The sequence below is a fragment of the Nesterenkonia sp. K-15-9-6 genome, from assembly GCF_052656005.1.
Genome location: NZ_JBQYEY010000005.1, coordinates 1 through 176,565 on the forward strand (window position 1 = coordinate 1; position 176,565 = coordinate 176,565).

At 69.7% G+C, this 176,565-nt stretch carries 168 protein-coding genes and 1 tRNA gene; 116 read left to right on the forward strand and 53 right to left on the reverse strand.

Annotated features, from left to right (window positions below; all coding sequences use genetic code 11):
- From SD455_RS04430 to SD455_RS04455, 6 genes are all read right to left on the reverse strand, one after another.
- A partial coding sequence (locus SD455_RS04430) for a hypothetical protein (RefSeq protein WP_445507363.1) occupies positions 1-430 on the reverse strand: 430 nt, incomplete at its 3' end.
- A gap of 67 nt (positions 431-497) precedes the next feature.
- Positions 498-2,648, reverse strand: a complete 2,151-nt coding sequence (locus tag SD455_RS04435; protein ID WP_445507364.1) for a hypothetical protein — start codon at positions 2,646-2,648, stop codon at positions 498-500.
- A 302-nt stretch (positions 2,649-2,950) separates the two neighbouring features.
- Positions 2,951-3,241 carry a glutaredoxin family protein gene (locus SD455_RS04440; protein ID WP_445507365.1) on the reverse strand — a complete coding sequence of 97 codons (291 nt, stop codon included), beginning with the start codon at positions 3,239-3,241 and terminating at the stop codon, positions 2,951-2,953.
- A gap of 72 nt (positions 3,242-3,313) precedes the next feature.
- Entirely contained in the window at positions 3,314-3,790 is a 477-nt protein-coding gene (locus tag SD455_RS04445) for a hypothetical protein (protein WP_445507366.1), read from the reverse strand.
- An 84-nt stretch (positions 3,791-3,874) separates the two neighbouring features.
- Positions 3,875-4,480: a tyrosine-type recombinase/integrase gene (locus SD455_RS04450; RefSeq protein ID WP_445507441.1), complete on the reverse strand. Its 606-nt coding sequence runs from the start codon at positions 4,478-4,480 to the stop codon at positions 3,875-3,877.
- A 301-nt stretch (positions 4,481-4,781) separates the two neighbouring features.
- On the reverse strand, positions 4,782-5,129 hold the full coding sequence (locus tag SD455_RS04455; protein WP_445507367.1) for a hypothetical protein: 348 nt from the start codon (positions 5,127-5,129) through the stop codon (positions 4,782-4,784).
- 246 nt (positions 5,130-5,375) lie between these two features.
- On the opposite strand from SD455_RS04455, the gene SD455_RS04460 reads away from it, so the two are divergent.
- The 6 genes from SD455_RS04460 to SD455_RS04485 all read left to right on the forward strand — a co-directional run bounded on the left by SD455_RS04460 (position 5,376) and on the right by SD455_RS04485 (position 15,475).
- A complete protein-coding gene (locus SD455_RS04460; protein ID WP_070161204.1) occupies positions 5,376-7,760 on the forward strand; it encodes a glycogen/starch/alpha-glucan phosphorylase in 2,385 nt (794 codons plus the stop codon).
- A gap of 30 nt (positions 7,761-7,790) precedes the next feature.
- On the forward strand, positions 7,791-9,713 hold the full coding sequence (gene glgB / locus SD455_RS04465) for a 1,4-alpha-glucan branching protein GlgB (RefSeq protein WP_445507368.1): 1,923 nt from the start codon (positions 7,791-7,793) through the stop codon (positions 9,711-9,713).
- Positions 9,710-10,993: a glucose-1-phosphate adenylyltransferase gene (gene glgC / locus SD455_RS04470; RefSeq protein WP_445507369.1), complete on the forward strand. Its 1,284-nt coding sequence runs from the start codon at positions 9,710-9,712 to the stop codon at positions 10,991-10,993. The genes glgB and glgC overlap by 4 nt, the downstream gene beginning before the upstream one ends.
- Positions 10,994-11,023: 30 nt before the next feature.
- Entirely contained in the window at positions 11,024-12,487 is a 1,464-nt protein-coding gene (gene glgA / locus SD455_RS04475) for a glycogen synthase GlgA (RefSeq protein ID WP_445507370.1), read from the forward strand.
- Complete coding sequence (glgX, locus tag SD455_RS04480) at positions 12,484-14,538, forward strand: glycogen debranching protein GlgX (RefSeq protein ID WP_445507371.1); 2,055 nt, start codon at positions 12,484-12,486, stop codon at positions 14,536-14,538. Before glgA ends, glgX begins: the two co-directional genes overlap by 4 nt.
- Positions 14,539-14,701: 163 nt before the next feature.
- Positions 14,702-15,475, forward strand: coding sequence for a sirohydrochlorin chelatase (locus SD455_RS04485; RefSeq protein WP_445507372.1), 774 nt, complete (start codon positions 14,702-14,704; stop codon positions 15,473-15,475).
- Here the strand turns inward: SD455_RS04485 and SD455_RS04490 are convergent.
- A complete protein-coding gene (locus tag SD455_RS04490) occupies positions 15,432-16,400 on the reverse strand; it encodes a hypothetical protein (protein WP_445507373.1) in 969 nt (322 codons plus the stop codon). The genes SD455_RS04485 and SD455_RS04490 overlap by 44 nt on opposite strands.
- Before the next feature lie 135 nt (positions 16,401-16,535).
- Here SD455_RS04490 and SD455_RS04495 point away from each other — a divergent pair, with 135 nt between their 5' ends.
- The 7 genes from SD455_RS04495 (at position 16,536) to SD455_RS04525 (ending at position 21,615) form a co-directional block, all read left to right on the forward strand.
- Entirely contained in the window at positions 16,536-16,811 is a 276-nt protein-coding gene (locus tag SD455_RS04495) for a hypothetical protein (protein ID WP_070159021.1), read from the forward strand.
- Between the two features lie 4 nt (positions 16,812-16,815).
- Entirely contained in the window at positions 16,816-17,271 is a 456-nt protein-coding gene (locus SD455_RS04500) for an FAS1-like dehydratase domain-containing protein (RefSeq protein ID WP_445507374.1), read from the forward strand.
- Positions 17,268-17,726: a MaoC family dehydratase gene (locus SD455_RS04505; protein WP_445507375.1), complete on the forward strand. Its 459-nt coding sequence runs from the start codon at positions 17,268-17,270 to the stop codon at positions 17,724-17,726. Before SD455_RS04500 ends, SD455_RS04505 begins: the two co-directional genes overlap by 4 nt.
- Before the next feature lie 126 nt (positions 17,727-17,852).
- Complete coding sequence (locus tag SD455_RS04510; protein WP_445507376.1) at positions 17,853-18,875, forward strand: ABC transporter substrate-binding protein; 1,023 nt, start codon at positions 17,853-17,855, stop codon at positions 18,873-18,875.
- Between the two features lie 5 nt (positions 18,876-18,880).
- Positions 18,881-19,669, forward strand: a complete 789-nt coding sequence (locus SD455_RS04515; protein ID WP_070159018.1) for an amino acid ABC transporter permease — start codon at positions 18,881-18,883, stop codon at positions 19,667-19,669.
- 15 nt (positions 19,670-19,684) lie between these two features.
- Positions 19,685-20,485: an amino acid ABC transporter ATP-binding protein gene (locus SD455_RS04520; protein ID WP_070159017.1), complete on the forward strand. Its 801-nt coding sequence runs from the start codon at positions 19,685-19,687 to the stop codon at positions 20,483-20,485.
- Positions 20,485-21,615, forward strand: coding sequence for a UDP-N-acetylmuramate dehydrogenase (locus SD455_RS04525; RefSeq protein ID WP_445507377.1), 1,131 nt, complete (start codon positions 20,485-20,487; stop codon positions 21,613-21,615). Before SD455_RS04520 ends, SD455_RS04525 begins: the two co-directional genes overlap by 1 nt.
- 179 nt (positions 21,616-21,794) lie before the next feature.
- Here the strand turns inward: SD455_RS04525 and asd are convergent, their stop codons facing one another.
- The 9 genes from asd to SD455_RS04570 form a co-directional block, all read right to left on the reverse strand.
- Positions 21,795-23,000: an aspartate-semialdehyde dehydrogenase gene (gene asd / locus SD455_RS04530; protein ID WP_083277333.1), complete on the reverse strand. Its 1,206-nt coding sequence runs from the start codon at positions 22,998-23,000 to the stop codon at positions 21,795-21,797.
- Between the two features lie 95 nt (positions 23,001-23,095).
- A complete protein-coding gene (locus tag SD455_RS04535) occupies positions 23,096-23,377 on the reverse strand; it encodes a hypothetical protein (RefSeq protein ID WP_139827724.1) in 282 nt (93 codons plus the stop codon).
- Positions 23,378-23,445: 68 nt separating this feature from the next.
- Positions 23,446-24,039 (reverse strand): dihydrofolate reductase, encoded by a 594-nt coding sequence (locus SD455_RS04540; protein ID WP_311024534.1) that lies wholly within the window; start codon positions 24,037-24,039, stop codon positions 23,446-23,448.
- Entirely contained in the window at positions 24,036-24,857 is an 822-nt protein-coding gene (locus SD455_RS04545) for a thymidylate synthase (RefSeq protein WP_170922649.1), read from the reverse strand. Before SD455_RS04545 ends, SD455_RS04540 begins: the two co-directional genes overlap by 4 nt.
- 56 nt (positions 24,858-24,913) lie before the next feature.
- Positions 24,914-25,249, reverse strand: coding sequence for a GNAT family N-acetyltransferase (locus tag SD455_RS04550; RefSeq protein WP_070159014.1), 336 nt, complete (start codon positions 25,247-25,249; stop codon positions 24,914-24,916).
- Between the two features lie 32 nt (positions 25,250-25,281).
- Positions 25,282-26,376 carry an NUDIX hydrolase gene (locus SD455_RS04555; protein ID WP_083277335.1) on the reverse strand — a complete coding sequence of 365 codons (1,095 nt, stop codon included), beginning with the start codon at positions 26,374-26,376 and terminating at the stop codon, positions 25,282-25,284.
- 37 nt (positions 26,377-26,413) lie between these two features.
- Complete coding sequence (mshD, locus tag SD455_RS04560; protein WP_445507378.1) at positions 26,414-27,430, reverse strand: mycothiol synthase; 1,017 nt, start codon at positions 27,428-27,430, stop codon at positions 26,414-26,416.
- A gap of 53 nt (positions 27,431-27,483) precedes the next feature.
- A complete protein-coding gene (locus SD455_RS04565; RefSeq protein ID WP_445507379.1) occupies positions 27,484-27,813 on the reverse strand; it encodes a putative quinol monooxygenase in 330 nt (109 codons plus the stop codon).
- A gap of 48 nt (positions 27,814-27,861) precedes the next feature.
- Positions 27,862-28,548 (reverse strand): response regulator transcription factor, encoded by a 687-nt coding sequence (locus SD455_RS04570; RefSeq protein WP_070159011.1) that lies wholly within the window; start codon positions 28,546-28,548, stop codon positions 27,862-27,864.
- 186 nt (positions 28,549-28,734) lie between these two features.
- Between SD455_RS04570 and SD455_RS04575 the strand changes: the two genes are divergently transcribed.
- From SD455_RS04575 to ygfZ, 4 genes are all read left to right on the forward strand, one after another.
- Positions 28,735-29,580: a hypothetical protein gene (locus tag SD455_RS04575; protein ID WP_445507380.1), complete on the forward strand. Its 846-nt coding sequence runs from the start codon at positions 28,735-28,737 to the stop codon at positions 29,578-29,580.
- Between the two features lie 121 nt (positions 29,581-29,701).
- Positions 29,702-29,836: a hypothetical protein gene (locus SD455_RS04580; RefSeq protein WP_281366338.1), complete on the forward strand. Its 135-nt coding sequence runs from the start codon at positions 29,702-29,704 to the stop codon at positions 29,834-29,836.
- A gap of 12 nt (positions 29,837-29,848) precedes the next feature.
- Positions 29,849-30,463 (forward strand): nitrobindin family protein, encoded by a 615-nt coding sequence (locus SD455_RS04585; RefSeq protein ID WP_070159009.1) that lies wholly within the window; start codon positions 29,849-29,851, stop codon positions 30,461-30,463.
- A gap of 24 nt (positions 30,464-30,487) precedes the next feature.
- Entirely contained in the window at positions 30,488-31,699 is a 1,212-nt protein-coding gene (gene ygfZ, locus SD455_RS04590; RefSeq protein WP_445507381.1) for a CAF17-like 4Fe-4S cluster assembly/insertion protein YgfZ, read from the forward strand.
- Positions 31,700-31,756: 57 nt separating this feature from the next.
- Here the strand turns inward: ygfZ and SD455_RS04595 are convergent, their stop codons facing one another.
- From SD455_RS04595 to SD455_RS04605, 3 genes are all read right to left on the reverse strand, one after another.
- Positions 31,757-32,527 (reverse strand): GNAT family N-acetyltransferase, encoded by a 771-nt coding sequence (locus SD455_RS04595; protein ID WP_445507382.1) that lies wholly within the window; start codon positions 32,525-32,527, stop codon positions 31,757-31,759.
- 103 nt (positions 32,528-32,630) lie between these two features.
- Positions 32,631-33,662 (reverse strand): 6-phosphofructokinase, encoded by a 1,032-nt coding sequence (locus tag SD455_RS04600; protein ID WP_070159006.1) that lies wholly within the window; start codon positions 33,660-33,662, stop codon positions 32,631-32,633.
- Between the two features lie 189 nt (positions 33,663-33,851).
- The gene (locus SD455_RS04605) at positions 33,852-35,072 is read right to left on the reverse strand and encodes a pyridoxal phosphate-dependent aminotransferase (protein WP_070159005.1); all 1,221 of its coding nucleotides are present in this window, start codon (positions 35,070-35,072) and stop codon (positions 33,852-33,854) included.
- Positions 35,073-35,338: 266 nt separating this feature from the next.
- Between SD455_RS04605 and SD455_RS04610 the strand changes: the two genes are divergently transcribed.
- From SD455_RS04610 to rplA, 5 genes are all read left to right on the forward strand, one after another.
- Positions 35,339-35,411 (forward strand) — tRNA-Trp (locus tag SD455_RS04610).
- Between the two features lie 77 nt (positions 35,412-35,488).
- The gene (gene secE, locus SD455_RS04615) at positions 35,489-35,794 is read left to right on the forward strand and encodes a preprotein translocase subunit SecE (RefSeq protein ID WP_311024529.1); all 306 of its coding nucleotides are present in this window, start codon (positions 35,489-35,491) and stop codon (positions 35,792-35,794) included.
- 109 nt (positions 35,795-35,903) lie between these two features.
- On the forward strand, positions 35,904-36,749 hold the full coding sequence (gene nusG, locus SD455_RS04620) for a transcription termination/antitermination protein NusG (RefSeq protein ID WP_311024528.1): 846 nt from the start codon (positions 35,904-35,906) through the stop codon (positions 36,747-36,749).
- Between the two features lie 168 nt (positions 36,750-36,917).
- A complete protein-coding gene (gene rplK, locus SD455_RS04625; protein WP_311024527.1) occupies positions 36,918-37,349 on the forward strand; it encodes a 50S ribosomal protein L11 in 432 nt (143 codons plus the stop codon).
- 85 nt (positions 37,350-37,434) lie between these two features.
- The gene (gene rplA / locus SD455_RS04630) at positions 37,435-38,142 is read left to right on the forward strand and encodes a 50S ribosomal protein L1 (RefSeq protein ID WP_070159003.1); all 708 of its coding nucleotides are present in this window, start codon (positions 37,435-37,437) and stop codon (positions 38,140-38,142) included.
- Between the two features lie 161 nt (positions 38,143-38,303).
- Here rplA and SD455_RS04635 read toward each other — a convergent pair whose 3' ends face one another.
- From SD455_RS04635 to SD455_RS04645, 3 genes are all read right to left on the reverse strand, one after another.
- Positions 38,304-39,539 (reverse strand): amidohydrolase, encoded by a 1,236-nt coding sequence (locus SD455_RS04635; RefSeq protein ID WP_083277334.1) that lies wholly within the window; start codon positions 39,537-39,539, stop codon positions 38,304-38,306.
- Positions 39,540-39,627: 88 nt separating this feature from the next.
- Positions 39,628-40,383, reverse strand: a complete 756-nt coding sequence (locus SD455_RS04640; RefSeq protein WP_445507383.1) for a hypothetical protein — start codon at positions 40,381-40,383, stop codon at positions 39,628-39,630.
- 53 nt (positions 40,384-40,436) lie between these two features.
- Positions 40,437-41,180, reverse strand: a complete 744-nt coding sequence (locus tag SD455_RS04645; RefSeq protein ID WP_311024524.1) for a DUF5058 family protein — start codon at positions 41,178-41,180, stop codon at positions 40,437-40,439.
- Positions 41,181-41,444: 264 nt separating this feature from the next.
- Between SD455_RS04645 and SD455_RS04650 the strand changes: the two genes are divergently transcribed.
- A complete protein-coding gene (locus tag SD455_RS04650) occupies positions 41,445-42,875 on the forward strand; it encodes an amidase (protein ID WP_445507384.1) in 1,431 nt (476 codons plus the stop codon).
- On the opposite strand, the gene SD455_RS04655 is transcribed toward SD455_RS04650, so the two are convergent.
- Positions 42,821-43,795: an AsnC family transcriptional regulator gene (locus SD455_RS04655; protein WP_445507385.1), complete on the reverse strand. Its 975-nt coding sequence runs from the start codon at positions 43,793-43,795 to the stop codon at positions 42,821-42,823. The two genes, SD455_RS04650 and SD455_RS04655, sit on opposite strands and share 55 nt — an antisense overlap.
- Positions 43,796-43,949: 154 nt before the next feature.
- Between SD455_RS04655 and SD455_RS04660 the strand changes: the two genes are divergently transcribed.
- Complete coding sequence (locus SD455_RS04660; RefSeq protein ID WP_445507386.1) at positions 43,950-44,969, forward strand: helix-turn-helix transcriptional regulator; 1,020 nt, start codon at positions 43,950-43,952, stop codon at positions 44,967-44,969.
- A 134-nt stretch (positions 44,970-45,103) separates the two neighbouring features.
- On the opposite strand, the gene SD455_RS04665 is transcribed toward SD455_RS04660, so the two are convergent.
- A complete protein-coding gene (locus SD455_RS04665) occupies positions 45,104-46,885 on the reverse strand; it encodes an alpha/beta hydrolase (protein WP_445507387.1) in 1,782 nt (593 codons plus the stop codon).
- Positions 46,886-47,289: 404 nt separating this feature from the next.
- Here SD455_RS04665 and SD455_RS04670 point away from each other — a divergent pair, with 404 nt between their 5' ends.
- From SD455_RS04670 to SD455_RS04685, 4 genes are all read left to right on the forward strand, one after another.
- Complete coding sequence (locus SD455_RS04670; protein ID WP_445507388.1) at positions 47,290-49,101, forward strand: hypothetical protein; 1,812 nt, start codon at positions 47,290-47,292, stop codon at positions 49,099-49,101.
- Between the two features lie 398 nt (positions 49,102-49,499).
- Positions 49,500-50,021 carry a 50S ribosomal protein L10 gene (gene rplJ / locus SD455_RS04675; protein ID WP_070158999.1) on the forward strand — a complete coding sequence of 174 codons (522 nt, stop codon included), beginning with the start codon at positions 49,500-49,502 and terminating at the stop codon, positions 50,019-50,021.
- Between the two features lie 149 nt (positions 50,022-50,170).
- Positions 50,171-50,560, forward strand: a complete 390-nt coding sequence (rplL, locus tag SD455_RS04680; RefSeq protein WP_070158998.1) for a 50S ribosomal protein L7/L12 — start codon at positions 50,171-50,173, stop codon at positions 50,558-50,560.
- 210 nt (positions 50,561-50,770) lie between these two features.
- On the forward strand, positions 50,771-51,559 hold the full coding sequence (locus tag SD455_RS04685; RefSeq protein WP_445507389.1) for a hypothetical protein: 789 nt from the start codon (positions 50,771-50,773) through the stop codon (positions 51,557-51,559).
- A 13-nt stretch (positions 51,560-51,572) separates the two neighbouring features.
- Here SD455_RS04685 and SD455_RS04690 read toward each other — a convergent pair whose 3' ends face one another.
- The 6 genes from SD455_RS04690 to SD455_RS04715 form a co-directional block, all read right to left on the reverse strand.
- Positions 51,573-51,863 carry a hypothetical protein gene (locus SD455_RS04690; protein WP_445507390.1) on the reverse strand — a complete coding sequence of 97 codons (291 nt, stop codon included), beginning with the start codon at positions 51,861-51,863 and terminating at the stop codon, positions 51,573-51,575.
- Positions 51,864-52,130, reverse strand: a complete 267-nt coding sequence (locus tag SD455_RS04695) for a hypothetical protein (protein ID WP_445507391.1) — start codon at positions 52,128-52,130, stop codon at positions 51,864-51,866. It abuts the gene before it with no gap.
- A gap of 346 nt (positions 52,131-52,476) precedes the next feature.
- Positions 52,477-52,980, reverse strand: a complete 504-nt coding sequence (locus tag SD455_RS04700) for an SRPBCC domain-containing protein (RefSeq protein WP_083277330.1) — start codon at positions 52,978-52,980, stop codon at positions 52,477-52,479.
- Positions 52,977-53,708 (reverse strand): DUF899 domain-containing protein, encoded by a 732-nt coding sequence (locus tag SD455_RS04705; protein WP_445507392.1) that lies wholly within the window; start codon positions 53,706-53,708, stop codon positions 52,977-52,979. The genes SD455_RS04700 and SD455_RS04705 overlap by 4 nt, the downstream gene beginning before the upstream one ends.
- Before the next feature lie 154 nt (positions 53,709-53,862).
- Entirely contained in the window at positions 53,863-54,402 is a 540-nt protein-coding gene (locus SD455_RS04710; protein WP_085437601.1) for a hypothetical protein, read from the reverse strand.
- Entirely contained in the window at positions 54,399-56,135 is a 1,737-nt protein-coding gene (locus SD455_RS04715) for a PspC domain-containing protein (RefSeq protein ID WP_445507393.1), read from the reverse strand. The genes SD455_RS04710 and SD455_RS04715 overlap by 4 nt, the downstream gene beginning before the upstream one ends.
- A gap of 135 nt (positions 56,136-56,270) precedes the next feature.
- Here SD455_RS04715 and SD455_RS04720 point away from each other — a divergent pair, with 135 nt between their 5' ends.
- Positions 56,271-57,575, forward strand: coding sequence for an ATP-binding protein (locus tag SD455_RS04720; protein ID WP_445507394.1), 1,305 nt, complete (start codon positions 56,271-56,273; stop codon positions 57,573-57,575).
- Positions 57,568-58,224, forward strand: coding sequence for a LuxR C-terminal-related transcriptional regulator (locus SD455_RS04725; protein WP_070159398.1), 657 nt, complete (start codon positions 57,568-57,570; stop codon positions 58,222-58,224). Before SD455_RS04720 ends, SD455_RS04725 begins: the two co-directional genes overlap by 8 nt.
- Positions 58,225-58,275: 51 nt before the next feature.
- On the opposite strand, the gene SD455_RS04730 is transcribed toward SD455_RS04725, so the two are convergent.
- Positions 58,276-59,367 (reverse strand): LacI family DNA-binding transcriptional regulator, encoded by a 1,092-nt coding sequence (locus SD455_RS04730; protein ID WP_445507395.1) that lies wholly within the window; start codon positions 59,365-59,367, stop codon positions 58,276-58,278.
- 217 nt (positions 59,368-59,584) lie between these two features.
- Here SD455_RS04730 and SD455_RS04735 point away from each other — a divergent pair, with 217 nt between their 5' ends.
- Positions 59,585-61,267: an HAD family hydrolase gene (locus SD455_RS04735; protein WP_445507396.1), complete on the forward strand. Its 1,683-nt coding sequence runs from the start codon at positions 59,585-59,587 to the stop codon at positions 61,265-61,267.
- 145 nt (positions 61,268-61,412) lie between these two features.
- Here the strand turns inward: SD455_RS04735 and SD455_RS04740 are convergent, their stop codons facing one another.
- The 5 genes from SD455_RS04740 to SD455_RS04760 form a co-directional block, all read right to left on the reverse strand.
- The gene (locus tag SD455_RS04740) at positions 61,413-63,398 is read right to left on the reverse strand and encodes a dipeptide ABC transporter ATP-binding protein (RefSeq protein WP_445507397.1); all 1,986 of its coding nucleotides are present in this window, start codon (positions 63,396-63,398) and stop codon (positions 61,413-61,415) included.
- Positions 63,399-64,547 carry an ABC transporter permease gene (locus SD455_RS04745; RefSeq protein ID WP_445507398.1) on the reverse strand — a complete coding sequence of 383 codons (1,149 nt, stop codon included), beginning with the start codon at positions 64,545-64,547 and terminating at the stop codon, positions 63,399-63,401.
- Entirely contained in the window at positions 64,544-65,536 is a 993-nt protein-coding gene (locus SD455_RS04750; protein WP_070158378.1) for an ABC transporter permease, read from the reverse strand. Before SD455_RS04750 ends, SD455_RS04745 begins: the two co-directional genes overlap by 4 nt.
- A gap of 61 nt (positions 65,537-65,597) precedes the next feature.
- Entirely contained in the window at positions 65,598-67,748 is a 2,151-nt protein-coding gene (locus SD455_RS04755) for an ABC transporter substrate-binding protein (protein WP_445507399.1), read from the reverse strand.
- Between the two features lie 232 nt (positions 67,749-67,980).
- Positions 67,981-70,311, reverse strand: coding sequence for a glycoside hydrolase family 3 C-terminal domain-containing protein (locus SD455_RS04760; RefSeq protein WP_445507400.1), 2,331 nt, complete (start codon positions 70,309-70,311; stop codon positions 67,981-67,983).
- A 139-nt stretch (positions 70,312-70,450) separates the two neighbouring features.
- On the opposite strand from SD455_RS04760, the gene SD455_RS04765 reads away from it, so the two are divergent.
- The 39 genes from SD455_RS04765 to SD455_RS04955 all read left to right on the forward strand — a co-directional run bounded on the left by SD455_RS04765 (position 70,451) and on the right by SD455_RS04955 (position 104,826).
- Positions 70,451-71,083 carry a TetR/AcrR family transcriptional regulator gene (locus SD455_RS04765; RefSeq protein WP_445507401.1) on the forward strand — a complete coding sequence of 211 codons (633 nt, stop codon included), beginning with the start codon at positions 70,451-70,453 and terminating at the stop codon, positions 71,081-71,083.
- A gap of 380 nt (positions 71,084-71,463) precedes the next feature.
- Positions 71,464-74,967: a DNA-directed RNA polymerase subunit beta gene (gene rpoB, locus SD455_RS04770; protein WP_070161804.1), complete on the forward strand. Its 3,504-nt coding sequence runs from the start codon at positions 71,464-71,466 to the stop codon at positions 74,965-74,967.
- A gap of 90 nt (positions 74,968-75,057) precedes the next feature.
- Positions 75,058-78,945 carry a DNA-directed RNA polymerase subunit beta' gene (locus tag SD455_RS04775; RefSeq protein WP_085437745.1) on the forward strand — a complete coding sequence of 1,296 codons (3,888 nt, stop codon included), beginning with the start codon at positions 75,058-75,060 and terminating at the stop codon, positions 78,943-78,945.
- 204 nt (positions 78,946-79,149) lie between these two features.
- The gene (locus SD455_RS04780) at positions 79,150-80,190 is read left to right on the forward strand and encodes a DUF4349 domain-containing protein (protein WP_083277714.1); all 1,041 of its coding nucleotides are present in this window, start codon (positions 79,150-79,152) and stop codon (positions 80,188-80,190) included.
- A gap of 350 nt (positions 80,191-80,540) precedes the next feature.
- Entirely contained in the window at positions 80,541-80,915 is a 375-nt protein-coding gene (gene rpsL / locus SD455_RS04785; protein WP_070161800.1) for a 30S ribosomal protein S12, read from the forward strand.
- Positions 80,915-81,385 (forward strand): 30S ribosomal protein S7, encoded by a 471-nt coding sequence (gene rpsG / locus SD455_RS04790; protein ID WP_070161799.1) that lies wholly within the window; start codon positions 80,915-80,917, stop codon positions 81,383-81,385. Before rpsL ends, rpsG begins: the two co-directional genes overlap by 1 nt.
- Positions 81,386-81,547: 162 nt before the next feature.
- Positions 81,548-83,662, forward strand: a complete 2,115-nt coding sequence (fusA, locus tag SD455_RS04795; RefSeq protein WP_070161796.1) for an elongation factor G — start codon at positions 81,548-81,550, stop codon at positions 83,660-83,662.
- 268 nt (positions 83,663-83,930) lie between these two features.
- Positions 83,931-85,121, forward strand: a complete 1,191-nt coding sequence (gene tuf / locus SD455_RS04800; protein WP_070161794.1) for an elongation factor Tu — start codon at positions 83,931-83,933, stop codon at positions 85,119-85,121.
- A 576-nt stretch (positions 85,122-85,697) separates the two neighbouring features.
- Complete coding sequence (gene rpsJ / locus SD455_RS04805; protein WP_022871716.1) at positions 85,698-86,006, forward strand: 30S ribosomal protein S10; 309 nt, start codon at positions 85,698-85,700, stop codon at positions 86,004-86,006.
- A gap of 23 nt (positions 86,007-86,029) precedes the next feature.
- On the forward strand, positions 86,030-86,692 hold the full coding sequence (rplC, locus tag SD455_RS04810; RefSeq protein ID WP_085437746.1) for a 50S ribosomal protein L3: 663 nt from the start codon (positions 86,030-86,032) through the stop codon (positions 86,690-86,692).
- A gap of 5 nt (positions 86,693-86,697) precedes the next feature.
- Entirely contained in the window at positions 86,698-87,318 is a 621-nt protein-coding gene (gene rplD / locus SD455_RS04815) for a 50S ribosomal protein L4 (protein WP_085437747.1), read from the forward strand.
- Entirely contained in the window at positions 87,315-87,620 is a 306-nt protein-coding gene (gene rplW / locus SD455_RS04820; RefSeq protein WP_070161789.1) for a 50S ribosomal protein L23, read from the forward strand. The genes rplD and rplW overlap by 4 nt, the downstream gene beginning before the upstream one ends.
- 35 nt (positions 87,621-87,655) lie before the next feature.
- On the forward strand, positions 87,656-88,492 hold the full coding sequence (gene rplB / locus SD455_RS04825) for a 50S ribosomal protein L2 (RefSeq protein ID WP_070161787.1): 837 nt from the start codon (positions 87,656-87,658) through the stop codon (positions 88,490-88,492).
- A gap of 12 nt (positions 88,493-88,504) precedes the next feature.
- On the forward strand, positions 88,505-88,786 hold the full coding sequence (gene rpsS, locus SD455_RS04830; protein WP_070161785.1) for a 30S ribosomal protein S19: 282 nt from the start codon (positions 88,505-88,507) through the stop codon (positions 88,784-88,786).
- Between the two features lie 61 nt (positions 88,787-88,847).
- Entirely contained in the window at positions 88,848-89,213 is a 366-nt protein-coding gene (rplV, locus tag SD455_RS04835) for a 50S ribosomal protein L22 (RefSeq protein ID WP_070161783.1), read from the forward strand.
- Entirely contained in the window at positions 89,213-90,016 is an 804-nt protein-coding gene (gene rpsC / locus SD455_RS04840; RefSeq protein ID WP_344684344.1) for a 30S ribosomal protein S3, read from the forward strand. Before rplV ends, rpsC begins: the two co-directional genes overlap by 1 nt.
- A complete protein-coding gene (gene rplP / locus SD455_RS04845) occupies positions 90,016-90,432 on the forward strand; it encodes a 50S ribosomal protein L16 (protein ID WP_070159061.1) in 417 nt (138 codons plus the stop codon). Before rpsC ends, rplP begins: the two co-directional genes overlap by 1 nt.
- Before the next feature lie 2 nt (positions 90,433-90,434).
- The gene (rpmC, locus tag SD455_RS04850; protein WP_070159062.1) at positions 90,435-90,701 is read left to right on the forward strand and encodes a 50S ribosomal protein L29; all 267 of its coding nucleotides are present in this window, start codon (positions 90,435-90,437) and stop codon (positions 90,699-90,701) included.
- A 2-nt stretch (positions 90,702-90,703) separates the two neighbouring features.
- Positions 90,704-90,988, forward strand: coding sequence for a 30S ribosomal protein S17 (rpsQ, locus tag SD455_RS04855; RefSeq protein ID WP_070159063.1), 285 nt, complete (start codon positions 90,704-90,706; stop codon positions 90,986-90,988).
- Positions 90,989-91,369: 381 nt separating this feature from the next.
- Complete coding sequence (gene rplN / locus SD455_RS04860) at positions 91,370-91,741, forward strand: 50S ribosomal protein L14 (RefSeq protein ID WP_070159064.1); 372 nt, start codon at positions 91,370-91,372, stop codon at positions 91,739-91,741.
- 3 nt (positions 91,742-91,744) lie between these two features.
- Entirely contained in the window at positions 91,745-92,080 is a 336-nt protein-coding gene (gene rplX, locus SD455_RS04865; protein WP_070159065.1) for a 50S ribosomal protein L24, read from the forward strand.
- The gene (gene rplE / locus SD455_RS04870) at positions 92,080-92,658 is read left to right on the forward strand and encodes a 50S ribosomal protein L5 (RefSeq protein ID WP_070159066.1); all 579 of its coding nucleotides are present in this window, start codon (positions 92,080-92,082) and stop codon (positions 92,656-92,658) included. The genes rplX and rplE overlap by 1 nt, the downstream gene beginning before the upstream one ends.
- Positions 92,659-92,769: 111 nt before the next feature.
- Positions 92,770-93,168 (forward strand): 30S ribosomal protein S8, encoded by a 399-nt coding sequence (gene rpsH / locus SD455_RS04875; protein ID WP_070159067.1) that lies wholly within the window; start codon positions 92,770-92,772, stop codon positions 93,166-93,168.
- Positions 93,169-93,188: 20 nt separating this feature from the next.
- The gene (rplF, locus tag SD455_RS04880) at positions 93,189-93,725 is read left to right on the forward strand and encodes a 50S ribosomal protein L6 (RefSeq protein WP_085437865.1); all 537 of its coding nucleotides are present in this window, start codon (positions 93,189-93,191) and stop codon (positions 93,723-93,725) included.
- Between the two features lie 3 nt (positions 93,726-93,728).
- The gene (rplR, locus tag SD455_RS04885) at positions 93,729-94,100 is read left to right on the forward strand and encodes a 50S ribosomal protein L18 (RefSeq protein WP_070159069.1); all 372 of its coding nucleotides are present in this window, start codon (positions 93,729-93,731) and stop codon (positions 94,098-94,100) included.
- The gene (gene rpsE, locus SD455_RS04890) at positions 94,097-94,852 is read left to right on the forward strand and encodes a 30S ribosomal protein S5 (RefSeq protein WP_311024504.1); all 756 of its coding nucleotides are present in this window, start codon (positions 94,097-94,099) and stop codon (positions 94,850-94,852) included. Before rplR ends, rpsE begins: the two co-directional genes overlap by 4 nt.
- Positions 94,849-95,079: a 50S ribosomal protein L30 gene (rpmD, locus tag SD455_RS04895; protein ID WP_070162524.1), complete on the forward strand. Its 231-nt coding sequence runs from the start codon at positions 94,849-94,851 to the stop codon at positions 95,077-95,079. The genes rpsE and rpmD overlap by 4 nt, the downstream gene beginning before the upstream one ends.
- The gene (gene rplO / locus SD455_RS04900; RefSeq protein WP_311024503.1) at positions 95,079-95,573 is read left to right on the forward strand and encodes a 50S ribosomal protein L15; all 495 of its coding nucleotides are present in this window, start codon (positions 95,079-95,081) and stop codon (positions 95,571-95,573) included. Before rpmD ends, rplO begins: the two co-directional genes overlap by 1 nt.
- Positions 95,574-95,810: 237 nt before the next feature.
- A complete protein-coding gene (gene secY, locus SD455_RS04905) occupies positions 95,811-97,118 on the forward strand; it encodes a preprotein translocase subunit SecY (RefSeq protein WP_445507402.1) in 1,308 nt (435 codons plus the stop codon).
- On the forward strand, positions 97,115-97,684 hold the full coding sequence (locus SD455_RS04910; protein ID WP_070162528.1) for an adenylate kinase: 570 nt from the start codon (positions 97,115-97,117) through the stop codon (positions 97,682-97,684). Before secY ends, SD455_RS04910 begins: the two co-directional genes overlap by 4 nt.
- Positions 97,684-98,523 (forward strand): type I methionyl aminopeptidase, encoded by an 840-nt coding sequence (map, locus tag SD455_RS04915; protein WP_170922716.1) that lies wholly within the window; start codon positions 97,684-97,686, stop codon positions 98,521-98,523. The genes SD455_RS04910 and map overlap by 1 nt, the downstream gene beginning before the upstream one ends.
- Positions 98,524-98,895: 372 nt before the next feature.
- Positions 98,896-99,117 carry a translation initiation factor IF-1 gene (gene infA / locus SD455_RS04920; protein ID WP_070162529.1) on the forward strand — a complete coding sequence of 74 codons (222 nt, stop codon included), beginning with the start codon at positions 98,896-98,898 and terminating at the stop codon, positions 99,115-99,117.
- An 11-nt stretch (positions 99,118-99,128) separates the two neighbouring features.
- Positions 99,129-99,242, forward strand: coding sequence for a 50S ribosomal protein L36 (gene rpmJ / locus SD455_RS04925; RefSeq protein ID WP_070162531.1), 114 nt, complete (start codon positions 99,129-99,131; stop codon positions 99,240-99,242).
- 239 nt (positions 99,243-99,481) lie between these two features.
- Positions 99,482-99,850, forward strand: coding sequence for a 30S ribosomal protein S13 (gene rpsM / locus SD455_RS04930; protein WP_070162533.1), 369 nt, complete (start codon positions 99,482-99,484; stop codon positions 99,848-99,850).
- A 79-nt stretch (positions 99,851-99,929) separates the two neighbouring features.
- Positions 99,930-100,331 (forward strand): 30S ribosomal protein S11, encoded by a 402-nt coding sequence (gene rpsK, locus SD455_RS04935; RefSeq protein WP_070162535.1) that lies wholly within the window; start codon positions 99,930-99,932, stop codon positions 100,329-100,331.
- 115 nt (positions 100,332-100,446) lie between these two features.
- Positions 100,447-101,460 (forward strand): DNA-directed RNA polymerase subunit alpha, encoded by a 1,014-nt coding sequence (locus tag SD455_RS04940; protein WP_311024500.1) that lies wholly within the window; start codon positions 100,447-100,449, stop codon positions 101,458-101,460.
- A 78-nt stretch (positions 101,461-101,538) separates the two neighbouring features.
- On the forward strand, positions 101,539-102,084 hold the full coding sequence (gene rplQ, locus SD455_RS04945) for a 50S ribosomal protein L17 (RefSeq protein ID WP_085437863.1): 546 nt from the start codon (positions 101,539-101,541) through the stop codon (positions 102,082-102,084).
- Between the two features lie 186 nt (positions 102,085-102,270).
- Entirely contained in the window at positions 102,271-103,122 is an 852-nt protein-coding gene (locus SD455_RS04950; RefSeq protein WP_445507403.1) for a tRNA pseudouridine synthase A, read from the forward strand.
- A 270-nt stretch (positions 103,123-103,392) separates the two neighbouring features.
- Positions 103,393-104,826 carry a sugar porter family MFS transporter gene (locus tag SD455_RS04955; RefSeq protein WP_445507404.1) on the forward strand — a complete coding sequence of 478 codons (1,434 nt, stop codon included), beginning with the start codon at positions 103,393-103,395 and terminating at the stop codon, positions 104,824-104,826.
- A 229-nt stretch (positions 104,827-105,055) separates the two neighbouring features.
- Here SD455_RS04955 and SD455_RS04960 read toward each other — a convergent pair whose 3' ends face one another.
- Positions 105,056-106,966, reverse strand: a complete 1,911-nt coding sequence (locus tag SD455_RS04960) for a BglG family transcription antiterminator (protein ID WP_311024496.1) — start codon at positions 106,964-106,966, stop codon at positions 105,056-105,058.
- 230 nt (positions 106,967-107,196) lie between these two features.
- Here SD455_RS04960 and SD455_RS04965 point away from each other — a divergent pair, with 230 nt between their 5' ends.
- The gene (locus SD455_RS04965; protein WP_445507405.1) at positions 107,197-107,535 is read left to right on the forward strand and encodes a PTS sugar transporter subunit IIB; all 339 of its coding nucleotides are present in this window, start codon (positions 107,197-107,199) and stop codon (positions 107,533-107,535) included.
- Positions 107,532-109,292 carry a phosphoenolpyruvate--protein phosphotransferase gene (gene ptsP, locus SD455_RS04970; protein ID WP_445507406.1) on the forward strand — a complete coding sequence of 587 codons (1,761 nt, stop codon included), beginning with the start codon at positions 107,532-107,534 and terminating at the stop codon, positions 109,290-109,292. Before SD455_RS04965 ends, ptsP begins: the two co-directional genes overlap by 4 nt.
- A 22-nt stretch (positions 109,293-109,314) precedes the next feature.
- On the opposite strand, the gene SD455_RS04975 is transcribed toward ptsP, so the two are convergent.
- Entirely contained in the window at positions 109,315-109,458 is a 144-nt protein-coding gene (locus SD455_RS04975; RefSeq protein WP_237090257.1) for a hypothetical protein, read from the reverse strand.
- On the opposite strand from SD455_RS04975, the gene SD455_RS04980 reads away from it, so the two are divergent.
- From SD455_RS04980 to glmM, 5 genes are all read left to right on the forward strand, one after another.
- Positions 109,457-111,412: a PTS mannitol transporter subunit IICBA gene (locus tag SD455_RS04980; RefSeq protein WP_445507407.1), complete on the forward strand. Its 1,956-nt coding sequence runs from the start codon at positions 109,457-109,459 to the stop codon at positions 111,410-111,412. The two genes, SD455_RS04975 and SD455_RS04980, sit on opposite strands and share 2 nt — an antisense overlap.
- A 26-nt stretch (positions 111,413-111,438) precedes the next feature.
- Positions 111,439-112,581 (forward strand): mannitol-1-phosphate 5-dehydrogenase, encoded by a 1,143-nt coding sequence (locus SD455_RS04985; protein WP_445507408.1) that lies wholly within the window; start codon positions 111,439-111,441, stop codon positions 112,579-112,581.
- A 458-nt stretch (positions 112,582-113,039) separates the two neighbouring features.
- Positions 113,040-113,483 carry a 50S ribosomal protein L13 gene (gene rplM, locus SD455_RS04990; RefSeq protein ID WP_070158740.1) on the forward strand — a complete coding sequence of 148 codons (444 nt, stop codon included), beginning with the start codon at positions 113,040-113,042 and terminating at the stop codon, positions 113,481-113,483.
- Positions 113,484-113,522: 39 nt separating this feature from the next.
- On the forward strand, positions 113,523-114,017 hold the full coding sequence (gene rpsI, locus SD455_RS04995) for a 30S ribosomal protein S9 (protein WP_070158737.1): 495 nt from the start codon (positions 113,523-113,525) through the stop codon (positions 114,015-114,017).
- Positions 114,018-114,290: 273 nt separating this feature from the next.
- A complete protein-coding gene (gene glmM / locus SD455_RS05000; RefSeq protein WP_445507409.1) occupies positions 114,291-115,643 on the forward strand; it encodes a phosphoglucosamine mutase in 1,353 nt (450 codons plus the stop codon).
- 101 nt (positions 115,644-115,744) lie between these two features.
- Here glmM and mscL read toward each other — a convergent pair whose 3' ends face one another.
- The 3 genes from mscL to coaA form a co-directional block, all read right to left on the reverse strand.
- On the reverse strand, positions 115,745-116,140 hold the full coding sequence (mscL, locus tag SD455_RS05005; RefSeq protein WP_311024490.1) for a large conductance mechanosensitive channel protein MscL: 396 nt from the start codon (positions 116,138-116,140) through the stop codon (positions 115,745-115,747).
- 79 nt (positions 116,141-116,219) lie between these two features.
- The gene (locus tag SD455_RS05010) at positions 116,220-117,299 is read right to left on the reverse strand and encodes a M15 family metallopeptidase (protein ID WP_445507410.1); all 1,080 of its coding nucleotides are present in this window, start codon (positions 117,297-117,299) and stop codon (positions 116,220-116,222) included.
- 118 nt (positions 117,300-117,417) lie between these two features.
- Complete coding sequence (gene coaA, locus SD455_RS05015) at positions 117,418-118,371, reverse strand: type I pantothenate kinase (protein ID WP_070159437.1); 954 nt, start codon at positions 118,369-118,371, stop codon at positions 117,418-117,420.
- A gap of 143 nt (positions 118,372-118,514) precedes the next feature.
- On the opposite strand from coaA, the gene glmS reads away from it, so the two are divergent.
- The 10 genes from glmS (at position 118,515) to tsaD (ending at position 128,905) form a co-directional block, all read left to right on the forward strand.
- The gene (gene glmS, locus SD455_RS05020) at positions 118,515-120,386 is read left to right on the forward strand and encodes a glutamine--fructose-6-phosphate transaminase (isomerizing) (protein WP_070159406.1); all 1,872 of its coding nucleotides are present in this window, start codon (positions 118,515-118,517) and stop codon (positions 120,384-120,386) included.
- Between the two features lie 72 nt (positions 120,387-120,458).
- The gene (locus tag SD455_RS05025; RefSeq protein ID WP_085437408.1) at positions 120,459-120,815 is read left to right on the forward strand and encodes a holo-ACP synthase; all 357 of its coding nucleotides are present in this window, start codon (positions 120,459-120,461) and stop codon (positions 120,813-120,815) included.
- A 3-nt stretch (positions 120,816-120,818) separates the two neighbouring features.
- Positions 120,819-122,351 (forward strand): NAD(P)H-hydrate dehydratase, encoded by a 1,533-nt coding sequence (locus SD455_RS05030; RefSeq protein ID WP_344683929.1) that lies wholly within the window; start codon positions 120,819-120,821, stop codon positions 122,349-122,351.
- A gap of 43 nt (positions 122,352-122,394) precedes the next feature.
- A complete protein-coding gene (locus tag SD455_RS05035) occupies positions 122,395-122,811 on the forward strand; it encodes a hypothetical protein (protein WP_070159411.1) in 417 nt (138 codons plus the stop codon).
- Positions 122,812-122,965: 154 nt separating this feature from the next.
- Entirely contained in the window at positions 122,966-124,213 is a 1,248-nt protein-coding gene (gene alr, locus SD455_RS05040; protein WP_445507411.1) for an alanine racemase, read from the forward strand.
- On the forward strand, positions 124,210-124,797 hold the full coding sequence (gene tsaE, locus SD455_RS05045) for a tRNA (adenosine(37)-N6)-threonylcarbamoyltransferase complex ATPase subunit type 1 TsaE (RefSeq protein ID WP_445507412.1): 588 nt from the start codon (positions 124,210-124,212) through the stop codon (positions 124,795-124,797). The genes alr and tsaE overlap by 4 nt, the downstream gene beginning before the upstream one ends.
- A 291-nt stretch (positions 124,798-125,088) precedes the next feature.
- Complete coding sequence (locus SD455_RS05050; RefSeq protein WP_445507413.1) at positions 125,089-126,447, forward strand: Na+/H+ antiporter family protein; 1,359 nt, start codon at positions 125,089-125,091, stop codon at positions 126,445-126,447.
- A gap of 97 nt (positions 126,448-126,544) precedes the next feature.
- Complete coding sequence (gene tsaB, locus SD455_RS05055) at positions 126,545-127,207, forward strand: tRNA (adenosine(37)-N6)-threonylcarbamoyltransferase complex dimerization subunit type 1 TsaB (RefSeq protein WP_445507414.1); 663 nt, start codon at positions 126,545-126,547, stop codon at positions 127,205-127,207.
- Positions 127,204-127,743: a ribosomal protein S18-alanine N-acetyltransferase gene (rimI, locus tag SD455_RS05060; protein WP_083277413.1), complete on the forward strand. Its 540-nt coding sequence runs from the start codon at positions 127,204-127,206 to the stop codon at positions 127,741-127,743. Before tsaB ends, rimI begins: the two co-directional genes overlap by 4 nt.
- 13 nt (positions 127,744-127,756) lie before the next feature.
- Positions 127,757-128,905 (forward strand): tRNA (adenosine(37)-N6)-threonylcarbamoyltransferase complex transferase subunit TsaD, encoded by a 1,149-nt coding sequence (gene tsaD / locus SD455_RS05065; RefSeq protein ID WP_311024483.1) that lies wholly within the window; start codon positions 127,757-127,759, stop codon positions 128,903-128,905.
- Between the two features lie 161 nt (positions 128,906-129,066).
- Here the strand turns inward: tsaD and SD455_RS05070 are convergent, their stop codons facing one another.
- Positions 129,067-130,614, reverse strand: coding sequence for a CitMHS family transporter (locus SD455_RS05070; protein ID WP_445507415.1), 1,548 nt, complete (start codon positions 130,612-130,614; stop codon positions 129,067-129,069).
- Positions 130,615-130,767: 153 nt separating this feature from the next.
- On the opposite strand from SD455_RS05070, the gene SD455_RS05075 reads away from it, so the two are divergent.
- From SD455_RS05075 to SD455_RS05095, 5 genes are all read left to right on the forward strand, one after another.
- Positions 130,768-132,468 (forward strand): ATP-binding protein, encoded by a 1,701-nt coding sequence (locus tag SD455_RS05075; protein WP_445507416.1) that lies wholly within the window; start codon positions 130,768-130,770, stop codon positions 132,466-132,468.
- Between the two features lie 17 nt (positions 132,469-132,485).
- Positions 132,486-133,205 (forward strand): response regulator, encoded by a 720-nt coding sequence (locus SD455_RS05080; protein ID WP_445507417.1) that lies wholly within the window; start codon positions 132,486-132,488, stop codon positions 133,203-133,205.
- 183 nt (positions 133,206-133,388) lie between these two features.
- Positions 133,389-135,020 (forward strand): LuxR C-terminal-related transcriptional regulator, encoded by a 1,632-nt coding sequence (locus SD455_RS05085; protein WP_445507418.1) that lies wholly within the window; start codon positions 133,389-133,391, stop codon positions 135,018-135,020.
- A 123-nt stretch (positions 135,021-135,143) separates the two neighbouring features.
- Entirely contained in the window at positions 135,144-136,520 is a 1,377-nt protein-coding gene (locus SD455_RS05090) for an FAD-binding oxidoreductase (RefSeq protein ID WP_445507419.1), read from the forward strand.
- Positions 136,521-136,576: 56 nt separating this feature from the next.
- Positions 136,577-137,629 carry a class I SAM-dependent methyltransferase gene (locus tag SD455_RS05095; RefSeq protein ID WP_445507420.1) on the forward strand — a complete coding sequence of 351 codons (1,053 nt, stop codon included), beginning with the start codon at positions 136,577-136,579 and terminating at the stop codon, positions 137,627-137,629.
- Between the two features lie 5 nt (positions 137,630-137,634).
- On the opposite strand, the gene SD455_RS05100 is transcribed toward SD455_RS05095, so the two are convergent.
- Positions 137,635-138,810 carry a glutamate--cysteine ligase gene (locus tag SD455_RS05100; protein ID WP_445507421.1) on the reverse strand — a complete coding sequence of 392 codons (1,176 nt, stop codon included), beginning with the start codon at positions 138,808-138,810 and terminating at the stop codon, positions 137,635-137,637.
- A gap of 291 nt (positions 138,811-139,101) precedes the next feature.
- Between SD455_RS05100 and SD455_RS05105 the strand changes: the two genes are divergently transcribed.
- Positions 139,102-141,081, forward strand: coding sequence for a glycoside hydrolase family 3 N-terminal domain-containing protein (locus tag SD455_RS05105; protein ID WP_445507422.1), 1,980 nt, complete (start codon positions 139,102-139,104; stop codon positions 141,079-141,081).
- A 50-nt stretch (positions 141,082-141,131) separates the two neighbouring features.
- On the forward strand, positions 141,132-142,001 hold the full coding sequence (locus SD455_RS05110) for an alpha/beta fold hydrolase (RefSeq protein ID WP_311024477.1): 870 nt from the start codon (positions 141,132-141,134) through the stop codon (positions 141,999-142,001).
- A gap of 80 nt (positions 142,002-142,081) precedes the next feature.
- Here SD455_RS05110 and SD455_RS05115 read toward each other — a convergent pair whose 3' ends face one another.
- Entirely contained in the window at positions 142,082-143,500 is a 1,419-nt protein-coding gene (locus SD455_RS05115; protein ID WP_445507423.1) for a THUMP-like domain-containing protein, read from the reverse strand.
- A gap of 284 nt (positions 143,501-143,784) precedes the next feature.
- On the opposite strand from SD455_RS05115, the gene SD455_RS05120 reads away from it, so the two are divergent.
- The 4 genes from SD455_RS05120 to SD455_RS05135 all read left to right on the forward strand — a co-directional run bounded on the left by SD455_RS05120 (position 143,785) and on the right by SD455_RS05135 (position 147,785).
- On the forward strand, positions 143,785-144,840 hold the full coding sequence (locus SD455_RS05120; RefSeq protein WP_311024475.1) for a siderophore ABC transporter substrate-binding protein: 1,056 nt from the start codon (positions 143,785-143,787) through the stop codon (positions 144,838-144,840).
- Positions 144,841-144,940: 100 nt separating this feature from the next.
- Entirely contained in the window at positions 144,941-145,972 is a 1,032-nt protein-coding gene (locus tag SD455_RS05125; RefSeq protein ID WP_083277414.1) for an ABC transporter permease, read from the forward strand.
- The gene (locus SD455_RS05130) at positions 145,972-147,033 is read left to right on the forward strand and encodes an iron chelate uptake ABC transporter family permease subunit (RefSeq protein WP_445507442.1); all 1,062 of its coding nucleotides are present in this window, start codon (positions 145,972-145,974) and stop codon (positions 147,031-147,033) included. Before SD455_RS05125 ends, SD455_RS05130 begins: the two co-directional genes overlap by 1 nt.
- The gene (locus tag SD455_RS05135) at positions 147,030-147,785 is read left to right on the forward strand and encodes an iron ABC transporter ATP-binding protein (protein WP_445507424.1); all 756 of its coding nucleotides are present in this window, start codon (positions 147,030-147,032) and stop codon (positions 147,783-147,785) included. Before SD455_RS05130 ends, SD455_RS05135 begins: the two co-directional genes overlap by 4 nt.
- Before the next feature lie 191 nt (positions 147,786-147,976).
- Here SD455_RS05135 and SD455_RS05140 read toward each other — a convergent pair whose 3' ends face one another.
- The 4 genes from SD455_RS05140 to SD455_RS05155 form a co-directional block, all read right to left on the reverse strand.
- Complete coding sequence (locus SD455_RS05140) at positions 147,977-149,779, reverse strand: acetyl/propionyl/methylcrotonyl-CoA carboxylase subunit alpha (RefSeq protein ID WP_085437418.1); 1,803 nt, start codon at positions 149,777-149,779, stop codon at positions 147,977-147,979.
- Between the two features lie 111 nt (positions 149,780-149,890).
- Positions 149,891-150,595: a Maf family protein gene (locus SD455_RS05145; RefSeq protein ID WP_445507425.1), complete on the reverse strand. Its 705-nt coding sequence runs from the start codon at positions 150,593-150,595 to the stop codon at positions 149,891-149,893.
- Positions 150,596-150,599: 4 nt separating this feature from the next.
- Positions 150,600-150,860 carry a hypothetical protein gene (locus SD455_RS05150; protein ID WP_070159430.1) on the reverse strand — a complete coding sequence of 87 codons (261 nt, stop codon included), beginning with the start codon at positions 150,858-150,860 and terminating at the stop codon, positions 150,600-150,602.
- Between the two features lie 82 nt (positions 150,861-150,942).
- Entirely contained in the window at positions 150,943-152,592 is a 1,650-nt protein-coding gene (locus SD455_RS05155) for an acyl-CoA carboxylase subunit beta (RefSeq protein WP_083277415.1), read from the reverse strand.
- A 232-nt stretch (positions 152,593-152,824) separates the two neighbouring features.
- Between SD455_RS05155 and SD455_RS05160 the strand changes: the two genes are divergently transcribed.
- The 5 genes from SD455_RS05160 (at position 152,825) to SD455_RS05180 (ending at position 158,235) form a co-directional block, all read left to right on the forward strand.
- Complete coding sequence (locus tag SD455_RS05160) at positions 152,825-153,727, forward strand: SDR family oxidoreductase (protein WP_445507426.1); 903 nt, start codon at positions 152,825-152,827, stop codon at positions 153,725-153,727.
- A gap of 95 nt (positions 153,728-153,822) precedes the next feature.
- Complete coding sequence (locus SD455_RS05165) at positions 153,823-154,860, forward strand: biotin--[acetyl-CoA-carboxylase] ligase (protein WP_445507427.1); 1,038 nt, start codon at positions 153,823-153,825, stop codon at positions 154,858-154,860.
- An 83-nt stretch (positions 154,861-154,943) separates the two neighbouring features.
- Complete coding sequence (locus tag SD455_RS05170; protein ID WP_070159435.1) at positions 154,944-155,573, forward strand: hypothetical protein; 630 nt, start codon at positions 154,944-154,946, stop codon at positions 155,571-155,573.
- Positions 155,574-156,298: 725 nt separating this feature from the next.
- Positions 156,299-157,369, forward strand: coding sequence for an adenylate/guanylate cyclase domain-containing protein (locus tag SD455_RS05175; RefSeq protein WP_070162290.1), 1,071 nt, complete (start codon positions 156,299-156,301; stop codon positions 157,367-157,369).
- Positions 157,370-157,485: 116 nt separating this feature from the next.
- On the forward strand, positions 157,486-158,235 hold the full coding sequence (locus SD455_RS05180) for a PP2C family protein-serine/threonine phosphatase (protein WP_445507428.1): 750 nt from the start codon (positions 157,486-157,488) through the stop codon (positions 158,233-158,235).
- Between the two features lie 61 nt (positions 158,236-158,296).
- Here the strand turns inward: SD455_RS05180 and SD455_RS05185 are convergent, their stop codons facing one another.
- On the reverse strand, positions 158,297-159,148 hold the full coding sequence (locus SD455_RS05185) for an EamA family transporter (RefSeq protein WP_445507429.1): 852 nt from the start codon (positions 159,146-159,148) through the stop codon (positions 158,297-158,299).
- A gap of 129 nt (positions 159,149-159,277) precedes the next feature.
- Here SD455_RS05185 and ligA point away from each other — a divergent pair, with 129 nt between their 5' ends.
- From ligA to SD455_RS05225, 8 genes are all read left to right on the forward strand, one after another.
- A complete protein-coding gene (gene ligA / locus SD455_RS05190) occupies positions 159,278-161,614 on the forward strand; it encodes an NAD-dependent DNA ligase LigA (RefSeq protein ID WP_445507430.1) in 2,337 nt (778 codons plus the stop codon).
- Positions 161,615-161,693: 79 nt separating this feature from the next.
- Positions 161,694-162,644 (forward strand): inositol monophosphatase family protein, encoded by a 951-nt coding sequence (locus tag SD455_RS05195; RefSeq protein ID WP_445507431.1) that lies wholly within the window; start codon positions 161,694-161,696, stop codon positions 162,642-162,644.
- The gene (locus tag SD455_RS05200; protein ID WP_445507432.1) at positions 162,641-163,216 is read left to right on the forward strand and encodes a GNAT family N-acetyltransferase; all 576 of its coding nucleotides are present in this window, start codon (positions 162,641-162,643) and stop codon (positions 163,214-163,216) included. The genes SD455_RS05195 and SD455_RS05200 overlap by 4 nt, the downstream gene beginning before the upstream one ends.
- 109 nt (positions 163,217-163,325) lie before the next feature.
- Positions 163,326-163,622 carry an Asp-tRNA(Asn)/Glu-tRNA(Gln) amidotransferase subunit GatC gene (gene gatC / locus SD455_RS05205; protein ID WP_070162280.1) on the forward strand — a complete coding sequence of 99 codons (297 nt, stop codon included), beginning with the start codon at positions 163,326-163,328 and terminating at the stop codon, positions 163,620-163,622.
- A gap of 8 nt (positions 163,623-163,630) precedes the next feature.
- Positions 163,631-165,193: an Asp-tRNA(Asn)/Glu-tRNA(Gln) amidotransferase subunit GatA gene (gene gatA / locus SD455_RS05210; protein ID WP_445507433.1), complete on the forward strand. Its 1,563-nt coding sequence runs from the start codon at positions 163,631-163,633 to the stop codon at positions 165,191-165,193.
- A gap of 8 nt (positions 165,194-165,201) precedes the next feature.
- The gene (gatB, locus tag SD455_RS05215) at positions 165,202-166,719 is read left to right on the forward strand and encodes an Asp-tRNA(Asn)/Glu-tRNA(Gln) amidotransferase subunit GatB (protein WP_311024462.1); all 1,518 of its coding nucleotides are present in this window, start codon (positions 165,202-165,204) and stop codon (positions 166,717-166,719) included.
- Positions 166,716-166,922, forward strand: a complete 207-nt coding sequence (locus SD455_RS05220) for a hypothetical protein (RefSeq protein ID WP_070162278.1) — start codon at positions 166,716-166,718, stop codon at positions 166,920-166,922. Before gatB ends, SD455_RS05220 begins: the two co-directional genes overlap by 4 nt.
- A gap of 279 nt (positions 166,923-167,201) precedes the next feature.
- Positions 167,202-168,845, forward strand: a complete 1,644-nt coding sequence (locus SD455_RS05225) for an alanine/glycine:cation symporter family protein (RefSeq protein WP_445507434.1) — start codon at positions 167,202-167,204, stop codon at positions 168,843-168,845.
- A gap of 150 nt (positions 168,846-168,995) precedes the next feature.
- Here SD455_RS05225 and SD455_RS05230 read toward each other — a convergent pair whose 3' ends face one another.
- Complete coding sequence (locus SD455_RS05230) at positions 168,996-169,250, reverse strand: hypothetical protein (protein ID WP_445507435.1); 255 nt, start codon at positions 169,248-169,250, stop codon at positions 168,996-168,998.
- 64 nt (positions 169,251-169,314) lie between these two features.
- Positions 169,315-169,722, reverse strand: coding sequence for a hypothetical protein (locus tag SD455_RS05235; protein WP_085437423.1), 408 nt, complete (start codon positions 169,720-169,722; stop codon positions 169,315-169,317).
- A gap of 134 nt (positions 169,723-169,856) precedes the next feature.
- On the opposite strand from SD455_RS05235, the gene SD455_RS05240 reads away from it, so the two are divergent.
- The 4 genes from SD455_RS05240 to SD455_RS05255 are packed head-to-tail and all read left to right on the forward strand — an operon-like array spanning position 169,857 to position 172,447.
- Positions 169,857-170,477 (forward strand): TetR/AcrR family transcriptional regulator, encoded by a 621-nt coding sequence (locus tag SD455_RS05240; protein ID WP_445507436.1) that lies wholly within the window; start codon positions 169,857-169,859, stop codon positions 170,475-170,477.
- Positions 170,478-170,486: 9 nt separating this feature from the next.
- Positions 170,487-170,852, forward strand: coding sequence for a hypothetical protein (locus SD455_RS05245; protein WP_070162270.1), 366 nt, complete (start codon positions 170,487-170,489; stop codon positions 170,850-170,852).
- Positions 170,853-170,908: 56 nt separating this feature from the next.
- Positions 170,909-171,802, forward strand: a complete 894-nt coding sequence (locus SD455_RS05250) for a fructosamine kinase family protein (RefSeq protein ID WP_445507437.1) — start codon at positions 170,909-170,911, stop codon at positions 171,800-171,802.
- A 48-nt stretch (positions 171,803-171,850) separates the two neighbouring features.
- Entirely contained in the window at positions 171,851-172,447 is a 597-nt protein-coding gene (locus SD455_RS05255; protein ID WP_445507438.1) for an arsenate reductase/protein-tyrosine-phosphatase family protein, read from the forward strand.
- Here the strand turns inward: SD455_RS05255 and SD455_RS05260 are convergent.
- On the reverse strand, positions 172,434-173,357 hold the full coding sequence (locus SD455_RS05260; protein ID WP_445507439.1) for a CPBP family intramembrane glutamic endopeptidase: 924 nt from the start codon (positions 173,355-173,357) through the stop codon (positions 172,434-172,436). The two genes, SD455_RS05255 and SD455_RS05260, sit on opposite strands and share 14 nt — an antisense overlap.
- Before the next feature lie 297 nt (positions 173,358-173,654).
- Here SD455_RS05260 and SD455_RS05265 point away from each other — a divergent pair, with 297 nt between their 5' ends.
- Complete coding sequence (locus tag SD455_RS05265; protein ID WP_445507440.1) at positions 173,655-175,214, forward strand: alanine/glycine:cation symporter family protein; 1,560 nt, start codon at positions 173,655-173,657, stop codon at positions 175,212-175,214.
- Between the two features lie 100 nt (positions 175,215-175,314).
- On the opposite strand, the gene SD455_RS05270 is transcribed toward SD455_RS05265, so the two are convergent.
- The gene (locus SD455_RS05270; RefSeq protein WP_311024452.1) at positions 175,315-175,935 is read right to left on the reverse strand and encodes a hypothetical protein; all 621 of its coding nucleotides are present in this window, start codon (positions 175,933-175,935) and stop codon (positions 175,315-175,317) included.
- Positions 175,936-176,565: the final 630 nt, after the last annotated feature.

Genomic DNA, 176,565 nt, shown 5'->3' on the forward strand with positions numbered 1-176,565 from the left:
GTTCGGGTTCGGGCTCAGGTTCCGGCTCGGGCTCCGGCTCGGGCTCCGGCTCAGGCTCCGGCTCGGGCTCCGGCTCGGGCTCCGGCTCGGGCTCCGGCTCAGGTTCCGGCTCGGGTTCGGGCTCGGGTTCGGGCTCCGGCTCAGGTTCCGGCTCGGGCTCCGGCTCAGGTTCCGGCTCGGGCTCCGGCTCAGGTTCCGGCTCGGGCTCCGGCTCGGGCTCCGGCTCGGGTTCGGGCTCGGGTTCGGGCTCCGGTGCGGCTTCTTCGATCAGTTCGTCAAGCTGGTCAGAGACCGATTCCACGATGTCGGTGCTCTCGTCGGTCTCGGCCGCCGCGGATGCTGCGGTCAGGGGCACCGTGGTGATCCCAGCCAGAACCGCTGTCGCGAGCACTGCTCCTGCCCGCCGTGGATGGTCATTGATCGGTGTCATGTTGCTCTGTCCTCCATAGGTGAGACGGGGTCTGGTCGATATCTGTCGGGAGTAGTCGATAGGTGGGTCAGACAGTCCCTCCTGGCTCTTCGACTGCTTGGAGATCACCGCTGGGGTCACGGACAAGTAGGAGGTCCCCGGACCAGCCGACGATGCGTCGGGTCGAGGGACTCTCGATGACCGATCGACCGTCTCGGGTCGCATAGATGCGTCCGTCGGTGGTCTCTGCGACCGCTGCAGGGCCGATGGCGGTCTGCCAGGCTCCTGACTCTGCGGAGTCCGGCACAACGGCGTGGAGGGTGCCGGTGGAAATGTCGATGGCGTAGGGGCCGATGATCGCGATCTCCATACCTCGCCCGATGCTCCAGCCGGTGGGGCTGTCTGGGTCGTGGTCTGGCAGCACCGCTGTGAGGTCGCCGGATTTGATGTGATGAACAGCCATGAGGGCTTCGCCGTCAACGGTCCACTGGCTGAGAGTGAGTCCCCGTCCGGCCGTGATATGCCGTGAGAACTCGGCAGTCTCGGTGGGAGCGGTGAGTCGGGTCTCGGTAGCGGGCTCGGCGTCAGGGCCGAAGGCGATGGACACAACCGAGGGTTGGCCGGGAACGACCTGGATCAGGGTGGTGTCGTCGATGGCAGCGCTGAGGTTGTCGGGATGACCGGTGACCTCGAGGGGCTCATCGTTGTTGGGCAGGAGCGCGGCGGTGGTTCCGTCGTCGCTGCGGACCATAGGCGTTTCGCCGGCGCTGGTCACTCGATCCGTCGCTGCAAGCTCCCAGGTGTAGGTCTCGCCTTCGCCGGTGATGAGGGTGAACCCATCCTCTGTGCGTGCTCCTACGGCGGGCCCATCAGCAGTGATGAACTCGTCCAAGCTGCTGACAGGTGAGTCCAAGGCGATGCGTGCGGTCTCGTCGCCGCTGGTGGTGTGCAGCAGGACAAGCTCTGCGGTCTCCGGGTCGATGTAGGTCAGTCCGGCAGCAGTCCACCCGAACTGCTCGGTCAGAGCGCGGTCGAGTGTCCAGATCTCGCGGGTGTGGTCTGCGTCGAGGGCTGTCGTGGTGCGGGTCGCCTCGGGGGCTGTGGTGATCCACGACGGGGACGTGCCGGCGGTGCTCGTGCTACTGGAGCTGAGAACGTTCCACAGTCCTGCCGACGCTGCCAGTATCAGCACCAGCAGAGCAGCCGCGCCCAGGCCGGCGCGGACCGAGAGCACGGGATTCAACCGCGCACGGACCCCACTCTGCTCGGGCTGTGCCTCTGTCTCGATGTCATGCGGGTCCGGGTCGTCATGATCACTCATGGGGTCGTCAGTCGACTGGGGGAGATCGTCTTCATCGGTCGAGGGCTCGTCGGGCGTCGAGGGGCCGAGGAGCTGGTCCGCGAGACTCGTCGGTGGCACCTCAGCAATGGGCTCGGGATCGGTGCCTCGGGGTGCAGCTGAGTCAGTGGGGGTGTCTGCTCGCTCGGGACGTGCCTCCGAGACGGACGTAGCTGAGACGGCGGGGGCAGGGGAAGCGGCCACCGGAGTGGATCGGGTGGGCGTTCCTTCGGAGACTGCATTCGCTGTCGGTGCGGCTGTCAGTTTCGTGGGAGACGGGAAGTGGGTGGGGAGCGCCCTGGTAGGGGCTTCAGGGACTGCTGCCGCACCCGGGGAATCAGGGCCCGGAGCAGGTGAGTCTGGGGGGCTTGTCTGGGGTGCGGTGGACTGCTCAGCCTCGAGGGGGGATGAGACCATCCCCAGGAGGTCGCCGCTGAGGATGATGTCACGGTCCATGCTCTTAGCCGCCGCATCGAGGATCCCGCGCAGCGCGTCGCGGCGGACCGGGTAGGAACGGCCCTCGGCGGTCAGAGTCCAGCCGTGATAGGCGAGCTGGTAGTCGACCGGCTGTGTGGGGGCGGTGGTGATGGTATGGACGTCGGTGGCTCCGACGATCCACCAGCTTGGGGTGAAGATGTCATCTGCAGGAGCAAGCACAGATGAGGCGAGCCCGACCAGGGGCGGGCGGTGGTCTCGATGGCTCTTGCGAATCGCGGTGATGGCCTGCCGGATAGTGGGCTTCTCGATGCGCACCCCGCTGGAGTTGATGACAGTCACGGTGGCGCTGAGCTCGAAATGCACCGGCTCCGGGGCTTCGGCCTGCGAGGACGGGTCCTCGGGTGGCGCGCTGGTGCACAGCTCAGCGCGTGAGTCGTTAGTGGGCGTCGTCTCGCTGCTCACCGGTGTGCTCCCTCATCTTGTGGCGTGGTCTCGCGAACTGGTTCGACGCACCGGGGACAGGATGTGTGTCAAGAGCAACGGCCACGGCGCTGACCGGGTGTCCGGCCATGTGTCCGGACAGTGGCCGGGACGGGGTGGCCGGCCATGGGGGCGGCGGCCGCAGTCGGTCCGGAGGGGCGATGGATGGCCGGTCAAGGACCGGTCAGTGTCCGGTCGTTGGGTGGCCAGAGTGGCCGGCGTGAGTGGCCGGACATGGCAGTGGCCACCGCGATTGCGGTGGCCACTGGTGGTGTTTCCCCTGGTCAGGCGACGGCAGGGCCGGACACGGCCATGTTGGGGGCCTGGATGGCGTAGGTGCGGGCTTCCTCGATGGCCGCGTCGAGTTTGGCCGGATCAATGCCGCCGAAGTGGCCGTTGGGCGTTTCGATGACCGGGGTGCCGGAATATCCCAGGTCGAGGAGTCGTTGGCGGGCGTCGTGGTCTTCGGTGACATCGCGGTAGGTGAATTCGATGTCGGAGCGTTCAAGCTTGGTAGTGATCGCGCGGCAGGGCCCACAGTTGGGCTGGCCGTAGAGGGTCAGGATGCTGCTCATGGTGGTCTCCTCGGGAATCTCGGATGGATTGCTGACTGCTCTCTGGGGGTTCATGGGGTCACCTGTTAGGTCTCAGTAGGGGTTCTCGGTTTCGAGGTACTCGGTGTCGTCCTGGGCGGTGGTGATCAGCTCGATGAGGTCATCGGTGTCCAGGTCTGAATCGGTGGTGTTGTCGATCCACCAGCCAGCCCGTGTGAGTGTCCGTGCTGCGGCGAGGATCGCGGTTCCGTCGTCACCGGCCGGGTCGTCATCGAGGATGGAGGCCACGGCTTCGTATCGTGCGCGGGTAGCCCAGTCGACCTGCTTCTCGGTGCCTTCCAGGGCCGGAAGGGAGTGTTCGGCGTCGAAGGCCTCGGCATCCAACAGGGTCTGCTGGTTCTGTTTCTGCAGGTCTTCCTTGCCCCTCTTCCGGAAGCAGCGGCCGCAGACGAAGTTCTTGCCCAGTCCGAAGGCCCGGCCCTTCCGTTTGCCGGCAGGGGTGTCGGAGAGGTCTTTGGCCTCGGTGTGTCCGCACTGGAAGGTGATGTCGTAGGTGGTGGGGATCGCCATGATGGCCTCCTGAGGTGGCTCGAGTTGGTACACGGTGGATTCGAGCCTCAGGAGGGCGGTCGTGTGTCGCTACGGATTGAGGGTCTATTCGATGGCGCGGAGTTTCTGTGCTGCACTGCGCGCGGCGTCAAGATCTGGCATGGAGAGGACTCCAGCCTGGAGACGGCTCGGTGATGTTGCGGTGTAGATCTGCGTGGTGGCGACGGAGGCGTGACCGAGGAGGTCCTTGAGCGCCATCAGGTCCGGGGTCCGGGAGAAGAATTCCGTGGCAAATCTGTGCCGGAGTGTGTGTGCGGACCAGCCATCTGGCATGAGGGTCCTGATTCGGCGTGAGATGGAGGCGGGCCGGTAGTGACCCGTGGGGTTCAGCTCGGAGGGGAAGTAATAGCCGGCGGGGAAGAGGTCGAGCAGTTCAACGAGAAGTCGATGGGCTGGGACGATCCGGCGGTGACCGCCTTTGCCGGTGATCCAGAGCACTCCGTCGTGGAAGTCGTTGCTGTGCAGCGCGGCGATTTCGTGGCAGCGCAGCCCGCCGTAGTTGCCGAGCAGGATCATGAGCACATCTCGGCGGGTCGTGGCCTTCTGGAGTCCTCGCTCGATGGCGTCAGATGGTGCCGGACGTGGGACGGCGCGGGGCACTTTGATGGAGGGGATCTGCGCGGTGGGGTCGTGGGCGAGGTGACCGAACATGCGGCCCCAGTGGTACAGAGATCGAGCAGAGGAGAGCGCGGAGCGGCGTGTGTTTGGGGCTGAGCCGCAGCTGAGGAGCCACAGATTGATTTCCCGGGTCTGGAGGTCCCACACGGAGGTCTCGTGGCTGGCGGCCCAGTCAATGAGGCGATGGACCCAGTAGAGACGGGTTCGGATGGTCTCGGGAGTGTTCTTCAGGGCGAGCCATTGCTCGAGCTGCGTGGTGTCTGGGGTGTTGCTGCTGCTCAATCCGTCTCCTCAGTCGCTCGTGGTGCGTTCTGAGGAGACTAGTTCGTGCTAGTCAGCGGCGGATTTCGTTCTCCACAGGGTGGTGGCAGCCGTGGCAGCACTGAGTGCCCGAGTAGTCAGGTTCAGCAGGGGGTGGTGCGGGAGAGGGGCGGGACGAGAGGTATCGCAGAGCCGTGATCAGGATCCATGTTCCGCCTGCGATGAGGGCAACTCGGGCGGGGGCGTAGGCGTCTCCACCCGCGATCTCACCCCACCCGTCGTTGACGCCGATGATGATGCTCAGGATCAGGATGAGGCCAGCACCTATCTGGGTCATGGTGACCAGCGTGCGGACGGGATTGGTGAGGAACCGGCCCAGGAGTAGCAGCAATGCGAGGCCTACGATGAGCAGCAGAGTCATGATCTTCTCCTCCGTGTGCGTGTGGGGGACAGTATGCCTGGCCCCTATGACATTGGTCTGCTGGGTAGGAGACCTGCGTGATGCGCCCAGCCGAGGGCTGTGGCAAGTGCTCGGGTTGCGAGTGGGGTGTGATCCCACAATCGTGAGGTCGCGGGATCGAGCCCCGCCACCGCTACTACATTCGACGCCCCCGAGTCCCCTGGACGCGGGGGCGTCGTGCGTTGTCGGCCGGGCTATGCTGAGCGCATGTCGACAGCCTCAGATCTGACCTCCGTCCTGCTGCACCATCTGAGGTGCTCGGTGGGGGTGGAGCCGGCCCGCGCCCAGCTGCTGGACTGGCGCCTCGCCCTGGCCCACACCCTCCGCGAGCAGGCCACGGACTCGTGGCTAGACTCCGCCCGGCGCACCCGGGAGGACGGGCTGAAGAGCGTCAACTACCTCTCCATGGAGTTCCTGCCCGGTCGCCTCCTCGAGGACGCCGCCATCAACCTGCGGCTGCGGGACTCTGTCAGCGCCGCCTTCGACGACCTGGGAGTGAGCGTCGCCGACGTCGTCGCCGGCGAACCGGACCCCGCGCTCGGCAACGGCGGACTGGGGCGTCTGGCCGCCTGCTACCTGGAGTCCATGGCCACCCTGGCGTGCCCCGCCCACGGCTACGGGCTGCGCTATGAGCGCGGCCTGTTCCGGCAGCACTTCGAGGACGGTCGGCAGGTGGAGCGCCCGGATGAGTGGCTCACCTCTGGCGATCCGTTCAGCCTCTCCCGCCCTGCCACCGCCTACGCGGTCCCCTTCGGCGGGGAGGTCTCCGACGACGACGGCGGCACGGCCTGGCGGCCGGAGACCCGCCTCGTGGCCGCCGCCCACGACACCCCGGTGATCGGCTACGGCGGTGGGTGGGTCAACACGCTGCGCCTGTGGTCGGCGCTGCCCGCCGCAGATCTGCTGGATCTGGACCGGTTCAGCGCCGGCGACTTCTTCGGTGCTGCCGAGACGGAGACCTGGGCGCGCACTCTCAGCCGGGTGCTCTACCCGACCGACACCACCGACCTGGGGCGGCGCCTGCGCCTGTCCCAGGAGCACTTCCTCACCTCCGCCTCGGTGCAGGACGTGCTGCACCGGTTCCTGGAGACCCAGCAGGATCTGCGCCGTCTGCCCGAGCACGCCGCCATCCAGATGAACGACACGCACCCGGCCCTGGCCGGCCCGGAGCTGATCCGTCTGCTGGTGGACGAGCACGGGGTCGGCTTCGACACCGCCGCCGACCTGGCCGTCCAGGTGCTCGGGTACACCAACCACACCCTGCTGCCGGAGGCCCTGGAGATGTGGCCGGTGGATCTGATGCGCCACCTGCTGCCCCGTCACCTGCAGATCATCGAGCGGCTGGACCAGCGCGTCCACGAGGTCCACGGGAGTGCGGCAGACGACGTCCACCTCATCGAGCACGGCCACGTGAAGATGGGGGAGCTCGCCGTGGTGACCAGCCACCGGGTCAACGGCGTCTCCGCGCTGCACACGGACCTGGTGCGCCGGAACCTCTTCCCCCACCTGGAGGCCCTCACCCCGGGCCGCATCCTCAATGTCACCAACGGGATCACGCCCCGGCGCTGGCTCGCCCTGGCCAACCCCGCACTCGCCGATCTGGTCACCGAGACCATCGGCCCCGGATGGGAGACGGATCTGGACCGGCTGCGTGAACTGGAGCCCCACGCGGAGGACCCGAACTTCCTGGAGGCCTTCGGACGCACCAAGCATCTGGCCAAGCACCGCCTGGCCACCTGGCTGGACGAGGAGCACGGCATCGAGCTGCCCCTGGAAGCGCTCCTCGACGTGCAGGTCAAGCGCCTCCACGAGTACAAGCGACAGCTGCTGAACATCCTGTGGACCGTCTCTCGCTGGCAGCGGATCAAGGCCGACCCCGGCGCGGACTGGGTGCCGCGCGTCAAGATCTTCGGAGGCAAGGCGGCTCCCAGCTACACCGCGGCCAAGGACATCATTCGGCTGATCAACGACGTCGGGGCGGTCATCAACAGCGATCCCGAGACCCGGGAGAGGCTGCGGATCATCTACCCGCCGAACTACAACGTCACCATGGCGGAGAAGCTCATCCCCGCCGCCGACCTCTCCGAGCAGATCTCCACGGCTGGGATGGAGGCCTCGGGCACCGGGAACATGAAGTTCGCGCTCAACGGGGCGCTGACCATCGGCACCCTGGACGGCGCGAACGTGGAGATCCGTGAGGAGGTCGGGGCGGAGAACTTCTTCCTCTTCGGCCTCACCGCGGACGAGGTCCTCGCCCGGCGTGAGCAGCCCGGCCACGCTCGTGCGGCGATCGAGCAGAGCCAACCGCTGCAGGACGTCCTGCAGGCGATCGCGGAAGGCACATTCAGCCCCGAGGAACCAGCGCGTTACAGCGGTCTCGTCGACCACCTGTGGAACAGTGACTGGTTCCTCGTCGCCTCCGATTTCGACGCTTACAATTCCTCCCAGGAGCTGGTAGACATGTCCTACCGCGATCCGTTGCGGTGGCAGCGGATGGCAGTGACGAATGTGGCACGGATGGGCAGCTTCAGCTCCGACCGCGCAGTACGGCACTACATGAGGGAGATCTGGAACGTACCCCCGGCGCAGTAGCCGCCGTCCTGTCGACGAAAGGCCCCGGCCATGTCCCCACCGGCAGATCCGCACCGATTCAGCCCCGTGCTGGGAGCGCTCGACGAGCACCTCTTCGCCGAGGGAACGCACCACCGGCTGTGGGACGCGCTCGGCGCACACCTCATCACCCATGAAGGGGTCGACGGCGTGCACTTCGCCGTCTGGGCCCCCAACGCCTCCCGGGTCGCCGTGGTCGGGGACTTCAATCACTGGAACCCTGACGAGCATCCGATGCGGCCGGTCGGGTCCACTGGGGTGTGGGAGACCTTCGTGCCCGGCGTCGTCGAGGGCACCGTCTACAAGTACGACCTCCACGATCGAGACGGTCACCGTCTGCCGCAGAAGGCCGACCCGGTGGGCTTCGGCGCCGAGCACCCGCCCGCCACCGGGTCCGTGGTGCGCCGCCTGGACGCCCACCACTGGCAGGACGACCAGTGGCTGGCCCGCCGAGCCGAGGCGAACGCGGTGACCAGCCCCATCAGCGTCTATGAGGTCCACCTGGGGTCCTGGCGGAGGGTCGACGGCGTCCGCCCGCTGTCCTACCTGGAGCTCGCCTCGCAGCTGGTGGACTACGTCGCCGACCTGGGCTTCACCCATATCGAGGTGCTGCCGGTCAGCGAGCATCCCTTCGACGGGTCCTGGGGCTATCAGCCGGTGGGCATGTATGCGCCCACCATCCGCTACGGCACTCCGGCGGAGTTCGCGGCCTTCGTGGACGCCGCCCACGCCCGGGGGCTGGGAGTCATCGCCGACTGGGTGCCCGGACACTTCCCGACCGACGAGCACGGGCTGGGCCGCTTCGACGGCACGGCGCTGTACGAGCATCTGGATCCGCGCCAGGGATTCCACCCGGACTGGAAGACCTACATCTACAACTACGGGCGGCCCGAGGTGCGCGGCTACCTGGTGGCCAACGCCCTGTACTGGATCGACCAGTATCACCTGGACGGTCTGCGGGTCGATGCGGTCGCCTCCATGCTCTACCGGGACTACTCCCGGCCCGAGGGGGAGTGGGTCCCCAACCGGGAGGGCGGACGGGAGAACCACGAGGCCATCGACTTCCTGCGCGCCACCAATGTGGCCGTCTACGGGACTCATCCGGGGGCGGCGATGACGGCCGAGGAGTCCACCTCCTTCCCCGGGGTGACCCGCCGGGTGGACCATGACGGCCTGGGCTTCGGCTACAAGTGGAACCTCGGTTGGATGAACGACTCGCTGACCTACTTCAGCCGCGACCCTGTGCATCGGAAGTACCACCATGACGACCTCACCTTCGGGCTCTCCTACGCCTTCAGCGAGAACTTCGTGCTGCCCATCAGCCACGATGAGGTCGTCCACGGCAAGGGCTCCCTCTACCAGAGGATGCACGGCTCGCATGCGGACAAGCTCGGCGGGCTCAAGGCGTTCTTCGGCTACATGTGGGGCCATCCGGGGAAGAAGCTGCTGTTCATGGGTCAGGAGATCGGGCAGCCGGCCGAATGGGACCATGACGGCGAACTGGACTGGGGCGTCCTCCACGACCCCGGCCATGCCGGTGTGCAGGCCCTGGTCCGGGACCTGAACCGGATCTACCGGGAGCAGCCGGCGCTGCACCGCTGGGACGCGGACGGCCGCGGGTTCTCCTGGCTGCTGGTCGACGGAGCCGACGACCAGGTGGTGGCCTGGACCCGACGGGGAGAGCCGGGTGATCCGCATGTCGTCGTCGTGCTGAACCTGGCCCCCGTGGAGCGCACCGGCTACCGGGTCGGGTTCCCCGTCGCCGGGCGCTGGCGGGAGGCGCTCAACACGGACTCCTCCGTATACGGCGGCGGCGACCGGGGCCACGGCGGTGCCGTGGAGACGGAGCCGGTGCCCGCGGCGGACGAGGCGCAGTCGGCGCTCCTCACCCTTCCCCCTCTCTCGGCCATCTATTTCGTGGAGGATCACTCATGAACACCAGCACTGAGTTGGGCGCACCAGCCCGGCTGAGCAGTCAGGCCATGGCCTTCGTCCTCGCCGGCGGCCGGGGCAGCCGCCTGGAGGAGCTCACGGACCGCCGGGCGAAGCCCGCCGTGCACTTCGGCGGCAAGACCCGCATCATCGACTTCCCGCTGTCGAACGCGCTGAATTCGGGCATCCGGAAGATGGCGATCGCCACCCAGTACAAGGCCCACTCGCTGATCCGCCACATGCAGCGCGGGTGGAGCTTCTTCCGTGCCGAACGCAATGAGTATCTGGACATCCTTCCGGCCAGCCAGCGCGTCGAGGAGAACAAGTGGTACCTCGGCACGGCGGACGCCGTGACCCAGAACATCGACATCGTGGACGACTACAACGTCGAGTACGTGATCGTGCTCGCCGGGGACCACGTGTACAAGATGGACTACGAGGTCATGCTGCGTCAGCACGTGGAGAGCGGCGCGGAGGTCACCGTCGGCTGCCTGACGGTTCCGCGGGAGGAGGCCAGCGCCTTCGGGGTGATGCACATCGATGAGCGGGACCGGATCATCGACTTCCTGGAGAAGCCGGCCGATCCGCCCGGCACCCCCGACGACCCGGACGTCTCCCTGGCATCGATGGGGATCTACGTCTTCGACTGGCAGTTCCTGCGCCAGCTGCTCATCGAGGACATGCATGACCCGGACTCCAGCCATGACTTCGGTCACGACCTGATCCCGCAGCTGGTGACCCGAGGTGCGGCCTATGCGCACCGCTTCAGCGAATCCTGCGTGATGAGCGGCCTGGAGACCCGTCCCTACTGGCGGGACGTGGGCACGATCGACTCGTTCTGGCAGGCCAACATCGACCTCACCGAGTTCGTGCCGCCGCTGGACCTCTATGACCAGAAGTGGCCCATCTGGACCTACGCCGAGCAGACGCCGCCGGCGAAGTTCATCCACGACGAGGAGGACCGCCGGGGCCAGGCGATCCAGTCGCTGATCTCCGGGGACACCATCATCAGCGGCTCCGATGTGCACAACTCGCTGCTGTTCACCGGGAACCGGGTGCACTCGTACTCGACGCTCGACCACGTCGTCGCGCTGCCGTACGTGGAGGTGGGCCGGCACACCCAGCTGAGCCGCTGCGTGATCGACAGCCGGGTCCGCATCCCGGACGACCTCGTGGTCGGGGAGGACCCGGAGGAGGATGCGAAGTGGTTCCGGCACACGGACAAGGGGATCACGCTCATCACCCAGGACATGCTGGACCGCCGGGCCGCCGCGCTGGAGTAGTCTGGTGCTCCTCCTCTGAAAGGACGTCCCGTGACCGCCGTGCGTCGTCGTGTCCTCTCCGTCGCCTCGGAGTGCGCACCCCTGATCAAGACCGGCGGGCTCGCCGACGTCGTCGGGGCGCTTCCGGGCGCACTCGAGCCCTGCGGCTGGGAGTCCCGGGTGCTGCTGCCGGCCTACCCGCAGGTGCTCGATCAACTCGACGGTTCCCGCCGCGTATGGGCCGAGGACGACCTGTTCGGCGGACCCGCCTGCGTGCGCTCGGGCACCGTGGACGGGCTGCCGATGCTGCTGCTGGACGCTCCGCATCTGTTCGAGCGGCCCGGCGGCCCCTATTCCGACGGGCAGCATGATCACTCCGACAACCATGTGCGGTTCGCCGCGCTGAGCTGGGCGGCCGCGCAGATCGCTCAGCACGGGGCCCACGACGGCGCCGGGGAGCCCTGGCGGCCGGACCTGGTGCACGCCCATGACTGGCAGGCCGGGCTGGCGCCGTCGTATCTGAAGTACGCCGACGCAGGCGTGCCGACCGTGATGACCATCCACAACATCGCCTTCCAGGGGGTCTTCGGGGCGGACCAGCTGGACCGGCTGCGGCTGCCGCGCTGGGACTTCCACCCGGAGGGGATCGAATACCACGGGGCGGTGAGCGCCCTGAAGGCCGGGATGATGCATGCCTCCCGGGTGACCACGGTCAGCCGCACCTATGCGGAGGAGCTCACGTCGCCCTCCTTCGGCTTCGGCTTGGAGGGTGTGGTCGCCATGCGCCGGGACCGCGGGCAGATGCACGGGATCGTCAACGGCATCGACACCACGGTGTGGGATCCGGCGCGGGATCCGTCCGTCCGCCACCCGTACTCAGCGGGGGACACCGCGCCCAAGGCCGCCAACCGTGCCGCGCTGCTGCAGGAGTTCGGGCTCGCTGAGCCGACCGGGCCCCTGGCGGTGGTCGTCACGCGCCTGACCCATCAGAAGGGCGTGGACCTGCTGCTGGAGACGCTGCCCGGCTTCGTGGAGGCCGGTGGGGCGGTGGCGGTGCTCGGTTCGGGGGACCCCTCCTATGAGCGGGGCCTCCGCGAGCTCGCTGCCCGGCGGCCCGATGCGGTGGGCGTGCGCCTGGGCTACGACGAGCCGCTGAGTCACCGCATGTACGCCGGCGGTGACCTGGTGCTGGTGCCCTCACGGTTCGAGCCGTGCGGGCTCACTCAGCTCTACGGCCTGCGCTATGGGGCGCTGCCGCTGGTGGCCTCCACCGGCGGACTGCGGGACACGGTCGTCGATGCCACGGCGGAGAACCTGGCCGCCGGCACCGCCACCGGCTTCCTCGTCTCCGAGCTCAGCGCCGCCGGTCTCGCCGACGCGCTCGCGCGCGCCCTGCGGCTCCACCAGGACCAGCAGGCATGGCGCGCGGTCCGGCAGACCGCCATGACCAGCCCGGTGGACTGGTCGACGTCGGCGCAGCAGTACGCCGCCCTCTTCTCGGAGCTGGTGCGGTGACCCGTCGTGTCTCGCCCGGCCGCCCGTGGCCGCTGGGCATCACCCTGTCCGACGACGGTGCGAACGTGGCCGTCTGGGCTCCCGAGGCCGAGTCTGTCTGGCTCTGCGTCTTCGACGGTGAGCAGGAGGAGCGCCTCCTGCTGCCCTACACCGACGGCGGCGTCCGGCATGCCCACATCTCCGGGCTGTCCGCAGGCATGCGGTACGGGCTGCGCGCCGACGGGCCCTGGGCACCGGAGCAGGGGCTGTGCTTCGATGCGCGGAAGCTGCTCATCGACCCTTACGCCCGCGCCCTCGACGCGCCGGTCCGATGGCACCCGAAGATGGCCAGCACCTCCGAGGAGGACAGTGCGTCGGTGATGCCCAAGGGCATCATCCTGGCGGACGCGCACGGACGTGAGGCTGAGGCCGCCGACGCCGAGGTCCCGGATCCTGCGGCGAACCGACCGCGGCACGACGTCGGCGACCTGATCATCTATGAGGCGCACCTGAAGGGCCTCACGGCCGTGCATCCGGAGGTTCCGGAGGAGCTGCGCGGCACCTACGCCGGATTCGCCCACCCGGCGATCGTCGACCACCTGGTGGAGCTGGGCGTCACCGCGGTCGAGCTGCTGCCGCTGCAGGCCTTCCTCGACGACGAGCACGTGGTCGGGCGTGGACTCACCAACTACTGGGGGTACCAGCCCATCGCGTGGCACGCTCCAGAGCCGCGGTACGCGCTCCACGACGCCGACGCCGAGCTGCGCACCCTGGTGCACACCCTGCACGAGGCCGGCATCGCCGTGTTCCTGGACGTCGTGTACAACCACACCGGAGAGGGCGGCGACGGCGGTCCCATACTCAGCCTGCGCGGCCTGGACGCCGGCTACTACCGCCGGCACGAGGGCTCCCACATCGATGACACCGGCACCGGCAACACCATGGCCACCGAGCACCCCATGATGCTGCAGCTGATCCTCGACAGCATGCGCCACTGGGTGACGCGCTATGGGATCGACGGGTTCCGCTTCGACCTGGCCACCGCCGTCGCCCGCGGGCCGGAGGGCTTCGACGCTGCCGGCGCGTTCTTCCAGACCGTGCGGCAGGATCCCGTGCTCGCCGGGGCCATGCTGATCGCGGAGCCGTGGGACCTCGGGCCGGACGGCTACCAGCGCGGCGCCTACCCGCACCCCTGGTCGGAATGGAACGACGGGTTCCGCGACGACGTACGACGCGCCTGGCGCGGGGACCGGGACGCCGTCCGGGCCCTCGGCGCACGTCTGCTGGGCTCCGCCGAGACCTTCGACCACTCGTGGCGTGCCCCCACGGCGTCGATCAACTTCCTCACCGCCCACGACGGGTTCACCCTGGCGGACGTCGTCTCCTACGCCGAACGGCACAACGAGGCGAACGGGGAGGACGGCCGCGACGGGCACAGCGAGAACCACTCCGACAATCTGGGCGTGGAGGGCCCCACCGATGACCCCGAGATCCGCGCTGCACGCTCGCGACGGGTGCGGGCCATGCTGGCGACCCTGTTCGTCTCCCAGGGGGTGCCCATGCTGCTGGCCGGGGACGAGATCGGCAACAGTCAGGGCGGCAACAACAACGCCTATGCGCAGGACAACGAGATCGGCTGGGTGGACTGGACGGACCCGGACGTGGAGCTGCTGGACCTGGCCCGGCGCCTGACCGGACTCCGCCGGCGACTGCCGGTGCTGCGCCAGCGGGCCTTCCTGCACGGGGCAGCCCGCCGTGACGGAGCCCCGGACGTGCTGTGGCTCGGTGCCGACGGGGAGCCCGCCACCGAGCAGCACTGGGAGGACCCCGAGCTGCGCACCGTCATCGCCGTGCTGCGCGGCGCCGCCGGAGACCCTGTGGGGGAGCACCTGTCCGGCGCGGCGGCGGTGGTGCTCACCGTGGGCGAGGAGACGACTGTGCGCCTGCCTGGAGACGGGCCGTGGCGTCTGGAGATCGACACCTCCGGTGAGGCGCGTCCGGAGGACGAGTCCGGCGGGGTGTGGACGATCGGTGCTCAGTCGGCGGCGGTGTTCACCTCTCCGGTGGAGTGACCTCCTCACCGGCGCTGTGACGCCGTGGGGCGTGGAGGCGCTGTGACGCCGTGAGGCGTGGAGGCGCTGTGACGCCGTGAGACGTCGCGTTCACCGGGGCGTCACACATCCGTCCTAGGCTGAGTCCCCACGACTGCAGGCACCCTCCGGAAGGACGTCCTCGATGAGCCCAGAGCGCCCCGAGCTCCCGCCCGCGCTGGCCGCGATCTCCCACGGCACCTCCGATGCCTCCGGTCAGGCGGTGGTCCGCCGGCTGGCCGACGACGTCGCCGCGGCCGCCGCGGCCCGCGGGCTGGGCGCTCCAGTGCGGTTGGGGCATGTGGACGTCCAGGACCCGGATGTGTCCGCCACTCTGGCGGAGCTGCCCCAGAATCTCTCCGCGGTGGTGGTGCCGGTGCTGCTGTCGGCCGGGTATCACGTCCACGTGGACCTGAAGAAGGAGACCACCGACGTCGGCCGGGAGGTCACCATCGCCGGAGCGCTCGGCCCGGACGACCGTCTCGTGGACGTGCTGGTGCGTCGCCTGGCCGAGGTCGGCGCAGAGCCAAGCACGGACCGGATCATTCTGGGCGTGGCGGGCTCCTCGGATCCCGCCGCCGTCGAAGACTGCCACGAGATGGGCCGTCGACTGGCCGCACGGCTGGGAGCCGAGGTCGAGGTGGCCTTCCTCGCCGCGGCGCAGCCCACCGTCGCCGGGGCCGTCGCCGAGGCGAAGCAGACCCTCGACGCCGCGGGGGAGGGCGGACGCGTCGTCGTCGCCAGCTACCTGCTGGCCCCCGGCTATTTCCAGACCCTGCTGGAGAAGGCGGCCGGCGACGTCACCACCGCGCCGCTGCTGCCCGCCCCGCAGGACGCGGGGGCGCCGCCGGCCTCCCCTCCGGAGCTGGTGGACATCATCCTGGACCGCTACGCCGCAGCCGGTCCAGCACGCCGGTGAAGACCGCCGCGGCGGCGACCACGACCCACAGGCACACCACCAGCACCCAGGTCGTGTGAAGCCCGGGCATGATCTCGTGGAGCTGCCGCCCGAGCGGAGTCCACACCATCCTGGTCGGAAGGGCGACCGCCACTCCCGCGGCCACACTGGTCACCAGGTGCAGGTGCCCCAGCCGCCGCAGGTACAGGCTCAATGTCCCGGCGAGCAATCCGGAGGCGCCGAGGACCAGCACCAGCAGCCCGAGGACCGCCGCCAGTGCGGCGGGAGACCAGGGCCAGGGATGGTTTCCGAAGGCCAGGCCGAGGCCCAGCCCGAAGGGTGACGCGCAGAGGGCTGCCAGCGCTGCCGTCGTCGGGGTGCCCACCAGCCGAGCGACCGGACGCGCATCGGGGCGCTGACCCGCGGGGAAGCGAGGAACGGCGTGGCGGCCGCGGCGACCGGACGGGAGCAGGTCTGGGAGCAGACAGGCCAGCGGGACGAGCACCCAGAACTGGACATGGTGCCAGAGAGAGTCGGGCGTGTGGACATCCGGCGACGTCAGGACGGTGACCACAAAACGCAGCGAGTCCAGCAGCAGGAAGCCCATGACGCCGAGGGCGGCGAACAGCGCACTGCCCGTGAGCGCGCGGACCAGAGCGGCGATCCCCGCCGCCAGCACAGCGATGAGGCTCAGTGTCAGCCAGCTCTCCAGATGGTAGGACAGCCAGCGGAAGGAGGGCGCCACCGCGTGGAGACCGACCGCAGAGATGACGGTGTCGACCGTGGCGGCCAGCAGGGCCAGACCGATCCGCTGCCACAGCAGCATCGGAGCGGATCCGAGACGCGGCGGCAGGGGGCCGAGGGACGGTCCGGCGCCGAATCCGAAACTGTCGGGTGCCGGGCCTGTCGGGTGCTCCGGCGGCCGGCGGTGAGGCTGGTCGGTCATCGGCTTCTCCTCGGGGCGTCGTGCTCGCGGCGTGTCCCCGGACCCTAGCCGGAGGTCCTCACATCCGGCTCACCTCGCCGGCATGTGCGCGAGGAGCTGCCCGGCAGAGCCTCCGTCCCCGGTAGGATTGCCCCGATGACCACACCGCCTCTGGACCCGTGGACCAACGGGACGCCCGCCTACCGACGCACGCTGCTGCTGGGGATGGTCTCCACCTTCCTCGGCGTGGTGTGCGTGGTGCTGGCGGCCGTCGCCGTCGGGCCGGATCTCGAGCCGACCCTGCGCGGGCTCGGGCTCGGGCTCATCGGCCTGGGCATCATCAGCCACCTGATCGCCATCCTGCTGCGCAAGCGGCAGGCCAAGCAGATCATCCAGGCCCGGGCGGACCAGTCGAAGAAGAGAGGGCGCTGACGCGTTGAGCATCACCACCGAGGCGGAGGGCCGGGTCTACCCGGCGGCCGCGCCGTATCAGGTCAGCCGGGAGGCGATCCGTGAGTTCGCCGTCGCGGTCAAGGCCGAGCACCCCGCCCACCATGACGTCGACGCCGCCGCGGCCCTGGGTCACCGTGACCTGGTCGCCCCGCCGACCTTCGCCGTCGTCGTCGCCCAGCGTGCGGAGGCCGCCGTGGTGGCCGACGATGAGGTCGGCATCGACTTCTCCCGCGTGGTGCACGCCGACGAGCGCTTCACCCACCACAGCCCCATCCTGGCCGGCGACACGCTGCACGCCCAGGCAACCCTGGACCGGATCCGGGTCATGGGTGCCGGGGCGATGGTCACCACCAAGGTCGAGATCACCACCGCCGAGGGCGAGGAGCGCAGCACCGTGACCTCCTCCCTGCTGGTGCGTGCCGAGGAGGAGGACGCATGAGCACGCCTGACACCACCACCCCGGACATCACCACGCTGGAGAAGGGTCAGGAGATCGGCAGCCGGGAGGTCCGCCTCTCCCGTGCGGACCTGCTCCGCTACGCGGCCGCCTCCGGCGACCACAACCCCATCCACTGGAACGAGCGCTTCGCCCGGGAGGTCGGCCTCGACGGTGTCATCGCCCACGGCATGCTCACCATGGGCCTGGCCGTGGACCTGGTCACCGACTGGGTGGGCGACCCCGGCCGGGTGGTCGACTACCAGGCCCGCTTCACCAAGCCGGTCCCGGTCCCGGACGCCGAGGCCGGACCCCCGGACACACCCACCGCCACGCTGCTGATCAGCGGGAAGGTCGGAGCGGTCGACGTCGGGGCCGCCACGGCGCGCGTCGATCTGACGGTGAGCCTGGAGGGCGCCAAGGTCCTGGCGAAGTCCCAGGTCAGCGTCCGGCTCTGAGGATCACGCCTGATCACGGGCCCGAGGATCCCGTCCGCGGGCCGGTCAGCACCGTATAATCGCCACACGGATTCGCCGCGCCCGCACCGGCGCGGCCCACGAGCACCAGCGAACAGGGGACCTCTCATGCCCAGCACCACGGAGATCGAGACCGCGGAGGGCGCCGTCGCGCCCGTCGCACGCCCTGCCGCCCCGCGGCGCACCCACGTGGCCAGAGGGCTCGGCGTGACGGCGATCGCCGCCCTGGCCCTGACCGCCTGCGGCGGCGAGGATGAGGGAGAGGGCGACGTCGAGGCCGAGCCGCAGGTGGAGACCGAGCTCGACCTCGAGGTCGGTGAGGTGGAGCTGATCTCCGAGGGCACCTTGACCGTCTGCTCAGACGTGCCCTACCCGCCGTTCGAGTACTACGACGCCGACGGCGCGGTCGTCGGCTTCGACATCGACATCGCCGAGGGCATCGCGGAGGTGCTCGACGTCGAGCTCGAGGTGGTGCAGACCAGCTTCGAGGGCATCCAGTCCGGTGTGGCGCTCAACGCGGCGTCCTGCGACCTGGCCATCTCTGGGATGACGATCACCGAGCAGCGCGCCGGCAACATGCTCTTCTCCGAGCCGTATCTGGACGACAACCTGGGTCTGCTGGCCGCCTCCGACGCCGGCATCGGCTCCCTGGAGGACATCGACGACTCCATCACGGTGGGCGTGCAGGCGGACACCACCGGAGAGACCTACGCGGAAGGGGAGGGGTACCAGATCCGCTCCTACCCCGATTCCGGGCTGCTCATTCAGGGGCTGGAGTCCGGCCAGGTGGAGGCCGCCATCGGCAACATCTCCATCCTCGGCTACCAGGCCGGCGAGCACGAGGGCTCCGAGTTCGTCGAGGAGATCGACACCGGCGAGCAGCTGGGCATCGCCGCCCAGTCGGACAACCAGGACCTCATCGACGCGGTGGACGAGATCCTCGCGGAGATGGAGTCCAGCGGCTTCATGGCCGAGGCCGAGGACCTGTGGTTCGGCGGCGGCGAGACTCCCGAGGAGGGTGACGTCGACGAGGAGGACGCCGAGGAGGCTGACGACGCTGACGACGAGATCGATGACGCGGACGACGCTGACGACGCCGATGACGCTGACGCCGACGAGGACGACGACTGACCCGCATGGCACTGACGACCCGTGACCGAGCACGGCTGAGCCTCGGGATCCAGGCCGGCCTCTTCGTCGCGGTGCTGATCGCTCTCCTGTTCATCATGGACTGGAGTGCGATCCACCGCAGCTTCTTCGACATCGAGCGCATCGGCCCGATGTTCCCCGACATCATCACCGTCGGGCTGGTCAACACCCTGCAGTACACGGCGGTCGGCTTCGTGCTCGGCCTGCTGGGCGGCACGGTGCTGGCCCTGATGAAGCTCTCCAGCTTCCCGGTCTACCGGTGGCTGGCGACCGCCTATATCGAGTTCTTCCGCGGGATCCCTGCGATCCTGGTGTTCCTGGCCCTGGGCTTCGGCGTCTCGATCGCCTTCGGCTGGAACCTGACCTCCCTGCAGATCGCCGGCTCGGCGCTCGGCCTGGTCGCCAGCGCCTACATCGCCGAGACCCTGCGCGCCGGTCTGCAGGCGGTGCCGAAGGGCCAGGTGGAGGCCGCACGGGCCCTGGGCATGCCGGCCTGGCGGGCGATGGTCTCCATCCAGATCCCGCAGGCCTTCCGCATCGTGCTGCCGCCGCTGACGAATGAGGCGATCCTGCTCACCAAGGACTCTTCGCTGATCTTCGTGGTCGGGCTGACCGCGGGCGCGGCCGAGCTGACCAAGTTCGGACGCGACGGCATCAACATCTACCAGGCGGGTCTGACCCCGCTGGTGGCCGCCGGCGCCTGCTATCTGATCATCACTGTGCCGCTGTCCATCCTGGCGCGCCGCATGGAGCACCGCTCGCCGAGGAAGAAATAGGGAGGCCCGATCCGCATGACCGAGCCTGAACTGGCCGAACATTCCTCTGCGGAGGACGGCCCCGCCGGGGTGACCATCACGGGCCTTCACAAGGCCTACGGAGACAACGAGGTGCTCAAGGGCATCGACATGTCGGTGCGCCCCGGGGAGGTGGTCTGCCTCATCGGGGCCTCCGGGTCCGGGAAGTCCACGCTGCTGCGCTGCGTGAACCGGCTGGAGGACCCCAACGCGGGGACCATCACGGTGGGCTCCTTCGAGGCCACCGATCCCGACGTCGACCTGGACGCCATGCGCCGACACATCGGCATGGTCTTCCAGCAGTTCAACCTCTTCCCGCACCTGTCGGTGCTGGAGAACTGCACGATCACCCCGCGCCGGGTGCTCAAACAGCCGAAGGAGGACGCCGAGGCGGAGGCCATGACCCAGCTGCGCCGGGTCGGGCTCGAGGAGCTCGCCCAGCGCCGTCCGGACCAGCTCTCCGGAGGCCAGCAGCAGCGGGTGGCGATCGCCCGCGCGCTGACCATGCGCCCGGCGCTGATGCTCTTCGACGAGCCGACCTCCGCCCTGGACCCGGAGACGGTCGGGGATGTGCTGGCGATCATGCGGCAGCTCGCCGAGGCCGGGATGACCATGATCGTGGTGACCCATGAGATGGCCTTCGCCCGGGAGGTCGCTGACCGGGTCGTGTTCATGGACCAGGGACGTGTGGTCGAGGAGGGCCCCGCCGCCGAGGTCATCGGCGACCCGCAGCAGCCCCGCACCCAGGACTTCCTGCGCCGAGTGCTGAACCCGACCGACGTGGACATCCGGGACTGATGCGGCAGACCGTCATGCGCCGGTTCAGCGACCACACCACCGCCCGAGTGGGCGGCACCGCAGGGGAGTGGGTCGTCGCCGGCACCGAGTTCGAGGCCCTGCAGACGCTCTCCCGCCATCCGCTGCCGTCCGAGGAGGACCGCGCCGCCGGCGGGGACACCCTGCTGGTGCTCGGCGGCGGCTCCAACCTGCTGGTGGCCGACGACGGCTTCGCCGGCACTGTGCTGCAGCTGGCCTTCACCGGCATCACCGCGGCACCGGTGGACGACGACGGCGGCGACGTGCTGGTCACCGTCGCGGCCGGACATGAATGGGACGACGTCGTCGCCTGGACCGTGCAGCGCCGGTATGCGGGCCTGGAGGCCCTCTCCGGGATCCCCGGGGCCGCCGGGGCGACCCCGGTGCAGAACGTGGGCGCCTATGGGGCCGAGGTGTCCCAGACGCTGGTGGACGTCCGCGCCTGGGACCGGCTGCTGGGCGAGGTCGTGACGCTGAGCAACGAGGAGCTGGACTTCGGGTACCGGGACTCGGTGCTCAAGCGCACCACGCTGCACGGTTCGCCGCGTTACGTGGTGCTCTCGGTGCGGTTCCGTCTGACGCACCGAGGTGAGGCCACGCGGTCGTCGCCGGTCCGCTATGCGGAGCTGGCGCGCTCCCTGGGCCTGGACGTCAACGCGGCGGAGGATCAGCGGCGTGCGCCGCTGGCCGACGTGCGCACCACGGTGCTGGCCCTGCGGGCCGGCAAGGGCATGGTCCTGGACCCCGAGGACCACGACACCTGGTCCACCGGTTCGTTCTTCACCAACCCGATCGTGGGGGAGGATGTGCTGGCCACCCTGCCCGAGGGGGCGCCGCGCTTCCCTGCCCTGCCGGATGTGGACGGATCCCCGCGGGTGAAGCTCTCCGCGGCCTGGCTCATCGACCGCGCCGGCTGCCAGAAGGGCTTCGGGGCGGAGCTGGTGGAGGGCCGTGCGTCACTGTCCACCAAGCACACGCTGGCCGTCACCAACCGTGGTGAGGCCTCCACAGCGGACCTGCTGGCGGTGGCCGGAGCGGTCCGCGACCGGGTCCGGGAGACCTTCGGCATCGAACTGCACCCCGAGCCGGTGCTCATCGGCTGCGAGCTCTGAGCAGCGCTTCGAGGAGAGTTCTGAGCAGGGCTCCTGGCTGCGGCTCTCGGAGCGCGGTCGTCACTGCCCGACCACACGACGACGGCGCCCTGCTTCGCTGAGGAGGCAGGGCGCCGTCGTCGTGTGGTGGCGCGGGGTGCCGGAGAAAGCGCCGAGGCGTCAGCGGGAGTGGGGCGTCCTCAGAGCTTGCCGACCGCGATCAGCAGCATGCGGCGCAGCGGCTCGGCCGCACCCCAGAGGAGCTGGTCGCCCACGGTGAAGGCGGAGATGTACTCCGGGCCCATCTCCAGCTTGCGGATGCGGCCCACCGGGATGGTCAGCTCGCCGGTGGCGGCCACCGGGGTGAGCTGCTCCATGGTGGCCTCCTTCTCGTTGGGGACCACCTTCGCCCAGTCGGAGCCGGCGGCGATGATCGACTCGATCTCAGAGACCTCGAGGTCCTCGCGCAGCTTCAGGGTCAGTGCCTGGGAGTGGGAGCGCAGGGCGCCCACCCGCACGCACAGGGAGTCGAACGGGATCCTCTCCCCGCGGCGCTCCACCCCGGGGGCCAGTGAGTCGCCGCGGCCCAGGATCTTGTTGGTCTCCACCCCGGCCTTCCACTCCTCCTTGGCGACGCCGTTGCCGAGGTCCGCGTCGATCCAGGGGATGAGCGAGCCGGCCAGCGGCACTCCGAACTGGGAGGCGTCCAGGCCGCCGCGCTGGGACTCGAGGACCTTGCGGTCGATCTCCAGGATCGCGGAGGCCGGATCGGCGAGCTCCTCGCCCACGGCGCTGTGCAGGTCGCCGAACTGGGTCAGCAGCTCGCGCATGTGCTTGGCGCCGCCGCCGGAGGCCGCCTGGTAGGTCATCGCCGTGCCCCACTCGACCAGGCCCTCGGAAAACAGTCCGCCCAAGCCCATCAGCATGCAGGAGACGGTGCAGTTGCCGCCGATGAACTCCTTCACGCCGGCGGCCAGGCCGGCGTCGATGACGTCCCGGTTGATGGGGTCGAGGGTGATGATGGAGTCCTCGGCCATGCGCAGCGTCGAGGCGGCGTCGATCCAGATGCCGTCCCATCCGGCCGCGCGCAGCTTCGGGTGGACGGCCTTCGTGAAGTCGCCGCCCTGCGCGGTGACGATGATCGGCAGCTTCGCCAAGGTGTCCAGGTCATAGGCGTCCTGGAGCGTGTCCTCGGCCGGCTGCACGCCGTCGAAGCTCGGGGCGGGCCCGCCGGCGTTGGAGGTGGAGAAGAACACCGGGGAGATGTGGTCGAAGTCCCCCTCGTCGAGCATGCGCTGGATGAGCACGGAGCCGACCATGCCGCGCCAGCCGACGATGCCGACGGACGGGGTCGCGCCGGTGGCGTCGGAGAGGGCCGAGACTGCGGGGGATGTCGTAGAAGCCATGCCTACCAGGGTAACGAACTCGGTCCGTGAGACCGAGTGGTGAGCATCACGTCCGGCTCATGCGGCGTCATCATCCGGGCCGACCCCGGCTCGAGTCAGAGGCCGCGGCGCCAGCTCCAGATCAGCCAGGCGGCGACGACGGCGGGCACCACCACGAACAGGAACCCGCCCAGCAGCATGCCGATCAGGTAGACCCCGAGGGGGTCGCCTGCGGCGAATCCTGAGGAGGTGTCGCCGATGTACTGCGCCGCGGCGCCGATCACCACACCGACGGCGACGAGCAGCAGAAGGACGCCGAGCAGCAGCTTCCACAGCTTGCGGTGGGGCGCGTCGGCGCTCCAGTCCTCCGCCTCGCCCAGCCCTGGCATCGTGCTCATGACACGACGGTAGGCCGCCGGTGGGTCAGTGTCACGGTTCCCCGGCCGCCGGTCCGGCGCCGGAAGGCTCAGTCGCTGTCGGGATCCTCTTCGCCGTCGTGGCGGCAGAGAGTCTCGAAGCGGTAGCGCTGCCCGTCGGCGGCGGTGTGCCAGCCCTCTGCGGGGTCTGCGGCGCAGAGCTCCCAGCGCGACGGCGGCAGCTGCGGGGCGTAGGTGTCGCCGTCGACGTCGAGGTCGATGACCGTCACCACCGCGCCGTCGGCGAGGTCCTGCTCCACGGTCTCCGCGTAGATGCGCCCTCCACCGAGGATCCAGACCTTCGCAGGCGGCTGCCCGTCGGCACCCGGCGAGCAGGCCAGATCGAGGGCGGCGTCCAGGGAGGACGCCGTCTCGGCGCCGGCGGCGGTGATCGTCGCGGCCCGGTCGGCGTCACCGGTGATGACGATGTTGCGCCGTCCCGGCAGGGGACGGACGGACTCCGGCAGCGACTCCCAGGTACGACGCCCCATCACCACCGGGCGGCCGCGCGTCTGGGCGCGGAAGTGCGCGAAGTCCTCCGGAAGGTGCCACGGCATGTCGCCGTCGCGGCCGATCACGCCGTCGCGGGTCTGCGCCCAGATCATCCCGACCCAGGGGCGGGCGGCGGACTCGGGCGTCGTCATACGGCCACCGGTGCGGAGATGGTGGGGTGGTGCTGGTAGTCGAGGACCTCGAAGTCCTCATACTCGTAGGCGAAGATCGACTCCGGAGTGCGGCCGATCCGCAGGCGCGGATACGGGTAGGGGGCCCGGGAGAGCTGCTCGGTGACCTGCTCCACGTGGTTGTCGTAGATGTGGCAGTCCCCACCGGTCCAGATGAACTCTCCAGGCTCCAGGCCGGTCTGCTGGGCGACCATCAGGGTCAGCAGGGCATAGGAGGCGATGTTGAACGGCACACCTAGGAACAGGTCCGCGCTGCGCTGGTACAGCTGGCAGGACAGCCGACCCTCGGCCACATGGAACTGGAACATCACATGGCAGGGCGGAAGGGCCATCTTCTCCACCTCGGCCGGATTCCAGGCAGTGACCACGTGGCGGCGCGAGTCCGGATTCGTGCGCAGCGAGTCGACCACCTGCGCGATCTGATCGATGGAGCCGCCGTCGGGAGTGGGCCAGCTGCGCCACTGCACGCCGTAGACCGGGCCCAGCTCGCCGTCCTCGTCGGCCCACTCGTTCCAGATCCGCACACCGCGCTCCTGGAGCCAGCGCACGTTGGAGTCTCCGCGCAGGAACCACAGCAGCTCCAGCGCGACCGACTTGAAGTGCACACGCTTGGTGGTGATCAGGGGGAACGAGTCATGCAGGTCGAAGCGCAGCTGCCGGCCGAAGACGCTGCGCGTTCCGGTGCCGGTGCGGTCCGACTTGGGCGTGCCCTCGGCCAGCACCTCGGCCAGCAGGTCCTCATACGGGGTGGGGATCGCGTCGCTCACGGTGCCCAGCATACCGGCCGACGCCGGAGGCGCGCCGGGTGCGGACGGGCCGACGTCGACCGTCCCGCTCAGCTCACCGGCGCCTGGTGCTTCCGGTACTCCGGATAGCGGTGCAGGTACTGATCGATGTAGCTGCACTCGGAGAGGAACGCCCACCCTTCGGCGACGAGCTCGTCCAGCAGCAGCGTGACCAGGCAGCGGGCATAGCCGCGACGGCCGAACTGCGGATCGATGATCGTGTGCTGCAGGCGCTTCACCTGCCGGCCGCCGATGGTCTCCTCGGTGTAGCCGATGAACCCGATGAAGGTCTCGACGCCGTCCAGGGTGTCCCACAGCTCGGCACGGCCGCGGTCCTCATCCCGACGAAGCACCGCAGTGGGGTGGACGTTCTTCTCAACGCTCATACGGTGAGACTACCGTCACGTTCGACCGGCTGTCAGTCCTCGAACGGCTCGTAGACCTCCACGGAGACGATCTCGCCGCTGCGGTCCACCGCCTGCTGGGCGACCAGCACCGCGCCTGGCTTCAGGAAGGGGTCGGCCTCCGGCATGGCCTGGAGCAGGCGCTCGTCGTGGATCCAGCTGCGGACCTCCCCGAGCACGATCGGCAGCACCGGACGGTGGGTGCACAGCACCGTGGGCTGCAGGACCTCCAGGCACTTGCGGGTGCGGTGGAGGGTCTTGCGCGGATCCTCTTCGGCACGCTTCTCCGTGAGGGACTTGCGGTGCTTGAGCTTGTGACGGTGGCGCTTCACATAGGGCGCCACGGTCTCCACGCAGCGACGCCACGGGGAGGTCTCGATCAGCCGCGGCCGCCAGGCGGTCAGCAGCCGCTCCACGGCCTTGGCCTGGCGCTTCCCGGTGGCCGCCAGGGGGCGTTCGCCCTCGGCGCGGGACCAGCTGGCCCGGGGCTTGGCCTTGGCGTGGCGCAGCACCACGAACGGGCTGGTGTGCAGTCGCAGGTCCGCATGCAGCCGCTCGAGCTCGTCCAGCGGCTCACGGTCCGTGACATTGGTGAGCATCTCGCGGGCGGTGTCCACCGAGACCCACCGGACCTCGTCGGTCTCGGAGCCGTCCGGCGTCGGGGTGCCCTCCATGATCCGGGCCGCCCAGTACCAGACCTCCTTGGGCTTGGCGCGCCCGTTCTTCCTCACGTCGTAGCGGGTGATCGGCAGCGGCACGCCCAGGCGGACTTTGAGCCCGATCTCCTCGGCGACCTCCCGCACGGCACATTCGGGCAGAGTCTCGCCGGGGTCGAGCTTCCCCTTGGGGAAGGACCAGTCGTCATAGCGGGGCCGGTGGATGAGCAGGACCTCCAGCTCCCCGCGGTGCAGGCGCCAGCAGAGGGCTCCGGCGGCGAGGATCTGGGCGTCGGTGCCGTCGTCGGCGTGGGCCGGCGTCCGGCGGCGGGGGACTCGGCGCAAGGGACCTCCTGCGGCGGCGGGCGTCTCGTCGGAGTCGGTGAGGCTGGCAGGGACGTCACCGGAGGTGGTGCCGGTGCTCTCGGCGCGGGCGCTCGGCCGGGGGTTCATCGGATGGATGCTCGCTGTCTCACGCAGTCGGGATGGGTCAGGCGGGCTCCGCACCGGGCTCGGTCACCGGGGCGTACATGGTGTCCACGTCCCAGCGGGTGAACCCGAGCTTGCGGTAGAGCTCCACGGCGGCGGTGTTGTCCGCGTCCACGTAGAGCATGATCGCGCCCAGCCCCTGCGAGCGCAGATGCTCGATGCCGGCCAGCGTCAGAGAGTACCCGAGTCCGCGGCCCTGCGCATCCGGGACGACGCCGACCACGTAGACCTCGCCCAGCGGTTCGGCTCCGCCGTCCTCGCCGGGGTGGACCTTGGTCCAGTGGAAGCCCAGCAGCTGACCGTCCTCCTCGGCGAGCAGGAAGCCGGACGGATCGAACCAGTCCTCGGCCATGCGGGCATCGAGGTCCGCCCGGGTGAGACGGCCCTGCTCGGGGTGGGTGGCGAAGGCGGCGGCGTTGGCCCGCAGCCAGTCCTCCTCGTCACGGCCGGGCTCGAAGGCCCGGATGGTGACGCTCTCCGGCAGGCGGGGGGAGGGGACCTCGTCCAGCGAGGTCAGGCGCATCCGCCACAGTTCGCGGACCGGGGCCCAGCCGTAGCGGGTGGCCAGACGGGCGGCGGCGTCGTGCTCACCGTGGGCCCAAGCCCGCTGGACGCGTCCGGGCTGCGGAGCGAGGACGTCGTCGGCCAGGGCTGCGGTGAGCTGCCCGCCGATGCGGTGCTGGCGGCAGTTGGGGCGGACCACCAGCTCGAGGACGTCCGGGGCGTCTTCGGCACCGAGGACGACGACGCCGGCGCCGGTGAGCAGATGCTGATGATCGGTGCGGTGCTCGTCCGGGGCGGCCCAGGCGTAGGCGATGCGCAGCGGGGCCTGGGGGTCGCCGGAGTCGGCGGCCTGGTGCAGCTCCACCAGGGTCTGCTCCGAGAACGGCGGATTGGCGTCCGCCTCCTCTGCGGCGCGGGCCAGTTCGACCAGGGCGTCCACCTGGTCTGCGGTGGGGGCGCCTCCGCACAGTTCGACGGTCGTCTCAGGGGCGGTCTGGGTCTCCTGGGGCCTCATGTCTCCACTGTATCCGAGGACGGGCGCCGTATCGGAGGACGGGTGCCGGGGTCTCAGCCGAGGAGGGCGCCCTTGGCAGACTGGCCGATCGGCCGAGGGGTCAGCCGAGTGACCTCCACCGGGCGGGCGAGGGACCCCTCCAGGTCCCGGTTCAGCTCCGCCACGGGCTCGCCGGCTCCGTGGGCGTCGAGCGCCTCCGCGGAGTCCCAGTGCTCGATCATCAGCAGCGTGCCGTCCGGGGCGTCCTGGATGCAGTACAGGTTGCAGCCGGGCTCCTCGTGGACGCGGGGGATCGCCTTCTCGAGGGCGGCGATGACCTCGTCGCGCCGACCTTCGGCAGGGTGGAAGGAGGCGGTGACGACGACGGGCTGGGCAGTGCTCATGGGGGAGATCCTCCTGGACGTGGGCGGACGGGGACTGGTGGTCGGTGGTCAGGCGTCGGCGTCGTCGTCGCTGTCCTTGCCGGCGTCGGCGACCACCAGCCGGTAGCCGACGTTGCGCACCGTGCCGATCAGCGACTCGTGGTCCGGGCCGAGCTTGGCGCGCAGGCGACGGATGTGGACGTCCACGGTCCGGGTGCCGCCGAAGTAGTCATAGCCCCAGACGTCGTGGAGCAGCCGGTCGCGGGTGAAGACCTGGCCGGGGTGCAGCGCCAGGTGCTTGAGCAGCTCGAACTCCTTATAGGTGAGGTTCAGGAGTCGCCCGTCGATGGTGGCCATATAGGTGGTCTCGTCGATGGTGATTCCCCCGGCGCGGATCTCTCCGGTGGGGGCCTCCTCCTCGACCTCGACGGCGGCCAGCCGGATCCGGGCGTCGACCTCGCCGGGGTTCGCGTCGGCCAGCACGAAGTCGTCGATCTGCCAGGACTCGTTGAGGGTGGCCAGCCCGGCCTCGGAGACGATGACGATGATCGGGGTCAGCATCGAGGACTTCACCAGCTGGCACAGCGAGCGGGCGTGGGCCAGTTGGCGACGGGCGTCCACCAGGGTGATGTCGGCGTTCGGCGCCCGCACGATGGAGGAGGCTTCGGCGGGGAAGACGCGGACCCGGTGGGTCAGCAGCTCCAGGGAGGGCAGGGCGTCGTCGGGGGCGTCAGAGAGCAGCAGCACCTGAGCCATCCGGGTCCCTCCCTCGCGTGAGTCGTCTCCCAGTGTGACCGCCGGCGCGTCATCGGCGCCGACTATGACGTCGCCGTCTCGTGCGCCTGGGACCGCACGACGACGAGTATATCGGCACCGCTGGTCAGCGGCCCGCGGGCCGCGTCACGGAAGGACCGCGGGCCACCTCTGGCAAGATGGCGTGATGTGAAGTACTTCCCGGTGGCCGCCTCGGCCCTGCTCTCGGCGATCGCCCTGGTGGCGGGTTCCTGGGCGGGCACCGCCGCGCTCACCGCGGTCGTCTGCGCCATCTGCGTGATCCTGGCCCTCGGCTGGCCCCAGCTCATGGGGGTGACGGCGCGGCGCTCGCTGTCGGCGGTCATCCTGCTGGCAGGCGTCGTCGCCGCCCTGGGTGCGGCCATCGTCAACGAGGTGGAGTCCCTGTTCTTCTGGTCCTCGGTGGCGTTGGCCTTCGGGGTCATGGCGGTGTTCGTCATCCAGGTGTTGCGCGGCACCGGCCGGCCCCACCGGTTGGAGTCCACCCTGGGGGCGAGTGCGGGTGTGGTGATCTCCACGACGGCGGCCGGATGGGTGGCCGGCCTGCGCTATCCCGCCGAGCTGGTCGGCCTCGCTGATGGTGAGGACGCCCTCGGCGTGCTGGCGGTGCCCGGGCTGGCGCTGTTCGAGGACTGGGCCCTGCTGGACGTCACCGGCGCGGGGGGAGACCTGTCGGTGGTCGGGCTGGCGGGGATCAGCCTGGCCGTGTCCGTGCTGATGGCCTGCCTGCCGGTGCGAGACGCCGTCGCCCTGCCGCTGGTGCTCCTCGGCGGTTTCGCGGGCTCTCTGGGCACGGCGCTGCTCTGGGGCGAGCTGACCCTCCTGTTCTCCGGGCTGCTGGGTCTGGTCGCGGGGGCGCTCATCGCGGCGATGCGCCGTTTCCTGATCATTCAGGGGGCGCCGGCCGCCACGCTGTCCGCGATGGCGGTGGGGGCGGCGCCGATCGCCGGCATGGGAGCTCTGGTCTACTTCACCGAGCGTCTGCTGTTCGTCTGAAGCCGCCACGGGCTCCACGGGCTCCACGGGCTCCACGGGCTCCACGAGCGTCGGACGGGGCGCAGGTCATCTGCGGTCGGGCGCGGCGCACGGGGCCGGCGTCGGAGGTAGACTCTGCGGCATGGAATTCGCACTGCAGAACGTCTCGCTGCTGGCCCTGGAGATCTTCTTCATCGGGCTGCTGATCCTGGCGACGCTGGTCATCGCCGGCATCTCCTGGACCGTCGTGTCTCGCCTGTACAAGGGGCAGCGCTGACCCTTGGCACCTATGGAGCTGCCCACTGACCTCACCCCTGAGCTGGCTCCCCTGTACTGGCTGCTCGGCAGCTGGGAGGGGCAGGGCCGCCTCGGCTCAGGGGAGGAGTCCGACCCGACCTTCACCCAGCACGTCACATTCCGGGACTCGGGGCTGGAGTTCGTGGAGTACCGTGCCGTGTCCTGGCTCACCGATGAGTCCGGCGCCCGGCTGCGCCCGCTGAGCGTGGAGACCGGCTTCTGGTCCCTGGACCGTCCGCGCGCCGACGCCGACGTCGGCCCCGGGCTGAGCCCTGCCGACGTGGTGCCGGCCTACAAGACGGCCTCCGAGGTGGAGGACCTCGTCAATGACGACGGCTCCTACCCGATCACGGCGACGATCTCCCACCCCGGCAGCCTCACGGAGCTGTACTACGGCCAGATCAAGGGTCCGCAGCTGCAGATCGCGACCGACGCGGTCATGCGCGGCGAGCACGCTGCGGAATACGGCGGGGCCACTCGCATGTTCGGCCTGGTGAACGGCCAGCTGTTCTGGCGCTGGGACACCCGCGGCGTCGACGGCGAGATGGAGCCCCACGCCTCCGCGATCCTGGATCGCCGGGCGACGGCGGCCGAGTCGGCCGACTGATCACCCCGCCGAAGGAGCATCCCCGTGAGCACCGAGAGCACCAGTCCGCTGTTGGCCCGTGAGGGCGCGGTCGCCGCAGGAGGCGTGGACGCCGCCGTCGCCGCCCACTACGGCGACCCGACCGGCGAGCAGCGCGCCCTGGACCAGGGTCGCGCCGTCGTGGACCTCTCCCATCGAGCCGTGGTCACCGTCACCGGGCCGGACCGGCTCTCCTGGCTGACCACGCTGTCCTCCCAGCAGGTGGCGTCGCTGCCTGCCGGGCAGTCCACCGAGCTGCTGCTGCTCGACGTCTCCGGGCGCATCGAGCATGACGCCGCGGTGGTCGACGACGGTGAGACGGCCTGGCTGATCACCGAGGGCGGCCACGGCGCCCAGCTGGCCTCCTGGCTGGAGTCCATGAAGTTCATGCTGCGCGTGGAGATCGCCGACCGCACCGGCGAGGTGGCGGTGCTCGGCTCCACTACGGCGCTGCCGCAGGGCCTCCCCGGGGAGCTGCCGGTGCGCTGGGAGGATCCGTGGCCGCGACTGGGGCCCGGTGCGGCCAGCTACGCCGCCGTCGACGAGGTCGACCACCCGGGCTCCGACTGGTCCTGGCACCTGACCCTGGTGGAGCGCCCCCGGCTGACCGACGTCGTCGACGCGCTGGAGGTCCAGGGCCTGCGCCTGGCCGGCGTGCTCGCCGCCGAGGCGCTGCGCATCGCCTCCTGGCGGCCTCGACTGGCCAGCGAGGTGGATGAGAAGGCCATCCCGCACGAACTCGACCTGATCCGCACCGCAGTGCATCTGGAGAAGGGCTGCTACCGCGGGCAGGAGACGGTCGCACGGGTGCACAATCTGGGGCACCCGCCGCGCCGTCTGGTGTTCCTGCACCTGGACGGCAGCGAGCACACGCTGCCCGCGGCCGGATCCGCCGTCCTGGCGCCGGCCGACGTGGACGCCGCCACCGCGGAGAGCCTGTCCTCCGAGCGGTCCGTGGGCACCGTGACCTCGGTGGCCCGGCACCACGAGATGGGTCCGATCGCTCTGGCGCTGCTCAAGCGCCGGGTGGATCCCGAAGCCCGCCTGGTGGTGCGTGACACGTCGCAGGCCGAGGGCGAGGACGTCGGCGAGGGCGCCGGCGATGCCGCTGCGCCCGTGCAGACCTTCTACGCCGCCGCCCAGGAGCTCATCGTGCGGCCCGACGCCGGCAAGACGGTCGGGCGTCCGCAGGGCGACTTCCTGCGCGGCCCCCGCTGAGACCCACACACCGCGGGCGGCGGCCGGGTCCGGGCAGGACCCAGTCTGCGCGTCGCCTCAGTCCAGCAGGACTGTGGTCTGGGAGCCGGCCTCGCTGAAGCCGAGCCGGATGGCGGCCCGATGTGAGGCCTCCGTGTCCAGGGCGGCGCGCCACTGCGGGACGAGGCCGTCGACGAACGCCTCCTCCACCACCACGGAGGCGATGTAGCGCCCGTGGCCGGACCCGCGGTGGGCCGGGTGGGTGAGCACGCCCAGCTGAGCGATCATCTGCTGCCAGACCTCCCGGCCCGCGGCGGCCAGCACCTGCTCCCGGGAGTCGGCCGCGGCAGAGCCCTCGCTGTGTCCCGGTGCACCGGGAGCGGACGAAGGCCGGTCCTCCACCAGGGCGGCCGCCCAGCCGGCCTCCGCGAGCCCAGAGGCGGCGACGTCGTCGGCCGGGGAGGCGGCCATGAGCCCGGTGACATGCTCCGGCTCGAAGGAGACGGCGACGTCGGCGCGCGGTCTGATCTGCGGAGGCTCCTCGCAGTAGAGCAGGTGGGCGGCACCCAGCGCTCGGGCGCCGGAATGATGTGCGCGCACCAGAGACAGCAGTGTGCGCTCCCGGGCCAGCTCCGCATCGCTGTACCGGCGGGCCTCGCCGATGACCTCGGCGGGTCCGAAGATCACGGTGCGGTCGAACAGCCGGACGAACGTCACCGCCGCGGCGTCCTCGGCCACGGCCTCCACCCGCACCCGGGGGTCGCCGAGGTCGAGGTCGGTGTCCTCGAGGTCCAGGATGCGGCACCAGGCCAGCTTGACGATCTGCCGGGTCTGCTCGGTCAGGGACATGCACGCCACTCTACGCGCCGCCAGGGCCGACACTGATCAGGACCGGTGCTCGCCGGCCGGTGCTCGTCAGCCGGTGCTCGTCAGCCGGTGCTCGCCGGCCGGCTCAGCGGCCGAAGAGGATCTTCGCCTCCTCGTAGCGGGACTGCGGGACCTCCTTGAGTCCGTCGAGGGCGTCGGCGAGGTCCACCTTCACGATCTCGGTGCCCCGCAGCGCGGCCATATGTCCCCAGGCCTCCTCGTGGACGAGGTCCAGGGCCTTCATGCCGAAGCGGGTGGCGAGCACCCGGTCGTAGCCGGTGGGGTTCCCGCCGCGCTGGATGTGTCCCAGCGTGGTGTTGCGGGTCTCGATGCCGGTGGTCTCCTCGATCTGATGGGTGAGCCACTCTCCGATGCCGCCCAGGCGCGGGCGCCCGTCGGCCTCCTGGCCCTTGCCGGCCAAGGCTTCCTCGGCGCCTTCGGGGATGAAGCCCTCGGCGACGACTACCAGCGGCGAGCGTCCCCGCGAGTGGACCTGCTCGACCCATTCGTTGACCTGGTCCAGGCTGACCTTCTGCTCCGGGATGAGGATCGCGTGCGCACCGGCGGCCATGCCCGAATGCAGTGCGATCCAGCCGACGTGGCGACCCATGACCTCGGCCACCATGCAGCGGTGGTGGGACTCGCCGGTGGTGCGCAGTCGGTCCATCGCGTCGGTGGCGATGGAGATCGCGGTGTCGAAGCCGAAGGTGTAGTCGGTGGCCTTCAGGTCGTTGTCGATGGTCTTGGGCACGCCCACCACCGGGAGACCGTCGGCGGCCAGTCGGCGCGCGCCGGCCAGGGTGCCCTCGCCGCCGATCGCGATGACCGCGTCGATGTCATGGCGGCGCATCATCTTCCGGATGTTCTCCGGGCCGCCCTGCGGGTGGTTGTACGGGTGGGTGCGGGAGGTGCCCAGGATCGTGCCGCCGTCGCGCGCCAGGCCCCGGACGTCCTGGCGGCCCAGCTCCATGTAGTCACCCTCGATGAGCCCGCGCCAGCCGCCGCGGAAGCCGACGAACTCGTCGCCGTAGCTCTTGATGCCGTGCAGCACGGCTGACCGGATGACGGCGTTGAGGCCGGGGCAGTCTCCGCCTGAGGTGAGGAGTCCGATGCGCATGGTTCAGCTCATCCCTTTCCTGGTGTGATCAGTGGTGAATGACCTGGCGCCCTCGGCAGGTGGATGTCTCCAGTCTATGGTGTGATGCCCGCGACGCTCACATGCGGCGGCGACGGCGGTGAGCCCCGCGGGCGTCCTGTGCGTTCCACCGGCACCGCTGGCGCCGCTGGCACAGGACCGGGGGGGTGCTCAAGCGGTGCCGAGCAGGCGCTGGATCCGCTCCAGGCCGCGGGCGAGGTCGTCGTCGCCCAGGGCGTAGGACAGGCGCAGGTACCCACTGGGCCCGAAGGCCTCGCCCGGCACGACGGCGACCTTCGCCTCCTCGAGGATCAGCTCGGCCAGCTCGGCAGAGGTCGTGGGGGTGCGTCCGGCGACCTCCGCCGGCCGTGCACCGTCCGCCAGCGCGTCCCGGACGTCCACATAGGCGTAGAAGGCGCCCTGCGGGGTCGGGCAGGAGAAGCCGGCCACCGCGTTGAGGCCCTCCACCATGGCGCGGCGGCGCCGGTCGAAGGCGACCTTCATCTCCTCCACGGCGTCCAGAGGCCCGGTCACCGCGGCGAGGGCGGCCATCTGGGAGACGTTGGCGACGTTGGAGGTGGCATGCGACTGCAGGTTCGCCGCGGCCTTGATGACGTCGGCGGGGCCGACCATCCATCCGACGCGCCAGCCGGTCATCGCATAGGTCTTGGCGACGCCGTTGAGCACGACCACCTGGTCGGCCAGCTCGGGCAGGGAGGCGATGGAGGTGAAGGGGACGCCGTCGTAGGTGAGGTGCTCGTAGATCTCGTCGGTGACGACCCACAGGCCCTTCTGCGCGGCCCAGCGGCCGATCTCCTCGGTGGCCTCGGGGGAGTGGACGGCCCCGGTGGGGTTCGACGGCGAGACGAACAGCAGCACCTTGGTGCGTTCGGTCAGCGCGGCCTCCAGCTGCTCGACGGTCACCTGGTAGCCCTGCTCGGGGCCCGCGAAGACCTCGCGGGGCACGCCGCCGGCGAGCCTGATGGCTTCCGGGTAGGTGGTCCAGTACGGCGTCGGCACGATGACCTCGTCGCCGGGGTTCAGCAGCGTGGCGAAGGTGTTGTAGACGGCCTGCTTGCCGCCGTTGGTCACCAGCACCTGACCGGGCTCCACGGCGAAGCCGGAGTCCCGGGTGGTCTTCTCCGCCAGCGCCTGGCGCAGCTCCGGCAGCCCGGCGGCCGGGGAGTACCGGTGGAACCGCGGCTCGGAGGCCGCCTGGACGGCGGCGTCCACGATGTAGCCTGGAGTCGGGAAGTCCGGCTCCCCGGCGCCGAACCCGATCACGTCCTCTCCGGCTGCCTTGAGGGCCTTCGCCTTGGCGTCGACGGCAAGAGTGGCGGACTCGGCGATCGAGCCGATGCGGTCGGAGACGCGGGAGGACGGAGCGGTCATCGGGTTTCCTTGTCTGTCGCGAGCGTGGACGGTGTCGACACTGACGGGCAGGCAGGGCGCCTGCGGGTCACCACACTACCGGCAGCGCGCCGCCGCGGGTCAGGGCCGAGGCGCTCGGTTTGCCGTGGCAGGCGGTATGCCCGTAAACTTGTCCATCGGTGTCTTGTGCACCTGGCACGGCCGTGCCCGTCGAGGTCCCCTGTTCCGCAGTTTGCGGCCCGGTGGTTCGATGGGAGAATGGTCAGGTCAGGTCCGCCGTGACCCGAAGGGCAGTGGCGCAATTGGTAGCGCAACGGTCTCCAAAACCGTAGGTTGCAGGTTCGAGTCCTGTCTGCCCTGCGCTGAGCGTCGTCGACACGGCCGCTCAGGCATACAGCATCGATCACACGCGTCCCTTCGACCAGATGGAGCCCTCCGTGACCCAGACGCCTTCCACTGATGTGCAGGGGTCGACGCCTGACGGAGGCGATCCGAAGGGTCCCTTCGGGAAGGTGTGGCTGTTCCTGCGGCAGGTCGTCGACGAGCTCAAGAAGGTCGTCGTCCCGACTCGTCGCGAACTGACCAACTACACGCTGGTCGTCCTGGTCTTCGTGATCATCGTGATCCTGATCGTCTCCGGGCTGGACTGGGTGTTCAGCAACGGCGCGGAGTGGATCTTCGGTGACGGCTCCACGGAGCTTCCCGCAGACGTCCCGGTCGAGGGTGACGGCGCCGGCGAATGAGCTGACGTCGCCGACGTCGGCCGGGCGAGCGATGACGTGAGAGACGAAGCGACCGAGGCATCCGTCGCCAGGACGGGCCGCGGCGAGCACCACGGAAAGCAGGAGAACAGTGTCTGACCAGGAACTTTCGCAGCACACCGAGGCTGAGGCCGAGGAGGCGGCGGTCGAGGCCGTCGAGGCTGACGACGACGTCGCCGTCGAGGAGGCTGACGCCGAGGCTCCTGCCGCAGAGGCTGAGGAGGCCGACGCTGAGGCTCCGGCTGAGGAGGCTGCGGCTGACGAGGCTCCGGCGGAGGACGCTCCCGAGGAGGAGAAGTCCTACGAGGAGCGCGCCGACGAGCTGCGTGGCAAGCTGCGTCGTCAGCTGGGCGACTGGTACGTCGTGCACACCTACGCCGGCTACGAGAAGCGTGTGAAGTCCAACCTGGAGACCCGCATCCAGACCCAGGACATGGAGGACTTCATCTACGAGATCGACGTCCCCATGGAGGAGGTCGTCGAGATCAAGGGCACCCAGCGCAAGATCGTCAACCGGGTCCGCATCCCGGGCTACGTGGTGGTCCGCATGGAGCTCACAGACGCCTCCTGGGGCGTGGTGCGCCACACTCCCGGTGTGACCGGCTTCGTGGGCAACGCCCACGACCCGCACCCGCTGACCCTCGACGAGGTCTTCGACATGCTGGCCGAGCACCGCCTCGGCAAGCCGGACGCCCCGAAGCGGATCGAGGGCGACTCCGAGGACTCGGCCGCCGAGGCCGCCGCTCCGGCGCAGAACGTCACCGTCGACTTCGAGATCGGCGAGTCCGTCACGGTCAACGACGGTCCGTTCGCGACCCTGCCGGCATCGATCTCCGAGATCCACCCCGACAGCCGCCAGCTGGTGGTCCTCGTCTCGATCTTCGAGCGGGAGACCCCGGTGACCCTGAACTTCAACCAGGTCGACAAGATCTACTGAGGTTCCCGGCTCCTCGCCGAGCGGGGTCGCCACAACTTCACAGACTTTCGACGTCGCGGATTGCTTTGGTCCGCGGCGTCGAGCCGGTCATCGCCGCCATGGTGACCAACCCCTCCGTCCACATTCCTGTGGCGGCAGGGACACGTACGACATGTAAGGACGCTTCACATGGCCCCGAAGAAGAAAGTCGCCGGCCTGATCAAGCTGCAGATCCAGGCAGGCGCCGCCAACCCGGCCCCGCCGATCGGCCCTGCGCTCGGTCAGCACGGTGTCAACATCATGGAGTTCTGCAAGGCCTACAACGCCGCGACCGAGTCGCAGCGCGGCAATGTGGTGCCCGTGGAGATCACGGTCTACGAGGACCGCTCCTTCACCTTCATCACCAAGACTCCGCCGGCCGCCGAGCTGATCAAGAAGGCCGCCGGTGTGGCCAAGGGCTCCGGCGTGCCGCACACCGAGAAGGTCGGCAAGCTGACCCAGGCTCAGGTGGAGGAGATCGCGCAGACCAAGATGGAGGACCTCAACGCCAACGACCTGGCGGCCGCCTCCAAGATCGTCGCCGGCACCGCCCGTTCCATGGGCATCACCGTCGACGGCTGACACCGGCCTTCCGGCTGAACAGAACATCGTGGGAAAGGGCCGGGCGCGGCCCGTCACACCACACCTGCTAAGGAGAACATCGCAGATGGCACAGCGCAGCAAAGCATACAAGGCCGCTCTCGAGAAGATCGGCGAGGACACCGTCTACTCGCCCGCCGAGGCCGTGTCCCTGGCCAAGTCGACCAACCCGTCGAAGAAGGACACGACCGTGGAGGTCGTCTTCCGGCTCAGCGTCGATCCCCGCAAGGCCGACCAGATGGTGCGCGGCACCGTCAACCTGCCGCACGGCACCGGCAAGACCGCCCGCGTGGTGGTCTTCACCCAGGGTGACAACGCCGCCAAGGCCGAGGAGGCCGGTGCTGACCACGTCGGCGCCGACGAGCTCATCGCCAAGGTCGCCGACGGCTGGACCGACTTCGACGCCGCCGTCGCCTCGCCCGACATGATGGGCAAGGTCGGTCGTCTGGGCAAGATCCTGGGTCCGCGCAACCTCATGCCGAACCCGAAGACCGGCACCGTCACCCCCGACGTCGCCAAGGCCGTGGCCGACATCAAGGGCGGCAAGATCGACTTCCGTGTCGACAAGCACTCCAACCTGCACTTCATCATCGGCAAGACCAGCTTCGACGAGAAGCAGCTGGCCGAGAACTACGCCGCCGCGCTGGACGAGATCCTGCGTCTGAAGCCGTCGGCGTCGAAGGGCCGGTACATCCAGAAGGCCACCATCTCGACCACCTTCGGTCCGGGCATCCAGGTGGACCCGAACGTCACCAAGGTCGTCGTCGACGCCTGAGCATCTTCGTCGCTCCGCTGAGCCGCTGAGGTTCAGCACCCACGCAGCACACTGACACAGCAGAGCCCCGATGCACCCGGTGCATCGGGGCTCTGCTGTGTCTGGGGCTGTGTCTGGGGCTGTGTCTGTCTGCTGCGTCTTCCTGTGTCCGCGGGGCTCCGTCAGTCCTTGACGCCCACCCAGTGGAGCAACCCGGCCAGTGCGGCGGTCACCCCGGTGCCCAGGGTCGGCTCCAGGACGGGCCCGAAGAAGGGGGAGTGGTTGGTGGGGCCCTCGGGGTCGCCGTCGGCGGTCCCGCCGAAGAACCAGAAGACCGACGGAACGCCGATGGACTCGCCCAGCCAGCCGAAGTCTTCGGAGCCCATCTTCGGGCCGGTCTCGGTCACGGCCTCCTCGCCCAGAGCCGAGCCCAGCACGGACAGCAGAGTCGTGGCCTGGTCTTCGTCGTTGTGGTTCAGCGGGAAGTCGTAGATCTCGCTGATCTCCGGCTCCTCAAGGTCGGCAGCCAGCGCCTCGGCACCGATGATCCGACGGATCGACGACAGCACCTTCTGACGGACCTCTCCGGAGAGCGTGCGGACGTTGATCGTGAACTCCGCCTCGGCCGGGATGATGTTCTCCTTCAGCCCCGCATGGAAGGTGCCCACGGTGACGACGGCGGGATCCTGGGGAGCCAGCTCCCGGGAGACGATGGTCTGCAGCCGGGTCACCATGGCGGCCGCCGCGACGATCGGGTCCCGACCGTTCTCCGGCTGGGATCCGTGGGTCTGCCGGCCCAGCACCCGCACTCGCAACGAGTCGGCCATGGCCATGGCCGGTCCTCGGCTGAGCAGGACGGTGCCCGCCTTCGCCGGTGAGACGTGCTGGCCGAGCACCACCTCCGGACGGGGAGCGCGGTCCCACAGTCCGTCGTCCACCATCGCCCGGGCCCCGGCGGCGGTCTCCTCTCCGGGTTGGAAGATCAGCACCACGGTTCCGGACCAGCGCTGCCGCTCGCGCACCAGCAGGCGGGCCGCGGTGATCAGCGCGGCGACGTGCGTGTCGTGCCCGCAGCCGTGCATCACCGGCACCTCCGTCCCGTCGGGCAGGACTCCGCGTGCCGTGGAGGCGTACTCCAGACCCGTCTGCTCCTCGATGGGCAGGCCGTCGGTGTCGGCGCGGAAGGCCACCACCGGGCCTGCGCCGTTGCGCAGGATGCCCACCACACCGGTGCCGCCGCAGCGGAAGTGCTCCACCCCGAGGTCGCCGAGGATGCCTTCGATCCGCGCGGCGGTGCGGTGCTCCTGCATGCTCAGCTCCGGCTCGGCGTGCAGCGTGCGGTACAGCTGGTGCATCTGCGTCCGCTCGGCGGCGGCGAGGGCGAAGCCGGCCAGCGTGGGGGCGGGGTTCTCGGTCATGGGGCGGTCCTCCTGGGATGGGCGGTGGGAAGGGCGGTCAGGTGGGTGGTCAGGTGCGCGGTGCAGGTGTCGAAGCGCCGTGAGGACGTCACTGCGGGCTGCGGGCACCCTCCGGGAGCTCGCCGTCTTCGGCGGCGGCGGGCTCGGGTCCATCCTCCTGTGCGGGAGCCGTTCCTCGGAAGACCCAGGAGGCCACGACGGTGAGGAGCACCGTGATGGCCACACCGTAGGGTCCGATGGCCGGTGCCAGAGGGACCGCCACGAGGATGACCAGGCAGGCGATGATCAGGGCGAAGGCCGTGCTGCGTGCCTGGCGCACCGTCACCACGGCCTGCACCACCACGGCGCCCAGGATCGAGGGCAGGATGTAGAGCTGGGTGACCTCCATGACCGACTCGGGGATCACGCGCAGCAGCCAGGTGCCGAAGAGGCCGACGAACAGCAGCAGAGAGACGATGTGGACGCTGGCCGCGCCGCAGATGGCGGCCACGGCCGCGAGGTCGCCGTGCCTGCTGCCGGGCCGCACGTCGATGCGGTTCTGCGCGACGACGGCGGCGGGCAGCAGCTTGTTGGAGATGTTGCCGATCATGAAGGCCTGGTACATGGCGGCCTGACCGAGGATCGGGAAGTACGTGATGGGCTCGATGATCGCGAAGGCCAGGAACACGGCGGCGACGGCCAGGTAGGCGGTCATCAGCTGGCCGCCGGTGATGGAGAAGTCGCCCAGGCTGAGCAGCAGCATGGGGGCGGCGAGGGAGACGACCAGGCCGGCGCCCATCGTGAGCCGACCCCACCGTGCGGTGGTCCTCTCGAAGTGAAGCATGGACTGGTCTGCAGTGCTCATGGTGGCCTCTCTGTCAGGGAAGTGGAGGGTGCCGGCGGCCGGAGTCGGGGCGCTCAGCCGAGGATGCCGTGGTGGGTGAGGTAGACGACGCCGAGTGCGACGAGGATGGCCAGGCCGAGGGCCCATTCCTTGAGCCAGCCGACGGACCATCGGCGGGCGATCAGCAGCATGAGGGCCATCGCCGCGCCGGAGACCGCCATGGCGACGACGTGCATGGACGACTTCGGCACCTCGGTGACGGCGATGGCCAGGAACGCGCCCAGCAGGGCCGCACCCGGAATGATCCGCATGGCGCGGGGGCTGATGGAGCTCAGCTTCTTGCTGCCTCGGGAGAGCACGGGGGTGAGGATCAGGGTGAACAGCATCCAGGCGCTGCCGGAGACGCACATCACGAAGAAGGCCACGACGAAGACGTCCTGGGTCCAGCCCGCGCCGCCGAGGTCTGCCCCCATCGTGGAGGCGGCGATGGTGGCCGAGGCGGTCTCCGTGGCGGCGGAGCCGACCAGGCCGATCCTCATCAGCACGGCGGGAGTGCCGAACAGGGTGAGCAGGGCGATCGCCACGAGCACTACGGCCAGCGACGGTCCCACGGAGGCGGCGGCGCCGGAGCGGAAGGCACGGTTGAGATCCTGCCGAGAGAGGCCCACGCCGTCTCCGGCCGTCTTGGCGGCCCGCAGATAGATCCAGGACTGCACGGCGATGATGCCGAAGATGACCAGGGCGCTGCCCCAGAGCCAGGGTGAGTGCGCCACCGCGGAGATGTCGGCGGTGGCCACGGTGTGCATCGGGGAGATCACGGAAGGCCCTCCTTCGGATGTCGGACGGAGCGTGCCGGGGCGGCGTCGGTGCCGGACTCTGCGGTGCCCCGTCCATGGGGTATGCCTCGAGTGTGAGAAGGATCACTGGCCCAGGCAAGGGTGGACGGAATGCGACGCAGGTCGTGTCTCATTCCGGCAGGGGTCGCGGTGGGCGGAGTTGTGCGTCACCGTGGTGGTCAAGGACACACTCGACGCCATGAGCCCCGTCCCGGGCCGGGCGCCTCGCTGAGGGAGGAACGAACCATGGACGAGCTGCTGGAGCTGTCCGCGACCGAGCTGGTCCGCCGGACCACGCGGGGGGAGCTGAGCGCCCGCGAGCTGACCGAGGCGCATCTGCGCCGGATCGAGGCGGTGAATCCACAGCTCAACGCCGTGGTCACCCTGGACCCGGAGAGAGCGCGGCGGGAGGCCCTGGACGCCGACGAGCGGCGGGCGGCAGGACGGCCGACCGGCCTGCTCCACGGTCTGCCCATGACGCATAAGGACACTCACGACGTCGCCGGCATGCGCACCACCCATGGGTCGCCGCTGTTCGCCGAGAACGTCCCCGAGCGTGACGACCCGCTCGTCGCGCGTCTCCGTGCGGCCGGCGTGGTCTCCTCCGGCAAGAGCAACGTGCCCGAGTTCGCCGCCGGCTCCCACACCTTCAATGAGGTCTTCGGCGCCACCGGCAACCCCTATGACCCCACCCGCAGCGCCGGGGGCTCCTCCGGCGGAGTGGCCGCCGCCGTCGCGTCCCGGTGCCAGCCGCTGGGCGAAGGCAGCGACATGGGCGGCTCCCTGCGCAACCCGGCCTGCTGGTGCAACATCGTCGGCTTCCGCCCGTCTCACGGCCTGCTGCCCGGCACCCCGCCTCACAGCGTCGAGTCCTGGTTGGGCCGCAGCGGACCGATGGCCAGGACCGTGGAGGACATCGCGCTGTTCATGCGCGCCGCCGTCGCCGGCACCCCGGAGCTTCCCGGTACTCCCTTCCTGACGCCCGAGCGGTTCGCCCTCACCGGTCGGGAGCCGCACACCCAGGACCTGCGCGGTGTGCGGATCGGCGTCACCGTGGACCACGGGGCGGACATCCCGGTGGAGCCGGCCATGCGGGAGGCGCTGGACCGTGCCGTGGCGGTCTTCGAGGAGCTGGGGGCCGAGGTCGTGGAGTCCCGCCATGACTTCTCCGCCGCCGACGAGGTCTTCCATGTGGTGCGCGCCCTCGACTTCGCCGGCGCGCTCGGTGGGCTGGTGCGCGAGCATCGCGCGCAGATCAAGCCAGAGGTGGTGTGGAACGTGGAGGAGGGCCTGGCGCTCTCCGCCGAGCGGATCCTGGGCGCGCGCGCCCTGTTGGCCGATCTGCGTCGGGCGACCCGCGCCTGCTTCAGCGAGGTGGACCTGCTGCTCAGCCCCGGGGCTCAGCTGACGCCCTTTGAGGGCTCCCAGCGGTGGCCCTCGACGGTCGACGACCGCCCCATGTCCACCTATCTGGAGTGGATGCGCTCCGCGTCCGTCCTCTCCGCGGCCGGTGTGCCGACCATCGCCCTGCCGGCCGGTTTCGACCCGGGCGGCCTCCCCACGGGGATCCAGCTGAGTGCGGACCACCTGCGGGATCCGTGGCTGCTGGAGTGCGCCTGGGCCTATGAGCGGGCCACGGGCTGGTCCTCGGTTGCCCCTGGCATGCTCAGCAGCTGACCTCCGCGCTTCCGGGCGCCGGCGACCATCGACACGTCGAGGGCCTCCACATGGCTGGCCCAGGTGCTCTCGGTGAGGAGCCGGTACAGCGCCGCCGGGTCGGGCACGGTCACATCGGCCATGAGCTGGCAGCTCCCGGCGACGACGGCCACGTATCGGGCGCTCCGTTCTGCTGCCACGGCGGTGGCCACCTGGTGGATCCGGTGCGGCGCCACGCGCATCCACAGGAGGGCTTCGGTGTGCAGCCCGGCTTCCGCCGGCTCCACCAGGGCGCGGATGCTGACCTGGTTCTTCTCCTGGAGGAGGTCCAGACGCCGGCGGACCGTGGACTCGGACACTCCCGCGCGGCGGGCCATCTCGTCCAGGCTCATCCGGGCGTCGCCCTCCAGTGCGTCGATGATCGCCAGGTCCACCGGCGAGTCGGGCTCCGGGGTCTCGCTGTCGGGGAACGTCTCCGAGGGGCCGCGGGTCAGCGCTCGGGACTCAGCCTCGGTCAGGACTCCCAGCCGCCACCCGCGGATGGTGCGGAAGTACCTCAGGATGGGCAGCGTCTCGGCCCGCGCGAGCCCCGGCGTGATGGAAGCGTCCAGGGAGTACGCCGGGGAGCGGGGGCGCCGGTGGATCTCGGCGACGACGTCGAAGGCGCCGGAGAGCACATAGGTGAAGGTCGAGTCGGGACGAAGGGCCAGGGCTTCAGCGGCGGTGAGTCGGGCGCCGGGGTGGCAGATGCCGCGGACCAAGGTGCTCGACCCCTCGTGACGGACCCCGGCGACCACGGCGCCGCGCGACTCCAGCAGCGCAGTGCCCCGGCGGGTGATGAGCCGTTCGTGCTCGCCCAGGACCCGGGCGATGCGTCGCCAGCTGGCCCGCGGGTCGATCTGCAGGGCCTCGGCGATGCGTCGCTCCAGGTCATCGAGCACAGGCGCTCCTCCTCCGCGGCGGCCGATCGGCCGTCCCATCGATGTCAGAGTCGAGCGTACCTCCCGTGGTGCTGACCCTGTGACGAGGATCTCCCTGACGCTCCGGTAACGTGGCCCGGGAGCTCGCCGAGGGGAACGGAGAGGAGCGCGCCTCATGGACACTGCCGCACCGGCCACGCCAGAATCCAGCATGTCGCCCAGCACGTCGCCCAGCCAGTCCCCGGCCGTGGCCTCGACGATGGACGCTCACCAGCTGCATCGGCTGGGCCTCTCCGGGGAGGCGGCGGAGGCCTATCTGACGCTGCTCGCTCAGGGGAGCCGCCGGGTCATCCCGCCGGAACCCGTGCGCGCCGAACTGGCGGCGGCAGGGCTGCTGGGGGAGTCGGGGGACGACGGCGTCTGGCTGCTCAACGATCCGCGCCAGGTCCTGCGGGCAGTGGCTCGAAGGCACCGCCGTCAGGCGGAGGCAGTGCTGCACCTGGAGCACCAGCTCGGCTCCCTGTGGGACCGACCCACCGAGTCCGGCACGGAGATCGTGGAGGTCCTGCACGGCCGCAGTGCGGTGACGCAGGTGGCGGACTCCTCGCAGCTGGCGGTCCGGCATGAGGTGCGTTCCCTGGACCGTGGACCCTACTCGCCCTCGACGGCGGGGGAGATGTGTCCCATCCAGCGGCAGATGCTGCCCCGCGGGATCCGGTATCGGACCGTGTACGGCGAGGACGCCGCCGCGGCCCCGGACATCCGACGGGCGATCGGGGAGTCCGTGGATCTGGGGGAAGAGGCCCGAGTGCATGCCGCAGTGCCGATGCGCCTGCGCCTCATGGACGACGATCTCGGGCTCATCGTGCTCAACGAGGAGGAACGGGTCACCGGAGTGGTGGTCCACCCCTCGCCTCTGCTGGACGCACTGATCGGGCTCTTCGACTCGATCTGGGCGACGTCGGTGCCCCTCGGGGTGGCCGACGACATCCCGCATCTGGACGACGTCGACGGTCAGACCCGGCAGCTGCTGCGGCTGATGGCCTCCGGACTGACCGATGAACATATGGCCCGGGAGCTGGGGATCAGCCGGCGGACGCTCTCCCGCAGGGTCCAGGACCTCCTGGAGCGCACCGGGGCGCGGACCCGCTTCCAGCTGGGGGTGCAGGCCGCGCGTCGCGGCTGGCTGGTCTGAGCCCTGCCTGACCTCTCCCTGAGGACCTGAGTTCGCTGGGCCCGACGTCGGCCGCCCCGGTGTGGAGCGGTCAGACGCGGGCGAGCCCCTCCCCGCCGACGGCGGGGAGGGGCTCGACGCGAGGGGTCACCGGGTCACTGGCCGTGGTGCTGCTCCAGCAGCATCTCGCGGACCATCCGGTTGGCCTCCTTGACCGCGTCGGTGCGCATCTTGACCTTCACCGACTGCTGGGCCTCATGGATGTCCCCGCCGACCTGGTATGCCTGGTCCTCGCCGGGCAGCGGAAGCGCCCCGCAGACCACGTTCTGAGGCATGGTGCCCTCCAGGAAGAAGGCCTCCACCGGGTCGTCCACGCAGGTGGTGCCATAGGGGAAGATCCCGTGGGTCCCCTCGTTGTTCACGCTGATCAGCGTGGTGTTGGGCATGATCTTCGCCGAGCGCTCACCGGCCTCGTAGGGGGTGGCGGCGTCGAACTCGGCCTGGAGGATCAGCGTGTCCGGGTGGGTGCGCTGATGCGGCTTCGGCTTCTCAGTGACCGCCGGCCAGTGGGCGCACAGCGGGGCGCCCATGAGCGGGCCGATGTAGGGAGCCTTGTTGTTCAGGTCCGCCACCCAGGCGTTCCAATAGCCTTGGGACTGGTTCCACTGGCCGTCCTGGCACCGGATCGCGTTGAACGTTCCGGAGAACGCGACGGTCTCCCCGGTCACGGCGGCCTGTTCGACCTCGACCAGGCGCTGGACCTCCTCGCGGGCCTTCTCGAAGAGCTGGGCCTGCACGACGGAAGCCTCTGCCTCGTCGACGGCCACACCGCCGGAGGAGGCGATGAAGTCCTCCAGCTGCGCGGAGAGCTCCTCGGCGCCGTCGGCCTCCGGGGCGTCGAGCGCGATGAACGTGGCGATCGCGTCTGCCGCACCAGGGTATCCGGCGGTGGAGTACATGGCCGGGATGACGATCTGCGCGGTGATCAGCGCACCCAGCGGGTCACGGGTGCCGCCGGCGTTCTCCCAGGCGCGGCGGATCTCCATCGGGTCCTCGCCGAGCTGGTAGGTGTCGTGGTTGCGGGCCATGTAGGGCAGCAGCATGTCCTGGAACTGCCGGTCCCGGCTGCGCGGCTGGAGGTCCCAGGTCTCCTGCAGGGACTTCCGGGTCAGGTCCGTGGCGGAGTCGAGCAGGAACCTGTGGGAGTGGCTGGGGAAGAGCGTCTGGTACCAACTGCCCAGCCAGGTGCCGTACGAGTAGCCCACGTAGCTGATCTGGTCCTCACCGAGCAGGGCTCGGATGAAGTCCATGTCATAGGCGGTCTGCTCGGTGGTGATGAACGGGGTCAGCGGATTCTCCAGGCAGCCGTCCACTGCGGCGGCGGAGTCCTCCCAGGCGTCATGGGAGGCGTCCGGCTGATACTCGCAGATGAGCTGTGTGGATTCGCCGACTCCGCGCGGGTCGAAGCCGACGAAGTTGAACTGCTCGGCCAGCTCGGGTGAGCGCATGGCCATCGCGGCTCCCCAGGGCAGGCCCGAGCCGCCGGGTCCGCCCGGGTTGACGAGGGCGATTCCCTGGGAGAGGTCGGGGTCGGCGGTGTCGGTGACCGACACGCGAACGGTCAGCGTCTCGCCGTCGGTGGGGTCGTGCCAGTCGCGGGGGACGGTGACGTCGGCGCAGGCGAGTCCCTCGATCTCCTGCAGTGCGGCCTCCGTCTCGGGGGCGACGCTGGGGAACGTGCAGTCTTCCCACTCGAGGTCCTGGTCGAGAAGATGGGCGCCCAGCTCTCCGGCGTCGGGGTGTGCGGCGTGGGGGGATGCGGGGACGACGACGTCGCCGGCACCGGGTGTAGCGCTCGCCGCGGGGGCGAGGGTCAGAGTCAGCGCACCCGCGGCGAGCATCGCCGCCGCACGGGTGGTCATGGATGGAGTGATCACAGATGTTCTCCTGGTCGAGTGACAGGTGATCACCATGCTCTGCGCCGCACGTCTCGTTGAGAAGAGGAACAGTGTGGCGTATATGTGCCATGACGCGGATCCGCCACCACGACTGACGGTGGCCGACTCCGCCGGGGCTCCGCCTCCCGAGAGGTGTGCTCGGGGGTGGTGCGCTTCAGTCGCTGACCTGCGTCGCTGGAAAGAATCCTGACAAAACCTTGAATCCTCCTGAACGCTTCGCTACTGTCACAGGAGTCTCCGTCGTCTGAGAGGTGGGGCGACGCATGGAGGCGCCTCGGTGTCCTGCGCCCAGGGCGCGGCGGCCTGCGGGCCACGCCGAGCAGCATCAGCAACCAGATGAACAGGCCTGCCGTCATGCGTGCGGGCCGAGACATGAGGGGTTCATGACCGAGGAACTGACCACAAAGAAGGGGCGACTGGCCGCGGCGCTGATCGCTGGCCCGGCGGTGACCGCCGGCATGCTGGGACTGGGCATGGCGCCCGTCTCCGCGGACACCGAGCAGGAGCCGGACTCGGCAGAGGTCGTCGAGGAGACTCAGGACGAGACCGTCGACGACGGCCAGGACGCGACCGAGGGTGGGGACCAGGACGCCGCAGACGGCGACGAACCGGTCTCCGACGAGGACGACGCTGGCTCTGAGGGGGACGAGCCCGTCTCCGAGGAGGAGGGTGCGGGCTCCGAAGAGGGTGACGGTGAGGACGCGGACGCTGAAGATGCCGGCGAGCTGCCGACCATCACGGTCGGACCGCGTGACGTGACCGGCCAGGAGGACGAGTTCTTCCAGGTCACGGCTGACCCTGCGCCCGTGCACGTGATCGATGAGGACGGAGAGCTCGAGGTCATCGGCTACGTCGCCCAGGGCGGCGTGCTGCAGCACTCTTCGGGTGACCTCGACGCGGATGACGACTGGTCCAGGATCTCCTCCTCTGACGGCATCTTCGCCGAGCACTTCGGGGTAGGAGTCGTGTACTTCTCTCCCTCGGACGTCGCCGCTGTCGCCGACGGTGCACCCGATGAGGACGCTCCTGAGACGGACGTGCCGGACGCCGATGTGCCGGTCCTGGAGTTCCCGCCGCGCGATGCCTCGGACTACCAGGACGAGGTCGTCCTCGTCGTCACGGAGCGGGCTCCGGTCTTCGAGACTGGCGGGGAGTGGGGTGAACCGATCGCCTACATCGCGGAGGGTTCGATCGTCCGCTTCACCGGCGACCTCGAGCGGGTCGACGAGGCCGGAGGGTTCGTCACCCTCACCGACGACCTCTTCGAGCGCGAGCTCGATGTGGAGTCTGTCTCGATCCGCACCGACCACATCACCTCCGTCGACGATGACAGCGCGGTCTCCGACGGCCCGCGGCCGACGCCGACGGAATCGGAGGCACCCACCGTCGATCTGGACGACCCGGAGTATGACGGCGACCTGTGGAACCTTGCGGTGGTCACGGACCGCGCACCCGTCTATGGCTCCTACACCGAGGGGCTCAACGACGAGGTGCTGGCCTACATCCCGGCCGGGACGCTGATCCGCTTTGCTCATGCCGACTCGCCGGAGGATGTGGGTGAGGGACGGAACCCCGACCTCATCGGGCAGCGGATCATGGTCGAGAGCCCTGAGCTCGCGGATGCTCTCGACACCACCGACTTCTTCCTCTTCTATGTCCCCACCGACTTCCTGCGCAACGCGAACGACGAGGACGTCGAGATCTATGACGAGGACGATGAGGACGAAGGTGAGGTCACCCCGCCGGACGAGGATGAGTCCCCGTCGGATGGCGACGAGTCGACCCCGTCGGATGAGGATGACTCGGCGTCGTCCGAGGATGAGGGAGACGAGGAGTCTGCCTCCGAGGATGACGGTGACGAGCCTGTCGCCGAGGACGAGTCCACCTCTGACGCGGAGGAGGGCGTCTCCGAGGAGGGTGACGACGACGATGCCGCCGAGGACACCGCTGCCGGCATCGACGTCGAACTCTCCGATGAGGGCGTGACGGTCACCGTCGAGGACTCCACGGAGGAGGAGGTCGTCTCGACGGCTGACACGAAGACCGAGGCCCCGGCCGAGTCCTCCGGCGAGAAGCTGGCGGAGACCGGCGTCGAGGCCCGCACCGCCGGGACGATCGCCGGGGCCTTCCTGGCACTGGGTGCCGCGCTCATGGCGTTCGCCCACCGGGCCCGCCTGGTGCGTCGCCGCGGCTGAGCGCCTGCCGCCCACCTGCTGAGGAGCGGTCCCTCTCCCGACGGAGAGGGACCGCTCCTCGCGCGTGCGGCGCCGTCGGGGCCCGTTTTGCTCCGGCGCCGTCGGCTGTGTAATATGAACGCTGACCAAAGACCGCCGGTCGTTGTCGTCGTGTGGAGAGCAGTGGCACTGAGCTCCACGGTCGTCGAGCAGCATGCTCGATGTGCGGCGCAACTGTAAAGACCCTTCCGGGCGACCTGCGCAGGTGCACCTCGAGCCGATCTCCCCATCGGGAGGCCCGTGTTCTCACGGCGTCTCTGCTGGGAGTCATCAGAGCCCCGTGCCTGCGCACCGGGGCTTTTTTCATGCCCTGGACCTCTGGAAGGACCTGGCCGGCTCGATTGATCGGAAGGAGTGCCATGGCGAATCCTGAGAAGGCTGCCGCCGTTGCCGAGCTCGCGGAGCAGTTCCGCAGCTCCAACGCCGCAGTGCTCACGGAATACCGCGGCCTCTCCGTGGGCCAGCTGCAGACTCTGCGGCGGTCCGTGCGGGAGAACGCGAACTACGCCGTGGTGAAGAACACGCTCACCGAGATCGCGGCCAAGGAAGCCGGCGTCGACGCCTTTGAGGGCAAGATGTCCGGTCCGTCCGCGATCGCCTTCGTCCACGGGGACCCCGTGGACGTGGCCAAGGCGCTGCGTGACTTTGCCAAGGACAACCCTCAGCTCATCGTCAAGGGCGGCTACATGGATGGCGCCGCTCTCGATGAGGAGGGCGTGAAGAAGCTCGCGGATCTTGAATCCCGTGAGGTTCTGCTCGGCAAGCTGGCCGGGGCGCTCATCGGCGCCCAGACCAAGGCTGCTGCCACCTTCCAGGCCCCGATCTCCAAGATCGCACGGGCAGCCGACGCGCTGCGGGCCAAGCAGGAAGAGGCCGCCTGAGCCGAGTGACACGACGGTGAGGTCCCGGAGGCGTACCGGGGGCCTTGCCACATCGCTCCGCAGGAGCGGTGGTGACCACCAAGATCCGCATGTGTCGACGTCGTCGGACCGACGGCGCGGCACGCCAAGACAGAGAAGGAGCGCCAACCATGGCGAAGCTGAGCAACGACGAGCTGATCGAGCAGTTCAAGGAGATGTCCCTCATCGAGCTCTCCGAGTTCGTGAAGCAGTTCGAGGAGACCTTTGACGTGACCGCCGCCGCTCCGGTGGCCGTCGCCGGTGCGGCCCCGGCCGCCGGTGGTGGCGAGGGCGAGGCTGCTGAGGAGCAGACCGAGTTCGACGTCATCCTCGAGGCCGCTGGCGACAAGAAGATCGGCGTCATCAAGGAGGTGCGCGGTCTGACCTCCCTCGGCCTGAAGGAGGCCAAGGAGCTGGTCGACGGCGCCCCCAAGGCTGTCGTCGAGGGTGTCGACAAGGAGGCCGCTGAGAAGGCCAAGGAGGCCCTGGAGGGCGCCGGCGCCACCGTCACCCTCAAGTGATGGTCGCGGTCTGAGGACCGCTTCTCGCAGGTCACCTGATCTGCTCATACGACGGATCCCCGGGAGTCAGGCAGCACGCCTGACATCCGGGGATCCGTCTGTCTGCGGGCGCCGACGCGCTGACGCGGCACCGGCACCCTCTCCCCCTGGGGCGGCAGAGGGCAGTAGCATGTGGCTGACGAGGACCGATCGAACGGACAAGGGGGCGCGATGGCGTTGATCAGGACGAAGCAGGCTCTGGTGGGCGTGCTGGGCATCGGAGCACTGGCGCTGGCTTCCTGCGCGGTGGCCGATGACTCCGAGGGCGAGACCGAGGAGAACGGCGCCGCACAGGAGGAGACCGACGGCCAGGACGCCCCAGACGGCGGCTCCGGCGACGACGACGGCGCCGACACCTCCGAGGACGGCGCCGACGACGGTGCCGAAGACGCTGCCGACGACGGTGCGGAGGAGGAGCCCGAGGAGGACCAGGCCGCGGATGAGCACCTCGATGGGGAGCTCAGCGGGGACCGGGTGGACCCGGACGCCTTCGAGGTGCCGCTGGACGAGCAGAGCCAGGCCATCGGCGCCCGGGCCTGGCAGTTCGAGACTCCCAGTGGCCGGCACACGTGCAGCCTGGGGCGTTCAGGTCAGGCCGCGACTCCGGCCGCGGTCTGCTACATGAGTTTCGACGAGGACGTTCAGCCCGAGCCGGACGACCAGGGCCGTGAGCGCCACCCGTCCCTGCTGGAGTCCGACGTGGGGCTCTACGGCTACGAGGGGCCCGTCTACCCCCAGTTCGAGTCTTCTGAGGTGCCGACGCTGAACTACGGCGAGGTCCTCGAGGTCGAGGGGCTGGCCTGCACGGTCGGCGAGGACGCCATCACCTGCATCGCCGGGGACAACTGGATGCAGGTCTCCCGCAGCGGCTACGAGTTCTCTGATGACTCTGAAGAGTCTGGTGGGGAGGACACCGGCGCGGAGGACACCGGCGCGGAGGACGACGGCGCGGACGCCTGACCGGGTGGGGCGGTCACCGACCGCCCCACCTCACTCCGCCGCCTCCACCGGCGAAGCCGCCAGAGGTGCTGACCACGGTGCCCACCGAAGCCCCGAAGGAGTGCCCGAGGCGCCGCTGGTGGAGCATCCTGCCCCCGGGTTCGGAGGAGGCCGCCAGAGTGCCGAGCTCAGTGGCACCAGCCAGCTCCTGGGCTGTCATCTCCGCCAGTGCCTCGCGGAAGCCGTCGACCTGGCCATGGAGCGCGGTGCCCACGGCGCTGCGTCCCGGGATCCACGAGCCGAGCAGCGGCAGCGCGAACGGCACCTAGACCAGGACGAACAGTTCCGCGAAGGGGCTGGTGGTCACCGGCAGCAGCACCTCACGGCGGAGCCGACCCCATCGGCTGCCCACCGGGCGCCGATACAGCCCCCTGGCGTCCGCCTCACGGGCGATTACGAATCCGGTGTCCTCGCCGTCGGCCGTGCCCTTCCGAGCACCGGCGGAGGCTGGCTCCGGAGCCCCGATGATGCGGATGTGACCGCGGGCGGTGTGGTCCAGCCGCGTTTCGGAGAAGTGCTCGTCCGCGCTCACCGAGTCCGCCAGGAGGCCCGAGAGCGCCGGGGCGTGGCATCTGGGGGCTCCTCCCGCCAGTGGGTCTTCTTCGGCGAGCCCTCCCGGGACGCGCGGGCGGTCGTCGATCTGGTTCGTCGGGTGTTCGAGGGACCGCCGGGCGCACCGACGGCCATCAGCAGGGTCTCCCCAGTGGCCTCTTCGAGCCAGATCGCGTCCGGCGCCCCGGTGGGGCAGTCTGCGGTGAAGTCTCGATAGCCGTCCTGCCGGAAGACGTGGCCCGCGGGGAGGGTCCGCAGGCCGACAGCACGAGGGCGCCCGCGGTGAGACCCCCGAGTGCCAGGACGGCGAGGAGCGACGCATGCGATCACCGGGTGCGTGAGGTGACGTGCACGTCCAGCGTGGCCAGCGAGGTCTCCAGGAAGTCCGCGCCGAAGGGCGGCATGCCTCCGATCTCCGCGCGGACATGCGCCGGGGTGGCCGACCAGTCATAGGTCAGCCGGACCTCGGTGCCCGCGCCGTGGGGTGCGAGGTCGTAGCGCCAGATCCAGCCGCCGACGTCGAGCTGTCCTGCGGCGCCGTACTGGCCGGGCTCCCAGGCGATGGCCCGGTCCTGCTCGAAGAGGACCACTCTGTTGTGCATGACGTAGTCGCCGCCGGCATTGACGTGGTGCATGGCCATCCCGAAGATCTGTCCCACACGGGTCAGCGGTTCGGAGGAGATCGCCTCCCTGACCCAGTCGGAGGGCTCGGTGTACTGGTGCTGGTCGGGGTCGGTGAGCACGGCGAAGATCCTGGCGGCCGGGGCCTCGATCAGCCGGTCCCTGTGCAGGGCCTCCTCCGAGGCTCCGTGGGCCCGCCGCCGTCTCATGGCCGCTCATCCTCCTGCCGCTCATCCTCCTGCGGCCCGTCGTCCTCGCGGCCGCTCCCATAGAGCCGGGCGACCTCCTCGGAGCCCAACCATCCGCTGTAGGTGGGGTCCTGGGGCCATCCCTCCGGAGAGTCCTGCCACCGTTCCTGCCGTCCGTAGGGCAGCACGTCCACCAGCGCGAAGGTGTGGCTGAGCTGCTCGGTCCCGCGTCCGGAGGAGTGCCAGGTGCGGTAGACGTCGTCGCCGTCGCGGAGGAAGACGTTGAGGGCGAAGCCTCCGCCCGGCGGGGCGCCGACGTCGGCGCCGAAGCTGCTGTCGGCGGTGGAGTACCAGGTCATCCGGTTGCCGACCTTCTCCCGATACGCCAGGGCATCATGGATCTCACCCTGGGTGACGATCACGAACCGGGCGTCGTAGTGCCGGAGAAAGTCGAGGCGGGTGAACTGGGAGGTGTAGCCGGTGCAGCCGCCGCACTGCCACTCGGCGCCCGGAGTCCACATGTGGTGGTAGGTGATCAGCTGGGAGGCCCCGTCGAAGATCTCCGCGAGCCGCACGGGGCCATGCTCACCGGCGAGCGTGTAGTCGGGCATCTTCACCATCGGGAGGCGACGACGCTGCGCGGCGACGGCGTCCAGCTCGCGGGTGACCGCCTTCTCCCGGGTGCGCAGTCGCTCCAGCTCCTGCTCCCAGATCTGCTGGTCCACCACCGGCGGCATGGCCCTGTCCATGATGCGCTCCCTGCGTTCGACGGCGACGCTCACCCCGCTGACCCCATGTCACTCCATGGCATCGGCGGGCTCTGAGGGTAGGCCGGACGCTTCGCGGGCTGTCAAGGATCGCAGGCCGGGACGTCTCCGCGAGCGCTCCGAACCATGGCCCGGTTCAGAGCCTGGCGCCGGGGCGGGGGCGCAGGCCTCCGACGACCAGGGCCAGTCCGGCCACCGCGCAGATGCCCAGGGCCACCATCAGCGGGTCGATCATGACGTTGAGCACCACGGCGGCCAACACCCACAGTGCCAGCATCAGGCAGATCAGGGCGAAGACCGCCTGCCCGATCCGGGGTCCGCCGCGCCGGCGTCCGGGGGACTTCCCGGGTGCGGTCGCAGCGGCCGGGGCGGAGGGAGACTCGGCGGAGGCCGTCTGCTGCATCTCGGCCCGCTCGTACCAGCGGGGGCGACGCTCGGGCTCCTTCCAGGTGAACTCCTGCTCGCTCTGGGCCCTCAGGGAGTCGGCCAGCAGGGCGTCGACGTCCTCGGGCTCCGGCGGCAGGGGGATGGTCGGTCGGGTCGGGGACGCGGTAGCGGATGCGGCGCCCGTCGGTGAGTCGGCCGGTGATCCGGCGGACTGCGGGGAGTCAGGGGGCTCTGGGGACGCGCGGCGGTCGGGGGAAGTGGTGCGGGGCTCGTCGTGGTCGTGGGTCATCGGTCGGCTCCTTCCAGGTCTGCGGCGGTCTCGGCCTGCGTCATGCCGCCCGGGACGGGATAGGTCTCGAACGCCGCCGCATCGGTCAGGTCTCCGGCACCGGCACCTGCACCAGCTCCGGCACCTGCACCGGCTCCGGCGGCGTCGCTGTCGTCGTGCTGCCCGCCGATGTCACCTTCGACCTGCTCCGCATAGGTGGTCGCGTCGTAGATCTCCACGCTGTTGAAGGCGGTGTTGGCCGTCAGCAGGATCTGCAGATCCGCATCCTCGTCACCGATCCGGTGCTCGGTGACCTCGGCTCCGCGGGAGCTGCGCTGCTCGTCCTGGGTATGGATGTCGAGCCGACCCAGCGCCTGACGGGACTGGACGATCAGCGTGGAGTCGTCGGGGATGACCACGGTGGTGCGGGCGAAGGCGGAGTTCAGCTCGGCGTGGACCACCTCGGTGACGCCAGGCTCGCCACGTCCGGCGAGGTGGCGCAGGTCCATGGTGGTGTTCGCGAAAGCTGAGTTCAGCGACTCGGCGTCGCTGGTGTAGCTGCCGAACGCCACGTTCGAGCCGCTCACAGAGGGTGCGCTGCCGGGATTCTGGTGGACGAAGAAGGTCAGCAGCATCGCCACGGTGGCCACCGTCAGCAGGAAGCCGTGCCCGCGCCTGCCGCGCAGTGCCCCCAGCAGGTGCAGCAGAGCCAGCACGGAGACCAGGCCCACCAGTCCGGCCAGCACCGCGGAGGTGCCGGAGACGCCCAGGACCCACATCGCGGCCAGCACGCCGGAGGCTGCGGCCAGCAACAGACCGAAGGCGATCATGCGCCGACGCCGGGCCTCTTCCAGGACTCGGGGGTCCCAGGCCACGGCGGCGCCGGCAGGCGCGTCCTGGTGCGGACTGCGGGGGGCGGACGTCCCGGCGGCGCCGGAGGTGCTGCCCGGACCGCTTCCGGAGCCGCCTCCGGAGCCGCTGTCGGCGTCGGAGGCCGTCTCCTTCGGGTACCAGGCCGGGCGCCCGTCATCACGGACGGATGATGAGCTCCCGGCCTGCGCTTTTCCCTGGGCGTCGTCCTCCTTCACCTGCGCGGAGGCCTCCCGCGCGGCGCGGCGCGCCTCATGACGGGCGTGACGGGAGGCCCGGCGAGTCTCCCGGCGGGCCTCCCGGTCCGCCTCCCGCTGCGCCTCACGGCGGAACGCGGCGTCGTCTCCGTATCCGCCCGGCCCGGACGAGGAGCCCGCCGGAGCGCAGTGCGGGCCGCCGTCCTCCGCGGTGTGCCGACGCATCAGGGTGTAGACCACCCAGGCGACCACACCGATGATCACCAGGTTCAGCAGGATCGCGAACGGCCCGGCCAGGCTCAGCGGGGTGAAGACGTTGAGCGCGCCGATGATCGCTAGGGCGGCGCCGCCGACGAGTCCGCCGGTGAAGTCTCCGCGCAGCGCCTGCTGCGTCGGGATCCGGCCCTTGGAGTCCGGGATCAGGATCCACGCCAGGCCGTAGAGCAGGATCACCGGGGAGAAGAACAGCACGAGGGCCACGACGCCGAGGCCACGCACCAGGGTGGCGTCCCAGCGGAGCTTCTGCGCCAGCAGCGCCATGACGCCGCCGGCCCACCCGGTGTCCGGACGGGTCAGGCCGGTGGAGCGGATCCAGTCGAAGAACTGGTGGCCGGCCTCAGGCCGGGGGTCCGGCGCCTCCGGCCGTGGCCGGGCGCCCTCATCGTGGGGAGTGGTCGAGTCATCCATGCCTCCAGCTTCCTCCGCCCCCGGGGGTCTCCGCTATGGGGGTCCACCCTGATCCGACCCTGATCCTTCCCTCAGAAGCCCGGAATTCCGGGCGACGACGGGTCTCAGGGTCTCCCGCCGTGGCAGGATGGAACCATGGTCACGGACACCGAACGGCCCCCGCTGCGCCGGGGCACCGGCACCCCCGTGGCCGGCGTGTGCCTGGGCGTCTCCCGGCACCTCGGAGTCTCCCTGCCGGTGGTCCGCGCGGTGATGATCGGCCTGGCCATCGCGGGAGGCGTAGGGATCCTCCTGTACTGCTGGCTGTGGATCTTCGTGCCGTCGGAGGACGAGCCGGAGGCCACCGCCGGGGTGCGCGGCCTCTCCGGCCCGGCCGTGGACGGCGAAGGGCCGCCCGGTGCGGAGCCCGCGTCCGACGGCGCGGCGCGTGACGGGACCCAGGGAGCCGCCGACCCGGGGGAACGCATCCGCCGGGTCCTGGACTCGTTGACCAGCTCGCCGGAGGTGCTGCTGGGCGGCCTGCTGCTCGGTGCGGCCGCCCTGCTGGCGCTGTCCCTGGCCGGGGTCGAGATGAACTGGCGGCTCTTCGGGCCGCCCGCGGTGATCCTGGTCGGGATCCTCCTGGCCTGGTCCCAGGTCGACAAGACCGGCCGTGGCGGCGCCGACCACAGCACGCTGTGGCAGATCGCCGGTGGGGCAGGGCTCGTGGTGGTCTCGCTGCTGGTCATCGCCGGCGGCTTCGTACCGGGCGGGGACCTGCTGCTGGGACTCATCGTGGCCATGATGCTGCTGGCCGGGATCGCCCTGGTGATCGCCCCGTGGCTGATCCGTCTGTACCGCACCGCAACCACTGAGCGGGCCCGCGCGGCCGCGGAGGCCGAGCGGGCGGACATCGCCGCCCACCTGCACGACTCGGTGCTGCAGACGCTGGCGATGATCCAGAAGCAGCGTCACGACCCTGCGGCCGTGGAGCGGCTCGCCCGCAGCCAGGAGCGGCAGCTGCGAGGCTGGCTGTACCGCCAGCAGGAGCACGAGTCCGGCACGCTGAAGGACCAGCTCACCGCGGCCGCAGCCGAACTGGAGGAGATGCATGACGGCACGGTGGAGGTCGTCGCCGTCGGCGAGTCCCGGCGTCAGGACCACCGTGTGCTGGTGGCCGCCGTCCGGGAGGCGATCGTCAACGCGCTGAAGCACGCCGGGCCGGCGTCGGTGTATGTGGAGTCCGACGCCGCCCAGGACGCGGTCTTCGTCCGTGACCGGGGCCCAGGGTTCGACCTCGAGGGGATCGAGGAGGACCGCCTCGGAGTCCGGGAGTCCATCATCGGCAGGATGCGTCGGGCCGGCGGCGAGGCGCGCATCCGTTCGAACGGCCGAGGCACCGAGGTGCAGCTGTTCATGCCGGTCGACGCCGCCGTCGAGGAGGAGAACGGCCATGACTGAGCTGCATCGGGTGGTGATCGTGGACGACCACGCCATCTTCCGCGCCGGGCTGCGCGCCGAGCTGGACGGTCGGGTCGCCGTCGTCGGGGAGGCCCACGACGTCGACTCCGCGGTGCTGGCGGTGCGCGAGCACCTGCCCGAGGTGGTGCTCCTGGACGTACACCTGCCGGGTGGGACCGGCGGCGGGGGAGCGGAGGTGGTGGCGGGCTGCCGTGACCTGCTGGAGGACGTGCGGTTCCTGGCGATCAGCGTCTCGGACCAGGCCGAGGACGTGGTTTCGGTCATCCGCGCCGGCGCCCGCGGGTACATCACCAAGACCATCAGCTCGGATGACCTGGTCGACGCCGTCGCGGCCGTCGCCGGGGGAGACGCGGTCTTCTCCCCACGGCTGGCCGGGTTTGTGCTGGACGCCTTCGGCACCTCCTCGGTGGCCCAGGACGTCCGGGACGAGGAGCTGGATCTGCTCTCCGCCCGGGAGGTGGAGGTCATGCGGCTCATCGCGCGGGGCTACACCTACCGGGAGATCGCCTCGGACCTGTTCATCTCCGTCAAGACCGTGGAGTCCCACGTCTCGAAGGTCTTACGGAAGCTGCAGCTCTCGTCCCGGCATGAGTTGACCCGCTGGGCGGAGCAGCGCCGGATCGTGTGAGCGGCCGCCCCTCGTCCCGGAATCAGGCCCGTCCCCACCGGTGGGACGGACTCACCGGTCCGCCGCCTCCGGAGGCGCGCAGGTGGACTCCCGCATCATCAGCGTGGGCGCCAGGGCGGCGCTGCGCGGGGCCTGGTCCACCGGGGCGCCGGATCCGGCGCCCGCGCCGCCCAGCTTCCCCGCGATCCGTTCGACGGCCATCCGCAGAGCCAACGACCCCATCGTGAGCCGGGGCTGGTCGATGCTGGTCAGTCGGGGGCGCAGCACCGAGCACAGGCTGGAGCTGTCGTAGCCCACTACGCTCAGCTGGTCGGGCAGACGGATCCCGGCGTCCAGGCAGCGCCCCATCAGCTCCGCCGCGATCCGGTCGTTCTGGGTGAAGACGGCCGTGGGTCCTTCCCCGCGGAGGACCTGGGAGATCAGGTGGGCATGTGCCCGGTCCAGGTGCTCGGGACCTTCCACCTGCGGGCCGACCTCCGGCACGCGGGCCCGCATCACCTCGGAGTAGGCGCGTCGGCGGTGCATCGCGGCCGTACGAGAGGACCCGGTCAGGTGCAGGATCCGGCGGTGCCCCAGGCTCAGCAGGTGTTCCACCGCCAGGCGTGCGCCGGCCGCATCCTGGTTCGCCACGGTGTCCACCCCGGGGACCTCCTGAGGGAGTCGGCCGACGACGACGATCGGCACCCGCTGGGCCACGGCCTCCAGATGCTGCGGGGGAAGCCAGGAGCTGACCACGATCACCGCTTCGACACCGAGTGCCAGCAGCGAGTCGAGCTCACGGCGCAGGCGTTCCGGGTCGCGGCGCCCATGGCCGATGACCAGGCGGATGTCCTGCTCGGCGGCCGCGTCCTCGATGCCGTTGGTGACGTCGCGGTGGTAGCTGCTGCCCAGATCTCCCAGCAGCACTCCGATCAACCCGGTCCGCCCCTGCACCAGCGACCGTGCCCACACATTGGACCGGTAGCCCAGCTGCTGAGCGGCATCGAGGATGCGGCTGCGGGTCGCCTCCGACAGTCCGGCCTGACCCCGCACGGCCAGGGACACCGAGGACTTGGAGACCCCGGCGGCGCGGGCCACGTCGTGGATGGTCGGGGCCCGCCCGGAAGGACGGCGGTCCACGGCGGTGCGGCGGGACGTGTTCATCGGGTGGTGCCCTCCTCGGAGGTCTCGGTGGTCGGCCTGGTCCTCCCAAGGGACCTGTCGCTCACTGTAGGCCGTCGCCACGCGGCTCCCCGGGGGATCTGGCACGTTCCAGCGCCGCAGCATGGAGCGTTCCAGAATCGTTCATGAACCGGGACCCGCCCGGTCACCCCCGCTTCGTACGGTCGCAGGGACCTGCCCACGACCTCGGAGGACCCGCATGTCTGCCCTCTCGGCGCTCGCCGACCCTGCGACCGCGTACGGCGCGGCCGAACCCGTTGACCGCCCACCGCAGGCGCCGCAGGCCCTGCTGCTGGACTTCGGCGGGGTCATCATCACCACGCATCGGCGGCCCAGCGGCGTCGCGGAGCTCGTCGCGCACCTGCGGGACCTGCTCCGAGCGGCCGGGACAGACCTCCAGGAGGGGCGTCTCGAGCAGAGCCTGCATGCCGGGCGGGCCGCCCTGAAGCACTGGAAGCACGCCTCCAGCCGTCGTCGTCGGCCCCGGGAGCTGACGGTCCGGGAGCTCCTCGAGGACTTCTGGTTCGCGGATCTGCCGGATCCGGCACGCGCGATCCTGGTGGGCCACGGGGCCCAGCTGCTGGAGACGATGGCCCTGACGCTCACGGAGCACCGTCTGCGGGACGGCGTCGTCGAGCTCCTGGACCTCGCGGATGAGGCAGGGGTGCCTGTGGGGATCGTCTCCAACGCCCATTCCGGGCGGAGCCACCGCCGGCTGCTGGCGGAGCTCGGGATCGAGCAGCGCTTCGCCGTGCAGATCTACTCGGACGAGGCGGGGATCCGCAAGCCGCACCCGGACATGCTGCATCGGGCGGCGCGGGCACTGGGAATCTCGGTGGGGCGCAGCTGGTACGTGGGTGACACCCTGGATCGAGATCTGGTCGCCGGGCGTCGGGCCGGCGCGGGGGCGGTGGTCCTGATCCGCTCCCAGCATACGGATGAGCCGCCGTTCCCGGTGCGGGAGGTCCCCGACGCCGTCCTGGACACGCCCCGCGGTCTGATCGACCTCATGCGGCGGGCACTTGCCGACGAAGCCCACGACGGGGGCGCTGCTCACGACGGCGGCCCTGCCGCCGACGTGCTTCGATCCAGGGCCGGCGCCGTGCGCCCCGATCGTGCCACGCCCGTGCGGGTTCTCCTCCTGGACCACGGCGGCGTCGTCTCGGCCACAGTCCCGGCCGACCGGCCCCTGGCAGGGGTCGCGGAGGCGGTCCTGAGGACCCTGGGCCGGGCCGGCGTGGAGATCACCGTGGATGAGGCCCTGCACCTGGTGCGCACGGCGCATGGCCGGTACAAGGCCCACAAAGGCGGCGCCCCGGGGGCGCCGGGGGAGACGCTGGACGAGGTGACGCCGCGCCAGTACTGGGGAGAGTTCACCCGGGACCTCGTGGACGCACAGGCTCGGGAGGCACTCCTGGCCGAGGCTGAGGAGCTGCAGCTGGCCCTGTACCGATCCAAGTCCCGGAAGACTCTGCGCCCGGGTGTCACCACATTGCTCGAGCGGTGCGCTGCGACCTCGGTGCCCGTGATCGTGGTCTCCAACACGATCAACGGCCGTGGAGTGCGGGAGGTCTTCGCCCGCCACGGGCTCGCCGATCGGATCGCCGGCTGGGCCTGCTCGGACGAGGTGGGACTGAAGAAGCCACACGCCGAGATCTTCACCGTCGCGCTGCGCATGGCGGGGGTCCCTGCGGAGCAGACCGCCATGCTGGGGGACAAACCTTTCAACGATGGGCTCGGCGCCCGGGAGGTCGGCATCGGCCGCCGGATCCTCACACGAGGCGGCTCCGGCACAGAGGACGAGCTGCAGGACGCACTCGCCGAGGGGTGGGCCACCGACGTCGTGGACCACCCCGGCCAGGTGGTGGACCTGCTCGGCTGAGCCGGCGCGGGCCCGCCGGCGGGACCTCCCGAGACGGCGAGGCTCCACGGCCCCGGACGGTGGATCCGTCCGGGGCCGTCTCCGTCCTGGGCTCCCGGGGAGTCCAGCGAGTGCGGGCAAGTCCAGCGAGCGCGGGCCGGGCGGGTCAGTCCGCCAGGCCGCGCAGCGTGATCTCGCCGGCGAAGTGGCAGGCCGCGGACTGGCCGGGGGAGACCTCGGTCATCGCCGGGGCCTCCTCCGCGCAGATGTCCTCGGCCCATCGGCAGCGCGTTCGGAAGGGACAGCCGGTGGGTCTCTGAGTCGGGTCGGGCAGCTCGCCCGGGATCGGAAGGTGCTCGCGGGAGCGTTGCCGCACCGGGTCTGCCACGGGAACGGCGGAGAGCAGCGTCTCGGTATAGGGATGGGCGGGTCGGCTGAACAGCTGTGCGGCGGGGGCGAGCTCCACCAGGCTGCCCAGATACATCACAGCCACCCGATCCGCCAGGTGCTCCACTGTGGACATGTCGTGGGAGATGAAGAGATAGCTCAGCCCCCGCTCGTCCTGCAGCCTCGCCAACAGGTCCAGGATCTGGGCCCGCACGGAGACGTCCAGGGCGGAGACAGCCTCATCGGCGACGACCACCTGCGGATCGGTGGCGATGGCCCGCGCGATGCCGATGCGCTGACGCTGTCCGCCGGAGAAGGCGTGCGGGTAGCGATCCAGGTGGCATGCCTCCAGCCCCACCAGCTCCAGCAGCTCCACGAGCTTCTCCTGGGCGACGGGGCCCGCGTGCCGCAGCGGTTCGGCCAGGATGTCGCGCACCGTCATCCGCGGGTTCAGCGAGGCGAAGGGGTCCTGGAAGACCATCCGCACCCGGCGGCGATAGTCGCCCAGGGCCGATTCGGGGGCCGTGGCCACATCGAGGCCGCCTGGTCGAGCCCGCGGCGTCCGGTCCGGCGCCCCGTCCGGCGTCCCGTGCAGTGACTCGGTGATGCTGCCGGAGGTGGGCTGCTCCACCCGCAGCAGACATTTGGCCAGGGTGGACTTGCCGCACCCTGATTCGCCGACCAGTGCCAGAGTCTCGCCCTGACGCAGCTGCAGGTCGACGTCGTCGACGGCCTGCAGCTCGGTGCGCCCCATGCCGAACAGCCCGGACCTCAGACGAAACCGGCGGGTCAGTCCCCGCACCTGGAGCAGGGTCGCCGGGCCTGGGGCCCCGGCAGGCACTGCCGATCTCTCGGAGATCGGCCCGGGACGGGGCGTGGGCGTGGCCTGCAGAAGCATGCGCGTGTAGGGGTGCTCCGGTTCGGCGAAGAGCTCGTACACGTCCCTGCTCTCCACGACTCGGCCACGCCGCATCACCGAGACCTCGTCGGCGATGTCGGCCACCACTCCCAGGTCATGGGTGATGAACAGCACCGCCATCTCCCGCTCCTCCTGGATCCTCCGCAGCAGGCGCAGGATCTGGGCCTGGGTCGTGACGTCCAGAGCCGTGGTGGGTTCATCGGCGATGAGCAGGCGCGGCCGTCCGGCCAGTGCGATGGCCAGCATCGCCCGTTGCCGCATGCCTCCGGAGAGCTCGAACGGGTACGACTTCGCCCGCAGCTCAGGGCGAGGGATGCGCACCTCCTGCAGCGCCTCGACGGCGGCCTCCCAGGCCTGCCTGCGGTCGAGGCCGCGGTGCAGCCGCATGGCCTCCGCGATCTGGACCCCCACTGTGTGCATCGGGGACAGGCTGCGCGCCGGCTCCTGGAAGACCATGCCGATCTCCCCGCCGCGGATGTGCCGGAGGCTGCGGCCGCGCGGCCGCAGCGTGGTCAGGTCGATCACCTGGCCGTCCGCCTGACGGAACAGCGCTTGGCCGGCGCTGACGCGCCCGGGCGGATCCAGCAGACCCAGGACGGCCCGCGCCGTCTGGGACTTCCCGGAGCCGGACTCGCCCACCAGGCAGTGCACCTGGTGAGGCCGGATGAGCAGATCAGCGCGGTCCACGGCGGTCACGACTCCGTCGTCGGTGGGGAAGGCGACGGAGAGCCCTCGCACGTCCAGCAGCGCGGCGGCGTCGCCGCGGGGCGGCGGAGCCGGGACGGTACTGGCCCGGGTGCTGGTCCTGGTGCTGGTCCGAGTGCTGGTCGTGGGGGTCAGAGTCATCTACTTCACCGCTCCTCCGTAGGGGTCGGCGGCGTCACGCAGGCCGTCGCCGAGGAAGTTCAGGGCCAGGGTCGAGATCACCACGGCGGCCGAGGGCACGATCAGCAGCCACGGTGCGGTGATGACGCTGCGGATGTTCTGCGCCTCCTGGAGCAGCACGCCCCAGGAGACGATGGGTGGCTGCAGCCCCAGGCCCAGGAAGCTCAGCGAGGTCTCCGCCAGGATCATCGCCGGCACCGCGAGAGTGACGGAGGCGATGATGTGACTGGTCAGGCTGGGCAGGATGTGTCGGCGGATCACGCGGAAGCGGCTGGCGCCGTCGAGTCGGGCGGCGACCACGTAGTCCTCGCTGCGCAGGGTGAGCACCCGTCCTCTGACCTCTCGGGACAATGAGGTCCATCCGATCAGGGAGAGCAGCACCGTGATGGCGAAGTAGATGGTCAGCGGTCCCCAGTCCCGGGGGAGGGCGGCGGCCAGTGCCATCCACAGCGGAAGGGTGGGCAGGGACATGAACACTTCGGTGACGCGCTGGATGACGGTGTCGACCACACCGCGGAAGAATCCCGCGAGGGCGCCCAGCGTGATGCCGATGACCAGGGACAGCGCGACGCCGAAGAGCCCGATGGAGAGGGAGACCCGCGTGCCGTGGACGACGCGGGAGAAGATGTCCCGGCCGTTGGCGTCCGAGCCGAGGAGGTAGAACGGCGCGTCGGCGTCCACGGGAGCCAGCAGCTTCCGGTCGGTCTCGATCAGTCCGAGGAACCGGTAGTCGTGCCCGGAGGCCACGAAGAGCCCCAGCTTGTGCAGCTCCTCGGGGTCCTTGGTGTAGGTCCGGTTCCAGGAGACCTCGTCGAACTCCTGGGTGTACCCATGGGCGTAGAGGCCCGGACCCCGGCCGTCGCCGGGGTCCGTCAGGGTGATCGACTGCGGGGGAGCGTAGGGATGCTCGGCGTCGTAGGCTCCGGCCGAGCGCGGGGCTATCACGTCGGCGAAGAGCGCGATGAGGTAGACCGCGACCACGACCCACAGGGAGACATGGGCCAGTCGGTGCCGTCGGAAGCGTCTCCAGATCAGACTCCGCGAGGAGCGTCGTCCGGCGTCGTCCTGTGCAGGATCCGACACGGGTCGTGAGGGGCTGTGCAGGCTCATGAGGCGGCTCCTGAATGCTGGCGCCGGACCCGGGGGTCGGCCCAGGCCAGCACGAGGTCGGAGATGACGGTGCCGATGACGGTGAGAACCCCCAGGATCAGCAGGAAGCTGCCGGCCAGGTACATGTCCTGGTTGCGCAGAGCCCCCAGCAGCACGGGCCCGGTGGTGGGCAGGGAGAGGACCGTGGAGACGATCACCTCACCGGAGATCACCGACGGGATGGCGTAGCCGACGGTGGAGATGAACGGATTCATGGCGGCCCGCACCGGATACCGCATCAGCAGCACGCCCTCCCGCTGGCCCCGGGCCCGAGCAGCGGTCACATACGGCTGCGCGAGCTCGTCGGACAGGTTCGCCCGGGTGATCCGGATCAGTCCCGCGGTCCCAGCAGTGGCGATGATCAGCGCGGGCACGATCAGGTGCCGCATCAGGTCCCAGGCTTTGGCCGGGGACCACTCCGCCTCCACCATGTCCGGAGAGAACAGCCCTCCTACGCTCATGCCGAAGTACCGGAACGCGATGTACATGAACACCAGAGCCAGCACGAAGTTCGGCACTGAGAGGCCGATGAAGCCCAGGAAGGTGAAGAGGTAGTCACTGATGCTGTATCGCCGCACCGCGGTGAACACTCCGATGGCGAAGGCGATGATCCAGGTCAGCAGCAGCGACCCTCCGGCCAGCAGCACGGTGAACGGCAGGTGCTCCAGGATGACCTCCGTGGCCGGGCGGTTCCACCGGAAGGAGTAGCCGAAGTCGCCGACGGTGATGATCCCGGTGATCCACGCCCAGTACTGCATATACCAGGGCGCGTCGAGGGCGTAGCGCTCGCGCAGGACCTGGACCTGCTGGCTGCTGAGCCGGCGTCCTTCGGCCTCCGCATCTGCCATCAGCACCGAGACGAAGTCGCCGGGAGGGGCTTGGATGATGAAGAAGCACACCAACGAGATCAGCCAGACCGTCAGCAGCGACCAGCCGATCCGCCGGATCATGTAAGGCAGCACAGAGTCACCTCCGCGGTCATGGGCAGGGCCGTCCCGGTGATGCGGCGGGTCACCGGTCTGCCGGGAGATCGTCGTCGTCGGCGTCGTCGGCGTGCTGCTGGGCCGCCTCCTCGTCGTCGGCCACGGCCTGCTCCGGGTCCTCCCACCACCACACCGCGGGGTAGGACGGGCCTGGGTTCTGATACGCGCTGGCCTCGAAGAGCTGATGGGGGGCGTTTCGCAGACCGTCGGCGACCACGCCGACCCTGTTGGGGCTGGTGGAGATGCCGATGGTCCAGAAAGCCTCGGCGGAGACGTCCAGCAGCTCCTCCATCAGCTCGGTCTGCCTCTCCTGATCGGCGGTGACCAGGATCTCGTCATAGATCTCCCACTGGCGCCAGGCCGGGGAGTCCTCCGGCGGGGCCTCTCCGGCGTCCTCGCCGTCGAGGTAGAAGGAGCCCCAGGACCAGGCGTAGGCGCCGGAATCGCCGAAGGGCATGTACCAGTGCGGCCGCAGGATGGCGTCCTGCAGACCGGCGGACCCGTCGCGGACGTAGACGTCGAACTCGCCGGCGTCGCGTCGCTCATTGCGCAGATCACGGTCCATGGTCTGGATCTCCAGAGCGATCCCGACCGCCTCCCAGTAGCCCTGGGCGAGCTCCAGGACTCTGGCGTGCTCCACAGAACGGTCGGCGGCCACGTCCACGGCGATGCTGAACGGCCTCCCGTCCGGTCCCAGTCGCCGGCCCTCGTCGTCGCGCTCGGGCAGGACCTCGTCGAGCAGCTCATCAGCCAGGTCCACGTCATGCTCCAGGTGCTGGCCGGCGAGCTCCGAATGGTGATACGGAGAACCCTCCCGCGGGGCGGCCTGGGCCGGCTCGCCTTGGCCGAAATAGACCAGCTCGATGATCTCCTCGCGGTCCAGCGCGTGGGACAGCCCAGCTTTGAAGCTTCGGTCGGTGAGGATCTCCCGCATGTCCTCATCCGGGTGGCTGTGGTTGAGGTTGAAGAGCAGGGTGTTCATATCCGTGGAGGTGACGTCGAGGAGGCTGTAGCCGTTCTCCTCCATGGATTCGGCCAGCAGGGGCCGGAAGTCGTGGTCGAAATGCCGGTCCTGGTAGGAGATGTTGCCAGCGGCCGCGCGGAAGGCGATGACCTCCTGGCTGTCGAAGACGTCGAAGACCAGACGATCGATGTAGGGCAGCTGGTTGCCCTCCGCGTCCACCTTCCAGAAGTACGGATTGCGCACAGCCGTCACGCGCGTGCCCTCATAGGCCGGGGTCTCGATGAGGTAGGCGTTGAGCTGCGGGAGCTCGGTGTTCATCCATCGGGAGTCGAACCCGGTGCCCAGGGTCACCCAGCCCTTGGCCGTGAACATCTCGGTCCAGTCCTCGTACCCCTCCTGCTCGGCGAGCTGGTCCGCCTCGGGGTTGTGGTCCAGGTGGAACTGCTCCAGGTAGTGCCGGGGGAAGCGGTGGAACTTGCCGTCCTCCTCGGCGCGGGCCAGCTGCATGAGGAACAGGCCGTGCGGGGACTGGAACCGCAGCTCGACGGTGTGCTCGTCCACGGCCGTGACGTCGGGCCAGTTGCCCTCGGGGTCCATGAGGTACTCCACCGGAGCAGGGGTGAGGTCCTCGTTCATCAGCACCTCTTCGTAGCCGAAGACGATGTCATCGGCGGTGAACGGCTCGCCGTCGGACCAGCGGATCCCCTCCTGCAGGTGGAAGGTGAAGGTGGTGGCGTCGTCGCTGATCTCCCAGTCCCGGGCGACGCCGGGCGTCAGCTCAGAGGACCAGTCCCCGTCCCAGCGGACCAGGGGCTCATAGGCGGCATAGCGCCGGATCAGGGAGTCGTCGTCGTTGCCGTTCATCGCCAGCTGGAGTTCGCCGCCGTACCGGCCGACGCCGTCGGGACCGAGGATCGTGACGGCCTCGGCCGGCAGACGCTCGTCAAGGGGCGGCAGCTCACCGTGGTCCACCTGCTGCTGAAGGTCCGGGGCCTGGCCCGCTGGGACCGTGCGCTCCTCGGACAGCACGGGCGAACCGGTCGCCGTCGCAGCGTCGGCGTCGTGCTCCGGAGCGTCGGTCGCGGCGGCCCCTCCGCACGCGGTGAGCAGCAGCGTCGTCAGGGCGAGTCCGGCGACAGGGTGCCGAAGGACGCTGACGGGGCCCCGGACGGTGCAGTCGGTGTCGGTGCGGGGGCGTGCGGGTATGGCCGGCATGGCGGCAGATCCTCTCAGGCGCGTGACTTGTGAGGGCCCGGCGACGGTCGGTTGACCGGGGCTGGACCGTTCCAGGCACACCGTAGGGAGAGAGGATGGACTGGTGGTGAACGTCCCAGGTCCGGGCGGAGAAGACGCGGCCCGCGGCATCTGGATCGTTCCAGCACGGGGAGTCCTGCGCGGGGACGGACAGACCGGGACAGAGGGCCAGCCGTCACCCAGCCCTGCCGGTTCAGTCCCGCTGTGTGCGGGCGATCAGCTCGGCCACCTGCTCACGGTCGGGGCCGGCGCCAGGGAAGGCGCTGATCCGGCCCAGCGGGAAGGACTCCATCATCTTCAGCAGCCCTTCGGCGCTGAACACGTCTCCGGCACCTCCGTCGGCCCCGTCGGCGGCGAGGTCGGCCTCCACGGCGGCGCGGACTTCCGGACCCACCACCGGGTGGGCGAGCGCGTCGCCCAGGGTCGAGTCCTCCGTCAGCGGCAGCGCCACCTCATCTCCGGGCACCTCCGCTGAGGCCTGCAGCCGCAGGTCCCTCGAGCTGGCGCCGACGGCGACCACGTGCTCGCCCCCTTCGACCACCCAGCCGTCCAGCCGGACGTCCCAGTGGGCGAGGTCCTCGCGGGCCACCGTGAGCTCCACGGTCCGGGACTCGCCGGCGGCCAGCTCGACGGCGGCGAAGGCCTTCAGCTCGCGCGGGGCGCGGGTCACGGCTGAGCCCGGCCGACCCACGTAGACCTGTACGACCTCGTGGCCGGCGCGCTCGCCGACGTTGGTCACGGTGGTCTGCACGTGCAGCCCGGCGTCGTCCGCGCGGACCTGGAGGTCGGTGTGGTCGAAGGACGTGTAGCTCAGCCCGTGGCCGAAGGGGAAGGCGACTTCGAGGCCCCGGGCGTCGTACCAGCGATATCCGACGAAGATCCCCTCGCTGTAGCGGACGTGCCCGTGCTCGCCGGGGAAGTCCAGGTAGGCGGGAGAGTCGGCCAGCCGCAGCGGGATGGTCTCGGTGAGCCGTCCTGAGGGATTGGCCGTCCCGTAGAGCAGGTCGGCGGTGGCGGATCCGCCGGCCTGGCCGAGCAGCCAGCCCTCCAGGATCGCCGGCACCGTCTGGGCGAAGGGCAGCGCCACGACGCCGCCGTGGGAGAGCACCACCACGGTGCGGGGGTTGGCCTCCACGACGGCCTCGAGCAGGTTCAGCTGCTCGGCGGGCAGGTCGAGGTGCTCCCGGTCGAAGCCTTCGGACTCGTCGGCGGCGGGCAGTCCCAGGAAGACGACGGCGACGTCGGCAGCGCCGGCGGCCTCCGCCGCCTCGGCGCGCAGGGACTCGGCCGTCCCGGAGGCGGTCTCCTCGGCGCCCTCCAGGGGGAAGCCCGGGGCGAACCGGACCTCGGCCCGGGACGCCGCCGTGATGGCGGTCAGCGCGTCGTCCACCCGGGTCGGGTTGATCTGTGAGCTGCCGGCGCCCTGGTAGCGCGGAGTGCGGGCGAACTCGCCGATGACCGCCACGGAGGCGCTGGCATCCAGCGGCAGGATCTCGTCGTCGTTCTTCAGCAGCACGGCGGAGCGTGCGGCGGCCTCGCGGGCCAGCGCGTGGTGTGCCTGGACGTCGACGTCCACCGCCGGCGTGCGGGCCCCGGCCTGGACCTTCTGCACCAGCTCCACCACGCGCGCCGCGCAGCGGTCCAGGGCCGCCTCGTCGAGGTCGCCCTCCTGCACCGCGGCGATGACCTGCTCCTGGCTGGCGCCTCCGGTGGTCGGCATCTCCAGGTCCAGTCCAGCTCGCAGCGCCTCGACTCGGTCGCCGACGGCGAACCAGTCGGAGATCACCAGGCCGTCGAAGCCCCACTGGTCACGCAGCACTTCCGTGAGCAGCCAGGGGTCCTCGGAGGCCGAGACGCCGTTGATCTTGTTGTAGGCGCTCATCACCGTCCACGGGCGGGCGGAGGCGATCGCCCGTTCGAAGCCGCGCAGATAGATCTCCCGCAGGGGGCGGGCGTCCACGTCGCTGGAGACGCGCATGCGGTCATGCTCCTGGTTGTTCGCCGCGAAGTGCTTCAGGCATGCGCCCACGCCGCGGGACTGGATGCCTCGGGTGACGGCGGCGGCGAGCTCGCCGGAGACCAGGGGGTCTTCGGAGAAGTATTCGAAGCTGCGGCCGCACAGCGGGGAGCGCTTGATGTTCAGGCCCGGGCCCAGCACGACGCCGACCCCTTCGGCGCGGGCCTCGGCGCCGATGGCGGCGCCGACGCGTTCGGCCAGGTCGGTGTCGAAGGCGGAGCCCAGGGCCACCGCGGGCGGGAAGCAGGTGGCGGGCACGCTCTGCTCCAGGCCCAGATGGTCGGCGGCTCCGCCCTGCTTGCGGAGTCCGTGGGGGCCGTCGGTGACCATGATCGCCGGGATCCCGGCCTCCTCGACGGCGGCGGTGGTCCAGAAGGTGGCGCCCGTGACCAGCTCGGCCTTCTGCTCCAGGCTCAGGCGGGCGACGACGTCGCGGGGCTCGGCATCGGCGAAGAGGTCGGGGGAGCTGTCGGTGCCGAGGGAGGAAGGTGTGGCGGGTGTGGTCATGAGGGGTCCTTCCGGAGCGGAGATGGGAGAGGTGGACGGACGACCCGGAGTCGATGTGGTCCGCCTCACTGTCCAAAACTGTACGCCACTCGGTTTTCGTGCGGCAAGCGTCGGCGGACGGGGCCGTAGAATCGCCGCCATGGGGAGACGAGGGTCCTATGCCAAAGGTCTGGCCAGGCGCCGAGAGATCCTGCGCACCGCTTTGGAGGTCATCGCCCGCAGCGGCTACTCCAGCGCTTCCGTGCGGGAGCTGGCCGATGCCGTCGGGCTGAGCCAGGCGGGGCTGCTGCATCACTTCGGCACGAAGGAGGAGCTCTTCATCGAGGTGCTGCGCGCTCGGGACGAGGTCGACGCCGCCGTCGCGGCGGGCGACCCCGCGCCGCGCCGGAGCGCGCCGGACGGGTCGGCGCCGGGCGGGCCCGATCTGGCCGCCGTCCCCCTGGAGCTGGGGCGCTTCGTGGAGATCCTCCGGCGCAATGCCGAGGTGCCGGGTCTGATCCACCTCTATACGCGGCTGCAGGCGGAGGCGGCGGACTCCGGGCATCCCGCCCATGAGTACTTCCGTACGCGCCAGCAGCGCGTGCTGGCCGGGCTCGCCCGCGCCGTGCGCGCCGCTCAGCTCCAGGGGGACGTGCAACCGGAGCTGGATCCGGAGGAGACGGCCCTGGAGCTCGTCGCGCTGGCCGACGGCCTCCAGGCCCAGTGGCTGCTGGATCCGCGCGTGGACATGGCCGCGGTGATGGCCCGGCATCTGGAGCGGCTCCGGCCCTGAGGCGGTGCCGCCGTCACCTCACTGAGCCCCGCCGCGCCCCTGCGCGGCGCATGCGTGACCGCGGCGCCGGTGCTAGAATCTTGCCTCGGAACTCAGTCCCGCCGGTTCGGCGTCGGACGTCCGCCTCTCATCGACACCGCCGGTGCGTGTGATCTCCACGACGCGGCGTTGCGCGTCTGCGTACTCGTCGTTTATGCTGTACTTTTGCGCCTCCCCTCTATGCGCGTGCCTTCAAATAGCGGTGGGCACCTGCATCGTCTCCTCCTCACAGCTGGACCGCCTGACGTCTGCCCGGCGTCGGATCGGCCAGACACCGTCCGCGTGCGCGGGGACGGGGAAGCGTGCCAAGGAAGCTACGAAGGTCTGTGGAAGGATCCCTCTTGGTCGCCTCGAGCACCTCAATTCAAACCGCTGCCTCGGCCCGTACCGCTGAATACGCCGGCCGACTCTCATTCGCAAAGATCCACGAACCCCTCGATGTCCCGGAGCTTCTGGCTCTGCAGATCGACTCCTTCGACCGCCTGGTGGGCAACGAGCGCTGGGCCGCCCGCGTGGAGGAGGCCCGCCAGAAGGGCATCAAGGGCGTCTCCGACACCTCGGGCCTGGCGGACATCTTCGAAGAGATGTCCCCCATCGAGGACTTCCAGGGCACCATGTCCCTGAGCTTCTCCGAGCCGGAATTCGCCGACCCGAAGATGCCGATGGCCGAGTGCAAGGAGCGCGACACCACCTACGCGGCTCCGCTGTACGTCAAGGCCGAGTTCATGAACCACAACACCGGCGAGATCAAGCAGCAGACGGTGTTCATGGGCGACTTCCCGCTGATGACCGACCGCGGCACGTTCATCATCAACGGCACCGAGCGCGTCGTCGTCTCGCAGCTGGTCCGTTCCCCGGGCGCCTACTTCGAGCGCACCCCGGACAAGACCAGCGACAAGGACATCTTCACCGCGAAGATCATCCCGTCCCGCGGCGCGTGGTTCGAGCTGGAGATCGACAAGCGCGACCAGGTCGGCGTGCGTCTGGACCGCAAGCGCAAGCAGCCGGTCACCGCACTGCTGAAGGCGCTGGGCTGGACCGAGTCCCGCATCATCGAGGAGTTCGGCGACTACGACTCCATCCGCGCCACCCTGGAGAAGGACACCTTCGAGACCCAGGACGACGCGCTGCTGGACATCTACCGCAAGCTGCGTCCGGGAGAGCCGCCGACGGTCGAAGCCGCCGAGGGCCTGCTCAAGGGCCTGTACTTCACTCCGAAGCGCTACGACCTCGCGAAGGTGGGCCGCTACAAGCTCAACCGCAAGCTGGGCGTGGACAAGGACTTCACCGACGCCGACGCCTCGGTGCTCACCGAGCAGGACATCGTGGCGATGATCCACTACCTGTGCGCGGTGCACGCCGGCCGCGAGACCATCAAGGGTCTGCGCGACGGCGAGCAGATCGACCTGCCCGTGCAGATCGATGACATCGACCACTTCGGCAACCGTCGCATCCGTGCGGTGGGCGAGCTGATCGAGAACCAGGTCCGCACGGGCCTGTCTCGCATGGAGCGGGTGGTGCGTGAGCGCATGACCACCCAGGACGTGGAGGCGATCACCCCGCAGACGCTGATCAACATCCGTCCCGTGGTGGCCTCCATCAAGGAGTTCTTCGGCACCTCGCAGCTCTCGCAGTTCATGGACCAGAACAACCCGCTGGCCGGTCTGACGCACAAGCGGCGTCTGAACGCGCTGGGCCCGGGCGGTCTGTCCCGTGACCGCGCGGGCATGGAGGTCCGTGACGTCCACCCGTCGCACTACGGCCGCATGTGCCCGATCGAGACCCCTGAAGGTCCGAACATCGGTCTGATCGGCTCGCTGGCGACCTATGGGCGTATCAACCGCTTCGGCTTCATCGAGACGCCGTACCGCAAGGTCGTCGACGGCAAGGTCACCGAGGAGATCGAGTACCTGACCGCCGATGACGAGCTGGCGGCCCAGATCGCTCAGGCCAACGCGCCGCTGACTGAGGACGGCTCCTTCGCTGAGGAGCAGGTCCTGTGCCGTCAGCGCGGTGGTGAGGGCGAGCCGGTGCTGGTCGGCGCCGAGGACATCGACTACATGGACGTCTCTCCGCGCCAGATGGTGTCGGTGGCGACCGCCCTGATCCCGTTCCTGGAGCACGACGACGCCAACCGCGCGCTCATGGGTGCCAACATGCAGCGCCAGGCGGTGCCGCTGCTGGAGTCCGAGTCCCCGGTGGTCGGCACGGGCATGGAGAAGTACGTCGCAGTCGACGCCGGCGACTCCGTGACCGCCGAGCAGGCCGGCGTGGTCACCAAGGTCGCGGCGGACCTGGTCTCCGTCATGAACGACGACGGCACCATGACGCACTACCCGATCATGAAGTTCGAGCGCTCGAACCAGGGCAACACCTACAACCAGCGTGTCCGGGTCTCCGAGGGCGACCGGGTGGAGCGGCAGTCGATCATCGCCGACGGTCCGTCCACGGAGTACGGCGAGATCGCCCTGGGCAAGAACCTGCTGGTCGCGTTCATGTCCTGGGAGGGCCACAACTTCGAGGACGCGATCATCCTGTCGCAGCGCCTGGTGCAGGACGACGTCCTGACCTCGATCCACATCGAGGAGCACGAGGTGGACGCGCGCGACACCAAGCTGGGCGCGGAGGAGATCACCCGGGACATCCCGAACGTCTCGGACGAGATGCTCTCCCAGCTGGACGAGCGCGGCATCATCCACATCGGTGCCGAGGTCGAGGCCGGGGACATCCTGGTCGGCCGTGTGACCCCGAAGGGTGAGACGGAGCTGACCCCGGAGGAGCGCCTGCTGCGCGCCATCTTCGGCGAGAAGTCCCGCGAGGTCCGTGACACCTCCCTGAAGGTGCCCCACGGCGAGTCCGGCACCGTGATCGGTGTGCGCATCTTCGACGCGGAGGACGGCGACGAGCTGCCTCCGGGCGTGAACCAGCTGGTGCGCGTCTACGTGGCCCAGAAGCGCAAGATCACCGACGGCGACAAGCTCGCCGGCCGTCACGGCAACAAGGGTGTGATCTCCAAGATCCTGCCGGTCGAGGACATGCCGTTCCTGGCCGACGGGACCCCGGTCGACGTCGTGCTCAACCCGCTGGGTGTGCCCGGTCGTATGAACATCGGTCAGGTCATGGAGCTGCACCTGGGCTGGGCCGCGAAGCAGGGCTGGACCATCGAGGGCGAGCCCGAGTGGCTGAAGAACCTGCCGAACCTGCCGCGCGAGACCGGGCCGACCAAGGTCGCCACTCCGGTGTTCGACGGTGCCGAGGCGGACGAGCTCACCGGCATCCTCGCTTCGACCAACACCACCCGCGACGGTGAGCGGCTGGTCGGGCCCGACGGCAAGGCCCAGCTGTTCGACGGCCGCTCCGGCGAGCCGTTCCCGGACGGGATCTCGGTCGGCTACATGTACATCCTGAAGCTGCACCACCTGGTCGACGACAAGATCCACGCCCGCTCGACCGGTCCGTACTCGATGATCACCCAGCAGCCGCTCGGTGGTAAGGCGCAGTTCGGCGGTCAGCGCTTCGGCGAGATGGAGGTCTGGGCCCTGGAGGCGTACGGCTCGGCCTACACCCTGCAGGAGCTGCTGACCATCAAGTCGGATGACATCCACGGCCGTGTGAAGGTCTACGAGGCCATCGTCAAGGGCGAGAACATTCCGGAGCCCGGTGTTCCGGAGTCGTTCAAGGTCCTGATCAAGGAGATGCAGTCGCTCTGCCTGAACGTGGAGGTCCTCTCCGCCGACGGCAGCGCGATCGAGATGCGTGACGCGGAGGAGTCCGGGTTCAGCGCCGCCGAGGAGCTGGGCATCGACCTCTCCCGTGCGGAGCCCAGCTCGGTCGAAGAGGTCTGAGCCTCACCCGCGCCGTCGCCGGCTGAGAGCAGTCGGCGACGGCAGTCATCGCGTCACGAATCTTGAGAGAGAAAAGAGAGACACAGGACTATGTCCAACGAATCCTCATTCGGCACCATGCGCATCGCGCTGGCCACCGGTGACGACATCCGCAGCTGGTCCCACGGTGAGGTCAAGAAGCCGGAGACCATCAACTACCGCACCCTGAAGCCGGAGAAGGACGGACTCTTCTGCGAGAAGATCTTCGGACCGTCGCGGGACTGGGAGTGCTACTGCGGCAAGTACAAGCGGGTGCGCTTCAAGGGCATCATCTGTGAGCGCTGCGGCGTCGAGGTGACCCGTGCCAAGGTGCGTCGTGAGCGGATGGGCCACATCCAGCTCGCCGCCCCGGTGACCCACATCTGGTACTTCAAGGGTGTGCCCTCGCGTCTGGGCTACCTGCTGGACCTGGCTCCGAAGGACCTGGAGAAGGTCATCTACTTCGCGGCCTACATGATCACCTCCGTGGACGAGGACCGTCGTCACGAGGACCTGCCGAACCTGCAGGCCGAGTACGACCAGGAGGTCAAGCACCTGGCGGACCAGCGCGACGCGGACATCGCCGCCGTCGCGAAGGACCTGGAGGACGACCTCGAGCGCCTGGAGGGCGAGGGTGCCAAGGCCGCGGAGAAGAAGAAGGCCCGCGACGCCGCCGACAAGCAGATGGCGCAGATCCGCAAGCGCGCCGACGCCGAGATCGAGCAGCTGGAGAGGGTCTGGGACCGCTTCAAGAACCTCAAGGTCTCGGACCTGGAGGGCGACGAGGCGCTGTTCCGCGAGCTGCGGGCCCGCTACGGCCAGTACTTCGAGGGCTTCATGGGCGCCGAGGCGATCCAGAAGCGTCTGGCGACCTTCGACATGGACGCCGAGGCCGAGAAGCTGCGGGAGACCATCAGCACCGGCAAGGGCCAGCGCAAGACCCGCGCCCTGAAGCGTCTGAAGGTCCTCAACGCGTTCCTGTCCACCGGCAACTCGCCGGAGGGCATGGTGCTCGACGCCGTGCCGGTGATCCCGCCGGAGATCCGTCCGATGGTCCAGCTGGACGGCGGCCGCTTCGCGACCTCCGACCTCAACGACCTGTACCGCCGGGTGATCAACCGCAACAACCGTCTGAAGCGTCTGCTGGACCTGGGTGCTCCGGAGATCATCGTCAACAACGAGAAGCGCATGCTCCAGGAGGCTGTGGACTCGCTGTTCGACAACGGTCGTCGCGGTCGTCCGGTCACCGGGCCGGGCAACCGTCCGCTGAAGTCGCTGTCCGACATGCTCAAGGGCAAGCAGGGACGCTTCCGTCAGAACCTGCTGGGCAAGCGCGTGGACTACTCGGGCCGTTCGGTCATCGTGGTCGGCCCCCAGCTGCAGCTGCACCAGTGCGGTCTGCCGAAGCAGATGGCGTTGGAGCTGTTCAAGCCCTTCGTCATGAAGCGCCTGGTGGACCTCAACCACGCTCAGAACATCAAGTCCGCCAAGCGGATGGTGGAGCGTCAGCGCTCCCAGGTCTGGGACGTGCTCGAAGAGATCATCACCGAGCACCCGGTGCTGCTGAACCGTGCCCCCACCCTGCACCGTCTGGGCATCCAGGCCTTCGAGCCGCAGCTGGTGGAGGGCAAGGCCCTGCAGCTGCACCCGCTGGTCTGTGCGGCGTTCAACGCGGACTTCGACGGCGACCAGATGGCGGTGCACCTGCCGCTGAGCCCGGAGGCACAGGCCGAGGCGCGCATCCTGATGCTGTCCTCGAACAACATCCTGAAGCCCTCGGACGGCCGCCCGGTGGCCCTGCCCTCGCAGGACATGATCATCGGTCTGCACCACCTGACCACCGTCCGGGAGGACGAGGTCGGCGCCGGTCGTGCCTTCGCCTCCGTGGGTGAGGCGCAGATGGCCTTCGACCTGAAGGAGCTGCACCTCAACGCTCCGGTGTCCATCGCGGTGGAGAACTTCGTCCCCTCGGCCGATGTCCCCGCTCCCGAGGGCTGGGAGCAGGGCCAGCGGGCCGTCATCCGGACCACGCTGGGCAAGGTGAAGTTCAACGAGCTGCTGCCGGCGGACTATCCCTGGCAGGACACGGCCGCGGACAAGGGTCAGCTCTCCGCGCTGATCAACGACCTCGCCGAGCGGTACCCCACCGTGGCGACGGCGCGCACCCTGGACAACCTCAAGGACGCCGGCTTCTACTGGTCGACGCGTTCGGGCGTGACGGTGGCCATCTCGGACATCACCTCCGACATGGACAAGCAGTCCATCATGGACGCCTATGAGGACCAGGCCGCCAAGGTCCAGTCGCAGTACGACATGGGTCTGATCGGCGACGACGAGCGTCACGCCGAGCTGGTGGAGATCTGGTCCAAGGCGACCGACGAGGTGGCCGGTGCCATGCAGAAGGGCATGGACGAGCTCAACAACATCAACCGGATGGTGACCTCGGGTGCTCGAGGCAACTGGCTCCAGGTCCGGCAGATCGCCGGGATCCGTGGTCTGGTGACCAACCCGCGCGGTGACATCATTCCGCGGCCCATCAAGTCCTCCTACCGAGAGGGCCTGTCGGTCCTCGAGTACTTCATCGCGACCCACGGTGCCCGTAAGGGTCTGGCGGACACCGCGCTGAAGACCGCGAACTCCGGGTACCTGACCCGTCGTCTGGTGGACGTCTCCCAGGACGTCATCGTCCGCGAGGAGGACTGCGGCACGTCGCGCGGCCTGACCGTGCCGATCGCTGTGGCCGACGAGAACGGCGAGCTGAAGCTCCACGAGGCCGTCGAGAACTCCGCCTACGCGCGGACTCTCGCCGTCGACGTCGTGGACGCCGAGGGCACCGTGCTCGCCGAGGGCGGCACCGATGTGGGCGACGTCCTCATCGCACGGCTGTTCGAGGCTGGCGTGACCGAGATCAAGGTCCGCTCCGTGCTGACCTGTGAGTCGCCGGTGGGCACCTGCTCGCTGTGCTACGGCCGGTCGCTGGCCACGGGCAAGACCGTGGACATCGGTGAGGCCGTGGGCATCATCGCGGCCCAGTCCATCGGTGAGCCCGGCACGCAGCTGACGATGCGTACCTTCCACACCGGTGGTATCGCGTCGGCGGACGACATCACCCAGGGTCTGCCCCGTATTCAGGAGCTCTTCGAGGCCCGCACCCCCAAGGGTGTGGCGCCGATCGCCGAGACCGCCGGCCGTGTGCGTCTCGAGGATGCGGACAAGCAGCTGCGCCTCGTGCTCACCCCGGACGACGGTTCGGAGGAGCAGGCCTACCCGGTGCTGCGTCGTGCCCGTCTGCTGGTGGAGGACGGCCAGCACGTCGAGGTCGGCCAGCAGCTGGTGGCCGGTGCGGTGGACCCGAAGCAGGTCCTCCGCGTCCTCGGCCCGCGGGCTGCGCAGAAGTTCCTGGTCTCCGAGGTCCAGGACGTCTACCAGTCCCAGGGTGTGGGCATCCACGACAAGCACGTGGAGGTCATCGTCCGGCAGATGCTGCGGCGCATCACCGTCATCGAGTCCGGCGGCACGGACCTGCTGCCCGGTGAGCTGACCGACCGGTTCCGCTTCCAGCGGGAGAACCGGAAGGCCGTGGCCGAGGGTCGCCAGCCGGCCTCCGGTCGTGACGAGCTGATGGGCATCACCAAGGCCTCGCTGGCCACGGACTCGTGGCTGTCGGCGGCTTCCTTCCAGGAGACCACCCGTGTCCTGACCCAGGCGGCGATGGAGGGCAAGTCCGACCCGCTGCTGGGCCTGAAGGAGAACGTGATCATCGGTAAGCTCATCCCGGCCGGCACCGGTCTGGACCGCTACACGCAGTCGGCGGTGGAGCCCACGGAGGAGGCCAAGGCGAACCTGTTCACCGGGCCGAGCCTCTACGGCTCCAGCTTCGACTACGCCGGCGCGGAGGGTGAGGGAGAGTTCCACGCCATCCCGTTGGATGACTACAACACTGAGGTCGACTTCCGCTGACCTCCGCGCACCGCGGGCTGCCACAGTCTGAGGTGAGCACTCGAGAGCCCGGACCCTGCCAGGGGTCCGGGCTCTCGTGCGTCTGAGACGCGTCGCCCGCCAGGGCAGGGTTTCGGTGAAGGGCCCCCGGGCTCTTGTCCTCGCCCGTCGCTGCTGTCATCATGGATTCACAGTTGCAAAGTTCAGGCGGCGGAGGGGCGGATCATGAGGGCGACGGGAAGGGCGCGCGGGGCCGGCGGAGCGGTCCTGCGGGGGCTGCAAGCGGTGGCCGCGCTGGTGGTGGCGGTGCTCCTGCTGACCGGATGCGGAGCCGGTGATGGCGAGGCGGACGGGGCGGAAGGCGGGGAGTGGGCCGTGGATCACGAGGCGGCCGAAGACTTTGCGCCGGAGGCGCCGGGCCAGGAGCGCACCCGCCCGGACGCCGACGCGGAGGATCGAGAGGTGGTCACCACAGCCTCCGCCGAGGTGGAGGTCCGCGACGTCGCCGAGGCGGTGACGAGCGTCGTCGAGCAGGTCGAGGGGTATGGCGGTCATGTGGAGGCACGCCGGGAGAGCACCGACGACGACGGTCGGCTCAGCCTGGCGACTCTGACGCTGCGAGTGCCGGCCGAGGATCTCGCCGAGCTGCTGGACGACCTCGAGGGCCTCGGCGACGTCCATGACCTGAGTCAGCGCGCTCAGGACGTCACCGGGACTGCTCGCGATCTGGATGCCCGGATCGAGGCGCTGGAGATCTCGGTGGATCGCCTCCTGGAGATCATGGAGCAGGCGGAGACCAGCGAGGAGCTGCTCGCGGCGGAGACCACGCTGAGCGACCGTCAGACGGAGCTGGAGTCTCTGGTGTCACAGCGGGATGCGTTGGCGGATCAGGTGGAGATGTCGACCCTGCGGCTCGAGCTCATCGACGGACGCGTCGCCGCGGTGCGCGCCGACGGATTCGTGGGCGGTCTCCAGTCCGGCTGGAACGGGCTGCTGCGCACCGCCGACGGGGTGCTGGTGGTGGCCGGGGTGCTCGTGCCCTGGATCCCCGTGCTGGTGGTGGCTGGTGTCGGCGTCGGGTGGCTGGTCCGGCGGGACCGCCGGCGTCGGGAGCTGCGTCGGCAGGCGTGGGCAGGTGTGGCCGTGCCGCAGGCAGAGGTCGCCGCGTCAGGGACGGCGTCCGACGAGGAGGCGGTGCGCAAGGAGATGCCGGACGAGGAGAGGCCGGACGAAGAGGCTGATACGGGTGGGGGAGCGGTCCGCTGAAGGCCTGCGGAAGTGCCCTCCATGCTCTGTGATGGGCCGCGGCGGATGCTCACCGGCTGCATGCCGGACGGGGTGGCCGCAGGGGCGCAGGGTCCCGCCGGTCGCCCCGTTTCGCCAGGATCCGCCCCAGCTGGTATCGTTGACTCGATTGTTTCTGTGTGGCAGAGGGACTCGGTCCGGGTTGCGGGGAAGGTGCGCAACGAATGCCACATTTTTGCACGCCCAGGGGCTTTTCCCGCGGATCGTGTCAGAACCGATCGCACGCGGGATCTTCAGAGCATCCCTCAGCTCGACCGGTCTGCGGCCCGTCCACAGATCGTCAAGCCCGAACCACGTATGGAGAACGCATAGTGCCTACTATTCAGCAGCTGGTGCGCAAGGGGCGCACTCCCAAGGTTGCCAAGAACAAGACCCCTGCCCTGCAGGGCAGCCCGATGCGTCGCGGTGTCTGCACCCGTGTGTACACCACGACCCCGAAGAAGCCGAACTCCGCACTCCGGAAGGTCGCCCGTGTGCGCCTGAACGGCGGCGTCGAGGTCACCGCGTACATCCCCGGCGAGGGGCACAACCTGCAGGAGCACTCGATCGTGCTCGTGCGCGGCGGTCGTGTGAAGGACCTCCCCGGTGTCCGCTACAAGATCGTCCGCGGCGCCCTCGACACCCAGGGTGTCAAGGGTCGCGGCCAGGCCCGCAGCCGCTACGGTGCGAAGAAGGAGAAGAAGTAATGCCTCGTAAGGGACCCGCACCCAAGCGCCCGCTCGTCCAGGACCCCGTCCACGGCTCCCCGCTGGTCACCCAGCTGATCAACAAGGTGCTCGTCGATGGCAAGAAGTCCACCGCCGAGCGCATCGTCTACGGCGCCCTCGAGGGCGTCCACAAGAAGACCGGCGAGGACGCCGTCGGCATCCTGAAGAAGGCCATGGACAACGTCCGCCCGGCCCTCGAGGTCCGCTCCCGCCGCGTCGGCGGCGCCACCTACCAGGTGCCCGTCGAGGTCAAGCCGGGTCGCGCCACCGCGCTGGCGCTGCGCTGGCTGGTCGGCTATGCCAAGGACCGCCGCGAGAAGACGATGACCGAGCGCCTCATGAACGAGATCCTCGACGCCTCCAACGGCCTCGGCGCCGCTGTGAAGCGCCGCGAGGACACGCACAAGATGGCCGAGTCCAACAAGGCCTTCGCCCACTACCGCTGGTGAGCGGGCGTCTGCGCGGAGCATCCCGCCCGTGCCCGGTCGGCCGCCGTCCTGCGGGACGAGGCTTCACCGGTGCGGGCGGGCCGCGTAGGCTGAACGGAGTCGGCGGCCCCGCCGGCGGCTCCACCCTTTTGAGAGAGACCTGAGAGGACAAGGGGATCAACCGTGGCACAAGACGTGCTCACCGACCTGAAGAAGGTCCGCAACATCGGCATCATGGCTCACATCGATGCCGGTAAGACCACCACGACCGAACGCATCCTGTTCTACACGGGCATCAACCACAAGATCGGTGAGACCCACGACGGCGCGTCGACGACGGACTGGATGGAGCAGGAGAAGGAGCGCGGCATCACGATCACCTCTGCCGCGGTGACCTGCTTCTGGGAGAACAACCAGATCAACATCATCGACACTCCGGGCCACGTCGACTTCACCGTCGAGGTGGAGCGCTCCCTGCGCGTGCTCGACGGCGCCGTCGCCGTGTTCGACGGCAAGGAAGGTGTGGAGCCGCAGTCCGAGACCGTGTGGCGCCAGGCCGACAAGTACAACGTGCCGCGCATCTGCTTCGTCAACAAGATGGACAAGCTGGGTGCGGACTTCTACTTCACCGTCGACACCATCGTCGAGCGCCTGGGTGCCAAGCCGCTGGTCATGCAGCTGCCGATCGGTGCCGAGAGCGACTTCATCGGCGTCATCGACCTGCTCCAGATGAAGGCCCTGGTGTGGCCGGGTGACGCCAAGGGTGACGTGACCATGGGTGCGGAGTACGAGACCCGTGAGATCCCCGAGGACCTGCAGGAGCGCGCGGAGGAGTACCGCAACCAGCTCGTGGAGGCCGTGGCCGAGGCCGACGAGGAGCTCATGGAGAAGTACCTCGAGGGCGAGGAGCTCAGCATCGATGAGCTCAAGGTCGGCATCCGCAAGCTCACGGTCGCGGGCGAGGCCTACCCGGTCTTCTGCGGCTCCGCGTTCAAGAACCGCGGCGTGCAGCCGATGCTGGACGCCGTCGTGGACTACCTGCCGTCGCCGGCGGACGTCGAGTCCATGGAGGGCCACAAGCCGGGCGACGAGGAGGCCATCCTCACCCGCCGCCCGTCCAAGGACGAGCCGTTCGCGGCGCTGGCGTTCAAGATCGCCTCGCACCCGTTCTTCGGCACCCTGACCTTCATCCGGGTGTACTCCGGTCAGCTGTCCTCCGGCGCGCAGATCCTCAACTCCACCAAGGGGAAGAAGGAGCGCATCGGCAAGCTGTTCCAGATGCACGCCAACAAGGAGAACCCGGTGGAGGAGGTGCAGGCCGGCCACATCTACGCGGTGATCGGTCTGAAGGACACCACCACGGGTGACACCCTGTGCAACCCGGAGCAGCCGATCGTGCTCGAGTCGATGACCTTCCCCGAGCCGGTCATCAACGTGGCCATCGAGCCGAAGTCCAAGGGTGACCAGGAGAAGCTGTCGACCGCCATCCAGAAGCTGGTGGCGGAAGACCCGACCTTCACCGTCTCTCTCGACGACGAGACCGGCCAGACCGTCATCGGCGGCATGGGCGAGCTCCACCTGGACGTCTTCGTGGACCGCATGAAGCGCGAGTTCAAGGTCGAGGCCAACGTCGGCAAGCCGCAGGTGGCCTACCGCGAGACGATCAAGAAGCGCGTCGAGAAGGTCGAGTACACCCACAAGAAGCAGACGGGCGGTTCCGGTCAGTTCGCGAAGGTGCTCGTCAACTTCGAGCCGCTGGACACCAGCGAGGGCGAGCTCTACGAGTTCGAGAACAAGGTCACCGGTGGTCGCATCCCGCGTGAGTACATCCCCTCGGTGGACGCCGGCATCCAGGACGCCATGCAGCTGGGCGTGCTGGCCGGGTACCCGATGGTCGGCGTCAAGGCCGAGCTCACCGATGGTGCCTACCACGACGTCGACTCCTCCGAGATGGCCTTCAAGCTGGCCGGCTCCCAGGTGTTCAAGGAGGGCGTGAAGCGGGCCAACCCGGTGCTGCTCGAGCCCATGATGGCTGTTGAGGTCCGTACTCCCGAGGAGTACATGGGCGATGTCATCGGTGACCTGAACTCGCGCCGTGGTCAGATCCAGTCCATGGACGACGCCTCCGGTGTCAAGGTCGTCAAGGCCGCGGTGCCGCTGTCGGAGATGTTCGGCTACATCGGTGAGCTGCGTTCGCGCACTCAGGGCCGCGCGGTCTTCACCATGTCGTTCGACTCCTATGCCGAGGTTCCCAAGGCCGTGGCCGAGGAGATCATCGAGAAGAGCCGCGGCGAGTGAGGTGACCCCTCGCGCCTGACGCTCATCGTCCGCTTCCCCCGGGGACCGTCCCGGTCGCCGGGGGAAGCGGACCGAGGGCGGGATGAGCTCCGGAGTCGTCCCGTCGTCGCAACACCCATGCGGGAACCGGTGAACCCGGGCCCGCAGGCCATCCGGAGAATTTCACCAAATACCATGCGCCCCAGTAGACTTGCGAGAGTTTCAGCCTGTTCACCTGTGCGGCTGATAGCAAGTCTTCTGACCTGAACAAGTTCTATAGGAGGAACCTGTGGCCAAGGCAAAGTTCGAGCGGACCAAGCCGCACCTCAACATCGGCACCATCGGTCACGTCGACCACGGCAAGACCACTCTGACCGCCGCCATCTCCAAGGTGCTGGGTGACAAGTACCCGGACCTGAACGAGCAGCGTGACTTCGCGTCCATCGACAACGCTCCCGAGGAGCGCGAGCGCGGCATCACGATCAACGTCTCCCACGTCGAGTACCAGACCGAGAAGCGTCACTACGCGCACGTCGACGCTCCCGGCCACGCCGACTACGTGAAGAACATGATCACCGGTGCCGCTCAGATGGACGGTGCGATCCTCGTGGTCGCCGCCACCGACGGTCCGATGGCCCAGACCCGTGAGCACGTCCTCCTGGCCCGCCAGGTCGGCGTCCCCGCGCTGCTGGTCGCCCTCAACAAGGCCGACATGGTCGAGGACGAGGAGCTTCTGGACCTCGTCGAGATGGAGGTCCGCGAGCTGCTGTCGGACCAGGAGTTCGACGGCGACAACGCTCCGGTCATCCGCACCTCCGGCCTGAAGGCCCTCGAGGGCGACGCCGAGTGGGTCAAGACCGTCGAGGACCTGATGGACGCCGTCGACGAGTTCATCCCGGAGCCGGAGCGCGACAAGGACAAGCCGTTCCTGATGCCGATCGAGGACGTCTTCACCATCACCGGTCGCGGCACCGTGGTCACCGGTCGCGCCGAGCGCGGCACCCTGTCGATCAACTCCGAGATCGAGATCATCGGTATCCGCGAGAAGCAGAAGACCACCGTCACGGGCATCGAGATGTTCCACAAGCAGCTCGACGAGGCCTGGGCCGGCGAGAACTGCGGTCTGCTGCTGCGCGGTCTGAAGCGTGACGACGTGGAGCGCGGCCAGGTCGTCGCCGCTCCGGGCTCGATCACCCCGCACACCGACTTCGAGGCGAACGTCTACATCCTGTCCAAGGACGAGGGCGGCCGTCACAACCCCTTCTACACCAACTACCGTCCGCAGTTCTACTTCCGGACCACGGACGTGACCGGTGTGATCTCCCTGCCGGAGGGCACCGAGATGGTCATGCCCGGTGACAACACCGAGATGACCGTGGAGCTCATCCAGCCCATCGCCATGGAGGAGGGCCTCGGCTTCGCCATCCGCGAGGGTGGCCGCACCGTCGGCTCCGGTCGTGTGACCAAGATCCTGAAGTGATCTGATCCCCACGGCTGATCCGCAGGAGGGCCCAGGTCAGGACCTGACCTCCTCCTGAGGGCGCACAAGGGCCCCCGATGTCCACCAGGACGTCGGGGGCCCTTGTTTTGCGTGCTGGAGGTTTTTCTGTCAAGATGGACAAGTTGCTCACGGACGAGTGCGCCCTGAGATGGCTGCGGCAGGCGATATGATCGCAGGCCCGCTCCCCAGGGGTCGCCCGAATCCCGGTGTCATCAGGCGCCGATGAGCTGTCAATCTGATCGAAGTCCAGCCCGATCTGCGCGGTGTGTCCTGCTGTGCGCGGAGTTCTCCGCTCATCAAAGCGACACGCCCGACCGCGGGGGTCGGAGTCCGGCGGGGCGAGCAGCCCGTCATCATGACGGGTTCGGCCTGACCGGGGTGTGCATCACGGCCTTGCCTGATGCGCAGTCCACAACTGCAGAAGGGGAGTGCCGCTCAGGCCTGTCGCGAGACGGGGATGGGGCGATGCCTTTTCTGGGAGCGTGATGCTCTGCCGCAGCGGTGGACTGCGAGAAGACCAGACGAAGAAGCACTGACCAGAAAGAGGCAGACGCCATGGCGGGACAGAAAATCCGCATCCGGCTGAAGTCGTATGACCACGAGGTCATCGACACCTCAGCCCGGAAGATCGTTGACACGGTCACGCGCGCAGGTGCGACGGTAGTGGGCCCCGTGCCGCTGCCCACCGAGAAGAACGTGTACGCCGTGATCCGTTCTCCCCACAAGTACAAGGACAGCCGCGAGCACTTCGAGATGCGCACCCACAAGCGCCTCATCGACATCGTCGACCCCACCCCCAAGGCGGTCGACTCGTTGATGCGACTCGACCTGCCTGCAGATGTCAACATCGAGATCAAGCTCTGAAGCAGGGAGGTGCTGAGAGAACTATGACCAACATTTCCCGCGTCGAACTGAACGTCAAGGGACTGCTGGGCACGAAGCTCGGCATGACCCAGGTCTGGGACGAGGACAACAACCTCGTTCCGGTCACTGTCGTCCAGGCCGACTCCAACGTCATCACGCAGGTCCGCACTGACGAGACCGACGGCTACAACGCGGTGCAGATCGGCTACGGCCAGATCGACCCGCGCAAGGTCACCAAGCCGCTGGCGGGCCACTTCGCCAAGGCCGGTGTGACCCCGCGTCGCCACCTCGTCGAGGTCCGCACCGCCGACTCCTCTGCCTATGAGGCCGGCCAGGACCTCTCCGTCGAAGCCTTTGAGGCCGGCCAGAAGGTCGACGTCGTCGGCAAGACCAAGGGCAAGGGCTTCGCCGGCGTCATGAAGCGTCACGGCTTCGCCGGTGTGGGCGCCTCGCACGGTCAGCACAAGAACCACCGCAAGCCGGGCTCGATCGGTGGCGCCGCCACTCCGGGTCGCGTCTTCAAGGGTCTGCGCATGGCCGGCCGCATGGGCAACGAGCGCCACACCACGCACAACCTCACCGTCCACGCGGTGGACGCCGAGAAGAACCTGCTGCTCATCAAGGGCGCCGTCCCCGGTGCTCGCGGCCAGGTCGTCCTGGTCCGCACGGCAGTGAAGGGAGCATGATCCACATGGCCAACAAGGTTTCCGTCGACCTCCCTGCCGAGGTCTTCGACGCCAAGACCAACGTCGCCCTGATCCACCAGGTCGTGGTCGCGCAGCAGGCTGCAGCCCGTCAGGGCACGCACAAGGTCAAGACCCGTGCGGAGGTGTCCGGCACCACGGCGAAGCCGTTCCGCCAGAAGGGCACCGGCCGCGCGCGCCAGGGTTCGATGATCGCCCCGCACATGATCGGCGGCGGCATCGTCCACGGCCCGACCCCGCGCAGCTACGCCCAGCGCACCCCCAAGAAGATGAAGGCCGCCGCTCTGCGCGGCGCCCTCTCCAACCGGGCGCGCAACGGACGGATCCACGTCGTGGACGCTCTGGTCTCTGAGACCCCGTCCACCAAGGGCGCCAAGGAGGCCCTGGCCTCCCTGGGCGGCGCGAACCGCAACTGGCTGGTCGTGATCGACCGCAGCGACGACGTCGCCGCGCTGTCGACCCGCAACCTGCCGCACGTCCACACGCTGTACTCGGACCAGCTGAACACCTATGACGTCGTCGTCTCTGACGACGTGGTGTTCACCCAGGCCGGCTATGACGCCTTCCTCGCGCAGCAGGCGGGCGCCGAGAAGGAGGAGACGAAGTGAGCGTCCTGACCGAGAAAGACCCCCGGGACGTGGTCATCGCACCGGTCGTCTCGGAGAAGTCCTACGGCCTGATCGACGAGGGCAAGTACACCTTCCTCGTCGACGTCAAGGCCACCAAGTCGGAGATCAAGTACGCCGTGGAGAAGATCTTCTCGGTGAAGGTCGACTCCGTCAACACCATCAACCGCCCGGGCAAGCGGAAGCGCACGCGCTTCGGCTGGGGATCTCGCAACGCCACCAAGCGCGCGATCATCACCCTGCGCGAGGGCAACATTGACATCTTCGGAGGTCCGCTGGGCTGAGCCCCGCGGAGACCACTTAATCGAGGAAGAAGAACATGGCTATCCGTAACCTCAAGCCGACCACCCCGGGCCAGCGCGGCTCGTCGGTGGCCGACTTCGCAGAGATCACCCGGGACACCCCGGAGAAGTCCCTGCTGCGCCCGCTGTCCAAGTCGGGCGGCCGCAACAGCTCGGGCAAGATCACCACTCGCCACAAGGGCGGCGGTCACAAGCGCCAGTACCGGCTGATCGACTTCCGTCGCTCGGACAAGGACGGCGTCCCGGCGAAGGTCGCGCACATCGAGTACGACCCGAACCGCACCGCCCGCATCGCCCTGCTGCACTTCGCCGACGGCACCAAGCGCTACATCCTGGCTCCGGCCAAGCTGGAGCAGGGTGCCCCGGTGGAGTCCGGCCCGAACGCTGACATCAAGCCGGGCAACAACCTCCCGCTGCGCAACATCCCGCTGGGTACCGTGATCCACGCGGTGGAGCTGCGTCCGGGCGGCGGTGCCAAGCTGGGCCGCTCCGCCGGAGCCTCCATCCAGCTGGTCGCCCGTGAGGGCAAGTACGCCCAGCTGCGTCTGCCCTCCGGTGAGGTGCGCAACGTCGACGTCCGCTGCCGGGCGACGGTCGGCCAGGTGGGCAACGCCGAGCAGTCCAACATCAACTGGGGCAAGGCCGGCCGCAACCGCTGGAAGGGCATCCGCCCGACCGTGCGCGGTGTGGTCATGAACCCGGTGGACCACCCGCACGGTGGTGGTGAGGGCAAGACCTCCGGTGGTCGCCACCCGGTCAACCCGAACGGCAAGCCCGAGGGTCGCACTCGTCGTCCCAACAAGGAGAGCGACAAGCTCATCGTGCGTCGCCGTCGGAACAAGAACAAGCGATAGGAGCCTGGAGACATGCCACGCAGCTTGAAGAAGGGCCCCTTCGTTGATCAGCACCTGTACCTGAAGGTCGTGGCTGAGAACGAAAAGGGCACCAAGAACGTCATCAAGACCTGGTCCCGCCGTTCCATGATCATTCCGGACATGCTCGGCCACACGATCGCAGTGCACGACGGTCGCAAGCACATCCCGGTGTTCATCACCGAGTCGATGGTCGGGCACAAGCTCGGCGAGTTCGCGCTGACCCGCACTTTCCGCGGCCATGTGAAGGACGACAAGAAGGGCAAGCGTCGCTGATCCCCTCACGGGATGAGTGAACGTGAAGCCTCTTCGATCGAGAGACGAGAGAAGGAAAGCAATGGAAGCCAAGGCAATTGCGCGCTACCTGCGTGTGACGCCTATGAAGGCCCGGCGCGTCGTCGACCTTGTCCGCGGCAAGCAGGCCAACGAGGCGCTGGCGATCCTCCAGTTCGCCCCGCAGGGCGCCTCGGAGCCGGTGTACAAGGTGGTGGCCTCCGCGCTGGCGAACGCTCGCCAGCACGCGGACCAGGCCGGTGTCGCCTTCAATGAGGACGACTACTACGTCACCGAGGCCCGAGTGGACGAGGGACCGACCATGAAGCGGTTCCGTCCGCGCGCCCAGGGTCGGGCGTACCGCATCAACAAGCGCACCAGCCACGTCACCGTCGTGGTCGGTACGGAAGAGAAAGGTGGGGATCAGTAGTGGGACAGAAGATCAACCCGAATGGTTTCCGTCTGGGTGTCACCACTGACCACGTCTCCCACTGGTACGCCGACTCGAGCAAGCCGGGTCAGCGCTACAAGGACTTCGTGAAGGAAGACGTCCAGATCCGGGAGCTGCTGAACAAGAGCGTCGAGCGCGCCGGCATCTCCAAGGTCGAGATCGAGCGCACCCGTGACCGCGTCCGTGTGGACATCCACACGGCACGTCCGGGCATCGTGATCGGCCGCCGCGGCGCCGAGGCGGACCGCATCCGCAGCGAGCTGGAGAAGCTCACCGGCAAGCAGATCCAGCTGAACATCCTCGAGGTCAAGAACCCCGAGACCGACGCTCAGCTGGTCGCCCAGGGTGTGGCCGAGCAGCTCGCCTCCCGTGTGGCCTTCCGCCGCGCGATGAAGAAGTCCATCTCGTCGGCCATGCGTGCCGGCGCCAAGGGCATCCGCATCCAGTGCGCCGGACGCCTGGGCGGTGCGGAGATGTCCCGTTCGGAGTTCTACCGCGAGGGTCGCGTGCCGCTGCACACCCTGCGCGCCAACATCGACTTCGGCAGGCACGAGGCCAAGACGACCTTCGGTCGGATCGGCGTCAAGGTCTGGGTCTACAAGGGTGACCTGACCGCCAAGGAGCTGGCCGCTCAGCAGGCCTCCCAGCCTTCGGGCCGGGGCGGTCGTGGCGGTCGCGGCGGTGCCGGCGGCGGCGAGCGTCGTCGTCGCGGCGGTCGCAGCCGGGACCAGCAGGGCGCTCCGGCGGCTGCCGAGTCTGCAGCTGAAGGAGGACAGAGCTGATGCTGATGCCCCGTCGAGTCAAGTACCGCAAGCCGCACAAGCCCAAGCGCCGCGGCCAGGCCAAGGGCGGCACCGAACTCGCCTTCGGCGAGTACGGCATCCAGGCCCTGGGCCCCGCCTACGTGACGAACCGGCAGATCGAGTCGGCACGTATCGCGATGACCCGCTACATCAAGCGAGGCGGAAAGGTCTGGATCAACATCTACCCGGACCAGCCGCTGACCAAGAAGCCCGCCGAGGTCCGCATGGGCTCCGGTAAGGGCTCGCCCGAGTGGTGGGTCGCCAACGTGAAGCCCGGACGCGTGATGTTCGAGCTGTCCGGTGTCAGCGAAGAGGTCGCCAAGGAGGCCCTGCGTCTGGCAATCCACAAGCTGCCGATGAAGGCACGCGTGATCAGCCGAGAGAGTGGTGAGTGACGATGGCAGTCGGTTCGAAGGATCTGACGGTCGAGAAGCTCTCGACCATGGACGACGCTTCGCTGGCCGAGCAGCTGCGCTCCGCCAAGGAGGAGCTGTTCAACCTGCGCTTCCAGTCCGCCACCGGTCAGCTGGAGAGCTCCAGCCGCCTGAAGGCCGTCAAGCGTGACATCGCCCGGATCTACACGGTCCTGCGGGAGCGCGAGCTGGGCATCCGTGAGATGGTCGGCGCCGAGGCAGAGGCTGCTGAAGAGAAGGCTGAGGACTGAGCATGAGCGAGAAGAACACCGAAGCACAGGGCACCGAGCGCAACTACCGCAAGAACCTGCGTGGTGTGGTCGTGTCCGACAAGATGGACAAGACCATCGTGGTCGAGGTCGAGGACCGCAGGAAGCACTCCCTGTACGGGAAGGTCATGAAGCGGCACTCGAAGTTCAAGGCTCACGACGAGAACGGCGACGCCGGCATCGGCGACACCGTGCTCATCTCGGAGACCCGCCCGCTGTCGGCGTCGAAGCGCTGGCGCCTGGTGCGGATCATCGAGAAGGCCAAGTGATCATCGACTGATGAGCATCCCGTGCCGCGCTCCCTGTGGGGAGCGCGGCACGGCACCCCGGCCCGGAGGGGCCGGCTGACGGTTCGGGACCCGACTCACCGCGGTGAGTTGGGTCCCGAACTGTTTTCAGGTATGATATTGAGGCTGTGCGCCCTTGCAGCGGGACCATCCATCCCGCGGGCCCTCGTCTCCGGTCGCCAGACCGGGAGGGTTGAGGAAAGCGCACGTCCCCCAAGGCCGCCTCGGCCCCGTGGACAGTGACAGATCGCGTCTGACGCGATGGACCACGGGGGTAAGCGGCGGGGGAGTGTTCCCGTAGAAGTTCCGCAAGGCTCGTCGGATGGACGACGAGAACCGGCGAGACGACAGGAGATTATCCACGTGATCCAGCAGGAATCGCGGCTGAAGATCGCTGACAACACCGGGGCCAAGGAACTTTTGGTCATCCGTGTTCTCGGCGGATCGGGACGCCGCTACGCAGGCATCGGCGACACCTTCGTCGCCACCGTCAAGGACGCCATCCCCGGCGGCAACGTCAAGAAGGGCGACGTCGTCAAGGCTGTGCTCGTCCGTTCGAAGAAGAAGACCCGCCGCAACGACGGCTCCTACATCAGCTTCGACGAGAATGCTGCCGTCATCCTCAAGGGTGACACCCCGGAGCCCCGCGGTACCCGTATCTTCGGGCCGGTGGGTCGTGAGCTGCGCGACAAGAAGTTCATGAAGATCGTCTCGCTCGCGCCGGAGGTGCTCTGACTCATGGCAAAGATCAAGAAGGACGACCTCGTCCAGATCCTCACCGGCAAGGACCGGGGCAAGCAGGGCAAGGTCCTCGAGGTGCGGCCGCGCGAGGAGCGCGTCGTCGTCGAGGGCGTCAACCGTGTGAAGCGCCACCTCCGTGCCGGCCAGTTCGGCAACACCGAGGGCGGCATCGTCGAGTCCGAGGCCCCCATCCACATCTCCAACGTGGCCGTGGTGGACCCGGAGTCGGGCAAGCCCACCCGGGTCGGCTACCGGGAGGAGACCGTCGAGCGTGACGGCCGCACCAAGACTGTGCGCGTCCGGTACGCCAAGGCCTCCGGAAAGGACCTGTGATGACCGAGGTGCAGAGCGTGACCGAGAAGATCACCCCCCGTCTGAAGACCAAGTACCGCTCCGAGATCCGCGAGGCGCTGCAGGGCGAGTTCGGCTACGGCAACGTCATGGAGGTCCCCGGCCTGGTCAAGGTCGTGGTCAACATGGGCGTCGGCGAGGCAGCACGCGACTCCAAGCTCATCGACGGCGCCGTGCGCGACCTGACCAACATCACCGGCCAGAAGCCGAAGGTCACCCGCGCCCGGAAGTCCATCGCGCAGTTCAAGCTGCGCGAGGGTCAGCCGATCGGTGCGCACACCACGCTGCGCGGCGACCGCATGTGGGAGTTCATCGACCGCCTCGTCACCCTTGCGCTGCCGCGCATCCGTGACTTCCGCGGCCTGAGCCCCAAGCAGTTCGACGGCAACGGCAACTACACGTTCGGTCTGACCGAGCAGGCTGTGTTCCACGAGATCGACCAGGACGCGATCGACCGTGCTCGCGGCATGGACATCACCGTGGTGACCACCGCCAAGACCGACGACGAGGGCCGCGCGCTGCTGAAGGCGCTCGGCTTCCCCTTCAAGACCGAACAGTAAGCACTACGCCGCAGGTCCCTTCACCAGAGGTTCCATCGGCCCCGACCCTGTCGGGGACGCTGAGTCCCTTCGGAGATCGGAAACCGCGGCGAGGAAGGGCACACGCCCCACATGACAATGACTGACCCAGTCGCAGACATGCTGACGCGTCTGCGCAACGCCAACTCGGCCTACCACGACCAGGTCTCCATGCCCAGCTCCAAGCTGAAGGTGCGGGTGGCCGACATCCTCAAGGCCGAGGGTTACATCACTGACTGGCGCGAGGAGGAGGCCGAGGTCGGGAAGACCCTGGTCATCGACCTCAAGTTCGGCCCGAACCGTGAGCGTTCGATCGCCGGCCTGCGCCGCATCTCCAAGCCCGGTCTCCGGGTGTATGCGAAGTCCAACAACCTCCCGCACGTGCTGGGCGGTCTGGGCATCGCGATCCTGTCCACCTCTTCCGGTCTGCTCACGGACCGGCAGGCTGCCAAGAAGGGCGTCGGCGGGGAAGTCCTCGCCTACGTCTGGTAACCGGAAGGAGTCGAAGCACAATGTCACGCATCGGTCGTCTTCCGATCACCATCCCTGTCGGCGTCGAGGTCTCCCTCGACGGCCGTGAGATCTCCGTGAAGGGCTCGAAGGGCTCGCTCCAGCGGACCCTCGCCGAGGGCATCGACGTCGCCATCGAGGACGGCACCATCACGGTGACCCGTCCCGACGACGAGCGCGAGTCCCGCTCCCTGCACGGCCTGACCCGCACCCTGATCAACAACATGATCATCGGTGTCACCGACGGCTACACCAAGAAGCTCGAGATCGTCGGCACCGGTTACCGCGTGCAGGCGAAGGGCTCGGACCTCGAGTTCGCCCTGGGCTACTCGCACCCGATCCAGGTGGAGGCCCCCGAGGGCATCACCTTCCAGGTCGAGGGCGCCAACAAGCTCGCGGTCTCCGGCATCGACAAGCAGCAGGTCGGCGAGGTCGCCGCCAACATCCGCAAGCTGCGCAAGCCTGACCCGTACAAGGGCAAGGGCGTGCGCTACGAGGGCGAGCAGATTCGCCGCAAGGCCGGAAAGGCAGGTAAGTAACGCATGGCTATTGGTATCAAGGGCAAGTCGAAGTCCGCTGCCCGCGGCCGTCGTCACCTCCGCCTGCGCAAGAAGATCAGCGGTTCCGCCGAGCGTCCGCGCCTGGTGGTCACCCGCTCATCGCGCCACATGGTCGCTCAGGTCGTCGACGACGACCGCAGCCGCACGCTGGTCTCCGCCACCACCATGGAGGCGGACCTGCGCAGCTTCGACGGCGACAAGACCGCCAAGGCGAAGAAGGTCGGCGAGCTGATCGCCGAGCGCGCCAAAGCTGCCGGCATCGAGGCCGTGGTCTTCGACCGCGGCGGCAACAAGTACCACGGTCGCGTGGCCGCCGTCGCTGACGGCGCTCGGGAGGGTGGTCTGAAGCTGTGAGTGAGAACACCGACAACACTGTGAAGGACTCATCTGTGACTGAGGCCAACGAGAACGCCGCCCAGGCTGCTCAGCAGCCCCAGGCCGGCGAGACCCAGCAGGCCGCTGACAAGAGCTCCGGCCGCGGCGGTCGTGACGAGCGCGGCGGCCGTGGTGGCCGCGGCGGTCGTGGCCGCGGCGAGGGCCGTGGCCGTGGCGGCCGCGACGACGACCGGGACAAGTTCCTGGAGCGCGTCGTGACCATCAACCGCGTCTCCAAGGTCGTCAAGGGCGGTCGTCGCTTCAGCTTCACCGCGCTGGTCGTCGTCGGCGACGGCGACGGCATGGTCGGCGTCGGCTATGGCAAGGCCAAGGAGGTGCCCGCCGCGATCCAGAAGGGCGTGGAGGAGGCCAAGAAGAACTTCTTCCGCGTGCCGCGCGTGGGCTCCACCATCCCGCACCTGGTCAAGGGCGAGGACGCCGCGGGCGTCGTGCTGCTGCGTCCGGCCTCCCCGGGTACCGGTGTGATCGCCGGTGGTCCGGTTCGCGCCGTGCTGGAGTGCGCCGGCATCCACGACGTGCTCACCAAGTCCATGGGCTCGGTGAACGCGCTGAACATCGTGCACGGCACCATCGACGCTCTGAAGCAGCTCGAGGAGCCTCAGGCTGTGGCGGCTCGCCGCGGCAAGGCCCTCGACGAGGTCGCACCGGCCCCGATGCTCCGCACCATGGAGGCGGACCGCGAGGCTCGTGCGCAGAAGGCAGGTGCATGAGGGTGACGGTCAACTACACCACCGCCAAGAACCTGGTCCCCGGCGACCACAAGCTGGAGATCACTCAGAAGAAGTCCACCATCGGCGCCACGCCGAAGCACCGTGACACGGTGCGTTCGCTGGGTCTGAAGCGGATCGGCCACACCGTGGTCCGTGACGCGGACGCCGTCACCGTGGGCATGCTGAACACTGTGAAGCATCTCGTGAATGTTGAGGAGGCCAAGTGATGGCAGAGAACAACGCTGCCGAGTCTGAGGTCCTCAAGGTCCACGACCTGCGTCCGGCCCCCGGCTCCAAGAAGGCCCGCACCCGTGTGGGCCGTGGTGAGGCGTCCAAGGGCAAGACCGCAGGCCGCGGCACCAAGGGCACCAAGGCCCGCTACCAGGTCCGCGCCGGCTTCGAGGGTGGGCAGCTGCCGCTGCACATGCGCCTTCCGAAGCTGCGCGGCTTCAAGAACCCGAACCGGGTCGAGTTCTCCCCGGTGAACCTCTCCACCCTGGGGGAGCTCTTCCCCTCCGGCGGCGAGGTCACTCCGGAGATCCTCATCGCCAAGGGCGTGGCCAAGAAGGGCCGCCCCGTCAAGGTGCTCGGCTCCGGTGAGATCTCCTCGGCGGTCCAGGTGAAGGCCCACGCCTTCTCCGCCTCGGCCGAGAAGAAGATCACCGAGGCCGGCGGTTCGGTTACGACGCTGGACCTGCGTCCGGCTCCGGCACAGGACTGAGCGACCCATCGCTGATGTCTGACGGCCCCCGTCGCGTGCGACGGGGGCCGTCGTGCATCTCCACCCACCCCATGTTCCGCCTCGCCGCCATGTGATCAGGAGCTCCGGCTGTGGTCCGGATCTCGGAGACGATTCTCATCGTTCCCGCATGTGACGTTAGTATGGCTGTCTGTGTGGCCGCCGGACCTCGGCGGCGACCACTGACGCCATGCCGAGGCACCATCCACAGGAGGACGCGTGTTCAGCGCACTAGCCAGGGTGTTCAAGACGCCCGACCTGCGCCGCAAGATCTGGTTCACGATCGGGATCATCACGATCTACCGGATCGGAGCCTTCATCCCGGCCCCCGGGGTGGACTACGGCGCCGTCCAGCAGTGTCTCGAGCTGGGCTCCACGGAAGGGGGCCTCTACTCCTTCGTGAACATGTTCTCCGGCGGTGCGCTGCTGCAGGTCTCGGTCTTCGCCCTGGGCATCATGCCCTACATCACCGCGGCCATCATCGTGCAGCTGCTGCGCGTGGTCATCCCCCGCTTCGAGACGCTTCAGCGGGAGGGCCCGCAGGGGCAGGCGAAGCTGACGCAGTACACCCGCTACCTCACCATCGGACTGGCCACGCTGAACGCCACCACGCTGGTCGCCACGGCCCGCACGGGTGCGCTGCTGGGCTGTGACATCCCCATCATCCCGAACGACTCCCTGTGGGTCATCGTCCTGATGATCGTCGTGCTGACCTCGGGCGTGGCGCTGATCATGTGGCTCGGCGAGCAGATCACCGAGCGAGGCGTCGGCAACGGCATGTCCATCCTGATCTTCGTCTCCATCGCCGCCGGCTTCCCCGGCGCCATGGGTCAGATCTGGACCGTGCAGGGCTGGCGGACCTTCGCCCTGGTGATGCTGATCGGCCTGGTCATCATCACCGCAGTGGTCTTCGTGGAGCAGTCCCAGCGGCGTGTGCCGGTCCAGTACGCGAAGCGCCAGGTCGGCCGTCGCACGGTGGGCGGAACCTCCACCTACATTCCGATCAAGGTCAACATGGCCGGTGTCATCCCCGTGATCTTCTCCTCCTCGGTGCTGATGCTCCCCTCGGTGTACATCCAGTTCAACCAGCCGGCCCCGGGAGAAGAGCCCGGCTGGTTCGCCGAGCTCATCCAGACGTATTTCGGCACGCAGAGCCACCCGGTGTACATGGTGATCTTCTTCCTGCTGACCATCGGGTTCACCTACTTCTACGTGACCATCACGTTCAACCCGAACGAGGTGGCCGAGAACATGCGCAAGTACGGCGGGTTCATCCCCGGGATCCGCGCCGGCCGGCCCACGGAGAGCTACCTGGCCTACGTGATCTCCCGCATCACGTTCCCCGGCTCGCTGTATCTGGGCTTCATCGCCCTGATCCCGCTGATCGCCTTCGTGCTGATCCGCGCCGACCAGAACTTCCCGTTCGGCGGAACCTCCATCCTCATCATGGTGGGTGTGGGTCTGACCACGGTGAAGCAGATCAACGCTCAGATGGAACAGAGGAACTACGAAGGGCTGCTGCGATGACGCGAATGCTGATCGTCGGACCCGCCGGGTCGGGCAAGGGAACCCAGTCGAAGAAGATCGCCGAGGAGCTGGGCATCGTCGCCATCTCCACCGGTGACATCTTCCGGGCCAACATCAAGGGCGGGACGGAGCTGGGCCGGGAGGCCCAGACCTACGTCGACGCCGGCGAGCTCGTCCCGGACTCGGTGACCAACCGCATGGTCGAGGACCGCCTGTCCTGGGAGGACGCGAAGGACGGCTTCCTGCTGGACGGCTACCCCCGCAACCGCACCCAGGTGACCGCGCTCGATGAGATGCTCTCCCGCCTGGGAGTGGAGCTCGACGTCGTGCTGGAGCTCACCGCCGACCGTGAGGAGCTGACCCAGCGGCTGAAGAAGCGCGCCGAGATCGAAGGGCGCGAGGATGACGCCGATGAGGCCGCGATCCGCCGTCGTCTGGAGCTCTTCGAGAGCGAGACCGCGCCGATGATCGCCGAGTACGACTCCCGCGGCCTGCTCCGCCAGGTCGACGGGCTGGGCGAGATCGACGAGGTCTACGGACGCATCATGGAAGCGATCCGCGGCTGATGTTCTCCCGACCCCGCGTCGAGCTCAAGACGCCCGAGCAGCTGGCTTCCATGGACGCCGCCGGCTCAGTGCTGTGTGAGGCGCTCGACGCCGCCGTCGCCGCGGCAGAGCCCGGACGGAGCACGGCGGAGCTCGACGCGGTCTTCGCCGAGGTGCTCGCCGACCACGAGGCGAAGCCGAACTTCCTGAACTATCACGGCTTCCCCGGGCACATCTGCGCGTCGGTCAACGACGAGGTCGTCCACGGGATCCCCGGAGGCCGAGTCCTGCAGACCGGCGACGTGCTGAAGATCGACGGCGGCTGCATCATCGACGGCTGGCACTCGGACTCGGCGCGCACGGTGATCCTGGGCTCCTCCCAGGACGGGACCGCCGACGCCGGCGACGAGCGTCTCTCGGAGATCACGCGCCAGGCCATGTGGCGCGGCATCGCCGCCTTCGCCACGGCCCGCCACGTCGGGGAGATCGGTGAAGCGATCGAGGAGCATGTCGTCTCCCAGCCCGGCGAGCGGCTGGGGATCCTCGAGGACTATGTGGGCCACGGGATCGGCTCGGCCATGCACCTGCCCCCGGACGTCTTCAACTACTCCACGGGCATGAAGGGCACCCGGATCAAGCCGGGCCTCGCGCTGGCCATCGAGCCGATGCTCACCCGCGGCGGCATCGAGACCCGGGTCCTCGACGACGACTGGACGGTCGTCACGGAGGACGGGTCCCGGGCCAGCCAGTGGGAGCACTCGGTGGCCCGCCACGAGGGCGGGATCTGGGTGCTGACCGCACCCGACGGCGGGGCCTCCGAGCTGGAGCCGCTCGGCGTGACCCCCGTGCCGATCCGCTGATCGACACTCGGGTCGACCGCGGCTGCCGGCCCCGGTCCGCCCTCCTCACCGCTGCCCCCCCGGGTCCTCCTGCGGCGAATTGCCGCGACGACTCGGTGTCGGGTAGTATTGACTGCTGGTTGTCTCTGTGGTTCAGCCGTGCCCGCAGACCGGCGGGCGTCCTGCGCCTCCGGTCTCACCGGGAGCGGAGGGAGCCCAGCGGCGTCTGTCAGAAACAGAACCAGATTCTCCCGGCCCGCACGTCACGTGCGGCGGCATCATTCCTCATGATCACGGGTCAGGCGGTGCAGTGCGCCGCGGTCCGGATCGACGGGTGCTGTCGCCGTCGTCGTGCATCGACCGGACGGGGGAGTCGCGAACGGTGTGGAGCATATGGGTAAAAAAGAAGGTGTGATCGAGGTTGAGGGCCGGGTGACCGAAGCCCTTCCGAACGCGATGTTCCGCGTGCGTCTGGAGAACGACCACGTGGTGCTCGCCACCATCTCGGGCAAGATGCGCCAGCACTACATCCGGATCCTCCCGGAGGACCGGGTCGTGGTGGAGATGAGCCCGTATGACCTCAACCGTGGACGTATCGTCTACCGCTACAAGTAAAGAGGAAAGCCATGAAGGTTCACCCCAGCGTGAAGCAGATCTGCTCTGACTGCAAGGTGATCCGCCGCAACGGCGTGATCCGCGTGATCTGCAAGAACCCGCGCCACAAGCAGCGCCAGGGCTGAGCTCCTCACCTTCTCCCACCTGGATGAAGTGAGGGCGCCCGGGCGCTCGACCACAGCTCAATGTTGATGGCAGTGCACACCGTGGATGAGCTGCACGGTTCCACCTCCGGTTGCCGAGGGCCGGAGACCCGCTGACGGCGTCACCTCCGACGCCGGACGCCGCCGATCACCGTATCGGGGACGTCCCAGAGGGAACGCACTGCTGAAGACCTTCGGACAAGAACAAGGAGGACTGCCACGTGGCACGTCTGGCAGGTGTCGACATCCCGCGCGACAAGCGCACGGTGATCGCACTCACTTACATCTACGGCGTCGGGCACACCCGCGCCCAGCTGGCCCTCGAGGCCACCGGGATCGACCCGAACACCCGTGTGAAGGACCTCAGCGACGACCAGCTGGTCGCTCTGCGTGACTACATCGAGGGGAACTTCACGGTCGAGGGTGACCTCCGTCGTGAGGTCGCCGCCGACATCCGGCGCAAGGTCGAGATCGGTTCCTACCAGGGCCTGCGCCACCGCCGTGGCCTGCCGGTCCGCGGTCAGCGCACCAAGACCAACGCCCGCACCCGCAAGGGTCCGAAGAGGACCGTCGCAGGCAAGAAGAAGTAGTTCTGCGTATGCCCTCGGCCTCCGGGGTCCCGGACAGGCCGGCACACGCTGATCAGACCAACTGAGTCACGGAGAAGATATGCCCCCCAAGTCACGCGCAGCGGCTCGCAAGCCGCGCCGCAAGGCCAGCAAGAACATCACCCAGGGCCAGGCCCACATCAAGTCGACCTTCAACAACACGATCGTGTCCATCACGGACCCCACCGGCGCCGTGATCTCGTGGTCCTCGTCGGGCGAGGTCGGACACAAGGGCTCCCGCAAGTCCACTCCCTACGCGGCGCAGATGACCGCGGAGCAGGCCGCCAAGCGTGCCCAGGAGCACGGCATGCGCAAGGTCGACGTGTTCGTCAAGGGCCCGGGCTCCGGGCGCGAGACCGCCATCCGCTCCCTGCAGGCCGCCGGCCTCGAGGTCGGCTCCATCACGGACGTCACCCCGAGCGCGCACAACGGCTGCCGCCCGCCGAAGCGCCGTCGCGTCTGAGCGACCTTCTATACGACACCGATCTCCGCCGCGGCCTCCCGGGCCGCGGCGGAGGTGAGCATCATCATCGCTGAGTTTGCGTCATATAGCGGATGCACTCTGAAAGGAACCACCAGTGCTCATTGCACAGCGCCCCACGCTGACCGAAGAAGTCGTCGCTGACCACCGTTCGCGTTTCATCATCGAGCCCCTGGAGCCGGGCTTCGGCTACACCCTCGGCAACTCGCTGCGTCGCACCCTGCTGTCCTCCATTCCGGGCGCGGCTGTGACCAGCATCCGGATCGACGGTGTGCTCCACGAGTTCACCACCGTCGCCGGCGCCAAGGAGGACGTCACCGAGCTCGTGCTCAACGTGAAGCGGCTCTCCGTGTCCTCCGAGCACGACGAGCCCGTCGTCGCCTACCTCCGCAAGGAGGGCCCGGGTGAGGTCACTGCCGCGGACATCACTCCGCCGGCGGGTGTGGAGGTCCACAACCCCGACCTCCACCTGGCCACCCTCAACGAGGACGGCAAGCTGGACATGGAGCTGACCATCGAGCGCGGCCGCGGCTATGTGTCGGCCTCGCAGAACAAGGTCGCGGACTCGGAGATCGGCCGCATTCCGGTCGACTCCATCTACTCCCCGGTCCTGAAGGTGAGCTTCAAGGTCGAGGCGACCCGTGTCGAGCAGCGCACCGACTTCGACAAGCTGATCGTCGACGTCGAGGCCAAGCCGTCGATGGCTCCGCGCGATGCACTGGCATCCGCGGGCACCACGCTGGTCGAGCTGTTCTCGCTGGCCCGGGAGCTCAACGTCGCCGCCGAGGGCATCGAGATCGGCCCCTCGCCGACCGACGCCGCCCTGGCCGCCGACATGGCTCTGCCCATCGAGGACCTGGAGCTGACGGTGCGCTCCTACAACTGCCTCAAGCGCGAGGGCATCCACACCGTGGGTGAGCTCGTGGCACGCTCCGAGGCCGACCTGATGGACATCCGCAACTTCGGTGCGAAGTCCATCGACGAGGTCAAGGACAAGCTCACCGAGCTCGGCCTGTCCCTGAAGGACTCCCCGGCGGGCTTCGACCCGACCGCCGCGCGCTTCCAGGAGGCGGGCGAGGGCGAGTACCTCGAGGGCGAGCAGCAGTTCTGAGCGCCTGACGCACACGACATCATCTGCGCGTCGCGGGGGCTGTGACCCGGCGGCGCACCATCCAAGGAGAACGAGACCATGCCTACCCCCACCAAGGGACCGCGCCTGGGCGGGAGCCCGTCGCACGAGAAGATGATGCTGGCCAACCTGTCGGCCAGCCTGTTCGAGCACCGCTCGATCACCACCACAGTGACCAAGGCGAAGCGTCTGCGTCCGTACGCAGAGCGCCTGATCACCATCGCCAAGAAGGGTGACCTCGCGGCTCGCCGCCAGGTGGTCGGCAAGATCAGCGCCAAGAACTCGACCAACCAGGCCATCGTCCACGAGCTGTTCACTGTGATCGCTCCGGCCATGGCCCAGCGCGAGGGCGGCTATACCCGCATCACCAAGATCGGCAACCGCAAGGGCGACAACGCCCCCATGGCTGTCATCGAGCTCGTCATGGAGCCGGTCTCCCCGAAGCAGGCTGTGGTGAAGGAGGCCGAGCAGGCCGCCGCCGCCCCGGTCGAGGAGGAGTCGGTCGAGGAGGTCGCCGAGGACACTCAGGTCGAGGAGGTCACCGAGGAGACTCCCGCTGAGGAGACTCCGGCTGAGGAGACTTCCGAGGAGACCGAGGACAAGTGACCCTTCCGGGCCTTCGGGTCCGATGATCCGGCAGAGCGCCTGTCCTGACGGGTTCTCCGCGCCGTGCATCGTCAGCACGCCGTGACGATGTGCCCTCGGCATCGCAGAAGCCCCCGATCCCCTGCAGGGGATCGGGGGCTTCTGCGTGTGCGGGCTGCGGTGCGGAGCCCGGATACCCTGGTGTCCATGGCAGATGTGCGGATCCGACTCGACCTGGCCTACGACGGCGGCGCCTACCGCGGCTGGGCCGCCCAGCCGGGGCTGCGCACCGTAGAGGGTGTGCTCACCGAGGCGCTGGCCACCCTGATCCGTCGGCCTGTGAAGGTCGTGGTCGCCGGGCGGACCGACGCCGGGGTCCACGCCCGAGGCCAGGTGGTGCACCTGGACCTGAGCCGCGCCGAATGGGAAGGTCTGTCACGGGGCCGGGACATCGCGCCCGAGGAGGCGATCCTGCGCCGGCTGGGCGGGGTGCTGGCCCGCGAGGACGGGGCTGTCGTCGTCCACAGCGCCGCCGAGGTCCCGGCGAGCTTCGACGCCCGGTTCTCGGCCCTGAGCCGCACCTACACCTACCGGATCGCCGACCATCCCGCGCTGCGGGATCCGCTGCGTCGGGCGGACACCGCCTGGCATCGCGCGCGGCTGGACGACGCGCTCATGGCAGCTGAGACCGTCGGGATGCTGGGGCTGCATGACTTCGGCAGCTTCTGCCGGCCCCGGGAGATGAGCACGGCCATCCGAGAGCTGCAGGAGTTCAGCATCGCACGCGGGGACGACGGCGTCATCGCGGCCCGGCTCACCGCGGACGCCTTCTGCCACCACATGGTGCGGGCCCTGATCGGCGCGACGATCGACGTGGGGGAGGGGCGCCGTGAGTCGGGCTGGCTCATGGAGCGGCTGGGCACGCCCAGCTGGGACGCCGCAGTGCGGCTGGCCCCGCCGCGAGGACTGGTGCTGGAGTCTGTGGACTACCCGCCCGACGATCAGCTGGCCGACCGTGCGGAGCAGACTCGGGCCACGCGCCCGACACGCGGATCCTGAGCCGCGGACGAATTGTCATGCGATGCCTGCTGTGACACCCATGACATCGACTGATGTGATCTTTCGCACGCAGTGTGCGGAGTCACGCATCGATTGCTCCAGCGCTATAGCTCTCTGACCAGGGGTGATGTTCCACTCATGGCGTGCCGAGAGGCTGAGAGCGCTTCCTGCCCGGTGATGTAGGGTGCCACAGTTCGCATGCGTTGCGACCTGGCTCATAGGACGCAGCTCACCGGTTCAGACCTCTTCGACTCAAAGGATCACCCTCTGATGAGCACCACCACCACACGATCGCAGGACCCCGCGGTCACCGCCGTGACATGGGTCGTGCTGGTCGCCGCGTTCGGCGGCTTCCTCTTCGGCTTCGACACCGCCGTCATCAACGGTGCGGTCGGCGCCATCCAAGACACGTTCGGCCTCTCTGAGGTCCTGATCGGCTTCACCGTCTCCTCCGCTCTGCTGGGCTGCATGGTCGGCGCCTGGATCGGCGGCACGCTCTCGGACCGTCTGGGTCGCGTGCGCGCCATGCTCATCGCCGCCGCCGCTTTCTTCATCTCCGCGTTGGGCTCCGGCCTGGCCTTCGACACCGTGGACCTGATCGTCTGGCGCGTGCTCGGCGGCGTCGGCGTCGGCATGGCCTCGGTGATCGCCCCGGCCTACATCGCCGAGGTCGCGCCCACCAGCCTCCGGGGACGCCTGGGCTCGCTGTGGCAGATGGCCATCGTCATCGGGATCTTCGCCGCGGCCGTCTCCAACGCCTTCATCTCCAACCTCGCCGGTGGGGCGTCCGGGGAACTGTGGTTCGGCGTCGACGCCTGGCGCTGGATGTTCCTCATCGAGGCGATCCCCGCCCTGATCTACGGCCTGCTGGCCACCTCCATCCCGGAGTCCCCGCGCTACCTGGTCTCGCGGGGCGACGACGCCCGCGCGGCGACGGTGCTGCGGGAGGTCGTGGGCCTGCGCCAGGACGACGAGATCCGCGCGAAGATCCAGGAGATCGGCCGGACGATCAACATGGAGTCCCGGCAGCGACTGCGCGACCTGCTGGTCTCCGGCAAGGTCATGCCCATCGTGTGGGTCGGCCTGGGGCTCGCGGTCTTCCAGCAGTTCGTGGGGATCAACGTGATCTTCTACTACTCCAACACGCTGTGGCAGTCGGTGGGCATCCCCGAGGACCAGTCGTTCCTGATCCAGGTCATCACCACCACGGTGAACATCGTGGCCACCGTGGTCGGCATCATCATCGTGGACAAGGTGGGCCGCCGCATTCCGCTGGCCGTCGGCTCCGCCGGCATGGCCCTGGGCCTGGGGATGATGGCGGTGGCCTTCTCCCAGGCCGTCACCGTCGGCGACGACGTCCAGCTCCCCGGGGCCTGGGGCGTGGTCGCCCTGATCTCGGCCAACGTGTTCGTGCTGTTCTTCGGCGCCACCTGGGGCCCGTTCATGTGGCTGCTGCTGGGTGAGATGTTCCCCAACCGCATCCGCGCCATCGCGCTGGGCGTGACGGCGTCGGCCAACTGGGCGGCGAACTTCGTGATCTCCACCATCTTCCCGTCCATGGCGGAGCTCTCTCTCGTCTTCGCATACGGCTTCTATGCGGTCTCGGCGCTGCTGTCCTTGGTCTTTGTGCTCAAGTGGGTCCCGGAGACCAAGGGCCGCGAGCTTGAGGACATGGCGGAAGGCGCCTACACCAAGCAGGGCTGAGCCCGCAGCCCGGATCCATCGGGCGCACCGGGGCAGTGCGCAGACGACGGCCGGTCACGTCCCTCAGTGGGGGAGGTGGCCGGCCGTCGTCGTCCGTCCCTCCGACACGCGGCGGAGAATGACGACGGGCATGCGCATGCCCGTCCTGCTCGCGGGGCCGAACCGCCGCAGGAGGCTGGGCCAGAGCCCGCCGCACGTGCCAGGGGTGGGCAGCCTCAGGGGGCCGCCCTCACCCGTCGATGACGGCGACCAGCTCGTCCAGGAAGCTGCCGAAGTCCTGCCCGCGGCGCAGCAGCCGCTGGACGGACTCGCGTTCGCTGAAGACCTCGACGAGCTGTTCGAAGATCGTCTGGAAGGCCTCGCGCTCGTCCTCGCTGAAGGCGACCAGCGCGACCACCTGGATGCGGGCGTCGCCCCAGGGGACGGAGCCGTCGGCGATGCCCAGAGCGATGGCCGTGCGCGTGGCGGTCATCTGCAGTGCATGCGGCACCGCCAGGGCCTCCGTGAACGCCGTGGAGGAGAGCCGTTCCCGCTCCACGGTGCGGTCGATGTAGTCCTGGTCGATCACTCCGCGGGCCGCCAGCGGAGCACCCAGGGCGCGGATGGCCTCCTCCTCGTCCGCGGTGTCCAGCGGACGGATGAAGGCGTCCGGGCTCAGGTAGCGCTCGAGCTCCTCCCGCAGCCGGGCCAGCCGTCGGCCCCGGCGGATCCGGGAGGCCGCCGTGGTGATGCGTTCCAGGTCCGCGTCGGTGAGGAACGGGGGCAGGGTGACGGTCCGTTCGTCGCGGTGGGGCGGTTCGATGGTGGTCAGCACCAGGTCGGTGTCGATCGCCGCCCAGTCGGGGTCCACCCGGGTCTCGACTCCCGTGACCTCGATGCTGGGTCCCAGGGAGCGGGCGATCCGGGAGCGCAGCAGCTCGTGCAGCTCGTAGTACCCGGGGCAGACGATGGTGGCGGTCAGCACCGTCTCCGCCATCCGGCGGCGCTCGAGACGGCCCCCCACATGCATGGCGATGTAGGCGATCTCATCGTCGTGGATCTCCACGTCCAGGCGGCGGCCGACGTCGTTGGCGATGGACACCGCCACTTGGAAGATCATCGGGTAGGCGGACTTCAGGGATCGGGTCAATGGGTTGCGGGCGGTCGCATGCTCCCGGGAGCGCAGCACCAGGTTCTGCACGTGCAGGCCGAGGCGCCGGATGAACTCCTCGTCGACGATGTCCACCAGGTACCCGTGGGCGGCGTGGGTGACGGCCTGCCGCACGGTGGCCTCGATCTCCGGGTCCAGCCGTACCTGCTCCTCGGCGGCCCCACCGGGGGCGACCACCCGGGTCAGCACCAGGGAACTGAGATGCTGCAGGTCGCCGGGGCCCAGGGCGACGTCGAAATGGCGTCGGCTCAGCGCATCGAGGGTCGCCCCCAGGCGGTGCTGATCGTCGCTGGGCTCCCCGTGGGTGCTGTGCAGGGCGCGGCCGCGCGCGACCCGGTCGGCGGCGATGGCGGCGTGCAGGGCGACGTCGGCGGCCGCGAACTCGTTGACGTACCAGCCCAGCGAGGCGAGCTCGGCGGCCAGCTCCCGGGTGAAGGTCCCGAAGGCGGCGCTGTCCACGGTGCCGAGCCCTGCGGCCCGCCGCAGAGCCTCGACGTCGAAGGTTCCCTCCTCCATCTCCTCATGGGCCAGGCGGGAGACCAGCCGGCGCTGGGCCAGCTCGTCGCCCACCAGGCGCACCCGCGGGCCGCTGCGTCGAAGCTGCAGCTCGGTCCCGTCCAGCAGGCCGCGGACACGCGCAAGGTCAGACTCCACCGTGGCGTCGCTGACGTAGAGCGTCTCGGCGGTCTCATAGACGTCGAGCCCTTCCTCGGCGGTGAGCAGCGCCCGCACCAGCCGGTGCAGCCGGTCCCGGGGAGTCTCCCGCTCGCCGCCGGCCCTCAGCCCGGCGAGCACGGGTCGGTTGGCGCGGTAGCCGGAAGGCCCTGACTCGACGGCGTCGCCGCCGGGAGTGCGGGCGTTGATCGCCGCGATGTAGGAGCGCACGCTGCGCGGCGTGACGCCGAGCAGGTCCGCCAGCGCGGCCGCCGTGGTCCAGCCGCGGTCGCGCAGCAGCAGGGTGACCAGCTGGTCCTGGCGCTGCCGCGTCATCGCATGCCCCCTCGGCGCCGTCGTTCCATGGCAGGTGCCGCCCGCCTGCGCTCGGGCGGCGGGAGGATCCACGCCTACGATACCCGCGCCGCGTCTCCGGGTCCTTGGGCGACCGGCAGGTGGCGGGCCGGTGACCGGCAGATTTCCGGGGAGGCGGAAACTTCAATGGTTGTGACGGGCATCGCGGCGCGCGGAGAATCACAGTCAGGAGAAGAAGGAGCTGATGATCGATGGAGATCCTGGTGGTCTGCGGCGCCGGTGCGTCCAGCACATTCGTGGCCCAGCGCGCCCGCGCCGCTCTGCAGCGGGCGGGGCTGCCGCATACGGTGCGTGCCGCCGCCGACTCCGCACTGTCGGGGGACCTCGATGACGTCGACCTCCTCCTGCTGGGGCCCCAGTTGGCCGCCTTCCGGGAACGTGTCCAGGACCGCCTGGACTCCTACAGCATGCGCATCCCCCTGGTGACCCTTCCCCCTGACATCTTCAGCGACCTCGACGGATCCCGCACCCTTGCCCTGATCCTCGAGTCGCTCCCCGTCGACCGCAATGACCCCGAGGAGACCTCATGACCTCGTCCCTGCTGCCGCACGCCTCCTCCCAGGAGGTCGCGCCCGCTGTATCCGCTGCTTCCGCCGCGACCGCGGAACAGCCCGCTCCCGGGGCGCGCACCCTGTCCGGCACCGGCGTGGGGCAGGGTGTGGCCCTGGGGCCCGTGGCCCGGATGGCGGCCCCTCTTCAGGCCCCGGGGGAGGAGCCCAGCGCCCTGACCCCGGAGCAGGAGCACGCTCGCGTGCAGGAGTCCGTGGTCGCCGTCGCCCAGGACCTCGCCGCCCGGGGCGAGGCTGCCGGCGGAACGGCCCAGGGCGTGCTGCAGGCCCAGGCGATGATGGCCCAGGACCCGGCCCTGGACAAGGCGGTGCGGGCCCGTCTCGGCGACGGCGCCACCGCGGAGCGGGCCGTCCATGAGTCCTTCGAGCAGTTCCGTCGCCGCCTGGAACAGGCCGGAGGCTACCTGGGGGAGCGCGCCGCCGACCTGGCCGACGTCGCCCAGCGCGTCATCGCCCACCTCTCCGGGCTTCCGGCCCCCGGCGTCCCGGACCCCGGCCATCCCTTCGTGCTGGTGGCCCAGGACCTGGCCCCGGCCGACACCGCGCTGCTCGATCTGGAGAAGGTCCTGGCGGTGGTGACCATCGAGGGCGGGCCCACCTCCCACACCGCGATCCTCGCCCGGGAGAAGGGCCTCACCGCCGTGGTCGGGGTGGCCGGGGCCGCCGAGCTGACCGATGGTGAGACCGTGGTGGTCGACGCCGCCGCCTCCGCGGTGGAGACCTCCCCGAGCCCTGAGCGTGAGGAGGAGGTCCGCGCGCGCATCGCGGAGCGGGCCGCCGCGGCCTCCGCCCCGGTCACTCCGGGGGCGCTGGCCGACGGGACCCCGGTGCCGCTGCTGGCCAACCTGGGATCGCCGGAGGGGGCGGCCGAGGCCGTGGAGCGCGGCGCCGAAGGTGTGGGCCTGTTCCGCACCGAGTTCCTCTTCCTCAGCGCGGAGACCGCTCCGGACGTTGCCGCCCAACGCCACGCCTACCAGCAGATGCTCGAGGCCTTCCCCGGGCAGAAGGTGGTCATCCGACTGCTCGACGCCGGCGCGGACAAGCCGTTGCCGTTCCTCACCGACGCGGACGAGGAGAACCCGGCGCTGGGGCGCCGTGGCCTGCGCGCCCTGAACGCGCAGCCGGAGATCCTCCGGGGCCAGCTCACCGCGTTGGCCGAGGCCGCCGCCGCCACCGAGGCCGACCTGTGGGTCATGGCTCCGATGGTCTCCACCGCGGAGGAGGCCGAGGCGTTCGCCGCCCTCGCCGCCGAGCACGGGCTGCGCACCGCCGGGGTGATGGTGGAGGTCCCCTCCAGCGCCCTGATCGCCGACCAGTTGCTGGCCCGCACCGGTTTCGCCTCGATCGGCACCAACGACCTGACCCAGTACACGATGGCCGCTGACCGGCTGTTGGGCTCCGTCGCCGAGCTGCAGGACCCGTGGCACCCGGCGGTGCTGCGGCTCATCGGGGAGGTCGGCGCCGCCGGCGCCCGCCAGGACCGCCCGGTGGGGGTGTGCGGCGAGGCCGCCGCGGATCCGCTGCTGGCCGTGGTGCTGGTCGGCCTGGGAGTGCAGACGCTCTCGATGGCTCCGGCCGCGATGGCCGATGTCCGCGCCGAGCTGGCCCGACACACGGCCGAGGCCGCTCGGGCCGCGGCCCAGGCGGCGCTGGCCGCCGCCGGCGCGCAGGACGCGCGCGAGGCGGCCCGGGTGGCGCTCGCCGACGTCTCCCGCTGACCTCACTTCTCATCCACCCACATCACTCGCCCCGACGGGGCACCTGACGAAAGGCATACGCCATGACGACGACGTCGACGTCGCCCGCGGCGCAGAGCTCGGAGAGCAGTTCTCCAGGCAGTCTGCGCGTGGGGGTCCAGAAGTTCGGCTCCTTCCTCTCGGGCATGATCATGCCCATCATCCCCGCGCTCATCGCCTGGGGGATCATCACCGCCGTGATCGTGAACGTCAACGAGTTCACCGAGGGCACGGCGGCCACGGATGCGTTCGGCGAGATCATCGGCCCGATGATCCACTTCCTGCTGCCCATCCTGATCGCCGTCCAGGGCGGCAAGATGATCTACGACGTCCGGGGCGCCGTCGTCGGCGCCACGGCCACCTTCGGTGTGATCATCGGCTCGGACTTCCTCATCGCGCAGGCCAATGCCGCGCTGCCGGAGGGGGCTGACGAGCTGGGGCAGATCCACATGTTCATCGGCGCGATGATCATGGGTCCGCTGGCCGCCTGGGTGATCAAGCGGCTGGACGCCCTGTGGGAGGGCAAGGTCAAGGCCGGCTTCGAGATGCTGGTCAACATGTTCTCCGCCGGCATCACGGCCTTCCTGATGTCCGTGGTCGGCTTCTTCGCCCTGGCGCCGATCGTCAACGCCCTGATGGACGTCCTCGGTGCTGCGGTGCGGTTCCTGGTGGACAACGGTCTGCTGCCGCTGACCTCGATCATCATCGAACCGGCGAAGGTCTTCTTCCTCAACAACGCCATCAACCATGGCGTGCTCACCCCGCTGGGCATCTCCGAGGCCGCGGCGGAGGGCAAGTCCATCCTGTTCCTGCTCGAGGCCAATCCCGGCCCCGGCTTCGGCGTGCTGATGGCCTTCACCGTCTTCGGCGTCGGGGCCGCCCGGGCCACGGCTCCGGGGGCGGCGCTGATCCAGTTCGCCGGCGGCATTCACGAGGTCTACTTCCCGTATGTGCTGATGAAGCCGGCCCTGCTGCTGGCCGTCATCGGCGGCGGCGCCACCGGTGTGGCCACCAATGCGCTCTTCGACTCGGGCCTGCGTGCCCCTGCCGCGCCGGGTTCGATCTTCGCCGTGCTCATCCAGACCGCCTCGGACTCCTACCTCGGCGTCACTCTCTCGGTGATCCTCTCCGCCGCGGTCAGCTTCACCATCGCCGCGTTCATCCTGCTCGCCAGCCGGAAGCGGGACCTGCAGGCCGAGGACTCCTTCTCCGACGCCGTGGCCCGCACCGAGGCCGCCAAGGGCAAGTCCTCGGCGGCGCTCGCCGGCCTGGCCGCGCAGGCCGCCTCCGGGGAGGCCGCCGGCCGCATCAACTCGATCATCTTCGCCTGCGACGCCGGCATGGGCTCCTCCGCGATGGGAGCGTCGGTGCTGCGGAAGAAGATCAAGGACGCGGGCATCGAGGGCGTCACGGTGACGAACAAGGCGGTGGCGGCGCTGCCGGGTGACACCGACCTGGTGATCACCCAGCAGCAGCTCACCGACCGAGCCCGTGGGCAGGAGCCGGAGGCCATCCATGTCTCCGTGGAGAGCTTCATGGACGCTCCGGAGTACGACGAGGTCGTCGAGCTGGTCCGCAGCCGGGCCGAGGTCGGCAGCGCCCAGCCTGCTGCGGTGGGTGCCGGAGCTGCGGCACCGGCAGCGAGCGAGCCCTCAGGCTCGGCGACCGGTGGGATCCTGGCCCTGGACCGGGTCCGCATCCACTCCGGCTCCGCCACCCGGGACGAGGCCATGGCCGAGGCGGCGGCAGCCCTGGAGACCGCCGGCGCGGTCACCGGGGACTACCTGGCCGCCATGCATGAGCGGGAGGAGACCGTCTCCACCTTCATGGGCAACGAGCTCGCCATCCCGCACGGCACCAACGAGGCCAAGGACGCCATCAAGGCCTCCGCGCTCTCGGTGGCCCGGTACGACGACGGCGTGGACTGGGGCGGCCAGCGGGCCACCTTCGTCGTCGGCATCGCCGGAGTGGGGGACGAGCACCTGCAGATCCTCTCCCGCATCGCCCGGCTGTTCGGGGACAAGGCCACCGTCCAGCGGCTCAAGGAGGCCACCAGTGAGGAGGAGCTGCTCGAGCTGCTCTCCGCGGTGGACGAGGGTTGACCATGGAGAGCACAGGAGGACCAGTCATGAAGGCCGTGCATTTCGGCGCAGGCAACATCGGTCGGGGCTTCGTCGGCCTGCTGCTGCACGAGGGAGGCTATGAGGTCGTCTTCTCCGACGTCGTCGCGCCCCTGGTGCAGGCCTTGGACGCCGCGGAGAGCTATACGGTCCATGAGGTCGGCGACGGCGGCACGGACCGGGTGGTCGACGGGTTCCGTGCGGTGGACTCCGCGCAGTCCCCGGAGGCCGTGGCCGAGGAGGTGGCCACCGCGGAGGTGGTGACCACCGCCGTCGGGCCGATGATCCTGAAGCACATCGCCCCGCATGTGGTGGCCGGGCTGCGGCGGCGCGCCGCGGATGCGCCGCCGCTGCAGGTCATGGCCTGCGAGAACGCGATCGGCGCCACGGACACCCTGGCCGGACATATGCGGGAGCATGCCGGGGCGGACTGGGAGGAGCTTTCCGCCCGGGCGGTGTTCGCCAATACGGCGGTGGACCGCATCGTGCCCGGACAGCCCGAGGGTGCGGGGCTTGACGTCACCGTGGAGCCCTTCTACGAGTGGGCGATCGAGCGTGGGCCGTTCGGGGAGAATCCGCCGCACATCCCCGGTGCCCACTTCGTGGACGACCTCGGCCCGTACATCGAGCGGAAGCTGTTCACCGTGAACACCGGGCACGCCGCGGCCGCCTATCTGGGCTCTCGGGCCGGTGCCGGGACCATCGCCGAGGCGCTCGCCGACGACGCCGTAGGGTCCGGGGTCGCCGCCGCGTTGGAGGAGACCTCCGCGCTGCTGGTGGCCAAGCACGGCTTCGCGGCCGAGGACATGGCCTCCTACCGGGAGACCATCCTGGGGCGGTTCCGGAACCCGGCGCTGCCGGACACCGTGCAGCGCGTGGGTCGCCAGCCGCTGCGCAAGCTCTCCCGCCACGAACGGCTGATCGGCCCGGCCTCCCAGGCCGTGGAGCAGGGGCTGGGAGCGGAGGCGCTGCTCGCCGTCGTCGACGCCGCCCTGGACTTCCGGGACGCCCACGACGAGCAGGCGAATCAGCTGGAGGGCCTGCTGGCGGATCTGCCGCCGAGGGACTTCGTGGAGCAGGTGACCGGGTTGGAGGCCGACCACCCGCTGGCCGGGCCGGTGGAGGAGCTGGTGGCCCGCCGTCGCGGCTGATCCCGCCCCCACCCTGCCGTCAGTCCCACCCTGCCGTCTGTCCCCCGTCGCGTTCGTCCGTCCCTGTGGAATACCGTAGGGACGAACGAACATGGCGGGGACAGACGCGTCTGGGGGTCACGGCGCAGCGAACCCGAGCTGACGGACGAGATGGACGAGGAGCTCGTCGCTGACCGGGGAGCGGGAGCTCACATTGCCGCGGTGAGGCCCACCCGGTATAGTGAACGGTTGTTGTGCGTGTCCACTCCTGCGTGGGCTTGTGTCGAGGCGGTTCAGTTGCATGACCGTATGCCTCCACGAGCGGCAGGGGAACTCACGGGCCCGGCATCTTCCCAGCCCTCACCTGGGAAGCCGGACGGCGCACTCGCGAAGAAACAGCCACTGGCGCATGGTGACTCTCACACCACCGCGTGCCCGGTGCGCTGAACCGTAGAACACCGACCGAAGGCATCATCACCGTGCGTACGTACACCCCGAAGCCTGGCGACGCCGACGCTCAGTGGCACATCATCGACGCCACCGACGTCGTGCTGGGTCGTCTCGCCAGCCAGACCGCCGCCCTGCTGCGCGGCAAGCACAAGCCGACCTTCGCTCCTCACCAGGACATGGGCGACTTCGTGATCATCATCAACGCCGAGAAGGTCGCCGTGACCGGCGACAAGGGCCAGAAGAAGCGCTACTGGCGCCACTCCGGCTTCCCGGGCGGCATCTCCTCCATGACGTTCGACGAGATGATCGAGCGTCACCCGACCCGTGCTGTGGAGTTCGCCGTCAAGGGCATGCTCCCGCACAACAAGCTCGGTGCCGCCCAGCTCAAGAAGCTGCGCGTCTACGCCGGCCCGGAGCACCCGCACGCGGCCCAGCAGCCGAAGCCGTACGAGATCTCCCAGGTCGCTCAGTAGTCCTGGCCACCCGACACGAGAACATTTTCAAGGAGAACCGTGGCTCAGAACACTGAAGAGCTGAACACTGCCGAGGAGCTGACCAGCTACACCTCGGAGTCCGCCCCCGTCCAGGAGACCGGCGAGACCGAGCGCGCCCCGCTGACCGTCGGCGGCGCCGCCATCGGCCGTCGCAAGCGTGCTCGCGCCCGCGTCCGCATCGTCCCCGGCTCCGGCCAGTGGACCATCAACGGCCGCAGCCTGGAGGACTACTTCCCGAACAAGCTGCACCAGCAGGAGGTCAACGACCCCTTCACCCTGCTGGGGCTCGAGGGCGCCTATGACGTCGTCGCCCGCATCGACGGCGGCGGCCCCTCCGGCCAGTCCGGCGCGCTGCGCCTGGGCATCTCCCGTGCGCTCAACGAGATCGACCGGGACCACAACCGTCCGGCGCTCAAGAAGGCCGGGTTCCTGACCCGCGACGCCCGCGCCGTGGAGCGCAAGAAGGCCGGTCTCAAGAAGGCCCGCAAGGCTCCGCAGTACTCGAAGCGCTGATCGTCTCAGCCGCTCTGGCCTCGCCCCGCTGATCCAGTGGTGCGAGCGCCGCAGGAGGACCCCCGCTCGGCACGTGCCGGACGGGGGTCCTCCTGCGTCTGCGGTCGGTTCGCCCGGTGGCCCCAGGCGGTCCGAGCGCGCGTTCTGCCCACCGACATCACGTCTGCACCATCAGATCTGAGGGGGCAGACGTGATCTGACGGTGCAGGTCATCGGCCGGCGACGGTGTCGGTGCAGGAGCACTGCTCGGCTATGGCTAGACTTGTCCGCATCATGGCACGACTTTTCGGAACCGACGGAGTCCGCGGTGTGGCCAATGGGCTGCTGACCGCGGAGCTCGCACTCAAGCTCGCCCAGGCCGCCGCAGAGGTGCTCGGCCACCGCCGCACCGAGGGCGGTCGCCGCCCCGTGGCGGTGGTCGCCCGTGATCCCCGCGTCAGCGGAGAGTTCATCTCCGCGGCGGTGCAGGCGGGCCTGGCCAGCGCCGGCGTGGACGTCCACGACGCCGGCGTCCTCCCCACCCCGGCTGCGGCCTTCCTGGTGGCGGACATCGACGCGGACTTCGGTGTGATGATCTCCGCCTCCCACAACCCCGCCCCGGACAACGGGATCAAATTCCTCGGCCGCGGCGGGCACAAGCTCGACGACGCCCTCGAGGACGAGATCGAGGACCAGCTCGCCCACGAGCCGCCCCGCCCCACGGGTGCGGAGGTCGGTCGGGTGCAGCGCTTCGCGGATGCGGAGGACCGTTATGTGGTCCACCTGCTGCGCTCTCTGGGGGAGACCTCCCTGCGTGGCCTGAAGATCGTGCTGGACTGCGCCCACGGCGCCGCCTCCGGGTGTTCGCCGCAGGCCTTCACCGACGCCGGTGCGGACGTCGTCGTCATCGGCGCGGACCCCGACGGCATCAACATCAACGAGGGTTGCGGGTCCACCCACCTGGACCAGCTGCAGGAGGCGGTGGTCTCCCAGGGCGCGGACCTCGGCATCGCTCACGACGGCGACGCCGACCGTTGCCTGGCCGTGGACCACACCGGCGCCGTCGTGGACGGCGACCAGATCATGGGCGTCCTGGCCCTGGCGCTGAAGTCCGACGGTCAGCTGAAGGACGACACTCTGGTGGTCACGGTGATGAGCAACCTCGGGCTGAAGCTCGGCATGAAGAAGGCCGGGATCTCCGTGGTGGAGACCGCCGTCGGCGACCGCTACGTGCTCGAGGGCATGCGCGCCGGCGGATACTCGCTCGGAGGCGAGCAGTCCGGGCATCTGATCTTCTCCGACTATGCGACCACCGGCGACGGGGTGCTCACCGGGCTGCAGCTGGCCGCCCGGGTGGCCGCCACCGGCAAGCCCCTGCAGACGCTGGCCGCTGAGGCCATGGACCGGCTGCCGCAGGTCCTGGTCAACGTCTCCGGAGTGGACAAGGCGCGGGTGAAGACCCATGACGCCGTGCTGGCCGCCGTCGCGGAGGTGGAGGGTCGCCTCGGGGAAGCTGGCCGGGTGCTGCTGCGTCCCTCCGGCACCGAACCGGTGGTACGGGTGATGGTGGAGGCCTCCACAGCGGAGATCGCCCAGGAGGAGTCGGAGTCGCTGGCGCAGATCGTCCGCGCCGAACTGGCGCTCTGAGCCCTCCTCACGGAGGCTCACTGACAACAGAGACGGGGCGCGGCCCGGAGCACCAGCTTCCGGACCGCGCCCCGTCTCCGTGAGCCCCCTGGGGGCAGATGTCAGCGCGTGGCCTGCTGCTGGAGCAGGTCGCGGATCTCGGTGAGCAGCTGGGTGTTCGGCTCGACCTCCTCCTCGTCCTCGATGCCCAGCCGGCGCTTGCGGGCCTCGATGATCTTGTTCATCGGCACCACGACCACGAAGTAGATCGCGGCGGCGATGAGCAGGAAGTTGACGATCTGGGTGAGCAGCACCCCGAAGAGCAGCTGATTGCCGTTGAGGGACACCACAGCGAAGCTGTCGAAGTCGGGAGAACCGACGAGCGCGGAGATGAGCGGCATCAGCACGCTCTCCACCAGGGCGTTGATGACGGCGGCGAACGCGGTGCCGATGACCACGGCGACGGCGAGGTCGACCACGTTGCCCTGCAGAATGAAGTCCTTGAATCCCTTGATCATGGGGCGATTCTAGGCATGCGATGTCAGGGCCGTGTGCAGGTCCGGGAACTTTCTTCAGCGTGTCGCGGCACGCCGCGGCTCACTCTTCGCCGGGGTAGCGCGGGGCGGCGGGCTCGCCCCAGTACTCCTCCAGGGTCACCCCGGCCTCGAAGACCGCCTCGGCGGTCTCCTCGCCCACGTAGCGCAGGTGCCAGGGCTCATAGGCGTAGCCGGTGATGTCCTCGGTGCCCTCCTGGTAGCGGATGATGAAGCCGAACCGGTGGGCGTTCTCCGCCAGCCAGATGCCTTCGGCGGTGTCGCCGAAGCAGGCGCCCATCCCGCAGGTGGGGTTGTCATAGGCGATCACGTCGGCGGCGAGTCCGGTCTGATGCTCCGAGTGTCCGGGGCGTGCGGTGTACTCATCGGCTCCGGCGACTCCCAGCTCCGCGGCCCGGCCGTCATAGAGCTGCTGCTGATAGCCGTAGGAGCGGTAGGCGCTGGTCAGCGTCATCAGCAGGCCCTCCGCATCGGAGGCGGAGAACAGGTCGGCGAGCGCATCGGCGGCCTGTTCGCGCAGCAGCATGCCGTCGTAGGAGGACCGCACCTGCGGGGTGGTCAGGTCGTCAGGCTGGTGGTCCAGCGGGTCGAGCGGGTTGAGCCTGTTGACCAGCACATGGATCGAGTCCGGGTCCGACGAGGCCTCGCTGACCGGAGGGTAGAAGTCCTCCGGGCCCACGGTCTCCGTCCGACGCGGCTCCGGCTCGTCCTCAGCAGTGCCGTCCTCCTCCGCCGCATCCTCCCCTGAGGAGGCGTCGTCGTCCTCTGCACCCACTGCGTCCTCCTCGGTGCGCTCGTCCTCGGTGCGCTCCGGTTCGTCGGTGCTCTCAGCGACCTCCGTCGTCTCCTCGCCGTCTCCCTCATCTCCGGCACCGGACCGGGCGTCGTCGGCAGCGTCCTCATCCGAGGCGTCCGCTGCTCCGTCCTGGGCCGACGACACCTCTCCTGACTCCTCCTCGGCCGCCTCGTCGGACGCGCGCTCGGTCAGCGAAGCGCCCTCCTCGGCCACGGGCTCGTCGTCGCCTCCGCGGAGGGCGTCGACCAGGCTGGCGCCCAGCCAGCCTGCGCCCACCAGGACGAGCGCCAGCAGCGCGACGGCGACCAGCCGCCGTCGCCGGATCACCGCGGGGGAGGGGCGGCGACGGTGGCGGGTGCCCCCAGACGGAGCGGGCGGGCGCGGTGAGGACGGTCCGGGCGCCGACGGACGGGGGATCGGTGTACCAGGGGTCACGGGGAGAAGCTCACACCTTTCTCAGCAGCACCCGGGACACCGAGTGGTCGCGGTCCTTGCTCATCACCAGCCGGGCCCGGGAACGGGTGGGCTGGATGTTCTCGCGCAGGTTGGGGCCGTTGATCCGGTGCCAGATGTCGGTGGCGCGCTGCACCGCCTCGTCGTCGGAGAGGAAGGAGTACTGGTGGAAGTAGCTCTCCGGGTTCGCGAACGCGCCGGTGCGCCACCGCATGAACCGGTCCACATACCACTGCTCGATGTGGCGCGGATTCGCATCCACATAGATGGAGAAGTCGAAGAAGTCGCTCAGCGCCAGCCCGGTGGTGCCGTCCGCACGGACCCGGGCGGGCTGCAGCACGTTGAGGCCCTCCACGATCAGCACGTCCGGACGGCGGATCACGACCTCCTTGTCCGGCACGATGTCGTAGTACAGGTGGGAGTACCAGGGAGCGCGGACCTCGGGCTTGCCCGACTTCACCTCGGAGACCATGCGCAGCAGGGCGCGGCGGTCGTAGGCCTCCGGGAAGCCCTTGCGCTCCATGAGGCCGCGGCGGCGCAGTTCCGCATTCGGATACAGGAAGCCGTCGGTGGTGACCAGCTCCACCCGGGGCGTGGAGGGCCAGCGGCGCAACATCTCCTGCAGCACGCGGGCGGTGGTGGATTTGCCGACCGCCACCGAGCCGGCCACGCCGATGACGAACGGGGTGCGGCGGGCGTTGCCGCCCAGAAAGTCGTTGGTCGCGGCGCGCAGGTGGGCGGCCGACTCCACATAGATGGACAGCAGACGTGACAGGGGCAGGTAGATCTGGGCGACCTCGTCCAGCGAGAGGTGCTCACCGATGCCGCGGAGCCGGTCCACGTCCTCCTGGTTCAGCGGCTGCTCGATGGTGTCGGCCAGCCGGGACCAGGCGCGGCGGTCGAGCTCCACGAACGGGGAGTAGTGGTCAGAGGCGTCAGAGGCCAGCGGAGGTGATCCCGCCCACGGCGCGGTGCCCGCGACCTCCGCCGGGATGGGACCGGTCGGGTGGGGCTCGCTCGGGATGGCGGCCGCCGGGCGCGGGTGTTCATCAGGGTGCGGTGACACGTGAACACGATACGCTATGTCGCATGTGTGGAATCGTCGGCTACATCGGCCTGCCTGAGAAGACTGCAGAACACAACGCGCTCGACGTGCTCCTCGAGGGGCTTCGCCGCCTGGAGTACCGCGGGTACGACTCCGCCGGCGTCGCCACCGTCTCCGGAGGGGTCGTCGAGTCGAGGAAGAAGGCCGGCAAGCTGGCCAACCTCGTCGCGGAGATCGAGACCTCGCCGGTCGCGCCCGCCACAGTGGGCATCGGGCACACCCGGTGGGCCACCCACGGCGGTCCGACCGACCAGAACGCCCACCCGCATCTGGGCGACGGCGGCCGGCTGGCGGTGATCCACAACGGCATCATCGAGAACTTCGCGGAGCTCAAGGAGCGGCTGCTCGCCGAGGGGTGCGTCTTCGAGTCCCAGACCGACACCGAGGTCGCGGCGCAGCTGATCGGTCGGCACTTCGCCGACGACGCCGCCGGCGACCTGACCGAGGCGATGCGTCTGGCCTGCCAGGAGCTGGAGGGCGCGTTCACCCTGTTGGCGGTCCACGTGGACCAGCCGGACCGCGTGGTGGCGGCCCGCCGCAACTCCCCGCTGGTGGTCGGGCTGGGCGAGGGCGAGAACTTCCTGGGCTCCGACGTCTCCGGCTTCATCGACTTCACCCGTGAGGCCGTCGAGCTCGAGCAGGACCAGATCGTGACCATCACCCATGACGACGTCGCCATCATCGGCTTCGACGGCACCCCCGCCGAGGGCAAGCGCTTCACCGTGGACTGGGATGCGGCCGCCGCCGAGAAGGGCGGCTTCGACACCTTCATGGAGAAGGAGATCAACGAGCAGCCCAAGGCCGTGGAGGACACGCTGCTGGGCCGCACCGACGCCGAGGGCCGGCTCGCCCTGGACGAGCTGCGGATCGACCCGGAGGAGCTCAAGGACGTCCAGAAGATCATCGTGCTGGCCTGCGGCACCGCCGCCTACGCCGGCACCGTGGCCAAGTACGCGATCGAACACTGGTGCCGCATTCCGGTGGAGGTGGAGCTCGCCCACGAGTTCCGCTATCGGGACCCCATCATCGATGAGACCACCCTGGTGGTCTCCATCTCCCAGTCCGGGGAGACCATGGACACCCTCATGGCCGTCCGCTACGCCAAGGAGCAGGGCGCGCGGACGCTGTCCATCTGCAACACCAACGGGGCCACCATCCCGCGGGAGTCCGACGCGGTGCTGTACCTGCACGCCGGTCCGGAGATCGCGGTGGCCTCCACCAAGGCGTTCCTGGCGATGATCGCCGCCGCCTACCTGCTGGGCCTGTACCTGGCACAGCTGCGCGGTCAGCTCTTCCAGGGCCAGATCACCGACATCCTGGCCGATCTGCACAAGATCCCCGCCAAGATTCAGGAGATCCTGGACAACTCGGAGCAGATCAAGCAGCTCGCCCGCGACATGGCCGACACGCCGTCGGTGCTGTTCCTGGGCCGCCACGTCGGCTATCCGGTGGCCATGGAGGGTGCGCTCAAGCTCAAGGAGCTGGCCTACATCCACGCGGAGGGCTTCGCCGCCGGCGAGCTCAAGCACGGCCCCATCGCGCTGATCGATGAGGGGCAGCCGGTGTTCGTCGTCGTCCCGTCCCCGCGCGGCCGCGACTCGCTGCACTCGAAGGTGGTCTCCAACATCCAGGAGGTCCGCGCGCGCGGTGCGAAGACCATCACCGTGGCGGAGTCCGGTGACGAGGCCGTCAAGGAGTTCTCCGAGGCCGTCTTCCACGTGCCGGAGACCCAGCCGCTGCTGATGCCGCTGCTGACCACGGTGCCGCTGCAGATCTTCGCCTGCGCCCTGGCCAGCGAGAAGGGCTACGACGTGGACCAGCCGCGCAACCTGGCCAAGTCCGTCACGGTGGAGTGACCAGCTGCCGTGCGGAGCCCGGAACGGCCAGCGGGATGACCTGGTGAGTGGACTGCTGAAGGAGGTGTCGTCGTGATCATCGGGATCGGCGTCGACGTCGTGCTCGTGACGCGATTCGCCCAGCAGCTGACGAAGGCCCCCGCCCTGCGGGAGAGGCTGTTCGTCCCGGCGGAGCGGGAGCTGAACGTGCGGTCGTTGGCCGCCCGCTTCGCCGCCAAGGAGGCCGTGGCCAAGGCGCTCGGCGCCCCGGCCGGCATGAACTGGCAGGACTGCCAGGTGGTGCTGGACCCGCTGGGCGCCCCGCAGGTGGAGGTCACCGGCACGGTGGCCGACGTCGCGGCGGCCCGGGGCGTCGCCCGCTGGCATCTCTCGCTGTCGCACGACGGCGACGTCGCCACCGCCATGGTGGTCGCCGAAGGGAAGGACTGACCGATGGGCGCACCGTCATGCATCCCGCTGATCCCGCTCTACACGGGGCGGCAGATCCGCCAGGCGGAGGCCCCGCTGCTGGAGGCCGGCCACCGGGAGACGCTGATGCGGCGGGCCGCCTACGGGTTGGCCCAGGCCGTGCTGGAGAGGCTCCGCGCCGTCCGCGGGTCGGTGTACGGGGCGAAGGTCACCGGGCTCATCGGCTCCGGAAACAACGGCGGTGACGGCCTCTATGCCCTGGCGATGCTGCGCCGCCGCGGAGTGGAGACCCATGCGGTGATGATGCGGGACCGCGCCCATGAGGCCGGGACCCGCGCCTTCCTGGCCGCCGGCGGTCGCCTCGTGGACGTGGTGGACACTGACACCGATGCGCTGATCGACGCGATCATCGGCACCGGCTCCCGGGTGGGCTTCGAGATGCCGCGCATCCCGGGGCTGGACGAGGTGCTGGCCGATGAGTCCACCCAGGTGATCGCCTGCGACATCCCCTCCGGGGTGGATGTGGAGACCGGGGCGGTCGCCGGCGACGTGATCGACGCGGACGTGACGGTCACCTTCGGGGGCATCAAGTCCGGCCTGGCGCTGGGCGAGGGCTCCCACGCCGCCGGCGAGATCCGGGCGGTGGACATCGGACTGGGCGCCACCCTGCCGACGCCGGCCCGCTGGCTGGTGGGCGACGAGCGGCTGCGGGCGACCACGCCGGATGCGGCCGACACACCGGCCCCGTTGAGCCGGCCGCGGGTCTCGGCGCGCGATCACAAGTACTCCCGCGGGGTGCTGCATGTCATCGCCGGCTCGGTGCAGTTCCCCGGGGCGGCGCAGCTGACCGCGACGGCGGCGGTGACCTCCGGCGTCGGCATGGTCACCCTGCAGGCCCCGGAGGAGGTCCGGGAACGCCTGAGCATCATGATGCCGGAGGTGGTGACCACCTCCGGGAAGTCCACCGCCGTGCTGGAGCGGGCGACGGCGGCGGCCATCGGCCCCGGCATCTCTCGTGACGTCTTCCAGATCGCCGCGATGGGACGCGCCGTGGAGTGGGCCGGCACGGAGCACCCGTGCGTGATCGACGCGTCGGCCCTGGCCAACCTCGACGACGAGTACTTCGCGGACGAGGATCTCGGCCCGAACGTGCTGCTCACTCCGCACTACGGGGAGCTGCGCCGGGTGATGACCAACACCGGCCATGAGGACCTGCGGGAGGTGCTGGACCGGGACCCTGCCACCGCCGTGGAGCAGCTGGCGGCCCGGCTCAACGTCACCGTGCTGCTCAAGGGACCCTCCACGATCATCGCCGCGCCGCAGGGCCCCACGGTGGTGCACCGGGTCCATGCCCCCGGCCTGGCCACCGCAGGCTCTGGGGATGTGCTCACCGGCATCATCGGCGCCTTGGCCGCGGTGGATCCGCAGGCGCCCATGTGGCGCACCGCGGCCCTGGGAGTGCGGCTGCATGCCGAGGCCGCCAAGCGGCTTGATCCCTACGCCTGCGGCGCCTTCGGGGCCGGGGAGCTGCTCTCCACCGTCGCCCCGACCCGGTGACGCGGGTCATCGGGGACCGGGAGTCTGCGAAGATGGGCCTGCTATGACTGTCTCCGTGCCGCCCGTGCGCCCCCTCGCCCGTCTGATCTTCTGCGCCCTCGGGTCGCTGACCGCCGTCGCCCTCGTGGTGATCGTCGCCGTGCCGGTGGACCTTCTGACCGGTTTCGTGGCGGGTGACGAGGCGCTCCTGGTCCTCGCCGCCTACCTGCGCCTGCTGGCGCCGGTGAGCCTGGTCGGAGGGTTGTTGGGGGCCGCGCTGGGGATGTTCTCCCGCTGGCTCTCGGCGACCTCGCCGCTCGGCACCGCCGTCACCGCCGGCGTCACCGGCGCCGGGGTGGGTGCGCTGGTGACCTTCGGCCTGCTCTGGGCGCCGCTGAGCGCGGTGCTGCAGGTGGTGTGGATCGTCCTGCTCGGCCTCGGCGTGGGCTGGGGCAGCTGGTTGACCGACCGGCTGCGCTGAGCCCTCGGGGAGGCGGCCGGGGAAGAGCTCTGGCCAGCGGCCGGCAGGTTGCCCGGCAGGTCGCCTGGTAGGCCCCGGCGGCGGCCCCGGGCCGCGCCTCACGTGCCCGCGGGGGAGCCCCGGAGCGTCAGCGGCTCCGCGTAGAGTGGTCCTCATGAGTACCTCCCCCGGCACGCAGAGCCGTGTGCCCGCATCGTCGCGAGGTCTCCCGGAGGGCTGCGAACGGGCGGCGATCATCGATCCCGCCGCGATCCGCCACAACGTGGAGACCATCGCCTCCTACGTCCGCCCCGCCAAGGTCATGGTCGCCGTGAAGGCCGACGGCTACGGCCACGGCGCGGTCACCACTGCCCGCGCCGCTGTGGAGGCCGGTGCGGACTGGATCGGAGTCGCACACGTCACCGAGGCGATCGCGCTGCGGGACGCGGGGATCGAGGCGCCGGTGCTGGCCTGGCTGCACACCGCGCAGACGGACTTCGCCGAGGCCATCGAGCGCTCCGTGGACGTCGGCATCTCCGGCTGGGAGCTCGACGAGGTGGCCGCGGCGGCCTCCTCCCTGCAGACGCCGGCCAACGTGCACCTGAAGATCGACACCGGCCTCGGCCGCAACGGCTGCACCGTGGCGGACTGGCCGCAGCTGGTGGCCCGCGCCGCGGAGCACCAGGACCGCGGGCTGATCTCCGTGGTCGGGATCTTCACCCACCTGGCCGTGGCCGACGAGCCTGACCGGCGGGAGACCGACGAGCAGCTGGAGGTCTACCGGGAGGCGCTGCAGGTCGCCGAGGAGGCCGGGCTCAGCGTCTCCCTGCGTCATGTCGCCAACACTCCGGCGGCCTTCTCGCGCCCGGACGCGCATTTCGACATGGTGCGCGTGGGGGTGGGGGTCTACGGGCAGAGCCCCTTCGCGGACCGCACCGCCGAGGAGCTGGGCCTGCGGCCGGCCATGGAGCTGCGCACCACGGTGGCGAACGTGAAGCGGGTGCCCGCCGGGCAGGGCATCAGCTATGGACTCACCCACCGGGTGGACCGGCCCACCGCGCTGGCGCTCATCCCGCTGGGCTACGGGGACGGGGTGCCGCGGATCGCCGTGCATGCCCCGGTGCAGATCGCTGGCCGGGTCTACCAGTCTGCCGGGCGGGTGGCCATGGACCAGTTCGTGGTGGACCTGGAGGACCCGGACACTCCGGTGCAGGTGGGCGACGACGTCGTCCTCTTCGGCGGCGACTCGGGCATCTCGGCCGCCGACTGGGGCCGGGCCGCGCAGACCATCAACTACGAGATCATCACCCGGATCGGAGGTCGCGTGCCGCGCCTGGTGGTGGACTCCGCCGAGCTGGCCGCCGGTCACGGGTCGACGTCGGACGTCGTCTCCGCCCCCGGGGCGGAGGAGGGCCGGGCATGAGCCGCGGCGCCGGCGGCGCGGACATGGTGCCGGAGCCGATGGCCGGCCATCGCTGGATCCGCACTCTGGAGCTGGAGGACCTGCAGGACACCGCCGCTCTGGCACGGATGCTGGCGCAGAGCCTGCGGGCCGGCGATCTGCTGATCCTCACCGGCGGGCTCGGTGCGGGCAAGACCACCTTCACTCAGGCGCTCGCCGACGGACTGCGGGTCGAGGGGCAGATCAGTTCGCCCACCTTCGTACTGAGCCGGATCCATCACGGGGAGGCCGTCGACCTCGTCCACGTGGACGCGTATCGGACGGATGCCGCCGGTTTCGAGGACCTGGACATCGCCGCCACTGTGGAGGAGTCGCTCACGGTGGTCGAATGGGGACGCCGGCTGGCCGAGCATGCCCTGGTGGGGGAGGAGGGCTCCTGGGTGGACCTGGAGCTGATCGCCCCGGAGGCCGCGGCTGAGGGTGGCGAGTCCGCCGAGCCGCAGATCATCACCGACTTCTCCGAGACGGACCAGGACCTGCTGGGTGGGGCGCGCCGCGCGGTGCTGCGCGGCTACGGACCCCGCTGGTCCACTCCACCCGTCTGAAGCGCTCGCCCGGCGCTGCTCGTCTGGCGTGCCTCGTCTGACGTGCCCGTCTGAGCCGCCGTCTGACATGGTCGGCCGAGCCCTGCTCGGCCTGTCCGGGTCGTCATGAGGGTTCCCCGTGACGTCGTCGCCCGCGTTCGATTTGCCTATGGCCCGGATCACAGTTTCAATGGATGGGACAAGCGTGCCGCTGTGTGAAATGCCGCGGAGGGGCAGTCCCGGCCCTCCCCGGTGGTGGTGCCCGGCAGCAACCGCGGCGACGTCGGTCGTCGAGAACGAGGTGAGTCGAGAGTGTCCGAACTCCTGAACCCGGTGGTGCTCTCTGTGCTGGTCCTGGCCGCCCTGAGCCTGGCACGGGTCAACGTCATCATCGCCCTGCTGCTGGCCGCCGTGGTGGCCGGGCTGGCCGGCGGGCTGTCCCTGGAGTCCACCTTCTCCACGTTGGTCGGCGGTCTCGGCGGGCAGGGCGAGACGGCCCTGAGCTACATCCTGCTGGGGACGCTGGCCGTGATGGTGGCCCGCTCCGGGCTGGCCGAGAAGCTCATCCGGAGGGTCATGCCCCTGCTGCGCGGCCCCCGGGCGATGGTCCTGTTCGGGATCGCCGGCGTGGCCTGCCTCTCGCAGAACCTGGTGCCGGTGCACATCGCCTTCATCCCCATCCTGATCCCGCCGCTGCTGACGGCCTTCGACCGTCTGCAGTTCGACCGGCGCGCGATCGCCACGGCCCTGACCTTCGGGCTCAAGGCGCCGTACCTGCTGGTGCCGCTGGGCTTCGGTCTCATCTTCCAGGGCATCGTGGCCGAGGAGATGACCCGCCACGGCGTGGAGATCTCCCTGCGGGAGGTGCCGCTGGCCATGGCCATCCCGGTGGCGGGCATGGTGGTGGGGCTCGCGGTGGCGGTGCTGGTCACCTATCGCCGCCCCCGCGTCTATGCCATGCCGGGCATCGGCCCGGCCGCCGGCCCGTCCGCCGGTCGTGGGGCCGACGACGACGTCGACGCCTCGAGCGGGGATGAGAACCCCGCGCTGCGGTGGGGTCGGGGCGACGTCGCCGTCCTGCTCGGACTGGTGGTCACGCTCGTGCTGCAGCTGGTCTATGGCTCGCTGGTGATCGCCGCGTTGGCCGGGATCCTGGTGGTCTTCCTGGCGCGCGGGGAGTCCTGGAAGCAGGGCGACCCGATCATCGACCGCGGTGTGGCGATGATGGGCACCATCGCGTTCATCATGCTGGTGGCCTCCGGCTATGCGGCGGTGCTCACCGAGACCGGTGCGGTGGAGACCCTGGTGGAGTCCGCCGCCGCTTGGATCGGTGACAGCCAGCTGCTGGCGGCCGTGCTGATGATGGTGGTCGGCGTGCTGGTCACGATGGGCATCGGCACCTCCTTCGGCACCGTGCCGGTGCTGGCTGCGATCTTCGTCCCCCTGGCGGTGAGTCTGGGCTTCAGCCCGCTGGCCACCGCCGCGCTCATCGGCTCGGCCGCCGGAATCGGCGACGCCGGCTCGCCCGCCTCGGACAGCACGCTCGGCCCGACCTCCGGGCTCAACGCGGACGGCCAGCACAACCACATCTGGGACACCTGTGTGCCGACCTTCCTGCACTTCAACATCCCGCTGTTCCTCGGCGGCGTCATCGCGGCACTGGTGCTGTGAGTCCGGAGCCCGGCCGTGACCTCCTGCCCTGACCTCGGGCTGGGGCAGGCTCATCGGCCCGCAGCCGGGAGATCCCGGGCAGGGCTACCATGGTGGGGTGCTTCTCGCGATCGACTCCTCCGCCGGCGCCTCCGCCGCCGTCGTCCATGACGCCCAGGTGCGGGCTTCCTGGCGCACCGACGCCACCACCACCCATGCCGAGGTCCTGGCCGGCGCGGTGCGGGACGTCATGGCACAGGCGGGTGTGACCGGGGCGCAGCTCGACGCCGTCGTCGTCGGAGTGGGGCCGGGGCCCTTCACCGGACTGCGGGTGGGGCTGGTGCTGGCGCACAGCCTCGCCGAGGTCTGGGGCGCCCCCCTGCATGGCATCTGCAGTCTCGACTCCCTGGCCCGCCGCGCCGTGGCGCACAGCGCCGCCGGGGCGAGCACGGACTCGGAGTTCCTCGTGGCGACCGACGCCCGTCGTCGGGAGGTGTACTGGGCGCGGTACCGGGCCGTGGAGAACCTCGAGGGCCCGCAGGTGGGGCCGGCCGCGGAGCTCCCGGAGCTGCCGGCCGTGGGCTTGGGGGTCAGCCTCTACCCGGAGCAGCTCAGACTGCCGGACGGCGCCCCCGAGGAGGCGGCCTCATGGACCGCCGACGCCGCCGAGCTGGGACTGATCGCCGAGGAGCGGCCGCAGCTGCTGCGGGACCCCGCACCGCTGTACCTGCGGGAATCGGACGCGAAGCCCCCGGTGCGCCGGAAGAAGGCCACCACGTGAGTGCTGTGCCGGACGAACCCGCCGTCCGGCTGCGTCCCATGGCGGTGGAGGACCTCCCGGAGGTCATGGCGCTGGAGCGGCGGCTCTTCCCACATGACGCCTGGCCCGAGCAGTTCTTCCTCGATGAGCTGGACCACACCCAGGGCGAGCGGGCGACCCGTCGCTACTGGGTGCTCACCGAGCCGGTGGCCGACGACCCTCACACCGATGAGCGCCTCCTCGGCTATGTGGGCATGATGTGCGTGCTGCCCCTGGCCGATGTGCAGACCATCGCCGTCGCACCGGAGGCGCAGGGCCGCGGGCTCGGCACCCGGCTGCTGCGGCTGGTGGTGGACACCGCCGCCGTCTGGGGTGCGGAGCAGGTGCTGCTGGAGGTCCGTGCGGACAACGACGGCGCCCAGGCCCTGTACACCCGCGAAGGCTTCACCCATATCCATACTCGGCGGCGCTACTACCCGGACGGCGCAGACGCGCTGATCATGCAGAAGCCGCTCACCGACCTGAACGCCCCGAGCTCGGCCTCCCAGCTGCGCTGACGAGAAGGACACGATGACTGAGCACACCGCATCCGCCAGCCCGCCATCCGCCGCCCCGCTGGTGCTGGGCATCGAGACCTCCTGCGACGAGACCGGTGTGGGCATCGTCCGCGGCACCGAGCTGCTGGCCAACACCGTCTCCAGCTCCGTGGAAGAGCATGTGCGCTTCGGCGGGGTCATCCCGGAGATCGCCGCCCGTGCGCATCTGGAGGCCTTCGTCCCCACCCTGCGCCAGGCGCTGGACACCGCCGGAGTCACCCTGGACGACGTCGACGCGATCGCCGTGACCTCCGGGCCGGGTCTGGCCGGGGCCCTGATGGTGGGACTCTCCGCGGCGAAGGGCCTCGCGCTGGCGGCGGACAAGCCGCTCTACGGAGTCAACCACCTGGTGGCCCATGTCGGGGTGGGTCTCCTGGATGACGCTGCCGACGCCGACGCCGCCGGTGTCTCAGGTGGGGGCCAGCCCGCCGCGGTCACCGAGCTGCCGCCCGGCACCGGGGCGCTGCTGGTCTCCGGCGGCCATACCGAGATCCTGCGGGTCCGCTCGCTGACCCGGGACGTGGAGCTGCTGGGCTCCACCATCGACGACGCCGCCGGAGAGGCCTATGACAAGGTCGCCCGGCTGCTGGGCCTGGGGTACCCGGGCGGACCGAAGATCGACCGACTCGCCGCCGAGGGCGACCCGGAGGCCTTCCGATTCCCGCGTGGGCTGACGCTGCCGAAGTTCGTCGGCACCGCGGAGCAGCCCGGCAAGCACCGGCACGACTGGTCCTTCTCCGGGCTGAAGACCGCCGTGGCCCGGGCGGTGGAGCAGTTCGAGGTCGCCGGGCGCCCTGTTCCGACGGCGGACATCGCCGCCAGCTTCCAGGAGGCGGTGGTGGACGTGCTGACCGCCAAGGCGGTGCGCGCCGCCGGTGAGCACGGGATCACCACCCTGCTGCTGGGCGGGGGAGTGGCCGCCAATCGCCGCCTCCGCGAGCTGCTGGCGCAGCGCTGCGCCGACGCCGGCATCGAGCTGCGCATCCCGCCGGTCTCCCTCTGCACGGACAACGGCGCGATGGTCGCCGCGTTGGGGGCCCAGCTGGTGGCCGCCGGTGTGGCGCCGTCATCGCTGGACATCCCCGCGGACTCCTCCCAGCCGGTGGACCGCATCAGCGTCTGAGCCGCAGCTCGGCGCCCTCCCGAGGCCCATTCGGCCCTTCCCCCAGACGCGAGGTGGTCTGGAGTTCTGGGAACTCGACTCGATCGAGACGAGTACCCGTAACTCCAGACCAACTCGGCTGGGTTGTTGCGCTCAGGGTTGAGGGGTGAGCGCTGGGGCCGCTAGCTCCAGGGGATGAGGCCCAGGGCCAGGGCCAGGACGAGCACCACCACGGAGAAGATCCACATCGGGAAGAAGGAGTACCGGATGTGCTTGCCGATGTCGCAGCCGGCCAGGCCCAGGGCGAGCCACAGGGCGGCGGCGAACGGGCTGATGAAGGTGCCGATGATGTTGCCCACCAGCACTGCGTAGACCACAGAGAGCGTGCCGACGCCGGCCTCGGTGGAGATGCCTTCCACCACCGGCAGCAGGGCGAAGTAGTGGGCGTCGGTGCTCAGCACCAGCTCCAGCGGCAGGCCGAAGAAGCCGACGATCAGGTGCAGGTAGGGCACCAGCGCGCTGGGAAGGATCGCGACGGCGTCGGTGGCCAGCGAGTCCAGCATCCCGGAGTGCTCCATGATGCCCAGGAAACAGCCGGCGGCCAGCACGATGGCGCCGGTGGCCACGGCGCTGCCGCCGTGGGACTTGATGGCCTCCATCTGGTCCTTGACCCGGGGGTGGTTGACCATCAGGGCGGCGCTGAGGCCCAGCATGAAGGCCAGCGGGGCGGGCAGGATGTCCGAGATCAGCAGGGCCAGCATGGCCAGCACGAGCACGGCGTTGGTGGCCATCCGCCAGCGCGGCGTGGCCGGGGCGTCGTCGTGGGCGCCCCAGACGTCGTCGTTGTCTCCGGCGAAGTCCTGGGTGTTCCGGGCGGAACCGGTGCCGTGGCCGATGCGGTCCGACGGGCCTCCGGTCGAGGTGCCGACGACGGCGTCGGCGGTGCCGGTGGACCCGGACGAGCCGCCGGCGCCGACCGTGGCCAGCTCGCGCTCCTCCACGCGGGTCTCCGCCGCGGCCTCGGAGGAGCTCTCCTCCTGGACGTCCTCCTCGATGACCGGGGCGCCTCCGCGGGCGGCGATGCGGCGCTGTTCGCGCAGGCCCAGCAGCACGGCGGCGATGACCAGCAGCACCAGCGAGAGGATCTGGACGGGGATGAGCCCGCGCCACAGCTCCACCGGGTCGATGCCCACGACGGCGGAGGCGCGGCCGACAGGGCCGCCCCACGGGAGCATGTTCAGCACGCCCATGCTCATGGCGGCCAGCAGCAGGAGCAGGTAGGGGCTCATGCCCAGGTGGCGGTAGAGCGGCAGCAGGGCCGGGATGACGATCAGGAAGGTGGAGGCGCCGGCGCCGTCGAGGTGGCAGACGGCGGCGAGCAGCACGGTGCCCACACAGATGGCCACCACGTTGCCGCGGGTGAGCTTCACCGTCAGGCGGACCAGTGGGTCGAAGAGGCCGGCCTGGTTCATGATCGCGAAGAACAGGATCGCGAAGACCAACATCACGGCGACATTGAGCACGGAGCTGAGACCTTCGCCGAAGAAGTCGCCGATCTCGGTGAAGGTGTAGCCGGCCACCAGGGCCCCGGTGACGGGGATGACGGTCAGGCCGACGATGGGGGCGATGCGCCCGAGGATCAGCAGCGTCGTCATGGTGACGATCACCGCCAGGCCGATGAGACTGAGCATGGTGTCCTCCTGGATGCGGGTGTGCGGCAGGATCAGCATCGGGAATGTGACCTGTGTGACAGCATGGATCTCATGTGACCGGCCCCACAGTTTTGTGCATCCCGAGGCCATAGTGGTCATATTGGTCATCACATCGGTGATCACGACGTCGGCCGCCCCGGCCGACGCAACCGTCACCCCCCAGGAGGTGCCGTGAGCCAGAAGATCCGGAGCCGCACGCGCGCGCCCCGCCGGGAGGTGACTCTGGCTGGGCGGCTGTTCCGGTGGAACATGGCGCTGCTGGTGGGCGCCGTGACGGTGGTCAGCCTGCTCTGGGGCGTGGTCCAGTACGTGGAGGCTCGGCAGCAGTATGAGGAACGGGTCCTGACCATGGCCGAGTCCGTGGCGGTGATGCCCACTGTCCAGGAGGCCCTGGAGACCGAGGATCCTTCGGAGGTCCTCGCCCCGTGGGCGGAGACCCTGCGGGCGGCCACGGGCTTCGAGTACATCATGATCGCGGACCGTCACGGCATCCGGCAGTCCCACCCGGATCCGGAGGCCATCGGTCAGCGGCCGTCCCTGGACCCGGCGCCGGTGTTGGCCGGGCAGACCTGGACCGGTGTGGAGCACGGGCACGCCGGGCTGACCCTGCGGGCGCGGGTGCCGGTCTTCGACGACGCCGAGGAGGTCATCGGCTACGTCTCGGTGGGGATCCTGGCTTCGGAGGTCCGGTTGGCGTCGGTGCAGACCCTGCCGCTGATCCTGGGGGTGGCCCTGGTGGCCGTGGGGGCAGGGGCGGTGGGCGCCCGGCTGCTGTCCCGCCGGCTGCGGGCCGACACCCATGGGCTCGAGCCCAAGGAGATCGCCACGCTGCTGGATGGGCGAGAGGCGCTGCTCCATGCCATCGGGGAAGGGGTCATCGGGCTGGACCGGCAGCGCCGGGTGGTGCTGGCCAACACGCCGGCTCGGGAGCTGCTGCATCTGCCGGAGGACCACCTGGGCCGCACTCCGGCGCAGCTGGGCCTCAGCGCGGAGGCCGAACAGGTGCTCTCCGGTGACGGCCCCGGTGACGACCCGGGAGGGGATCTGCTGCTGGGCGCCCACGGGAGGATCCTGGTGTGCACGCGCCGGCCGGTGCGGGTGCGGGAGGCCGACGGCGGCGTCGTCGTCACCCTGCGCGACCGCACCGAGCTCACCCGACTCACCGACCAGTTGGACGGGGCCCGGACGGTCACCGCCGGGCTGCGCGCCCAGCGGCACGAGTTCGCCAATCGGATCCACACGGTCTCCGGAATGCTGGAGCTCGGGGCGGTGGACCGCGCCCGGGACTACCTCTCCGAGCTGTCCACCGTCACCTCAGGCGCTGATGCGCAGATCGCGGCCCGCATCGGGGATATGACCGTGGCGGCGCTGGTGCTGGCCAAGTCGGTGCAGGCGGCCGAACGGGGCGTGCAGTTCAGCCTCTCCGAGCTTTCCCATCTGCCGGAGGACCAGCCCTCCGATCTCCGCGACGATCTGCTGCTGGTGGTGGGCAACCTGGTGGACAACGCCATGGACGCGGCCGGACCCGACGGCTGGGTGGAGCTGATGGTGCGCCGGCATGGCGCTGCCGGTGCCGGTGCCGGGGACGGTGCCGGAGAGGGTGCGGGAGACGTGGTGGAGGTCCGTGTCATCGATTCCGGGCCCGGCCTGGACCCGGAGATCGCTCGGGAGATCTTCCATGTGGGCCGGTCCACCAAGGGCGACGACGGCCAGCGGGGTATGGGACTGGCGCTGGTCCGTCAGGCCTGTCTGCGTCGTGGCGGCACGGTGGCCGTGGAGGCCGAAGAGGAGACGACGTTCGCCGCCTATCTGCCGGTGCGCCGACCTGAGGCGCGAGAGGCTGAGGCGCGAGAGGAAGGCTCGGAGACATGACTCAGCGAGGAGGAGCCGTGGGAGGCTCGCCTGCCTCGGTGGGCTCCGGGGTTCGGGTGCTGATCGTGGACGACGACGTCCGCGTGGCTCACAATCACCGGGAGCTGGTGGAGTCGCTGCCCGGGCTCACCGTGGTCGGAGTGGTCCACACCGGGGCCGAGGCGCTGGAGGAGGTGCGTCGCCACCGGCCCGATCTGCTGCTGTTGGACCTGTTCCTGCCGGACAGGACGGGTCTGTCCGTGCTGGAGGAGCTGCGCAGTCCCGGCTGGAGGCGGGAGGTCGGCGTCGTCGACGCCGTCATCATCTCCGCGCTGCGGGATGTGGACCAGGTGCGCACCGCCATGGCGCTGGGGGCGCTGCACTACCTGATCAAGCCGTTCCCGCTGCGGCAGCTGCGGGACCTGGTGGAGCGCTACGCGTCCGCGCGGAAGCGGATGGAGGCGATGTCCACGGTCACGCAGAGCGACGTGGACTCGCTGTTCGGCATGCTGCGGCCTCGCGCCTCGTCACGGTCCATGCCCAAAGGGCTGACCGCGACGACGGCGGAGCGGGTGGCGGAGGCGCTGCGCTCCGCTGACGGGGACGTCTCCGCGGCGGAGCTCTCCGAGAGCACCGGGATCGCCCGGGTCACCGCTCGCCGGTACCTGGAGCATCTGTGCTCTGAGGGGCGCGCCGAGCTGACTCTGCGCTACGGGCAGGCCGGGAGGCCCGAGCACCGCTACCGCTGGGTGCCCTGACCCGGGACGTGCGGGCGGCCCGCGCACCGGGCCCGGCGAGCACCCGGCGCTCTACACTGGGCCCCATCAGATGGCCCGTCCGCCGACGACGGCCCGGGGGCGGCTGTGCGCCGCCCCTCGGCGGAGGGTGGGGCGGGAGTGCGCCCGGGATCGGCGGACCATCCTCGGAAGGAGCGCGTGGAGATGGCTGGGCTCGCGGAGGTCGTGGAGCGGGCCCATGACGCGGCCCGCGAGCTGCGGTGGAGCGAGACCTACCGGCTCCTGCGGGACGTGGACCCGACCGAGCTGACCCCGGACGACCTCATGCTGTTCGCCGACGCGGCGTGGTGGTGCTGCCGGGTCCCGGAGGAGATCGCCCTGAGACGGCGGGCGTTCCGCGGGTTCTCAGCCTCGGACCGACCGCGTCAGGCGGCGTCGGCGGCCTGGGAGCTCGCGGTGCGGCACAGCCTGCGGGGACAGACGGTCGAATCCTCCGGCTGGCTCCGGATGGCCCAGCGAGCGCTGGAGGACCAGCCCGACTGTGTGGAGAAGGGCTATGTGGCGTGCAGTGAGGCCGAAGCCGCCCTGGGCGCCGGCGAGATGCTCCAGGCGCAGTCTCACGCCGAGCGTGCCCTGACGGTCGGTGAGCAGTTCGACGAATCCGGCCTGATGGCCCTCGCCCTGACCTGGAAGGGCCTCTGCTCGCTGCTGCGCCACGAGATGGACGAGGGGCTGAAGCTGCTGGACGAGGCGATGGCCACGATCGCCTCCCGTGCGGTGGACGAGAAGGTCGCCGGATGGGTGGCGTACTTCGCCGTGGGCCTGTGCATGGACGCCGCGGACGTCCGCCGCGCGGCGGCCTGGTCACAGACGGCCTGGGAGTGGGCGTCCGCGCTGCCGGAGGCCACGCCGTTCCACGGCATCTGCCGGGTGCATCAGGTGGAGGTCATGCACCTGCAGGGCAGGCTCGAGGACGCCGCGGCGCAGGCCCGTCGGGCCTGTGACGAGATGCTGGCCTTCGACCCGCACCTCGCCGGGGAGGCCTTCTACGTCACAGGAGAGATCCTGCGCCGCCAAGGTGATCTTCCGGGGGCGGAACAGGCCTTCCATCGGGCCCGGGAGCTCGGTCACGACGCCCAGCCCGGGCTGGCCCTGATCCGTCAGGCCGAGGGTCGGACCCGGGCGGCGATGGTGGCCCTGCGCGCCGCCTCGACCGATGCTTCAGGGCTGCCGTTCCGGCGGGCCTGCGTGCTGGCCGCTCTGGTGGAGGTGGCACTGGCCGCAGGCGCCGTCGACTGCGCCGGTGACGCCTGCCGAGACCTGGAGGCCGTGGCGGTGAGCTCGTCCAGCGAAGCGGTCGGCGCACTCGCGGGCACCACGCGGGCCCGGCTGCGGCTCGCCGGCGACGACGCCGCAGGAGCGCTGGCCGCACTCCGGCCCGCCGCGGTCGTCTGGCGGTCGCTGGACCTGCACGGCGAACTCGCCGAAGCCAGACTCCTGACCGGGCTGGCCCTCCGGCGGCTGGGCGACGACGAAGGCGCCGTACTGGAGCTGGACGCCGCGCATCGCACCTTCGTCGACCTCGGAGCGACGGCGGACGCCGACCGGGTGGCCGCGCACAGGGAGGACGAGGGCCCGCGTCCCGGGGGCCTGTCCGCCCGAGAGTGTGAGGTCCTCCGGCTGGTGGCCGCCGGCCACACCAACCGCCAGATCGCCGCCGAGCTGGTCCTGAGTGAGCACACGGTAGCCCGCCACCTGAGCAACATCTTCACCAAGCTCAGGGTGACCTCGCGGACCACGGCCGCGGCGTTCGCCTTCCAGCACGATCTGGTCTGAGGGAGGCGTCGATGGTCCGTTCTGACCATGGCCGCCGGCCCACGGATGGGCTGTCTCGGCGATGAGCAGGGGGCCCTCCCGGTCATACCGTCTTAAGTGACGAGACCGACCGAGGAGGACGTCATGACCAGCATGGCCACACCCGAGGACCTGGGCGACCGACTGCGCGGGGAGCTCATCGTCCCCGCCGACGGCCGGTACGACGACGCCCGGCGGCTGTACAACGGCATGATCGACAAGCGGCCGCTGATGATCGCCCGCTGCGCGGACGTCGCCGACGTCATCGCGGCGGTGGACTACGGTCGACGGCACGGCCTGCTGATCGCCGTCCGGGGCGGCGGGCACAACGGGGCCGGCCTGGGAAGCTGCGATGACGGCCTGGTGATCGACCTGTCCGGGATGACCGGGGTGCGGGCCGACCCCGTGGGGCGGACGGTGCGTGCCGAGGCGGGCTGCACCCAGGGCGGCCTCGACCATGCGCTGCACGCGTTCGGCCTGGCGGTGCCGGCGGGGATCGTCTCGACGACCGGCATCGCCGGGCTCACGCTCGGCGGCGGCCACGGCTACCTGTCTCGCCGACACGGTCTGACGATCGACAACCTCCTCGAGGCCGATGTGGTGCTCGCCGACGGCCGGCTGGTCACCGCGAGCGAGACCCAGCACCCGGACCTGTTCTGGGCGCTGCGCGGGGGCGGCGGCAACTTCGGCGTCGTCACCAGCTTCCGCTACCGGGCCCACCCGGTCGACTCCGTCTATGCGGGCCCGCTGTTCTGGCGCCTCGAGGACGCGGGGGAAGTGATGCGCTTCTACCGCGAGTTCCTGCCGCACGCCCCCGAAGGGCTCTCCCCGTTCCTGGGACTGAAGACGGTGCCCTCGACCGCCCCGTTCCCGGCCGAGCTGTGGGGCACCAGGGTCTGCGCGCTGATCTCGTGCTACGACGGCCCCGCGGCGGAGGGCGAGGAGGCCATGCGCCCGATCCGCGCCGAACTGCCTCCCCCGCTCCTCGACGGTGTCACCGAGATGCCCTATCCCGTCCTGCAGTCGATGTTCGACCCCCTGCTGCCGTCGGGATACCAGTGGTACTGGAAGGGCGACGTCGTGAGGGACCTGCCCGACGAGGCGATCGAGGTCCACCTCGCCCATGCCGCCCGGGCGCCGAGCGAGCTGTCGCTGATGCACCTGTACCCGATCGACGGCGCGGTGCACCGGGTGGAGGTCGAGGAGACCGCATGGAGCTTCCGTGACGCCACCTGGTCGATGGTCATCGCCGGCATCGACCCCGACCCGGCCGCCGCGGGCGAGCTCACCGCCTGGGCGCGCGACTACTGGGAGGCCGTCCACCCCTACACGACCGGCGGCGCCTACGTGAACTTCATGATGGAGGAGGGCCAGGACAGGATCAGAGCCACCTATGGCGACAACTACGCACGACTGGCCGCCGTCAAGCAGACCTACGACCCGTCGAACCTGTTCCGCGTCAACCAGAACATCCCGGTCTGACCACCCACCGCGTCGCCGCCGCTGAAGGTGGCACCTGACCCGAGGAGATGAGTCGAATGAGTCTCGACACCGACAGGCTCCAGGCGTTCCTGGAGCGATACGCCGCCGACCAGGCGGCCGCCCTTCACGCGGCCACCGTCGTGATCGGCGACCAGCTCGGCCTGTACCGGGCGCTGGCCGAGGGCGGTCGGCAGACCGCCGATGAGCTCGCGGCGGGCACCGGCTGTCATCGCCGGCTGGTGCGCGAATGGCTCGACGCGCAGGTGGCCAGCGCCTACTGCGAGCATGATCCTGCCGACGGCGCCTACTGGCTGACCGCGGAGCAGGCGGCCTGTCTGGCCGACCCGTCCAGCCCGACGTTCGTCGTCGGCAGCGCGCTGGTCGCCAGCTCGATCCATCAGGACACCGAGCGCGTCCAGGACGCGTTCACCTCCGACGGCGGGATCGGGTGGGACGAGCACCACCCGCACCTGTTCACCGGCACCGAGCGGTTCTTCGGGCCGGTGTACCGTGCCCACCTCGTGGAGGCCTGGATCCCGGCGCTGGACGGGGTGCACGACAAGCTGGTCTCGGGGGCGCGGGTCGCCGATGTCGGGTGTGGGCACGGAGAGGCACTGATCCTCCTCGCCCAGGCCTATCCCGCCTCGACGTTCTTCGGGTTCGACTACCACGCGCCCTCCATCGACGCCGCCTGTGAGCACGCCTCGCGAGCGGGGGTCGCCGACCGGGTCAGGTTCGAGGTCGCCGGTGCTGAGGACTTCCCCAGCGGGGACCTCGACCTGGTCTGCGTGTTCAATGCGCTGCACGAGTGGGGCGACCCCGTCGCCGCGGCCGGTCACCTCCGCGCTGCGCTGGCACCGGAGGGCACCTGGATGTTCACCGAGCCCCGCGCCGACGGCGACCCTGTCGGAGACGTCCGGGCCAGGACGTTCTCCTCGGTGTCGACCTTCGTCTGCACGCCCAGCGCGCTCTCCCAGGACGGCCCACAGGCCCTCGGCGCCCAGGCCGGGGAGCCCGCCCTGCGACGCGTCGCCGCCGACGCCGGATTCACCCGCTTCCGCCGGGCCGCCGAGACCCCCACCTTCATGGTCCTCGAGGCGCGGCCCTGAGCCGCTCAGACCGAGCGGCCTCCGTTGATCGACATCCGGGTGCGGGCGGAGGAGTCCAGCACGATCTGCCGCAGGTCGCCGTCGTGGTTCTCCGCGACTCTGCGCTGCCGCTGGTAGCCGGGGCCCTCGCGCATCATGTCCTCGACCAGGGCGAGCTCGTCGGCGCAGCCGAGACGCTTCGCCACCGGTTCGAGCCGTTCGAGCTCGCGGGAGAGGTGGTCGGTCACCAGCTCCTCGTCGCCGTCGGCGTTGAGAATGATGATGGCGTCCATCCCGTAGCGGGCAGCCCGCCACTTGTTCTCCTGGGTGAACCACGGCGGCATGGTGGGGATCTTCTCCCCGTCCTCGATCCGCTCCACCAGGGAATGCACCAGACACTGGGTCAGGGCCGCGATCCCGGCGATCTCCTCCAGGGTGGCCAGGCCGTCGCAGATGCGCATCTCCACGGTGCCGAACCGTGGGACGGCGCGCACATCCCAGCGGACTTCGGTGACGTCGTCGATGACCCCGGTGTGGGCCAGGTCTCCGACGCAGTGTTCGAAGCCGGACCAGTCCTCGAACTGGAAGGGCAGCCCGGCAGTGGGCAGCTGTTGGAACATCAGCGCCCGCTGGGACGCGTAGCCGGTGTCCTCCCCGGACCAGTACGGCGACGACGCCGACAGCGCCTGGAAGTGCGGGTAGAAGTTCAGCAGTCCGTCCACCGCGGGCATGGCCTGCCGCCGGTCGTCGAGGCCCACGTGCACGTGCACCCCGTAGATCACCATCTGGCGGCCCCACCATTGGGTGCGGCGGATCAGCTCCGCATAGCGCTCCTTGTCGGTGACCGGCTGCTCAGTGGGCGGGGCGAAGGGGTGGGAGCCCTGGGAGTAGAGCTCCACATCGAGCGGGTCGCAGTGCCGCAGCACCTGTTGGGCGGTCTCCCGCAGCGAGCCGACCCCTTCGGCCACGTCGTCGCACACCTCGGTGATGATCTCCACCGTGTTGGTGAGGAGCTCCCGCTTCACGTACGGGTGCTCCTCGTCCTCATGGGGTTCGACGCCGGGCTCGCGGGCGTCGTCCAGGCAGGCGGTGAGCACATGCTCCGCCACGGAGCGCAGGTCGCCCGAGGACCTGTCCACCAGGGCGAGCTCCCATTCGAGGCCGAGGGTCGAGCGCTCCGAGGGAGCGAAGGGCAGGTCCATGGGGGCTCCTCAGCTGGGACGACAGGCGGGGAGCTTCAGGATACCGGGGACAGGGCGCCCGTCCTCCCTCAGCGGGGGACCATCGCGCGTCTCGCGGCGCCCCAGGTGAGGATCGCTGTCCCCGTTGCAGGGATGGGGCCCGGGCATGAAGCGCGTCAGCGGGCCGGTGGGTCCCTGGAATGGGGACCGCGACGCCGTCAGAGACGGTCATCGGAGACGGTCGTCAGAGACGGTCGCCAGGGCCCGCCGCCCGGTGCGCGCCGGATGCGTCGCGCTGGATACCCTGGAGCCATGATCTCTTCGTCCCCTGATGCTCCCCGGGTCGCTGGTCGGATGACCTCGGCGCTGCGCCGTCTGGCGCCCCTGCTGATGGTTCCGGCCCTGCTGCTGAGCTCCTGCGCTCCGGGCGACGACGGCGGCGCCGGGGACGACGCTGACGGCACCGGTGGTGAGGCGAGCGGAGACGGGCAGAACCAGGACCAGCAGGAGCGGGACCAGCAGGTGCAGGACGAGCAAGAGCGCCGGGAGGCGTTCGCGGCCCGTGAGGCGGCCCTGGCCGGACCAGGAGACCAGCACCGTGATACGGCGGCCGCGGCGGTCGCTGAGCTGAGCATCGACGAGCAGGCCGGGCAGGTGCTCGTGGGGGAGTACGGCGGCACCGACGCCTTCGGCATGGCAGGGCTCATCGAGGAGCTCCACCTGGCCGGGGCCATCGTGATGGGGGACAACGTTCCCCGCGGCGAGGACGGTGCGGACCTCGATGCCCTCGCCGGTGAATTGGACACCCTGCATCAGGCCGCCGTGTCCCGGGAATGGCCCGCGGTGGTCGCCGTGGACCAGGAGGGCGGCCTGGTGACACGGGTGGGGCACCCGCTGACGGAGTGGCCCGCGCCCATGGCGTATGGTGCCGCGCGCCTCGGGGCGCTGGACGGACAGCACTCGGACGAAGCCCCGGAGGAAGCCCCGGACGAGGCCGCAGAGGAGGCCGCAGTCGCCGGTCATGACGCCCTGGCGGCGCTGGGGCACCGGGCCATGGGGGAGGACCTGGCGGAGCTCGGTTTCACCCTGGACTTCGCCCCGAATGCGGACGTCACCCTCGGCGCTGAGGATGTGGCCATCGGCTCCCGCTCCTTCGGTGCGGACCCCCAGCTGGTGGCCGACCTGGCGCTCGCAGGGCTCCGCGGGCTCGCCGAGGGCGGTCTGGCCGGCTCGGCCAAGCACTTCCCCGGCCACGGTGGCGTCACCGAGGACTCCCACCTCACGCTGCCGGTCCAGCCTGCCGAGCTGAGCGAGTTGGAGGACCATGACTGGGCGCCCTTCCAGCAGGTGATCGAGGCCGGCGCGCCGATGATCATGATGGGGCACCTCGACGTCCCCGCTCTGGAGGCAGGGGTGCCGTCGTCGTTGTCGCCGGCGGCCTATGAGCGGCTGCGCGAGATGGGGCACGACGGCGTCATCGTCACCGACGCGCTGAACATGGCCGCCGTGGTGGACCAGGCCGGTCCGGCCGAGGCGCCCGTGCGGGCCCTGGAGGCCGGAGCTGACCTGCTGCTGATGCCCTCGGATGTGCGCACCGCCCACACGGCGATCATCGACGCGGTGGAGTCGGGGCGGCTCGAGGAAGACCGGTTGACGGAGGCTGCCGAGCGGGTGGTCGCGCTGATGCTCTGGCAGCAGGATCTGGCCGCCGGGGAGCTCGGCGCCGGCCCCGGCGTGGCCTTGCCGGAGGTCCTCCAGGGCCTCGAGGAGGAGGTCGAACAGGACGGCGGCGGGTACGCCAACCTGCCCAGCATCTCGGGCGAGGACGCTGGCGAGGACGCGGGCGAGGACGCGGGCGAGGACGCTGGTGAGGACACGGGCGACGGCGCCGCCGAGGTCGCCGCCGCCGTCGCCCGTCACGCGGTGACGCTGGTCGCCGGCCAGTGCGAGGCCGATGTCCTGCAGGGTCCGGTGACGGTGGTCGGCGGACAGGAGCAGGACCGCGCGCGATTGGAGTCGGCGCTGCAGGCGGCCGGCCATCAGCTGGGCGCCGGAGGCACCGTGATCGGCCTGGTGGCGCCGGGGGCGCCGCCGTCGCAGGGCGCCGACGTCGTGGTGGCCCTGGACCGACCCGAGCCGCTGCGTCTGCACCCGGCCGAGACCCAGGTGGCCCTCTATGGACGCGGGGAGGAGAGCTTCACGGCCCTGGTGGAGGTCCTGGCCGGCGCCCCGGCGCCGGGCGCCCTGCCGACGCCGGTGGGGGAGCACGAGGTCGGCCACTCGGTCTGCTGAGCCGCCGGAAGGTGTTGGCCGCCCGAAGCCTGGAGAGATAGATTCCTGACATGTCGCACGACGCAGTCCTCCTTCCTGAGCCCACCTTCATCGATGTCGACGGCGTCGCCGTTGCGACCTGGCTCCTGGAGCCCGATGGGCCGCCCCGTGGACCGGATGTGGTGCTCTGCCACGGTACGCCGTGGTCTGCGGCCGTGTGGAGCGCGGCGGCCCGTCACCTGGCGCGGCATCGGCGGGTGCGCCTGTGGGACATGCCCGGCTACGGCGCCTCCGCGAAGGAGGAACAGGTTCCGGTGGATCTGGGGTCGCAGATGCGCCGCTTCGCCCAGCTGCTGGACCGCTGGCGGCTCTCCGCGCCCTCGGTGATCGCTCATGATATCGGCGGCGCGGTCGCCCTCGGCGCGCACCTTCTGCACGGGCGGGACTATGCCTCCCTGCATCTCTGGGACATCGTCGCGCTGGAGCCGTGGGGCTCACCGTTCTTCCGCCTCGTCTCGGCCCATCAGGAGGTCTTCTCCCAGCTTCCGCCGGAGCTGCATGCCGCCCTGGTCCGCGAGTACATCGCCGGAGCCGCCCGTCAGCCCCTGACTCCGGCTTGGGTGGAGATCCTCACTGAACCGTGGTTGGGCCCCACGGGTCAGGCGGCCTTCTACCGCCAGATCTCCCAGCTGCGGGTGGAGGACACCCGCCCGGTGGTCGACCGCCTGGGCGAGCTGCGCTGCCCGGTGCGCATCGGCTGGGGTGAGGACGACCCCTGGATCGCGGTCGAGCAGGCCCACCGGCTCCGTCGCGCCCTCCCCGGGGACCCGGAGACGACCACGCTCGCAGGCGTCGGACACTTGGGGCCGGTCGAATCTCCGGCGGCCATCCATCGGGAGCTGGACGCCTGGCTGGCTGAGCGCCTGACCTCACGCGGATGAGTCAGGCGCAGCGGAAGCCAGGCGCCTGATTCGACGGCAGCACCGGGCGTCGCACCGGCGCCGGAGACAAGCCCGGGACCTCAGACCGGCTCGACGACGGCGACCAGCCGCTGGTCGCCGATCCGAGTGATCACCAGGGTGCGGTGCCGGGGTCCGGCGGGCGCCAGATCCGCCGTCGCGGCGGTCCTCTCCCGTCCGTCCTTCCTGCGTCCGTTCTTGCCGCGCCGGTCCTGCCCGGCGAGGATCTGCTTGCGCAGCGTCTCCGGCACCACGTCCACCCCGCGCTTCTTGATCTCCACGCTGGTCACGCCGTGCTCCTGCACCCAGGCGCGCAGTCGCTTGACCTGGAACGGGAAGACCTCCACCACGCGGTGGCACCGGACGGCGGAGGTCGACGGCGGCGCGGCCCGGTAGGGGAGCACGAAGTAGGCGATGTGCTCGTCCAGCATGGCTCCGCCGAGACGTTCGGCCAGATCGGAGACCAGCCCGGCGCGGATCACGGCGCCGTCAGGCTCACACAGCAGTCCGGAGAGCCCGTCCGGGCCCAGGGCCTCGGCGTCGGGGCGCTCGCCGAACTCAGCGGCGGAGGTCAGCTCCTCCACGGCGTCCGCGCTGCGGACAGTCGCCGCGCGTCGCACCCCGGGGCGCGCCAGTGCGTTGAACCACAGGACCACCTCCACCACGTGGCCGTCCACACTGACCCACTCGGCCTCGCAGTCGGCGGGGATGAGCTCATGCGGGATCCCCGGCCCCAGCTTCACACCCAGGGGGATGCCAGTGGCGGCCAGCGAGGTCACGAAGCTCAGCGGCGGAGAGAAGGACTCCGGGTCCCATATGCGGCGCGAGGCGCCGTCGGCGCTGTGCCCGCGGCCCGCATCCCGGCGCGCCGGATCCAGCCACAGGCCCCAGCCGGCGGGGGCGCCGCCCGGACCGTCTGTCCTGTCTGTCCCGTCTGTCCTGTCTGTCCCGTCTGTCCTGTCTGTCCCGTCCGGCTCGTCGGGCTGGCCGATCGTCAGGCCCATCTCCGCGACGAAGGCCTCCGCGGTGGTGTGCCGGACCTCGGCCTCTGGGAACGGCGTGAGGTTCATCGTCGCCGCCGCGGCGGCATCCTCGTCGGCGTCGACGGCGATGACCTCCAGTCCCAGGGAGGCCAGTGCCAGCGCATCGCCTCCCAGGCCGCATCCCAGGTCTGCCACATGGGTGAGGCCCGCCTCGCGGAAGCGCCGGGCGTGACCCGCCGCCACGGGCAGTCGGGTGGCCTGCTGCAGCCCGTCCTGGGTGAACAGCATCCGGGCGGCGAAGTCACCGAACTTCGCTGCGGCGTCCCGGCGCAGGCGGGACTGCGTCAGTGCGGCGGCCACCAGCTCCGGCGAGTGGCCGGCGCGCCGCAGCTCGGTGTTGAGCCGGGCGGCGTCGTCGGCATCATAGGGCGGGAGCGAGTTCAGCAGCTCCCAGCCCTCGGGCGTCAGCAGCAGGGCGAGCGCAGAGGTCTCAGACATCTCCGCCAGCCTAGCCGGAGCCGCCCTCGAATGCTGGTCCGTCCGGTCCGACGAGGCTGTGGAGGGCTGCGATCCGTCATGGGGTCGTCACCAACTTGCAGCGCATTAGCCAAGTCGATAGGTTCTTATTTGCTTAGGCTGGGCTAAGTCATTCGGCGAAGGTAGGTGTGACCTCTTTCGCAGTCTGTGGTCCGACCCGCCGCCTCGCACCCGAGTCCATCACACACTCCACCACTGTCGGCCGCCCCGCACCGGCGCCGACCCGTGACCTTGAGGAAGGCCCCATGACCTCTGCTGAGACCACCAGCTCCACCTCCCGTGCCGCCGCCGGGCTGTCCGTGCTCGCCGTCGCCGCCCTGGCGCTGACCGCCTGCTCCGACGCATCCGCCGGGTCCGACGCCGGATCCGAGGCGGGATCCGACGCCGACGCGGCCTCGTCGTCACAGGGTGCCGGTGTCGTCACCATCGACGACGACCACGGCACCCATGAGATCGACGTGGACTCCATCGAGTCCGTCGGCGCGTTCGACAACCGCACCTTCCGCACGCTGGAGGACTTCGGCGTCGAGCTGACCGTCGCCGCCCGGGCTCTGATGGGCACCGGGATCACCGACTACGCCGACGACGAGGACATCCTCGACACCGGCAACCACCGTGAGCCCAACCTCGAGCTCATCGTCGCTGCGGAGCCGGACCTGGTCGTCACCGGGCAGCGCTACCAGCAGTACTACGACGACATCGCCGCCCTGCTGCCGGATGACAGCGTGATCCTCGAGTTCGACGAGGCCACCACCGACCCGGAGACATTCTTCGACGGGCTCATCGAGATGACCGAAAAGCTCGGCCAGGTATTCGAAGCCGAGGACGAGGCCGCCGAGCTCGTCGAGGGCCTGCAGGCCGCCATGGACCGGGTGGAGGCCGCCTACGACGGCGACTCCAGCGTGATGGGAGTGCTGACCTCCGGCGGGGACATCAACTACGCCGGCCCGAACCAGGGCCGCGGAGTGGCCCCGATCTTCCAGGAGTTCGACCTCGTCCCGGCACTGGAGGTCGACGACCAGTCCAGCGACCATGAGGGCGACGACATCTCCGTGGAGGCCATCGCCGATTCGAACCCGGACTGGATCATCGTCCTGGACCGCGACGGCATGGCCCCCGACGACCCCGAGTACACCCCGGCCGGCGAGCTGATCGCCGACTCCCCGGCGCTGCAGGAGGTCACTGCGGTGCAGGAGGACCAGATCGTCTACATGCCGCAGAACATGTACCTCACCGAGGACATCCAGGCCTACACCGAGTTCCTGGAGGACTTCGCCGACGCGCTCGAGGCCGCCCGGTGAGCGTCCTCGACGCCGACCGCTGAGCCGGTCGAGCCCCGGCCGTCTTCTCACGGGCGGGGCTCGGCCGTGCCCCTGCACCTGACCCACCCGGAAAGACATCATGACCTCCACGCTGCGGCAGGACATCGCCTACACGAGCCGCGACATCCTCGTCGACGAGCAGCGCTCCCGACGGCGCCCGCTGCTGACGCCGTCGTTCCTGCTCGCCGTCGTCGTCACCCTCGGCCTGCTGGCCGCCTCACTGCTGGTGGGGCAGTTCGACGTCTTCGCCGAGGGCAATTTCTGGATGTTCGGCATCACCCGCATCCCGCGGACCGTCGCGCTCGTGCTCGCCGGAGCCTCGATGGCCATGTGCGGGGTCATCATGCAGCTGCTGACACAGAACCGCTTCGTGGAGCCCACCACCACCGGGACCACCGAATGGGCAGGACTCGGTCTCATCCTGGTCATGTGGCTGGCCCCCACCGCCTCGTTGCTGGCCCGTATGTCCGCTGCCGTGGCGATGGCGTTCCTGGGCACCATGGTGTTCTTCCTGTTCCTGCGCCGGGTCTCGCTGAAGTCCAGCCTCATCGTGCCCATCATCGGGATCATGCTCGGGGCGGTGGTCAGCTCCTTCACCACCTATCTGGCACTGATGACCGACACCCTCCAGACGCTCGGCATCTGGTTCCAGGGATCCTTCACCGGCGTGATCCAGGGCCGCTATGAGCTGATGTGGATCGTGCTGGCCGTCACCGTGCTGGTGTTTCTGGTGGCCGATCAGTTCACCGCCGCCGGGCTCGGCAAGGACATGGCCACCAATGTGGGGCTGAACTACACGCTCGTGCTGTTCATGGGCACCGCCATGGTCGCCGTCGCCACCGGGGTCACCGCCACCGTGGTGGGGACCCTGCCGTTCCTGGGCCTGGTGGTGCCCAACATCGTGGCCCTGTTCCGCGGCGACGACCTGCGCAGCAACCTTCCCTGGGTGTGTCTGGTCGGGATCTCCACTGTGACCCTGTGCGACCTCATCGGCCGGCTCATCATCGCTCCCTTCGAGGTCCCCGTCTCCATGGTGCTGGGCCTGGTCGGTGGGATCGTGTTCATCGGGCTGCTGCTGAGGCAGCGCCGCAAGGGAGGACTCGTCACGTGATGCTGAAGACCGCGCAGGACGCGCCCGCGCAGAGGGGGACGCAGCAGACGCCGCAGCAGTCGCGCAGCTCCGGGCCCCTCACCGGTCGGCGGCACCGTCGGGTCTACGCACTGGTCACCGCCGTGCTGATCCTCATCTCGCTGGGCTCCACGGCCGGGATCCTGTTCTACAACAACCCCATGCCCGCGGGCTCCGACGGGTGGTGGCTCATCGCCGGGATGCGGCGGGACTCCCTGCTGACCATCGCCGTCGTCGCACTGTGCCACGCCATGGCCACCATCGCCTTCCAGACGGCGGTCAACAACCGGATCATCACCCCCGGCATCATGGGCTTCGGCTCCCTCTACACCGCCATCCAGACCGGATTCGTCTACCTCTTCGGCATCACCGGGGTCGTCATGCTGGTGGGCGTTCCGCAGTTCTTCCTGCAGATGGCGGTCATGATGCTGCTGGCCACCGGCCTCTACACGTGGCTGCTGTCCGGGAAGTTCTCCAACATCCACATCATGCTGCTGGTGGGTGTGGTGCTCGGCGGCACGTTGGGTTCGCTGTCCACCTTCATGCAGCGGATGCTCACCCCCTCCGAGTTCGACGTGCTCACCGCACGGCTCTTCGGCAACCTCTCCAACGCCCGGGCCGAGTACCTGCCCTACGCGATCCCGATCGCGCTCGCCGTCGCCGTCGTGCTGTGGCTGTGGGCGCCGAAGCTCAACGTCATCGCGTTGGGGAAGGACAATGCCACCAACCTGGGGCTGAACCACAAGCGGGAGGTCATCAAGATCCTGCTGCTGGTCTCCATCCTGATCTCCCTGGCCACCGCGCTGGTGGGTCCGATGATGTTCCTGGGCTTCCTCACCGCCGCCCTGGCCTACCAGTTCGGCGACACCTACTCGCACCGGCACCTCTTCCCGCTCGGGTTCCTGTGCGGCTACGCGGTCCTCTCCGCGAGCTACTTCGTCCTGCGCCACGTCTGGGACGCGGGGGGAGCGGTGACGGTGATCGTGGAGCTCGTCGGCGGGCTCGTCTTCCTGTTCTTCCTCCTGCGAAAGGGACGCCTGTGATCTCCCTGACCGATGTCAGCAAGGCCTACTCCTCGTCCGTGTCGATCGGGCCGGTCAGCGTCGACATCGACGCCGGCGGGATCACCGCCCTGGTGGGCCCCAACGGGGCGGGAAAGTCCACGATCCTCACGATGATCGGCCGGCTGCTGAGCCTGGACTCCGGGCGCATCGAGGTGGCCGGTCACGACGTCGTCAACACGCCCTCGAAGGCGATCGCGAAGATCATCTCCGTGCTGCGCCAGGAGAACCACTTCGTCACCCGGCTCACGGTGCGGCAGCTGGTCAGCTTCGGGCGCTTCCCCTATTCGAAGGGCAGGCTGACGCTGGGGGACGAGAAGTACATCTCCGAGGCGATCGACTTTCTGGACCTCACCGACCTGGAGGACCGGTATCTGGACCAGCTCTCCGGCGGGCAGCGACAGCGGGCGTATGTAGCCATGGTGCTGGCGCAGAACACCGACTACGTGCTGCTGGACGAGCCGCTGAACAACCTGGACATGCAGCACGCGGTGGCGATGATGAAGCAGCTGCGCCGTGCTGCCGACGAGCTCGACCGGACCGTGGTCATCGTGCTGCACGACATCAACTTCGCCGCCCACTACTCGGACAGGATCCTGGCCATGAAGGACGGGCAGGTGGTGGAGCACGGCACTCCGGCCGAGATCATGCGCGACGACGTCCTGACCCGAGTGTTCAATACCGAGGTGCAGGTGGTGCCGGGACCGAACGGACCGCTGGCGGTGTACTACTGAGGGGGATCTGCGCCGAATACAACGATGCTTCTGCGGTTTGGGCCCTTTTGGCGCAGATTCACGCGTCAAAAGGGCCCAAACCGCGAAGCCATCGGGCGGAACAGCGATGACCCCGGAGGGATTGTCGGAGTGCGTGCACTGACGCGACGTTTAGTGACAATCCCTCCGGGGCCATCCCGGAGTGCGGCTGCTCAGCCCTCGATCGTGGCGAGCACCTCTCCCGCGCTCACCGAGGCGCCGGCCGCGGCCTTGAGCCCTTTGAGCTTGCCGGCCTTGTGGGCGGTCAGCGGCTGCTCCATCTTCATGGCCTCCAGCACCAGGATCAGGTCGCCCTCGGCCACCTTGTCCCCGTTCTTGGCGTGGACCTTCACGATGGTGCCCTGCATGGGCGAGGTCAGCTGGTCCCCGGAGGCGCCGGTGGCCGCGGCGGTGCGCTTGCGGCGTCGCTTCTTGCCCGCCTGGGTGGCGAGCTTGCCGGCCGCCAGAGAGGCAGGCAGTCCGACGGTGACGCGTTTGCCGTTGACCTCCATGACCACGGAGGCGCGCTCCTCCTCGTGCTCGGGATCGGCGTGAGCGGCCAGCATGTTGAACGGCTGGATCGTGTTGTCGAACTCGGTCTCGATCCACCGGGTGTGCACCGAGAACGACGTCGGCGCCTTCCGGTGGCCGTGGCCGCCGTCGTGCTCGGCCAGCTCGGGGACGAACGCCGGATCCTCGAGGACCTGGCGGTGGAAGGGGATCACCGTGGGCATGCCCTCGACGGTCATCTCCGCCAGGGCGCGGCGGGCCCGCTGGACGGCCTGCTCCCGGGTGGCGCCGGTGACGATCAGCTTGGCGATCATGGAGTCGAAGGCCCCGGAGATCGTCTCCCCGGCGCGCACGCCGGAGTCCACGCGCACGCCCGGCCCGCTGGGCAGGTCGAAGCGCTCGAGCTTGCCGGGGGCGGGCATGAAGTTCCGTCCGGCGTCCTCGCCGTTGATGCGGAACTCGATACTGTGGCCGCGGACCTCCGGGTCGTCGTAGCCCAGCCGCTCGCCGCGGGCGATCCTGAACTGCTCTCGGACCAGGTCGATGCCGGTGACCTCTTCGGAGACCGGGTGCTCCACCTGCAGGCGGGTGTTGACCTCCAGGAAGCTGATGGTGCCGTCGCGGCCCACCAGGAACTCGCAGGTCCCGGCGCCGGTGTAGCCGGCCTCGCGGAGGATCGCCTTCGAGGCGCGGTAGAGCTGCCGGTTCTGCTGGCGGCTCAAGAACGGCGCGGGAGCCTCCTCCACGAGCTTCTGGTTGCGCCGCTGCAGGGAGCAGTCACGGGTGGAGACCACCACCACGTTGCCGTGCTCGTCGGCCAGGCACTGGGTCTCCACGTGCCGCGGCGCGTCCAGGTAGCGCTCGATGAAGCACTCGCCCCGCCCGAAGGCCGCGGTGGCCTCGCGGACGGCGGACTCGTAGAGCTCGGTGATCTCCTCATGCTCGCGGACCACCTTGATGCCGCGCCCGCCGCCGCCGTGGGCGGCCTTGATGGCGATGGGCAGACCCTGCTTGTCCGCGAACCTGATGACCTCCTTGGCGTCCTTGACCGGCTGCTTGGTGCCGGGCGCCAGCGGGGCGCCGACCTTCTCGGCCAGCTGGCGGGCGGAGACCTTGTCGCCCAGCGTCTCGATGGCCTCGGGGGAGGGGCCGATCCAGGTCAGTCCGGCCAGGCGCACGGCACGGGCGAAGTCGGCGTTCTCGGAGAGGAAGCCGTAGCCGGGGTGCACGGCGTCCGCATCGGTGGCGCGGGCGGCCTCCAGGATCTTCTCGACCACCAGGTAGCTGTCCGCCGCGGTGGCTCCGCCCAGGGAGTAGGCCTCGTCGGCCATGGTGACGTGGACGGCGTCGCGGTCCGGGTCGGCGTAGACGGCGACGGTCGACAGCCCCTCGTCACGGGCCGCACGGATCACCCGCACCGCGATCTCCCCGCGGTTGGCGATCAGCACCTTGCTGAACTGGGTCATGGTCTCTTCTGCACTCCTGGTAGTCGGGGTGGACGCTGCGAATTCTTCATCTGGTGGCCGATTCTGACGGCATCTGTCCGGCGACACGCCGTCGCATCGCCGGAGATCCCGTCATCCTCGGCCGCTCGACACGGGAGGGGCCTCAGGCGCCAGCTGGGCGCGCAGCCGGGCCAGCGCGGCGGGCGAGACGCCGATGACCGACTCGCGGTCGCCGTCGACGTGCTCGATGAACTTCGCGGCCGCGCCCTCCAGGGTGAAGGCCCCGGCGCAGTGCAGGGGCTCCCCGGACTCGGCGTAGTCGCGGATCTGCTCATCGGTGGGCCGGCCGAAGGTGATGCGGGTGGAGACGGTCTCGCCGGCGGCCTTCAGCTCGCCGTCGTGGCCGGGCCTCTGGCCCAGCCAGCTGGAGCCGGTGGTGCGTGTGGCGCTCGAGGCGTCCACCAGCCAGTGGCCCGTGTGCAGGATGCCGGTGGCGCCCCGCATATGCCGCCAGCGCTGCACCGCCACCTCTACCTCATAGGGCTTACCGTAGGCGACGCCGTCGAGCTCGAAGACGGAGTCGCAGCCCAGCACCAGGGCGCCGCGGGCCGCGCCTCGGGAGGCGACGTCCTCGGCCTTGGTGCGGGCCAGCAGCAGCGCCTCCTCGGCGGGGGTCAGAGGTCCGAGCGCCTCGACGGCGGAGGCCACGACGGCGGGCTCGTCCACCTCGGAGACGACGACCTCGAAGTCGAGGCCGGCCTCCTCGAGGATCTGACGGCGGCTGGGGGAGGCGGAGGCGAGGATCAGTCGGGGAGTCTTGTCATGATGTGCGCTCACCGGGTCACCTCAGTCCTGCCGCGTGCTGCCAGGAGTCCGTGCCGGGGCGGCCCCACAGGCCCAGATGGCGGCGCCGCTGCAGAGTGCGGTCCCGCGGGCCGGTCCCTCCGGCGTCGGCGTCCTCCACGGGCTCCGCGGTGGCGAGGCGCCCGACGACGGCGGCCACCGCGGCGAGCTCCTCCGCGCCCAGCGGGGTGCCGGTGAGCTGCAGGACGGGTGTCTCCGGGGAGTCCCCCTCGGTCGGGTCCTGGGTGGTCTCGGTCATCGGCGTCGCCTCCTTCCTGGACGTCGGGCCCGGCGGGGCCCAGCGGCGGTCTCGGTGCTGCAGGTGCTGCAGGTGCGGCGAGTCACAGCGGGATGTTGCCGTGCTTCTTGGCCGGCCGTGCCTCCCGCTTGTGGAAGGTCGCCCGCAGCGCCTTGGTGACCTGCCAGCGCGTCTCGGCCGGCTCGATGACGGCGTCGATGTAGCCCAGCTCGGCGGACTGGTAGGGGTTGAGCAGCTCGGTCTCGTAGTCGTCGATGAGCTCGGCGCGCCGGGCCTCGACGTCTCCGCCTTCCTTCTCCACGGCGGCCAGCTCCCGACGGTGCAGGATGTTGACCGCACCCTGGGCGCCCATCACACCGATCTGCGCGGTGGGCCAGGCGAGATTCACATCGGCGCCGAGCTTCTTGGAGCCCATGACGATGTAGGCCCCGCCGAAGGCCTTGCGGGTGATCACCGTGATCTTGGGGACGGTGGCCTCGGCGTAGGCGTAGAGCAGCTTGGCCCCGCGGCGGATGATGCCGTTGAACTCCTGGTCGGTGCCGGGAAGAAAGCCGGGCACGTCCACCAGGGTGAGGATCGGGATGTTGAACGCGTCGCAGAAGCGGACGAAGCGGGCGGCCTTCTCGCTGGCCGCGATGTCCAGGGTTCCGGCGAACTGGGAGGGCTGGTTGGCGACGACGCCGACGCTGCGGCCCTCCACCCGGCCCAGTCCGATCACCACGTTGGGGGCGTAGAGGGCCTGCAGCTCCAGGAAGTGGCCGTCGTCGAGGATCTGCTCGATGACGACGTGCATGTCATAGGGCTGGTTGGCGGAGTCGGGGATGAGGGTGTTCAGCGCCTCGTCCTCGGCCTCGATCTTCGCCCGCTCCTCGGCCGGCTCCACCGGGGCTTCGGCGAGGTTGTTCAGCGGCAGGAACTCCAGCAGCTCCTTGACGAACTCGAGGGCGTCCTCCTCGTCGGAGGCCAGGTAGGCGGCGGTGCCGGTGGTGGTGTTGTGCTGTCGCGCCCCGCCGAGGGTCTCCATGTCCACGTCCTCGCCGGTGACCGACTTGATGACGTCGGGGCCGGTGATGAACATGTGGGAGGACTTGTCCACCATGATCACGAAGTCGGTCAGCGCCGGGGAGTAGGCCGCCCCGCCGGCCGAGGGGCCCATGATCAGGGTGATCTGGGGAACCACGCCGGAGGAGTGGACGTTGTTCCGGAAGATGTCGGCGAACATGGCCAGGGAGGCCACGCCCTCCTGGATGCGGGCGCCGCCGCCGTCGTTGATGCCGATCACCGGGCATCCGTTGCGGGCGGCGAACTCCTGGACCTTGACGATCTTCTCCCCGTTGACCGCGGAGAGGGAGCCGCCGAAGACGGTGAAGTCCTGGGAGTAGACGGCGACCAGACGACCGTCGATGGTGCCGTAGCCGGAGACGACGCCGTCGCCGAGCAGCTTCTTCTTCTCCATGCCGAAGGAGGTGGAGCGGTGCACGGCCAGGGCGTCGAGCTCCACGAAGGAGTCGGGGTCCAGCAGCATCTCGATGCGCTCGCGGGCCGTGTGCTTGCCGCGGGAGTGCTGCTTCTCCACGGCCGCCTCCCCGGCGGGGGCGTGGGTCTGGTCCCGACGGCGGCGGAACTCGGCCAGCTTCCCGGCGGTGGTCGCCAGATCATGCTCCGCGCCCGGCTTCGGGGCGGTGCGGCCGTCGGTGCTGGCGCTGGCGTCAGTGCGGGGGGAGGTGCTCATCGTCCGTGGGGAACCCTTTTCTCCGGCGGTCGGGTGGACGGCGGCGCCGCGGGACGCGCGGGGCGTCATCGGGGTCACTGCCGGATCCTTCAGGAACTCTACAATCCAGCGGCCAGTCTAGCCCGGGGCAGGGGTCTGACGACTGTAGGAACCCTACAAGGCTGGCCCGGGGGTCGGATGTCGATGTGACGCAGATGACAGAAGGGGGTTACTCATGAGTAGAATTGAGGGCATGACTGAGCCAGAAGCACCCACCCCCGCCACGACGCCCACCCAGCTGATCGGCCCCCGGGATCTCCACGGCGCCCGCGTGCTGATGTCCGGCGGAAGCCGCGGCATCGGGCACGCCATCGCCGTCGCGCTCGCCGGGCGCGGTGCCCACATCGCCATGCTCGCCAAGACCGACACCCCGCATCCCAAGCTCGCCGGCACCGTCCACACCGCCGTGGCCGACGTCGAGGCCGCCGGAGGTCGCGGCCTGGCGATCGTCGGGGATCTGCGCGAGGACGCCGACGTGCTCCGCGCCGTGGACACCACGGTCAGCGAGTTCGGTGGCGTGGACATCGTCATCAACAACGCGTCGGCCATCGATCTGTCCACCACCGAGGCCCTGGACATGAAGCGCTACGACCTGATGCACGACATCAACGTCCGCGGCACCTTCCACCTGTCCAAGACGGCGATGCCGCATCTGCGTCAGGCCGCCGCCGACGGCCGCCACGCGCAGATCCTCACCCTGTCTCCGCCGCTGACCGGCGCCGACGGGCGCCTGGACCCGCAGTGGTTCGGCCGCCACCTGGGCTACACGATGGCCAAGTACGGCATGTCCATGACGACCGCCGGCCTGGCTCAGGAGCTGGCCGCCGACGGCGTGGACGTGAACTCCCTGTGGCCCGCCACCCTCATCGACACCGCGGCCATCCGGGCGATGCCCGGAGGGGAGGAGATGATCCGTTCGGCCCGCACCCCGGGAGTGGTCGCGGATGCGGCGCTCGCGCTGCTCTCCGGTGCCGCCGGACGCCGCACCGGAGAATTCCTCACCGACGAGAAGGTGCTGGCCGCCGCGGGCGTGGAGGACCTCTCCGACTACGCTGTGGAGCACGGGCGCGAGCTCATCCCGGACATCTTCCTCTGAGCCGCTGACCTCCGGTCGCTCCGGCCGGGTCTCGGCGCCCGGTCATCAGGTGCCCTCCTACGGCACCGCGCAGCTGCAGGAGGCGGAGGAGCCGCATGACACAGGACAGCACAGGAAGCACAGCGAGCACCGAGGCCCTCGGCGGCTCAGAGAGCACCGGCGGCGAGCAGCAGCCGACGACGGCGTCGCCCCTGGACGCCGCGTGGCTGCGTCAGCAGCTGGTCGCCGAGGGCCCGTACTCCCGGCTGCGGGTGGTCGAGGCTGTCGACTCCACCAACCTGCAGCTCTCTCGGGCGGCCGGGGAGCCGGGCTTCGCCGAGACCTGGCCGCATCTGTCCGTGCTCACCGCGGAGGAGCAGACGGGGGCCACCGGTCGGCTCGGCCGCGGCTGGTCCTCGCCTCCGCGGACCTCGCTGTCCACCTCCGTGGTGCTGCGTCCGGGACGCGACGGCGTCGACCCCACGCGCCGGCTGCCCTGGATCTCTTTGGTGGCCGGCCTGAGCCTCGTAGAGGTTCTCCGGGAGCGCCACGGCATCCCGGCGCAGCTGAAATGGCCCAACGATGTGCACATCGACGGGCGCAAGATCTCCGGAATCCTGGCGGTGCTGGCGCCCGTCCCTGCGGGCGCCGCCGGTGGGGTGACCGTGGTGCTGGGGATCGGGATCAACGTGCTGCTGCGCGCCGAGGACCTGCCGACGCCGACGTCCACCTCGGTGCTGCTGGAGCTGGATCGACTGGGCGAGGGACGGGCGTCGGCGGCCGGGGCGGGGTCGCCCGACCTCGCGACGCTGCGCACCGAGGTGCTCGCCGCACTGTTGGAGCGTCTGGCGCAGAACCTCGCCGACCTGGAGGGCGTTGCGGCCCGCGGCTCCGTGCGGGACAGTGCGCTGGGTGCCCGCGTGCAGGAGGTCATGGACACCCTCGGCCAGGAGGTGCGTGTGGAGCTGCCCGGTGGGGGAGCCGAAAGCGGCACCGCGGTCGGGCTGCAGGACGACGGCTCCCTGCAGGTGGAGGTCACCCGGCGTCGGAGCGCGCCGGAGGCGCCGTGGGAGGCGGTGGAGGGCTCGGCGGCGCAGCGGCGACGGCCTTTCTCCGCCGGAGACGTCATCCACCTGCGGCGGGCGCAGGCCTGAGACCCACGGGTAGACTGGCCGCGGACCTCGCCGGACAGGCGGCACAGGTCTGACCTGATCAGAGCGGAGGACGAGGGCACGCGATGAAGCTGAAGCTCGTGGACGGCGAACAGGTCGTCGTGCGCACACGCGCTCATCTTCGTGCGCTGATCCCGGCCCTGGTGAACCTGCTCGTCACGGTCACCGTGATGAGCTTCCTCCTCGGCTACGTGTCCCGCGGTTCGCAGCCGGAGTTCATCCGGTACTACAGCCACATCGGGGTGTTCCTGATCTGGGTGGCCGGCGGTCTGGTCCTGGTGCTCGGTACGCTCCGCCCCCTGCTGCGGTGGGCGCTGCGGCACACCTACCTCACCACGTTGCGGGTGGTGCAGAAGAACATCCTCGGCGCCCCTCAGCCGGTGGTGGTGCCGCTGGGGCTGATGTCCGAGGTGCAGCTGAAGCAGTCGCGGCTGCAGGCTGTCCAGGGAGCCGGCGATCTGGTGCTGCTGCACGGCGCCTACGGTCAGCAGCAGCGCACGGTGCTGACAGACATGCCGGACGTCGAGCACTTCCACACGGTCATGGCCGAGGAGCTGAGCACCTACCGGCAGGCCGCCGCCCGGCAGCACGCCGCCCAGCAGTCCCCCCATCCTCAGGGGCACTCCTCCCCGCCGGGCACTGCGGCGCCCCGGCAGCAGCCACGATTCGGACAGTCTCCGGGACAGGCGGTGTGACCATGGTCGATGAGTCTCGAGACGAGTCCGCCCGGCGTCAGACCGGTCCCCAGGAGAGCCCGGCCGAGCATGGGCGGCTCGCCTGGGAGCGGGCCCGCCGGCGCGGCTTCGGCGCCCCGGAAGGCGATTCCGGAGACGCGTCCACGCCCCCGGAGGGACCCCCCGCCGAGGACGTCGACGCGGATCCCGGTGCCCACAGTCTGACCGGTGAGACCGGGGAGATCGACCGCGACGCCGTCGGGTACACCGACGAGCAGCTCGCCGCCGCCCGGTCCGACTGGTCCGACTTCCCGTCCCCGCGGCCCGTCACCACGCCGAGCCTGCACACCGGAGAGATCGCCCTGCCCCGCCCCGCGGCGGCCGTGCCCGGTGGGGTGCGGCGCGCGCCCGGGGACTCACCCGCCGCCACTGCCCCCACGCCTCCGGCTCCCCCTGCTCCGGACGCCGGCCCACACAGTTCTGGTGAGGGCGGTTCTGGTGAGGGACGTGCACGGGAGGGCGGTCCGTCGTCCGAGCCGGCGCCGGTGGCGCACACCCCGCATGACCCCGGAGACGAGAGGTCGGGACGTCCCGCGGGCCGGACCCGCGCTGAGGCCCGTTCGGCCGCACGGTCAGCGGCCTCAGCGGCCTCAGCGGCCTCGGCCCCCTCGGCCCCGGCGGGTGCCGCGGCGTCGTCGTCGGGATCCGCGCCGGACGGCTGGGAGCGGGCGCCGGAGACTGCTGCGATCCCGATCCCCACGGTGGAGCAGCAGGACTGGCACCGCGGCATCCGGGACCTGGAACGCCGGCTGCTCGGTGCCGAGCGCACCCTGACCTACCGGGAGATGGCCCGCGAGCTCGGCGTCTCCACCCACGCCGCCCGCAAGCTGTGGCGCGCCCTGGGCTTCCCCAACCTGGACGACGACGTCAAGGCGTTCACCGACGCCGACGTCGAGGCGCTGTCCACGATGATCTCGCTGGTGCGCGACGGCCACCTCAACGAGGAGACCGCGATCTCGCTGACCCGTTCGGTGGGCCAGATGACCGACCGCATGGTGGTCTGGCAGATCGAGGCGCTGGTGGAGGACAAGATCGCCAACCAGCAGCTCTCCGACGCCACGGCACGGACCCAGGTGGTGGAGACCCTGCCGGAGCTGATCGCGCCGATCGAGAGCCTCATGAGCTACGCCTGGCGCCGGCAGCTCTCCGCGGCGCTGCAGCGGCTCACTGTGCGAGTGGAGTCCGGGCTGGCCGCCACCGCCCAGGGCCGGGACGGCTCCGAGCACGACTCTCCGCTGCCGCTGGCCCGTGCCGTCGGCTTCGCGGACCTCGTCTCCTACACCTCGCTGTCCCGCACCATGAACGAACGCACTCTGGCGCAGACCGTGCAGCGTTTCGAGTCCCGCTGCGCGGAGATCATCTCCATCGGCGGCGGTCGGCTCGTCAAGACCGTCGGCGACGAAGTCCTGTTCAACGCCGAGACCCCGGAGGCCGGTGCGGAGATCGCACTGGCCCTGGCCGAGACGATCGCCGCCGACGACGTCCTGCCCCAGGCCCGGGTGTCCGTGGTCTGGGGGCGCGTGCTGTCCCGGATGGGCGACATCTACGGGCCCACCGTGAACCTCGCGGCCCGGCTCACGGCCCTGGCCGATCCCGGCACCATCCTGGTGGACTCCGTCACGGCCCGGGCTCTGGAGTCCGAGGACGACTACCTGCTGGTCCCGCAGCCGCCGCGGATCGTGCGCGGGTTCGGGGAGGTGCAGCCGCACATGCTGCTGCGCGCCGGCGGCACGGGGATCGTCCTGGAGAACTCCTGAGCTCTCGTCGCGGCTGTGGAACGTGACCTCATCGTGACATGATGGTCTGGTGACCCGGCGCACCCTCGCGCCGCACGGATCTCCCGCACCCACTGACCGAAGGGCACCAGACGACCATGGACGACGAGCAGCAGCCGCGCCCGGACCACGGGCTCTACCTGGACTACGGGTACGGCTCGCACGTCGGTCTGCGCCGTGAGCTCAACGAGGACTCGTCGGTGGTCACCGACTCGCTGTTCGCCGTCGCGGACGGCATGGGCGGCCACGAGGCCGGCGAGGTGGCCTCCGCCCTGGCGGTGCAGGCGCTCGCCGAGGGCTGGGACCCCGCTCCGGGGCCGATCACCCGGGTGGAGCTGCAGGCCTGCCTGGACGACGCCGACGAGCGGATCCGCGAGGCCACCGACGCCAAGGCCGGCACCACGCTGACCGGCGCGGTGCTGGTGGAGGCCGGCCAGCGGCTGCAGTGGCTGGTGTTCAACATCGGTGACTCGCGCACCTATCTGCACCAGGACGGGCGGCTGCGTCAGCTGACCCGCGACCACTCGCAGGTCCAGGAGATGTTCGAGTCCGGGATGATCACCGCCGAGGAGCTCCGCGACCACCCGAACCGCAACGTCATCACCCGCGCCCTCGGTGCCGGCGACCTGTTCAGCGGCGATTACACGATGGCGCCGGTGGAGGCCGGCCAGCGGCTGCTGATCTGCTCCGACGGGCTCACCGGAGAGCTGACCGACCAGCAGATCGCCGACATCCTCGACGCCGGACGCTCCCCCCAGGACACCGTGGACTGGCTGATCCACCAGGCGCTGCGCGAAGGCGGCCGGGACAACGTCACCGTGATCGTGGTGGACGTCCGCGAGGGTTGAGTCCCGCCGACCCTGCTCGCGGATCCTGCTCGCGGATCCGGAAGGTGCCGCACCGCGCGCCTCATCCGCGCACCGATCCCATCGCGGCGACCACCACCAGTCCCATGCCCAGCAGCGCATGGACCGAGAGCTGCTGGCCGAGCAGGAGGAATCCGGCGCCCGCCGCGATCGCCGGGGCCAGGGCCAGAAGGATCGCGAAGGCGCTGGGCGGCAGCCGCCGCAGCGCCAGCATCTCCAACGCATAGGGCACCGTGGAGGACAGCAGCGCCACCCCCAGGCCGATCAGCAGGATGTGCGGCTGGAACAGCGCGGAACCGCTGGTGACAATGGCGACGGGCGCGACCGCCAGCCCGCCGACGGTCATGCCCAGGGTCAGACCGATCAGTCCGGTGAACTCCTGACCGGTGCGCCTGGTCATCATGATGTAGGCGGCCCACAGCGCCGCGGCCAGCAGAGCGAAGACCACGCCGACGGGATCCAGCTCCGTGGCGGGGTCCCAGCCGATCATCGCGACGCCGGCGAAGGCGGTCCCGGCCCACAGTGCGCTGAGCCACCGGCGTGACGCGAGGACGCTCAGGGTGATCGGCCCCAGGATCTCCAGGGTGACCGTGGTGCCCAGCGGCAGGCGATCCAGCGCCAGGTAGAAGGCGATGTTCATACCGGCCAGCACGAGTCCGTACCCGGCGGCCACGCCCCAGGACCGGGCGGACAGGCCGCGGACCCGGGGCCGGACCAGGGCCCACAGGACGCCGGCGGAGAGCACCAGGCGCAGGGCCACCATGCCCACAGGCCCCGCAGCGGGGAAGACGAGGACCGCCAGGGCCGCCCCCACCTGCTGACAGCCGAGCCCGAGGAGCACCAGCATGCTGCCCTGGGCGCGTCGTGCGCCGTCGTCGGCAGGTCCGGAAGTCATGGCTCCATCCTCGTCGCCGGGCGGCGCGGGGTCGAGCGGCCACGCATGGGGCCTGCCGTGGCCGAGGTCTCGTGGCTCGGATGCGCGGGGTCTCTGATCATGTCCGGGGGAGGTCATAGACTGGTGCGCGTGACCGAGACTGCTGACCGCGACGCCGTCGAGCCCGCTCCCGAACCCACCGCAGAGCCCGCCTCAGCGCCGTCGGCCGAGCCATCCGCTCCGCCGACGGCGCTGCGTGAGGAGTACGAGCAGCTCGTGGAGGAGGTGCGTCGCCATCGGGTGGCGTACTACCAGGAGGACGCCCCGCTGATCTCTGACGCGGAGTTCGATGAGCTCTACTCCCGGCTGCAGCGCATTGAGGCCGAGCATCCGGAGATCGTCTCGGCGGACTCACCCACGCAGGAGGTCGGCGGCGAGGTCTCCGAGGCGTTCTCCCCGGTCACCCATCTGCAGCGCATGTATTCCCTGGAGGACGTCTTCTCCCGCTCCGAGCTGCGCGCCTGGTATGACCGCGCCGTCGCCTCTCTGGCCGAGGTGCGCCCCGACGCGACGCCCACCTGGCTCACCGAGGTCAAGATCGACGGGCTGGCCATCAACCTGCTCTACCGGGAGGGCCGCCTGGTCCGCGCGGCCACCCGAGGCGACGGCACCACCGGCGAGGACGTCACCCACAACGTGCTGACCATCGAGGACATCCCGCAGCGGCTCTCCGGTGAGGGTCACCCTGCGGAGTTGGAGGTCCGCGGAGAGATCTTCATGCCCACCGAGCAGTTCCACGCCTTCAACGAGCGGCTCACCGCCGCCGGGAAGCCGCCGCTGGCGAACCCCCGCAACGCCGCGGCGGGCTCGCTGCGGCAGAAGGACCCCGCCAAGACCGCCGAGCGCCCGCTGAGCATGTTCGTCCACGGACTCGGCGCCCGAGAGGGCCTTGACCTGGGCTCGCAGCATGAGGCCTATGAGCTGCTGGCCTCCTGGGGCCTGCCGGTCAGTCCCTACACGAAGCTGCTGCGCAGCTATGAGGGCATCGAGGCCTACCTGGACGAGCACCAGTCCAGGCGCCACGAGCTGGTCCATGAGATCGACGGCGTCGTGATCAAGGTGGACGACTTCGACCAGCAGCGCGCGCTGGGCCACACCTCGCGGGTCCCGCGCTGGGCGGCCGCCTACAAGTACCCGCCGGAGGAGGTCCACACGCGCCTGGTGGACATCCAGGTGCAGGTGGGCCGCACCGGCCGGGTCACGCCCTTCGCCGTGCTGGAGCCCCAGAAGGTCGCCGGCTCAGTGGTCTCCCGCGCCACTCTGCACAATCAGGACGTGGTCCGGGCCAAGGGCGTGCTGATCGGCGACGACGTGATCGTGCGCAAGGCCGGCGACGTCATCCCTGAGGTGCTGGGCCCGGTGCTTCCCTCCCGCGAGGGACGGGAGGAGGAGCTCCACGAGTTCGCCTTCCCGGTGAAGTGCCCGGCCTGCGGGACCGAGCTGCGTCCCGCGAAGGAGGGCGACGTCGATTATCGCTGTCCTAATGCGGAGTCGTGTCCCGCCCAGCTGGCCGAACGGGTCATCCACGTCGGCTCCCGGGGCGCCCTGGACATCGAGGGCCTCGGAGAGGAGGGCGGTCGTGCGCTGACAGATCCGGACTTCCGCCGCCCGGACCTCCCCGAGCTGGTCAGCTGCGAGGCCGTCGCAGAGTCGGGGGTCACGGTGACCTTCGGCGAGGACGGGATGCCGGAGCCCCAGACGCCGGTGCTGCGCAACGAGGCCGATCTCTTCCACCTCTCCCCGGAGGACCTCAAGGACGTCTACGTCTGGCGGGAGGAGCGGCACTACGACGCCGCCTCGCGCACGTGGACGAAGACCGGACTGTGGACCGTGGAGCGGTACTTCGCCAAGCAGGACGGGGATCCCAACGACCGTTGCCGCACGCTGTTCTCCGAGCTGGAGAAGGCCAAGGAGCAGCCGCTGTGGCGTGTGCTGGTGGCGCTGTCCATCCGGCACGTCGGCCCCACCGCCTCGCGGGCCCTGGCCGCCGCCTACGGCTCGCTGGAGAAGATCCAGGCCGCCGACGAGGAGGAGCTCGCCGGCATCGACGGAGTGGGCCCCACCATCGCGGCGGCGGTGCACGAGTGGTTCTCGCTGGACTGGCACCGGCGGATCGTGGAGCGTTGGGCGGAGGCCGGGGTCCGCATGGTCGACGACGTCGACGAGGAGACGCCGCGCACCCTCGAAGGCCTGACGGTGGTGGTCACCGGCAGTCTGGAGAACTGGTCCCGGGACGAGTCCAAAGAGGCGATCATCGCCCGCGGAGGCCGGGCCGCCGGCTCCGTGTCGAAGAAGACCGCCTACGTCGTGGCCGGAGCCAACGCCGGCTCCAAGCTGGACAAGGCCGCATCGCTGGGGGTGCCGGTGCTGGACGAGGAGCAGTTCGGCGTCCTGCTGCAGAGGGGGCCCGAGGGCCTCGAGTCCTGAGACCCGGCACGACGCCCGGCTCATCAGGAGTCACATCACGTGCACCACACATCATCGACGAGGGTTGGGAGACCACATCGTGACCGCTGCGCATCAGCTGCTGGACATCGCCCGCGAGGCCGCCGCCGCCGGAGCCGCCGTGCTGGCCGGGCGGGACGACGTCGCGCCCTCCGGACTGGCCCTGGGCAGTGACGGGGTGGAGACCAAGAGCTCGGAGTCCGACCTGGTGACCGACTTCGACCGTCGTGCCGAGCAGGCCGTGCGCACGGTGCTGCGGCGTCGGCGCCCTGAGGACACGGTCACGGGGGAGGAGTACGGCACCGTCGCCCCCGACGGCGCCACCGCCTACCGCTGGTCGATCGACCCGCTCGACGGAACCACCAACTTCGTGCGCGGCATCCTCTACTACGGCACCTCGGTGGCGGTGCAGGGCCCCGACGGTCAGTGGCTGGTCGGCGTCGTCCATGCTCCCGGGCTGCGCCGCCTCTGGTGGGCCTCGCGCGACGGCGGGGCGTTCACCTCTCGTCTCGACGGGGAGGGACCCGGTCGGCCGATCGGGGATCCGGTGCGTCTGCGCGGCCCGCGGGGCAGCCTGTCCGCGGGTCTGCTCTCGACCGGCTTCGGCTACGACCCCGAACGGCGCGCTCAGCAGACCGCCGCCGTCGCCGCCATGCTCGACAGCTTCGGCAATCTGCGGCGCCTCGGGGCAGCGGCCCTGGACATCTGCATGGTCGCTGACGGCACGGTGGAGGCCTTCGCGGAGTTCGGCATCCAGGAGCACGACTGGTCCGCCGCCGCACTGATCGCCGAGGAGGCCGGGGTGCCGGTGCGGCGCCCGGCCGTGGCGGACAGCTCGGTGCGGGGAGACTGGTGTCTCATCGGAGACATCGGCATCCCCCATACGCGGCTGCGCCCGCTGCCCATCGGCCTCGCCGAGGAGCAGGCACAGGACGGGCAGGCGGACGACGAGCGGGCGGACGACGGGCGGGCGCAGGATGGGAAGGTGCCGGGAGAAGGCGCTGCCCGATGACCGGCCAGTTCCTCGAAGACGGTGCCGCGCCGGAGCGTTCTTCCACTCTCCCTGAGGCGGTGATCCGTCCGGCCCGGCCCGACGATCATGCCCGTATCGGCGAGCTCACCGTCGCAGCCTATGTCGACGGCGGTCATCTGTCGGCGGATGATCCCTACATCTCGCAGCTGGCCGACGTCGCCTACCGAGCGGAGCATGGCGAGCTGATCGTGGCCGAGGTCGACGGCGTGGTCGCCGCCTCCGCCGTCATCGCCTGGCCCGGCGACGCGCTCGCCGAGCTCGCCCGCGGCACCGAGATGGAGTTCCGCATGCTCTCGGTGGCGCCCGCGTTCCAGGGCCGGGGGATCGCCCGGACCATGGTGCGGCACCTCATCGGCCGGGCGGAGCAGGCCGGTGCGGAGGGCATCGTGCTGTGCAGTCTGGTCTCCATGACCGCGGCCCACCGGCTGTACCGCTCCGAAGGATTCGTCGAGGACCCGAGCCGGGACCTGGTGATCACCCGGGAGCAGCACGGCAAGGACGCCCGCTTCCCGTTCTTCGGACGCCCCGTAGGCCGCCTGAGATCGCCCTGAACCTGGCCTGGGCCGGGCACGGAGTCCGACCGTCCCCGTCAGGTGCCTCGACTAGACTGTCGGGGACTTCGAAATCCACGTGTGAACCCCACGACCCCGTAGGAGCTGCATGTCTGAGATCTCGCGCGCCGACGTCGAGCATCTGGCCACACTTGCACATATCAGCATGACCGAGGAGGAGCTGACGACGATGGCCGGCGAGCTGGCCGTCATCGTGGACTCCGTGAAGAAGGTGTCCGAGGCGGTCTCCGAGGACGTGCCCGCCACCAGCCACCCGCTGCCGCTGACCAACGTCTTCCGTGAGGACGTCGTCGGCGAGGTCTTCACCGAGGAGCAGTCTCTGCTCAACGCCCCCGACGCCGAGGACGGGCGATTCAAGGTTCCGGCGATCCTGGACGAGGAGTGAGGCTGACCATGACTGAGCTGATCCGACTGACCGCCGCCCAGATGGCGGAGAAGCTGCGCGCCGGGGAGATCACCTCCACCGAGCTCGTGCAGGCCCACCTGGACCGCATCACCGCCGTCGACGGCGGGGACCGCGGCATCAACGCCTTCCTCCACGTCTCCGCCGAGGAGGCCCTGGACACCGCCGCCGAGGTGGACAAGATCCGCGCCGCCGGAGGTGGCGACGCCGAGGCGCTGCACCCGCTGGCCGGGGTGCCCATTGCGATCAAGGACCTGATCGTGACCGTCGGGCAGCCCACCACGGCCGGTTCGAAGATGCTCGAGGGCTGGATGAGCCCCTATGACGCCACCGTCATCGAGAAGATCCGGGCCGCCCGGCTGCCGATCCTGGGCAAGACCAACCTCGACGAGTTCGCGATGGGCTCCTCCACGGAGCACTCCGCCTACGGTGTGACCCGCAACCCGTGGGACCTGGACCGCATCCCGGGCGGCTCGGGCGGAGGCTCCGCGGCCGCCGTCGCCGCCTTCGAGGCCCCGCTGGCCCTGGGGACGGACACCGGCGGTTCCATCCGGCAGCCCGGGGCGGTGACCGGCACCGTGGGCACCAAGCCCACCTACGGCTCGGTCTCCCGCTACGGGGCCATCGCCATGGCGTCCTCGCTGGACCAGATCGGCCCGGTGGCCCGGACCACCGAGGACGCCGCGCTGCTGCACGCGCTCATCGCCGGCCACGACCCGAAGGACTCCACCTCCCTGACGGATGAGGTGCCGGACTTCGCCCAGGCGGCCCGCCGGGTGGACGTGACCGGCCTCAAGGTCGGCGTCATCCGGCAGCTGCAGGGGGAGGGCTACCAGCAGGGCGTGCTCGCCCGCTTCCAGGAGGCCCTGGACGCGCTGCGTGAGGCCGGTGCGGAGATCGTGGAGGTCGACTGCCCCAGCTTCGAGCATGCGCTGAGCGCCTACTACCTCATCATGCCCTCGGAAGCCTCTTCCAACCTCGCTCGCTACGACGGTGTGCGCTACGGCCACCGTGTGCTCCCCGAGGACGGGCCGCTGACGATCGAACGCGTCATGGGGGCGACCCGCGCCGCCGGCTTCGGGGACGAGGTCAAGCGCCGCATCGTGCTGGGCACCTACGCGCTGTCGGCCGGCTACTACGACGCCTACTACGGCTCGGCGCAGAAGGTCCGCACCCTCATCCAGCAGGACTTCGAGGCCGCCTTCGAGCAGGCCGACGTGCTGATCTCCCCGACCTCGCCCACCGTGGCGTTCCGGCTGGGGGAGAAGCTCGACGACCCGCTGGCCATGTACCTCAACGACGTGGCCACCATCCCGGCGAACCTGGCCGGTGTCCCGGGCATCTCGGTGCCCGGCGGGCTGGCCGACGACGGCGCCGGCGGCCAGCTGCCGGTGGGCATCCAGTTCCTCGCGCCCGCCCGTGAGGACGCCCGGGTCTACCACGCAGGTGCGGCCCTGGAGCGTCTGCTCACCGCCGACGCCGAACCGCTGTGGGCCCAGATCCCCGAGCTGGCCGCCGAGCCCGCCGTCACGGCCCAGACTGCAGGAGAGTGAGGACACCTATGACTGAGACGCTCACCGAGGCATCGCCGCTGTCCTACGAGGAGGCGATGGCCCGCTTCGACCCGGTCCTCGGCTTCGAGGTCCATGTGGAGCTGAACACGAAGACGAAGATGTTCTCCTCCGCGCCGAACGCCTTCGGCGACGAGCCGAACACCAACGTCAACCCGGTTTGTCTGGGTCTGCCCGGCACCCTGCCGGTGGTCAACCGGCAGGCGGTGGAGGACGCCATCAAGCTCGGCCTCGCACTGAACTGCCGGATCGCGGAGACCTGCCGCTTCGCCCGGAAACAGTACTTCTACCCGGACACCCCGAAGAACTGGCAGACCTCCCAGTACGACGAGCCGATCGCCTTCGACGGCCACCTGGACGTGGAGCTCGACGACGGTGAGATCTTCCGCGTGGAGATCGAGCGCGCCCACATGGAGGAGGACGCCGGCAAGCTCACCCACGCCGGCGGCTCCGGCCGCATCCAGGGCGCGGACTACTCCCTGGTGGACTACAACCGCTCAGGGGTGCCGCTGATCGAGATCGTCACCAAGCCGATCGTCGGGGCCGGCGAGCGGGCCCCGGAGATCGCTCGGGCCTATGTCTCGGCCATCCGGGACATCGTCAAGGCGTTGGACATCTCGGACGCCCGCATGGAGCGGGGCAACGTCCGCTGCGACGCCAACGTCTCCCTGATGCCCAAGGGCGCCAGCGAGTTCGGCACCCGCTCGGAGACCAAGAACGTGAACTCCCTGCGCGCGGTGGAGCACGCGGTGACCTACGAGATCCGCCGTCACGCCGGGGTGCTCAGCGCCGGGGGGAGCATCGTCCAGGAGACGCGTCACTGGAAGGAGGACACCCGCACCACCAGCTCCGGGCGTCCGAAGTCCGATGCGGACGACTATCGGTACTTCCCCGAGCCGGATCTGCTGCCGATCGTCACCACGGAGGAGTGGATCGAGAAGCTGCGCGCCGAGCTGCCGGAGCCTCCGGCGGAGCGTCGCCGCCGTCTGCGTGAGGCCTGGGGCTATGCGGACGCGGAGTTCCGCGACGTCGTCGCCGCCGGTCTGCTCAGCGAGATCGAGGAGACCGTGGACTCCGGAGCCACTCCGGCGGTGGCCCGCAAGTGGTGGATGGGGGAGATCTCCCGTCTGGCCAACGCTCGCGATCTCGAACCCGCGGCGCTGGGGGTGACCCCGGCGACCATCATCGAGCTGGCCGGGCTGATCGATGCCGGCAAGATCAATGACAAGATCGCCCGTCAGGTGCTGGAGCACCATCTCGACGGCGAGGGCTCGCCGGAGGAGATCGTCTCCGCCCGCGGCCTGGAGGTGGTCTCCGACGACGGTGCGCTCACCGCCGCCGTCGAGAAGGCCATGGCCGAGAACCCGGATGTGGTGGAGAAGGTGGCCGGCGGCAAGCTCAAGGCCATCGGCGCGCTCATCGGCCCGGTCATGAAGGAGACCCGCGGTCAGGCCGACGCCGGCAAGGTCCGCGAGATCGTGCTGGCCAAGCTCGGGATCGAGGGATGAGCGGCGAAGGGCAGGACGGCGGCGCCTCGGACCAGCCGGGACGGGATCCGCGCCGGGGGCTGCACCCCGTGGTGCTGGTGATCTGCATCCTGCTCTTCGTCTTCCTGTTCTTCCTCATCCGCGATGTCCGCACTGAATATGTGGGGGAGTACGGTTCCGAAGAGTCGGCTCCGTCTCCGGGACGGGTCATCGAGATCAGCTGAGGCGACACGCCGAGACGGCCCCGTGCCGCACCCCTGTGGTGCGGTGCGGGGCCGTCGTCGTCCCTGTGGCCCCAGATCAGACGCGCGTCAGCAAAGAATGCATCCTTCGAAACGTAACTGGTGCACCAGAATTGCGTACGGAAAAGCTCCTGAAACATCTCGCATATAGATTGTTGTGCGTACCGGGTAGTACTCTCAGGGCACACAATCGTTGTGATCAGCATCACTCGACATGCAGATGGGGGACGACACATGTCCAGAGGAGGACACGTCTTGGCGATGGCCGAGGTCGAAGAGACCGGCAACGGCCTGCAGGGCGTCGCAGACACCATTGACGAATGGTTCGGTGAGATCACCGGCTTCTTCGTCAATCTCATCTTCGGCACCAACGTGGAGATTCCACTCGGTGCCCCGTTCCCGGAGGGCACCACGCTCTGGGACGGCCCGCTGGTGGTCCTCTGGGCCATCGTCGCGGCCATCGGGTTCACCATCTATTTCGGCTTCGTGCAGTTCCGGACCGCTCCGGTGACCTTTGAGATCGTGCGCGGCAAATGGACCACCGAGGATGATCCTGGCGAGGTCACCCACTTCCAGGCCCTGACGGCTGCGGTCTCCGGCACCGTGGGGCTCGGCAACATCGCCGGTGTCGCCGCTGCGGTCTCCCTGGGTGGCCCCGGCGCCACGTTCTGGATGATCCTGGCCGGCCTGTTCGGCATGTGCACCAAGTTCGTGGAGTGCACCTTGGGGGTCAAGTATCGCCACATCGATGAGAACGGCATCGTCCACGGCGGGCCGTTCAAGTACCTGCCGGTGGCGTTCCGGAAGCTCGGCAGGCTGCCGGTGCTCATCATCACCGGCGTCTTCGCGATCTCGATCATGCTGTTCGGCATCATCGGCGGCGGCATGTTCCAGGCCAACCAGACGTACGGGGCCATCGAGTCCGCCGGCAGCACGCTCGACGAGATGACCGGCACCTCCGCGTTCGCTTTCCTGGGCACGGACACCTCGGCGTTCATCTTCGGCCTGATCTTCGCGGGGCTGGTGGCTCTGGTCATCATCGGCGGCATCCGCCGGATCGGCTCCGCCACGGCGAAGATCGTGCCCACGATGGCCGGCATCTACGTGCTGGCCTGCCTGATCGTCATCGCGGTGAACATCACCAACATCGGTGACGCGTTCGGCGCCATCATCTCCGGGGCCTTCACCGCAGAGGGCATCACCGGTGGTGTCATCGGCGTGATCATCATCGGTGTGCAGCGTGCGGCATTCTCCAACGAGGCGGGCATCGGCTCGGCCCCGATCGCGCACTCCGCGGTGAAGACCCGCCGCCCGGTCTCGGAGGGCTTCAACGCCATCCTGGAGCCGTTCATCGACACTGTGGTGGTCTGCACCATGACCGCCTTGGTGATCATCTTCGCCTGGCCCGCCGACTACGAGGAGGCCATCGGGGTCGGCCACGACAACCCAGTGGGTCTGACGGCCGCCGCCTTCGAGACCTTCCTGCCTGGATTCTCGGTGGTCCTGGCGATCTGCGTGGCGCTCTTCGCGTTCTCCACCCTGATCACCTGGAGCTACTACGGGATCCAGGCCTGGCGCTACCTGGTGGGCATGTCGAAGACCAAGGACCTCGTCTTCCGGAGCATCATCTGCGTGATGATCGTGATCGGCTGCATGGTGTCCTTCGGCAACATCATCGACTTCGCCGACTCGGCCCTGTTCCTGTGCATCTTCATCAACGTCGTCGGCTGCGTGATCCTGGCGCCGAAGGTCAAGGAGGAGATGAAGCAGTACCTCGCGGACCGGGCCGCCGGACGCCTCTTCGAGGACCCGAACGAGCTGCCCTCGGACACCCGCGAGATGGCCATCCTGGAGTTTCTGCAGGACAAGCCGTACGGCACATCGTTCGAGAAGCGCCGCGACTGAGCCGGTGACGGACTGAGCATGTGACGGACTGAGCCGGGGAGCCCGGGCGGTCTGCGTATCGAGGGGATGCGCAGACCGCCCGGGCCTCCTCATGTCTGAGGCGCCTCATGTCTGGAGTGCCTCATGGGTGAGGTTCCTGCCGATCGCCGGTCACAGCAGTTCGTCGAGGACGTCGTCGGTCCAGTGGTCGGAGGACTCGGACGACGTCCGCCTCGCCTTCGCTGACCGGCGCCCCCAGAGGCTTCCTCCCGTCAGTGCTGCGCCGGCCAGGACGGCGGCTCCCTGGAGCGCGGTGAGTGCGGCACCGTCGGCGAAGCGGCCCAGGAGGCCGAAGTCGTCGTTCCATAGGCCGCCGATGCCGTTGATGAGCAGAATGATGCCGATGATCTCCATGAGGATGCGCATGGAAGGGTCTCCTGTTCCGTGAAGGGGTGATCGGGGTGTGCCGCTGTGGGGCCTGTCGAGAGGCTCAGCGGGATGCGAGGTCGATGGGCTCGCCGTCGACTTCGACGTCGATGCCGTGGGGCACCTCGACGTCGAAGCGGGCGTCGCAGACGGCGATGCCGTGGCAGCCGGCGTCGATCTCCAGGGTGTCGCCGTCCAGGGTCCAGACGAGCTTCTCGAAGCCTGCCGTCTTCGCGAACCAGCGGGTGACCAGGATGTCGTCCCGATCGGCGGCGACGACGTGGGTGGCGACCTCATGGGTCTCGATGGAGAGGGCGTCGCCGTCGTAGTCGAAGGTCTTGGACTCCGGGTCGGCCTCAGAGGCGTCCGTGGTGCAGGCCGACAGGGTCAGCAGGGCGAGGGCCGCCGCGGTGGCGCCGCCTGTGCGAAGGAGAGCGCCACGCGCCCGAGTGGCCGGATGGGGGTCTGCCATGGAGTGCTCCCGAGGGGTCGGTGGGTGTGTCGCAGTGGCGTGGTGCAGGGCGGGCACAGGGTGCCCAGTGGTTCTAGCACAGTCGTGCTAAAGACGACGCCGCGAGTGTAGCACGGTCGTGCTATTGTGTGTCCATGCCTCGGACCATGGATCGTGATGCGCGCAAGAACCAGCTCGCGGAGGCGGTGTGGCAGGTGATCCTCGACCAGGGCATCTCCGCGGTCTCTGTACGCACTGTCGCGGAGCGGGCCGGCGTCGCCGTCGGCTCGCTCCGGCATGTGTTTCCGAGTCGAGCAGAGCTCGTGCAGTTCTCCGCCGAGCTCATGGTGCAGCGCGCCACGGATCGTCTCCATGCCACCTACGCGGAGGCGGCCTCCCATGCCCCGGAGGCGCGTGCCCTCGCTCTCATCAGAGAGGTCCTTCCGCTCACGCCGGACACCCGGGCGGAGTTCGAGGTCAACCTCGCCCTCCTGGCCGAACGCGCCGCGGTGCCGGAGCTTCATCGGGTCCGGGGCGAGGCGCACCAGCGGCTGGCCGGGCTCTGTGGGCGCATCGTCGAGATGCTGACCTCAGAGCCCGGGTCTCCGGCAGCGGTGGTCACGGCGCAGCGGCTCCACGCGTTGATCGACGGGCTCGCCTTCCACCTCTTCCATCAGCCGCCGGAGGCCGACTCCGCGTGGGCGCTCGACATCGTCAGGGCCGAGCTCGGCGAGATCGCCGCACCCTCCGGCGACGGTGTCGAAGGCTGTGAGTAGAGTGGCGCCATGGACGAGAACTGGATCGACCATCATCGGAACGACGGTGAGCGGGTGGGTTGGATCCGTATGACCGGGGACGGCTTCGTCGCCGTGGACATCCTGGGCAGGCCGATCACCGAACAGGTCGACTGGCTCCAGGCTGAGGAGGCGCTGGACGGGAGAGGCCTGTCCTTCCTGGCGGATCCCTGGCTGCTGAGGCTGCCTGCCGGAGAAGAGGTCCGCGTCCGGATCGTGGAAGTCAGTCCGGACCGTATTCGCGTGGCCGAGGATGCGATGGGGGCGGCCTCCGTGGTGGGCGCTCGGCCTCGGGAGCACACCCTGCCCTTCCCCGCCCCGGACGCGCTGCGCCCGGTCCGGGAGCACGGAGGGTGAGTGTCGAGCGTGAGCACGGAGCGTGAGTGCGCAGCGGAGCTCCTCGGGTGGGCACGATGAGCGTTCGCAAGACCAGCAGGACGACGGCGGCTCCGCGGATCGAGGCCGCGGGGCTGCGCTGGCTGGCTGAAGCTGTGCCGGACGGGGGAGCCGCCGTGGTCCGCGTGCTCGACGTCGACGATGACGCGCTCACTGTGGAGACCGTCGTGGAGGCTCGGCCCGATCGGATGTCAGCTGCGGCCTTCGGCGCAGCCCTGGCCCGCACCCACCGGAGCCTACCTGCCGGCACGGCCTTCGGCGCCCTGCCCCCGGGGCACCCGCCCGGGGAGCCGTCCCTGTTCGGCCCGGCCGGCCAGCTGCTCCCCATGGGCTCGGGGACTCATCCCAGTTGGGGCTCCTTCCTCGCCGCTGAGCGACTGGACCCGTTGCTGGAGCGCCTGACGGCGGTCCCGCCGGTGCTGCGCGCCGCCCGGGACCGCATCGCCTCCGGCGACCTCGACGGCGGCGGGACATGCGTCACCGGTGGCACCGGTGGCACCGGTGACGCAGGCGGCGCACGCGGAACTGGCCAGGCCACGGACCCTGTGGAGCCGCCGTCGCGCCTCCATGGTGACCTCTGGTCCGGGAACCTGCTGTGGAGGCGCGTCTCCCCGGAGGAGCCCGCCGCCGCAGGCTCACCGGGCCGCGACGCCGACGTCGAGGGCGTGCTCATCGATCCCTTCGCCCACGCCGGCCACCGGGAATCGGATCTGGCGATGATGCAGCTGTTCGGCCTGCCCCACCTGGACGCCGTGGTGGCGGGCTATCAGGCCCAGTGGCCTCTCGCGCCGGGGTGGGAGGAACGTGTGCCGGTCCATCAGCTGTTCTACCTGCTGGGGCATTGGGTGATCTTCGGGGACGCGTATGCGGCCTCCACCCTGCGCTGCTGCGACGCGACCCTGGCCCTGTGAGAGGATCCTGTGCAGGACCGACCCGTGAGACCTCGCCAGGAGAGGACCATGACCCAGGACTTCACCGTGCTGACCGTCTGCACCGGCAACATCTGCCGCTCACCCGCCATGGAACGGCTGTTCGCCCACGTGTTCGCCGACGCCGCCCAGGAGGGTCTGCGTGTGCACTCGGGCGGCACCTACGCCCACGACGGCGAGGACATGCAGCCGCCGATGAAGCAGCGGGTCGCGGACTACGGTGCCGACGCCGACGACTTCACCGCCAGGCAGGTCACCGCCGCGATGGTGGAGGAGGCCGACCTCATCCTCACCGCCACCCGAGAGCACCTGGAGGACGTCACGGCCGAGGTTCCGGGGGCGCGGGCGCGGGCCTTCACCATCCGGGAGGTCGGTCGGCTGGCGGAGCACCTCGGACGGGAGGCCGTCCGCGCGCAGCTGCGCGACGTCGTGGGGGAGGGGGCCACGCAGCGGGACCGGATCGCCGCCGTCGTGCCCCTGCTGGACCGGGCGCGCCAGGATGCCGGACGCCCGGGGCCGGACGATGACGTCGTGGACCCCTACATGCTGCCCGACGACGTCTACGACGAGTCCTTCCAGCAGATCATCGGTCCGATCGAGGTGCTGGCCGAAGTCACCCGCCGATGAGTGCGGACACCCCGGTCAGGCGCAGCACCAGGGGGAAGGCCAGAAACGCCACCGCATCCAGCAGGAAGTGGGCGATCACCAGTGGCATCACGCGACCGTACCGCAGGTAGACGGCGCCGAAGACCACGCCCATGAGCGCGTTCCCCAGACCTGGGCCGAAGCCCTGGTAGAGGTGGTAGGCCCCGCGCAGCAGCGCCGCGGCCACCACCACCCACCAGAGTCTGCCCAACCGCGGCAGTCCGGCCGGGGCGGCGTCCCGGGGCTCCGCCCGGTGGCCGGCCGGGGCGGGGGCGGCCTGCATGGAGCTGTCGGGGCGGACCCACGACGGCGTCAGCCCCGGCCAGATCCTCCGTGCCCGGTCCAGCAGATAGGCGACCATGATGACCTCCTCCACCAGGGCATGGCGGACTGCGGCGATCAGCAGCGTCGGAGTGGTCCACCAGTGCGCGGTGACGTCGGCGGGGATGATCTCCATGGTCACCCCGGCGGTGCGGCCGCCCACATAGACCACCAGAGTGCCCGCCCCGATCAGCAGGAACAGGCCTGCCCCCAGGGCCAGGTCTCGGCGGGGGCGGCGCAGGTCCAAGCCGAAGCGACGGAACGGATTCACCCCGTGCAGGAACATCAGGTAGAGCACCAGTGCCACCGGCACGAGGGCGAAGATGCTGTCCAGCACCTGGTAGGTCAGGTCGAAGAGCTCGTGGCGGGACCGGCTGGAGTGGACGGTGGCCGTCTGCTCCGCCAACGGGGCCTCCGCCAGCCGCTCGGCCAGCTGCAGAATCGCGTAGACGGCGCTGCGCCCCAGCGAGACGCCCAGCACGAGGACGACCTCCCAGGCCAGGAAGCGGCGGGAGGGGACGCGCGCGGGCGGGCCAGGGGAGGGCTGAGCCGGGGGAGTCGGGCTGATCACCCAGCACAGCATAGTCAGCCCGGCATGGTCAGCCCGGCAGGAGGACGGAGAGCGCGCACCGGATGCGGCGACCTCACTGCCGCTGTGGCATGATGTGAGCGGCATCACGCCGCGCCGTCCTGGCAGACATACCGTCGAAGCAGGACGGTGCTACTCTTTGCGATCGGAGCTCGACGTGAGCTCCGACACTCACAGACCGTCCGTGACACCCGTGCTCGCGCCGAGCCGACGGTCCGCGCCCGGCCACACCACCCCGTGCGCCGCCGCGACGAGTGTGATGATGAGGGAAGGAAACCCATGGACGCTTTCATCGAATGGGCAGACAACGTCGTCTGGAGCCCCTATCTAGTGTGGCTGTGCCTCGGCGCCGGTCTGCTGTTCACCATCCGCGCCAAGCTGGTGCAGTTCACCAGGATCCCGGACATGATCCGGGCCCTGGTGAGGGGAGGCAGCTCGAAGGACGGGATCTCCTCCTTCCAGGCGCTGACCATGTCCCTGTCGGGCCGCGTGGGCGCCGGCAACATCGCCGGTGTGGCCGTGGCCATCGCCTCCGGCGGGCCCGGTGCAGTGATGTGGATGTGGATCGTGGCGCTGCTCGGTGCGGCCACCTCCTTCGTGGAGTCCACCCTCGGCCAGATCTTCAAGGAGCGCGACCCGCGCACCGGAGAGTACCGCGGCGGTCCCGCCTTCTACTTCGAGCGGGCCTACCGGCACACCTGGGCGGGCATCCCGCTGAAGATCTACGCCTGGATCTTCGCCGTCGTCTCGGTGGTGGCGCTGGGCGTGTTCCTGCCCGGCATCCAGACTGACACGATGTCGGGTGCGCTCACCAGCGCCTTCCCCGCACTGGACCGGTGGATGATCGGCGTCTTCCTGGCCATCGTGCTGGGGATCATCATCATCGGCGGTGTGAAGCGCATCGCCCACTTCACCGCCACCGTGGTGCCGATCATGGCGATCGGATACATCATCATCGCGCTCATCGTGCTGCTGGCCAACGCCTCTGAGATCCCGGCCATGCTGCGCCTGATCTTCGAGTCCGCCTTCGGAGCTCACGCCGTCTTCGGCGGCATCCTGGGCTACGCCGTGGATCAGGGTGTGCGCCGCGGCATCTACTCCAACGAGGCCGGTCAGGGCACGGGCCCGCACGCGGCCGCCGCCACGGAGGTCTCCCACCCGGCCAAGCAGGGTCTGGTCCAGGCCTTCGCCGTCTACATCGACACGCTGATCGTCTGCTCGGCCACCGCGTTCCTGATCCTCTCCACCGGGATGTTCCAGGTGGAGACCGAGGACGGCCTGATCGAGCACGCCTCCAACCTGCCGGACGGTGTCGAGGCTGGAGCTCCGTACACCCAGTTCGCCCTGGACACGGTGTTCGCCGGGGCGGGCACGATCTTCGTGGCCGTCGCCCTGACCTTCTTCGCCTTCTCCACGCTGGTGTACTACTACTACATGGCGGAGACGAACCTGACCTACGCCATGCGCAACGTGCGCAGCATCAGCGTCCAGCGGGCGCTGCTGGCCGTGCTGCAGGTGGTCATCCTGATCGTGGTCTTCTACGGTGCCATGGGCGCCGAGGGCCGGGCCTGGTCCATCGGCGACATCGGTGTGGGCATCATGGCCTGGCTGAACATCGTGGGCATCCTGCTCATCCAGCAGCCGGCTTTCAAGGCCCTGAAGGACTACCGGGCCCAGATGAAGGCCGGCAAGGACCCGCAGTTCGACCCGCGGACCGTGGGCGTGCGCAACGCCGAGTTCTGGGAGGAGCGGGCCGACGCCATGGCGAACGGCACCCACCCGGACGCCGGTCCGCAGCCCGGCGACGGCGGTGAGTCGGCCCCGGTGCCCGTGCGCTGAGGCCAGCCCGCCCTCCCTCCCTCCCTCCCCTCCGCTGAGTTGGTCTGGAGTTGTGGAAACTCCACTCGATCGAGTCGAGTTTCCACAACTCCAGACGCATTCACGGGGCGATCAGCAGATCCCTGACCCGTCCCGACAGGCCACGGAAGCCCTCAGCGAGGTCGAGTCGGTTGGCGGACAGCACCGTCCATCCCTCCGCGCGGAAGGCGCCATCGCGGTACTGATCATGGTGCTGCTGCTCAGCCGAGAAGTGGTGCGCCCCTTCGTACTGCAGCAGGATGCGGGCGTTGCGATATCCCATATCCCCTGAGGGGGAGTCCGGGTCCGTCGGATCGAGCCTGATCTGCAGCTCGGGCTCCGGCAGCCCGGCCTCCGTGAGCGCCAATCTCATGCGCGTCTCGGCTGGCGAATCCGATCCGACGCGGATGAGTTCGAGCGCCTCGCGCGCGACGACGACACCCCGGGCGCCCTTGTGCTGGTCCACCGTCCGCCGCAGTCGGGGCACCGTGGTCCACGGCTCCTCGCGGCCCTCGTACTGGGGCCGGGGGTGGCGCACCAGACTGTCGCCGAGGGCGACGAGCTCCTCGCGACCAAGACTCGACATCATGTCGATGAACACACGCTCTGGGGACGAGACACGGATCCCGAGGGTCTCCACGACCTCGCCCGCCGCGGGGCACGGCCAGTGATGGGCGACGTCGACGTCGGCATCGAGAGCCACATGACGGGTCAGTCCGCTGATGTGCAGACGTGCATCCCGTGCCGACCTCGCTGGCAGCGGCAGTCGGTAGAACCGGGCTGCGGAGTGATGACTGATCCACAGCACGCGTGACCGGGAGCAGGCGGCTCGACACAGGTCTATGTCGAGGGCGTGCGGATCCTGCGGGCGGCCGGGTGGGGAACCCGGTGGGAACAGCCGACGGACCGATTGCGGGACCGGTGCGCGGGGCGAGAGGGCGCCTGGGCCGAGGTCGGGACGGTGACGGTAGATGCCCCGACTGCGATGCTCGACGTCGCGGGCGCGGAGTCTGTGGTCGGGGACTCCCAGGGCGCGTGCTTCCGCGCGACTGAACGTGCGGCCTCTGAGCTCCTCCGGAAGGGGTGATGGTGGGCGCATGCTCAGAGGATGCCGCGCAGGTCCAGGAGACGAGTAGGGGGAGGGGCGTCCTGTGGAGAGGGCGGCGCGCCGTCGTCGTGGGCTGCGCGGTTGTGGAGGAGCCGCTCCACTCTCCCGTGAGTTGGTCTGGAGTTTTGGGTACTCGACTCGATCGACTCGAGTACCCGCAACTGCGGAAAGGGGGGGGGGGGCAGGGTGTTTAGGGCCCCCGGTAGGTATGGGTGGGGGGCGGTT

Bases quoted from the DNA above. Each gene is read 5' to 3' on its own strand.
- SD455_RS04440 (WP_445507365.1), bottom strand. From the start codon at position 3,241: ATGAGCAGCATCCTGACCCTCTACGGCCAGCCCAACTGTGGGCCCTGC.
- SD455_RS04445 (WP_445507366.1), bottom strand. From the start codon at position 3,790: ATGGCGATCCCCACCACCTACGACATCACCTTCCAGTGCGGACACACC.
- SD455_RS04450 (WP_445507441.1), bottom strand. From the start codon at position 4,480: ATGTTCGGTCACCTCGCCCACGACCCCACCGCGCAGATCCCCTCCATC.
- SD455_RS04455 (WP_445507367.1), bottom strand. From the start codon at position 5,129: ATGACTCTGCTGCTCATCGTAGGCCTCGCATTGCTGCTACTCCTGGGC.
- SD455_RS04460 (WP_070161204.1), top strand. From the start codon at position 5,376: ATGTCGACAGCCTCAGATCTGACCTCCGTCCTGCTGCACCATCTGAGG.
- glgB (WP_445507368.1), top strand. From the start codon at position 7,791: ATGTCCCCACCGGCAGATCCGCACCGATTCAGCCCCGTGCTGGGAGCG.
- glgC (WP_445507369.1), top strand. From the start codon at position 9,710: ATGAACACCAGCACTGAGTTGGGCGCACCAGCCCGGCTGAGCAGTCAG.
- SD455_RS04485 (WP_445507372.1), top strand. From the start codon at position 14,702: ATGAGCCCAGAGCGCCCCGAGCTCCCGCCCGCGCTGGCCGCGATCTCC.
- SD455_RS04490 (WP_445507373.1), bottom strand. From the start codon at position 16,400: ATGACCGACCAGCCTCACCGCCGGCCGCCGGAGCACCCGACAGGCCCG.
- SD455_RS04495 (WP_070159021.1), top strand. From the start codon at position 16,536: ATGACCACACCGCCTCTGGACCCGTGGACCAACGGGACGCCCGCCTAC.
- SD455_RS04505 (WP_445507375.1), top strand. From the start codon at position 17,268: ATGAGCACGCCTGACACCACCACCCCGGACATCACCACGCTGGAGAAG.
- SD455_RS04510 (WP_445507376.1), top strand. From the start codon at position 17,853: ATGCCCAGCACCACGGAGATCGAGACCGCGGAGGGCGCCGTCGCGCCC.
- SD455_RS04515 (WP_070159018.1), top strand. From the start codon at position 18,881: ATGGCACTGACGACCCGTGACCGAGCACGGCTGAGCCTCGGGATCCAG.
- SD455_RS04520 (WP_070159017.1), top strand. From the start codon at position 19,685: ATGACCGAGCCTGAACTGGCCGAACATTCCTCTGCGGAGGACGGCCCC.
- SD455_RS04525 (WP_445507377.1), top strand. From the start codon at position 20,485: ATGCGGCAGACCGTCATGCGCCGGTTCAGCGACCACACCACCGCCCGA.
- asd (WP_083277333.1), bottom strand. From the start codon at position 23,000: ATGGCTTCTACGACATCCCCCGCAGTCTCGGCCCTCTCCGACGCCACC.
- SD455_RS04535 (WP_139827724.1), bottom strand. From the start codon at position 23,377: ATGAGCACGATGCCAGGGCTGGGCGAGGCGGAGGACTGGAGCGCCGAC.
- SD455_RS04540 (WP_311024534.1), bottom strand. From the start codon at position 24,039: ATGACGACGCCCGAGTCCGCCGCCCGCCCCTGGGTCGGGATGATCTGG.
- SD455_RS04545 (WP_170922649.1), bottom strand. From the start codon at position 24,857: ATGCTGGGCACCGTGAGCGACGCGATCCCCACCCCGTATGAGGACCTG.
- SD455_RS04550 (WP_070159014.1), bottom strand. From the start codon at position 25,249: ATGAGCGTTGAGAAGAACGTCCACCCCACTGCGGTGCTTCGTCGGGAT.
- SD455_RS04555 (WP_083277335.1), bottom strand. From the start codon at position 26,376: ATGAACCCCCGGCCGAGCGCCCGCGCCGAGAGCACCGGCACCACCTCC.
- mshD (WP_445507378.1), bottom strand. From the start codon at position 27,430: ATGAGGCCCCAGGAGACCCAGACCGCCCCTGAGACGACCGTCGAACTG.
- SD455_RS04565 (WP_445507379.1), bottom strand. From the start codon at position 27,813: ATGAGCACTGCCCAGCCCGTCGTCGTCACCGCCTCCTTCCACCCTGCC.
- SD455_RS04570 (WP_070159011.1), bottom strand. From the start codon at position 28,548: ATGGCTCAGGTGCTGCTGCTCTCTGACGCCCCCGACGACGCCCTGCCC.
- SD455_RS04580 (WP_281366338.1), top strand. From the start codon at position 29,702: ATGGAATTCGCACTGCAGAACGTCTCGCTGCTGGCCCTGGAGATCTTC.
- SD455_RS04585 (WP_070159009.1), top strand. From the start codon at position 29,849: ATGGAGCTGCCCACTGACCTCACCCCTGAGCTGGCTCCCCTGTACTGG.
- SD455_RS04595 (WP_445507382.1), bottom strand. From the start codon at position 32,527: ATGTCCCTGACCGAGCAGACCCGGCAGATCGTCAAGCTGGCCTGGTGC.
- SD455_RS04600 (WP_070159006.1), bottom strand. From the start codon at position 33,662: ATGCGCATCGGACTCCTCACCTCAGGCGGAGACTGCCCCGGCCTCAAC.
- SD455_RS04605 (WP_070159005.1), bottom strand. From the start codon at position 35,072: ATGACCGCTCCGTCCTCCCGCGTCTCCGACCGCATCGGCTCGATCGCC.
- rplK (WP_311024527.1), top strand. From the start codon at position 36,918: ATGGCCCCGAAGAAGAAAGTCGCCGGCCTGATCAAGCTGCAGATCCAG.
- rplA (WP_070159003.1), top strand. From the start codon at position 37,435: ATGGCACAGCGCAGCAAAGCATACAAGGCCGCTCTCGAGAAGATCGGC.
- SD455_RS04635 (WP_083277334.1), bottom strand. From the start codon at position 39,539: ATGACCGAGAACCCCGCCCCCACGCTGGCCGGCTTCGCCCTCGCCGCC.
- SD455_RS04640 (WP_445507383.1), bottom strand. From the start codon at position 40,383: ATGAGCACTGCAGACCAGTCCATGCTTCACTTCGAGAGGACCACCGCA.
- SD455_RS04650 (WP_445507384.1), top strand. From the start codon at position 41,445: ATGGACGAGCTGCTGGAGCTGTCCGCGACCGAGCTGGTCCGCCGGACC.
- SD455_RS04660 (WP_445507386.1), top strand. From the start codon at position 43,950: ATGGACACTGCCGCACCGGCCACGCCAGAATCCAGCATGTCGCCCAGC.
- SD455_RS04670 (WP_445507388.1), top strand. From the start codon at position 47,290: ATGACCGAGGAACTGACCACAAAGAAGGGGCGACTGGCCGCGGCGCTG.
- rplJ (WP_070158999.1), top strand. From the start codon at position 49,500: ATGGCGAATCCTGAGAAGGCTGCCGCCGTTGCCGAGCTCGCGGAGCAG.
- rplL (WP_070158998.1), top strand. From the start codon at position 50,171: ATGGCGAAGCTGAGCAACGACGAGCTGATCGAGCAGTTCAAGGAGATG.
- SD455_RS04685 (WP_445507389.1), top strand. From the start codon at position 50,771: ATGGCGTTGATCAGGACGAAGCAGGCTCTGGTGGGCGTGCTGGGCATC.
- SD455_RS04700 (WP_083277330.1), bottom strand. From the start codon at position 52,980: ATGAGACGGCGGCGGGCCCACGGAGCCTCGGAGGAGGCCCTGCACAGG.
- SD455_RS04705 (WP_445507392.1), bottom strand. From the start codon at position 53,708: ATGGACAGGGCCATGCCGCCGGTGGTGGACCAGCAGATCTGGGAGCAG.
- SD455_RS04710 (WP_085437601.1), bottom strand. From the start codon at position 54,402: ATGACCCACGACCACGACGAGCCCCGCACCACTTCCCCCGACCGCCGC.
- SD455_RS04715 (WP_445507393.1), bottom strand. From the start codon at position 56,135: ATGGATGACTCGACCACTCCCCACGATGAGGGCGCCCGGCCACGGCCG.
- SD455_RS04720 (WP_445507394.1), top strand. From the start codon at position 56,271: ATGGTCACGGACACCGAACGGCCCCCGCTGCGCCGGGGCACCGGCACC.
- SD455_RS04725 (WP_070159398.1), top strand. From the start codon at position 57,568: ATGACTGAGCTGCATCGGGTGGTGATCGTGGACGACCACGCCATCTTC.
- SD455_RS04730 (WP_445507395.1), bottom strand. From the start codon at position 59,367: ATGAACACGTCCCGCCGCACCGCCGTGGACCGCCGTCCTTCCGGGCGG.
- SD455_RS04735 (WP_445507396.1), top strand. From the start codon at position 59,585: ATGTCTGCCCTCTCGGCGCTCGCCGACCCTGCGACCGCGTACGGCGCG.
- SD455_RS04740 (WP_445507397.1), bottom strand. From the start codon at position 63,398: ATGACTCTGACCCCCACGACCAGCACTCGGACCAGCACCAGGACCAGC.
- SD455_RS04745 (WP_445507398.1), bottom strand. From the start codon at position 64,547: ATGAGCCTGCACAGCCCCTCACGACCCGTGTCGGATCCTGCACAGGAC.
- SD455_RS04750 (WP_070158378.1), bottom strand. From the start codon at position 65,536: ATGATCCGGCGGATCGGCTGGTCGCTGCTGACGGTCTGGCTGATCTCG.
- SD455_RS04755 (WP_445507399.1), bottom strand. From the start codon at position 67,748: ATGCCGGCCATACCCGCACGCCCCCGCACCGACACCGACTGCACCGTC.
- SD455_RS04760 (WP_445507400.1), bottom strand. From the start codon at position 70,311: ATGACCACACCCGCCACACCTTCCTCCCTCGGCACCGACAGCTCCCCC.
- SD455_RS04765 (WP_445507401.1), top strand. From the start codon at position 70,451: ATGGGGAGACGAGGGTCCTATGCCAAAGGTCTGGCCAGGCGCCGAGAG.
- SD455_RS04775 (WP_085437745.1), top strand. From the start codon at position 75,058: ATGTCCAACGAATCCTCATTCGGCACCATGCGCATCGCGCTGGCCACC.
- SD455_RS04780 (WP_083277714.1), top strand. From the start codon at position 79,150: ATGAGGGCGACGGGAAGGGCGCGCGGGGCCGGCGGAGCGGTCCTGCGG.
- rpsG (WP_070161799.1), top strand. From the start codon at position 80,915: ATGCCTCGTAAGGGACCCGCACCCAAGCGCCCGCTCGTCCAGGACCCC.
- rpsJ (WP_022871716.1), top strand. From the start codon at position 85,698: ATGGCGGGACAGAAAATCCGCATCCGGCTGAAGTCGTATGACCACGAG.
- rplC (WP_085437746.1), top strand. From the start codon at position 86,030: ATGACCAACATTTCCCGCGTCGAACTGAACGTCAAGGGACTGCTGGGC.
- rplD (WP_085437747.1), top strand. From the start codon at position 86,698: ATGGCCAACAAGGTTTCCGTCGACCTCCCTGCCGAGGTCTTCGACGCC.
- rplB (WP_070161787.1), top strand. From the start codon at position 87,656: ATGGCTATCCGTAACCTCAAGCCGACCACCCCGGGCCAGCGCGGCTCG.
- rpsS (WP_070161785.1), top strand. From the start codon at position 88,505: ATGCCACGCAGCTTGAAGAAGGGCCCCTTCGTTGATCAGCACCTGTAC.
- rplV (WP_070161783.1), top strand. From the start codon at position 88,848: ATGGAAGCCAAGGCAATTGCGCGCTACCTGCGTGTGACGCCTATGAAG.
- rplP (WP_070159061.1), top strand. From the start codon at position 90,016: ATGCTGATGCCCCGTCGAGTCAAGTACCGCAAGCCGCACAAGCCCAAG.
- rpmC (WP_070159062.1), top strand. From the start codon at position 90,435: ATGGCAGTCGGTTCGAAGGATCTGACGGTCGAGAAGCTCTCGACCATG.
- rpsQ (WP_070159063.1), top strand. From the start codon at position 90,704: ATGAGCGAGAAGAACACCGAAGCACAGGGCACCGAGCGCAACTACCGC.
- rplX (WP_070159065.1), top strand. From the start codon at position 91,745: ATGGCAAAGATCAAGAAGGACGACCTCGTCCAGATCCTCACCGGCAAG.
- rplE (WP_070159066.1), top strand. From the start codon at position 92,080: ATGACCGAGGTGCAGAGCGTGACCGAGAAGATCACCCCCCGTCTGAAG.
- rpsH (WP_070159067.1), top strand. From the start codon at position 92,770: ATGACAATGACTGACCCAGTCGCAGACATGCTGACGCGTCTGCGCAAC.
- rplF (WP_085437865.1), top strand. From the start codon at position 93,189: ATGTCACGCATCGGTCGTCTTCCGATCACCATCCCTGTCGGCGTCGAG.
- rplR (WP_070159069.1), top strand. From the start codon at position 93,729: ATGGCTATTGGTATCAAGGGCAAGTCGAAGTCCGCTGCCCGCGGCCGT.
- rpmD (WP_070162524.1), top strand. From the start codon at position 94,849: ATGAGGGTGACGGTCAACTACACCACCGCCAAGAACCTGGTCCCCGGC.
- rplO (WP_311024503.1), top strand. From the start codon at position 95,079: ATGGCAGAGAACAACGCTGCCGAGTCTGAGGTCCTCAAGGTCCACGAC.
- SD455_RS04910 (WP_070162528.1), top strand. From the start codon at position 97,115: ATGACGCGAATGCTGATCGTCGGACCCGCCGGGTCGGGCAAGGGAACC.
- map (WP_170922716.1), top strand. From the start codon at position 97,684: ATGTTCTCCCGACCCCGCGTCGAGCTCAAGACGCCCGAGCAGCTGGCT.
- infA (WP_070162529.1), top strand. From the start codon at position 98,896: ATGGGTAAAAAAGAAGGTGTGATCGAGGTTGAGGGCCGGGTGACCGAA.
- rpmJ (WP_070162531.1), top strand. From the start codon at position 99,129: ATGAAGGTTCACCCCAGCGTGAAGCAGATCTGCTCTGACTGCAAGGTG.
- rpsK (WP_070162535.1), top strand. From the start codon at position 99,930: ATGCCCCCCAAGTCACGCGCAGCGGCTCGCAAGCCGCGCCGCAAGGCC.
- rplQ (WP_085437863.1), top strand. From the start codon at position 101,539: ATGCCTACCCCCACCAAGGGACCGCGCCTGGGCGGGAGCCCGTCGCAC.
- SD455_RS04950 (WP_445507403.1), top strand. From the start codon at position 102,271: ATGGCAGATGTGCGGATCCGACTCGACCTGGCCTACGACGGCGGCGCC.
- SD455_RS04955 (WP_445507404.1), top strand. From the start codon at position 103,393: ATGAGCACCACCACCACACGATCGCAGGACCCCGCGGTCACCGCCGTG.
- SD455_RS04960 (WP_311024496.1), bottom strand. From the start codon at position 106,966: ATGACGCGGCAGCGCCAGGACCAGCTGGTCACCCTGCTGCTGCGCGAC.
- SD455_RS04965 (WP_445507405.1), top strand. From the start codon at position 107,197: ATGGAGATCCTGGTGGTCTGCGGCGCCGGTGCGTCCAGCACATTCGTG.
- ptsP (WP_445507406.1), top strand. From the start codon at position 107,532: ATGACCTCGTCCCTGCTGCCGCACGCCTCCTCCCAGGAGGTCGCGCCC.
- SD455_RS04980 (WP_445507407.1), top strand. From the start codon at position 109,457: ATGATCATGCCCATCATCCCCGCGCTCATCGCCTGGGGGATCATCACC.
- SD455_RS04975 (WP_237090257.1), bottom strand. From the start codon at position 109,458: ATGCCCGAGAGGAAGGAGCCGAACTTCTGGACCCCCACGCGCAGACTG.
- SD455_RS04985 (WP_445507408.1), top strand. From the start codon at position 111,439: ATGAAGGCCGTGCATTTCGGCGCAGGCAACATCGGTCGGGGCTTCGTC.
- glmM (WP_445507409.1), top strand. From the start codon at position 114,291: ATGGCACGACTTTTCGGAACCGACGGAGTCCGCGGTGTGGCCAATGGG.
- mscL (WP_311024490.1), bottom strand. From the start codon at position 116,140: ATGATCAAGGGATTCAAGGACTTCATTCTGCAGGGCAACGTGGTCGAC.
- glmS (WP_070159406.1), top strand. From the start codon at position 118,515: ATGTGTGGAATCGTCGGCTACATCGGCCTGCCTGAGAAGACTGCAGAA.
- SD455_RS05030 (WP_344683929.1), top strand. From the start codon at position 120,819: ATGGGCGCACCGTCATGCATCCCGCTGATCCCGCTCTACACGGGGCGG.
- SD455_RS05035 (WP_070159411.1), top strand. From the start codon at position 122,395: ATGACTGTCTCCGTGCCGCCCGTGCGCCCCCTCGCCCGTCTGATCTTC.
- alr (WP_445507411.1), top strand. From the start codon at position 122,966: ATGAGTACCTCCCCCGGCACGCAGAGCCGTGTGCCCGCATCGTCGCGA.
- tsaE (WP_445507412.1), top strand. From the start codon at position 124,210: ATGAGCCGCGGCGCCGGCGGCGCGGACATGGTGCCGGAGCCGATGGCC.
- tsaD (WP_311024483.1), top strand. From the start codon at position 127,757: ATGACTGAGCACACCGCATCCGCCAGCCCGCCATCCGCCGCCCCGCTG.
- SD455_RS05070 (WP_445507415.1), bottom strand. From the start codon at position 130,614: ATGCTGATCCTGCCGCACACCCGCATCCAGGAGGACACCATGCTCAGT.
- SD455_RS05085 (WP_445507418.1), top strand. From the start codon at position 133,389: ATGGCTGGGCTCGCGGAGGTCGTGGAGCGGGCCCATGACGCGGCCCGC.
- SD455_RS05090 (WP_445507419.1), top strand. From the start codon at position 135,144: ATGACCAGCATGGCCACACCCGAGGACCTGGGCGACCGACTGCGCGGG.
- SD455_RS05095 (WP_445507420.1), top strand. From the start codon at position 136,577: ATGAGTCTCGACACCGACAGGCTCCAGGCGTTCCTGGAGCGATACGCC.
- SD455_RS05100 (WP_445507421.1), bottom strand. From the start codon at position 138,810: ATGGACCTGCCCTTCGCTCCCTCGGAGCGCTCGACCCTCGGCCTCGAA.
- SD455_RS05105 (WP_445507422.1), top strand. From the start codon at position 139,102: ATGATCTCTTCGTCCCCTGATGCTCCCCGGGTCGCTGGTCGGATGACC.
- SD455_RS05110 (WP_311024477.1), top strand. From the start codon at position 141,132: ATGTCGCACGACGCAGTCCTCCTTCCTGAGCCCACCTTCATCGATGTC.
- SD455_RS05115 (WP_445507423.1), bottom strand. From the start codon at position 143,500: ATGTCTGAGACCTCTGCGCTCGCCCTGCTGCTGACGCCCGAGGGCTGG.
- SD455_RS05120 (WP_311024475.1), top strand. From the start codon at position 143,785: ATGACCTCTGCTGAGACCACCAGCTCCACCTCCCGTGCCGCCGCCGGG.
- SD455_RS05125 (WP_083277414.1), top strand. From the start codon at position 144,941: ATGACCTCCACGCTGCGGCAGGACATCGCCTACACGAGCCGCGACATC.
- SD455_RS05130 (WP_445507442.1), top strand. From the start codon at position 145,972: ATGCTGAAGACCGCGCAGGACGCGCCCGCGCAGAGGGGGACGCAGCAG.
- SD455_RS05140 (WP_085437418.1), bottom strand. From the start codon at position 149,779: ATGACCCAGTTCAGCAAGGTGCTGATCGCCAACCGCGGGGAGATCGCG.
- SD455_RS05150 (WP_070159430.1), bottom strand. From the start codon at position 150,860: ATGACCGAGACCACCCAGGACCCGACCGAGGGGGACTCCCCGGAGACA.
- SD455_RS05155 (WP_083277415.1), bottom strand. From the start codon at position 152,592: ATGAGCACCTCCCCCCGCACTGACGCCAGCGCCAGCACCGACGGCCGC.
- SD455_RS05160 (WP_445507426.1), top strand. From the start codon at position 152,825: ATGACTGAGCCAGAAGCACCCACCCCCGCCACGACGCCCACCCAGCTG.
- SD455_RS05165 (WP_445507427.1), top strand. From the start codon at position 153,823: ATGACACAGGACAGCACAGGAAGCACAGCGAGCACCGAGGCCCTCGGC.
- SD455_RS05170 (WP_070159435.1), top strand. From the start codon at position 154,944: ATGAAGCTGAAGCTCGTGGACGGCGAACAGGTCGTCGTGCGCACACGC.
- SD455_RS05180 (WP_445507428.1), top strand. From the start codon at position 157,486: ATGGACGACGAGCAGCAGCCGCGCCCGGACCACGGGCTCTACCTGGAC.
- SD455_RS05185 (WP_445507429.1), bottom strand. From the start codon at position 159,148: ATGACTTCCGGACCTGCCGACGACGGCGCACGACGCGCCCAGGGCAGC.
- SD455_RS05200 (WP_445507432.1), top strand. From the start codon at position 162,641: ATGACCGGCCAGTTCCTCGAAGACGGTGCCGCGCCGGAGCGTTCTTCC.
- gatC (WP_070162280.1), top strand. From the start codon at position 163,326: ATGTCTGAGATCTCGCGCGCCGACGTCGAGCATCTGGCCACACTTGCA.
- gatA (WP_445507433.1), top strand. From the start codon at position 163,631: ATGACTGAGCTGATCCGACTGACCGCCGCCCAGATGGCGGAGAAGCTG.
- gatB (WP_311024462.1), top strand. From the start codon at position 165,202: ATGACTGAGACGCTCACCGAGGCATCGCCGCTGTCCTACGAGGAGGCG.
- SD455_RS05220 (WP_070162278.1), top strand. From the start codon at position 166,716: ATGAGCGGCGAAGGGCAGGACGGCGGCGCCTCGGACCAGCCGGGACGG.
- SD455_RS05225 (WP_445507434.1), top strand. From the start codon at position 167,202: ATGGCCGAGGTCGAAGAGACCGGCAACGGCCTGCAGGGCGTCGCAGAC.
- SD455_RS05230 (WP_445507435.1), bottom strand. From the start codon at position 169,250: ATGCGCATCCTCATGGAGATCATCGGCATCATTCTGCTCATCAACGGC.
- SD455_RS05235 (WP_085437423.1), bottom strand. From the start codon at position 169,722: ATGGCAGACCCCCATCCGGCCACTCGGGCGCGTGGCGCTCTCCTTCGC.
- SD455_RS05240 (WP_445507436.1), top strand. From the start codon at position 169,857: ATGCCTCGGACCATGGATCGTGATGCGCGCAAGAACCAGCTCGCGGAG.
- SD455_RS05245 (WP_070162270.1), top strand. From the start codon at position 170,487: ATGGACGAGAACTGGATCGACCATCATCGGAACGACGGTGAGCGGGTG.
- SD455_RS05250 (WP_445507437.1), top strand. From the start codon at position 170,909: ATGAGCGTTCGCAAGACCAGCAGGACGACGGCGGCTCCGCGGATCGAG.
- SD455_RS05255 (WP_445507438.1), top strand. From the start codon at position 171,851: ATGACCCAGGACTTCACCGTGCTGACCGTCTGCACCGGCAACATCTGC.
- SD455_RS05265 (WP_445507440.1), top strand. From the start codon at position 173,655: ATGGACGCTTTCATCGAATGGGCAGACAACGTCGTCTGGAGCCCCTAT.